Genomic DNA, 230,686 nt, shown 5'->3' on the forward strand with positions numbered 1-230,686 from the left:
CGGTTAAAAGGTATATCGGCATTGTGAACGGCGAAGTCATTATGGGCGCTAATGTAGTGAGGGACTTTATGGCCTCCATTACCGATTTTGTTGGTGGGCGCTCGGGAGCCTACGAGAACAAACTGCAGGAAGCAAGGGATGTAGCGTTTGCCGAGATGAAAGACAAGGCTGAGCGAATGGGGGCCAACGCTATCGTAGCGGTGGACATCGACTATGAGGTCATTCGTGAGGGAATGCTGATGGTGGCCGTCAGCGGTACAGCTGTGGTGGTATAACCTGTACAGTGACGAACGACGCCAATCAGCCAGTTATCGGCTTATGGCAGTTTGATGAAGCCACGACCAGTCAGAGCGATTACGGTCTGACTGGCGCTGTTTTCTCCATCAACCATTGGCATGAAACCGACCCGTCCATTTCCATCTGAGTAAATCTCCATTTTCAACCGCCTGTGCGGATTTAGTTTTTCGGCTGTGCCTCAAACCACTTCAGGAAAGCATCAGCAATCACCGCTCCTGCTTGGCCATTCGGATGCGGATCATCGGAAGAGCTCATATACTTCGGCTCGATCCGATGTTCCTCCGGAGCAGGGCAGGACAGAATATCTGCGATATCGAACACGGCGTCCACGCCTTCCGGAGGGCGGGTGCGAATCGCTTCGTTGACGGTACGCCATAGCGCTTCCCTGTCTCCCATAAAATTGAACGGGGGTACTGTAAAGAGAATGATTCGAGCTTTTGTTCCATCTCCCCTCTGTTTCAAACGCTTTACAATCGCTGATAAATCATCCAGCAGTTCCCGGGAGCTTCTCGCTCCGATATCGATATCGTTTACCCCAAGCGCTATAACAACAATATCTCCTTCGGCTGCCTTCGCTAGCCACGGACCGTCTGCCGAGGCATCATATGCCCTTGCCCAGCCGGAACCGATATTCCATACGCTGTAGTCCTGCCCGAGGCCATCCGCAATGCGGGACACCCAGTACTGGTAGCCGTCTTTCGCGGTTCTTACGCCTTGTGTAATAGAGTCCCCTAGGAAGATCATCCGCTGCTTGACCGATCTGGCATACCCGGCAAATGCAGGCATGACCAAGCGGCTCGCTGCCGGGACGAACGCTGCTCCAAACTCGTCATCCGCCTTATTCCCTTCAGCTTCATAAGCCGTTACAAGCAGCCCCTCCGTATTGTATGGCACCGTTTTACCTGATGAAAGCGTCGTTATCGTCCACGTGAACGCCAAATCATGTCCCTTGGGCAGTTCGATCTGCAACGGATCGCTCCAAAACGTCTCGCCGGGAGCTACCGTTTTACCCGGATTCCCGTCAAACATAACCTGCACGCTTGTCCCAGGCACAACCTGCCCATCCCGACCGATGCCGCCATCGGCAGCATAAGCCGCTTCAATCCGCCACGCTCCCCCTGGCATACTCCCTTTGGCCACCGAGCCCACATCCCACGTGGAATCTACCGAGTTGCTGTGCCAGAATCTCAGCTCAAGCTGCCCGGACTCTCTCGGTTTGATATAGGTACGATAGGTGCGCGTCATTACATTGTCTTGCTCCATAATATAATTGGTTGCCGTTGATACGACCGATAAAGATGCGTATGTTCCTCTCACAATATCTCACCTTCATTTTTATGATGGTATGTATTTGCCGGAATCATCTTGGCGTCTTTCTTTCCCGCTGTGTTCCTGCGTTGCCTGTTCTCCTCCATTGACTTGATCATCATAAACACCAGCTGAGTTATCTGGCCTAATGCTCATTGTAGTTCAATCCGGCGGTGTTGTGTTTATTTTTTACGCATGATGATGAAAACCGCTTGAACCATTGGAAACCGAAAAAAAAAGACCGCCGCAGCGATCTCTTCTTTAACACTTGCATCGGTTAGTCTAAACGACTACGCCCTTTTTAAGGATAACATTGGCATACAGCGCTTGTTCGCCCGTCGACACGATGGCATACGCATTCTTGGCGCGTTCATAGAACGAGAAACGCTCCATCTCGTCGAAATCAACGGGAACGGCGTGAAACTGCTGCACGATCTTGCGATAATCCTCCCAGATCGGCGTTTCCACGGTATCTCCGGGGGTGACGGCCATCAGCGCTACCGGGGATTCGACGTACGTATCCAGCGGAAATAACGGCAATATGGCGTTTAATAACGCAGGGATTCCGTGTCCGTCTGCCCGGACCAACCGCCGGGCGTGACTGGCTGCAGGGAAATTGGCGTCGCCGAGAACGATTTCATCCGCGTGCCCCATCTCCATAAGTATTTTCAGCAGCTCAGGCGAGAGCAAATGAGATATGCCTTTTAGCATGGAACGACATCCTTCTTTATCAGATTTTGAAGCAAGTTGAGAATCTTAACAGGGAGCTGTCAGTCCCTGAACGCTCTCATGATCACGGCTGTCCCTGCTGCTGTCCGATCAAGGACTTGTAACGCAGGAACGCCGCCTCCCAATCCTCACTGGATTCGGGTTCATACCAGGCCAGCGGAAAAGACCGCTTCACGAGCTCGACTCCCTCTTCCCTGCTGCGCAGCGTGCCATTGGCCACAAATTGAACCAGCATGTTCCCGATGGCGCTGGCTTCGACCGGACCGGCCCACACCGTACGGCCCATGGCATTCGCCGTATATCGGCATAACAGCTCGTTTTGAATGCCGCCGCCAACCATATGAAGCCCATCGTACGCTTGCCCTGTCAGGACTTCCATCCGTTCAAGCACTTCCCGGTATCTTAGGGCCAGGCTTTGCAGTATGCACTGGACATACTCACCGGCGCTTTGCGGAACGGGCTGCCCGGTCTCCAGGCAATAATCCCGAATTTCAGCCGTCATATCGGCCGGATTCATGAAGCGCAGATCATCGGGATGGATGAGGCTGCGGAAAGGCTCCGCGTCCTCCGCGAGCTCAACCAGCTCTGCATAAGAATACTTCAGTCCCTCATTTTCCCACTGCCGCTTGCACTCCTGAAGAATCCAGAGGCCCATGATATTCTTCAGCAATTGAAAGGATTGATAAGCCCCACCCTCATTGGAGAAGTCTTCTTCCAGCACGTCCGGGTGAACGAGCGGGTCCGGCAGCTCGGTTCCGAGAAGCGACCAGGTCCCGCATACGAGATAAGCAAACCTGGCGGCGTTCGCCGGAACGGCCACCACGGCGGATTCCGTATCGTGCGACGCCACGGCAATCGCTTCGATCGCCGGAACGCCAAGCTCTTGCGCCACGGCATCCTGCAACCTGCCAATCACGCTTCCCGGCTGTACGGGTTCAAGGAACAAGGACGAGGGAAGTCCCAGCTCATCCATTAACCGTTCATTCCACTTGCCTTCCGTAACATGATACAGCTGGGTCGTGGTTGCCATGGTGAACTCGCATGCTTGAACCCCTGTAAGAAAATAATTCAGAAGATCCGGCGTGAGCAGGAACTTGTCCGCGATATCCAGCATCGGCGACTTCGCCTTAAGCATCGCATTCAATTGGAAGATGGTGTTGAACGGCATGAATTGCAGGCCGCTTTCTTGAAACAGCCGCTCTCTGCCAACCTGCTTGCAGGTTTCCTCCACCATGCCTTCCGTCCGGAGGTCCCGATAATGATAAGGCACTCCGATGAGCTCCCCGTTTCGGTCAATCAGTCCATAATCGACGCCCCACGAATCGATGCCATAGCTGACCGGGCGATAACCGTCCTGAAACGCTTTACGGATGCCATGCTTGACCTCCTGGAGCAGCATCGGGAAGTTCCAGTGCAGATGATCTCCCATCTGAACAGGGGTATTGGCAAAACGATGAATCTCCGTAATCTTCAGTATACCGGGGGAGTCATGATCAGAAGCGGTGATTTCGCCCAGCAGCGCCCGGCCGCTGCTGGCCCCCAAGTCAAACGCAAGCACCGCAGATGAATTGCTCATACGCCGCATCCTTTCTCACCTTAAGTACGATACCGATTCAAATTTCAACGACCCGAGATCCGAGCCTTAACTCGACATTTATTTCATCTTCTGCAGAAGCTGGATTCGATAATCCTCGCTCTCCAGTGCAGCAATATCGTCTACTTCCTGATCCGTCAGCGGCACCGGCGTGCCGGCCGCCTTGGCGCTCAGATAAATTTTGGCGCTCTCTTCAACCACTTGGGTCCGGTAATACGCTTCGCGCAGATTCCGGCCGGTTGTGACCAGTCCATGATTACCCAGCAGTATGGAGCTGGCCGTGGTCACTTTCTCCGCGACGGCATCTGCCAACAAATCCGTCGTTGGTATGATGTACGGGATATAAGCCGTACGGCCAACCAATGCCGCTTGATCGGGGAACATCACCGGCAGCTCCTGTTCCACCAGCGTAAAGGCAATGCAATGGGACGGATGCGTATGCACCATGGCCCCGATGTCAGGGTTGCTGCGGTATCCGTACAGGTGCATCAGCACTTCGGAGGAAGGCCGCAGACCCATATCGGTAATATCACCCGTCGGGATATCCACTTCGATCCATTGCTCCGGCTCGATTTCCTCCAGCGCGAAGCCGCTCGGGGACAAATACATTTTGTCCCCTGCCCTGGCGCTGATGTTCCCTCCAGGCCCTACAACGAGTCCGCTGTCGACGATTTTTTTGGCATATTTGCAGAGCTCGTTTCTCGTTTCTACATTCAGCATGATTCGCTCTCCTCTCGAATGACCTTATTTATATAGAGGACCGAAGTTCTGGCAAGCGCGGAAATCGGCGCTTTCCGGATCGGACGTTCCAAACATGCCCCAGGCACGCGGACGGAACACCTCATTAGCGGGCACATTATGCATGTTGACCGGAATTCGCAGCACCGAAGCCAGGGTGATAAGATCTGCTCCGATATGTCCGTAACTGATCACGCCGTGATTGGCGCCCCACTGGTTCATGACCTCATAAACGCTGGAGAAGGCTCCCTCTCCCGTGAGGTTCGGTACGAACCAAGTCGTTGGCCATGTCGGGTCTGTACGCTTATCGAGCGTATCGTGCACCTCCGACGGCAGATCCACGGAATAGCCTTCGGCGATTTGCAGGACGGGACCCAGTCCTTTCACCAGGTTAAGGCGGAACATCGTCATCGGCATGCCGCCGCGCGTCAGGTAGTCGGTCGAGTAGCCGCCGCCCCGGAAATACTCCAGGTTAGCCGGTCTCCACTGCGTGGCCTTGAGCGTGCGGTCAACCTCTTCATCCGTAATATCCCAGAACGGCTTCATTGCCGGTTTGCCGTCAAGCTCCTGCTCGCCCGTTCCGTCCAGTGCAGCCGAACCGGAATTGATCAAATGCAGGATGCCGTTCTCCGCCTTGCCTTCAAGCTTATAGCCGGTAACCCGTTCTACCGAAGCCGGACTCCAGTACGTCCGCACATCCGCGAAAATCTGTGCCGTATTGGTTAACAGGTATCCGAACAGCATGCCGACTCCGTTCAGGCTGTCATTCTCCGTTGCCACGATATAGGGCGAACGTCTGCCGTTCCAATCGAAGGAGGAATTGAGGATGGTCTCCAGAAAGTCTCCGTTCGGGGAGTGATCCGTCCATTGGCGCTGCCCCTGGAAGCCGGAAGCGATCGCGCTGTGGCCTTGGGCTTCCTCTTCGAAACCAAGCTCCTTCAATCGCGGATTGCCGATCATCAAATCACGGGTGATCAGCGTCATTTTGACGACGGTTTCCCATTCGAGGTCCTTGCGCTCCCGGCTGTTCTGCAGATGATCCGGATTGTTATCCGGTCCTTCCGCACAGTTCTCCTTCACCCAAGCAAGCGCCTTCTCATACTCTTCAGGATCATAGATTCCTTCTTCCAAACGGCGCGTAAACTCGCTCATATCCACATATTCGTTCCGCATGCCCAGATATTCCTGGAAGAAGCTGTCGTCCACGATCGAGCCGGCGATGCCCATCGACACGGAGCCCATGGACAAGTACGATTGTCCGCGCATATAGGCCGCAGCCAGCCCGCTCCGCGCAAAGCGCAGGAGTTTCTCTTGAACGTCATCCGGAATGCGGGTATCCCCTTCATCCTGAACGTCTTCGCCATAGATGCCGAATGCGGGAAGTCCCTTCTGCGCATGGGCCGACAAGACGGCTGCCAAATACACCGCGCCCGGACGCCCTGTTCCGTTGAAGCCCCATACCGCCTTCGGACGCGAAGGATCCGCATCCATCGTTTCCGTTCCGTAACACCAGCAAGGCGTAACGGTTATCGTCAGGCCGACCTCGGCATTTTTGAACTTCTTGGCCGCTGCGGTCGCTTCGGCAACGCCGCCGATGCAAGTATCCGCAATCACGCATTCAACCGGCTCGCCATTCGGATATTTAAGCTCTTTCGTCAGCATCTCGGCGACGGCCTTGGCTAGATTCATCGTCTGTTCCTCAAGGGATTCCCTTACCCCTCTCCGTCTGCCATCTATCGTAGGGCGAATGCCGATTTTCGGAAATCCGTCCCGCCATCTGTAATCGTTTTCAATTGTCATGTATGTCACGCCTCCCTATAAGGATTATGACATCATTGTAAGTTGATTCGGGCTCAAGGATAACCCACTATGTTGTTATATCGGTCCCCAATTTCAGCAAGACAGTGTACCTATGCGTAAGCGGGTTGCAAACGATTTCGGCATCGAGGAGCAATATGCATTATAATAGGAAAAGGATGCTGCTTTCAGGAGGGACGAGACCGTGCCAAAAATCGAAATCTCGCATAGTAAAAGCGATCACTTCCGCTTCATCAAAAATCCGCAGCTGCTCTTTGCCGGCCAGGTCGTGGACGAGGACTTCTTTTATGGCCCGCCCCAAATCCACGATTTCTGCGAGATCATCTATGTGGTTGAAGGTCGCGGAGAATTCACCATAGCAGGTAAAGTATATGAGCTTCACAAAGGCGATGTCGCCATCTATAACCCCGGCATTCCCCATGAGGAGAAATCCATCACGGACGGTCCTTTCAAGGTAATCTATTGCGGCGTGGATTCGCTTCACATTGAAGGGGTGCCTCAGGGGATGCTGCTGCCGGCCTATGTCGAGCCGGTCATATCCTGCGAGAAATACGCTTATAAAGTGGAGAGCTATCTTTCCGAGATCCTCCGCGAATGCGATTCGCAGGTACTGGGATATGAAACGCTGAGCACGAACCTGCTGATGTCATTGATTACCGTGATTTATCGCATCGTGGACGTTAAACACCAATTCCAATCCTTGAAGGGCAAGAATGAAATCGCGCTGCGGACCAAGCACTTTATCGACGCCAACTACACCCAGAGCATCAGCCTCAAGGACATTGCCGATACGATGTATGTCAGCCAGCATTATTTATCCCATCTGTTCAAAAAAGAAGTCGGCGATTCCCCCTTCAATTACTTGATATCCCGCCGGATTGAAGAGGCCAAGCGCCTGCTGGCGGATTCCGAAATGCCGGTGCATGAGGTTGCTTCCCAAGTCGGCTACGGCAACGACAAGTATTTCTCGATGTTATTCAAGAAAATTACCGGTCAAACGCCAAGCTCGTTCCGTGAACAGAGCAAAATGGCCGTGGAGTGAAGGAATTTTCGTTTGTTTTCCTTTCAATAAAGCAGGCAGCCGCAATGGTACGGCTGCCTGCTTTATATATATTACTGTCATATGTCCTTCTATATCGTCAAAAGTATGGAGCATGCTTGATTTTGACGGGGCCGACCGTTTCGATCCTGCTCTGGCATCCGAGACGGTACCCCTCTTCGATTTCTTCCGGATCCAGGCGCCGTTCTTCGGCCAGATTGGGTTCGGACAGATACTCGATTCCCTCCACCACCATGCAGCGGCAGCGCGCACATGTCCCTCTTTTGCAAAAAGAGTTCCAATCCACCTCATTCCGCTCGGCCAAGTCAAGCACCGTCATGCCCAGAACAGGGGCCACGCTGCGCTGAACCTCGCGGCCCGTAAGCTCGATGATCCGGTCCGGCACGGCTTCCATTCTCTCTTCCGCTGCCGGGAGCGACGTTTTTTCTCCGCTGTTCCCGCCCTTTTTGTTTTTCCAGAATTTAAACACGCCTTTATCCCCCTATGCATGTAATCATCAGGTTATGTATGAATTCCTTCAATTATTATACTGGAAAGTTTAAAAAATCAACATGCTTACTCTTATCGATTCTATGACATCATGCAATTGGAACTCTATGAAAATTTTGCTATACTAGCGTATGCTAGAGCAAATCCCATATTCTATGAGAATCATTCTATTATTTTATTGGGTTGGAGGGAAAACAATAGCATGCTGCATAAACCAATAGGAAAAACAGCCGTCGCTGCCGTTCTTGCCTTATCTCTGCTCGGAACCGCTCCCCATATCGGCCAGGTACAGGCTGCGCCTGCCATTTCGGTAAAGCTGGATGACGTTGCGCTTACATTCGATGCAGCTCCCAGGATAGACAAAGGGGTCACTTACGTGCCGTTCCGGACGGTCGGTGAAGCGCTGGGCATTCAAATCACGTGGAACAGCAAAACGCAAACGGTGAAGGCCATTGGCGAGGTGAAAGGTCAAACGACGGAAGTGCTGCTTCAAGTCGGAAGCACGAGCGCAACCGTCAACGGTAAAAAAGTGAAGCTGGCCGCTCCCCCTGTCCAGCGGGAAGGCCGCGTTCTGATTCCGCTCAGCTCGTTCAGCAGCCAATTCGGCGTCAATGTCGGCTGGAATCAGGCGACTCGCACGGTCTCCCTCGTGTCGCCTCAGCGCGAAATGCATCTAAGAGCCTTTTACGCTTTGCAATCTTTCCAAGAGCGGGATCTCGTAGCATCCATGAATTCAGTCGCCTTCGGCTGGAGCCGCATTGATCGGGAAGGTCAGTTTACGCTTCAAGGCGACGAGTATCGTCTGCCTGCGGCGGCCGGCGACGTGACTCCGCAATCGATTGTTGCGGATGCAGCGGATCAGGAGATTAAACCGTACCTTATGGTTTACGCTTTGGACGGAAACGGCGAATTAACCAAAGTCCTCAGCGACAGCAGCCTTCGCCAAAAGTCCATTGAGGGCATCACGACCGCGGTGGCGGATAACGGATTCGGCGGCGTGGTGCTTGATTTCGAAGGGCTCGGTTTTAAACTGGATGCCGCGAAGCAGCAGAAGCTGCTTAATGATTACGTCAAGCAATTGAAAGCGGCATTGCCGAGCGACATTGCTCTGTCCTTAGCCGTTCCGCCATTGAACAGCGCCTATAAAGGCTATGATTACAAGACGCTGGCCTCCCTTGCCGATGATCTCATCGTCATGGCGTATCAGTACAATCCGGTTGGCACCAAAGCCCAGGTTCCTGAACCCAACAGTCTGGTGGACCAAGCCATTCAGCAGGCACTTCAGGCAGGCGTTCCTAAGCAGAAGCTCCTGCTCGGCATCAGCTTAAGCAGCGAAACCGCCACATCCGTCGACGATAAGCTCGGCTTGGCCAAGCGCTATGATCTGAAAGGTGCCGCCTTCTGGCGTCTGGGCTTGTTCCGTTCCTATAATAATGGCATGGAAGCCGCCGTGAATGCCTCTGTCGTAAAAGAATAATCTAGTGAATCCTTTCGCAGAATCCCAAATTATAATCTTCTATAAAAAAGAAAGCCTGACAAGATCATCTCTTGTCAGGCTTTCCGGTTATGTATCGAACTCTAAACTGCTTATTCCAATTAGCTCGCGCTTCCTACCAGTTTAGCATAGTTCTCTTGACTCAATACACGGCGCGCCGTTACATAACGCGGTTCGTAATAGGAGTCGCTAAGCTTGCTGATTCTTACGCCCTTGCTGCTGGAAGCATGCGCAAATTGTCCATCTCCAATGTAAACGCCCGCATGGGAAATGCCGCTTCCGCTTGTATTGAAGAATACCAAATCTCCGACTCTCAGGTCCTCGCGATCCACATGAACCCCGGCTTTAGCCTGACTCTGGGATGTGCGCGGAAGATCCATGTCGAAATTTCTAAACATATACAGAATAAATCCGGAGCAATCAAATCCGCTTGTCGTTGTTCCGCCCCATTTATAAGGCGTTCCTACCAATTGCTTCACTTGATGCTGAAAATTCGGTTGTTGATCAGCATAAGCTGATACGGCACCTGAAGAAAAAATAATTGCAGACCCAAGCAATGTGATGACAAATTTCTTCAAAATATGTTCTCTCCTTCGATGCCTACGGAGTTAGCTAAGGGTTCGGTTGAAGGTTCCCTATACTCTCTATGGTACAAGAATAATTCACCCAAGACGGTTCCCCCGTTTTCACAAACGAAATTCGGCAAAATTCATTAACATTTTGTAACCTTCTCTTAATATAGTATACAAGCAAGGATGCTGTCAATAATATCCTAGAAATCTATCACTATATGTTAATCAATGTCGTATAGGCTGAAAATTTTCATGTTTTTTCATTATGCCATCTCGTATACTCATGACAATTATGTAACACTCCATCGAACCTCCGGCGACGTTTTGTTAACGGGCATGCAACTTTTTTGCAGTTCGGAACGTTTACATATTCAGACAAGAAATCAAAGAGGTGATCCTTCGCTTATGAGTCAAATCACGATGGCTGAAGCTTTAGCAGTCCGGGCAGCAATCAACCGTCTCATGAATCAATTGATGTCGGAACGCTTGAACAACAGCAGCACGATCATTGAAAAAGGGGAAACGGCGGAGTATCCTGCTCGCAGCGTGGATGCCATTACGGAAGAGATCGAAGCCGCCGCAGCGGATTACAGAAAGCTGGATCTGCTGATGGCAATCTCCAACACGACGCAGACCATTAGTTGGAACGGCTCCGACATGACCATCATGGAGGCGATCGAGCTCGCCAAACAAATGCGCAGCGATATCGGACAGCTTGCCCATCTCGGCTCCCGCAAGAAACTGGAGCGCCAGAGCGGACGGGGAAGCGGAGATGGCGCCGTAACGCTGTTTAACGTGGCCCTATACGATCCGGAAGCTTATCAGGCGCAGGCGCGCAAGAAGGAACGCGAAGTGACCAGGCTCTCCTCACTGATCGAGCATGCCAACCATACGAGCATGATTACGTTCGACGCATCAAAATACATGGAGTAGCGGAAGCCGCCGGCTCCAAGCCTGCAGGCCGCCTCGCGTGCGGGTTTGGAGCCGGCGGCTTCCGTCGGCGGGCGGGAAAGTGCGGGCAACCGCTTATTGTTTGTCGGATACAAACAAACCTAATAGGAAACCAAAAACTCGACTCCAGTGAAAACGGATGACGGCTTACGGTTTACGCCTATCACCTGTCACAAGTTACGGACTTCGCTTACGCAAATATGATCGCTCCGTTTCCCGCTCTCTTCATGAATAATCAGAAAGCCGCCCTTGAGGGCGGCTTTTGTTGCCTTTTCTTTACGAATGTATTATTGGAACAAGGCTGCGGCTCCCACCAGGCCAACATCGTCCCGCAGTCCCGCAGGAACGATCTCGTAGGTTCCTAAATAAGACGGCATAACCAGCTTATCCGTCATTTCCCGAAGCTGCGGGAAAAGGAGCTCGCCTGCCCTGCTCACACCCCCGCCAACCACGATGCGATCGGGGTTGAAGCTGTGAATGACGTTAACCAGTCCAAGCGCCATGTAATAAACGGCACGATCGATGACCTCCACTGCGACGGGGTCATGAAGACGTTTAGCCTCGAATACATGCCTGGCATTCACGCCTCCATCGGCTGCGGCCAGTTCAGAAATAACGCTGGTCTGGGTAAGCATCCGCTGGGATGCTGCCAGGCCGATGGCCGTTCCTGAAGCAAACACCTCCCAGCAGCCATGGCTGCCGCAATTGCACTGCGGACCGCTGGGATCAATGATATGATGCCCAAGCTCCCCTGCAAAGGAATTGCTGCCCAGAAACAGCTTGCCATCCAGCACGATGCCTGAACCGATGCCTGTGCTGAGCGTCACGTAAACCATGTTCGTCGACCCTCGGCCGGCACCTCTTACATATTCGCCCCATGCGGCTGCATTGGCATCATTCAGCACTTGTACTTCCGTATTCAGATCTCGTTCCATCCAGGCTTTGAGAGGGACGTTGGTCCATTCCGGCAAATTCGTGCCGTGAATGACAATGCCCTCCCGGCTGTTAACCGTTCCCGGCGAAGCCATGCCTACGCCTCGAAGCGGGTGGCCGCCCGACACGCTGCGAATCATGTTCGTAATTCTCGCGACCACTTCCTCGGCCGTACGCGCTCCGGCTGTCTCCATTTGCTCCCGGTTCAGCAGCTGTCCTTCGGAATCAAAGAGCGCTGCCGCGATCTTCGTACCCCCAAGGTCAACGCCAACCACAAATTCTTGCTGTTCATTCAATTCGGTTTGCAATTTTTGTTCACCTGTTTCCGATAGGTTTGCTACTTCTATTGATGTAAGCTGTCAGCCAATGATCGCAGCTCAACCGGATCAATGGGCTTCAGCCCTGATCGGCCATACCGGACAGCGGAGCCGAAATGAACCTCGCTCACGCCGGTCTGGTCGATGAAATCGCGTATGATTTCCCACTTCAGGCCGTTTCCGGCCAATATCTTAAGCCCGCTGCCTGCGGCTTGTTCCACAAGCTCGCGAATCCTCGGGATCGCTTGCGGTGCCGGCTGCGGTCCTCCCGACGTCAAGACGCGGGTGACGGCCGGATATTTCTGCAACGTACGCAGCCCTTCGAATTGATCTTCCAATTCATCAAAAGCCCGGTGGAATGTCACCTGCATATCGCCCGTCCATTCCAGCATTTGGGCCAAGGCGGCCTCGTCGATCTTTCCTTCCGGAGTCAGCATGCCAAGGACCACGCCAGCCGCACCCGCCTTGCGGATCGCCTTTACCTCCGCAACCATGGTTGCTATATCCAGCGCGTTATACACAAAGGATCTGCTATGGGGCCTTACCATCACATGGACCGGAATCCGAACGGCTTTCACGACCTCTTCCACGAGACCGATGCCCGGCGTGAGCCCGCCTTCGGTGATCGCCGTGATCAATTCCAGACGGTCCGCGCCATTCTTCTCGGCTGTGATGGCATCGTCCACGCATGTTGCGATAATTTCAAGCAGCATGTTCTTCACTCCTTACTGTCGTTGGTTCGCTTATGCAGGGCGATACTGCTTCTCCACATAGTCCGCCAGCAACCTGGCTCCATAGCCGGTAGCCCCTGCCGCGGAGTGAGGGAATTCCCGTTTATACTGGACCGTGCCTGCCATATCGATATGCACCCATTTCATGGTCTCCGCCACAAAATGACGGATGAACAACGCAGCCGTGATCGCGCCTGCCAAAGTCGACGTGCCGACATTCCTCAGGTCGGCATAATCGCTTCTGAGCTCGGATTCATACTCGTCCATCAGCGGCATGGGCCATAGGCGCTCTCCGTTGCGCTCCCCGATCTCGACCAAATCGGCCGTTATCTCCTGATCGCCCCAAATGCCGGCGATCTCCAAGCCTAATGCCGCACCGACATTGCCGGTAAGGGTGGCGATATCGATCACCTTATCAGCGTTAAGATGGGCTGCGTGCAGCAGCGCGTCCGCAATGATCAATCTTCCTTCCCCGTCCGTATTCGCTACCTGAACGCTCAGTCCGTTCGGATAGTGAACGACGGAAGAAGGAAGCATCGCATCCGGTCCCGATAAATTATCCGCTACGGCGATCAATGCCGTAACCCGTACCGGAGCCTTCCGCGACACCAGGATATCCATGGCGCCCACGACGGCGGCTGCGCCGCCCATATCCATGCGGGCATCGCTGATGTCTCGGCCGATCTTAACGTTCATCCCGCCCATATCAAAGGTAACGCCTTTGCCGATAAGCACGATATGAGGGCTTTCCTTCCCGGATTCCGCTCCGTTATAGGAAATCTCGATCATCGCAGGCTCGTATTTGCTGCCGGCACCCACGGCGATCAGTCCGTTCATCTGCCGGTCATGAAGCTCTTGTCCGCGGTATACGTGAAGGTCTACGGGCGCTTTTTTGAAACGATCCTCAACGACCGCAACAAACGCCTCCGGATTTAACGTCTCAGGTGATTCATTCACCAAGTCTCGGGTGAGCTGCGTTCCTTCGATCCGGATTTCCGCCGTCCGGATGATGGCTTCCATATCTTCACGGGAAAGCCCCTCCCAGTCCTCTTGTCGAAGATGAAGGGACAGGGCCTGCAGATTGGCCGTAACCCCGCGATGCTTATTGAATTGATATAATCCGTACAGCCAGCCTTCCAACCACGCCTGGAGCTCTTCCTCCGCCGTAATCCCTGATGCTGCCCCGACATTGCTAGCTGCCGGGCGGATCAGCACGGCGCTTGATTTATTCTCCTTGAGCAGCGCTCTCGCGGCCGAAGCGCCCGTTCTTCGCACCTGCTCCGAAGTCAGGTTCGAACGTTGCCCCATTCCGGCAACGAGATCGTCCGACTCGTGCTCGGAACGTCCATAGAACCAGGTCAGCGTCTGGCTTTGCTTCCGGGATTCCGTTACGCGGTAATGAGACTCCTCTCCCTCATAAACCGCATAAATCGAAGCATCTGCCAGCTGAACTTCATCGATGGTGATGTTCATATCGAGCCCTTACCTCCTTTTATGAGAAAAATGCCTGTTACGCCTTCTTCATGATTTCTTCGTCATATAAATGGCACGCCACCTGATGTCCCGGCTCAATCTCACGGTATACAGGCGTAATCTGTTTGCATACTTCCATGCAGGAAGGACAGCGGGTATGGAATCGGCAGCCTGTCGGCGGATTGACCGGGCTCGGCAGATCCCCCTTCAGAATGATCCGTTCCTTCTTCTGCTTCGGATCCGGAACCGGCACCGACGACAGCAGCGCTTGAGTGTAAGGATGAAGCGGGCGATCGTACAGCGTATCCTTATCGGCCGTCTCCACGAGCGCGCCCAGATACATAACGCCGATCCGGTCGCTGATATGCTCAACCACGCTGAGATCATGGGAGATGAACAGATAGGTCAGGCCGTATTCTTCCTGAAGATCCTGCAGCAGGTTCAATACCTGGGATTGAATGGATACGTCAAGTGCCGATACAGGCTCGTCGGCTACAATCAGATTGGGACGCACGGACAAGGCTCGGGCAATGCCGATGCGCTGGCGCTGACCGCCGCTGAACTCATGGGCGAAGCGTTCGGCATGGAAGCTGTTCAAACCGACCGTTTCCAACAGCTCGCAAGCCAGTTTATCGCGCTCTTTGGAACTCAGCTTGGTATGAATCAGCAAGGGCTCCGCTACGAGTTCTTTGACTTTCATCCTTGGATTAAGGGAAGCGTACGGATCCTGGAAGACCATCTGCATGTCTTTGCGCAGCGGACGCATCTGGTTCTCGTTGTATCCGCTAATGTCGGTTCCGTTAAAAATCACTTCGCCGCTATTCGGCGTCAGCAGTCGGGTCACCAGCCGGCCGGTCGTCGATTTGCCGCAGCCGCTCTCGCCAACCAGGCTGAAGGTCTCGCCCTTTTGGATTGCGAAGGAGATGCCATCCACGGCACGGAGCTGCTTGGACGTACCAAAGAACCCTTTTTTTACCGTGAATGATTTCTGCAAGTTTTTTACTTCTAATAAAGGTGTTTCTTTCATGCGGTTTCTCCTCCCTTCGAGTGACCTTCCTGTGTCAGCCAGCAGCGGCTTTTGCGATGTTCTTCATTTACAACGGGGAGAAGCTCCGGCTCCCGGGAGAGGCACTGCTCCATGACAAACGGACACCGCGGAGCAAATTTGCAGCCTTGCGGCATGTTCCTCAGATCCGGCACATTCCCCGGAATGGATTCCAAGCGGCGCACCTTTTGTCTAAGCTTGGGCACCGAATTAATGAGTCCTTTGGTGTAGGGATGCTGCGGGTTCTCAAACAATTCCTCGACCGTCGCCTCTTCGACGACTCGGCCAGCGTACATGACAACCACACGGTCACACATTTCAGCCACAACGCCGAGGTCATGGGTAATGAGCAGCATGCCCATCTCCTGTTCCGTCTTGAGTCGATTCATCAGATCCAGGATTTGAGCCTGAATCGTAACGTCCAGGGCGGTTGTCGGCTCGTCCGCGATCAGCAGCTTCGGATTGCACGACATGGCCATCGCAATCATGACCCGCTGGCGCATGCCGCCGGACAATTGGTGCGGATAGTCATCCACGACCTCGTCCGCCCGCGGAATGCCGACGAGTTTGAGCGAATCGATGGCATGCTGCCGCGCTTTCTTGCGGCCGTATCCCAAGTGCAGCATAATCGCTTCCTCCAGCTGCTTCCCGATCCGAAGGACGGGATTCAGCGACGTCATCGGCTCCTGGAAGATCATGGCCAGCTCGTTTCCGCGATAGCGGCGCATTTCTTTTTCCGACATTTGCACGAGATCCTTGCCCTCAAAGCTTACCGAGCCCCCGGATATTCGGCCGGGCGTGTCTTTAAGAAGCCTCATGATGGACAGGGAGGTCACGCTTTTGCCGCATCCGGATTCACCCACGAGCCCGAGCACTTCGCCTTTATTGATGTGAAAATCCACTCCTGCTACGGCAAGCACCGATGAGCCATCGCGTTTGAATTCGGTTTTGAGACCTTTAACTTCAAGCAATGTTTGCGTCACGATCTATCCCCCCTATTAGTTTTTCGTCTTCGGATCAAGGGCATCATTCAGTCCGTCACCGATCAGGTTGAATGCGAGCACGGTCAGGAATATGAGAAGCCCCGGGTAATACACGATATGGGGTGCAATACTCAAGTAATCCCGACCCATGCTGAGCATGGCGCCCCAGTCCGGTTCCGTCGGCTTGGCCCCCAGGCCGAGAAAGCTTAACGAGGAAGCCGCCAGAATGGCGCCGCCGATTCTCATCGATACGTTGACGATAATGCTGGGAACCGTCTCGGGGAAAATATGTTTCCAGATAATTCGGTTATGCTTGGCACCCATGGACCGTGCTGCCTCTACATACAAAGATTCCTTTGCGGAGAGCGTCACGCTTCGAATGATTCTGGCAAACGACGGGGTCCCGAAGACTGCCACCGCGATGACTACATTGGATAAGCCCGGCCCCAGTATCGCCACGATACCGATGGCCAGCAGCAGGTCAGGGAACGAGAACATGACGTCACTGCCCCGCATGATGAGGCGATCCAGCCACCCGCCATAGTACCCGCTGATCAATCCGAGAATCGTACCCAGCACGGCGGATATAAATACGGCGCTTAAGCTGACCGACATGGTCAACCGCGTACCGTCGATCAAGCGGCTGAGAATGTCGCGGCCGTATTCGTCCGTGCCTGCCCAATGGGCAGCAGACGGGCCTTGCATCATCGCATCATAATTCGGCTCATTGGGAGGATACGGAACGATATGCGGACCGATCACCGCCAGCACAAGTAGTAACAAAATAAATCCGCTTGATATAACGGCAAGCTTTTGTTTCAAGAATTTAGACGTAAACGCTTTGAATTTGCCAGTTGCCTGACTCTTCGCAAGCATATCCTCCGGTGCGGAGGAATGGACCGTCACTGTTGAATTGTCGCTCATGAGCTCCCCCTCCTATTTCGATGCATACCGGATTTTTGGATTCAGTACACCGTACAATAAATCGACAATCAGGTTAATCAGGATAAATTCGGCTGCGAACAGCAATAGCAGCGCTTGAATCACGGTGTAATCCCGGAACGCGATGGAATCGACCAAGAGACGCCCCATGCCGGGAATACTGAATACCGTCTCGACCATAACCGAGCCGCCCAGCAAAAATCCGAACTGAAGGCCCGCTACGGTCACGACCTGGATCAGGGAGTTGCGCAGCGCATGCCTGCCGACAACGACGAATTCCCGCAAGCCCTTCGCGCGTCCGGTCCGGACATAATCCTCGCGCATCGTTTCGAGCATCGAAGTACGGGAGTATCTTGCCAGCATGGACATAATCCCCGCTCCCAGCGTAAAGGAAGGCAAAATATAGGATTGCCAGCTGTCGACGCCCCCTGTAGGGAACCAGCCCAGCTCAACGGAGAAAATTTGAATCAGTACAAGACCAAGCCAGAAACCTGGCAGGGAAATACCCGATATAGCCGTCAGCATCCCAATATAGTCCGGCCATTTGCCGCGATTGACTGCTGATATGATACCAATGATCAGACCAATGACCAGTGCCCAGCCAAGGCTGGTAAAGGTCAGGACAATCGTCGGGAAAAAGCGGCTTTCCAACATGTCCGTCACCGGCAAACCGGAAGTAACGGATACACCCAAGTCACCCTTCAACAGATCACTCATGTAGTTCACATACTGCTGCCATAGCGGCAAGTTTAAGCCTAGCTGCTCTCGAATCCCGTTGATCTCCTCAAGGGTGGCATCCTTACCTGCAACAAGCCGTGCCGGATCTCCAGGAATCAGGTGAATGAACATAAATACAAGGATGGATACAACGAACAACAGCGGGATTACACCCAGCAGCCTCTGAATTGCATATCTTCCCAAAGGATGTGCCTCCTTTCAACATGCCAGCTTTTAAAATACGATGGGCCGCTTCCTTATTGATTCAAGAGGCGGCCCACCACAAGGTATACGTTTAGCAAGCTCTTCGCTGCCTGATTATTTGACTTCTGCGTTGATCACGCTGATCGATCCGTCCGGAAGGGCCTTCACGCCTTCAAGGTAAGCACGTTTGCCCGTGATGACCTGATCGACTCCGAGGAATGCCCAAGGAGCGTCTTCCCAGATTTGTTTTTGGATGTTTGCATAGATTTCTTTGGCATCTTCAGCTTTGACGGATGCGTTAGCATCTTTGATCCATTGGTCAACGTTGTCGTTCTTGTAGTAAGCGGTGTTGGAACCCGCTGGCGGGAAGAACTCGCTGCTGAACAGACCTTTTGTCGCGCCGTCGGCATCGCCAGACGAAGGAGACCAGCTTACGTACCACATCTGAATTTTCGCGTTTTCCGGCGTAGCCGAGTTAATCTGATCGGACAGGGTTGCACCTTCCATCGACTTCGGTTCAGCTTTGATTCCGACGAGGGCAAGCTGCTGCTGAATAAACTGCATGCCTTTTACCGTTTCGGAATCATTCTCTCCCCAAATCTCAGCTTCGAATCCATCTGGATATCCTGCTTCAGCCAAAAGGGCTTTGGCTTTCTCCGGATCGTAATCATAACCCGATTGCTCGGAGTAGTGCTGGGTCATGGAGGACATGGAAGAAGTCAGCTTCGAACCCAGTCCGGATTTAACGACTTTAATGTAAGCATCTTTATCGATGGCATAGTTGATGGCTTGACGAACCTTCAGATCGTCGTAAGGCTTCTTCATCGTATTCAGCGTGATATAGCGCACGATCGTAGAATCAGTCTTATCGATGACGATATTGGAATCGCCTTCTACTTCGGACACTTGCTCTGTCGGCATAGGATAAATGAAGTCCGCTTCGCCCGTTTTCAGCATCGCGATCCGGGAACCGTTCTCCGGTACCGGTTTGAACGTAATGCTGTCCACCTTCGGAAGTCCTTCTTGCCAGTAATCTTCATTCTTCACAACGACAAGGCGGTCGCCTTGAATCCATTCCTTGAATTTGTAAGCCGCCGTACCTACTGGGTTCTTCGTGATGTCGGCGCTTTCCTTAAGAGCCTTCGGGCTGATCATCAGCGCCATGGCCGTCTTGTTCAAGAAAGCGTTATACGGCTGGCTAAGGGTGATGACAACGGTGTGTTCATCCGGAGTTTGAACATCGGCTACTGTTGAGAAGCTCTTGCGCATTCTGAGGTTGTTCTTTTCATCCATGATGCGATCCAAATTGGCTTTTACCGCTTCAGCATTGAAATCCGTTCCATCATGGAACTTGACGTTCTGGCGCAGATTGAATGTGTACGTCAGGCCGTCTTCGCTGATCTTGTAGTCTTCAGCCAGCACGGGAACGAGTTCCATTTTCTCGTTGAAGCCCATCAAACCTTCATACATCGTGCGAGCACCGGAAATGGAGTGCGTGTCTCCGGCATTGTGAGGGTCAAGCGTGATGAAGTTGGCGTTAATCGCAATGACAACATCTTTGTTATCTTTTGTCACCGGCTTGCTCTCGCCGCCGCCTTCACTTGCCCCTTCGCCGCTTCCGCTGTTTCCGCCGCAGCCTGCCGCAACAATCGTAAATGCGAGCAGCAGCATGAGCAGTGACCATGTTCTACCTTTGAATCTCATTGTTTTACTCCCCCTTTGATGTAGTGAATATCTATAGATTCACTCGCCGCTTCGGCATGTAACAGCCTGCCTGCCGCCTTGAGTTCCTCACCGTTTAAGCATTCCATTCGTACACAGCGCGCCGTTCACCGACAAGCGTGCCCCCATCGTTGAAAATGGCATTCGGAACCAGCTCATACAACCGGTCAATCGTAGACTGATCGCTGTAGCCGAGACGTTCCAGGATGGAAGCGATAATGCACGGCCATACTTGCTCGGAGCCGTCGGATACTTTAAGCGAGATCGCCAAGCGTTCTTTCCGAAGACCGATGCCGTACACGCCCTTCGCGCCGCCCTTGGCTGTCAGGTTGTGGTCCCTGAGCAGAGCTGAGCACACAAACTTGGTGTCTGCAATGATATCCGGATACTCATTCATCAGCTTCGCCATTCTGGCTGCAGCTTCTGCAGTCTCTGGATCCTCGATCAAATCCGGGCATGCCAGCTTAAGGAAGGAATACCCGATACGATCCAGGGGAAGTGCGAAGATGGGAAGTCCGCAGCCGTCAATGCCTTGCGGGATCGAGGAAACCGGAACCTCGGCAAAATAAGCGAGCGTCTCGAGGATTTCTTGCTGAACCGGATGCTCCGGTTTGTAATACGTGCTTTCGTCCCAGCCCATTTGCTTGCATAGAGCAATCAAGCCGCTGTGCTTGCCGGAGCAGTTATGGAAGATTCTGCGCTTCTCCTCATGATCGCGATGGCGCTGCGCCTTGGCATCCTCGTTCAATGGATAAGTTGCGCAGCAGTGAAGCGATTCTTCCCGAATGCCGGTTTTCTTCAGAATGGATTCCAATGCATCAATGTGGAACTTCTCACCCCGATGGGAGGCGGCAAACAAGGCCGTTTCTTCCCCCGTTAGTCCGTACACTTCGTCAATCCGGCGTTTCATTACCGGAATTGCCTGGAACGGCTTGGCCGCCGATCTCAGAAAGGTCATATGATGCGGATCGCCCGCTGCGTATACAACCTTTCCGTTCTCGTCTACGACGCTGATCGCGCCGTAGTGCACGTTCTCCAATACGTTCCCGCGATATTCCTCTACCAATGGCACAAATCCCATGTTCATGCTCCCCCGATCTCCAGATGAATTAATTCAATTGAAAGTAACGATCCTGTGCGACAAGCCCCGACCCGATGATGACCCCATGCTCGTGAAGCTCCGAGCGAACAATCGAAAAGGAATCTTGAAGCGGTTCCCAGATATACTGCGAGTAGCACAGATCCGTGATCTCTTCGTATACTTCGGGAAACTTGTCCAGAAACTCGCCGCTCAAAATGACGCTGTCCGGATTGTACATGCTGACGACGTTGTTGATCGTAATCGCCATATAGGCAAGGGCCCGATCGATCAAATAGCTTGCCCAGCGCGTTCCGGCCCGCCTCTCCGCGAACAGCTCCTCGATCGTGCGGACGGGTTTGATTTTGCTGGCTTCCGACAACAAGGACGGTATATTGATATACGTTTGGAGGCATCCGGCTTTCCCGCAGTCGCACATCATGCCTTCTGGGTCCACGGTCGTGTGACCGATTTCCCCGGCGCTGTTCGTCACCCCGCGGTATATCTCCCCCTCCAGAATGAGCGCCGATCCGACGCCATTACCGAAGCCCAGGAGCACCGTACGGTTGGAGCCGTAGGCCGAACCTTTGAGCTGCTCCGCCAACGCCTTCACCTTCAGCTCATTGTCCACGACAGCTTGAAGCCCGGTTAGTTCCTTGAGCCTCTCGGCGAGCCCCACATTCTTCCATCCCAGCTGTACCGAAAAATTGACGATGCCGGCGTCGACATCGATGATGCCCGGCAGTCCAACGCCAATGCCGACCACCCGTCTTCGGTCGATATCGCATTCGGCGATCAGCTCTTCAATGGTTTCCGCAATCCGGGTCACCGTGACATCTGCCGTTTCATCGGATGATCTTGAAAAGCTTCCGCTGCACAATACGTTACCCTGAACGTCAATGAATCCGATATTCGCTTGATGCCGATCCAGCTCGACGCCGATCGAGATGACCGCCGTATCCAGCAGCCTTATTAAGGAAGACTTTCTTCCGCGGCCGGCCGAGGCCTGCTCTTCCGTTTCGTGAACGTATCCTTCCTCCGTCAGCTCCGATACGATCCGGCTGACCGTTGTCGGACTCATGCCCGTCTGTTTGGCAATGACGGCTCTTGAAATCGGCTGTTCATTCTTGATGATTTGAAATACTGTGAGTCTGTTCTGCCGCTTCATAAAGTCTTGATCATGCTTTTTCATGAAGACATCCCCTATTTAATTTCACCAGTAGATTAATTAGATCAATTTTCCAAGTAAAAAGATCCGAAATCATCAAAAAACAGTGATTATTATCAGTTTTAATATTTTTATTCTCCAGTGATATTAATAATAAAACGTGTTTTGTAAAAGTGTCAATATATATGACACATTTAAATAAATATTTTTTTGATTCTGGAAATGTAAGCATTTCACTTTTTTACGAAAGAAATTCAATCTCCTGCATACATACAGATGACCGCTCATCACGCACAATATGACATGAACATGACGTAAAATCTCCTAAAATGTAGGTAACAACGTCGTTTCACCCCAATAATAAAGCCACCCGAGAAAAGAATGATTGGAACATTCTTCATCCCGAATGGCTATAAGTGGAGTACATCTATGATATTTTCGGTTTTGTCCCAGGTTGTTACTTGTTTCATCAGCCTAAAACGAATTAAACCACCCGAGAAATTAATTCGAGGGGGCCTCGAAATCCCGAATGGCTTATGTATAGAGAATACATATTTTGATCCAAAGCATGAGCGCTGCTAAAACCGCTCTATTTTTGACTAATTTATCTTAACCGCTTTGATTTGATACACATAACTTATAGATTTAAACGCTTGTAATCCTCAATCTTATAATCTTTTAAGTCATTTATCTTTAATCTTAATCTCTTGATTACTTAAATTTCTTATCTCTTATCTTTAGTCTTTTAATCTTTCCCCCCAGCGGAGGTTTGAGGATAGCCGATCCTTTGGGAGTCCGTTTCTACCTTGCCTATTTCCATTCTGGAAACGGACGGACAACAGAGCGGATAGACTCAAACCGGAGCGCTCGATAGACTCAAACCGGAGCGCCCGATAGACTCAAACCGGAGCGCCCGAGCGCCTTACTTGTTTTTGTAATATTCCACCGCTTTATCGAAATAATGCTTTTCGTCCTCAGGCAGGTCCTCAAAATAGTAAATGGCCGCGACCGGACACGCCGCTTCGCAGGCACCGCAGGAAATGCATATATCGGTGTCGATATAGAACTGGTCGTCCCCTTCTTCGATGCAATCCACCGGGCAAACGTCTACGCATTCTCCCGCCTTCTCTTCGATACAAGCTGAGCCAATAACATACATCCGTGATTCCACCTTCCCAAGTGTAATAAGAATCTTCTAAATTCTAACGCCGGGCTATCATTTCAAAAAGTCCATTACTCATTCATTTGCTCGGTTTCTATACTTTTTATACTAAAATATATCATAATTATGTGGTTAATCATGCCAGTTGTCAACAAACCGCGAGAGAATAGCCTTGAAAACGGCCATTCCGGTTGACTTATAGAAGGTAAAGACATAAGATGAGACATATTGCTTTTTAACCTTTTTTGTTGCAAAAGAAAGCATTCATCGAGAAACAAGGCGGTGATTATAGTGGATCAAGAAGTTGCATACAGCACCCGCGAGTATATCATGCAAATGTTGAAAATAAATGGTGAACTCAGCACGAAATCCATTACCGAGGCACTGGGCATTACGGGCATGGCCGTCCGTCGACATCTGGAGAGCTTGAAGAATGAAGGGTACATCACGTATCGAACCGTGAAGCAGCCGATGGGAAGACCCGTGTCCCTATACAGTCTTACTGAATCTGCAGAGGATTTTTTCCCTAAGAACTATCATTCGCTTGCCCTCGATCTGCTTAACGAGCTCCAGGACGAGGCCGGCGACGAAATGATATCTTTGCTGTTCGACAAGCGCAAAGACACGTTGCTGAACAAGTACACGCCGACGGTAAAAGCCGAGACTCTCGAAGATCGGGTCGCGGCCCTTGCCCAGATTCAGAACGACAACGGATATATGGTGGATTACCAAAAAGTCGCGGATGAAGAATACGTGCTTGAAGAACTGAACTGCCCGATCTCCCAGGTAGCCAACCGGTACCAGCATGCATGCCGCTGCGAGCTTGATCTGTTTCAGTCCTTGCTGGAAGCGGATGTGGAACGTACCGAATGTCTTGCCAAAGGCGATAAGAAATGCGTGTACCGGATCCGAAAGCAAGCCGAAGCCAAACAAACATAATATCTGTTATTGCCACTTCAGGCTCCTTCCATACGGGAAGGGGCCCTTTTTTTGTCAAAAGATAAGAAAGTATAAACTTCAGAGGCTTACCCACCTTATCTCGCAAGAAAAACTTCCGCTATATGCGGTCTGTCTTCTGAGAAAGTACGTCGATAGACGTGTTTCTTATAGCACTTGTCCTATCCTATTCTCTTGAATCACGAGACATGTATGTTTCTTGGAATTATTCCAGTACAAGCAGTCGATCATCCTGATCGGACGGCACGCCCCGGCCATCGGTATTGTTGGTAATGACATAGGTTTTGCCGTTATGGACCTTAACGTCTCTTAATCGGCCTTCGCCTTCCAGCACGGTCTCGAGCGCGGTTTTCTCCGGCTGGAACCGGTACAGCTTCTGTCCCCGAAGGGTCGCCACGTACAAGCGGTCCTGCTCGTCAAATGCGATGCCGGAAGGAGCTATTGCCGTTTCGCCGCTATGGTACAGCGGGAGTTCCATGCCTTCCAACGTATCATCGCCATAAATTTCGGGCCAGCCGTAGTTGCTGCCGGCCGTGATTTCATTAATCTCATCGTGACCGCCCGGCGTGCCGGAAGGCCCGTGCTCCGAGCTGTAGAAATTCCCTTCCGAATTCCATGCCAAGCCCTGCGAATTCCGATGCCCTAACGTATAGACGTAAGAACCTGCCGTCGGATTGTCCGCCGGGACTTTCCCGTCCAGCGTTAATCGCAATATTTTGCCTGCCAGGTTCTCCTGATTTTGCGCAAGCTCGCCCTCGCCCGAATCTCCCGTCGTAACATAGAGCATCTCATCGGGACCGATCGCGATTCTGCCGCCATTATGCACATTGGAGCCGGGAATGGACTCAAGGAAAACTTGGGACTCCGTCCATTGGTTTCCCTTCAACTCCAGCAGAACCAGCCGATTCAAGAGCGTTCCACCCTGATCATAGGTGTGATAGGCGAAGGCTTTTCCGGAATCCCGAAAATCAGGCGCTAACGCAAAGCCCAGAAATCCCCCTTCTCCTTGATGCGAAACCGGCTTCTCGGTATGTACCGATTGTCTGTTCAATGTGCCGTCCTTGATCTGAACGATATTCCCTTCCCGCTCGCTGATATAAATCGTCTCACCGTCAAAATCGATGGACCAAGGCGTTCTCAGCTGCTCCGCAAGCACCTGATAGGAAGAATCAGAAGCCGCCTCCCCCCGCTCCTCCTGCGCTCCTTCTTCAGCCGAAGGGGACGACTGGCTTGTACATGCAGCAAGAAACAGCAGCGCCGCTGTAAACATCATGCCGAACATCTTTTGTTTCAAATCCAGCACCTCCCGGGTTTATTCAGGGCTCCGGTGCATCATCTGGATGTCCTGCCCTATGCCCTGCAAAGAACTCATCACGATATCCTCATCGCTAAACGATTCGATCCGGCTGCCCGCAACATAACGGGTTTCGTGCCCTCGTCCGGTTATAATGATCCTGTCCTCGTCACCGGCCATTTCCACTGCGCGTTGAATCGCTTCTTTACGGTCTAAGACAACCTCCCAGTTCCCCGATTCGCGGGACGTTAAGCCGCCCAGCATCTCGGCCATGATCTGCTCCGGATCCTCCGAGAACGGATTGTCGGCCGTGAACAATACATAATCCGAATACGCGGCTGCAATATCGGCCATGATCGGCCGTTTCGAGCGGTCCCGCTCGCCCCGGCAGCCCATCACGCATATCATTTTGCCTGAAGTAATGGCCTTGGCGGATTGCAAGGTTGCCTTAAGACCGTCCGGATTATGCGCATAATCGACGACCACGCCAAAACGGCGTCCTGTTTGTATTTCTTGAAACCGGCCATGAACCCCTGCAAATTGCTCCAAACTTTCGCGGATTTCTTCCAGCGGTATCCCTTCCAGCAGACAGGTCGTCATGGCAGCCAGCGCGTTGTATATATTGTGTGCTCCATGAACCTTCAGATTAACGTCGCTGCTTCCCCAAGGCGTTTCTGCATGAAAGGCGCAGCCTTCCCTTTTGTGATGAATTTGCGTTGCCCTGACGTCCGCCTGATTCTGAATGCCATAGGTTATGATTTGTGCGGATGTCCGTTTTGCGTAATAAGAGGATGCGGCATCGTCTGCGTTCAAGACGGCCTTCTTCTGCATGTCATGGTTACTGTTACCCAGCTGGGCGAACAGCAGCTCCTTCGTATTGCGATAGCTCTCCATGGTCTGATGGAAGTCCAGATGATCATGCGATAAATTCGTGAAGACGACCGTCTGAAAATCGCATCCGCGCACCCTTCCCATATCCAATCCGTGCGAAGATACCTCCAGAACACCGTATTCACCCCCATGCGAGATGATCGTATGAAAATAACGCATGAGCTGGATCGTATCCGGCGTCGTATTCAGCGTTTTCTCCACATGATTTCCGATTTTCATATACAAGGTGCCGATGATCCCTGTTTTGCGGCGGGCGTCGTTAAGTATTTGATCTACCATATGAGTCGTCGTCGTTTTGCCGTTCGTCCCGGTAATTCCAATCAATTTCAATCGCCGCGTAGGGTCGCCAAAAAAAGCGTTTGCGAGAATCGGCAGAATTCTTCTTGTATCCGGCACCGTTATATGCGTAACGTTTCCTGGCAGTCCCGAAAGCTCCCGCTCGGCCACGATGGCAACAGCCCCATTCCGTATCGCCTGTTCGGCATAATCATGGCCGTCCACGTGAAATCCCGGCACGCATACGAACATGCCGCCCGGCCGGATTTCTCTTGAATCTGTTTCCAGGTTCGTGATATCCGCGGAAGTACGGCCCGTAATCTTTTTTAATATCAGCCGATCCGTCAGTGATTGTAGAATCATGTCTGGTACCTCATCTCGTGATGTAATCATATACCAAGGGTCAGGTGGCAGCGTGAAGTATAAGATGTAGAATTTACGACTATGTATCGTTTTAACCAGCATTTCTAATTAACCTAACCAAGCAAGGGCTTTCTGAAACTGAATTAGGGGATTATGTTCTGCTGCGGCCCGATTTCTTTGGAGGAGTTCACTTTATGCACTTACGCCATATCAGATCAAACAAAGTGGTGACTGGATTCGTTAACCATGTTACGCTTAAAGTAAGCGGTTGCAAGAAAATAAGCATTGAATGTATGCAGCCTGTTCTATAAAGAACGCGGACAAAGGATCCGAAAATCCATATCTGCCTGAAAGGGGAGCTTTCGATGGGACCGTTCACCGACGATTTGCTTCGCGATAAAGTCGTTTTGATTACGGGAGGCGCCACGGGCCTGGGGCGCGCCATGGGAGAGAGATTCGCGCTGCTGGGCGCCAAGCTCGCCATATGCGGACGCCGGGAAGAAGTGCTGCAGCAGACCGCTGAGGAATTAAAGCAGAAGGGCTGCGAGGTATGGTACAAAAGCTGCGATGTTCGCGACCCTGCGCAAATCTCGGCTCTTGTTGAAGCGGCAGAGCAGCATTACGGAGGCATTGATGTGCTTGTCAACAATGCGGCCGGGAACTTTATCAGCCCCACGGAGCGCCTTTCTCCTCGGGCTGTGGATGCCGTGCTCAACATCGTGCTGCATGGCACCTTCTATGCCACCCTGGAGGTCGGCAAACGCTGGATCGAACAAGGCAAAGGCGGAACGATGCTCAACATCGTCACCACATACGCTTCTACGGGCTCTGGCTACGTGGTCCCGTCCGCGGCTGCCAAAGCAGGCGTGCTTGCGCTGACGCGCTCCCTGGCCGTGGAATGGGCACCATACGGCATACGCCAGGTAGCCATCGCCCCGGGTCCGTTCCCAACCGAAGGCGCCTGGTCAAGATTATCCCCAACGCCGGAAATGGAACAGAAAATGATCGACCGCATCCCCCTCAAGCGCGTTGGGGATGCTGAGGAGCTGGCTAATCTCGCCGCCTATCTGATTTCCGATTATGCCGGCTATATTAATGGCGACGTGATCACCATCGACGGCGGCGAATGGCTGCAGGGGGCAGGACAGTTCAACGAGCTGGCCGAAGTGACCCATGAGCAGTGGGATCGGTTGGCCGAGCTGACGCGCAAAGGCAAATAGCATATACGCAAGAAAAGCAGCGTTCCATCTACTTTCACCGAAGACGGAAACAGAAGGCGGAATAGGTGTGAATCGAGTTTTCAGTTTCTCTGAAAACTTATTTATTTCTATAATCTAAATGAGCCCCAAGCCGGGAGCATCCAACGGACTGCTCCCGGCTCGGGGCTCATCTTGCGTTTAAGATTACATATTATGCTTCGTAGGAATCTACCAGCAAGGCATATACGATGCCGGGTCCGTGAACGCCAATCGTCAGATCGTTCTCGATATCGGCGGAACGGCTCGGACCCGATATGAAATGGATCCCTGCTGGCAGCTGCTCACGTCCGGCCTGATCGAACTGTACGAGAATCTCTCCTAATCGGGTAACCATTCTGTCGATTGGAATGATAGCCATCAGTACGGTCGGCAGCAGGCTGACCGAACGGCCCTTATGCGGGGCGGACTTCACCGTAATCGAACCGGTGTAGGCCGCAGCGTAATCGGCCATGACAACGCCGAAGTCGGCTCTGGCGGCGACAGCCCTCCAATCCGTGTCCGCCGCTTCGTTCCAGGAGAGAACCAGCGCATCCGGCAGACTCTCTTCCAGACACAGTCGATCCAGCGCGTCCTCCTGCTGACGAAGAATCGTAGCTGCGCTCATCTCCATCGCTTTATCCCTGATAAACCGGGTGACCTCTTCGCGATGGCTCAGTCTGACCACATGGCCTCCGGCTGCTTCAAAGTTCGCGGTAAACTGCGTAATTTTCTCCTCGAGCGGCCAATTAAATTCTTTCCAGAAATCCGGGGCACCGCGGAAAGGGTGCTCCGGAGCGGAGCGAATCCGATCTCTACCCAGCTTCGCGGCGATCCCATCCATGAACAGCTCCTGCTTCCTGCGGGATTGTTCTTCTAGACGATTCAACCAGCCGCGATCGGTTTCGTTAGTCATGGGCATTCTCCCCCTTCCCGGATTTCTGCTGCCGAAGCCGCTCGCTCAACCGATCGGCGATTACGGGATCCATGGTCCCCGAGGTTCTGCGAATATCCTGCTCCATTTCGGGCCATCGATCACGGAAGGAATGTTTGGGAAGGCTTGGGGTCACCCTGTACGAATTCCATCCCTTCAAAGGACCGATTCTCGTTCGGATCTCTCCGCCCCGCACCACCAGCTTCTGGCCCCATTTTCCGAGGGATACCACGCTGCGGTAACGCTTGGCATTACCCATGACCGCCGAGAAGCCTTTCATCCCCAACGCTTCCAGCTTATCGCCGCGTCCGGCTTCAATCTTCCGGCGGCGCAAGGATACCAGCATGTCATGCAGCGGGATCTTGACCGGGCATGCTTCATAACAGGCGCCGCACAGGCTGGATGCGTTTGCGATATCGTCCCATTCCGCGACGTTCTTGTTCAAGGCCGGCGTTAATACGGCACCGATTGGGCCGCTATACGTGCCTCCATAGGCGTGCCCGCCAATATGACGATATACCGGACAAGCATTCAGGCAGGCGCCACATCGTATGCAATTGAGCAGCTCCTGGAATTCCGGATCGCCGAGCTGGAGAGAGCGCCCGTTATCAATAATGATAATATGCATTTCGTCTGGTCCGTCGGCATCCAGCTCTCTCTTCGGCCCGCTGATGCCGGACATGTATACCGTCAGTTTCTGGCCGGTCGCGGACCGCGGCAGCAAGGTAGCCATCACCTCGAGGTCAGACCATGAGGGTATAATCCGCTCCATGCCCATTAGGGTGATCTGCGTCTTCGGCACGGTCGTCACCATCCGGGCATTGCCTTCATTCTCGAACAGGACCATAGAGCCCGTCTCGGCGATGGCAAAATTACAGCCCGTCATGCCAATGTCCGCTTCGAGAAATTTCTCTCGCAACTTCATGCGGACGAAACCCGCCATAATCGCCGTATCCGGCGGCAGCGCTTCTCCCGCCTCCGCGGACAGCAACTCTGCGATCTGATAACGGTTCTTGTGGATGGCGGGAATAATAATATGGGATGGCGTTTCATCCGCAAGCTGAATGATGTACTCGCCGAGATCCGTTTCCACGGCCTCTACCCCGATGGAATCCAGTGCCTTGTTCAGGTGCAGCTCCTCGGACACCATCGATTTCGATTTGACGACGGATTTGGCCGACTTATGCTCCGCTATCTGCAGGGAGATCGCAACCGCTTCTTCTGCCGTCTCCGCAAAATGGACATGCGCTCCGTTCGCCCTGGCTTGCTCGGCAAACTCATTCAAATAATAATCCAAATGCGCAATGGTATGGAGCCGGATTTGGCGCCCCCGTTCCCTCCACGCATCCCAGTTGCCATGCTCCTCCGACGCCAGCTTTTTGCCAAGCCGCAGCCGTTCTGTCGTAAACTTCACCGCGTTGCGCAGAAATTCATTGTTCAGAGCGTAACCTGCACGCTCCTTCACCGTCTGCGCTTTCGTCTCAGCTGTGCTCATGCACGCTCACCCCCTCGTACAAAAGCTCGGCCAAATGCTTGACCTGAACCTTCTCGCCCCGGTGACGCAGATTGCCGGCAATGTTCATGAGGCAGGCCATGTCAAGTCCCACCAGCACGGACGCCTCGGTTTCCAGCACATGATCGCTTTTCTCCGTTACCATCGCGCCCGAAATATCCGCCATTTTCACGGCAAACGTTCCCCCGAACCCGCAGCAATCCTCGGCAAACGGCAAGGGGACGAGCTCCAGCCCTTTGACGTGACTCAGCAGTTTCATCGGTTCGTCCTTCACCCCGAGCAGGCGGCTGCCGTGGCAGGAAGGATGATAGGTTACCTTGCGCGGATAGACGGCGCCAACATCGGTCACGCCCAGCACGTCGACGAGGAATTGCGTAAACTCATAGCATTTGGATTGAAGCGCTTTCGCTTTATCCAGGTAAACGGGATCGTCCTTGAACAAATCCGGATAATGATGAATCATATACGTGCAGGACCCCGAAGGGGACACCACAAAGTCGCTGTCGTCAAAAGCGTCCAAAATCGTCCTGGCGCTGATGCGCGCCTCTTCCCAATAACCGCTGTTGTAGGCAGGTTGGCCGCAGCAGGTCTGGATTTCCGGGAATTCCAGCTGCACGCCGTACCTTGCCAGCAGTCTTGCCATCGATTCAGCTACCCGCGGGAACAAGGCATCGCTGAGACAAGTGACAAACAATGAAATCTTCAACCTCTTCACCCCGCTAATCGTCAGGATAGGCCGATGAGTCGGCCTCTAGCAAGAACCCCCCGGAACGGGGGGATTCCATCTTGATATAATCCAGCAGCTTGCTCTATACGGATTCGATTCGAAGACCCAGCGCACGATAAGGCGCCGCTTCCTCTTCCGTCAATCTCCGGTCGGTGATGATCAGGTTCACTTCGGCGAGGTCGGCGACCTGCGCAAAAGCCTGCGTGCCGAATTTGCTGGCATCGGCAAGCAGAATGGTCTCATCCGTCATCCCGATCATTTTTTGCTTGATTCTCGCCTGCAGCTCATTGGATTCGCTCAAGCCCCGGTCCATGTGCACGCCCTTGCAGGAGAGGAAGGCTTTATCCACGTAGTAAGCTTCCAGCGAACGCTCCGCCAGCGGACCGACGAAGGACAAGGAACGATGAGCCAGGATCCCGCCCGTCGAGATGACCTGAACGCGCTCCTTGGTGCTCAGCTCAGCGGCCACCTTAATCGAATTCGTCAGCACGGTAATCGGAATGTCCGGTATGATCTTGGCCATGTACCACGCGGTTGAGCTTGCATCCAGCAGGATGCGGTCGTTCGGATGGATTCGCTTGACCGCTTCCTCCGCGATTCGCTGCTTCTCCAGCGCATGCATGATTTCCCGTTCAGCATACGGTATTTCCGGCTGAGACCGCTGAATTTCCGGTTGATCCTTCACGCTAACCGCTCCCCCGTGGGAACGGCGCAGGCGCCCTGCTTGCTCCAGCCTGTCAAGGTCGCGGCGAATCGTTTCCTCCGTTACGCCGCAGAGCTGACTCAGCTCGGAGACTCGAATGCTCCCTCTTTCGTTGACCAACTGTACTATTTTCTCATATCGTTCTGCAACCAGCATCATACCGCCCATCCTTACTGTTCGTATATTCTATCTCTTCCCGGTCCGCTGACCGAACACCCCGTAAGCTTCCTCCCATAAGGGGGCATCCTGCGGCTCGTAGGTCTTGACCGGGAAGGATTCCCTAATGACTGCGCGCGCTTCCCATATATCGGACAGCTCGCCCTGCGCAATGAACTGTACAGCCATATTGCCGATGGCGCTGCCTTCCGCAGGCCCCGCCCATACCGGCTTCCCAATGGCGTTCGCCGTCCACTGGCATAATGTTTCATTATGAATGCCACCGCCTACCATATGCAAGCCCTGAAATTTCCGTCCGGACAATTCCTCGGTCAACTCCAGCACATATCGGTATTGCATGGCCAAGCTTTCCATAATGCAGCGCACAAGCGCGCCCTCATTCTGCGGAACGCCCTGGTTCGTGCGGGCCGCATATTCCCTTACCCGTTTCGGCATGTCTCCCGCAGGGAGGAACATGGAATCGTCCGGATCGATGAAGCAAGCAAATGCCGGTGCCGCTTCCGCCATATGAACCAATTCGGGATACGAATACGACATCCCTTCCCGCCCCCAGGTCCGCTGACATTCCTGCAGGATCCACAGCCCCATGATGTTCTTGAGCAGCCGGTACGTGCCGTATGCGCCTCCTTCATTCGTGAAGTTCAGCTCACGGGCCCTTTCATGAATGACCGGCTGGTCGACCTCGGTCCCCATCAACGACCAGGTGCCGCAGCTCAAATAGGCGAACGACCGCTCCAATGCAGGAACCGCAACCACGGCGGAAGCCGTATCATGCTCTGCAACCGCATAAAGCGGGATGGATGGAAGCCCCAGTTCCTCGGTTACGGCAGGCCTTAACCCCCCGATATGGGTACCGGGTTGAACCACAGGATGAAATAACCCATGAGGGATCTTCATTGATTTCAATAGATGATCATCCCAGCTGGCCGAGTGCGGGTTATACAGCTGCGTCGTGGTCGCATTCGTGAATTCGTTCGCCATCTCGCCCGTCAAGAAGTAGCGCAGCAAATCGGGGATCATTAAGAATCGCTCAGCCTCTTGAAGCAGATAGGGTTTCTTCCGTTGGAGCGAAGCAAGCTGGTACATCGTATTGAACGAGAGAAATTGTATTCCCGTCCGATCAAAAATTTCTCCAGGCGTCAGCTCCCGGAAGACCTGTTCCATCACGCCATCCGTGTGCGTGTCCCGATAATGATACGGATTCATGAGCAGCTCCCCGCCCCGATCCAGGAGACCGAAATCCACCGCCCAGGTATCAATGCCGATGCTCGACGGCAAGCGATGTTTCCCCTTCAGCTTGAGCAAGCCCTGTTTCATCTCATGGTAGATCCGTAAGATATCCCATTGAAAGCGGTCGCCGATTCGAACGGGATCGTTCGGGAACCGATGAATTTCCTCCACGCCGATGGTGCGGCTGTTCAGCTGGCCCAGCATCGCCCTGCCGCTGCTTGCTCCCAAATCAAATGCAAGAACGCTCAACGCTCCCCAGCCTCCTTGTCAGATCATAATCAACGGTTCGGGCATGAACCCGATGACGATTCCATCTCTTCTCATGCTTGCGAACGCTTCAGCAATACGTCCTGTTCATACTGTTTCACTTCGGACAGCCACTCTTCTCTGACCGGCACTCCCAAACGTTCGCAATAGTAATCCCAGACCGCTCCGAACGGATAGGATTTAAACTCTTCGGTCAACGCCAGGCGGGTCGTGTAATCGCCTTCAAGTTCAGCCTGCTTCAGCCGATCGACCGGTTCAAGCTTGGCGCGCAGCAGCGCCTTGATCGTATTGCGGGTTCCGATAACCCACGCAGCGATGCGGTTAATGCTGGCATCGAAGAAATCCAGTCCGATATGGGTAACATCCAGCAGTTGATTGCGCACCAGCTCGCGTCCGATCTCGGTCAGCTCATCGTCCATGATGACGACATGGTCGCTGTCCCAGCGCATCGGCCGGCTGACGTGAAGGAGTAGTCCATCGGTGAAAAGGGCGAGCGACGACAGTTTGCCGGCAATGCTCTCGGTTGGGTGAAAATGACCCGCATCCAGGCAGATCAGCTTGTTGTTCCGAATGCCATACCCCATGTAGAACTCGTGCGAGCCCACAACGTAGGCTTCGGAGCCGAGCCCGAACAGCTTACTCTCGACGGCATCCAAATTCCATTCCGGATTGATATCCTCGGCAAAAATCTCATCCAGCGAATCCTTCAGCCGCTGTCTCGGTGCCATTCGGTCTACCGGCATATCCTTGTAACCGTCCGGAACCCAAATATTCGTCACGCAGGTCTGACCCAGCTGTTCACCGAAATAAGCTCCGATTCTTCGCGAAGTCTTGCAATGTTCAATCCAAAATTGACGAATCGCCGGGTCGGCATGACTCAGCGTAAACCCGTCCTTCGACTTGTCGTGGGAAAAGCAGGTGGGATTAAAATCGAGTCCGATCCCCAGCTCCTTGGCCCAATCCACCCAGGACTGGAAGTGCCTCGGCTCCAGCTGATCCAAATCAACGGACTCGTCGGTATCCGCATAAATCGCGTGGAGATTCACTTTGTGGGATCCGGGAATGAGCGACAACGCTTTTTCCAGGTCGGCCCTCAGCTGGTCCGGCGTTTCGGCTGCCCCGGGATATTCCCCGGTCACGGAGATGCCGCCGGACAGGTCCTGATCACGGAACAGGAATCCGCGAACATCATCTCCCTGCCAGCAATGGATGGAGATTTTGATGCGCTCAAGTTCCGTCAAGATTTGGTCCACATCGATGCCATGCTGCCCATAGAGCTGTTTAGCTTCCTCAAAGTTCCTTGCAACGTCCTGCCTCATCGCATATCCTCCCATATGAATGAGGACAGCCGGGTTGTATCAACCCAGCGCCCCATCTTAATAAGAATTCTTGATTCCTTGCGTTAGGTTGGTTACTCATTCTTTCGATTATCGAGTAAACGCTGCCGGTACTCCCCCGTCAATCGTCAGCATACAGCCGGTCGTCTTCGATGATTTGGACGAAGCAAAGTAAGCAATGCCTTCGGCAATGTCCTGCGGATAGATGTTCACGAGCAGTGTCGTGCGTTTCCGATAGTGCTCTTCCAGCTGATCCGGTTCGATCCCGTAGGCTGCAGCCCGCTCGTTTCTCCAGTTCGAGTTCCAGATCGCAGAGCCTTGCAATATCGCGTCAGGCAGGATCGTATTCACTCGGATGCCGTATTCCCCGCCCTCGGCAGCGATGCAGCGTGCCAAATGCGCCTCGAGCGCTTTGGCTGAGCTGTATGCGGTCACATTTTTTCCGGCATAAACGGAGTTCTTCGATCCGATAAACACCATGCTCCCGCCAATTCCCTGTACCTTCATCAAGGAGAAGGCTTCTCTGGCCACGAGGAAATAACCTGTGCCCAGCACGTTCATGTTCAGGTTCCATTCCTTTAGAGACGTCTCGTCAAACGGGCTGGACGTTGCAAGGCCCGCATTGTTCACGATAATATCGACACCGCCATAAGTTACGGAGGTTTCGCGATAGGCGCGCTGCACGGCCTCTTCGTCGGTTACGTCCATTTTAACAGCAAATGCCCGATTCTCCCCGTACTTTGCATTGATTTCCTCGGCAACCTGCTGCGCGCCTTCGAGATTTAGGTCCGCCAGCACGACATGGGCTCCTTCGGCTACCAGCCTGCGCGCCGCGGCACTGCCGATCCCCCCGGCTCCCCCGGTGATAAAAGCAATCTGCCGCGAAAACTCCGCTTCGGCCGGCGCAAGGCTCAATTTATACAGCTCGAGCGGCCAATACTCCACGTTGTAGGATTCGTTCTCGCTCAGGGATACGAAGTCGCCGAGCGCCGTTGCGCCGCGCATGACCGCGATTGCCCGATGATACAGGGCGCCGCTGACTTGCGACATCGCCCAGCTCTTGCCGGTGTTGATCATTCCGATTCCGGGAATCAGGATGACTCGCGGAGCCGCTTCGAACATGACGTCGCCTTCATGATGGTTGCGTTCAAAATAGGCTTGATACTGCGCTTTGTATGCCGCAATGCCTTCGATGAGCTTTGCTTTAAGGCCTTCGATATCTTCAGCGTTCGGCGTCCAATCGATGAAGAGGGGAACAACCTTGGTATGAACCAGGTGATCCGGACAAGCTGCGCCTACTTGGGACAGCTTCGGCGAATCGATGCCGCCGACGAAGTCCAGCACATCGTCTTGATCATCGAAGGACAGGATCATTTTCTTCGCGTCGCTGACGGCGCCGCGTACGGCAGGCATCACTTCCGCAGCGATGCTCCGGCGGATTTCCGCGGCCAGCGGGGCATGCTTACGGCCGCCGAACAGCTTGTCGTTGTTCACTCGGGCCTCAATGAAGGCTTCCGCTTCACTTATGATGCGAATCGTCTGTGCGTAACAAGCTTCCGAGGTGTCGCCCCAGGTTACAAGGCCGTGCTTCTCCATGAGCACAAGCTCGGCGTTCGGATTAGCCAGCACCCCTTCCGCGATCATCTTCGACAGCGTAAAGCCAGGGCGGACATAAGGAACCCACACGAATCGGTCGCCGAAAATTTCCCGGGCTAATTCTTTGCCGTTATGGGCGCAGCACAAGCTGATAATGGCATCCGGATGCGTATGGTCCACATGCCGAAACGGCAAGAACGCGTGCAGCAGCGTTTCAATAGAAGCGCGCGGGTGCTTCGCATCTACCATGCAATGTCCCAGATATGCCACCATCTCCTCATCCGACATCGAATCTCGTTCGAACAGCGGCCGGATATCCTCCATGCGCAAGCCTGTGAAATTGCCCGCTTTCATGGTGGCCAGATCGGATCCGCTGCCTTTTACGTACATCACCTCGACGTCGTTGCCGCGAAAATCCTGAATCGTTGTTTTACTGGATGTGTTGCCGCCGCCCCAGTTGCATACGCGCCGGTCGGCACCAATCAAATTCGAGCGATAGACAAGCTCATCCAAAGTATTTTGTGCCTGCTGTGCCTTTGATTGTTCCCATAAGCTCTGAACCATGAAGCTTCCCCTCCGATTGACCATATGAATTTGCTTTCATTTGTTTCCCATATTAACACGCCCGTTTATTTTTGAATAGCGTATTTTCAAAAATAAACGAAGATATTGTATTTGTTTGTTTGGTTTTCAATGCAACTCCCGTACAAACAAAAAACAGCTCTTGTCAGAGCTGCTTTACGAACCGAGCTGCTATATTTGATTTATGAATGGTCCGAGCCGGAGCCCGCGGCCGCCATTTGATCCGCTTTCGCAATTCCTTCCAACAATGCATCACGGAATGCAATTTCATCCTCGTTGACGTAACCCGTGAAAACGATTTCCGAGATGTCCTTATGGTTGAAAAAGATGTTGGAATCCGCGGTCAGATTTCCGTGAGGATAGAAGCAGGCAACGTAATCCCAACGCTTTAGCGTCTTGGAATCGTTCTGCATTCGGCCATAGATCATCAGCGTCTGGTCCCAATCCTTGAACTTGACGACAGATCCGATTGGCAGCAGCTTCTGCTCCGTTTGCTCATGCTGTTCCATGTTGATCAACCCTTCATTATTTTTTTACCGATCCAATAGACAATCGACACTACGAGTGGTACGCCAATAAGAAAGGATAGGCAGATGACGGCTTTTTCCGCTGCCGCGTAACTCGTGTCCAGCAGATTGGGAATCACCGTGCCCAGAACGCCGACAATAGCAATAATCACCATTATGTATTTGAACCGTTTTTGTCTGTCGCTCATCGGCTGTGAGCCCCCTTCTATTTTACCGTAATCGCTCCGCCGACTCCGACGAGGCTTGCTCCCGGTCCCAACGGGATGTGGAACTTCAATCCGCTCTTGCCCACCTCCGCGGATGCGCCGAGTACGCCCAGCGAAGCGGAACCTCCGATGTGCAGCTCTTTATCCGTCCAAGGAAGCGGAATATTCACGCCGCCCTCATATTTGTTTAATGTAGCCTCAGCTCCGACGCTAAGCGTACCGTCCTTGACCGCCGCCTCGACTTCGGCCTTCACCAGGCTAACCGATCCTTCGACATGATCATTCGCATAGCCTGCTTCAACAACAGCCCCGCTGGCATGCGCTCCTTCGGATAAGCTTGCTCCCGCGCTGCCTGTTATTGCTTTGGCATAAAGTCCATTCTCTTCGTGCTTGATTACGCTGCCTTCCACTTCTACTCCTTTGAGCGCTGCGTCCAGCGGGTTGCTTGAGGATTTAGCAGCTACGCCGGAAGTCTTGGATGCAGCGCCTGCCGCCGCAGCGATTCCCGCTCCGGTTGCCGCCCCGGCCATAATGCCCGCGCCTGCTACGGCTCCTCCAGCTGCAGCACCGTTCACCATTTCATCCGTGGAACGGAATTTGACGGATATTTGCTTCAGCTCGGCGGATATCGTTTGCAAGCAGTCCACAAACTTGAGCATCGTCGTCCTGGCCTGCTGATAATCCCCGTAAAACCGCTCGCGGGTCATCCCTTCCCACTGACCTTCCATTTCGTGAATGCTTTGCTGGAGCCGCTGCACCAAATCGCCGCTAAGTTGCCCTGATTGGGCAAATTGGGCGGATACCTGCTCCAGCTGCTCGGGTGTAACTAATATTCGATTGGACATAAATACGGACGCCCCTTCTGTCTCGCCGCCCTGCTTCTTCAGGCAGTCTACCAACAAATTTCAATTCCATAAACTATTAAACCGATCTACCAAGAAATAACCACATTTTTCAATTTTAGTAGGTATACAGGAAAGGAACAATCAAGCGAAGGATTCATTTTCATCAGGTCCCGATCTAGTAAAAAAGCACTGGCCTCCTCATTCCCCATGCGGATGAACAGCCATCTCATCCCCGGCTTAAGCCCAGCCATGAAATCATCCCGGGGTACGGTGCCCATTACATCCCCAGCCCGTTAAAGCAGCTCCCGTTCTCTTGTACATTAGAAACAATTCATCTTTCCGAAAGAGGGTATTCATTATGAACCAACTTGCACGTGAAGCGGCCAGCGGGGCATACCGGCTGTATAAACAGGAGACATGGCTCATGCTGACGGGTCTGCTCGGCTTTTTGCTGGCCGGAATTTGCGGGGTATGGGTGCTGCTCCATGGCGGACCTGTCTCACCGGACGGAGATGTCTCCAAAGCCTTTTCCTTCAACGCGGCCCTGGGAATATTCATCCTATCAACCGCAAGCATTCTACCGGTTTCCGGCATGCGGCCACGAAGCCAATCGATCTACCGCTGCTGTTACATCCCCCTAGTGTTGTTCTCCTACTTCGCCGAGACCGTACAACATTTCCGCGGCGTCGATCCGAGGTTCGTTCGGAACGGTTCATCCTTCGATCATGTCATCTCCACGATTTTTCCTGCCGTTGCGCTTCTGCTCATCGTGTTCTACCTGATCCTGGGGGCTCAATATTTCCGCAAGCGTGTAATAGAGGCCCATCCGGAGCTTGGTCTCGGCATCCGTTATGCCATGATCGCGGTGCTGGTATCTTTTGCGGCAGGCATCTGGATTTCCATCAACGCGGGTCGTTTCACCGGGATCGGCGGCAATATCATTTGGCTGCACGGACTCGGATTTCATGCACTGCAGGCCATTCCTTTGGTGGCCTGGCTGTCCATGAGAAAATCCGTCAATGCTGCCGTTAAACCGATCATCATCCATATCAGCGGTCTCGCCTATTTATTCGGACTGATCGCCATCGGATGGCAGACGCTTCTCGGTTACTCCGTGGCGGAATGGTCCTTGCTGCCGATTCTGGCGGGCAGCTGTTTTCTCGTTGCCTTTACCCCTGTGATATGGCTGATCAGTCAATCCGATGCATCCGCCGAACCTTTCAACCGTACCCGATCCACGCGAAATTTATAAAATGGACATAGAAAAAGAGACAGTATGGGGCACCTTCCCCAACTGTCTCAGCGAACACTGCTGGCCTTGATCCATATCCTGATGTGGGTTTAGATAAATAAAAACGGAATGAGGAACAACAAGGCAATGGCTTCCCAAGCAAGCACATTGCCTGCGAAACCGTAGCCTCCATATGGTCCAAAACCGCCGTAGCCGTACGGTCCAAATGCGGAGGTTTGTGCACCGCCTTTGGTCGACTTCGAAGATTTTCTGCCCTTTTTCCCTTTGGCGGACAATATATATGCGGATGGGTTCGCAAATTCGAGTTCAAGACCGCGATCATGTACACCGCGAATCGTCCCCACGACTTCCCTCCCATCATGCATGACAGCGCAAACGGTTTTGCCGACGTAACCTTTGCATCCTTCTGCCGAAATTGGTATTGGCTGCAATCCTTCTCCCCCTCCCAAGCGTTTGTGTATTATATTCCTTCTGGGGAGAAGGCGGCAGAGATAGAAGTCCATGCAACCAAAATTCCGCCATTAACCTTACTTAATCGCTAGCCTTGCGGTAAGCTCTAGCCATGATATCTTCGTCGATCGCGCCTTGAAACCGTTCCGATACGATGCCGCCAGGCGATATGACGTAGGTGGTCGGATAAGCCACCACCTCGTACCGCCCGGTGTTCTCACCATGCTGGTCGTACAGGACGGGAAAGGTGATGCCGTTCTTCTCAACAAAAGACTGTACCTCGCTCATGCTTTTTTCCAGATGGGTCATATTGACGGCCAGTATGATAACATCCTCATCCTGATGTTTCTCGTAAAAATCCTGCATATAAGGCATTTCGACCTTGCAAGGGGGACACCAGGAGGCCCAAAAATTAAGGAGAACGGTTTGCCCGCGATAATCGGACAGCTTGATCTCCCGGCCTTCTGAATCGGTCAGCGTGAAATCCGGCGCGCGAAGCCCAGGCTTCAAACCTTCCGCTGCGATTTCCTGGCTTCCCTCTTGATGCGGCGGTGCGGCTGCTTCCCGCTCGCTGGCCGTGTTCGAAGCGAAGTCATAAATGACCCACCCGAAGAGAGCTGCCATCACGACCAGGACCGCCCTGTTTTTTCCTAATCCCAGCGTAAGGAATTGCGGCAGCGGTGCCTGGAAGCGAAGCCAGCTGACCGTCAGCAAGACGCCGAACAGCAGAGCATAGAATAGAGAAAGCGTCACACTCGCACCATCCGCCCACAGCCACTGAAAGAGATACCCTGCCGTTCCGCTTGCAAAGGCCGATAACAGCGCCGATTTCAGCAGCAGGCCAGACTCCCCCCTCTTCCTGTTCCAGCGAAGTGCAGCGTAGACGGTAGCGAGAACAATCCCCAGCCATATGCCCCTGACTCCCCCCGTCATGTAGATCAACGAGGTCGGATGCTGGAGGGTGCGGATCGGATCGAACACCAGCATCCCGAACTTCCATGAGAGAAAACCTATGATGATGACGGATAAATAGGTGTCCAGGATCCATTCCCGCTGCGGCATCTGGCGCAAACGAATGCGAAGCGCGGCGAACCCGGCCGCGGCGCAGATCAGAAATATCACAATATCGGCTCGGATCATCAACGGACCTATCGGAATAATACTCAAATGCGAACCTCCTATAATGCGGCAAAATCAAAAATAGAGTTACCCGCCGGGGTATATCTCCATCATAGTGGATTCTCTCATTAATGTAAAACCAAGCGAAGACCTTCAGGAAGATGAGCGGATTTGGTCAAGGGAACTCCAAAGCAGTGCCAATTCGGCATTTCTTTTTCCCCCGATGACAATCTCTTTTTGCTTCAGCTCTTGAGCGCCCATATGTCTATAAAACTGCTCGGCTTTATTGCCTACCAGCACCCAAACCGACAACGAACGATATCCTCTCGTTTGCAGAAATTCCTTCAACCTGGCAAATAGCCGTTTTCCCCATCCCTGCCCTTGAATTTCTTCCAAGAGATAGATAGCGTAGAGTTCTCCTTCATGGGAGATCTTCTGCTCTCGCTCCGTCCCGTACGACATAAACCCGTAAACCTTGCCATGTTCGTCTGAAATAACCAGTAGCTGTTCGTCTTCGGGCATATTGGCAAGCTTCCTGCGCCAACCTTCTACGCGGTCCGCAACGGAAAGCTTTTGCAAAAAATCATTATCGACGATCCCCCTGTACGTCGTTTTCCAGCTGTTTACATGTACGCTAGCAATGCCTTCGGCATCTTGCTCGTTTGCAATTCGAATCTGCATGGTCTTCCACTTCCTCCTGTTCCTCTCTTGATCTCTTGGTATTCGCGGAGAGGCTCGAAGATCCTTTTTTTATCATTGATTGCTTCATCCCTGATGACGCTAAGCCCACAACTAGCATAAATAAAATGTATCGGATACCACATGGCGCTCGGATGCCCATGAAAGGAGGGCCTGTACATGAATAAAGCAATGATACGGCTTGAAGATATCGGCCCTGGCGGATGGTACGGGACGGAAGAACAACAAGCGAAGCTGCTTGTCATCGCAAGATTCCTGCACCAGCTGCATATCCCCTTTCATCTGGCCGTTATTCCCCGATACGTTGATCCGGCGCAACATACGGACCGTTCGATAGCCGACCTGCAGGATGAAGCTTCCCTTCGGTTTGTGCGGCTGCTCCGCACGATGGCAGCGCTCGGCGCCTCGCTTGGCATTCACGGCTATACGCATCAGTACGGGAGATCGGCAAGCGGCGACGGATTCGAATTTGCATATTCGGAATGCGCCGCCGATTGTCCGCCGGATGATCTCCCCGAGGCTGTGGCTTCGCTCCTGCAGCTGCAGCAATCCTATGCCTATCGGCGGGTTCAGCTGGGGCATCAAGCGTTCCAAACGGCGGGCTTTGCCGCGGCCTGGTTCGAGACGCCGCATTATGCCGCATCGCCGGTTCAGCGGCAGATCATCGAGATCTGCAACGGGGTCCTGTACGAATCTCCGCCGGACGAACCGAATGCGAAGACAGCCGTGCTCCGGCACAACCCGGACGATCCGTTGACGAACGGAACCATCTATGTACCCACGCCGCTTTATTATGTTTCAGGCCATAACATCGAAGCCGAAGTTGCTCGCATGGAACAGACTTTAAAGGATTTCACGGGTGAACGCGAACTGGCCTCGTTCTTTTACCACCCTTATCTTGAATTTCCTTATATCCGATTCCTTGATGACGGCACCGTGCATTATGACGAACACTCGCCGCTCAGAAGGATTCTTCGGTTCTTCGAGAGGGAGCGCAAATCGTTCGTATCCTTAACCTCCGTTCTCCCCTTTATACCGGATTTCAGGGAAACCCGGCTGTCGGACAGGTTGAGCATGAAGCGTCCCAAGTTTCTGCATGCCAAAAGAAACAAGCTCCCGAACCGATGGATCATTCGGGACGAGGCCAGCAACATTTGGTACGCTATGGATATTGGGATCCGGTCTCCCCTTAGAATCCATAATGGCATACATTCGATACGTCCGCTATTGGCCGACTGGCCGCCAACCCCTAGCGGCACCGCAATGACAGGCGATTTCGACGGCGACGGCTTCATCGACGCGGCAGTATGGCATGCAGAGCTTGGGATATGCCATGTTGCCTTGGGCGCCGGCAGCAGCCGTTTGGCACCTGACGGGATTTGGCTGTCCGAGCGCGGAGCCCTGAATTGGAAATCCTTAACGGGAGATTTTAACGGGGACGGCAGAGATGATTTATTTCTATGGGATGACGTCACCGGTAAAGCCGCCATCGCTTACAGTTCCGGGGGGAGCTTTTCTCCTCCCCTTATTCAGCATGAGGTTTCCTTACAGAGCAATGATATGATACCGTGCATCGGAGATGTAAATGGCGATGGCCTGGATGATCTGGTGGTGTGGAACTCCGCCTCCGGAGCATGTCAGGTCTGGCTAAGCAGCGGTACACGGCTTCGGATTGCCGGCGTTTGGTATTCCGCCGAGGATCCCTTGGGTTCGCCCCTGTCCGTGGTGTTAGGGGATGTCGATGGAGACGGGCTGGAAGATTTGGTTCTCGTTCAACCTGCTTCAGGGAAGTGGTTCATCCTGTACAGCTCGGGAACGGCCTTCGGGTGGCAGGAAGAATGTTTTGGACCATGGGCTGCCGGTGAACAGACGACGCCTTTCCTTGCTGATCTATCGGGCAACAGCCGCGTCAGTCTGCTGGCATGGTCACCGAATCGGCACGGCGGAACCCTGGACGCCGCCATCAATGCGAGGGACCGGACAATGGGATAAGGACATGTTATACTTCTATTCAAACCTATGCGGTGTGTTCCGTTAAGTTATTATTTCAATCCTTATTCCTATGTTTGGAGGAAAAAATCATGGCACCCCCCAATGCAGCCGGTTCATCGGCACCGTTCAAAATCGTGAAACCCAAGCTCCCCAAGCAGCTTGAGCCTGTGATCCTGTCCGACGCCGGTGTTGACGACGAATCCTCATTCGTTCAATCCGCTTGTCAGGACGAGACGCTTGTCTATGTTACGGCCAACAAGGTTCAGTTCGACCAAATGATCTTCGATAACGTGACGTTCCAGCACGTCACGCTCCATCATGCCGAACTGACGGACCTCGTGTTCAACCACTGCGACTTGTCCAATGTTGATCTCAGCGAGGCCATCATGTATCGGGTACAATTTAATCATTGCAAAATATTGGGGCTCGACCTGACGGCCGCCACCATCCGTAATGTCGTATTCGACCATTGTACGGGCGACTATGCCACGTTCCGGTTTGCCAACATGAAGCAGGTATCCTTCCAATCGACATCGCTCGTCAAATCGGATTTTTATCATTCCGAGTTAAGCAAGGTAGAGTTTATGGACTGCCAGATCGATCAATCGCAGTTCTCCGGCACGAAGCTTGCGGGAATCGATCTAAGCCGAACGGACTTCCACCATATCGGCGCGACGCTGGAAGATCTTCAAGGATGCATTATATCGCCGCATCAAGCCATTCCGCTAACGAAAATATTCGGTCTTGTCGTAAAAGAATAACCTCTTGTCGCTCCATTCCAGTACGGAATAGACAGGTTAGCCAGTGCAATATAGAGTTCCCGACACAGTGTAAAGCGGCTTACCCCGGGTCCAGTTGACCTTTGGGGTAAGCCGCTTTTAACATGTGACGCAATATTATTGATCCAGGGTGTACTTCGGCAAATCAAGCGGAAGCGGTGCCGGGATGTCGCAGGTGCTGGACATCTCATACCGTTTGCCGTCATCGGAAGCATCATGGAACCCCCACATGGCTTCAAGCACATGATAGGCAAGCTCGCCGCTCGCTCGATGAGCTCTTCCGCTCCGGATGGCGTAGGCCATATCCGCAGGGCCGATCCCCCTCGTATTCTCGTTATACCCCGGAAGCAGCGGTTCTTCCGTCCACTCGGTTTCACCGGTCAATCGGTATTTTACCGGCCCGCCGAAGGTGTTGGGATCCGGAACGAGAAGCGTACCCTTGGTGCCGTAAATCTCAATATTAGGAAGCGTGCTGCCTCCAAAAACATCGAAACTCGTAATCAGCGTGCCGATGGCTCCATTCTGAAAATCGATAAGTCCGGCTACATGCGTAGGAATGTCTACCTTAATCTTCTGCCCTTGCTTCTTCTCGCTGGTAATGGTCCGCTCCGCAAGCGCAGCGCCGGTCATTCCGCTAATACCGCGGATCGGTCCCAGCAATTGGACCAGTGCCGTCAGATAGTAAGGCCCCATGTCGAACATCGGACCGCCGCCGGCGGCATAATAAAATTCCGGATCCGGATGCCAATGCTCATGTCCGCGGCTCATCATGAATGCGGTAGCTGCGATCGGCTTGCCGATACGTCCATCCTCAATCAGCTTCAGGGCCGTTTGGATACCGGCTCCAAGGAATGTCTCGGGGGCGCATCCTACCAGCAGCCCTTTGGCTGCTGCCATGTCCAACACCGCTCTGCCCTCTTCCCGGGTTACGCCCAGCGGCTTCTCGACGTACACATGCTTGCCGGCTTCCAATGCATCCAGCATTATTTGCGCATGAAGGGCAGGAATCGTCAGATTAATGACCAGCTCAATTTCCGGGTCCGCGAGCAGCTCCTCGGTGGTATAAACATTCGGGATATTATATTTGGCGGCCTGTTCCTCGGCACGGGCTCGATCGATATCCGCACAGGCCGTCAGCTCGAGGATGTCGAACTTATGGCAGTTTTCCATATAAATGCCGCTGATTTTACCGCAGCCGATAATGCCTACCTTTACCTTCTTCATGATCCCAGTCTCCTTCTGCCTTTATTGGCTATCTCCCATGCCTGTGTAGCCCTGACCTTCGGTAAAGAAACTCATGTCCGAGCCGGCATACAATGACTTGCCCTCGGCGGCCCACAGCAGTCCTCTCCGCATCATTTCCTTCACCTGCGGCATGTCGACGATATCTGCATGATGACCTAGCGAATTGTAATACACCCGTCCGTATCCCCAGCGCTTCGTCCACGCCACCGGCATGTCAACCGCTTTGTTCAGCAGATGCGGTCCTGCCGCAACCGGAAAACGGGTGGTGGCCAGCACTTCGACGGCCGGATCCACATGCAGATAATACTGCTCGGATGCCACGGTGAAATCCTGCAGCCCTTCCACAAGCGGACTGGAGCTGGATTTGATCTCGACCCGGTACTCCACTCCGTCGTTTCCCGGATGCGCAACCCAGTTTCCTCCCGTCATGAACTGCCAGTCCACATTATTGCGAAAAGAATCGCACATCCCGCCATGGCAGCCGGCCAAGCCGGTTCCCTTCTGCACGGCAAGCGATACGTTCTCCACTTGCTGCTTCGATATTTCGCCCATCGTCCATACCGGCACGATCAGATCCAAAGCCTGCAGCTTCTCCGCATCGTTAAATGCATCCAGCGTGTCGGATACTTCCACTTCATAGTGCTCACCCCGAAGCAATTCCGCGAAAATGCCGGCAACCTGCTCCGGTTCGTGTCCGTCCCAGCCGCCCCATACGATTAAAGCCTTTTTCATGCGTAGCACTCCTTTTTTATGTGTCCGGCCAAGCCCTGGCCGAATGATTATGATTACATTTCAGACAGCTGCACCCAGCGTCGTTCTTCGATCGATTTATCCACGGCTTCCAGGACGGCTTGGCATTTTACGCCGTCCGCGAAATTAGGCACCGGCTGCCGTCCCTCCGAAATCGCGTTCGACAACTCAAGAAATTCATGCGTAAAGGTGTGTTCGAAGCCGATCGTATGCCCCGGCGGCCACCATGCTTCCATATAATCGTGTACGGGATCGGTAGCCAGTACCCGGCGGAAGCCCTGAACGTCCTCATCGTCGGTCGTGAAGTAAACCTCCAGTTCGTTCATCCGTTCAAAATCAAATTTCACGCTGCCCAAGCTGCCGTTGATCTCGAAGGAATTGGTGCTGCGATGTCCCGCGGCAAACCGCGTTGCCTCGAAGCTGCCCAGCGCCCCATTCTCGAAGCGTGTCATGAATAACGTAGCGTCGTCTACCGTAACTTGGCCCATGGGGCCGCCTTCGCTTCCTTTTGCGCTTAATCCTGTCATCTCGCTGGCAATGGGACGCTCCTTGATGAAGGTCTCGCTCATCCCGATTACTTCCTGCATATCCCCGACCAGATAATGCGCGAGGTCGATCAGGTGAGCGCCCAGATCCCCATGCGATCCGGAGCCGGCCACTTCCTTCTGCAACCGCCATACCAGCGGGAACTGCGGGTCCATGATCCAGTCCTGCAGAAACCAGGCACGAAAGTGATAGATCTGGCCCAATCTGCCGCTATCAATCAATTTCTTGGCCAGTCTTACGGCCGGAGAAAATCTGTAGTTAAACCCGACCATATGGGTGACTCCCGCATCTTCCGCCGCCCGCAGCATCTCTCTGGCGTCGGCCAAGGTCAGCGCGAGCGGCTTCTCGCAGAAAATATGCTTGCCGGCCTTCGCCGCGGCCAACGCAATTTCCTTATGGGCGTCGCTTGGAGCATTGATATCGACCAGATCGATATCCTCCCGATTCACGAGCTGCTTCCAATCGGTAACGCTTTCACGCCAGCCCAGCTGATCCGCCGCTTCTTGCACGGCCGACGCATTGCGGCCGCAGATTGCCACCATTTCAGGCTTCAGCGCCTTCGGAAAAAACATCGGAAGGCTTCGATATGCGTTGCTGTGGGCTTTGCCCATGAATTTATATCCGATCATGCCGACACGTAATTGTTTCATCTTTCATTCCTCCTTGAATAAGGGTTCATTGATTTTGATGAAGCGAAGATGCGCGGACCACCAGGCGAGTAGGCAGCTGCCGATGCAGCGCGGCGTTCGATCCGCTGCCGTCCGGCGAATCGGAGTCGTCCAGCAGGCGAAGCACATGCTCCGCGGCAAGATATCCCAGTTCATAGAAAGGAACTCTTACGCTGGTGAGCGGCGGGGTGCAGAGCTCTGCAGCCTCCGAGTCGTCATAACCGACAAAGGCAGGCATTCGATCCTCTGCAATACCTAACGCGCGCAGGCCCTGCTGTAATCCGATCGCCATGCGGTCATTGGCCGCAAACACCGCTTCGATCCGGTCCAGCTTCCCGGCGATTAGCTCGGCTGCGGCATAACCGCTCTTGCGGCTGAAGTTGCCCTCAAACAGCAAGGATTCATCCGGCTTGATTCCCGCTTCGTCCAGCGCCCGGGTGTACCCCTTCAGCCGGTCGCGACTGTTGGAATACTGGGGCGGGCCATTAAGAAAAGCAATTTGCCGGAATCCCTGCCCGATCAAGTGATGAACGGCTTGATAGCTGCCTTCCACATGATCGGCATCCATGACGTGAAACGCCTCGCCGTCAAAGTATTGATTAATAAGGCAGTAAGGGCGATCCGCTTCACTCAGCTGTTTGATGGCTGCGCGCTCGCCTTCATCGTCCCGGGCGCCGAGAATGATGCAGGCATCCACCTTCTGGGTACGAAACAGGTTCAAGTAATCCATCGAACCGCCGGGTTCACGGAACAGCATCAGCAGGTCATGCTTGCTCTCCAGCGCCTTACTGCCGATGCCGCTTAGGATCTCCGAAAAATAATAGGCGGAGAATATGCGAGCTTTCGGCAGGTAAGGCATAACGACGCCAAGATTACCGCTCCTGCGCCGCGCAAAACTGCGGGCTAGCGCGCTTGGGGTATATCCAAGCCGATCCGCCGCTTCCAGCACGCGCTGCTTGGTCTCCTCCTTGATCGGCCCGACACCATTCAGGACGCGGGATACCGTTGCTTCCGAAACGCCGGCAAGCTGTGCTACCTCTTTACGACTAGCGATAATCATCAAGCCTCCTGCAATTTATGTACGCGCGTACATTTTCTCATGGAGCATGGCTGTTGTCAACCGCTTTCCCATCCTTCATCCTATTCTTTTTGAAACCAACATATTGTTCTTGCACCGTCTTATCGGATGTGCAATAATCATCCCCATAGACTTATTAAACACGTTTAAAAAGAGTGAACGAGGTGATTCATACGCGCAAAGAAGCTTTGCCTACGCCGCAATCCATGAAATTCGCCGTCCGGCGCGCGCTCCGTTCGACGCTGCTGGAGCTGGGGAGCGGAACCAAAGCCGAGCTCAGCGAAAGACTCGGCATCAGCTTTCCGACTGTTAGCAAAGTTATGGGGCTCATGGTGCAGGAAGGTGAAGTCAACCTGCTCGGGCAGGATGAATCCAGCGGCGGCCGACGTGCGAACCGCTATGCTTTTAATCCGGATTATATGCTGGGTCTCGCCGTTTATTATGAGAAAGAGCAGAGCGTATACACTGTTTTTAATTGGAACGGCGACTTGCTCGAGCGGAAAGCTGAAGACGGCATCCTTCATCGTGGACCGGAAGCCTTGGCTTCCCAAATGGCAAACTGGACCCGCCGTTATCCAGAGATACGCTCCATCGCCGTTGGCATGCCTGCGGCGGTGCGGGACGGTCTTATTTTCCATGTGCCGTCGTATGGAACATTCCAGGATTACAACCTCCAATCTTACCTGGAGGATCTGTTCTCCATTCCTGTCATCGTAGAGAATGACATGAATACAGCCGTACTCGGTTACCACAATCTCAGCGGCTCGGAGGAGGCTTCCCTCGTATACGTGTACCTCGGTCACAACGGACCGGGGGCCGGACTGCTCATTAATGGAAACGTCGTTCGCGGCCGCTCGTTCTTCACGGGCGAGATCGGCTTCGTCCCGATGAGCGAGGGCAGCAATTTTCAAGACATATTGGAACGTAATCGTTCCGTGATGAGCAGTCTCATCGAGCCGGATCAGGAGCAAATCGATGCGTTAAGCCGGCTAAGTGCCGCCTTCACCGCGATTCTCAATCCCGATGCCATTCTGTGGTGCGAGCATAATCTCTCGCCCTCCGCCCTTGTCTCCATTAAAGAGCGTGCCTCCGCCTACGTGCCGAAGCGGCATCTTCCCGAAATGCTGCTTCGCGATTGGGAACACGACTATCTAGCTGGCTTGCAGCGGATCGCTCTGGATATGATGATATCCGATACAAGCGCAATGTAAAATTCAACAATGACGATTGGGGATTAACCGTGAATACTGACCTTCAACCAAAAACAAAACCTAAATTGAGCAAAGACTACACTCTGCATTTGGCAACGATCTTTCTAGGCTTTATCATATTCGGGATATCGGAGAATATTAAGGGGCCCGCCATTCCGCGGATCCAATTCGATTTTCGATTGGATGAAATGCAGATCGGCACCTTGCTCTCCCTGAACGCGCTCGGGTACCTGATCGCGTGCTCCTTCACCGCGCTGTTGACCCGGAAGATTGGAATCAAATGGGTCAGCATGGCTGCCTTCGGATCGATGGCCATCTCGGGCGTGTTGATCTTCCTGTCCCACAACTACCCTCTGTTTACCGCATCCTACTTCTTAATGTACATTGGGAACGGTATGCTGGAGATCGGCCTCGCGATATTGTCAGCCCGGATCTTTGTGCGCAATACGGGCACGATGATGAACCTGTCCCATTTCTTCTACGGTATCAGCTCAACGGTGGCCCCGATGATTGCATCCGGTCTCATGACCGTTACCGTGTTTAATTACACGCTGGATTGGCGGGGCATGTACCTGGCCATGCTGATGTTATCCATACTTCCCATGATCCCGACACTCATGAGTAAGTTTCCCGGGGACGATCTATCCGAAACGGAACGGACTCCGCTGAAGCTGCTGGTCAAAGATCCCGCGCTGTGGCTGGTCGTCATGATCCTATCCTTCGGCGTCGTATCGGAGATGGCGGTTGGCGGATGGCTCGTCAACTTTCTTGAAAAATCGTACAAATGGGAACCTGCAGCGGCAGCCGGCATGCTATCCGCGTTCTTCCTCTGCTTCTCGGCGGCACGCCTGCTGCTTGGCCCGATAACGGACCGGATCGGCTTCACGCTGTCCATCATCATTCTGTCCGGACTGACCGGAGTATGTACGTTTGTCGCGATTTTCGGCGGAGAATCCTACGCCTTCCTGTTTGCGGCGGCAGGCATCGGGATTGCCCCGATCTATCCGACGGTCATGGCTCTCATTGCCAAAAGATATCCGAATGAGAGCGACACCGCGATTACGTTCACCGTCACCATGATGGGGATCGGCAGCGTCATCGGCAATTACGCGATCGGCGCGATCACGAACGGATTCAAGCAAATGTACGGCAGCGGTACAGAGCTCGGCCTGCTGCGCGGGCTCCAGGCCGGTTATGGCTTCATTGGATTATGTGCCGTCCTATGTTCGCTATTCGGCATCGTCTTATACCGTTATTTAAAAGTCCGCAAGCAATTAATTTGATACTCGAATCAACATGAAAGGGAGCCCTCTCAGCTTACAAGAGGGCTCCCTTTTGTTTATCCATCGTCGGTCTGTTCCGGACGAATTAACCCAAGTCGGGTGTGTCGACAAGTTCAATGCTTGCCGTTTCGGTATGATGCAGCTCAAATACCAAGATTTCATTCCGTCCCTGCTTCAGCAGCGGTCCAGGCAGATACAGCGCTGCTTGCGGCCCTTGCTCCCAGTAGCGTCCCAGATTGAAGCCATTGACCCAGACGACCCCTTTTCCCCATCCGTCTAAGCGGATAAACGTATCGCCAATGTCATCCACCAAGAATTCGCCGCGATAGAAGGTAGGTCGGTCCTGCTGTTCAAAAGGTCCCTCCAGCGGTTGAAACGGTGCCGCATTCGGATGGTCAAGCGGTAAGGGATAGATGCTCCAGTCATACAGGAACTGGTTGTTCATTCGGACTCCCTCCGTGATTCCTTTATAATCCTTCAGCCTCGGGCCGTAATTGATGCGTCCCATATTCTCGACCACGATCTCCAGCTTGGCGCCGGCTGCCGGAACATCGATTGGCAGGGCTTTGGGATCCCAACGTTCCACCGTCCCTTGATACTTTCCGTCCAGGAATACCTGAGCCCGGTCATGCACCTCTTGCAGATGCAGGGACTCCCCTTGACGCGGCCCGGAAATATGCGTTGCGTATACCGTGAAGCCATAACTTTGGCCCAGCCGTTCCATCGGTACGGGTGCCGTGCGTTTCTGCTCCTCGGAAAGCGCAGGCAGATGCTCCAGCAGGTCGGCATAGTGCGTCATGCTTACCGAGCCATAGCTTATCTTCTTGACAGGCTGCGGAAGACATGGCAAATCGGAGAGATCTTTCCCCTGATGCTGCGCGATCGCGCTTCGAATGGCTTCGAACTTGGCCGTCACGTCCCCGCACTCCGAGAGAGGGGCATCATAATCGTAGCTGGTTAGCGTCGGTTCATACTTTTCGTGAAAATTCGCCCCGTTATAGAATCCGAAATTCGTTCCGCCATGAAACATATAGAAGTTCACGGATGCATTCAAGTCCAGCATTTCCTTGAACACGGCAGCAGCATCTTCCGCGTCCCGGGTATGGTGTGGCTTCAGCCAATGATCAAACCAACCGTTCCAGTATTCCATGCACATCAGAGGATCTTCCGGACGGTACTCCCGCAGTTTATCAAACGCCTCCTTCGTTCTTGATCCGAAATTGACCGTGGCAAGCACGCCGGGAACGGTTCCGCCCTGCAGCATTCCGTCCGTGGGGCCATCCGAAGTGAACAGCAGCACGTCCACGCCCCGCTTGATCAAGCCATCCTTCAAATACTCCAGATATGCCGTATCATTTCCGTAACTCCCGTACTCGTTCTCGATTTGCATCGCAATCACGGGACCACCCTTGGAGGTCAGTAACGGAACCAATCGCGGAATCAGCTCATCATAATATTGGTCGACCTTCTCCAGATAAACCGGGTCCATGCATCGAAGCTGAATATCCGGATCTTGCAGCAGCCAGGATGGAAGTCCTCCAAATTCCCATTCTGCGCAGATGTAAGGGCTCGGCCGAAGGATGACATGCAGCCCGAGATCGCCGGCGATACGGACGAACCTTTCCAGGTCGGCAATGCCATCAAACACAAAGTGTCCTTCCTTCGGTTCATGCAAATTCCACGGAATATAGGTTTCCACCGTGTTCAATCCGCAGCTTCTCAGCTTCATCAGCCGATCTTCCCAATATTCCGGAACCACCCGAAAATAATGGACGGCACCCGACAAAATCTGAATCGGTTCATCCCCCAGCACGAATTGTTGGTTAACCGCTTTCAATTGAGCTTTCATAGCTTGTTTCCTCCTAACACGTTTCATTTGCTTTCTATTGCCATCATCTATCAAAATCCCAAGCTGCTCAATCTCCAAATGGGGCATTCTTTATACCTTTTGTGCCGAATCATCGTTATGATACAATATAAGGCATCATTACCGGCGTTTTCGATGCCCAAAAGGAGCCAGCTGTCATGGATATCGCTTTTCGCTTTCCCAATATGATTCAAACGCTGCAGGTAACCGGATGCCATTTTGATTCCCAGCCGCCAGGCTGGAGCTATCCGAGGCATCACCATCACCTGTTCGAGCTGCTATACTGTCTGGAAGGCGAAGTCCTGCAGGAAATTCATCGGGATTCCATTCAGCTCCGCGAAGGGGAATGGCTTCTGATCAAATCCGGGGTGCCCCATCAAACCTCGAATGCATCCAACAAGCAGTATGGGTACTTCAATGTTCATTTCGATCTGGATGATGCAGAAATTCGAAGCTCATTATCCACTGCCCCTTACCGACATATTAGCCACCACGAAAGCGAGCGCAGCAAACTGGCTGCCTACGTTCAAGAGCTGGAAGGAATCGTCCGGCGCAGCCAGCCGGCAGCCCATTCGGTCCGTCCGGAGAACCAGCCGAGCGATTACAATCTTACTTTTGAGGACAGGCTTCTGCTCCAGTCCTACACCCTGCTCATCATCCATGATGTGCTCTCTCTCTTGAAGAGGCAGGATGCGCTGAAGCCGCCCCGCGCTTTATCTGCGGCAGCAGGCACCCCTAAACCGTCCTCCCTGCTTGCAGCGGATGCGGCTCATGCCATCGAAGCGAAGCTGTCGTCGGGATTGACCGAAGAGATATCGGTCATGGCTGTGTCCCAAGAGCTTAACTTAAGCCGAAGCCAATGCTCCAAGTTATTCCGCCAAGTGTACGGGATCTCGCCAAGACAATATATCAGCCGCCAGAAGCTCAGTCTGGCCAAAGAGCTGCTGGTCACGACCCATCTGCCGATGAACGCAATCGCCGACAAACTCGGTTTTCGCTCAGCCAGCCATTTTTCCAGGCAATTCCGCCGCTGGACCGGGCAGTCGCCGACCGAATACCGGCCCAGGCACTAAGCCATGAACAGCATTAAAGAACCTCCAATATCGAGTACCAGAACAATAGCCATCCCTTTGAGGATGGCTATTGTTCTGTATTGGCTGAACTTCATCTAATCATCTAGCATCATGATCGGATATTGTAAAATCCAAGTATTTTTAGTTAGTTACTTGACATTCAATAGTTAAATTGAGTATGATACAACCTATAGTTCTCAGCTATATTTAAGTTAGTTGATAACATTTTAAACCAAAAAGACAAGGAGTGGTCTATTTCATGGGTAGTTATTCTTCTGCAGGCACTTTCATTATTCGGGTGATTCTGGGGGTCATCTTTATGGCTCACGGTTTGGATAAATTCCAGAGCGGCATCGGGAATATCGAAGGATTCTTCGCAAGTCTGGGAATCCCTGCTTTTATGGCTACCGTTGTAGCCATTATCGAAATCGTGGGCGGAATTGCGCTGATTATCGGCTTGGGAACGAGAATCGCTTCTCTGGTTCTTGGGGTCGTGCTTGTCGTGGCGATTTTTCAGGCGAAGCTGGGCATGGGTTTCCTGGGTGGCTATGAACTGGATATCGCGCTGCTGGCCATGGCCCTACATCTTATTCTTAGCGGCAGCAGCCTGCTCTCGGTTGATTCGCTGTTCAGCAAGAAGAACAAAGCCTAACGCGGACAAGAGCATCCTCAAGGTTGTCGGAGCGTCGATCCCATGAAAAAGAGCTGTGCGCAGATCCATTTCGAAAGGAATGCGACTGGTACAGCTCTTTTCTAGTGATCTCATGACAAGATGCTGCCTCCCGCTTCCGCCGCTGAAGCCGGCTTCCGCTGCAGCCTCAGGATTGTGAACGACAGCCCTGCGGATATGGCAATACAGATTGCCCCTGCAATGTAAACCATGCGAATGCCGAGCGTATCCGCGATAAGACCAATAACGGCAATCGATACACTTGTTACCGTGGATAATAAGATATCCCGAGAAGCATATATTTTCGGCAGCATCTCCTGATCCACACTGGATTGGAGAGCGGTTTGCTGCGCCACATCCCTCAGCTGATAGGCCGGCCCCATCGCAATACATAGGATTAAAGCCACAACCGGGATACTGTTCAGGCCGTACCACAAAGTAAGCAGACTGAATACTGCGGAACCCGCAGCCATGCAGTGTATCAAATTTTTCTGGATGAAGGAAGACAGCAGCAGCATCAGCAAACCGCCAAGAATGGCGCCGACGTAATAACTGGCATTAATAAATCCCCACCAGGCCTCGCCTTGATGCAGCACTTCCTTTACGTATACCAGCGTGATCGCTCCCACCCAGATGGTTCCGGCTATCCCCTCAACCATATCCATGATCGTGACGATTCTTAGCGTAGGAATTCTCCACAGATAGAACCAGCCTTCACGGATTACTTCCCAGCTTGGTTTCCCTCGTCCGGCTGCAGCAGGAGCTTTCGACTGCATGGATCGAGCCGCAATCCAAAAACACAATACGGATAGCCAGATGAGCGTACAGCTCATGATTAATGTCGGCATATGTCCGTAGCGTATGACCAGAAACCCCGTAAACGTATATCCCGCAATCTGCAAGGATTGGCTGGTCACGGATAACGAGCTGTTGGCCTTTACCAACCGGTCAGGAGCAACCATTCTTGTTACCATGGATTGGATCAGCGGGTTCCCCCATCCTTCGGTAAACGCTATGAATAATATGAAGATACACAATATCGCGACCTGGGATGATATGTACGGGAACAAGACTACCAGCGTGGTCAACAGCAGGGCTTTCAGAACTTGAAGCCTCAACAGCAGCTTGGAGAAGCCGAATTTCTCCATGACGAGCGGAGCCGTAAAGCCGGCGGCAAACCGCGCCACTGCGTTAAACAGCGGGAACAACGCAGCAATAAAAGCCGAACCGGATTCCTGATACATAAAGGTAGTCAGCACCATGATATAGACAACGCCTGCCAGCGAAATGCTCGAGTGCGCGGTCCAGTAATATAAAAAGCCTCCTTCTTTCATGTCACACCCTATCCTAACGTGCCGATCTTTTTTTATTAGTCATAACATAGCTTATAAGTTTCTGTAAAGCTAATGAACCTTTCCCGTTCTAAAAAAGCCTGCTCCCATGATCCATCCATGAGAACAGGCCTTTGACTATGCGTTATTTTCTATGAAGCACTAACGGTGATCGACCAACGGTCTTGCCCCGGGCACGGGCAGCGCTTGTCTTTCAGCTTCGCGGCAATCTGTACGATGCATCCGCACAGCGTACACGTGGTGCCCCCTTGCAGTTTAGGGCATGAGAAGCACGCACGAAGACGGGCATCATATTCGTCATCCGGCACGCACCGGTCCGATGAGAACATCGGGGAGGACAGCACGCGCGTGATCTGCTCATCGCTGACCCGGTAATCGTCATGACAACCTTTACACCGATTATCCGCCATGACCTTCGTTTATTCCGCCGTGATCTCGAGAACGGTAACGGACATCGGTGCCAGCTTCGCACGCAATACGTCACCTTCCTGTTCAAATGCAGTGAATGCAGCCGGCTTGAGAACCTCCGGCGATTCAAAGGTATTATGAGCGTCCAGCGAATCGGCGGCAAGCTGCCGGCCTACGATTTGCTTCACCGCACCGCTTAATCCCCGAAGCTGGATCTTCACGTCGCTCTGCTCCGCGTGACTAACATTACACAGGCTTACATGGATTTTGCCGGCTTCATCCCTCGAGGCCGTCACGGATACTTGCGGGATCTTCTCGCCATTCATCTCATAATCGGCCCCGCTGTGATGGGTAGCCAAACGTTCGGCATCCTGATGCACTTTGTACATATCAAACACATGATAGGTCGGGGTAAGGATCATCTTTTCGCCTTCGGTCAAGATGACGGACTGCAGGACGTTGACGATCTGCGCGATGTTTGCCATCACCACCCGATCGTTATGCTCGTGGAAAATATTCAGCGTCAAACCCGCCACTAGGGCATCACGGATCGTATTCTGTTGGTACAGGAAGCCAGGGTTCGTGCCGGGCTCGACATCAAACCAGGTGCCCCACTCATCCACGATGAGACCGATGCGCTTATTAGGATCATACTGATCCATAATCGCCGAATGTCTCGTGATCAATTCATCCATATGGAGTGCTTTCTTCATGGTGGTGAACCATTCCTGTTCGCTGAATCCGGTGGCAGGTCCTTTGCCTGTCCAGAATTCGCCCGGAACCGTGTAATAATGAAGGCTTATGGCATCCATATACGGATGCGCTTCCCTCATGACGGTTTCCATCCAGCGGTAATCGTCCACATTCGGGCCGCAGGCAATTTTGTAGATCTTGTTCTCGCCATAGTTGCGGACGTAAGTCTGATAGCGTCTGTACAAGTCCGCATAATATTCCGGCCGCATATTGCCCCCGCAGCCCCAGTTCTCGTTCCCGACTCCAAAATATTTCACGTTCCACGGCTTCTCGCGGCCATTCTCCTGACGCCATGCGGCCATCGGCGACACGCCGTCAAATGTCATGTATTCAACCCATTCCGACATCTCCTGAACGGTACCGCTGCCGACATTGCCCGATATGTAGGGTTCGCAGCCCAAAAGCTCGCAGAGACGGAGGAATTCGTGCGTGCCGAAATGGTTGTTCTCCACAACGCCGCCACAGTGCGTATTGACCATCTGTTTCCGATTCTCCCGCGGCCCGACGCCATCTTTCCAATGGTATTCGTCGGCAAAGCAACCGCCCGGCCAGCGCAAAACAGGTATATTCAGCTGTCTCAACGCATCCAGCACGTCATTGCGGATCCCTTCCGTATTGGGTATCGGCGAATCCTCGCCCACCCAGATTCCTTCATAAATGCAGCGGCCCAGATGCTCGGAGAAATGTCCATAAATATTGCGATTGATTTTGCCTTTGGATACGTCCGAATGAATGGTAATAACCTGACTCATGACTTTTTCCGCTCCTCGCTATTATTTTATAGATATTTATATGAAACAGTTTATAAATCTTTAAAACAATGATATCGATCAATTCCGATTCCGTCAACCAATAATTTAAACGCTTTCACTCTATGGCCTTATTTTTTGCCAAAAAAAAGACCAGCCCACAGCCGATCTTTCGATCCAGCTTTGAGCCAGTCCTCTTTAACGCGCGGCCCGATTTAAAAACTCGCGGGTCCGCTCCATCTTCGGCTGGTTAAATATTTGATCCGGCGTCCCGGCTTCGACTACTTGTCCGTGATCCATGAAGATGATCCGGTCCGCCACTTCCTTGGCAAAACTCATCTCATGCGTCACGATCACCATTGTCATGTGCTCCTCGGCCAGCTGCTTGATGACGGCCAGCACCTCGCCGGTCAGCTCGGGATCCAGCGCCGATGTCGGTTCATCAAACAGCATGATGTCCGGATTCATCATGAGCGCCCGAGCAATGGCCACGCGCTGCTTCTGACCGCCCGACAAATTTCCGGGGTATACATCCGCTTTATCGGACAAACCGACCTTTTGCAAAAGTGCGGCGCCGTTCGTTCTTACTTCTTCTTTGCTTTGTTTCTTGACATGTTTGGGCGCGAGGCCCAGATTCTCCTGTACCGTCAGATGCGGAAACAGGTTGAAGTGCTGAAATACCATACCCATCCGGGACGTGATCGCTTTGATCTGCTGCGGACTGGAATATGCGCCGTCCTTCACCAAATACTGATCCTGCACCTTGATCGATCCGCCGTTGATTTCCTCCAGATGCACCAGGCTGCGGAGCATGGTGCTCTTTCCCGAGCCGGAAGGCCCGATGACGGCAATCACTTCATTCTTCTGAATCTCAAAGCTGACGTCCTTCAGCACGTTCAGCGAGCCGAAGGATTTTTTCATATGGGTTACTTCGATAATTGCCATTGCGCGACAGTCCTTCTATTCATATTTGAATCGGCGTTCCAGATATTTAAACAGCAGCGTTAACACAAGCGTCATCAGCAGGTATATCACGCCCGCAATAACAAACGGCATAATCGTGAAATCCCGATTGACCGCCGTATACGCGAAGTGCAGCAGCTCCGGTACCGCCACCGCATACAGCAGCGCCGTATCTTTTACCAGCGTAATGGATTCGTTGGATACCGCAGGCAGGGCTACGCGGAACATCTGGGGCAGAATTACTTTCGTGGTCGTCTGCCAGCGGTTCAAGCCCAGCACCTTAGACGCTTCATATTGCCCCTTGTCAATCGCCAAGAGTCCTCCGCGGAAGATTTCCGCAAAGTAAGCGGCATAGTTCAGCACGAATGCCAAGCATGCGGCTACAAAACGATCCAAAACGAGATATTCTCCGATCACCGGCAGCACCGGCAGCCCAAAGCAGAAGAACAGCAGCTGCAGCAGCAGCGGGGTACCTCGAAAAACATATATATAGGCATTGGCCAACCAAGCCAGCGGCTTGATTGCGCTTCGAACCATTAACGTGAACACAAACCCGAGCGGTATGGAGACCAGAATGGAAATCAAGAACAACAGGATCGTGGTCTGCGCGCCTTCCAGCATCGGTTTGCCGATTTGAACGATGTAATCCATACTCATATCTGCTTAACTCCTAATGGAAAAACTTCCGGAATGCTGAAGTTCTCCGATGATTTCATTGTACCGACCGATTGGAACAGAAAACCGGAGCCTTTGGTCAAAGTCCGGTTTCTTGGAATATCTATGGGGAGGTTGGATGACCAACCTCTTGGGAATGCCTACTTCAACACTTTGTCTTCCCCGAACCACTTCTCGGAAATCTTGGCGGCCGTGCCGTCGGCATTCATTTCGTCCAAGGCTTTCTGCAGGCTTTCCAGCAGTTCCTCATTGCCTTTCTTAACTCCGATCCCGTACTGCTCCGGTGCCAGGGACTCCTCCAAAATCTTGTACGTTCCCTCTTCCTTGGACATGTAGTATTTCATGACTACTTCGTCAATGATCACGGCGTCTACGCGTCCATTCTTCAAATCGCTCAATGCCAGCACGTTATCGGGAAATTCGGAAATGTTCTTCACTTGCTCGTGAATGGCATTGGCGCTAAGCGCGTCGGCTGCCGAGGATAGCGACTGCAATCCGACCTGTTTGCCGGCCAAATCGCCGATCGTTGCGATATCCGAATCGTTCAGCACCGCCACCACCTGACTGTTCTCCAGATAAGGCTTGGTGAACAGCACTTTCTCCTTGCGCTCATCGGTGATGGTATAACCGTTCCAGATCAAGTCAATGCGGCCGCTGCTAAGCTCGGATTCCTTCGCTTTCCAGTCAATTGGCTGGAACTTGACTTCCTTGCCCATTTTCTCGGCCGCTGCGCGGGCATAATCAATATCAAAGCCGACAATTTCATTGCTCTCGTCGCGGAATCCCATGGGCGCGAACTTGTCGTCAATTCCGACCACCAGCTCATTCCCCCCGCTTGCCGAGCTCGAACAGCCGACTACCGTTAATAAAAGCATGAAGCCTGCTAACACGGATGCTATCTTTTTCACCAGAAAATCCCCCTCGTAGACGTTAAGCGCAGTCATATTCTGGGATCTGCATCAATCCTCGTCCTATGCATAACTGCTTTTTCACTTTAATACGTTATCAAGACTCCATGATAGCATATTAGCAGAGAAGAGTCGATAGTTTCATAGAATGGCCACTTTTCACCATTCGCATGAAATTTATGTATTTTCATCCTATTTTAAGGTTATTTTAAGGATGAGTTCAGTTTAGCGGGAAAGAATGATGGACTGTAAGACCAACAACATGAAAGGCGGTAAACAACAATGACAACCCACATGAAGTCAGTGAAGCGGTTGGTGCTGCTCGCCATCGCTTTAGTCATGGGCCTCGCTTATCTTCCCGTCTCGGTTTCGGCGGAACCGATCGGACAGCAATCGGAATCACCGGCTGTTCCTTCGTCCAAGGACGAACGCGGGCAACATAAACCCGGCCATATGTTCAAGGCCATCTCCGAGTTTCTGAAGCTGGAGCCGCAAGTTCTCCGGGATAAACTCAAAACCTCGACCCTCGCGGAAATAGCCAAAGAGCAAGGCGTATCGCGGGATGCCATGAAAGCCAAGATCATGGAGCTGCTGAAGGAGAAAATCGCTTCGCATCCAAAGCAGCTGGGCAAATCCATCGATTACTCCGCAGCGGCGGATAAGCTGCTTGACGCCAAGGGCGGATGGCACAAGCAGCGGATGCATCAGCGGCACGGCCGGCTGATCTCGGATAGCGACGAGCTGGCCAAGCTGCTGAAGACAACGCCGGACCAACTCAAAGCATCGCTGCAATCCGGAAAATCGCTGGCCCAGATCGCGAAGGAGCAAGGCGTACCCGTCCAGTCCGTCATTGATCAGCAAGTCCAGGCACTCACAAAGCGCCTGGATCGGAAGCTGTCCGAGGGCAAGGTGACGAAGGAAGAATACGAAGAACGGAAATCCAAGATAGCCCCCTTCGTCAGCGACGTGGTCAACGGTAAAATCAAACCGATGAAACACCAGCACTACAGCAAAGATGCCGGTTAACGCTTGCCGTTAGGCTTACAAACAAACTTAAGAGCCGCCCCTCGGTAGGATTAACCGAAATGGAGCGGCTCTTCATCAGTTCGCTTCTCTATTTTCATGATAAATTAAGGCACATACTGTTGGATGATCTTCACGACGACGCCGTCTTCAACGGTGATATGAAACGGAAACCATTTCATATCCACGATATCATCCTTTTTGTAAATGTCCGCGAATTTGCTCAGGCTCACCGGCTGATTCCAGGAAATCTGGGCATCCTCATAGCGTCCGGTATGGTCGTACAGCTGGAGCAGCACTTCTGCATCGTCCGCTACCGGAAGTTCGATATGCTCTTCCGTATCGTTCACGATATAATAGCCGTCGGGGGCCTCGGTCATCTCAGGGTCCTGCTCCCGTTCGCGGAACACCTGATTCGCTTCCTCTCCCTCATACCACTCGATAGGATCTACTAGAAGAAAGACCTTGCCGTCTTTGATCTCCAGTCCGTTTATGTAGGCAGCTTCCTGATTCGAAGCTTTCGGAACCGGCTCATAATTGTTGCCTGAGGCTACACCGACGGTTGTCATCATGATCAGGACAAGCAGCATCATTGCTCCCAATTTCCAAGCCGACTTCTTCATCTTCTCATCGCTCCCTCTTCATACTTCTATTGAAAGATCAGATTTATACTACTTTCTGCCTCGGAATCCGACTCAACAAACATTAATGGTCATTAACCCAATTCTTGGGATTTGAAACAAGTTATGTACTTGTCGTTCCTATTTCTTTCCTTCATTATACGAATCGCCGCCGTAAAAAGGATGTCATTTCGATGTAAATTCATTACAATATTTCAATTTTCGAAAGCGCTTCATATCGATTGGAGCGGTCCTGCATGATGCAGAATGCGAGAAAACAGCAAAACAAAAACAAGCCCGCCCCGCTGATTCCTCAGTCGATGGTCAGGCTTGTTCCTATAACCAGCTATTATTGATTGAATGCTTCGGTCAGAACCGGAACGATCTGCGATTTACGGGAAACCACGCCTTTAAGAAGCGCCTTGTTCTCCGACAGAGATACATTGTACGCTCTCTCCACGGCTTTGGACTCTTTACCGAGCGCCAGCGCGATGGAATCGTTGTTCAGGATGTCCGTCACCACGAAGACAAACAAGTCCAGGTTTTTGTCCGTAATAATCGATTGAATCGCATCCTCGAGTTCTGCTTGGCGGGACAATACATCATTCGTATCCACCGCGTTGACCTGGGCGATTTCGACTTTGGCACCGCCCATTTGGAATTCCTTGGCATCGAGGGAGATCAATTGAGCGATGGTTTTGTCGCTCAGATCGGCACCTGCCTTGAGCATGTCCAAACCATAACTGTCGGCATCCACGCCGGCGATTTCAGCCAGCTCGCGAGCAGCAGCCACATCTTCGTCCGTGCAGGTTGGAGATTTGAACAAGAGGGAGTCCGAGATGATCGCCGACAGCATCAAGCCGGCAATTTCTTTGCGAACGGCTACGCCCTTCTCCTTATAAATCTTGTTCAGGATGGTAGCAGTGCAGCCGACAGGCTCCGCACGGTAGTACAGCGGATGGCTTGTCTCAAAATTAGCGATGCGGTGATGATCGATAACCTCGATTACGCGAACCTGATCAATGTCGCTGGCGCTTTGCTGACGCTCGTTATGGTCCACGAGAATAACGTCCTGCGCTTCGTTTGCAACCGTCTCAACGAGGCGAGGCGCCTCTACTTTGAAGAAATCGAGCGCGTACTGCGTTTCGCCGTTAACGTCGCCAAGACGCACGGGCTCGGCCGAAAGACCAAGCTGGTTCTTCAAGTCAGCATATGCAATAGCAGAGCAGATGGTGTCCGTATCCGGATTTTTGTGTCCAAAAATTAAAGTTTTAGCCATATTTAATGCCCCTCTCGCAACATGAATTTCATCGTTTATACCAATAAACAGATGATCACCTATCTGATTATAGCGTTAAATTCTACTTATTCCAATTCCTTTACAGAGATTATTTTCAGAGAGCGTTTATACCAATACAATCTCCGGTTCCGGAACGAACCCGAATTGGTTGTTGATCGACTCCGAAATCAGATTCATCAAGTACAGAATGTCCGTTGCCTTTGCATGCTTCTGGTTCAGAATCATGTTGCCGTGGTGCGGAGAAATGATGGCGCCTCCGTATTCGGTCCCCTTCATATTCAGCTGGTCCACGAGCGAGCCTACGGCTACCCCGTAATCGTAATTGTTCTTGAATACGGAACCGCAGGACGGATAGTCGAAATGACGCTTACTCGTCCGGTACTTGATGATGTCGAGCATCGACTGCGGCGTCTCGATTCCCCTTCCGGCCAAAGCATGGACCTCGCCCAGAAAGAACGAGAAAAAGGACGGCAGCGAGGACGGATGGCTGCCGCGGCTCTTCCACTCCGCGAGCAGCGCCGAAGTCGAATGGATCTGCTCCTCCGAGCTGACCGGTATGTTGAGATCGGCGCCTACGATGATCCATGGATGCTGCTGGAAGATGGATTGCTTGTATGCGAATAAACAGTCCCCCGCCGCAATGGACTGCACCTTCAGGCCCGGATCCATCGTATCGATATAATATACCGTATCCAGGATATCGCAGATTTGGCGCGCATTATATTTGGCGTTCATATAGATGCCGGCGCCTACGCAGCCCGGCAGCAAAAAAGTAAAGTCGAGCAAATCGGTTCCGCCCATTAACCCCATCAAGGAAAGCAGGGACATCGGCGTTCCGGATGAAACGTACCATTTGTCTCCCGAAACCTGCAGCTCCACCAGGTTTTTGAGCGAGATAAAGACCAGATCGTGTTTCGGTTCGTCCGGGAACAGGATGTTGGAGCCCATTCCGAAAATGTACCAAGGCAGCCCGCGTTTTTTGCAATCCTGCAGAAGATCCGCCAGGTCGGCTGCCGTTTCAGGCATGGCCAGATAATTGGCTGAGCCGCCGATCCCGTACGTCGAAAAGGCAGACAGCTCCACATTGCGCTTGCACAATCGGTCAATAGCAGATGTATGTAAAGTCATCGTAGACATGTCACTCCCTATTCTTCACATTAGGCACAACAACCCTTACTAAATGTGGGGATGTTACATCATTATGATGCAACTACTCGGATGGTGTCAATCTGGGGCGAAATCCTGGCCATATAGCAAAAAATCCCTGGATTACGGCTCGTAGACCGTAACCAGGGATTCGTTCATCATCAGATGATCCGTTACCAAGATTTATTCGAGGAAATCCTTGAGACGCTTGCTGCGGCTCGGATGACGCAATTTACGTAGCGCCTTCGCCTCGATCTGGCGGATGCGTTCGCGCGTTACGCCGAACACCTGCCCCACCTCTTCCAGCGTGCGGGTCCGTCCGTCCTCGAGTCCAAAACGAAGCCGAAGCACGTTCTCTTCACGCTCGGTAAGCGTATCGAGCACTTCCTCCAGCTGTTCCTTCAGCAGCTCGAAAGCCGCCGCATCTGCGGGTGCCAACGCATCCTGATCCTCGATGAAATCGCCCAGGTTGGAGTCGCTTTCCTCTCCGACAGGCGTTTCCAGGGACACGGGTTCCTGGGATACCTTCTGGATCTCGCGCACTTTCTCCGGTGAGATGTCCATCTCTTTGCCGATTTCTTCCGGCGTCGGTTCGCGGCCCAGCTCCTGAAGGAGCTGTCTGGAGACACGCACAAGTTTATTGATCGTTTCCACCATATGCACCGGAATCCGGATGGTTCTGGCCTGGTCGGCGATCGAGCGGGTAATCGCCTGACGAATCCACCAAGTGGCATAGGTGCTGAACTTAAAGCCCTTGGAGTAGTCGAATTTCTCCACCGCTTTGATCAAGCCCATGTTGCCTTCCTGGATCAGATCGAGGAACTGCATTCCCCGACCGGCATAGCGTCTTGCTATACTAACAACGAGACGAAGATTCGCTTCGGCCAAACGGCGTTTCGCTTCCTCATCTCCCTCCTCTATACGTTTGGACAGTTCCACTTCTTCATCGGCTGAGAGGAGGGGAACACGACCGATTTCTTTCAGGTACATGCGAACTGGATCGCTAATCTTGATGCCTGGCGGAAGCGAGAGATCGTCGTGAACCGAAAAATCCTCTGTTGGAGAATTAGCCGATTTCTCTGTATCCGTAACCTCGCGTTCCAATGCAAAATCCGCACTCTGACGGTTCTCCATTCTATGCCCCCCTGTTGACAATCCCATATTTTCATGCTAATCTAGCATTAGATCATTATGACATTAAACCAATAGTTATTTATCCTTCATTCTAGCATATTTTATAGACTATATCAACTTCTAATATATTCTAGTCCGTTGTACCCGATCTCAGATCTGAGATCGGGTTTTTATATATTCCTATTACATATGTTACGTTTACTTCATTTGATCTAGTACTGCTTTCGTATGCTGATTTAACGGCTTTATATCGGGAGCCTTCACGGGATCATCGCTTAGCTCATATTTGTGCTTTAGCTCAAGCGTCGCCCTTACACGGTCGTTCAGCATCTCCTCCGGGATCACGCCGCTCCGGACAGCCTTGGTCAATGCCTGGATGACGGCTTCCTCCAGCGCATATTCATGTCCGATCAGTACCATGTTGCTTCCTGCGACGACGGATTTCACGGAAGCCTCACCTACGTCCGTGCTGCCGGATATAGCACCCATTGTCATGTCGTCCGTAATGACAACTCCTTTAAATCCCATCTCTTCCCGTAACAAATCGTTGATCACGGGCTTTGAATACGAGGATGGCGTATCCGGATCGATGCTCTTCATGAGCAGATGCGCAACCATGACCACATCGGCCCCTTCATTAATCGCTTGTTGAAACGGAACCAGCTCCATTTCATGCAGACGCTTCAAGTCATGCTCCACCACGGGCAAACCGAGGTGGGAATCGACCGAAGTGTCGCCATGTCCTGGAAAATGCTTCACGACGGGAACGACTCCCTTCTCCTGTATCCCCTTCATGGAGGCAATTCCATGCTCGGTAACGGTCTCCGCCGTAGTGCCAAAGGATCGATCGCCGATGACCGGATTGTTCGGGTTGCTATGAATGTCCAGCACCGGGGCGAATACCATATTGAGCCCGAGTCCCGCAACCTTCTGCGCGATAAGGCCGCCAACGCGCTTCGTGAGCGCTAGATCCCCCTTGCTTCCGACTTTGCCGCTTGACGGCAGCTTTACATATTCCTCGGGAAAACGCGTAACCCGTCCGCCCTCCTCGTCTATACTCAGCCACAAGGGCACTGGATTGGCAGCATTGGCTTCCTTCAGATCATTGAGCAGCTTTACCGACTGCTCTACGCTCTCTATATTGTCATTGAAGAGGATAAACCCGCCAACATGGTGATCCTTCACCAATTTACGCGAAGTTTCATCGATGGCCGTTCCTTCGAGTCCGACCAGTACCAGCTGGCCGATCTTCTCCTCGACGGTCATGTCGTTCATAAGCTCAGCGATCTCATCTTCGGTTTCGTTCGGAGGCAGGCTGCCGTCCTCGCTTTCATTGTCGGTACTGCCTGACGGAGGCTCGGTTTCGTTGTCATTCTCTTGAGAAGGCGGGTTCTGGTCCTGTCCTACCTCCGATGGCGAAGTTCCTTGGCCATCATTGCCCGCATTCCCCGTCTCCGAACGGCCCTGGCAACCTGCCAGAACCAGCAGCAAGATGACAACCAGCATCGTTAAGCTCATCCATGGTGTCCTTCGCTTCAACATTGTCACCTTCCTTCATGTTCACACTACTGTATTCGCCCTCTGTCCCGCAGAGTCCTTCCATCATAACATGATTTCGTTAAGGGCCAAAACAATCCACAACGAAAGCCCCCCGTTGCAAAACAAGAAGAAAAGAGCCGCAGCGATGGCGGCCCTTCCTTCTCTATTTAAGCAATCCGAGCTGACGGGCTTGCTCCTCCGTCAATATAAACTGCTCCGTCTCCCACACTTCATCCTCTTCCGTTCTTCCGAACATCAGCATGATATCGTCCCATATATTCTTTTGCATCGCCTCGGCTTGCGTGATAATAACCTTCATGTCTGCCTCAATCCTTTCCTTGGGTTCATCCCTACTATTACATAATAAAACCACGGAGGGCAGAATAGAATCGATAAGCAAAGCAAAAGCCTGCAAATAGTATCTGCAGGCTGGGGCGGAAGTATAACTAAGAATAGGCAGGATGGTGTTTAATCCATGACATGGCAATGGTGCCTTCGCCTGCATGTATGCCTGCAACAGGGATAAAGGTCATGATTTCGGTCTTAAGCGACGGATGAGCTCCGCTGATTTCCTTCTGGATCTCCTCGGCCTCTTCCACGTTGTTCGCGTGCATGATGCACACCTTCTTAATTTTCTGTATGTCTGTTTTCATGATATCGATCATTTTCTGCTTGGCTTTCTTAAACGTCCGGATCTTCTCCTCCACAATGACTTTGCCTTCGTCAAAACGGAGCAGCAGATGTATGCGGAGCAAATTGCTCAGCAGCAGCTGCGTACCGGACACCCGGCCGCTGATATGAAGTCGATGCAGGCTTGCCGGTATGAGATAGAACGACATGTTGTGCACCATGGTCTGAATTTTATCCTTTATCACCTGTACGGTATCCCCCTGGCTGTGCCAGTGAATGCCGGACATAATCATTTCGCGCACCGGAAACGCTCCCGCTTGAGAGTCGATGCCAACCACGGGTACCTCGGCAATCTCGGCCGCCTGCAGGGAAGAATTCAAAGTTCCGCTGAGCTCCGAAGAACAGTGAATCGCAATAATATCGTCATACTTCACTTTCAGGGTTTCGTAAAGCTCAATGAATTCTCCGATGGGAGGCTGGGAACTGCTGACTTTCGGCTCGTCTTTCATCCGTTCATAAAAGGCTTCTGCCGATATGTCGATTCCTTCCCTGTAGGCCTCTTGGCCCAGAATCAACCTCAAAGGCACAATGTAAATATGATGCTTCTTGGCGAATTCAGGGTCGATAGTGCTCGTGCTGTCGGTTACCCATGCAATGGATCTCATGATCGTGTTCACGTCTCGCTTTCGTGTAGTAAGAAATAGGAATGGAAGCGATTTAAGCCGCTCATTTCATCATATCTTACCCTTGCGGCGCATTGCAAATGGAAGGGGGATGATTTCACGTCCTACGCCTGGGTTCGCCACACAAAAGCCTTATTTTCCGCCTACGTTATACCCTTTTTCCCCAAAAGGTTCCAGCCGTTCGATCCAATAGGCTTCCCGCTTGCTGACCGCACCCTTCAAATCGAAGAACGGATCTTCCTTCGGCTCAATCTTCTCCAGGATCTCAAAAACAAACGCATCCTCTCCAAACTCTTTCCAATCCTGCTGAAGCGGCTTGTTGTAGCTTGTCCCCATCTGCAGCTCGAAGCGCTTGCCGTTCATGGTTTTCAGATTGTTCGTTCCGGCGACGAATATTTTACCGTTCTTCGTGTTCCGAATTTGATACACGCCGGCTTCAATCTTGATCTCCTTGTACATCTGATTCAGTTCCTGTCTGCGATTCATGGCCTTAACGCCTCCTTCTTGCTTTCATCTATGTCGTTAGCCAGTACTGGCTTCCATCATCCTTGCGATCCAAAAAACCATATTCGATCAAATATCGGCGAATGGTCACATAATCGGGATTGTCTCTTCCGATCGTATCGTTGATTTCCTGCTCGGAATACAAGACATCGGGTTTAAAACGGGCGGCGATTTCGCGCAGCACGACGTACTTCTGCTTCTCTTTAAGCTTAAAAGTCTTCAACGGGCCATCGGTCCCCTCGGGGAACGCCTTGGCTAGGATCGATTGCCTCTCTTCTTCCGTAACATTGTAGCGTTCATCGATCATTTTGGCCTGCTTGGGGATCTCCACGAACGCCGGAGCATGGCTGTCCTTTTCCTTCAACAGCTCCATCAAGGTCAGCAGCACCTTGGACTGCCTCTCCTTCTCTTTCAAGGCAAACCGGTGATTGCGTATCGTCGACGCGCTGCCGATGCCGAGCTCCTGCTGGACCTCCTTGTCGTTCATGCCTTGATAGAAGAGCTGCAGCAGCCGGTTCTGATGCTCGGTCAGTCCGGTCAGCTTCTTATCGAGGCCGGACAGATACTGAAACACGGAGCCATGCTCCCGTCGGATATGAACGGTCATGTATCGTTCCGATTCGTACAGCACATCCTCATCCGGGTAGATGATCCCTTTCTCCAGCGTCTTGCCGCACAAGAGACATACCCAGACGGGGCCTTCGTCGATATAGCCTTGTTTAAGTTCATCTATGGAAGCATTCCAGAAGCGTTCATTTAGGTCCATCGCACACACCACTTCCCCCAAAGTTATTTACATAGACATTTTATATCTTTGTCTATAGCATGTCAATCAAGCCCCACGACGACATAATATTTCTTCCTCCCTCCCGTGGAACCTGCTAGAATAGAGGTTGCTGCTGTAAAATTTAGGGGGTATCATCATGGGATTCATACAACAGTCGGCAAAAGAAATGCGTTCTTGGCCGCGCAACATCAAGCTGTTTTTTCTAGCTAACGTGCTGTATCAGTTCGGTACCGGCATGTTCAGCGTGCTCTACAATTTGTACATACAAGGCCTGGGTTATAATGACTCCATGAATGGAACAGTGGTCAGTATTCAATCCCTCGCCACGGCATTGATGTTTATCCCGATCGGCTTGATCGGCGACCGCGGAAGCCGCAAGCGAATCCTGGTCCTTGGCGCGTTGTTAAGCGGCACCGGACTGATTGCGCGAGCTTTTCTGGCGAGTGAGTTCAGCTTGCTTGGTCTCGCGGTATACACCGGACTGTTCGCATCCTTTTTTCAGGTGCTGGCGATTCCGTTTCTGGCGGAAAATACGGCGAAATCGGCTCGTATGCGCATCTTTAGCATCCATGCCTCGCTTGTGCTTGCTTCTCAAGTGTTAGGCAGCATGGGAGGCGGCTTCCTGGCGGATGCCCTGCAGGCATTCGGCCTGAACAAGGTCGATAGCTTGAAAACGGCCCTGTTCATCGGCGGTCTGGCAACCTTTGCGGCATTTATCCCGCTCTTGTTCACGACCGACAAGAACGACGCGCATGCACGGCCTCTGGATGCACCCATCCCGGATCAACCCCTGCGCCCTGGAGGAGCGGTTACCGCCTCCGGGATCGGAGATTTCAAAGTCATCGGGCAGTTCGCGCTTGCCCAGCTGTTGATCGGCCTCGGGTCCGGACTGGTCGTTCCTTATTTGAATTTGTATTTTACCAACCGTTTCTCGGTATCGTTATCCGCGGTTGGGATTCTGATATCGCTCGGACAAGTCATGACGATTGTATCCATGCTGATCGGCCCTTCGCTGGTGAATCGGGTAGGAGCCGTCAAAGCCGTGGTTCTCTTTCAAGTCCTATCCTTGCCCTTCCTGTTGTTAACCGGCTTCACGAATGTCCTCCTCATCGCATCGGTCGGCTTCCTGTTCCGTCAAGCCTTGATGAATGCGGCCAATCCGATACAGTCGTCGATTCTGATTGACCGCGTACCGGATCACCGGAGAGGCATCGCCAATTCCGTCACGCAAACCGCCTTTATGCTCGGCTGGGCGACGATGGGGCCCGTACAGTCGAAATTGGTCACCACATACGGCAGCTACTGGGGATACGCAATCACCTTCTGCATTACCGGAACGCTGTACGTCATTTCCTCGTTCCTATATTACCGAATGTTCCGCGAACGCAAGGGCAGCGGTCTTTCCCCGGATGCTTCCGCTACTCTCTAGCCTCGACCCGCAGCGGTTTGACATGGGGCGGGACATCCCGTTCGCCTGCAGGAACGGTCCGGGCCTGAAAGCTTCCCTTATACCGGAAGACAGGCCCCAATATCGGGTTGACCACCTCAACGGATATTCGATATAACTGATATTCGTCATCATACCATTCGCATACATCGGCCGTTCCGGTGAGCCACCGGGGAAATCGAAACTGCAGCCGTCCTTCATAAAACCTCTGCTCCCCCGATCGAATGCGAATTCCGCCATGCTCCGCGGCAGCGATCCGAAGATCGACTGCCAAGTGCTGTTTGTTTCCCAAATAATCCACGACGCGGCTGCGCTGTGCGCTATAAATCATCGTGGCGTCAAATCGTCTTCGAATGCCAGGAAAATCAAAACTTCGGCACCACGTCACCGTTTCTCTTCCCCAGTCATCCCGATAAGCGTAGTTCTCAATCCGAAACGGGATCCCTTTCCCCCGGTTAGGAAACATGATATGCCGCATTGTACCTATATGCAGCGGCAGCGCTGCCCATCGAGCGTACCAGATTTCTTCCATGATGCCTTCGCCGATCGAAGCGACGTTATCCTTGCTGTCGAACCCGAACCGCTCCTGGATTTTAGGATGAAGCTTGTGAAACTGGCTTCCAAGCGCCTGCTCATAGATCGAGGTCATGTTCATTCACTCCTTTATCGGATGTATGCCCACGGACAGTTCTTTGTCTTCGAACCGGACGGTAAGCGCTTGGCAAGTCCGATGCGGACAGCGAAGCCATGAAGCAGAATCCAATCATCGATCCGCTAAGCGTTAACGGATTGAACGGGGCTTTCATTAATTCGGCATCCGTCATCCATGCTCCAAGCATCAAGATCGCAAGCAAGATCATGATCAGCCTGTACCACAACCGGTTCTTGTGAAAGAGCAATGTCAATAAACCGACGCCGATCTCGGTGATGCCGAGCAAGGTCAGCAGCATCCCTTCCCGACCGGCTGCCAAACCCGACTGCCTCAGCAGATCAAGCTCTCCCGCTTCCGGGAACAGAAGCTTCGGAACCAGTCCTTCATAGCACCATAGAACAACCAGCATAAACACGCTTAAAGCGTGGATGATTGCCTTTTGGATCGTGACCGTAGGCGGAATATCCTTCTCGGCCCATAATCGGAGCACATCGAAGCTCCAAGCCGTCGCTGCGCCGAATAAAGGCCGAAACAGCAGGCGGTCAAACCAGGCCCCCGGCATGCCGAACCGCGTCCTGTAATCGTATTGGGTCGAGAAACGGATGACGCCGTTGCCGCTGTCGGCGTATTTCCAATAGCCGCTCCCCTCCTTAACCAGGGAAATGCGCTGATCCGAGCCGAATCGCAGCACCGAGATCCGGTTCCCGGTCCTCGGGTGCACGGCCGTTTTCGTAGCGCCCGTTCCCGTAACTTCCAGTCCGAATCCGATGCGGGTTTTGTATAAAAACCGCTGGACGTCCGAATCAGCCTGCGGCAAATCATGAATCTCGGAAAAACGCAAATCCCATTGTTGATGCAGCTCGGGTCTCTGTGTCAATGACCACAATGTTTCCATATCCGTCTTGATGTCGAGTTCAACATAGATCGGATTTCTCTTCATGCGCACTCAGCTCCTAATGGATAACCCTTCTCGGTGACAGCCGGGCCCCTCTATTTACAAGCCATTTTACCGCTGAGGGGGATTCCCCGTTAGACCTCACTTTTATAGAACAAACGAAGAAGAGGTACTACGTTTCGTAGTACCTCTTCCATTTCTTCCATATGATCCGTCTTCCGTCCCGAAGCTAGTTGTCGTTCTCTCTCACGATCCCTTTTCGGCGGACCTTCTCCACGGCCTCCCTGCTGCTCCTCACCCCGAGCTTTTTCAGAATTTTATTGATCTGATTCTTGAGCGTGCTCTCGGTTTTGAACAGCTTCTTCTCCATTTGGGAATGGGTGAAACCCTCATCCAACAGATCAAACACTTCACGTTCCGCCGGCGTCAAGCTCCGCAGCTGTTCTTCGCGCTTGAGTCGGGCAAATTCCTTGAGCAACACCTCCATCGATCCCGGTTGATGTACGGCGCTTCGGATTGCGGCCGGCAATTCCTCGAAATTCGATTTCTCAATGTAATTGACGGCTCCGGCCGTATAGGATTGCATGATCACCAACTCGTCATCCAGCGAGGTCAGCATGATCACCTTGGCCTCGGGCTTTCGTTCATGGATTTCTGCAGCCGCGTAGATGCCGTCGAGTCGGCCCGCCGTCAGCTGAATATCCATAAGCACGATATCGAAGGACAGGACTTCCGCCATCGCAATCGCTTGTTCGGGGGACTCGGCCGCGCCGACCACGATCATATCCTCCTGCGCATTCAGAAAAACGGTCATTGATTTAATCCAATCCGGATCGTCCTCGACCAGAAAGACGTGTATTCGATTCAAGGCTCTTCCCTCCCGGATAAACGAATGATTTTGCTGCGGGGAAAATACAACGTGATCTCGGTACCGACCGATTCGCGGCTCTCCAATCCCACGGAGCCGCCGCTTTTCTTCATCACGTTGTACGCATAGGTAAGGCCAAGTCCGAAGTTTGACTTCCTGTGGCCCTTGGTGCTGTAGAACGGTTCAAACACAAGCGGCTGCTGCTCTTCCGGAATGCCCATGCCGTTATCCTTGACGGAAATCGCGGCTCCCTTGCGGTCGGCCGTTACCGTCAACGCGATCACTCCTCCGTCAGGCATCGCCTCGACGCTATTGCTTATGAGATTGCTGATCGCTTCCTTCAAATGGACGGCATCCGCAAGCAGCCAGGGACGCTGTGTGCACAGCACCTTTAACTCGATGCCATGGCTGCGCAGCCGTTCCTGTTCGCGAAGCTGCAGTTCAGCAAGCAGCTGATCCGCGCGGACAGGCTGTTCCACCAGCTTAAACGCCTTCATCTGCTGCTGCATGCGCCCTGTCATCGCTAACAAATGCTTGGAAGCGTTAGCGATGACATCAAGCTGCTCCAGGGCCGTTTCGTTATCCGGCGACAGCAGCCGCTTCACGTTATCGGTGCTCATGGCGATTTTCCCGACCTCGTTCTTGATGGTATGATTCAGCATCGTTGTACCCGAGCTGACCGCTTGCATCGTGCGATCCAGCGGATCGCGCTCGAATTTCAGGCGGACGCCCAGGACGCCGTACACAAAGGTGCAGATGACGGCAACGCCCATCGAATACAGAATAAACAGGGATACGTACCGGAATGAATCGTAACCGGGCCAGATGACATTCCCTACATTTATCAACAGCATCACACCGAGCAAGGTTGGCACCATAATCCAGGTGGTAATCCACATGCTTTTGCGTTTCTGCGGGTTCTTCTCAGAGGATAAGGCTCCAATGAGCAGAGCGCATGCAGCAACATAATACGGGCCGGTCCATACGAACAGCCATCCGTAATGAATCCGGTAATCTTTCGTAAGGAGCACCTGGACCAGCATCGCGAACACAGGCAGCAGCAGGCCTATTTTGAGATCACGTTTTCTCCTATGGTGCCGGGGCCTGCCGGTATACACCATGCAAAATATCAACACGCCGTAAGGTGTCAGGGTATGGTTGAGGAATTGAATCCACGGCCCGTAGGCGGTCGCAATAAAACCGGTAGGCGCTAGCCAGTCCGTCAACCCCCCGATCCCTGCACTCCACAGGAAAAAAGCCGCCCAGCGGTTCACCTCGCTTCGAGGCTGATTGAACAGCAGCACGGCCGCTGCAGTCCAAAGCGCGAACACATAATACATCAAGACGCATCGTTCCATTCTCTTCCCGAATATAGTTTCATCCTACCATAATTGCGCCATCAGGGGGACCTCCCTTCTTACCCATGCCGAGGAAATAAAGATCACTGATATATGACATTGTTTATTTCTTCAATACCTTCATTTTACATTGCGAAAACATTCAGTTTACATTCAGCCGCGCTTAAGAAAGATATCAGGAACGATTGATAGGATAGATCTCGTAAGCAAACAAGCACACGAAAGACAGAGAGAAACGAGGTGGAAACATGACAACCCCATTAAAATACCGGAACGAGCTGAAGTTCTTCGTGAATCTTCACCAATATCGGATCATCAGCCAACGATTGAAAAATCTGGTGACCTTCGATCAGCATGCCGGACCCGCCGGGGAATATCACATTCGAAGCTTGTACTTTGATGATATCAATAATAAAGCCCTATACGAGAAGCTGGCGGGCGTCCGGGATCGGGTGAAATACCGCATCCGTATTTATAACGTAGCCGACGACACGATCCATTTTGAGAAGAAAATCAAATTTCGGGATTACATCGCCAAGCTGAAGGAGCCGCTCACAAGGGAGATGACAGATCAGATCATGGCCGGACAATACGACTGTCTCTACCAGCCGGATAAGCCTTTGATGATGGAGCTGTACCACGAGATGAAGCATAAGCTGCTGCGGCCCAAGGTCATTGTCGATTATGTCCGCGAGCCTTACGTCTGCGCTAACGGAAATGTGCGGATTACGTTTGACAAGGAGCTGAGAACCGGCCTGCACTCCACGGAACTGTTCAATCGAAACCTGCTGCCGATCCGGGCGATCGATGAGAATCTGATCATACTCGAGGTCAAATACGACGAGTACATTCCGGATTACATCAAAATCGCGCTGCAGTTGGAAGGCCTCAACCGGCAATCGGCTTCCAAATATGTAATGTGCCGTAAATTTCTGAAATATAACACATGGGAGGATCAATAGTTCATGAACACCACATCGACTTCAAGCAATACGAACACCACCAATTTTTCGGATATCGTCAAAAAATCCGTCATGGAAAATTTCGTATCCGACATCAGCATCGCCAAAATTTTGATCACGCTCGCCGTTGCCTTTGTTATCGGGCTGTTTATTTATCTGCTCTATAAAAGGGTCTTCAGCGGCGTCCTGTATTCCAAGAGCTTTAACGTGTCGCTGATCGGGATGACGATGATCACGGCCGTTGTCATCATCGCCATCAATTCGAATCTCGTGCTCTCGCTCGGTATGGTCGGCGCGCTCTCCATCGTCCGTTTCCGTACGCCCATCAAGGACCCAACCGATCTGATCTTCCTGTTCTGGGCCGCGGTTGCCGGGATCGTAACCGGAGCCGGATTCTACACGCTGGCTGCCATCGGCTCCGTCGTTGTCGGTCTTATCCTGTTCTTCTTCATTAAGAAAGCGACGGTCGATACCCCTTACCTGCTGGTCGTCCATTGCGATAACGAGCAGGCCGAGCAAGCCGTTCAAGGACAAGTCGGTCAGGCTGTGAAGCGTTACAACCTGAAGCAAAAAACCGTGACGCCAGGCAGCATCGAGCTGACGCTGGAAGTACGGCTGCGCGATGCCGAAGGCCAATTCGTGAACAAGCTGTCCCAGCTGCAGGGCGTTCAACATGCGGTTCTGATCAGTTACAGCGGCGATTATGTATCCTAAGTCAGGCGGTGGTCAGAAATGATGAAGAGAAGAACGACAGTCCTGCTGTCCCTTGCGCTGGCCATAATCCTTCTGCTCACAGGCTGCCAAAGGACAACACAGGTTGCCGGGACGGCTGGAAGCTCTGAGAACGATGGCCTGCAGGAGCAAATCGATTCCGCGGTTTTTCCGAAGGACAAGGTCATTGACGTTAAAATCACGATCGACGAAGCGGATTTCCAGGATATGCTGGACAACGCCAGCGCTGAAGAATACAAAGAAGCGTCCGTCAATTACAACGGCATGCAATTTGATCATGTCGGCATTCGCACCAAAGGCAATTTAAGCCTGCGCAGCGTGGTCAATTCAGATTCCGACCGCTACAGCTTCAAGATTTCCTTTGACGAATATCTCAATCAAACCTTGAACGGGATCAGCAAAATCAATCTGAACAACAACTACAGCGACGCCTCGTATATGCGGGAATTCCTGACCTACGAGCTGGCGGAATCCGTCGGTCTGCCCACACCCGGCTTCTCTTACGTCAATGTATACGTTAACGATGAATTATGGGGGTTCTACCTCGCAATCGAACAGATTGGCGATTCTTATCTGCAGCGTCATTTCGATCATTCGTACGGCGCATTATACAAAGCACAGATGACAGGCACGGGCAGCGATCTGGCTTGGCTCGGCAGCGACCCCGATTCGTACACCGGGCTTGTCATGAAATCCAAGTCCTCCAATGACGATGTATTGATCGACATGCTCGACGAGCTGAACAACGGCACCGATTACGAGAAGGTGCTGGATGTCGATAACGTGCTCAAGTACGTTGCCTTGAACGTCGTTGCCTCCAATATGGACAGTTACTTGGGGATGAACAAACAGAACTACTACCTGTATGAGAACAACGGCATTTTCTCCGTCCTGCCCTGGGATTATAACATGGCGTTCGGAGGGTTTGGGGGCTCCGGCATCCTGATTGACGAGCCCACTCAGGGTGCTTTGGCGGAACGTCCCCTGATTGCCAAGCTGCTCGAGGTTGACGAATATAAGGAACGTTACCACGCCATCCTCTCGGAGATGCTGGAGGGATACATGCAGCAGGACCATTTCGAGGAACGCGTAGCGCAATTGCAGGAATTGATATCCGAGCACGTCAAGCAAGACCCCAGACCGTTCTACTCCTATGAGGAGTACGAGCAATCGCTCCCGACATTGACCTCATTCGCGGAAGAGTCCATGGATAATATCCAGCAGCAGCTGGATGGGACGATCCCTTCGTCCGGCGACGGAAGCGGCAGCGGCGGCGGGATGGGGCCTGGTGGCGGAGGAGGTATCAGGCCTGACGGCGCCGGCGTGCGACCTGGTGGTGACGGGATGGTACCTGGCGGCAATACGAATTCCAATGATGCCGCCCAGGAGAGCTCTACCGGCACCGGGACAAGCACGGCACCGGATGGAACAGCCGGCAGCGGGACTAACGGGACTGACGGGACTGGGATCGTTGTCCCTAACGACGCCCCGGGCGGAGGCATCTCTGGCGAAAACACGCCCGCCAACAACGACGGTGCCGCTTTTGCTCCTTCCAGCAACGCGGATATTACTTCCAGCGGCATTGGAGAAGGCTCTGGCGACGCTCCTGACGTGGATGAATCTGTCTCGTCGATTGTATCAGCGGTTGGACCAGGCACAAGCAGTTCCGACGAAAGAACAGCGATGGATGCTGCTTCTGCCGTTAATCCAACAAGTCATGCAGAGGAAAGTAACGCAGAGGAAAATTCTACAGATTCAACGCAAGCTCCGAACCAGCCCTCTACAGGCGGCAATCAACCGACCATGCCGCAAGCGCCGGCTCAGAATGGTCAAGGGCAGATGCCGGATTTCCCTCAAGGCCAGATGGGGAACGGGTTCGGCGGCGAGTTCGGCGGACAAATGCAGGGAGGACGCGGAATGGGCCGGCCTGGCGATTGGTCGAACGAAGCAGCCCAGGAGCAGGGCAGCACCCAGGAAGCCTTGTACGCAGGAGTTTCCCTCGTATTGCTGCTGCTCTCATGTCTTTTTGTGGCTCTATATAAACGAAAAAGATTGTAATCAGCAAGCAAGGGACAGTTCCGAAGGCATCGACCTTTGGAACTGTCCCTTTTATATACGCTAATCGTTTATTAGCCGATATCCGTTACATAATCATGCAATTATTAAGCGGTGATCCACGTTAAAATAACCGGTGCCGCGATGAGGAGCGCGCCGAGCGCTACGATGGTTCTCGTCGCATTTCCGGACAGTTTGCGCTGTGTCTCCGCCGAACGATAACAGCCGCTGAACTGCAGGCGATTGCGATAGAGGACCAGGAACCAACATACATTTCCCGCAAACAGAAACAGGAAATATAACCCTTCCCAAGGAATCCAGGACTTCAGGATCTGATGCTCTATGCTGCCCAGAACCGCTGTCACGACCATCAGAATGATCATCATTCGAATGATTTCCAGAATGGATGAGGCCAATTTGGTCATAAATGCTTCCTCCTTTCATTCATGCCGATACTGGATATTTTACCATTATACAGCAAATACAAGGACTCCGCATCCATTCCCGTAGAACGATCAGGAACGGGGAGCTCAATTGGAGTTGAGCTCAGCTTCTTGATCGTGAAACGATTGTTTTCTTACAAAGTATGAATCCAGCTTCCGACTGCCCCATAGGGACAGCAAGATAAAGGCTAGGACACCGAGCAATTTGAAGGGCTCCGCCATAAAATCCGAGAGATTAGCCCCGATGTATGAAACGCAAAACACCATAATGCCCTTGCCCAAGGTTACGGCCATGAGATAGGACATGACATTCATTCTCGCCAGTCCGGCGGCCACGTTGACAGCGACAAACGGCCCGACGGGAAGTATGCCCAGCAGAAAAACATAACTGAAGCCGTTGCGTTGAATCCAGCGCATGCCGCGCTGAACCTTCGGTTTTTTCGCCCAGCGTTCGATCAGGGGAGTACCGGATATTTTCCGCACGAGGAGAAACGTCGTCAAGCATCCCGCCACCATTCCGATCCAGGAGTAAAGAAATCCCGCCCACAGCCCGTACACCGCTGCATTAACGCCAACGATCACGATCGTGGGCATCGGAGGAATAAAGGATTTTAAGAAAGTCAGCAGTATGCCCGGCAGAGGGCCTAAGGCTCGAAACTGGTCAAGAAACCATTCCAGATTGCTCTGTGTAAAATAAGACATGATGTCCAAGTAGCCATTCAATGACTTCACCCATTTCCGCTAAGTATTGCTTGTCCTAACCGACTTGCAGCACCTGATTCAGCTGAGCCAGATGGTGATTATCGTGCCAGATGAAATCCCGCATAAATTGCGCCACTTCAAAGGGATGTCCGTCTCCGTCCGCGTACCGCTCCTCATACTTCGTTTCCGGCAACGCTTCAATGGTCCGAATCAGCTGTTCCCTTGCGGTTATCGTCCGGTCCACCAGCGCTTCCGTCGATAACGTTTTGGCATATTGCTTGGCCTCCTCATTGAAGGCGTCATAATCCAGATGCCGGACGGTCAATGCATCTCCCGTTGAGATTTTGGCGATAGCCTCATTAAAAAAATACTCATCCCATCGCATGATATGGCACACCACGTCGCGCACGGTCCATTTCCCATCCGCAATCGGGGAATTCCAATAGCCCTCTTCCAGGACACCGAACTCCTTCACCTTGCCGATCCATTCCGAATACTCGTTTAACAGCTGCTGTTTGTCATTCATATACATTCTCCTTGTCCATATATGATTTGATATAAGCGTCCAGTCGAGCCTCCGGCCAGCGATACATCTCCAGCAGCTCCTCATAAGGATCGCCCGGTAAATGCAGCAGCTTCGCAAAGGCAGGTTCCGTCTTATACCCCGCCTTCTTCAGCTCAATGATGGTTTCTCTTGCAGCTTCGCCGAGCCGCTTCAACAGCTTGTATTCCACTACCATATGGCGGTAACCGTTCTGCTTCACGGAAGGCACCGGCTGGGCAAAAATCTCGAATTCCCAGCCTTTGTACCGAAATCGCGCTACTGCTCGCTCTACGTTCCCCACACTTCGGAAAGAGTATGTGAAATCCGAAACAAGTCGGTCGTATGACGCTCTGAGTTCTCGCTCGAACCGGTCAAACTCCGTCACATGACATATGATATCGAGATCGCTTGAAGCGATGTCAATCCCTATAGGGATCGTGCCCACCAATATAGGACTGCAGGATTTCAAATGCTCCCACAGTTCCAGTTCATCTATGACCGAAGCTGCCTGCCTCTGCTTGGCCGTGCCTTCACGTAAATAGTCCAGGTTTAAAAAATCCGACTCTGCTTGCATCGCTTCCCACCTGCCCTATTCCGCTGAACTTTCAGGTTGACGCTCGGTCCAGGTCGTCCGGACATAGCCCAGCTTCATGCCGACGGCTTCCATGTCGCGATGGCTCTGGGATAAGAAGGCGCATTGACCGACAACCAGATTGCACCCCTCCCGCTTCGCGTCCCGTATTCTTCTGCGAAGCAGCTCCTGATGCAGCCCCCGTCGACGGTATTCCGGCAGCGTAGCGGCAAATGTAAGCGAAGCCGTGGAATGGTTCATATGCATGACACCGGCCGCAGCCGGCTGCTCATCCACATAAGCCATATAGAACCTCCAGCCCGGCCTTGCATGCAATACGCGATTGTTCAATGCTACGGATGGGATCCCTTGCACCGGCAGTCCTGTTCCCAGGCAATGAACTTTAGCATAATCTTCAAACTCGTCTTTGTCTATTCTTTTGATCACAATTCCGTGATCCGGCATCTCCACCAGTTCTTGCGGGTTCATATACATGGAATTATGAAAGGCGGATTGGAAGAATCCGCGATCGGCAAGCGCCGAGAGCAATGCCTGATTCACCATGGCGGGCACGATCTCGAACTGGAATTTGCGGTCCCGCGATTGATAGAAGTCGATGATCGCGTCCAGATCCTTCAGATTCTCCGAACGGAGTCCTTTGACCGTGTTAAAAGAAAGCCAAGGCATCGTTTTGCTGTACAAGCACAGCGCTTGGCCGAAACGAACCATCTCGATCCCTTCGGGATTTCCGGTCCGCCCTTCGATGGCTTGCATTCGATCATACATATACTCCGTTTCCGAACGCTGAATGCGATGGATTAGCTCCTCGGATGGAAGATGCGGCATGGTTACCTCCTATGCATTATGTATTCAATTTTAAAGATCCGTGATAAATAGAGCCCGAAGATCGTGTACGGATGCTTCGGGCTCTAGGCTTGCTGTGTATGGTTTATTTCGCGCTGCCCGGCAGATCGCAAGATCCGTCGGCACACATGCCGTCGTTGCTGTCGGACTCGTTCACCATGACCAGGGGATTCGCTTCACGATAGGCTTTGTCCAGTGCATCCGTGAAAACTTCCAGCGGTTGTGCGCCGGACACGGCATATTTGCCTCCGAGCACGAAGAACGGCACTCCCCGAATTCCAAGATTCGTCGCTGCGGCTTCATCTGCGCGTACCTCGGATTGGAAAGCATCGCTTTCAAGCACCGCCATAGCCTGCTCCCGCTCCAGTCCGACCTCCGCCGCCAGATCGGCGAGCAGGTTCTTATCTTCCAGATTCTCGGCATCCGTGAAATAGGCGCGGAACAGCCGCTCCGTCATGTCTTTCATTTTACCATGCTGCGCAGCAAAATGAACCAGTCGGTGAGCATCAAATGAATTGGCAGGGATCACGCGGTCCATGTGGTAGGTAAGTCCAACACTGGCCGCTTGTTGAGTCACGTTGGCATTAGCTGCCTTGGCCTGCTCTATGCTCATGCCGTATTTCGCCGCCAACAACTCGTCCATGGACACCCCGGGCTTATACGACGCATTCGGATCAAGCTCAAAGCTGCGATATACCACTTCAACCTGATCCTTATGAGGGAACTGCTCCAATGCCGATTCGAACCGGCGCTTTCCAATATAACAGAACGGACACATAAAATCCGACCAAATTTCAACTTTCATTTAATTCGCCTCCTAGCGAGCAGGAATACTAACTTACTAATTGTAACCCGCTTTCGCCCTGATATCAACACTACATATGAAAACGGCAATGCTGCACGGTAATCCATGATATGAGCACACGGTAAACAGCCTTCAGCGATGCTTCCTGCTATCTTGTATCCTGGCCTGAATCCAGTCCATCACAACCGCACAGCCAAGCTTCCCCTCCAGGGAGCCGTTCATCACCAAATCCGCATGCCAACGGGTAGGCTCGACATATTGATCATGCCTGTATCGCACAAGCTGCAAATATTCCTGTATCACGCTTTCCTCGCGATGACCCTTCTCGATGAACCGCCGGTTTCTGCGAAGCATTCTTTCATCCGCGGGACAGTCGACGAACAGCTTCAGATCCAGGGAGTTTCGAAGATCCTCGAATTGATACAAAAGAAACCCTTCAATGACGATGACATCATGGTCACCGCAACGGGCGGCTTGTTCTATCTCATCGGTCAGACGCTGGATGTTGACGGCGTCCGGATGGTTAAAATCCTCAAAGATTGTATTCGTAAAGGGCGCTTTAGACATAGGTTTGACGGACATATAATATTTGTCCATATGAAAGAGCGCCACCCGATACTCGACAAGCTTTTCCTTGAGTTGGAGGCTTAGCGTCGTTTTGCCGCTGCCCGTCCCCCCGCCTATCCCGATCCTTATAGCACGGCCATGATTCATGTTCTCGTTCTTCCTCCGCATTTGGTTCACTGTGTAGACTTCAGTCGTTTATATTGCATTACCAGATTGGCCAGGTTTTTTAAACCTATCCTTATCTGATGTCTATATTAAAAAACAGACAGCGTGCCGCCGCCTGTCATTTGTACTTTTTCCAATCCATTTCGCTGTGTTCCAGCAGATATTCAAAATCGTTATCGCGACGCTTCTGTTCCGCCTTGCGTGCAGCTTCCCGTTCCTGCCGCTCCTTCTCCAGCCGCTCGGCTTCAGAGGCCTTTAAGGACTCGGTTGTCGCCTTCAGCTTTGCCAAAACTTGAGGGTCCAGCATATCTTTTAGCGTTGCGGGTTTATCGGCAGTTTCCGTCCGCGGCGCCGGGGACGTTCGTTTCTTTTTTGCCATAAATACTCACCTCGATTTCAATCCATTATACCATCTTAAATGTCGTCTGACATCCGTATCTATTGAAGAGGATTTACAAAAAAGGAGAGCCTCTCGGCTCTCCTTCTCGTTATGTATACTTACTTAAGGGCGATCGATGGGACTTGAACCCACGAATGCCGGAGCCACAATCCGGTGCGTTAACCCCTTCGCCACGACCGCCATGACAATGGACATATCATCATGCCCGAGATCATAATATATCAGATATTCAGCCGTTTGGCAAATTGTAATTTCTTACATCGTCCCTTGATTTCAACGACGAGTAAATACTATACTTACTTGAACTCCGTCGTCTGACCAAGAGTCCACATACGCTACAACATGATGATTCAGCATAGGGGGTAAGACATTCATGATCTATCATATCGATTACGTCTCAGAGGGATTGCATGTGAAAGGATATCTGGGTCTGCCGCCGCTATTGTCCCTTAATCGCAGCCAGGAGATGTCCGAAACGGTCGACGCCATACCCGGCGTTACGGTAACCGGCACGCTTGCATGCTCCTTGTATAAGGACCCTGTTCCGGAAGGAGCCTCCGGGTCGATCGAACCGAAGCTGCCGCTGGTCCTGTATTGCCGCGGAGGCATAGGCCGGATCGGCGCGGTCAGGTTGAAATGGGTCGAAGAATTCGCGGCGCAAGGCTATGCCGTGTTTGCTCCGGCCTATCGCGGAAACGAAGGCAGCGAGGGCAGGGATGAGTTTGGGGGCGCCGATACGATGGATGTGATCACCGCCTTGGAATGGTTATCCCGCATTCCATGGATAGACAACAGCCGCATGCATCTGCTGGGCTTCTCCCGCGGGGCGATCAATGCTGCCGTGGCAGCCGCCCGGTCATCTCATGTATCCAAAATGATTCTATGGAGCGGCGTCTCCGACCTGGCGCAGACCTACGAGGAACGGATCGATCTGCGCAGAATGATGAAACGCGTCATTGGCGGTACGCCGACCAAGTTTCCGGAACGATACCTTCTTCGGTCCCCGATTCACTATGCGGATCGAATCCGATGTCCGGTCCTGATTGTGCATGGTACGCGGGACGAGCAGGTCCTGGTTGAACACAGCTTCCGGATGCTGGACAAGCTTCAAGAACTGGGACACCAGCCAGAAGCCCACCTGTACGAAGGGCTGGGACATCATTTCCCGCCGCTGCAGCATGCCGCGGCGATCAACCGGATGTTCGACTGGTTGAAGCGAAGTTAAGGCGTAATTAATCTAAAGCTCATGAGGATCGGTATCTACACTCCTATTCCAGCCTAGCAGCCGTATCGATCCAGTATTTGCAATTCCCGTCCGCAATGGAACTGAGTTCCCCATGGTTCCATTCTATGATGCGACGGGAAGCCAGATTGGTTTCATCGCAGGTTAGAAGGACCCGGCTTATGTTCTTCTCACAGGCTTTCTTAACGAGCCCCGCCAGCATCTGTTTGCCATATCCTTTCCCCCACTCCGACGGCCTGATGACATACCCGATATGCCCCCCTGACTCCAACAGCTTCTCATTCAAGCGGTGTCTGAGCTTGCCGTAACCTACAGGCTTGCCGGTATGATACAGCCAATAAATCGTCTTGGGAACATACTCATCCGGCAGATTGATGCTTCGTGCCATTTCGTAATTGCGACGGACCTTGGAGGAGAATTCCTCCATGCTGCTGCTATTTAAGCCGTTAACAAAGCCGTTCTCGCCGGAGCCAATCTCCTGGACCATAAACAGCAGACTCTCATCCTCCTTCTCCAGCAGCTCCCTTAATGCTGACGTCAAGTCTATCCCTCCACTTGAAAAATCGAATCTACAATGACAGGCAGCTGATCCCGCAAAGATACCGCGCCGAATACGGATCTGGCATGGATCCCTTGATCCCCGAACACCTCAAGCATCAAGTCCGAGAATCCATTCAACACCATATGATGCTCTTCGTAATCGGTTGTTGCATTAATGAAGCCCTGAACCTTAACCACCCGCTTCACTTTATCAAGCGATCCAAGGCCTTCCCTCAATACGGACAAGACTTCGATTCCGGTCAGCCGAGCATATTCGTATCCCTGCTCCGTTGTGTAATGCTCGCCCAATTTGCCCCTTGGCTGCCCGGATGGACCCTTGCCGGAAACATACATCAACCCGTTCACGATGACGTAGTTGGCATACTTGGCTGCCGGCGATCCGGCTTTTGGCAAGCTGATGCCCAGCTGCTGTATACGTTCCTCCGCACAAACGTTCATTTGATCACTCCTAAAGGAAAATCATTCAAATTAAATTTCAATAATTGTATCACGGAATAACCGTTTTACAAGCAAAAAAAGACCAACCCCATTCATCGGGATTGGTCTTGGATGTAACACTGTCTGCTCTTAGATCCGGAACGAATACGAAGCGTAACGCTCCGCATTGTCAATCGCCTGCCACACGTCCGTCGTTTCTGCTCCCGGATACCAATAGGCATACCCGGCAATTCGGTATTTGGCGGCCATGAGATGTTTCCATGACAGGGAGCGGGAATCCTCGGTCCATATGCGATGCTGGATGCCTCTGCTGCTATAAGCTGCTTCATATTGCGCCACGCTGGCATTCCAAGTTAAGGAAGCCTGGGTCAGACGGATGCGATGTCCCTGTTCAATCAAACTGATATCCGACGAGGACACCGATGAAGCAATCTGCCAATCCCTCGTATAGAGCGGATACGCAATGATGCTCTTCTTAGCCGGCACTTGGGTCAGCAGCTTGCTCAACGCGGATTCGCTCCATGGCAGCGAGGATACGGAGCCCGCTTTCGGCGAACCGCCCCAGTGCTGGTCATAACTCATGAGCACCATATAGTCCACTAGACTGCCAAGCGCCGCATAATCGAAGGCAGCCGTCCAATCCGTATTCAGATCAGGTGATACATCAATGGATAACTTGGCTCCAAGCCGTTTCATTTCCATGGATAACTGCGTGATGAAGGCCGTCAGATTCTGCCTGTCCTCAGGCATGACGTTCTCAAAATCGATATTGATCCCATCCAATCGGTAGCGGGATACGCTCGCAGCCATGCTGTCTACGACAGACTTCCGGGACTGCGGACTGCTTAGAACCTGGTGGGTTCCTTCCGAATTCGCGCGGTTGCCCACCATAGCCCACACCTGCCGGCCATTGTTATGTGCCCAATTCAGCAGCTCGATGTCGGTGCTGTCCGACAGCTTCCCGTTAGACTCCATGTAATACCACCGCGGCACCAGCACATTCAACCCGGCCCGTTTGGCATAGGAGATATATTGCTTGGTCGAGCCATTGTACAACCAGCCCATATGAATATTCGCAGCCGGCTGGCTGTCGATCATGGATTTCACGTTTCCCGATTGAAGGACCCTGTCCAGCAGCATTGCCGTTTCTTCCCGGGTGATCGGGTCCAGCGGTCTGAATTGGCCTTGGCTTCCTTGCAGCCAGCCTGTATTCGTCGCTTGGCCGACCGCACGCCAAGCCCATGCCGCGATCGATTCCGAATCCGTATAGTAGCCGGCTGTATATCCGTTATCGTATCCAATATCCTTCATGGCACGAATAACGATGACCGCAGCTTCCTGTCTCGTTATCGAAGCATTCGGAAAGAACTTGTAGCCGTTCCCCTCCACGATGGATAAATTAAGGCCTGCATGAACCCAGCCGTAGTACCAAGCTGAACGGGATACGTCCTGAAAGGCGGGCAGATCGTTCGGAACAGGCTCCATGTTCAGCATTCTGGCAACCATAGCGATAAATTCGGCCCGCGTAACCGGATTTCGCGGCAAAAAAGCTCCTGTGCCATCCCCGCTTACGATGCCTCGCTTGGCCAGACGGTAAATCGCGTCTTTTGCAAAGCTGGACGAAATATCGTGAAAAGCGGTCGGGCTAGGAGCTTGAGCTGCTGATGCCTGAAGGGGGCTTATAAACGCTGTAAATGACAAAAGGAAACAAAGTGACAGGATATATTTCTTCAAAGGGGCGCCTCGATTCTATCATCTGATATTCTCAGCATATCAGATGATGATAGAATCAGGCATTATGCATTTCTTGGGAATGTGGGCAACGGTCAAGGATTTAACAAGTCAAAACGACCGCGCCTATACCTTCGACTACAAGGGAATCCCGGCTCAATCCCTTCACATGCTCTTCTCCAAACAGAACCTTCCAATCGCCCAGCTCGGGTATCGTCAGGGAGGACGGTTTGCGTCCGGCATAATAGAGCACATAGATATGCTCTGCCGGGTCGCCGCCCGCATGATCGCGAAGCATGAAAGCAACGGCATGCTCCGGGCACGGCTCGAAATGAAGATGCTTGCGGATCGACGCGGCATCCCTCATTCTGAACGCCGGATGATTCCTGCGCAGCTGAACGAGCCGCTGGATGTACTTCACCCCGTCCTGGTGTTCCGATGCCATTCCCCAATCAAGCCGGTTCACCTCATCGCTGGCATTGTAGCTGTTCTCCACACCGTTCTTGGAGCGATAATACTCTTGGCCGGCGTGCAGGAAAGGAATACCTTGGCTGGTAAGAATCATGGCCGATGACAGCCGGTGCATATCGCGGCGAACGGCATCCGACTCCCCAACCGTAGACAGCATGATTTTATCCCAAAGGGTATGGTTATCGTGACACTCCACATAATTCACGCACTGATCCGGCTCGGAAGCAAACGCCTTGATATCTTGGGAATACGGAATGCCGCCCACGATGCCTTGCTTCACCTTGTTTTGATATCCGACGCCGCTGCTCACAAAGCCTTTATAATCAAAATGAAAGATATCCCCTTTAACTGCGTCACGGAAACCATCGTTAAAGTGCGCGATTCGCGGCATCAAGGCCGCTTGCTGCTGATTCGCCCGTTTCTTCTCGTCCAGCTCGGTATTCATGACCCAGCCTTCGCCGATCGTCATGATGGAAGGATCGATTTCGTCCAGGCGCGCACGGATTTCATTCATCGTCTGCACATCCAGCAATCCCATCAGGTCAAAGCGGAAACCGTCCACCCGATACTCCTTCACCCAATGCAGGACGGATTCCACAATGAACTTCCGCATCATCGGACGCTCGGATGCCGTGTCATTGCCGCACCCGGATCCGTTGGAGAATTTGCCGTCTTTTGTGTAGCGGAGATAATATCCCGGCACCAGCTTCGTAAAGTTGACCAAATACCCGTCATAAACGTGGTTATACACCACGTCCATGATGACTCGAAGGCCTTGATCATGGAAGGTCTGTATCAACTCCTTCAATTCACGGATCCGAACCTCCGGCACATACGGATCGGTAGCATACGAGCCTTCAGGAGCATTATAGTTCTTCGGGTCGTATCCCCAGTTGTACTGAGGCTCATGCAGCCTGGTCTCATCCACGCTTTCCGTGGCAAAATCATAAATCGGCAGCAGTTCCACATGCGTGGCCCCAAGCTCCACGATATGATCAAGTCCTGTACGAATCCCTCCCGGCCCCCGGGTACCCGTCTCCGTCAGACCTTTAAACTTGCCCTTAAACTCCACTCCGCTGTCCGGATGAATGGTGTAATCACGAACATGCAGTTCATAGATAACGGCATCCAGCGGGCTTTGGAACGGCGGTTTCTCGTCTGTCCAACGTTCGGGATCGGTCCGGGCCATATCCACGATGTAAGCCCGATCGCCATTGACGCCTACGGCTGCCGCGTAGGGATCGACTGCTTCATTCCATTGATCCCCGATTAGCACCTGGTAGGTGTAGAACATCCCATGAAGATTCTCTTCTATTTTCAGCAGCCAGGTTCCCTTCACGTCGCGCGTCATCGGGAAACGCCGGGCTTCTGACGTCTTCCAATCCGGGTACAGCAGCACGTAGGCCTCGGTGGCCGTGGGTGCCCACAGGCGAAACTTGGATTCTTGGGCTTGGTAGGTTAATCCCAAGTCGGTTCCGTCATAATAAAACAGCTTGTCAAATTCCTTATCAAAAACGGAGACGCCCCCGGTTACCGCGGGATCCCCGTAGTGAATAACAGCGTTGCTTTCTTTTTGTACCGACAAGATGTTCACTCCTCATTTAGGCTTCCGGTCAAGTTGCAGTCCTTCCACTTCTTCTTTCGTAATGGTGCGGTTTCCATAGCGGGCTTCCTCGTACAGCTCGATCAAGGACTGCGGAACGCGATCCTTCCGTCCGTCCCATTCCTTAAGATCGTTTTCGGTCTCCCGCGGTGTAAATGACGCTTTCCAATTATAGCCTTCCCTGATGCTTCGGGAAAGTATCAAACGATACATTTGTCGGATTTTCTCATTCAGATGTTCCGGACCTTCTCCTTCCCGATGCCTTCCGCCGATACGCACGCCGGACAACAGCCGTCGCAGCCGCTTGGATGCCGGGTCATGCTCTATATTCTCCACTTCGTCCTCATAGCCCAGCTGGGGCTGGACGTTCTGCCTGTTCATCATCCTATTCATCCACGCGGAGAATTTTCTGTAGAGGCTGGGCAGCACTTTACCAAACCGGAACAGAACGTATAGCATGCCGATCCCGATCACGGTGAACACGCCATAAATCAGCACTTGCTCCAGAACTTTCATCCACTGGCTGGGCGGCTTGGTTTCTTCATCGAGAAACGGCATCTCGGGAGGAGGCTCCGACATGGAAGGCGGCTCCGGCGCTTGCTCTGCACCCGAGCTGAACCATCCGGAGATCCAGGCGGCGATCCCCCTCGCCATATCGGAGACCCACTGCTGCAGCTGCGGAAGAAAAGCGACCAGCGCAATAAGGATCAGCAAAACGAGGATAAACCAGCGATTGTAGCGCAGCACGCGCCGTTCCAGCACGGGCTGGTCATTGCCTGGCAGCGTTTCGTCCAGCACGTATTGCCGGTTGACGATCAGCAGGGTCAATCCTAACGCAGCCGCTCCCATCCAGGTCAGAGACGATATTCCGCCGCGGAAGGAGTCCATGAAACTGAGAAAAAAGCTGCTGACCCCGTACAGAATCAACCCAATAAGGAAGTATGTTCCCGGGAACATCAAATTCCAGTTCACCTGCTCCATTCGGCTTCCGCGAATACTGGCAATAAACAACAGCGGGATAACGTAAGCAAGGGCGATATCAACCCTTACAAAGGCAACGGATACAGCAACGGAAACCAGGCAAGCCCATACGAACGCTTTGAACTGACGATCCATGTTGAACCAATGTGCACCTGCGTAGCCCAGGACGTACCCGCCTAAAACCAGTGCAGGCCATATCCATCGATACGATTCAGGCAGCAGATAGAATGCCGGGATGAAGAGCACCGGGAAATACAATATACACTCCACTAATCCCTGCAAAAAAGCCCTTATAAATCCGGAGCCTCGGCTGGTCATGCGGACACCTCCTTCGCGGGAGAAGGCACGTCGCTGAGAAGGAATACCTGGATCGTGTGCCCGTTATCCCGGAATCGCTGAAACATCTCTTCCAGCCTGGGACTGACGTAAGTGCTCAGAATGAGGATATCTTTAGCTTCTTCATGTCGCGACAGCTCGTGGGCCAAATAATCATGAAAAGAAAGCCGGCGGGTCAGCTCCAGCCTGGCCAGCATTTCGAATATCAGCTCCTGCTGCATCATGCCGCCTGCGACCGGAACAAATGCTTCATCGCTTGAATCCTCGCCAAGGGTTCCATTGGTCCCCATCCCGATCTCCATGCCCTGTGACAATAAATGCGCCGTAATGCCGGCAGCCAGGCGGATGCCATATTCAATGGCCTCCGGACGCGTTGCCTTGCTCCACATCTGCTCATGATCTTCAATATTCAAATAGATGAAGAGCCGGCTGTCCGCGGTCGTATCCCGCCTGTGAACCTGCAGGGTTCCCGTCCGTGCAGTCGCTTTCCATTGGATATCCTTAAGCGGATCACCGTCCCGATATTCGCGAACGCCCGATATCAGGAACGGATCCTCCATGATCCATCTGCGGACCAGCATCTCCCCCATCCAGGTCTGAACCGGGAGCTCCATGTCCGACGCATCCATCGGCATCGGATACACGATAATTCCGCCGGACAGGGTCTTGCTCTGGACAACCGACTCCATGCCGACCAGATCCCCTGTCGTCATCGATACCGTTCCCAGCTTGTACAAACCTCTTCTTTTCGCGGTAATTCGATGTCTTCGAAGAATCTTGGTCCACGGCAGCAGACTGAAGAAGCTCTTATGGTTCTGATTGAATTGCCCCTCGCTGATGTCCAGGTTCAATTGGTTATCGAACGCCAGACCCGAGCGGAACTGGGATTCTACCCGAAGCCAGGGCACCGGCAGCGCTTTACGGTTCTCGATGATTTCGATCAATTCCACGGAATCTCCCTCATAGCAGGTCGATACCTTGAAGGAACGGCTGTAGTTCAGCTTTTGGAGTGCCGTCCGTTTGAAAATCTTGCCCTGCACGACTACAACTACAGCAGCGATCAACAATATCCAGTAGGCTCCCATCGCCATCGCCCCCTACGACGAGATGCCTTCTTCTGTCGGTACGGCAACCTGCTGCAGCAATCGTTGGATCACTTCTTCTGACGCAGTCGCGCCGCCGCGGTTGTGGAGCGTCCCCCGCAGCTTCAAGCGGTGCGCCCACGTCGGCACGGCGAGTTCCTTCACGTCATCAGGCGTAACGAACTCTCTCCCGTTCAGGACGGCCTGTACCTGCACCGCCTTCAATAATGCCTGGCAGCCCCTCGGGCTTACGCCGGAGGCGACGGCTTCATCCCGTCTCGAATGCTCGGAAAGCGCAACGATATAAGCCAACATCTCATCGCTGACATGTACTTTGCTGACGATATGCCTGGCTTGTACGATGCTGTCGGACGCTGCGATGGCCGTCAGGGATTCCAGCGGCTGTTCGTCTTTGAAGCGCTTCAAAATATTCACGCTTTCCTCCGAGGTAGGATACCCCATGTTCAGTTTGAATAAAAAGCGGTCCAGCTGTGCCTCCGGCAGCGGAAACGTTCCCTGCTGCTCCAGCGGGTTCTGCGTGGCGATGACCAGAAACGGTTCTTTCAGTTGATGGGTTACTCCGTCGATGCTGATCTGGCGCTCCTCCATGCACTCGAGCAGGCTGGACTGCGTACGAGGCGTCGCCCTGTTGATTTCATCAGCGAGCAGGATATTGGTGAACAGGGGACCGGGACGGAATTCAAACGTCGCGGATTGTTGATTATAGAAATAAATGCCGCTCAGATCGGACGGCAGCAAATCCGGCGTAAACTGCACTCGCTTAAACGTGCAATCAATCGACCTGGAGATGGATTTGGCCAACAGCGTCTTCCCGGTTCCCGGAACATCTTCCAGCAGTACATGACCCGATGTGACCATGGCAATAAACAATCTGTCGATCAGCTGCTCCTTGCCTACCATAACTTTGGAAACGTTTGCCCGAATGTCGTCGGCAAGACGGCGGACGCCATGATAATCTGTAATGATTGTAACCACCCCTTATGTAGTTTAACTTAACAACAAAGTTCGTCACGACATCCCATAATTCCTGTTATTCGGGACAAAATAAGACCGATTAGCCAAGTTTGGCCAAGCCTTCAATGACCAGGGCGCGCCTCTTCCAATAACGCCAAGAAGCCGTCCAAGGACGGCTCCCGGGAAATCACCCTCAGTAGGGGATACTCATGCCGTGTTGTATTAGCCGATAAAATGAAGCCCATTTTATTCTGACGGCCTGTTTTCCTCCGCGGAATCCGAGCCGCTTTCCGGAATCAACAGTTTAGCCAGCTCCGATTCCGCCTGCTCTCGGCTGTCGATCCGGATGTCGATATAATGCTTGACCTCAGGCGCCTTTGCATAATACGGTTCCAGAGAGGCAGCCCATTTCTTATAGTCCGGGTGCCCGCGGAAGCCGATCAGGTGATCCTTAATGCCGCTCCAGCGGACAAGGAATATATATTCATCCCGGTTCTCCACGCACTTGTGAAGTTCATGGCCTACATACCCCTTTTTGGATAACAATACGCCGGAAGCCTCCCGAAAGGCACTTTCGAATTCGCTTGCCAGCCCAGGTTTAATATAAAGAATGGCTGATTCCAGTATCATAACGTTCCCCCTCTTTCGACATCGATCCGATCAACGGTAAGGCAGCGCTTCAGACTTCGCAGCACCAGGCTATGAAAACAAGTAGGTGCAGTCAAGTATATGCTGGTATAATGAGAAGAATGAATATACGAATGAGGATGAGACTAACATGGCATTCGGCATCTCGAAGCAGGAATTACAGCAATGGAAACAGAAAGTCGCCAAAGGCGATATCGCGTTTTTAACCCATTATTGGTACGACAAGCGGTTTCCGGAGTTTCATACCGTAACCAAAGTAGGCTGCTCGGATATTCAGCGCCTGAAGGACTGGTGCATATCCAATGGATTAAATCCGCAGTATATCCATCACCGCCAGCCATACCCGCATTTTGACCTGATCGGTCCCAAGCAAACGGAATTGCTGCAAAAATATAAACTCGAAGATCATATCACGAGATTCGGTCTGTCATAACGTCTAGTCGCTCGACTTGAATTCAAGGTGACAGTCCGCTGATAGCACAGAAAACCCGCCTTGATCCACGGTATCGCTCCATACATTCCGTGCCCGATCAGGCGGGTTCTTTAGTCATCATGTCAAGGCCTGGACCATGCCAATATTCCAGCCTGGCTCATAACATTATGTTACGGCTTGGCTTGTCATCTTTTTCAGCGTTTTATGGATCCAGATCGCAGCCGTTGCGCCTTCCCCCATCGCCACGGTGGTTAATTCGGAATGGACGCCCAGGTCGCCTGCAGCCCACAGCAGTTCGACGTTCGTCATTTTGGATCGGGGATCGGTCTTCACATGCCGGTTGTGCTCCAGTTCCGCCCCCAACTGCTCGGCCAATTCGGAATAGATCATGTTCCCTCCAAAGGAAATGAAACCGCGCTCCGCGCGGATGATGCTGCCGTCTTCCAGCACGACCGCCGACAGGATGCCGCCTTCCTCCTGAATTTCGGTTACTCTTTTCTCTATATACGGAATCCCAAGATTCGCTAACTGCGTCATGTTCTCGGACGAAGCCGGCTGTCCCTCATGATTGACATAGATGATTTCCTTCGCCCGCTCGGATAACAAAATGGACATATTGGCACCGGGATCGCCCGATCCCAGCACAACGGTTTTTCGATCCTGAATTTCATACCCATCGCAATCGGGACATACAAAAACGGATGTGCCCAGCGTAGACATCAGGCCCGGCAGCTTGGGAAAGCGATCCATCAAGCCTGTTGCAAGCAGCATGCTTTTTGCCCTGTACCTGGTTCCGTCTTTACCGGTTAACACAAAACACTTCGCTTCATCCCGTTCGGCCTTCCGTATATCATCGGCTGCAAACGCAACGCCCACGGCCTCCGCCTGCTTCCGCCCTCGCTGTCTGAGCTCTTCACCGGACACCCCTTCCGGCCATCCTAGTATGTTGCGGTAGCTCTTGCAGATGGTGGAACGCCCCGTTCCCCGGTCGATGACCAGTACATCGTAGGCCGAATACCGTCCCAGTTGTATAGCTGCCTGCAGACCTGCAATTCCGCCGCCAACAATAATGCAATCTTTCACGTCTCTGTCCATCATGTAGGTTTATCCACTCATTTCTGTATCGAATTAAGAGCTAAAAACTCTTGTGATCAACGCATGCTTCCCGAATAGAGATACACCCTAATATTTAACCAATCCGATGCGATTTACTCCTGATCAATCAAATAACCCCCGGCACATCATGCCGAGGGCTATTCAATAAGGCCTTTACAGGAGAAACTGTCCTGCTAATGCGCCAATGATGACAACAAGCCACGGGGGACTCTTCCAGAACATCAGCATCCCGAACAGTCCCGCGCCGATCACAAATTCAAGCGGACCGTGGATGGAGGAAGTCCATATGGGATGGTACAAAGCGGCCAGCAGAATTCCGACCACAGCCGCGTTCATGCCTGTCAGCATGCCCTGCAGTTTCGGGTTTCTTCTGATACCGTTCCAGAATGGCATGGCTCCTACCATGAGCAGAAATCCGGGCAAAAAGATGGCAAGCGTGGCAACGATGCCTCCGGGTATTCCCTGAATCAGGACCCCAAGATAAGCGGCAAATGTAAACAACGGGCCAGGAACCGCTTGTGTCGCCCCGTAACCGGTTAGAAAATCCTCTTTAGACATCCATCCGTTCAGTACCGTCTCGCTTTCCAGCAGCGGAAGAACGACATGCCCTCCGCCGAATACAAGCGATCCGGCACGGTAGAAGCTGTCCACGATGGCTACCCATCCATTATCGGTTATCCCTTTAAGGAGCGGGAGACCTACTAACATAACGACAAACGCTCCCAGGCAAAAGAGTCCGGCTCTCCGTCCGATCGGCATTTTCATATCGGGTGTTGCCTCTTCGTTTGCTTGACGCTTGAACAGCCACAATCCCGATAGGCCAGCTAGAGCGATCACCGTCACTTGAGACACGGGACTCTGCCACAGCAGCACGACGGCCATGGCGATTAACGCTACAGCTGCCCGGACAGGGCCTGAGGCCAGCTTTCCTGCCATACCGAGCACCGCTTGCGCTACGATGGCTACCGCGACGATTTTAAGTCCCTGAATCCAGCCTGCCGAGCCGGGATCGAAGGTTTGCATCAGATAGGCAAAAATCATAAGCATGAGCACGGACGGCAGCGTGAAGCCGAGCCAGGCGACAAGTCCGCCCCAGAGTCCGGCTCTCATAACCCCAACGCCAATGCCTACCTGGCTGCTGGCAGGTCCGGGAAGGAACTGGGCCAAGGCCACCAGATCCGCGTAGCTTTTCTCATCCAGCCATTGTTTGCGCCGTACGTAGGTCTGGTGAAAGTATCCGAGATGGGCAATCGGCCCGCCAAATGAAGTAAGTCCCAGCTGCAGAGCAGTCCACCAGGTTTCGCCGAGCGCACGCCACCTTCCGGACGGTTGTCTGTTGCCAACTTGAGACTGTGTTTGCTCTTTATCTGTCTGTAGATTCAAGATACCATCGCTCCCCGTTTGCTTGGTGTAATGTGATAGAACTCTTAACCCGTTCAGTCTTAAGTATATAGATCATCTTTATCAAATTTCAGAGTATACCATATTCTCATGATCAATCTACCCATTTATGTAAACGCAATGTAAATTTTTCAGACTTGAATGCTTCGCGTGAATGTCCGCACATGCATTAAAAAAAGAGCGATCCAACTGGAGTATCTCCATGGATCGCTCTTCATATCGTTCTAATAGCATGATGCATCACCAGATGCTGACTTCTGCAGCTTTAAGCCTCCGTCTTCGTTTCGTCAGGAACGGACAGATAACCTGGCTTCGCTGCCCCAAAACCAAAGATGAACAACACCACGACAACGGCGGACAGCACCGTCAGAGGCACCTTCCACCCTCCCGTTGCGTCATGCAGGAACCCGATCAGCATCGGACCGACGGCAGCCAGCAAATAACCCAACGACTGGGCCATGCCCGATAACGCGGCGGCTTCGTGGGCCGTTTTGGTACGAAGGGTGAAGAACATCAGGGACAAACTGAAATTCGCCCCGCCCGAAATACCTACCAGCATCACCCATAGGAGATTCAATGAAGACATGCCGGATAACAAACCGGCATAACCGATCAGCATGGACAATGCAGAGATCGTTACCAGTACGCGCTGGTTCGGATTCCGGCCGGCCAGGACTGGAATGACGAAGGAAAACGGCAGGCTGACAAATTGGAGAATCGAGAGCATCCATCCTGCGGCGCCGTAATCCATGCCTTGGCTTCTCAGAATCTCGGGCAGCCAAGAGATGTTCACGTAGAACGTAAACGATTGAAGCCCCATAAATAAAGTAATATACCAAGCAAGCGGCGACTTCAGCACGCTCTGCTGCTTCGAAGCAGCCGAACTGACCTCAGCGGTTTTTCCGGAACTGCGGCGCTGGATCAGCCATACGATCATCGCCAATATGGACAAGGATCCCCAAATTAACAGGGAGCCCTGCCAACCAAGCCCGGCTTGGGTAGCCAGCGGAATGCTGACCCCCGATGCAATCGCGGCGAGCAGGTTCATCGAGGCGGAGTAGGTGCCTGTCATCAAACCGATATGGCGCGGGAAGTCCCGCTTGACCAGACTCGGGAGCAGCACGTTCCCGACGGCTATGGCCATACCTAGAAATGCGGTACCTATCAACAGCGTATAGGGAGACGATATCGAGCGTATGCCGATGCCGAAAGTCAGCACGACCATACTCAGCAGAAGGGTTGTCTCCAGTCCCCATTTTTTGGCCATGGCCGGCGCCATCGGCGACAGTAAAGCAAAGGCTAATAGCGGCAGCGTTGTCAGCATGCCTGCCAATGTGTTCGAAATTCCCGTATCCTCTCGAATGATTCCGATCAGCGGACCTACCGAAGTAATCGCCGCCCTGAGGTTAATGGCAATAAGGATGATGCCTGCAAAGATCAACCATGTGCGCCCTGTGGAATTGGTGTTTGGATCTATCGATGTTCTTGATGTCATGACATGGACTCCTTACTTTTCATGCGATATGTAAAAATAAACTTATCCGAGTTTATCACAAACCCGGACTTTAGGCCATAGCCCCGGGAGGTCAACATCCTGGCGGCAATGTCATGTAATAACGCATGGACGCACCGAAGAGCCCTACACAACCGGGCTCCAGGCATACACGGATAATTTTTGGACATCGCGAATCAATTCATTATACCGGTTCAGGATATCCTCGGTTGCAGCATGGCGGAACTGCTCAAAGATCCCCATGCACCGCAGCATCCCGTTATCGCTTTTGATTCTGATCGAATACTCGAGACTGTCCAGGATATAGGATAAACCGCGATCATACTGTTTGGCATTTAAATAGTATATCCCTAATTCGGCGAGAAGGCGGGTGTATTGATTTAATGTTACGTGTACATTAATGCTGCTGATTTGGTTTTTCTGCGGTTTGTAAATAAAATGCTGTTTAAAACGTTCAAGTATATAGTCTACACTGAACCGGTGTCGATTTGCTGCAAGTACAATATGACACAGTGCCACAAAGATTTCATCTTCTCTTGATTCGATGTATTTTACATAATCAGGAAAAATGCTAAAGTCACCAGCCAAGATGGAAAACAAGTAGCGGTTGGCTTCAGCCCATTCACTAAACTGCTTTATGACTCTACATTCATCTTCGGTAGGGTCTTTAATCCAATCAGGCTTTTCGTATAACCGTGTATAGGACAAAGCTTGTTCATAATCCCCACGTTCACCATAACTATTTTCTCGAGCTAAGTATGAATACAAGATATAAAAAACTAAAGGTTGATTACCTATATATTCATTGTATTGATTCTGATATCTAATCATGGCTTTTGATCCCATTCTTATAGCTAAATCGTCCACTTTATCCCATTGGCCTAATGAACCATTTACGTTAATTAATTCTACATATGCATCAAGTTGATACGCTTCTTCCAACCGTTCAATGTAAGGCTCAAATAGCACAACAGCCCGCCAGTTCGATTCTTGACTATCACTTAACCTTTGTAAAAAAAGACGGTAGTGACACAGGGCGAGCCTTTCAGAGTGTTGGAATTTTTCACTTTCGGCAACACATTCATATAAAACTGCCGCAGCTTTATAATTTTTTTCGTTATATAATAATTCCGCCAATTCAAATAACATCGGGGCGTAAGTGATGTTTTCCATTGCCATTCGGGCTGCTAATTGCATACAATCCAGTTTATCTAATTCTATACATCGTTGAAGAAAAGCTCCAAGTCGTCTCCAGTCAGGGGTTGTATGAAAGATACATTCGAATATATATCTTTCATAAAAATGACCTTCACTAAATCCTATACAGGCGGTGATAAGGTCCAGTTGATTCATTGACATTGGACGATTCCCATTAAGTATGCTGCTTAAAGATCCACTGTTAATACTAGATATCTTTGCAAACTGATTAATTGTCAAACCATGTTCTTGCAAATATCTAGCTATTTCTCCGCGAATCGTGGCTGTCGTCTCCAAGTAACAACACCCCCAGAAAAATCTATAAACTTAGCCTTTCCCTTTACACTTGAGGGCTCCAGGCATACACGGATAATTTTTGGACATCGCGAATCAGTTCATTATACCGTTTTAGTATATCCTCGGTTGCAGCATGGCGGAACTGCTCAAAGATCCCCATGCACCGCAGCATCCCTCTGTCACTATTGATTTTTATCGAGTACTCCATGCTGTCAACGATATAAACTAAACCACGATTAAACTTTTTGGAGTTCAAATAGTATATGCCTAGCTCGGTAAGGAGGCGAGCATGTTGATTCATCGTAACTTGCTCACTTACCTTGCCTAGTTGATTTCGTTGTGGTTTATATATTAGATACTCCCGAAACCGCTCTATAATATAATCGATGTTGATGCGATGTCGATTAGCTGCTACCACAATATTGCATAAGGCCGGAAAAATTTCATCAGTTCTAGATTCAACATAGTTTACATATTCAGAAAGAGCGTCAGAATGTCCAGACATTAACCTATATAGGTAACGATTCGCTCTCGCCCATTCTTTAAATTGTTTAATAATTATTATTTCCTGTTCTGAGGGCGTCTTTATCCAATCCGGGTTCTCATACAGGGACAGGTAACTTAATGCTTCTCCAAAGTTTCCAGATTCACGACAGACACTCGCCAGAATGAGAAATGAATAGAGTATGTAAAAAACTACAGGCTTTTCCTGCTCATCATTCATGATTGCAGTGTTAAAGTTATTCTTATATTGCAGTCTTGCTATTTGACCCATTTTTTTAGCTAGGACTTCCACAGTATCCCACCGTAGAAGTGAAATGTTCACATTAATAAGTTTTCTATATGCGTCTAATTGGTAATTTTCATCTAGCCTATTGATATATTGCTCAAATGATACTGCCAGTTTTAAGTTATCATCCACGTTATCACTTAACTCCACCATAAAGAGACGATAGTGACATAGTGCAAGCCTTTCTGAATGCTGGAATTTTTCACTTTCAGCCACACATTCATAAAGCAATGCAGCAGCTTTATACTTTTCTTCTTTAAAAAACACCTCTGCCATTTCGAAAAGCATTGGTACGTAATTGATGTTTTCCAACGTCATTCGTGCAGCTCTATGCAAACAATCCAATTTATCCAGTTCAGCACACCGTTCAAGAAAAGGCCCAAGCCTCCGCCAATCCGGAGTGGTACGAAAAATACTTTCTGTTATATAAAGTTCATAGAAGTGCCCCTCTTCAATCTCCATCCCTTTGGTAATCCGGTCTAACTGGTTCATAGACATGGGACGATTACCATTCAAGATATTACTAAGTGTTCCGCTGTTAATGCCGGATATCCTCGAAAATTGGTTAATCGTCATACGATGATTCTGCAAATACCTTACTATTTCTCCGCGAATCGTGGCTGTCGTCTCCAAGTAACAACACCCCCAGATGGAAAACCAAATATTAGTAATTAAATGCTAATATTTTATAACATTAGAATCAACCATTTTTATGATGTAAATTTGAAATAAATAGTTTAGATTCCTTCCTCACTTCAACTGTAAATGATCAAGACATAAATAAAAGATGACTTCAGAATATCCGAAGCCATCACTTTATGAGATCATCTTCTATAAAATTTATTAAGATAGCTAAAAGCAAGCATTAAAAACTTAAGTTGTTCCTATTCCATGATTACTTAAAGACTTCATCATTTCATTAGGGATATTACTTTCTGCATTTACAATTAAACTTGGAGTTGCAATCGTTAAAATAATGCTACAGAGGATAAATAGAGAAGCCAATCTTCTTTTCATTAATGTATTCACCTCGCTAATTGATTTTATCGCATTTTTTGTTCAATTTAGTGGAATACGACGAAACTTCGCAAATATTCACGAATTACGCCTTGTATAATTGTAATAGAATCTACCAGGCTTTCCAAGATAATTATGCTACATTATGATAACAAAAATCTAGACTGAAGATTAAGATAAGAGATTTTCTTAGTTAATACTTAAGGGCAAGACCTATTTTTTCTTCATTCAACTTCTGTACTTCACATACTAATTTTCTATATTTTTGTTGTAAGTCAATTGTAGAAAACTCTCGGAATTGTTCAAATAATGCCATACATCTTAACATTCCATTGTCATTGTTTATAGCTATTGATTGCTGTAAACTTTCTAAAATAAATTGTAACCCTTTTTCAAAGTGCTTTAAATTCAAATAATATATTCCCAATTCTGTTAACAACCTTGTATATCGATCAGCAGTAATTTGTTGAATAATTTCCCCTATATGATTCCGTTGCTCTTTGAATTCAATATATCCCTTAAATCTTTCTAAAATATGGTCAACTTGCAGTTGATATCTATTTGCAGCAATCATGATATTACAAATTGCAAGAAATATTTCGTCTTCCTTATCAGCAATGTAATTTACATATTCAGAAAGAGCTCCGTTATTTCCAGCCATTAGTTTATAAAGAAATCTGTTTGCTTCCGCCCACTCATTAAATTGATTAATAATACGACGCTCTTCTTCATTTGGCTGTTCTTTGAGCCATTCCGGTTCGGAGTACATTGAAACATATTCCAGTGCTAAATCAATTTCTCCACGTTCATAACAAACAGTGGCTTTTACTAAGTATGAATATAACATATAGAACACAACTGGTTTCTTCCCACTAACTTCTTGTCCAACCCTTCCTACTTCAAATTGATACTGAATTGAGGCAATTCTTCCCATCTTATGGGCTAACTCTTCAACTTTGCTCCACCTATTTAACGATACATTTAAGTTAATAAGCTCTTTTAGCGCATCCAATTGATAAACTTCATCTAATCGATCAATATAAGGTTCGAAGTATACTGCAGCCCGCGAATTCATTTCCTGATCATCCGTAAGCCCAAGCGTAAACAACCGATACTGACAAAGGGCCAGCCGCTCCGAATGCTGGAATCTTTCGCTCTCAGCCACACTCCTGTATAGCAGCACGGCCGCCTCATGCTTCCCCTCTTTGAAAAAAACCTCGGCTGTTTCAAAGAGCAGCGGGGAGTATGAAATATTATCCATCGTCATTCGGACAGCCTTGTCCAAACAGTCCAGCTTCCCCAGTTCCGCGCACCTGTGAAGAAACGGTCCCAGTCGACGCCAATCCGGCGTAGCATGAAAAATACATTCATCTATGTATAACTCGTAGAAATAACCCTCTTCCAGACCCATGCCTGACGTAATTCGGTCCAGTTGCTGCATGGAAATCGGGCGGTTCCCATTCAGAATATTGCTGAGTGTGCCGCTGTTGACCTCCGATATTTCAGCAAACCGATTAATCGTCATTTCGTTCTTATGTAGAAACTCTTCCATTTGTTCGCGAATCGTGGCTGTCATTTCCAAGCTAACACCACCCTCCAGGATCAGAACCCAAATATTAGTATATTTCTCTATACAGTAATCATATTAATTAATATTCCAGCGGTCAATACTTATTTACGTCATTTTTTTACATAAAATACCCAATAAGATTTAAAAATGCCAATTTCCTTGTAAATCTTATTCTATTTATATATCGTCAAATGAAATGACACGATGAGAAAAAGCGCTCCGAAATTTTCGGAAGCGCTTTTTTTTTGCTGAATCTATGAACATCTTATTAATCTTCTGATCAAAGATTCCTTGTCTTGAAGTAGAATTTCACCCTAGAACCAAACGATCATCGGACAGCTTATGGCCGCTAATCTGCTCAAATTCCCCAAGCAGCTGCTCCACGGTCAGGGATTTCTTGCGCTCTTCGTCCACATCCAGAATGATGCGCCCCTTATCCATCATAATGAGACGATTGCCAAGACGGATGGCTTGCTCCATGTTATGTGTAACCATGAGCGTGGTCAGCTTCATGTCGCGTACGATGTCATCGGTTATTCGGGTAATCAGCTCCGCACGAGCCGGATCGAGCGCTGCCGTATGTTCATCGAGCAGCAGGATTTGGGGCTGCGTGAAGGTTGCCATCAGCAAACTTAACGCTTGACGTTCCCCTCCCGACAGCATCCCTACTTTGGCTCGGAGCCGATCCTCGAGTCCAATGCCAAGCCGCTCTAAATGTTTGCGGAAGCCGGCCCGCTTGGATGCTGTAACGCCTATGCTGAGCCCGCGGGATTGGCCGCGACGATATGCCATCGCCAGATTCTCTTCAATGGTCATATGCGGCGCTGTGCCCGCCATCGGATCCTGAAATACCCGGCCGATCCAGCGGCTGCGACGGAATTCCGGCAGATGGCCGATCGAAGTGCCGTCAATGCGCACTTCACCCGCGTCCGGCTTCATTACCCCGGAAATGATATTCATCAGCGTGGATTTGCCCGCACCATTACTTCCGATAACCGTCACGAAATCCCCCGGCTTCAAGTGAAGGTTGACATCCATCAAAGCGATCTTCTCATCCACCGTCCCCGGGTTAAACAGCTTGGACACATGGTTCATTTCCAGCATCAGAGCGCACCTCCTTTGGTTTTCCCTTGCGTAGCTAACAGCTCGGTTGAGCGCCTCCGTGCCTGTGAACGCTGCTTCATCGCCCGATTGATGGTCGGAACCACGAGAGCGATAATGACGATGATCGCCGTGATCAATTTTAAATCCGAAGCTTCGAGCCATGGAATCTCATAAGCAGCAGCAACGACAATCCGATAGATAATCGAACCGCAGACGACAGCCAGCGTTGTCCGGAATACCGAGCCGGTTCCCAGAACAGCCTCACCAATGATAACGGACGCCAAGCCAATGACAATCATCCCGATGCCGGAGCTGATGTCGGCAAAACTGGACTGCTGGGCAACTACGGCCCCGGATAGGGCCACAAGCCCGTTCGAGATGCTGAGGCCCAGAATGGTTGTGGTGTCCGTATTCGCACCAAAGCTGCGGATCATCCGCTTGTTATCCCCTGTCGCACGCAGGGCAAGACCTAGATCCGTACGGAAGAATGCATCCAGCAGCAGCTTGCCGATGATCACAATCACTAACATAATATAGATCGGATCGATGGATCCGAAGATATTCGCTTCCTGGCTCAACGAAATATTAGGTTTGCCCATGATCCTCATATTGATTGAATACAGCGCAATCATCATAATAATGCCCGAGAGCAAACCGTTGATTTTACCCTTGGTGTGCAGCAGGCCTGTACAGATACCGGCTAACATACCTCCGGCAAATGCGGCCAGCGTGGCAAGCCATGGATTTACACCGTTGGTAATCAGAATCGCCGCAATCGCTGCGCCTGTCGTAAAACTTCCATCCACCGTCAGATCCGGAAAATCCAGAATCCGGAACGTAATATACACGCCAAGTGCCATCAGCGCATACAGCAGCCCCAATTCAATCGGACCATCCAGCCTCATCACGAAATCCAGCATGTCATGACCTCCTTAAGGATTAAGAAGTAAGGCGCGGGCTGTTATCTCCGCGCCTTACCGTTACTCGATGATGTTGTTGTCCGGGTCCTTGACTTCCTGTTTCATGGCGTCGGTCACTTCAATACCATAGTCAGCCGCAACCTTCGTGTTCAGGATCAGATCCAGCTTATCCGGCTTCGTAACTTCCATGTCCGCCGGATTCTTGCCGTTTTTCAGGATCTCTACGGCCATTTGTCCAACCTGATAGCCGTGGTCGTAGTACTTAAAGCCAACGGTTGCAAAAGCCCCCTTCTCCACCGTATCGCGGTCGCTGGAGAAGAACGGAATTTTATTCTTTTGTGCCGTTTGGATAATGGCATCCACGCCGCTTACAACAACGTTATCCAAGGTAATATAGTAAGCATCGACCTTGCCGACTAACGACTCTGCCGCCTGCTTCACTTCCGATGTATTTGTGACAGCTGCCTTCACCAGCTCAATGCCATGCTCGGCAAGTGCCTCCTCTGCCGTTTTAGCCATGACTACTGCATTGGCTTCCCCTTCATTAATGACCAGACCGATCTTCTTCACATTCGGGAAGTTGGTGCTGATGAAATCCATCAGCTGCTTCGCTGCTTCCGGGTTGGTATCCGATGCCCCGGTGATGTTGCCGCCCGGCTTCTGCAAATCGCTCACCAGCTTTGCGTCAACCGGATCAGTTACCGCTGCGAACAGCACCGGCTTCTCCTTCACGTTCTCAGCTACAGCCTGCGCCGACGGGGTTGCAATTGCGATCACCAGATCCGCTTTCGTATCCTTCAACTTCTGTCCGATCGAGAGGTTGTTCGCCGGGTCACCTTGTGCATTGTTGTAATCAATCTTCAGCGTTTTGTCATCCTCCGAGATTCCAGCGTCCTTCAATGCTGCCAGAATGCCTTCCCGCGTTGCATCCAAGGATGGATGCTCTACGATCTGCGAAATCGCGATGCTGTAGGATTTCTTCTCGGCATCTCCGCCGCTGCCCGTTTGAGTCGCTCCGCCGCCTTCCGGCTTGTCCCCGCAGCCTACTGCCGTAACCAGCAGTGCGGAGAGTGTAAGTGATAACCACATTTTTCTCTTCATCATGAATCCCCTCTCTTTTATTAACCGCTTCAATAATTTTCTACATAAAGCGACAACGCTTCCCCGCTTTCACAGACGAAAGCATTAAAGTCAAAAAATAAGTCGTTCCTATTGAACAACGGTCTATTATGAACATTTTATATGTACCCAATTGTATTCGTCAATCAAGATTTTCTAAGGGAGGATGCTTTCCATAAAGAACATCCCCGGATCTCATACGTCTCCGGGGATGCCAGTATAACGAAACCATATTTATATAGTAGAAAAAATCTTACAATAACCTCTACAGAATGGAACGGCCCTGCATGGTCGCAAGCCAAGCATCTGCCATAAGAGCATGCCCTGCAGGCGATGGATGCACGCCATCGGGCGCCCAATAACTCATCTCAATCTTGGAGCTGGCTGCAGCGAATATGCCGTCGAGCGGAACGTACAAGGTTTCAAATTCGCGCGACAATTCGCGAACGGCCTGAATTTTGGGATCCAGATCTTCTCGCCATTCCTTCTTCGCTTCCGTAACGGGCAGCAGGAAGGGCTCCATGAGAATGAAACTGGCGCCGGTCAACTCGCGGGTTTGGATTAGCAGCTCCCTGTAGCCTTCATAATAAGCTTCCACGGACGTGGTTTCGCCGCGATTAAACCTCCTGCCGGTTTCATTGATGCCGACCAGGATGGATACCCATGTCGGATCCAGATCGATGCAATCTTCCTCCCAGCGCCCCCGCAGATCGACGACCCGGTTGCCGCTGATTCCCCGGTTTACAAAACGCAGCCTTTTCAAAGGCAGCTCCATACCTAGCCGGGCAGCAGCCATCAGCGCGTATCCATGCCCTAAACTGTCCGACTCCTCGTAATTTCGCCCGCAATCGGTGATGCTGTCGCCCTGAAACAATACGAGTGCATTTTGCTCGATATGTACCATGCTGTTCAACGCCTCCAATAATGAAAGTGTTCACCTGCTCACCCCTTCATCATAACCGCTTTCAAGCATTCCTGAAACCCCTTAAATTCACATATCATGGCAAACTTTCTATACATTTAAGTTGACTATGTGGAATGAATTCACTACAATTCTATAGGTATACGTATGGCTGAATCTTAAAAAGAACAGGTGATTAAATCATGTCAGAGCAACAGAACTATCAGATCCTTCTCTATTATAAATTTGTTCAAATCCCGGACCCTGAAGCGTTCAAAGACGAGCATTTGCAATACTGCAAAGATCTCGGGCTCAAAGGACGCATCCTGGTTGCCTCCGAAGGCATCAATGGTACGGTATCCGGTACGGTTGAACAAACTGAGCAATATATGCAGGATATGCACGCCAATCCGCTATTTGCGGACATGGTGTTTAAGATTGACCCATCCGAAGGGCATGCCTTCAAAAAGATGTTTGTCCGTCACCGCGAAGAACTCGTTACGTTCCGTGTCGAGGATGAACTCGACCCTAACGTGGTCAGCGGAAAACGCCTATCGCCCCAGGAATTCTTTGAACACTTGCAGCGTGATGATGTCATCGTCATCGACGGACGGAATGATTATGAGTATGATATCGGTCATTTCCGCAATGCGATAAGACCAGAGGTGCAATCCTTCCGGGAGTTTCCGGAATGGATTCGCGAGAACCTGAGCGAGCACAAGGATAAAACCATCCTGACTTACTGCACAGGGGGCATCCGGTGCGAGAAACTGACCGGATTTATGCTCAAGGAAGGCTTCAAAGACGTTGCCCAGCTTGAGGGCGGCATTGTCACCTACGGGAAAGATCCTGAAGTACAGGGCCGTCTCTTCGATGGAAAATGTTATGTATTTGATGAGCGCATTTCCGTTCCGATCAATCAAACGGACGAGGATGTTATCGTGGGCAAATGCCACCATTGCGGAAAGCCCGAAGATCGGTATATCAACTGCGATAATGACGCCTGCCACCTGCAGCATGTGTGCTGCGAAGAGTGTGAGGAGCTTCATCATGGCTGCTGCTCCGCGGAGTGCGAAGAAATCGTTGCTGCAAGCCACAATGCTTCCTAATCCAATCAAGGCATGTATCAATAACCAAACGAAAGGGCAAGGCGCGAATCATTCGCGCCTTGCCCTTTTACTATACGTTCTCGTCTGCATTCAGACGTATTAAATATCGTGGAAAACAGCCAATTCAGCTTCGATAGCAGCTTTGATCTTCTCGACGCATTCTTCCGTCGTTGCCGCGAATACACGTTTACCATTCACCAGTGCATATGGCCGCAGCTTGCATAGACCGCAAAGATTCATGCAATCCGCCCGCAGGACAGCGATTTCGGGATACAATTCCTCAAGATGCTCAAGTTCCAAAGCACTCATCAAGTTGCTGTCGCATATTTCCACAACAACAATCCCCATCCCCATCTTTATCACCACTATTCATTTGACAATTCGTTCATTCATTATGAGGAAAACGCCCGGATTTGTCAAATCGATCGTAGGGTTTGATCAATGGATGAGGGATTCCGCACCATCGATATAAATTTCCGTACCGGTAATATGGGAAGCAACATCCGATGCCAGAAAGGCTACGAGCTGAGCAACCTGTGATGGCTGTCCCGGTCCGTCCGCCAAAGGCTGGTCTCCCTCAGGGTATTCAATCGGAATCGTCACCTCGTCCAGCTCCGGCTTCGCAATGGTGCTCTCATCAATATTCGTTGCAATCGCACCTGGGCAAATAGCGTTCACCCGGATTTTGTAACGGGCGAGCTCCAGCGCCGCCATCTTCATGAAGGCCACCTGTCCCGCCTTCGTGGTGCTGTATGCGGAGAAACCAAACCCGGTAAATACCCGGTTTCCGTTAATGGAGCTCGTAATGATGATGCTGCCGCCATGATCCTTTAAGTAAGGAATCGCGTATTTTACCGTAGCAAACGTTCCTCTCAAATTCGTGTTAATGGTAGCATCCCATTCATCCAGCTCCATGATCTCGATCGGAGCCTTGGTCCCATTAATACCGGCATTCGCAAATACGATATCAATCTTTCCCCACTGCTCGGCGGCTTGACTGAAGCAATCCTTCAGCGATTCCGCTTTGGAAATATCGCAGTTGCCCGTGAGCACTTCGCCCCCGCCATCTTCTATGGTCTTCTTCACTTTCTCTACGCGTTCACGATCGATGTCGATCAACAGGAGTTTAGCTCCTTGCTCTGCCATAAGAAGGGCTGCGGCCCGGCCGATTCCGGAACCAGCACCGGTAACGATGGCTACTTTACCATCCAAACGTTGATTTGTTGTCATTGCCACAACCTCCTCGTTTAAGTTTTCATGATTATAGATAACCCAACGAGTCCGTATCTGAATCTTGGCAATCCGAGCCTGCCGTGCAGCAAGCAGCAAGCAGCAAGCAAGCATATCCCAGCGGTAATGCCTAACCCGATGAAAAAAAAAAATCGTCCCCCGCCTCATGGTAACACCTTACCACACCAGCCGTAAGAACGATCTCTTTGCATTCATTTCCTATGAGAGGATCGGGGGGGGCTTCCAGGTCTATCTTTGGAATACCGCAGGTTTAACGCATACCGGCTTGGATTGCGAAACCGTATACCCGGTATAGTCAAGCTTCCCGTCTTCCGGATTCACGTTAAACAATACCAGGTTATTCCCGTCCCGATTGGCAACGATGAGGAATTTCCCCCCCGGCATGAGCGTAAAATGACGCGGATGGCGGCCCTCCGTCGAAATATATTGAACCGGACTTAAACGACCGGTATCTTCATGCACGTTAAATACTACAATGCTGTCGTGTCCGCGGTTCGATCCGTATACCGTTTTGCCATCCGGGGACACGGCGATTTCGGCACAATAGCTCTCCCCGTCAAAATCCGCAGGCAGTGTCGATACCGTTTCCAGCACCTCTAAACGTCCCGCTTCTTGATCGTATCGAAGCACCGTGACACTGGAATTCAGCTCGTTGATGACATAAGCATAGGCACCGCTGGGATGGAAAGCCAAATGACGGGGCCCTACGCCCGCGTCCAGCTGGGTTTCGCCGTGAAAGCTCAGCTCTTGCTTATTCTCATTTATCGTATATGCAAGAATCTTGTCCAATCCCAAGTCCTGTACGAACACATATTGACCATCCGGACTGTAAAATGCCGAGTGCGCTCTGGATTGCTGATCATCACGCACTGTCACGAGATCCGTATGTTTCTTCTCATCCAGCAGTTTGCCGGCTTGTCCATTCTCATCGATCGAATGAAGACCTACCAGGCCTCCATGATAACTCGAAACAATCAGATACTTGCTGGATTCATCACGCTGAATGTGGCAAGTGGAGCTGCTGACACTGCGGGTACGATTCAATTCGGTCAGTTTGCCGGCCTCCGGGTCAATTTCAAAGCTGATGACCTCGGCTGCTTTGCCGCCTTGATCTGCAATTTCGCCGATGGCATACAAACGTCCGTTATCCGGATCGACGTTCAAGAAAGTGGGATTCTTAATGCCGGATACTTCATCAAGCAGCTTCAGCTCGCCGCTGTCCTCGTTAAATTCATAAACACATACCCCGCTTTGATTATCTTCCGCATACGCACCTGTAAACAGCAGTGTGCGCTGTGATGGATTCGCCATAAAATCCGATCTCTCCTCTCGTATATCTATCATTTCATGTCCTATGTAGTGATGCTTTCAGTTACCATGTTAACTTCAACCCTGATGAAAATCAAATGACTTGCCGTTTGCAGCCTGTTTGTCTTTTGCCATACCGGGTATGTATGTATTACATTGACTGAAGGAGGTATTCCCATGAAACAACCGAACAGCGAAGAAGTACGCAATCATCAGGACACGGAGAACGACTCCCAGGAACAACGCGACAAGGTGAAGAAGCATCAGGATGTGGAGCCTCAGGCTGAGAATTGGAATCCCCGGGATCTTCCCGATCCAGACGATAAAAATCAATCTAAATCCTAATCGCGCAATAAGAAAGGCCGCATGGACACTGCCATGCGGCCTTCTTATATAGGTGAGTCTCTTTGGCTTGGATGATTATCCTTCCAGAAGCAGCGACTCCGGATCTTCGAGGAGCTCTTTCACGGTTACCAGGAAGCGAACCGCCTCGGAACCGTCAACGATCCGATGATCGTAAGACAATGCGATGTACATCATCGGACGATTTTCCATGCGTTCAGCATCAATCGCTACCGGGCGAAGCTGGATTTTGTGCATGCCGAGGATACCCACCTGAGGCGTATTCAGGATCGGCGTAGACAACAGCGAGCCGAAGACGCCGCCATTCGTAATCGTAAACGTACCGCCTTGCAGCTCAGACAAGGACAGCGCGTTATTGCGGGCTTTGGCAGCCAGATTGCCGATTTCCTTCTCAATCTCGGCAAAACCAAGACGATCGGCATCGCGAACGACCGGAACGACAAGCCCTTCTTTGGCGGATACCGCAATACCGATATCATAGAATTTCTTCACGACGATATCGTCGCCGTCAATCTCGGCGTTCAGATGCGGGAATCTCTTCAACGCACCCACAACCGCTTTGGTGAAGAAGGACATGAAACCGAGCCCTACGTCATGCTTCTCTTGGAATGCTTGCTTACGACGCTTGCGCACGTCCAGGATCGCGGTCATATCCACTTCATTGAAGGTCGTCAGCATGGCAGCCGTATGCTGCGCTTCGACCAAACGATTCGCAATCGTTTGACGACGGCGGGACATGCGGGTACGTTCAACCGGTTTGCCATACTCGGCAGCAGGTGCTTGTGCTGCCGGTGCAGGCGTTGAAGCTGCCGGCTTGCTAGGTGCCGCAGACGGCTTAGCTTCGTTATGATTCTTCACATCATCATGGTAAATCCGACCGATCGGGTCGCGGCCCTGTACCTGGTCCAGATCAATCCCGCGTTCACGAGCCAGTTTGCGTGCGGATGGCGATGCAGTCAGACCTGCTCCTTCCTCGTTCTGAGCCGGTACCGGAGCTTGCGGTTTCGGTGCTTCTGCGGCGGGTGCCGAAGCGGCTTCCGTTTGCACGGAGGCTGGAGCTTCAGCCGCCTTCGGCGCCGATGCACTTGGAACGCCTTCCTGCGGAGAAATTTGACCGATCACTTCGCCGATCGTTACGTTCTCCCCTTCTTGACGAAGGATTTTTTCCACAACGCCTTCAGACTCTGCGCTAATTTCAAGATTAACCTTATCCGTTTCTAACTCGAGCAGCACATCACCGATGTTGACGCTATCCCCTTCTTTTACGTGCCATTTGAATATCGTTCCTTCGGTGATGGATTCGCCCATAGCTGGTACAGTAATTTCGCTCACAGCCGCTACCTCCCCAATGAGATCTCTTGATTTATAGTTTTACGATTAAGGGCAAAAGAAATGATGGTCTGTTGCTCATAAGCATGAACATCCTGATATCCGCTAGCAGGGCTCGAACGCTCAGGACGTCCGCTGTAACGGACCTCTGTGCCTTTAGGTGCAATTTCACGAATTCTCGGCTCCATGAAGCTCCAGCCGCCCATGTTCTGAGGCTCTTCCTGAACCCACAGAATCTCTTTCAGGTTCGGATACTTCTGCATCACACGGGAAATTTCTTCTTTAGGGAAAGGATACAGCTGTTCCACACGAAGAATGTGGATCCAGGATTGGTCCTCACCCTTCTGCTTATCCAGCGCGTCTTCCAAGTCGATCGCGATTTTCCCCGAGCACAATACAAGGCGTTCCACCTTCTTAGGTGTTTGACCTAGACCCGGCTGTTCCATTACCTTCTGGAAACCGCCTTCGCTAAACGCGTTCACAGGCGACGCGACACGCGGGTTACGGATCAAGCTCTTCGGAGCCATAACCACCAGCGGCTTGGCATCGTCCGTGTTGGTTAGGGAAGCCTGTTTGCGCAGCAGGTGGAAATATTGGGCGGCCGAAGTCAGATTCGCAACCGTCCAGTTATCCTCGCCGCTCAGCTGGAGGAACCGTTCCAATCTGGCGCTGGAGTGCTCTGGACCGTTTCCTTCATAGCCGTGAGGAAGCAGCATCACCAAGCTGGACTTCTGTCTCCACTTCGAACGTCCGGCCGTAATGAACTGGTCGATGATCACCTGTGCACAGTTGACGAAATCGCCGTACTGCGCTTCCCAGATCACCAAAGTCTCGGGAGAGTACACATTGTAGCCATATTCAAATCCAACGACCGCAGCTTCGGTCAGCGGGCTGTTATGGATCGCGAACGATGCCTTGGCTTGCGGCAGCCGGTGCAGCGGGCAGAAGGTTTCTCCATTAACCGCATCGTGAAGCACCAGGTTTCGATGGGCAAACGTTGCACGTTCGGCATCCTGTCCCGTGATCCGGATCGGCTTGCCGTCAGCGAGAATCGTAGCGAAGGCCAGCGTTTCGGCATGACCCCAGTCCACCTTCTCGCCCTCGTCAAGCGAATTGCTGCGCCGCTCGAGGATGCGTTGAAGCTTTGGATATACCGTAAAGCCTTCAGGCCACTGCAGGAGCTCGCGGTTAATGCCGCGCAGCACCTCTGCAGATACATTCGTCGCGGCTTCCGTCTTGGATTTGCCGTCCGTAGGGTTCAGTCCGAGCAGAATCTGATCAACCGGATCCTTCGTCTTCACGTTCTCGTAAGAGTTCTTCAAGACCTCCACGACACCGTTCTTCAAACCGTCCACTTGTTCTTGGGTCAGAATGTTTCCATCCACCAGTTTCTTCATATAAATCGTGCTGACGGTTGGATGGTTCTTCACCTTCTGGTAGATCAGCGGCTGGGTCGTTTCCGGATCGTCCGTCTCGTTGTGGCCATATTTCCGGTAGCCGACAAGATCGATCAGAATGCTCTTCTTGAACTTGTTGCGGTAATCGCTGGCAAGACGGGCCACTGCGATACACGCTTCCGGATCATCCGCGTTCACGTGGATAATCGGAATCTCATAACCTTTTGCCAAATCGCTCGCATAATGGGTCGATCTGGAATCCTTGCCTTCCGTCGTGAATCCGATGCGGTTGTTCACGATGATGTGAATCGATCCGCCCGTACGGAACGCCGGCAATTTATTGAAGTTCAAGGTTTCCGGCACGATGCCTTCGCCAGGGAACGCGGAATCGCCATGAATCTGAATGCTCAGCGCTTTGTTCACATCCTGCTTCGGATAACCCGCTTCGCTGCGATCCTCCTGGGCGGCACGAGCAAAGCCCTCTACTACCGGATTGACGTATTCCAGGTGACTCGGGTTGTTCGCAAGCGTGATCCGAACCTGCCGGGCTTCATCCTTCTTCAGGTAACGGTCCGCGCCCAAATGGTACTTTACGTCGCCCGTCCAGCCGTAGTTGATGCCCATGGAGCCTTCGGACGGCACCAAATGTTTATTCGGAGAGTGCATGAACTCCGAGAAAATCTTGCCGTAATCCTTGCCCAGCACATGAGCCAGAACGTTCAAACGTCCGCGGTGCGCCATACCCACGAGAATGGAGTTGACATCCGCTTCGGCCATTTGGCGAACGATCTCGTCGAGCAGCGGCACGAGTGCCTCATTGCCCTCAACCGAGAAGCGCTTCGCGCCTACGAACGTGCGATGCAGGAATTCCTCGAACTGCTCGGCTTCGAGCAGCTTCTTCAACAATCCCCTGCGCTCTTCAACGCTCATGTCGGACAAGTAGCGGCCTGATTCGGCCTGCTGGTTGAGCCACTTGCGTTCTTCTTCATCGTGGACGTGGCTAAATTCATAGGCAATGGAGCCTGTATATAGTTGCAACAGCCGCTGGATTGCCTCTAAGCCGTTCTTGATATCGCCAGGAGCCTCCTCCCAGACGATCTCTGCAGGCAGGGCGGCCAAATCCGCTTGGCTGAGTTGGTAGCTTTCCGGTTGAAGCAGACGCGTGTCGGCTTCGTTTCCGATTCCAATCGGATCAATGTCTGCGGCCAGATGACCGTAGGTTCTAATGTTCCACACCAGTTTGCCGGCAGCTACCCCTTTTTTCATCAATTGCGGGTCGTAGCTTACACCTTGTCCCTGCGAATCCGCTTTCTTTTCATTGTTTTCCAAAGATGGAGGCGGTCCCCAGCTTGCGAACAGCTCGCGGTATCCTGGCTCCACAGATTGCGGGTCTTGCAAAAACTTCTCATACTGATCTTGAATGTACCCCAAGTTCGGACCGTGATATTTCTGCCATGGTCCCTCTGTCATTCTGTCAAGGGTCTTCATCGCTGACTCCCTCCGTCAGATTATTTTGATTGCTCAAGGACGGAATTTCTAATTTTACATTTTGCATACTACATTTTACATTAAATAAACGTTTTCTTACGATTACATTATAATACACTTGGCCTCAATACCGAAAATACCCTTTATATATAATAATGATCTCAGAAACAGATGAATTTGCGTCAATTTTTTGACGATTTGTCCGCTCGTTCACCAGTTCCCTGTATGGGGTTCCATTTAAACCCATTTATTCGGAAAAAATATCCTCTTCCAGCCAGTCCATCTGCCGCAGCGGCTCGGGGCCGGTGTTCATCCCCAGCAGTTGAAGAAGCTGTTTGGCGTTGTCGGAAGCATCGCCTCCCGAATTGTTGTTGAAGATAATCCAGCACTGCTTCGCTTTCTTTAGCAATTGCTCTATCCATCCTCTCAGCTGTTCCAATTCTTCCGGACTGTAACGGTACAAATACCGGACCTCTCGCCAGTTGGGCTGACCGCTGGAATGCCACCCATCGGCGTTTCGTCCGTGCATCCGGATCATCACGGCCTCCGTGCCCGATGTCTCAAGCACGACCGGCACCGATCCGATACCGGCTTGCGGCTCGTCGGCTATGCTGTGGATCCAGCCCTCGCTCCGCATAAATTCGAGGGTCTTCTCGCGAAACTCCGGCGCATACCAGCTCTGATGGCGAAACTCCAAGGCTACCGGAACGTCCTTCATCCATTCCCGCGTACGCTTCAGAGTGTCCACATGCTTGCGTTCGCAACCAAACCATGGCGGGTATTGGAAAAGCACGGTCCTTAATTTGTCCGCCGCTCGCAATTCTTCGACCGATGCAAGCAAATGATCGAACATCGCTTTTACGCTGGGATATCTGTCCTTGCCCTGTCCGCGGGCATGTCCTGTCATGCCCTGATAGGCCTTTACAATAAAACCGAAATGGTCCGGGACGGCTGCCGCCCATTTTGTCATTTGTTCCGGCGAGGGTATGGCATAGAACGAATTGTCCATCTCCACGATGGGAAAATGCCTGCTGTACATTTCCAGTTTATCTGAAGGCCTTGCCCCTTCGTCGTACAGCTTGTCATGATCCCCCCACCCGGACAAACCTACCTGAATCGCATCTTTTTGTTTATCTTCCTTTGACATAACAATCCTCACATCCACATGATTTACCATATCGGGGACTTCTATTAATTAACCTGATACGGGTGATTTCAAAAGCAGGCAGCCCCATACTGATTTTACCAATGCCTTGATTTCGTTCACTTCCGATCATAAAAAACATGATGGGCTTCCAGGTTACCGTTCAGGATCTCGATCCTTCCATGCGAATAACGGGGCTGCCGCCTTTTATCCGTAGCGGAACCGGGATTGAACAGCAGGACCCCCTGTACATCTTCTTTATAGGGAATATGGGAGTGGCCGAACAAGATGCAGTCCACCTCCGTATCTGCAAAAGCTTTTCTGGCTCGTGATGGCGTCGTTCCGCCTTGACCGTGTCCGTGCACAATCCCGATGCGCTTGCCTTCGATTTCAACCATTCTTTTATACCCAAAGCGTTCCACGATCCGCGCGTCATCCACATTCCCGGCCACGCCCTCCACGGGAGCATATTGACTTAACAGCTCGTAGAGCTCCCAATCGGACCAGTCTCCGGCATGAACAATAAGCTCCGATTGCCGTAAATCTTCAAGCAGCGGGTCTGGCAGTTCCTTCGCCTTTTTGGGCATATGGGTGTCTGACAATACCGTAATCCGATATGGGCGACTCATTGGGATGCACCTCTTCTTATGGTTATGTAATGCTGCAATACCAGCCATCTGACATTCATCTATATCCTACCAAATAAACGAAATCAAATAAAACCGCGCAGGGAGCTGCGCGGTTTTTCACGTCTTCTTTTAAGGCAGAAAAAAATTTCCAATCCAGTTTTAGTTTGTCCGCCTGCCGAATAGAATGTACGAGCAAGCAGGTACAAGCTGTGTTATCCATGTTCCAGACGAGAGGTGGAATTTGATGAGTATTCTAATTAGCTACATGATCCTTGGCCTTTCCCTATCGGCACCCGTTGGTCCGATTAATGCGGCGCAGCTTGATAAGGGAATCAAGAAAGGGTTCTGGCATGCTTGGCTGTTCGGCATTGGTGCGGTTCTTGCGGATATCCTGTATATGGTCCTCGTCTATCTCGGCGTGGTTCATTTTCTGAATACGCCGTTCATGCAGACATTCCTCTGGCTGTTCGGCGCTTTTGTCCTTATCTATTCCGGGCTGGAAAGCATCCTGAACGCCAATAAAGTGACGATCAGTCAAGAAAAAAGCGAAGATTCGTTATGGAAAAGCATGCTCTCCGGATTTCTCATGTCCGTCTCGAATCCGATGACGATTCTGTTCTGGCTCGGCATCTACGGCTCCATCCTGGTCAAAACCGCGGCGGACGAAGGGTCCGGGAACCTGTTTCTCTACAGCGTAGCCGTGATCGCCGGGGTCGTGATTTGGGATTTGTTCATGGCCGCGCTCGGCAGCGTATTCCGTCGATATTTAAACGAGCGGGCGCTTTCTCTCATTTCGGTGCTCTCCGGGATCTCGTTAATCGTGTTTGGCGTTTATTTCGGAATTCGAGCTCTGGCATTACTTTATCCGCTCGTATTCTAACGGGCCGGTTTGGGGCTAAGCTTGCGCTTTTCCCTCTCCATCGCGCGGCCCTGACCGGATTTCTTCCACACGGAGCGCATGCATAATACGACCAGTCCGATTAACAATATGAACCCGAGACTGATCCAGAGTCCCGGCCGACTCGTCGGGTGCAGGGCGGTTCCGCCGACGGCAGCCGCTATGAGTATCATACCGATGTATCTTTTGGCCTTGCCCCATCCCGTAAGCTCCATCAGCCGGCCGGCCGATATCAGGATAAAAAACCAGTTGTACAGCAGCATAAGTCCTGCCGCAGTTGTCAGATACTCGTAAATCTTGCCGGGCATGAGCAGAGACAGCACGATGGATACAATCAACCCGGCGGCGGTAAGGGAAAGGGAGAAGATGGGCGTATCGCGCTTGAACATTTTTCTGGAAAACAGCTTGGGCGCATCCTTATCCTCGGATAACGTGACCAGCATCGTGGTTACGGCATACAGCGAGGCAACCATCGTCGAGAATCCGGCAATGATTAAGACCGCATTGAATATATGGGGGATAAAAGGCAGCTGATACGAGCTAAGCGCCACAACGAAGGGGCTTTTCGTCGTGGAGAATCGATTCCAGGCTACCATCATCACGGCCATGCCAATAGACAGTACATATACGATAGCCAGCAGGAGAATCATCACCTTGCCCGATTTCGGGGCTTCCTTCGGATTCTTCAAGCGGACGGCCATCACTCCCATGACTTCAATTCCGCCGAAAGCATAAAACGCAAAGATCAAGGACGACCACACGCCTTTTCCGCCCGTCGGGAATAAGGCGTTCATGCTGCCCGGAACATGGGGTCTAGACCCGCCTTTCAACCATCCCATCCAAGCGGCGGCGGCAATGACAAGAAACATGACGATGGCAGCGACCTTAATAACAGCCAGCACATTCTCCAGACGGTCGAAGCCCTTGGTGCCGATCCATATGACAAAAAGCCCCAGTACGGCGTAACCTGATGCGAATATCCACATCGGAACGCCAGGAAACCAAAAGCGGGAGAATATCGCCAGCGCCGTCATCTGGCTCCCCATGATCAACACTTCGGAGCACCAGTACATCCACCCTGTTGAGAAGCCTGCCCACCGGCCGTAGGCTTTTTTGGCGTAGGTTCGGAACGAGCCTTTTTGCGGATCCTCCGCCGTCATTCGCGCCAGCACATCAAACACGAAGTAGGTGGCCGTCGCCGCCAATATAATAGAAAGAAGAAAAGCCGGTCCCCCAAGCCGGATACCCAGCGCGGATCCGAGAAAATACCCCGTGCCGATCGTGGATGCGACTCCCAGCAGCGATAGCTGCCACCACTTCAGATTCCCTTTTGCTTCCCCTGCCTCCGTTTTCACTCTTCTGTTCACGGTTATGTCCTCCGGATATTGTGATGTGTTCGATCAAAACTTTCCTTATTATGAAGGGATTCTCCGTGATTTATGTACCGTGCCCCCGAGCCTAAAAATGCCTTTTAAGTTCATGATGAACAAACGAGCAAGCGGTTCATGCAGCCCGAGGCTGGATGCTCTCGCATATTTTGGCTGTTCCCCGAGAAGTATAAACGGAAGAAAGCAGAATTGGGGGATCACACATGTCATTAGCTCGCGGTATTCCAACGAATCAGGCGTTTATGATTATGATGCTCACGGCAGGTTTGACCAATCATGTCATGATCATCCCTGTGCTTCTGGAGAAGTCCGGACGGGATGCTTGGATCACCATTCTCGTGTCAGCCGTGTTATTCATGCCCTGGGTTCTGCTTATTTATGGAATCATCAAAAAAGTCGGCTCCCGTTCGATCAAGCAAGCGTTGGACGAAAGCAGCGGCAGAGCGGCGCGCATGCTTGCGATGGGCATGTCAGGCTTGTATTTTTTTGCCTTCGCCTTCTATACCTTGAAGGAAGTCATCGATTGGACGAAATCGACCTACATGGTCCAAACCCCTGTCGTTGCCACCGCATTCGTGCTCATGATGCTATGCCTTATCAGCATTAACCACGGGATCAAAACCATCGGCGTTGCCGCCGGCATCTTGCTGCCTTGCGTCGTCTTGCTGGGCATATTCGTATCCGTGTCCAATCTGAAAGTGAAAAATTACAGTTACTTGCTGCCTGTCCTTGAGGACGGCTTCATGCCGGTTCTCAGCGGGGTTCCTATCATGCTCGGAGGGCTGTCCCAATTTATCCTGATCTTGTTTCTGCGGCCTCACCTGCAGAAAAAACCCGGTTTTCTTACGATCCTGCTCATCCATCTGGTTCTCATCTTCCTCACGTTTGGACCCACGATCGGCGGCATTGCCGAATTTGGTCCGGAAGAAATGAAGCTTCAGCGGTACCCCGCCTATGAGCAATGGCGTCTCGTGAAGCTGGGCAAATTCGTGGAACACGTCGATTTTTTATCCATCTTCCAGTGGCTTAGCGGAGCTTATATCTCCATTTCCATTTCGATTTTTTTGCTCTGCGAAACCCTTCTTCCCAAGTCCAGACAGAGCGTTGGCGTATTAGCCGCCACCACGCTGCTCATCATACTGTGCGCCTCGCCGATCAGCAATTTGAAAATGTATTATGCCATGGCCGACTATTTCTTGCCCGCGTCCGCCGTTTATATCACCATCCTAAGCCTCCTGTTATTCTTCCTGATCCGCAAACCGAATCAGCAGGAGCCGCAGGATGCCAGTTCCACGAAAGGAGAAACGCCGCAATGAACATGACCGAACAGCAATTGCGCGATCGTTATGCCGATTCCGATGACGTCTATATAACGTCCTACCCGGGAATGGAGGATGAGCCTTGGGCGATTATGGTTTACAGCCCGATGATGTGCGATTCGAAAGTGTTGTCCGAGGTCTTTTTGCCTGTCATCAGCAAGGAATGGAATACTTCCGTTTCGCAAAAGCATCCGTTTGACCCGACCAGCCTTGAATATTATCTTACGCTGGATGTCGCCGATGCCGATTTGGAGTCCGTCGATGACATTGTTTATTCCGGCTACGTTGCCTTGTATTTTCCCAAGGACGATAAGCTGTATTCGTACAGCGCCGGCAAAACCATCGGCCGAACGCCGGAAGAAAGCGCCACGGAAACCTCGGTCAAAGGACCTCGCGACGGGTTTGTCGAGGAATTGGATATCAATGTAGCACTTATCCGCAAAAGGCTGAAATCACCGGGACTTGTCTATTCCTCCTTTAAGCTTGGGGACAAAAGCAAAACCACCGTCGGCATCATGTATTTAAAGGACAAGGTCATACCGGAGACCGTCACGGCCATCGTGGACAAGTTAAACCATTACGCCGGGGATCCTCCCGTAGGGATCGGCGAGCTTGTGGAGCATCTGACTCCGTACAGGTTCAGCGTGCTTCCCATGTTTGACTACACGGGGCGGACGGACCTGGCATACGACTCTCTGACTCGCGGCCGTTTGGTCATTATTATGCAGGGAAGTCCCGTCCTATTGATCGCGCCTGCGAGCTTCATGCAGCTGCTGTTCGCTGCCGAAGACCCCCAAATGCCGTTTTATTTCGTGATGCCCTGGAGAATTCTGAGAATGTTCGGGTTCCTGATTTCCATTTTCCTTCCCGGTTTCTATATAACGCTATTAGCCTTTCACCAGGATCAAATCCCTTTTCCGCTGCTGGCAACGGTTGCGAATACCAGACTCGGCCTTCCGATCCCGACCGGGTTTGAGATGCTGATCATCCTGTTTCTCCTCACTCTGCTGCGGGAGGCAGGCATGCAGATGCCTTCTCCGATCGCGTCGACCATTACGGTGGTCTCCGGTATCATTATCGGCGACGCAGCTATTCGGGGCGGTTTTTTCTCGCCGACGATGACCGTCATCGGAGCCCTATCCTTTGTGGCGGGGTCTACCCACTCCAATCAGGATTTTGTTGTCAGTCAAACGATCTTGCGTTTCTTTGTCCTTACCCTGTCCTCGATGTTCGGGTTATTCGGTTTCTTCATATCGGTCTTCATGATCGTTCAATATGCAGCAAACCATAATCCGTTCGGGCAGCCGTACCTTGCCCCTTTCTCGCCCTTCTCCATATCTAAAATCCTGGGCAATCTCTTGCGATTTCCGGGGAAACGGAAAAAGGGCGGCGCGTTATGAAGCGGGTATGGATACTCGTATGCCTGACATCTCTGCTGCTCTCAGGCTGCTGGGACAACAATGAAGTCCAGGATATCAACTATATCACGGCTTTGGGCGTGGATTACAAGGACGAGAAATATATCATATATGTGCAGATGCTTGACTTTGCCACGATTGCCAAACAAGAATCCAACAAACAGACGGAGAAAGCGCCTATCTGGGTTGGCCGTGGAACCGGCACCACGTTGACTGAAGCCCTTGTTGATCTGTACACGTCGAGTCAGCAGCGGGTCTCCTGGGGTCATGTGACGGCTTTGGTGCTTACGGAAGCCGTGTTAAAACCTAAGCAGTTGTCTCAAGTGTTCGACCTGACCAACCGCTCGCAGGAAATCCGGTATACGAAATGGATATACGGGACCAAGGATAAGATGGAGGATCTCTTTACGGTGTCGCCGTTCTTTCAGCTCTCCCCCCTGCACTCGCTGCTTCATGAACCCAGGGAAAGCTATGTCCAATTCTCGTTTATACGTCCGATCCAATTCGTGAACTTTATTCGTCTCTATCGGGAAAAAGCTGCAACCGTTCTGCTTCCCTCCCTTCATATTTCGACGCAGAACTGGTCGGAAAATCTGAAGCAGCATCCGATATTGGAAGTGAACGGCGGATTTCTGATCAAGAACAAAGAATTGATGGGCTGGCTCCCACGATCCGATCTGCTGGGGACCCGCTGGTTAGCATCGAATAATACTCACGCTGCCGTCGTCGTTCAGGCGGACGGTGAAGCAATCGGGAGCATTCGGCTGGAGAAGCCCCAATCTACCATCGAAGTCATCCGGAAGCCAAACGATGCTTCGTATCGAATCAAGCTGAACGTCATTGGCACGGTACAGAATATTTACAAGCAGGTGGGGATTAAGGAAATGAAGCGATTAACGGAAGATACCCTGCGTAAGGAATTGCAGAACACCTTTCATAAAGCAGCATTGATCCACGCGGATCCTTATGAACTATGTCTCCAATTGTACCGAACAGACCCCAAGCTTTGGAAGAAATTAGTGGAACAGAAAAAGGAAATCTACGACGAAACGCCGCTTGAGCTTGATGTCAATGTCAACATCCGGTATTGGGGACAGCGCAAAAGCCTGAACCGATAATGAACATATGCAAAAAAAGAGAAACCCTGTGCTTGGAATAGCACAGGGTTTCTCTCGTTAGCAGCAGCTGCCGCCACATTTACATCATTTTTTTGATTTCGTCTTTAATGGATTCCGCCTGCGGTCCGAATACGACCTGAACCGCGCCATGACCCAGACGCATGACACCGGATGCGCCTAATTTTTTCAACTCCGAATCCTTAACGGCCTTCTCGTCTTTAACGACGAGGCGCAGACGCGTGATACAAGCATCGATGCTGGTAATATTATCCGCACCGCCGATGTTTTGCAAAACCTTGGCCGCTTTGGACTCATTGGATGCCGCGCCGGATGGAGCCGGGGCAGCTGTATCTCCATCGTCAGAAACCGTATCCATGTCGTCGTCTTCCTCGCGTCCAGGCGTTTTCAAGTTCAGCTTGACAATGAGGATTCTGAACAGCAGATAGTAAACGACTCCGAAAGCCAAGCCGACCGGCAGAAGCAGCCAAGCATTGGTAGACAGCTTCAGATTCACCAGGTAGTCGATCAGGCCCGCCGAGAACGAGAAGCCCAAATGCACATCCAGGACATACATGATCAATCCGGAAAGACCTGTCAAAATCGCATGGACTACATACAGTACCGGAGCAATGAACATGAACGCGAATTCAAGCGGTTCGGTGATCCCCGTCAGGAACGATGCCACTGCCGAACCGATAAAGATGGAGCCGACGAGCTTGCGTTTGGACGGCTTGGCGGTATGCATAAAGGCCAGCGCCGCAGCCGGCATCGCAAACATCATGATCGGGAAGAAACCGGACATGAACATGCCTGCCGTCGGGTCTCCCGCAAAGAAACGCCACAGGTCGCCGTGAACGACTTCGCCCGCGGCATTCGTGTAATCGCCGATCTGGAACCAGGCGATGGAGTTTAATACGTGATGCAGACCCAGAGGGATCAGCAAGCGGTTAGCCGTACCGAAAATGAACGAACCGATGCCTCCCAGACCGACAACCCAGTTGCCGAAGGCGGAAATGCCATCCTGGACCGGGCTCCAAATCATGCCGATCAGCACTGCCAGCACCATCGTGGAGGCCGCCGTGATGATCGGTACGAAGCGTTTACCCGCAAAGAAGCCCAACCAATCCGGCATCTTAATGTTGTGGAATTTATTATACAGGTAGGCGGACCATAGACCGACAAAGAAACCGCCAAGAACGCCCATATTCAGCTTTACGTCATCCGGTATAAACGGCATTTGCAGCGGCACTTGCGCCAGCACTCTTGTAAGCACCATGTACCCGATAAGAGCGGAGAGACCCGCAACGGCATCCCCGGCGAATCCGATCGCAACGCCGATCGCAAAAATAATCGGCAGATTATCCAGAATGGCAAGGGCGCCGGAAGTCATGAACGGAGTTACATATTGATTCAAAAAAGCTCCGAGAGCTCCCAATGGTATGTCTTTTTGATAGTCGATCAATCCAAGCCCCTGCAAGATACCTGCCGCAGGCAACGTGGCCACCGGCAGCATAAGGGACTTACCCAGCTTTTGCAATTTAGCCAGCATGTCAATCATCCTTTCAACTTCAATAATTTAGCTTTTGCTGAAACCGTTTACATAATGCGTCGATATAATAACCACTTCTTCCCATTCACTCCGGAACAGAAATACCTCAGAAAATCCTCCTCCTTGCGGGCTCTTGTATTCATCATTTTAAGGCGGCATGGATACCATCATCATTCGAAGTCAACAAAAAAAGCCAAGAAGAACGGCGACTATGCATTAAATAGTCCGTTTCTTCTTGGCTCATGCCCATGTTTATGGTAACACGCCTTAAACGTATTCATTTGATGTTGTTATCTTAATTCACGTCTTCCCGTTTTGTCAATAACCAATATTTATTTCCTTATCGAATGAATACTATTTCAATTCGATGGTCAAAACAGGATTTTGGCCGGACACGACGTCACCGGTCTGACCGTCCACCTTGGAAGCCACTTCATCCGCATTGGTTACGATAATCGGCGTAATCGTCGGATAACCGGCGGCCCGGATCGCAGCCATGTCGAATTCGATCAGCGTCTGACCCGACTTCACCTGGTCACCGGCTTGAACATGGCTTGTAAAGCCTTCACCCTTCAAACCGACCGTGTTAATCCCGATATGGAACAAATACTGCAGGCCGGTTGCGGGATCCTCGAGCATGACGGCATGCTTGGACTTGATGACATGCGCAACGGTCCCGTCAAACGGCGCGATTAATTTGCCCTCGGAAGGCTCGATGGCGATGCCTTGGCCCATGTGTCCGGCAGCAAAAGCCTCATCGGGCACTTGCGATAAAGGCAAGGCTTTACCCGACAATGGGGCTGTGAGTTGAATGACAGTAGCTGTTTTTTTCTTTTTCCAACGATCAAACATGTTAAGATTCCTCCCTGGGTTGATTCTTTTGCTGTAGTCGGCCAGTGAAGAGCCGGTATAAATGCATAGCCAGAAAGCAGACCTCCGCTTCGGGCACTTTCTTGCCGAGTTCTTTCTCCATCATGCCTGCTAGACGTGTTGCCAATCCGTATTCCTGCGTGAACTTGGAGCGGATCTGTTCCGCGAACGGATTATCGACATGGATTTCCTGATTCAGAATGCGGTCTACCGAGAACCTTAAATGCATGAGCAGACGAACATAATCCATGCTTCCCCGGTCAAAGGCGACCTGCCGCTCCTCTTCAATATACCTCACCAGGCTTCCCACCACGTTCGATGCCTTGACCAGATGGCCAACGGGCACATGACTGACGGCCGAATACACATGGTAGGTCAAGAAGCCAATCTCATCCTCGGGAACCTCTATATCGAAGGTCTTGCCGATCAATTCCGCTGCCTTGGCTGCGATATCATATTCTTTTGGGAAGCTGATCCGGGTTTCTTCAAGGAAAGGATTGATAATATCCATGCCTTTGCGGATTCTGTAGATCGTAAACTGGATATGGCTTGGAAGCGCCAGGTATACCTTATCATTCAATGTGCCCGGAAATTCCTGTCCGATGAGATTCAGTATCTGATCCGTAATCTCCATCACCTGCGGATCAAATTCTTCCAGCAGATGGTGAGCTTGGCTCCACTGCTCCCGATCCTCCAGCCTGAACAGCTTTTCAATCCGCTTATCGTCCGAAGCGATCGTACCGCCTATTTTCGCGCCGAAGCCAATGCCTTTGCCTAAGATGACATATTCCGATTCTTTTTTGCCGCCAGTAACCATCACGACATTGTTACCAATAACACGAACGACTGTAAACAACTCGATCCCGCTCATTAACTTCCCCCTTTCCTTTAAGTTTAAACAGTGTTCCGCCATAGGATTCATTTGCGGAGAAATACTCCCGCCCATGAACATTGAAAAAGCCAAGAAAAGACCCCCTTAAATAAAGGTGTCTCTTCTTGGCTCATGCCCTGCTTCAGGTAACACGCCGTTTTATGTTTCTGCTATGATTCCATCATAAAACAACCCGCTAGCATTCGTCAACTTACGACATGCCCTTGCAAGGAACAGCACATTAGCGCCGTCATATCCCGGACTTGACTTGATCGCTTATTACCCTATCCATTTCTGAAGGGTAAGGATGACCTCGCGGAGTTGGAGCGGCTTGTGAAGGTAGCCGTTCGCACCTTCTCCAATGAATTGATCCGAATCCCTCATCGCATTCGAGCTCATGACGATCAGTGGCAGATCGCTCCACTCCGGGTTCTCCCGTATCCGCTTCATCGTTTCGACGCCGTCCATTTCAGGCATGACCGTATCCAGCAATACCGCATCGATGGATGAATGTTTGCTTAACAGCTCCAAGCACTCGAAGCCGTTCTGGGCTGTGTGCACGGTCAACTGGAGTTTCTCCAGCGCATTGGTCAAAGCGTACACATTCCGTATATCATCATCGACGATCAATACGGTTTTGTTCTCCAACCGGCTAAGCTCCTCCTGTTCGTACTCTTCCATCCGGATATCGCTCAAGCTGTTGTCGCTTGCCGTGGCAGCCACTTCGGGCAGCATAAACAGGCTGTCGACTGCACCGCTCTCCGTGACGAGCGGCAAATATAATATAAAGGTGCTGCCGATTCCTACTTCGCTCTCCACGGTTATATACCCGCCAAGCAGTTTGGCTAAATGCAGCGATATGGATAAGCCGAGACCCGTGCCTCCGAATTTTCTGGCGGTGGTTTCTTCGCCTTGCTGGAATGCTTCGAAGATCGGCTGTAGATGCTCCGCCGCAATCCCGATGCCGGTATCCTCAACGGAAAAAGCAATGACGTCGCCGCTGATAATGAAATCCGAAGTGACAATCGAATTCATTTTCTTTACCTTCAGCTTCACGCTGCCGCTCTCCGTAAACTTAATCGCATTGGAGAGCAGGTTGCGCAGGATTTGATGAAGGCGCATCCCATCGCTGTACATCATGTCGGGCAGGTCATCCGCCATCTCGATATCAAATTCCAGATTTTTGGATTCCGCGCTTTTGGAGAAGTATCCTTCCATCAGCTCCGGCAGCTCCGTCAAGTTCACCAAGTCCATTTCGATCTGCATCTTACCTGCCTCGACCTTGGACAGATCCAGAATATCATTGATCAAATTCAACAATTCACTGCCTGAATTATGAATGACGGTAGCGTAATGCTGTTCTTCCTCCGTCAGATTCCCCTGCTTATTCTCCGCCAAAATCTGGGAGAGGATGAGCATGCTGTTCAGCGGCGTCCGCAGCTCATGGGACATATTGGCCAGGAACTGCGATTTATATTTAGAGCTCTTCTCCAGCTCCTTCGCGTATTTTTCCAATTCGCTGGCTGCGATTAAAGCCGCTTCCTTTTGGGCTCCCAACCGTTCATTCAGCAGATGCATTTCAACGGAGTGCGTTTGAAGCTCCTCGGTCTGCGCTTGCAGCTCTTCGGTCTGGCTCTGCAGTTCCTCGTTCAGCGTTTGTGATTCATGATACAGCTGTTGGATTTCCATTTTGCTTTGAATCGAATTCAAGGTCACTCCAAGCTGAAAATTCAACTGTTCGATCAGCTGAATCTCCAGCTCATCGAAGGGTTTGAACTTGGCCAATTCGATCACGCCGAGAACTTGTCCCTCGAACATCACGGGCGCCAGCAGCAGCGTCGAAGGCTCGGCATCGCCGAGTCCAGATTCGATTCGCACATAGTTGGGCGGTATATCGTCCAGTATGATCATGCGCTGCTCCAGCATGCACTGCCCCACCAAACCTTCGCCCGGCAGGAAGCGATCCCTGACCTTGTTCCAAGGCTCTCCGTCCGGGTCGGCAAAAGCAGCAGCCTTAACCAGTTCCGATCCTGACCGGGTAATAAACACCGCCCCGTACGGAAGCTTCATGATCAAAGCCAGCTTATGGATGAAAAATTGCACGGCCGTCTCCACGCGATCGGACGATTGAAGAATCGTCGACATGACCGAAACATGATCCTTGGCCCAGTTCTGCCTGCCAACCTGTGCGAGCAGTTCATTGGTTGTATCGGCCAACTGGCGGACCTCGTCATTGGAATGCACATGGATTCGCTGGGAGATATTTCCCCCGTTGACAATGTCGGAGATGACGTTGGTCACTTGGTTGATCGGCTTTACGATGCTTTTCGCAATGACCCATGCCGCACATATGGTGATCAGTGCAGCCCCGGCCCATAACAGATACATCGTGTACAATAAACGGGCATTGCTTTCCTTCATTTCTTCGATTCTGCTGGTGGTCAGTTCACGTTCCTTGCTTCGAAAGGAGAGGAACAGCTCATGAATGGAATTCATCGCTTGCTTTCCGGGATCGTTAATAAAGAAATGAAGGGCCTCTTCATCCTGTCCCAGCTGCATGAGTTGAACCGCAGGCTGTCCGGCGTTGGTAATCCACTCCTTGATATTCTCCTTAATATTTTCCAGATGATTGGCTTGCTCCGAGTTATCGCTCACAAGCTTGTACAGCTTGTTATAATTGATCTGCCAGGACGACAGCGCTTGGTTGAACGGCTCCAGGTAAGTTTCATCGCCCGTAATGACGTACCCTCTCTGGCCGGTTTCCATCTCCAGCATATTCTTCTCGATTTCATGCGTGAGATTATGTACTTCGATATCATGTTTCTCTATAAAATCCGCTTCATGCTGCAGGGAAGCGATACGGTCGGAGACAATCCAGAGAAAAGCTCCAAGACACATTAATATCAATAAATAGCCGATGACAATCTTGCTGCGGATGTTGAATTTCAGGTTGTTAGACATACGGCTAACCTCCCTTATTATCGATCAGTATAAGTCTGCTCATATTCTCATAGTAATTGTTATGAAAATGGTTTACAAGCAAAACCAGTTTTCATGACATTCAATGATTCTTTAGTCGTAGGCAGTCAGATTTATAAACGTTTGGGCATATATTGTTAGGGGACGTGCTTGTACACTTTTAATATATTCCAGCTAAAAAAAGGAGGACCGCTCATATGAGGAACGTCACAGCGTTTGCGGAGACACTGCGGTGACAAGGCATGTATATCATTCCAGGAAACAGGCTGAACGTACTGCCGGTCGAGGAGCAGCGAACGTGTCGTCCCTGGAGCTGCCCCTTCTGCAGGGCATGTTCATGTCGGAAATCCATCTCGGCCGCGGTGAGGGGCTTCCGCCTCACGGCCATCCGGATACCGATGAATTGTGTTACATCATTCAAGGAGACATCAGTTATTCCCTGGTGGATCCCGCAAGTCACCGGAATCTCGTGTTTCAAGCCGTACCCGGTCAGGTGGTACATGCCCCGATCGGTTGGTGTCACTGGATTACATCGCTATCCCCCGGGACAATCCTGCTCTTGATCTATCGAACCGGGCATCCGCACCAAATCGATTTTGCACCGTTATGGCCATATTCGCTTTACGAAGAACATGCCTATGAAGGTAACGACCCGAACAAGCAGCTTTACTCGAAGACACTCCTTACGCCCGTCCCGCTGCAAAACAGGATCGAGAGCGAGACTCCGGAGAAGCCCCTGCCGGGGCCGCCATGGCTCAAAACCGGGCACCTAAACAACAAAACCACACGCAGCCGGTGATCGGCCGCGTGTGGTTCTTGTTGCTGGGACACTTCTTATGTAATGATTTCGCTCGCATCGTATGGCATTAATCAATATAGAATCTTTGTTCTGGGCGAATCTGCTTCTTCAGAAGCCGCAAGTCGGCTTCCAGCTTCGCCACCGTCTCTTCGATCTCTTCGGGATTCAGTGCCGGACGCTCAGCTTCTGGCTTAACGCCAGCCCTCAGATCGCGAATGGTGATCTGCTGCTCCTGCCATTTATCCATCAGATCGGAGATGGTGGCATAGAACCGCTCATAATCTTGAATCACTTCGTCCAGAAAGGAATCCACTTCCTCCTGATCGTAACCCCTCAGTTTATTCGAAAAATTCTTTTCATGGATAGACAAAGCGTCCAGTTGAATGCCTAGCTGACGAAAAAGCTTTTTCTGTTTATCCAATCGGCGTTTCATGTGTTCATCCATAATGATTTACCTCCAAATATTGGTGCAGCCCTTCTTCCTAGCCTTCTCTCTATCATTGTTTATATCATATTAAGCACCGTGATTAAAACACTCCGGGGCTTTTTTGGAGAATGTTCCAAAAACGGCAGGCCGTCATTCCCATGCTTCATGTGATTGTTACCAATCCATTTCGGGTATTGAATTTACATAAGAAGTTTCTATTGTGCACATAACCCAGAAAGGAGCGACTATTCCTATGACCAGCATGACAAAACAACAATACAGTGAACTAAGACAACGGTTGCTCAGTGATAAAGAACGGTTGGAAAATCAATTGGAGTCCCGGGAAGACACCAACAAGGATCTTTCCCTGCGAGACTCCACGGGAGAGCTGAGCGCTGCCGACAACCATCCCGCTGACGTGGGCACCGAAGTTTTCGAACGCGGTCGGGATTTGGCCATTCAGGAGACGCTCGAGCGTGAATTGGAGCAGATTGATGCTGCCCTGCAGCGTATGGACCAAGGCGAATACGGAACCTGCGCCGAATGCGGACGGGAAATTCCGTATGAGCGGCTGGAAGCTTTGCCTTATACGGCCTATTGCCTCGAACATACTCCCCGAAAAGACATCAACGACAACCGTCCGGTTGAAGAGGATGTCATGACCCCGCCCCCATCAGGCGCCGGGGTCAACCGCCAAGCAGCCGACGGTAAATTTGATGACGCCGGCGCCTGGGATGCCGTGGAAGATTACGGAACCTCCACATCGCCCGGCATGTCCATTAAACCAGGACAAGACGATTATAAGAAGAATGTATGAATTGATTTGGCAAATTAGAAGGGAAAGCTGGTACCTTACGTTCGGGTACCAGCTTTTTTTGCGTAATCAAGATTCTTTATGGTTCCGAACATTGGAAGCAAAAAACTCGTATTCGTCAAATTCTTCCCCGCGCTTCTTTTTAAAAGGGGTCAGCATTTTATCCAGCTCAACAAATAACTCGCGCGCTTCATCTTCGCTCATATACAAGGTGGTATTGGTCAACATGGACGTCGCTTCGCCATCCTGGCTCATATTTTTAAAGAAACGGTCTCGATTCTGGTCGAACAGCTCGGATAATAATTTGTTCGTTTCGGATCGAATCAATTCCTTGATGACCGGCTCGTCGGAATCCGCCCCACGCTTGATCTTTACCGTACCGACAAAAGGCTCGTAATATTTAGCGATAATTCCGTTGATCTCTTTCGTCGATACGATCTTGACCAGGCCGATCCGCTCCAGCTTCTTCATATGATAATGAACCTTCGCAGGCACATCCCCGATCTTGTCCGCGACCTCCTTTACGGTTGCCGGACGATCCATCTTGTTTAATACATTCAAAATCTGGAGCCGATAGGGATCTGAATATATTTTGATCTCTTCCAGTGTAGTCAATTCCTTCGTTTCCACACCGTACACCTCAGCTTCACGTTAATTTTTCACCTTTTCATTATAGGCCGAGAATGTCGAAATTACAAAAACGGCGATGGGTTCAGATGGCACGGAAACTCTTCTTTCGAATCAGGAACAGCACGGGCACCAGCATGACGAATCCCATCAACGAGAAGAGCGCGGGAGGGGATTGATGCTCTGCCACAACTCCCGTTATCAGGCTTCCGACAGGAATTGCAGCCGTGCACAATACCGTCATCAGGGCGCCAATTCTGCCCAGCATATGCCGCGGCGTTACTTCCATCAGATACGTCGAGATCGGGGCATTCAGCATGGAGACGGCAAAACCGGCAACGAACATGCAGACCGCCGCGGACTCCACGCGCCACGCCGGGAGATGTCCTGGAATCCCTAATGCAAAATATCCGATCCCGAGCATGATCGATCCTGACATGATCAAGGTGCTCTTTTTGAAACTTTTGCCGTAGCGACCAATCCATAGCCCGCTGCAAATCATACCGATCAGAAGCGCCGTTCCCATTACGCTCAGACCTCCCGCTCCGGCACCCAATGTCTCCTTGACGTAGACCGGCTGCAGCACGTTCAACGGTGCCAAGCAGAAATTATTGATCATCGCCAGAACCGTCGTGATGAGAAGCAGCGAATGCTGCTTCACAAACAGAAGCGCCTCTTTGATGTCGCCGAGCACCGTTCTGTTCTTCTCAGGCACCGGTCCAGGGAATTCGGACTTGTCTTCGGCCTGTTCGGCCGCTTCCGGATTCGGCATGAATGCAATAATAACCGCGGCAATTAGAAACGTCACGGCATCGATCAGGATCGTTCCCGAGATTCCGATCAAGGCGATCAGGGCTCCGGCAATGGACAGACCGATTAATTCAGCGCTGCGGCTAACGGATGTGGAGAAAGAATTGCCCGCGAGCAGCTGTTCCTTGGGGAGCAGCCGGGGAACGATGGAGGTTTCGGCGGGTCTGGAGAAACATTCGAGCGTTGAATTCAGGAACGTGAAGACAAACAGATGCCAGACTTGAAGAGAACCGATCGCATACAGAAAGGCCGTCAGAGACACCACGATGCCGCGGCTGAGGTAGGTTAAGGCGAGGACTCTTTTCTTAGGCCAGCGGTCTACAAAGGTTCCCGTAAACAAACTGAAAAGCAATCCCGGCAGAAAGTTAAAAGCGAACAAGGTCCCCATTAACAGCTCTGAGCCTGTGAGCATATAAACCATCCAGCTGTAAGCGATGGAGTCCAAGGAATCCCCTAATCGGGTAATGGCTTGAGCAGATAAATAAATCAGGTACGGGCGGATTTTCAACAGTTGGCCAAAGCCTTGTTTTTCCAAAACGGCGGCATTTTGCATGTTTCTTTCTCCTCTTCGTTATGAAATGGTTTCATTAAACTTTTTTGTTCGTTAAAATTATAATTACGTTAAATATTTTTTATCGTTAAGTTTATTTTAATGATTTTGAAGAGGAATGCAATAGGCAAAAAAAATAAATCGCCTTGTTGGCGATTTAAGGTCTAGCGTTATTATTTGATAGCGCAGCTTTATTTAATTTCCACCCGCGATGAAGATCTCGCAGCTTGAATGCATGCTTCGATGGCTCTGATATTGCTGATGGCATCTTCCGGACCGTATGGCAATGGCGCGCCATCCATCACGGCAGCAGCCATGGCGTCCGCTTGCAGGGCAAAATGGTTGTAAATCCCCACTTTCTCCTCGCGGGTTCCCTTGGCCGTATGAACGAATATCTGGGCCATATCCTCCATTCTCTCCCAGCCGAAGGCGGAGGGCAGCTCGATCCTGCCGTCGGTTCCCGCAATCTCTAACGAGCATCTGGAGTAGGTCCACATGCCGCAGTCAAATGTCAGGCCCAGTCCATTGTCAAATTCCATCATGCCATGGACCATCATGTCCACACCGTCATGCTCCTCGGAGAAAAAAGCGTGGGCCGTCACGGCTTTAGGCTCCTGTCCGTATATCATTCTCGCCGCCGAGATGGGATAACATCCCACGTCGTAGATCGAACCTCCGCCCATGTCCTTGCTGTAGCGGACATTGCTTTTATCCTCCGCATTGTTGAAGGTGAACGACCCGTGTATTCCGCGAAGCTGGCCGATTTCGCCGCTTTCGATGATTTCGCGGACGCGCGCGTGCTTCGGATGGTAGCGGTACATGAAGGCTTCGGCGAACAGCACGTTGCGTGCTTTGGCCGCCTCTGCCATCTCACGGACATCCGTTTCCGTCAGGGCCGCCGGTTTCTCGCACAGGATATGCTTTCCGGCCTCAGCGGCTTTGATGGTCCAAGGTTTATGCAGGTGATTCGGCAACGGAATATACACCGCATCAATGTCGGGATCCGCCAGAAGCTCATCGTAAGAACCATAGTATGTTTTAATATGGTATCGTTCCGCGAGCTCCCTGGCTTTATCGGCATTGCGGCTTGCGATTGCCCCAACCTCACAGCGTTCCGATTTCAATATGCCGGGTATCATTGAATTTCTTGCAATTCGAGCGGTACTCATAATCCCAAAGCGCAGTTTCTTGCTCACGAGGTCATTCCTCCTTTGGCTGCATTCCGGATCGATTTTTAATAATTGTCGTTTACGGCTTTATGAAGGATCCCCAAGCATCGATCCAAATCGGTCTTAACCTGTTTTTTATAGAGTTTGGCCTTCTCGGCACCTTCGTCAGTAAAATGATAAAGTACGATTTCCTGGAAATCGACCCGCGGATCGTTTCCTTTCAACTGTTTGGTACGGTATAGAACACCCTCCTGCACCAATTCATGCAGCGCACGATAGATTTCGCTTTGCGGCGGCGAATATCCATGGCTCTTGAATTCCTGCCGAAGTTCTTCGAGCATCTGATATCCATATCCGCGCTGCTGCTCCACCATGGTAATAAGATATACCTTGATAAAAGCGCGCTGCGCGATCATAAATGCCATTCGGACGCCTCCTCCTTCACGAGCTACTTGTCCCATAATATACCTTATTATAACCCACAGTTTCCCAGTTTGCACAATAGGAAGCATCCTTCTCTTTTTAAACCAAGAAGGCGTGGATTGAAACGTTGGCAGGTGATGGTCGCATGGGAATGAGGCAGGGAGCGCATGTTTTTACTATTGTGAATTTTTCATATGTTGCAATTGTATAATGTTTAGTTTTTCAACTGTTGTTGGTTCGGTCGTTTGGTTCGTTTGGGTCTTAGGAACGATGGCGCGAGCCCACGAAAAAGCCCACCCTAAAGGGTGGGCTTCATTTTATTTTCACATGCCGGTGGTTGTCCCGGCGGATGGATGCGATTTGCCGTATGGCCGAATAGAGCGAGGGTTCCGTGCACCCGCGATGCCGACGAGCCATTTTCCGAACGGCAGCTTTGCAAGCAGGCGCGTTGCGGCGTACGCTATCGCCACGCTGATGATCCATGAAGAAAGGATCCTCACCAGAGATGGCATGCCGATCAGCAGATACTCATCGACTGCATAGCTTATCCGGAGCGTTAATAAATGCATCAGGTAAGCTCCGTACGAATAGACTCCAATGGAGGTCAGGAGCGCATTCGTCCGCGCTCCGGCATGCCGGGTAATCCAGCCGGCCGTATCGTACATGACCATGATGGAGCTAATCAGGAAAAGCGCCATCATCGGCCGCAGCAGCGACAAGGAATAGAACGTGATCGCTCCATCCTCCGCTGAACGGATTTCATTCACGGCCTGCATGAGCATCCAGCCGAACGTAAATGCAAAGACCAGCCATATGGCCGGCCGGGCCTTCCTGAGCCATTTTATCCAAGTGGCATGATATAACCCGGCTGCTGCCCCAAGCGCAAAATAGAAGAAATAATAAAGTGCATTCCGATCGGCATAGGTTGTGAACAGCTCGCTCCACACCGGTATGCTCAAACTTCCCATCCAATGTCCGATATCGTTGATAACTCCCGTTAAGCCCACGTACAGCAGCCCGGAAAGAACCAGTATCGTAAGCTGCGTCCGTATGCCGCATCGTTCCTTGATTCCCAGTATGGCGGATCTGAAGAGTGGATACAGCAAATAAAATTGGAACAGCATAATAATATACCAAAAATGCGAGCTGGCTTTTCCGGTTAACCATACTTCCCCAAGATATTTCCAGTCCCCGATCAATGCGGGATTAAACTTATGATTGATTAATAACGTGATCAGGGTCCATACCGCAAAAGGAACATAAATGTCGCCGAATCGTCTCTTGATGAACCTGCCGTAATGTAAACGGCCTTTATCATTATAAAACAGCACCATGCCGGTAATAAAAATAAAGACGGGCACAGCGAATTTCGTCGCCATCAGGAGGAAGCCCATCATCAAGCCATCGTTTGCCGTCATCCCCGGCGCTACCGAATAATGCGCGATGGAGTGCTGCAAAACCACAGCCAGGAAGGCCATTCCTCGGAGGCGCTCGATTTCCGGAATTCTTTGTTTGGACATACTGCTCCCCCTTCATGCTGGCTTCGTATAATCAACCTCATTGTAAGGGACTTCTCCCTTGACGGGCTAATCCAATTATTTACTGGGCATGACGGCTGGCTCCATACCTAGCATTCATCCGTATGATTATGTATATATTGAAAACTTCTATCGGCGTGCGTTCACGGAAGACTTACCGCGGGTAGCGACCTCATGGCTAAACGAATATCTCCAGGGCACAAATGAGGAAGTGTTGCTTTCTGACCACAAAAAAAACCGGTTCCGAATCGGAACCGGTTCACGCGCCTTTACAGCAGCGTAGTTCCTCGAGGCGGCAATGTGTCGACCCGGTCTGGATCAACCGCACCGTATCGTCCCTCGTTTCTGTAATCGTAATCGCGGAAAATATCGTAAATGCCGGTATTCTCTTGATCGGCATCAACCAGGACGAGAATCCGTCCCTGCTCGACATAGGACTCATATTCCTTCGCCTCATCTTCCGGGATGCCAAGGCCGATAAAACCTCCGACCAACCCGCCGGCTCCCGCACCGACTGCTGCGCCTGTAAGCGTCGCTGCTATCGGTCCGGCCGCAAGAATCGGGCCGATGCCGGGAATGGCGAGGGCTCCCAGTCCAGCCAGCAATCCTGCCGTGCCTCCAAGTATGCCGCCTGTTGCTGCACCCGCAGCTACTCCTTCGGGAGCCATCGTTCCCGTCTGCTCGGCTATCATGTCCGCCTCGCGTTTATCCTTCGCTATAATGGAAATGGCATCGTTCGGAATTCCGTGCCGCTGCAGCTGCTCTATAGCTTGAGCGGCCTCCTGTTCCGAACGAAATACCCCAACAACTTTCTTCTCCATGATAAACCCTCCTCATCGGTGGTCGTTCATATTTAACATTACCCGACGGGAGGGGAAATTAAACGTGGCGCTGCCTTGTTATGCCTTGGGTCTGGTCCGATTTGTTGCGATCGCCTCCAGCGGATCATCAGGCCAATAATGCTTAGGATATCTGCCCTTAAGATCCTTTTTCACCTCGTAATACCCGTTTGCCCAAAAGCTCGACAGATCGGAGGTAACCTGGACCGGTCTCTGCGCAGGCGACAACAAATGTAAGGTCAGCGCAACGCGCCCGCCGGCAATTCGCGGCGTGTCCCGCATCCCGAACATCTCCTGCAGACGAACGGCCAGAAACGGCTGTTCAGGATTGCTGTAGTTGATCGGGATCTGCGATCCGCTCGCCACCTTGATATGCGTCGGCGCTTCTTTCTGAAGCTGCTGCTTCTGCTCCCAGCTGAGCATATGCTCCAATAGCGTTCCGGGTGCCAGTCGCCTGATATCATTGCGATTCCGCAGCCCGTCCAAATAAGGAAGCAGCCACGCTTCCGCGCGATCCAGCAATCCTTCGTCCGATACATCCGGCCAATCCCCTTCGGCTTCGTGCCGGAACATAAAGGCCATCCGTTCTCTCAGCTGCACGGCCGCCTTGCTCCACTGAAATAAGCCAAGGCCCTCCTGCCTGATCCCTTGCAGCAAGGCGCGCGCTATTTCCTCCCCTGTCGGATTGGGATAGGCTTGTTCCTTGACAACGATGGCTCCCAGCATCAGCTTCTGCCTGGCCCTGATGCTGCCGGAAGCTGTATCCCATGCGACTTCTTTCTGCTGTTCCATCTCGTCAAGGTAATACTGCTCAAGCCAGGCTTCATCCATTTCGGAAGCCAGCTGGATATTCCCGTCTGCACCTTGATCATCTACGGCTGCGGCCACAATGTACCGGGCACGGCTCATAGGCTGAACCGCAGCCAGCTTCACGCCCCTGCCGCTGCGCATGAGAAACCCGCTGCTTCCCCTGTTCTTCGCGATCCGATCCGGATAGGCAAACGACAGCAGCAGGCCGCAGAGATTCAAGTCACCGTCAGCTGCATATTCGATATTCAGCTGGGCATGGAGCTTCCGAATCTCTTGTTTCATCCGCTGCAGCACGGCTTCGTTCGCCGTGTCCTGCTGGGCGGATCGCTGTCCATGCTGTTCAAACAAGAGAAGCCGTTCCACGCGCGAACGCAAATCCTGGTCCCGAAGCGCTTCGCTTCGGCTCAGTATATCGCGCTCCTGAAGCAGAACGGCGATTCGGATGGCTAGCGGGGCCTCGCCGATTTCCTGTGCCTTCAGCAGCATGTGAGCCAGCCTCGGATGAACTCCCAGCAGCGCCATCTCACGGCCGTGCCGGGTGATGCTGCCCGCATCATCCAGAGCCGATAGCTGCTTCAATAACGCTTGACCTTGCGTATAGGCCAGCCGAGGCGGCGCGTCAAGCCAAGCGAGCTGCTCCGGATCACGCGCACCCCATACGGCCAATTCCAAGGCCAGCGGCGCAAGATCGGATTCGCGGATCGCCGGAATGGTACTCTCCGGCAGATGGCGGTGCTCTTCCTCACTCCACAAGCGATAACACACGCCGGCCGAGACGCGGCCTGCCCTGCCCCTTCTCTGATCGGCGGACGCTCTGGACAGCCGCCTCGTGATCAATTGCGGCAGTCCCGTTCTCGGGGAGAATACCTCTGTTCGCATATAACCGCAGTCCACGACGGTTTTGATCCCTTGAATGGTAATGCTGCTCTCCGCGATGCTTGTGGACAGAACAATTTTACGCCTTCCGTTCACATCGCGTTTTATGGCTTCATCCTGCTTCTCCGCTGAAAGCGCGCTGTATAATTCACGAACGACGACTTCTGCGCTTAAGCCCGATCTTAATAATTCATTCGCGGTCCGCCTGATTTCACGAGCACCTGGCAAAAATACGAGTATGTCGCCTTCCTGTTCGGAGAGCGCGCGCGTTATGGCGTTAGCCGCACCTTTATGTATCTCATCCAGTGGGAACGAGCGCAGATAGCGAGTCGTTACCGGAAAAGCACGCCCTTCGCTGACGATGACCGGTGCGTCTCCAAGAAGCTTTGCAACCGGCTCCGCCTCAAGGGTAGCGGACATGACCAGCAGCCTTAAATCCTCCCGCAGCACCGCTTGGGATTCCATCGCAAAAGCCAGTCCGGCATCGGCCTGCAAATTCCGCTCATGAAATTCGTCGAATATAATCATGCCGATGCCGGTCAATTCCGGATCATCCTGCAGCATCCGCGTCAAAATGCCTTCCGTGACGACCTCGATCCGAGTGTCTCGTCCGATCTTGCTGTCCATCCGGACCCGGTACCCGATCGTTTCTCCTATCGCTTCTCCCAATGAGGACGCCATATATCCAGCCGCTGAGCGGGCCGCGATCCTTCTGGGCTCCAGCATGATGATCCGTTTGCCGGCAAGCCAAGGTTCATTCAGAAAAGCAAGCGGCACTTGCGTCGTCTTCCCTGCACCCGGTTCGGCGATCAACACGGCATGAGTTCCTGTTGATAAAGCCTTTTTCAATTGCGGTAATACTCGGTGAATCGGTAGTTCAGTCATGGATATCTCTCCGTCATCCTATCGAATATCAATATAATCCCTTAATTATATTAAACAGCCGATTTACGTCAAGTAGGCCATTGGCTGGCGAGAATCGATGCATATGCGCTACAATATGAATATCATTCCCATGGAAACATCAAGATTCAATTAGTCGGAAGGTGAAATGTATGGAGCAGCAAGCCACATTTCGCGGCCGCTTTGCCCCTACGCCATCAGGTAAGATGCATATCGGCAATGCCTTGACCGCTTTGCTTGGATGGCTGCAAATGAGGAGTATGAACGGTCAATATATACTCCGAATCGAAGATATCGATGTGCAGCGTTCCCGCCAAGAGCTCGCAGACGAGATCATGAGAGATCTGGAATGGCTCGGATTGGATTGGGATGAAGGCCCCGGCGTTGGCGGAGCCTGCGGGCCGTATCATCAGGCTGCTCGCCACGCGTTGTACGAACGGGAAATCGCCAAATTGAAGGAATCCAGTATGTTGTACCCCTGCTATTGCAGCCGGGCGGATATAACGGCAGCAGCCAGCGCACCGCATGGCATTGCATCGGAGGGATTTCGCTATCCGGGAACCTGCCGAGAGCTGACCCGGGAGGAAGCTGCCCTGAAAGAGCTTCATAAGAAACCTTCGCTGCGCATGAAGGTGCCGCACAGAATCGTTTCCTTTGTTGACGGCATTGCCGGAATGCAGCGCTACCGGCTATCCGACGGCGGAGATTTTGTCGTGAGGAGAGCCGACGATATCATTTCGTATCAGCTCGCGGTGGTGGTGGATGACGCGCTAATGGGCATAACCCATGTGCTCCGTGGAGCTGATCTTCTGGACTCCACCCCTCGTCAGCTGCTATTGTATGAAGCGCTGTCCTATCAGCCGCCGCAGTTTGCGCACACACCGCTGATGGTGGATGCGGAGGGCAAACGGCTGGCCAAGAGAACCCGCGGGCTCAGCCTCTCCTTTCTGCGCGGCCAGGGCATCGGGCCGGAACGCTTAACTGGCTGGCTGGCATGGACAGCCGGGCTCCTGGACCACCCGGAAGCAGTAACTCCTGCGGAATTGATCCCTGTTTTTGATTTATCGAAAGTTTCTTCATACCCCATAAAAATTACGGATCCTGTCAAAAACCGGCTGTTCGAGCTTTAACTTTAGCGAAAAACAATCAGCGCCAGCCCTTTCATTCTCGAGGCGAGAAGAAAGACTGGCGCTGTTATGTTATTCCTTACCGGTCAATCGTTCCCTGACCTTGGACTCATACTGCGTAAACGCGCTGTTACCGCTTAGCCCCCGCTGTTCCAGCAGCAACTGCAGCCTAAGATGCTTTTCGTTCAGCTTGCGTTTGAGCTGCTCCTGCTCGCCCTCGTTTCGGGTAGCGCCGAGCAAATCATAGAGCTGGACGCATTCCTTCCGAAGCGTGACTTCTTCAGGAACGTAACCCGCGTTTTTCATGATGCGGTAGGACATCCTCAAATCTTCCGGGATGTGCGAAAGATCGTCGATCGGGAGTTTTTTGCCGGCAAGAGGCAGGTTATCGAATTCTCCGTTGCGGATCGCTTCCTCGATCTTCTGCTCAGCCAATCTGGAAAAGATGCTCATGTAAGTCCAGTCTCCTCCTGTTCCTTCGTCCTCTCATCATAAATCAGCTCGCGGGATATTCCAAGTTCTAAATGTAGGGGATCACACGCAGGTACATCCGATCCCTTACAACATTTCGACATTACAACAGCGATTCCGCTCCATCTATGAAGATCTGCGCCCCTGTAATATGCCTCGACTGGTCGGAAGCGAGAAACGCCACCAGATCGGCGACCTCTTCCGGCGTCCCCGGTCCGTCTGCCAGCGGCTGACTTCCTTCCGGATATTCAACCGGTATCACGATTTCCTCCAAATCCCCTTGCTTCTTCGTGCTTTGGTCGATGTTGGTGGATATCGCGCCGGGACAAATCACATTGACTCTGATCTTGAATTGAGCCAGCTCCAGCGCAGCCATCTTCGCAAAAGCGACCTGTCCCGCTTTGGTAGTGCTGTAAGCGCTCATGCCAAAGTTGGAGAAGGTTCGAGTGCCATTGACGGAGCTCGTTATGATGATGCTGCCCTGTCCCCTCTTCTTGAGATGGGGAATTGCATATTTGACCGTCAGAAACGTCCCGTTCAAATTTACGTTCAGCGTCTTGGACCATTCCTCCAGCTTCATTTCATCGATCGGCGTCATGACGCCGTTGATCCCTGCATTGGCAAATACAATATCGACGCCGCCAAATATCTCCACCGTTTCAAGGACTGCCTTTTCCACCCGGTCGGGATCTGTTGTATCCACGTCGAATGCTCTGGCCGCCCCTTCGCGGATGGAGTTGATCTCCGATTCCGCTTGATGGGTCCGGTCATCCAACAGATCGAATAAGGCCACATTCGCGCCTTCCTTTGCCAGCTGAATGGCAGCCGCCTTCCCGATGCCCGATCCGGCACCGGTAATGATCGCCGTTCTCCCATGAAAACGTCCGTGTCCTTCATTCATGTCCAACACGCTCCTTTTGTCGTTATCCGTTATGCGTTCATCTGTCACAAGATTACCCAAAAGGAGTTGTTTTATAATCATGATTTCTAATTTTTTGCAAGATCCGGTTGGACTTACACGTCCGTTCGCGAAAAGATATAGGCTGAGAGCTGATATGAAGCGAAAACCACCAGGCAGGATATGCCGAGTCCATACCATAGATAATCCGTTTGCAGGCCATCCGACCACAGCGTGTTGATAGCCATCGTAATCGCGAACAACACCGCTACCAGCACCAGCTTCAGCGTTTGTCCGCCCTTGGGTCCCAGCCAATAATAGAGAGGATAGTACACGGCTATAAACAGGATCAAGGAAATGCCGGACACAATATTTTGATAAAGAACAGCGCCTTCTCCATCCCCGCCTAACCAGATATAAGCGATTTGGACCAGGAAACCCGCCAATAACCCGATCAACATAAACAAGAGGGAAGAGACATACTTGCTCAACACAATCTCCCGGCGCGGTATCGGCAAGCTCATGGAATATTTATGGAAAGGGTGCAAATCGGTATTCGATATGACGATGATCATCATCCCGGCCACCATATAACCTAGGATGCCGACGGCATTGCCAAACGAAAACAACGCCAGCCAGATCGCAAAGAGCCAAGCATATTTACGGATGACCATCCAATCCTTATGAATGAGGGGAACGATATGACTCATGAACAGCGTCTCCTTTCGAAGTGTAATACATAATATCCTCCAGGGCAGGCCGCTCGTATAACACGCTGTCTCCGAACAGCTTGTGCGCGGATTCCCGGTTTGCCGAGAGAGCCTCGAACCCGTACGGCGTTTCCTTGAGGCCGGTAAACTGCTTGCGGACATCCGCGTCCAGCAGGTCGCTGCTGCCTTTGACAATGACATATTTGTCGATAATTTCATCCTTTCCGTTACTGAAAACGATGCGTCCCCGATGAATAAAGGTGATGTAATCCGCGATTCGATCCAGATCATCCGTATTATGCGTCGAGAATAGGATCGTCCGGGTCTCATCCTGTATAAAATCGCTCAGCAATTGCAGCAGCTCTCTGCGAAATAGCGGGTCAAGACCCGCTGTCGGCTCATCCAAAATCAATATTCGCGGATCATGGGCCATGGCCATCGCAATGGAAAACTTCATTTTCATGCCTTTCGAGCAATCCTTTAGTTTCTTTCTGCCGGGAAGCTCGAACATCCGCATGAGCTGATCCATTCTGGTGCTGTTCCAGCGTTTATAAAAAGGGGACGTCATCCGGATAATTTGATTCAGCGTTAAATACTCATAAAAAATATTCTCGTCCGAAACAAAACCGATCTCTTCCTTATAACTTGCATCGTCCGAGCGAAGCCGCCGGCCATTCACGACGATCTGGCCTGAATCCGGGACAATCATCCCCATGATGGAGCGGATAAGCGTGCTCTTGCCGGCTCCGTTGGGGCCGATCAATCCGGTAATGTATCCCTTAGGGATAAGAAGGGAAATGTCGTTCAGCGCAAACGTTGGATATTTCTTGCTCAGATGGTTGATTTGCATTGCAGGTTGATCCTGATCCTGTATTCCGTCTACATGCTTCATTCGGATTCCTCCTTGTTTATTGTATGGATCATCTCGATCAATTCCTCGGCCTCTATAGGAATGCTTCGGCATTCCTCGAGAATGTCCCTGATTTTATCCTCGATCAGGCGCAGGCGCTGCTCCCGAATCATATCCTGATTGCCTCCCGATACGAAGGAGCCTCTGCCTACCATCGACTCGATCAAGCCCACGGCTTCCAGCTCGCTGTATGCCCTCTTCGTCGTAATAACGCTGATTCCCAAGTCCTTGGCTAGCTGCCGGATGGAAGGAAGCGGTTCGCCCGGCTTCATCTCTCCGCGCATGATGCTCTGCCGGATCTGTCTTTCAATTTGCAAGTAAATCGGCTCGCCGCTGGAATGGGATAGAATAATCTGAATCATCGCAATAATTTTTCACCGCCTTTTTAGTGCCTGATATTAGGATTTTGTATGTTGATGATGTGTATATAAAGTATTCATTGTATATATACAATATACACATTTAATAATGCCTCGTCAATTCCGTTTATCTTCGAATCCAAATAAAAAAAGCCGGACCTCATGGGTCCGGCTCGCGAGATAATCGGTCATTTCTGTATTACCATACGATCTCCAGAAAGGAAGCATCATCTTCCAGGCCGCCTGTATGGCGGGCATTCATTAATACTTGCACTTGCTCATCGGGAATCGGCTCCTTCATCGGGTCCAGATCCGTAAGCCCGTCGCTGTATAATTGAAGGCGATAACTGGTCTCGGGTTCCAGCTTGCACGTAAACACGTGAGGACTGCCTCCGATCGGTCCGGTGCGGGAAGACCAGCGTTCGGCCGTTCGGAAGCGGTCTCCGAATATCGAACTAATCTCGTCCTGCTGACGCCATAATCGTACCCTGGAGTCTCCCTGCCAGGCAAGCCACAGCCTGCCTTTTCGACGAAAACCCGATGACCGCTCGATGCGTCCGCATATGTACATGGCTTCGCTTCCCTTGCGCTGCTTCTCCTCCAGCACTTCACGCAGCAGCTTGGGGGTTTCGGAGCTCAGCGAATGCGTCCGAATTTCCCGATCTGCTTCAAGCGTTAGTTCCTTCAGCTTGCGCTCCAGCGATGAGGACGTGGGCTCTTCAACCGTATCCAGCCAGTTCATCAAGCCCTGACCGAGCAGGCGCGAAGCCACATCGCCTCGGTAACTCAAGCCGACGCCGTCACACAATACAAAATGGCAGACCTCTTCATCCATTTTCAATGCAATGAAATCCTGGCCCGTCTCGGAGAGCAAGACGGATTCTGCCGCTCTGCCATACGCATAGCGACATGTGAACAAATCCCTAATCTTCGTAAGCGGCTCTTCCCCGGTCTGCTTGCTTTCGTAATAAAACGACGCTGCTTGAGCCTTCCGCTTGCGAATCCCCAACGTTTCCATGCTTCTAGCGTATGATCGCTTCATGCTGTGACCTCTTACCTTACCGGCGTGGCGGCTGACATCTGGAACCCGATGGACACCAGCTCGGAGCATGTGCCCGGAAGCATCATCAAGGCCCCCGGACTCAGCTGATAATCCGCCTCAACCAGCATTTCTCGATAGCTTTCGGGAAGAACGGAAGACATCATCTTGAGTTTGCGCGCATGTTCATCCTCAAGCTGCGTATCAGCCAATATCCCCTTCCAGCGGCGTGGTTCGGAGATCGGCTGGTTCATCAGATGGTCGGAGATGAAAATATTCTCCACCAGTACGTTTCCGTCCGGAACGCTCATATTCATGATACGGCGGGCAATCGGTTCCGGGTCCTCTCCCGTGGCCACGCCATCCGTCATATGGCATACGAGCGGCGCAGGGCAATCCTGCATGTTGGGAATCTCCGATTGCAGAATTTTCTCGGCCTGAAGAAACGCTTTGGCCGAATCGGAGAAACGCTTCGGCGTCAAATCCGGAAGCGAGCCGATCGCCGCAATTTCGTCAATGCCCTTGATCCCGTTTAACAAATCATATACGTCGTCGCTGTATGCAAGGATGGCGATCCGGTACCTCGGCGTCAGCCGGTTCCCCTTGGTGGAACGAAACACCATTTGCCGAATGGCTAAGGATAATGCTTCGTAAACAACATCAATCCTTCTTCGATCCTCCATCAGCATATTCATGGACGCGCTGATATCAATCAGATATATAATGAGCGCTGGCGTGCGCTGCGATGCTTGAATGGTATAGTTCATCGTGAATAACATTCACCCCTGCAATTTGTCATGTTTACTTCTTTACAGTTTAGGTATCCAGTGGCTGTCGTCACTGATGAATTGCTGCAGATTGTTAAGGCGGCTGCTCATTTTGCCAACCGTTTTGTAATAGGATTTGTCCTTGTTATATAGCGCTATGAATTCACGGGCGGCATTCTTCGCGCGGTCCTTGTTGCCGGCCACCTGCGCATTATACGCCTTGTTATACAAGGCAACTAGTTCGACAACGTTTTGGGACCGCTGCTTCTGAAGCTGGGCGGCTTGCGCTTGCTGAGCGGCCCGCGCTCGAGCCTGTCGTTCCGCCTCCGCCTTGGCCGCTGCCTCTTCCTGAGCCTGCCTTTTCTTCTTCTCTTCCAGCTGGGCTAAATACGCCTCGTATTTTGCCTGATTATCATATTTCTCCTGCAGCGCCTGCTTTTTCTTTTTCTCCTCAAGCGATGCCAGATAAGCTTCATACTTCGCCTGCTTCTCATACTTTGCCTGAAGCTCGGATTTCTCCTGCTCCTTGCGCGCCAACTCGGCTTCCTCGGCCTTCTTCGCCTCTTCCGCCTTCAGGCGTTCCTCTTCGGCTTTTTTGGCCTCCGCTTCCTTCTTTGCAGCCTCCTCCTGCTGCTTCCGCGCTTCTTCCTCCTGCTTGCGCGCAGCCTTTTCTTTCTCCTGGGCCTGCTGCTCCGCTAAACGCTGGGCATCCATCTGGCGGCTCTCGGCCTTCTCAGCCAATATCTGATTCACCGTAATCGCGGAGCCCGCTAAGATCACGATGGCCGCAGCGGTAGAAAGCATGAATTTGCGGGATGACAACAAAGCTTTAATGCCTTTGTTGGATGATTCTTCAGCGGGACGCAGTTGTTCCTCCAGCCCCTGTATGGCGGCCGCAAGCTCCACTTCAAGCGGACTGTCCTTCTTTACGAAGTGATACGCCGAACGGAATATCTCCAATGCTCCGGAAAGATTGCCTGCCTTTTCCAAATCGCGCGCCTGATGAAACAAGCGTCCTACTACATTGTCGTTAACCTCTCGCGTGCCCGGCTCGATTCCAAGCGATGCCATGATGTCAGCAGGCACCTCCCGGGAACATTCAGATCCGGATTCATCCGAATCGTCCTCCTGGGCAGCCGCAGCGGCAGTGGCGGCGGCTGCCGGAGCTTCTTCCACCACTTCTTCCTCACTTACCGAGGATAAAGCGATGAGCCACTCGCCAAAGGTAGGGCAGCTGCTCAAATCCTGACTGTCCCAAGCTCTGCCGAACAGATCCGAGATCCGAGTGCCCCAACGCTGACCCAGCGATTTTTTAAGCAAAAAATAACGTTCGCACGGGGTCTGCATTTCATGCTGATCAAAATAGCTTTCGCCCCATGCCCGATTCACGATAGCCGGATCGCTCCACCCCAGCATCTCGGCAATGATGACGGCCCCTGCAAAACGATCGGCATACGCACTCCATAAACCGCTGTGCACCGTTCGATGCGCCGCATATCCCGGCGAGCCGGCGAGCAAAACGTCGGGACGGTCCATTTTTGGACTGTACATCTGCTCCACATCGACAAGCTCCACGGCGGCAGCGCCTTCCGGCAGCTTCACTTCCGAAAAAAACGGAAGCATGACATTGGGCGCAGACAGATCGCAATGCGCCAATCCACGCTGCTCCATGCTTGAGCCGATGGCTGCCAAAGCCTTGGCCAGCATCAGGCTTTCGGAACGTCCCAGATTACGCTGATCGCTTATAACGTCAAACCAAGTACATCCATGAATCCATGGCATGATGACCGCGTAGAGCAAATCCGGATATTCCGCTATCAAATCTCCGTTTCTTTCGGGAGTGAGCACCTCTCGACTGCTTACCTGCAAACCCGGTATCTCGCGATAATTCCCCATATGCTCGGATTGATAAACCATAGCCGGAATTCTGAACTTAGGAAAAAACACTTTAAGTGCTTTGGCTTCATGCAGCTCCCCATTCACGGGGATCAGCTGGTAGACGATCCCTTGCCTCCCAGCCTGGGCATAAGCTACGCCAGGTGCCGCCGGATGCTGTCCTACCGTATAAGCCGTTCCATTAACAACGATCCCATCGCCCGGGTTTGGCTGAAATGTCATGAACTTCACCCTCTCTTAACTCCATTACCTTGCTATATAACTCTATTAACCGATTGAACCGCGATTGATTCACGATTAACTACATTCTAAATATCCAAAATTGCAAGAAAACCGGGTTGCCTACCACCCGGTTTATTTTGCCTATTAAACTATTATAATGCATCAGAAAGCAAAAGTCTCCGAATGATATTAACGGGATTCGTCAGCCATACGGAATTTCTGAGCGATCGCCTTCAGCTCATTGCTGATGCTGTCAAGCGTTTGTACGAAGGAGTTCATCAAGCGGCTTGCTTCCTGGAATTCCTGGAAGAAGCGCTGCTTCGTCATACCATCCCATTGACCTTCCATTCCGTTGATCGATTGCGTCAGGCTGTTAACGATTTGCTGACTTTGATCACCGCTCTGTTTAAATTGGTTCGCTACTTGCTCCACTTGTTCTGGCGTAATTAAAATACGTCCTGCCATTTATGTAACCTCCTTGAAATTCGTTTTCTGGTGACACTTGACATCTTAGCCCAGAAGACTCGGTTTATCAAAATGTCCTCAGACCTAATTTCGAGTTACCCTATACGTCCCAATTTGAAACATTTTCCATCCCGAATTTCCCAAATGGAATAGGGATTTAGTTGGCAATCCCAAACGAAGACGGATCGGTAAAGGTCCAGCTCTGCCCGGCTAATGCGGCCTGTTTAGCCGCTCCCCCGTTGTCTCCGCTGGTCATGCCCACGGCTGCGGCTGCCGAACTCGGGTTCGATATAACCGTGCCGGAGTTACCATATTCCGGAAGTATGGACGAGCGCCCATCCATCCCGGAAGCGGCGAACAGAGCCGTCGGTGATACGGTGCTTACGATAGCATGCTCCAAAATCGTATGGTATTGATGATCCGTTTCTTGAAATTGATCGGCTTTGCTTTGAAGATGCTTGCCCAGCTGAGCAAGAAGAGCTCCCAGATGCTCTCCAAGACTCCGGGCAGACTGCCATTCATCAATAACCGCCGCTTTGAGAGACGTCTCCCAAACAAGGGATTCCATGGCTTGGTTGAGCGTTCTCGTTATCGCTAAATATTCATCGCCACTATGCTGCAGCTGACGGCTTAACGTCCGGAGAGACTCCGGCTCGACAGAAATACGCATTGGTCCTCACCTTTCATACAGGCTCTGTTACTGTTTCAGCCACATGAGTAACATATGACGAAACTGCTCTTTGGTCGCTGGCGCTGCGGTTAGCCAGTCCTGGTCTCCCTCCAGGCTCATACGCAGCAGCCAATTCATGGACTCGTTCACTATAAATGCTGCATTTTGACTTTCCCAGCTGATTCCGTTCCAAATCGACAGCTGGAGTTCCCCCGAAGATACCTTGTTCTTCATGCATTTCGCCAAAGCGATTGAACCTTCCGCATCGTCCGTCAATCTGGCCAAACGATCGCCGATATCGTCGCAATTATGCTCGGTAACCGAGGTATAGATATCGCCGAATTCCTTCCGGCTAAGCAACAGTGCCGGAATATCTCCCCAGTTTTGGTCGCTGAGGGCCAGATCCTGCACCAGTTGATCGCAGGTTTGTTCGATGGTACCGAGTTCGCTAAGCATGTAACACCGGTGGTCTTCATCGCTTCTGCATACTTGTATTACCCGTTCGTCAGTAACATGCAAATATCCTTCAAACGCCGAATCCTGATTTTCATATTTCAACCAGCACGCACGTTCCGCAAGACCGGCAATAGCCACTCGTGAGAAGACTTCGGGTGGAATCGACAATTCCCCGCCTTCCTCTTGAATCAAATATTGCTTGCTTAGGAGCGATTGTTTGGTTTTCTCCCACTCAACCGCGATTTCTTCCGTTAAATATCCTACAAAAGGATCTTCAACACCAAGTAATCGGTCCGATCCGATAATTCCAGCCAAGAAGAAAAATTCCTTGTCATTCAGCGTGATCGTTTCTTGTTTGGAAGCATGAATTGTCAACATTATGAGCCACCTCCCCTCAAACTACAACATGCCATCGGTCGCGAATTTCTGTGACCCATCTTTGGGCGTTCCATTCCTCATCGAACGGAACTGCGCCTTTTATTCTGGAAAATTTACGTTTTACGTAGTACCCTTGTCCCGGCGGAAGTATTTTTAGTCCTCCAGGACTATTAGAAGATTCGGAAAAAGGAATCCGGAAGAACGATAAATCGTTGGAATCCAAGGTCCCGAATAAAAATCCGTTTTGAGCAGCTTTGATATCGGTAAACCAGTCGACGCCATACGTCGGGAAATCCGCCGGCACGCCGGCAATGACGACATGAACCCTGCGGTCCCTTCCCTGTCTGACGATGGCCGACAGCTGGTCCTTCAAGGTGAAATCCGAAAGCTGCTTGCTGAGAACGTCGGCGTCATCGATCATAAGCAGGATGGCCGGGTCCTCGCTCTCCTTCGACCGGTTCTGAACCCGCTCATAAAGGCTCGTAATGAGCGGCCCCAGATCCTCCTCATTCTCCGCGTGGCCGCGGACATGCGGGAGATGGTTCATCCGGCTCAGGCCGCTGCTTCCATAGCGCGTATCCACCGTATAGATCTCCAGCTCATCCGGAGAAGTATGATATGCGAGCGATAGCATCCAGCTAAGAAGGAATGACGTCTTACCGCCTTCCATCGGACTGGCCACGATAAAATGCGGCCCATCCTCCAGATTGATCGCAAAAGGAGTCAAATCATCCGTAGCCACCCCGACGGGCACCTGATACTTCACCGTTGCGGCCGCTTCATAAGGCTTTTGCACCTTAAGCAGCTGATGGAGCGGAATCTTGTCCGGCAGCGATTCGATCCGCGGGGCTTCCTCGCCATGCCATGATTCATGGTGTACCCGAATCCTGTCGCGAAGGGCTGCCGAACGGTCCCCCTCCTCCTGGCCGGAAGCCGGAAGTGCCGTCTGGAATTCAAGCGGAGGCACCTGGCCTTTGACCAGCCCTCTTCCTGGCGGAAGCTGGCTTGGGGCTCTTGTCGGACGACCCACCGCGTAATAATAGTCGGCCGGATCGGCAAGCTCGTACGATACCGCTTGCGAGATATTGCTCCGCACCTTCTCGAACATATCCGAAATCCGGTTCGCCGTGATGATAAACGTGATGCCCAGACTGCCGCCTTCCCGCAGCAGGTATTCCAGCATATCATTCTCGTCCGGATAGGAATTCCTAAAGTTCAGATAACCGTCGATAACCACGACCAGCTGCGGAACCGTCTCCGTGCTGCCACGGCGGTAGGATGCAACGGTCTTCACGCCGGCCTCGGCGATCATGTCTTTGCGTACTGCGGCCGTTTTCGCAAGAAAACGGAACAGGCGCTTGATCCGGTCATCTTCCTCTGCCGTCATGACTCCCCCGACATGCGGCAGTCCTGCAAAGTCCCGCATCATTCGGCCCATATCCACGATATATCCATGCCAAAAGTCCGGGGTATATCGACTTGCCAACGACATGAGCATCGTTTGAATAAAGGTCGTCTTTCCGAGTCCTGGCATCCCGTATACGGCCCAGTGGCCTTGCTCCAGATTGAGCACCAGCGGCTTCTGGCATTGGTTTGGCAAATCGTCAACCATTCCGACATAGGACACGAGTGCCGAATCGCCGAACGCAGCAAGCTGTTCAATGCCGGATTGTACTGTCTCCAAATCCAGGCTCTCCGGAAGCGGCGGAAGCCAAGGCCCCTGCAGCCGTTCGATCCCTTGCGCTTCGGCCACTTCCGCTACATGGTCAATAAACACCTGCAGCTGTTTGGGCACTTCCAGATGCGCTCCCAGGGATGGAGTCGACGCAAGCAGCGGTTCCGTCTTCCCGTTGATCCGGACCTCTCGGATCGAGACGGCGCCTGGCGTATCCTTCTCTTCAACGTAAGGAGCGCCGCTCCAAGCAAACTGCATTTCTTCAAACACTTCATCGCTGCCCACCTGGAAGTAGCCTCGTCCGGGCTTGTTGATCCAGGCTGCATTCGGAATCTTCAGCATGTCGCGGCTGTCGCCCTCGCTTTGTACCCGAAGACAGATGCGGAAGCGAGAATTACTCCAAATTTTATCGTCCACGACGCCGGCCGGCTTCTGCGTTGCCAAGATCAGATGGACACCCAGCGTTCGCCCGATTGCGGCGATGCTGATCAGTTCATCCATAAATTCAGGCTGGTCTTTCTTCAGCTGTGCAAATTCATCAATGATAATGACGAGATGCGGGAGCGGCTCGCCATGGCGATTGCGCAGCAGCTTGTAATACTCGTCAATGTGCTGCAGGTTTCCCGCATCGTTCAATATTTTCTGGCGGCGGACCAACTCGGCTTTGAGCGACACCTTCGCCCGCTCGATCAGATTGTTGTCCAAATTCGTTATGGTGCCCACGACGTGCGGAAGGTTCACAAACGTATTGGACATGCCGCCGCCCTTATAGTCGATTAGCATGAATGCCAGATCATGAGGGTGAAACTCCGATGCCAGGGAAGCAACGATGGATTGGATAACCTCGCTTTTCCCGGAACCGGTCGTTCCCGCGATCAGGCCATGCGGTCCATGACCTTGACGCTCTATTTTATCATGAAGATTCAAATTAATCTTCTTTCCGCCCGCTCGCACACCCATGGGAACGGGCAATGAATCCGGATATCGGTTCTGCTGCCAGCGTTTGTATACATCCAAATCGTCGATTTTCTGAATATCCATCATCTCGAATAGTGCCAAAACGCTAGGAATATCGGATGCAGAAGACCGCTTCAGCCGAATCGGCGCCATATACCGGGCCAATGCTTCGATCTGTTCCCTGCTGATGTGATGGGATTGGAAGGATTGCTTGGAAACGGTGCCGTCCGGTTTCTTGATCGTGTACGCCGCCTGCTCCCGATCGACTTCGACGATAAGCTGGCAGTGCATCGGCAAGCTTTCTTTCCGGTCGGATAGAATGATGGTGACGGCGTCAGCCGCATCGGCATCTTCCATCAACAGAGGCAGCAGAGGTTCTTCCTCAATCAATTGGGCTGCGGATAGGATCACAACGTAAGCCGGCGTCTCAATCGATTTTTTTCCATGTTCGGTGCGATTGTTTTTACGCCGGTATAAATGGGTAAATATTTCATCAGCAAGCTGATGCGCATTGCTCCGTCGATCTGCAAGATAGCGGCTGGAACGGTCATCATCCCAGGTATGGGGCAGCCAGCGCAGCCACTGCCATTCGCTTGCTTCCCTCTCCTCGTAGAAGGCGGCGATTTTCACTTCGTCAGGCGAGTGCCTGACGGCGGTTTGGGCCATCATGACGCGAAGCATGTTTAATACGCGTTCTCTTCCGCCGACGATCCCGATGACCTTGGATTCGAATAACGGCAGTGCAATCGAGGCATCGTCGACCGTCTGGAACTCGGATGACAGCAATTCGGCCGCTTCGATTAACGGGTCCTTATCATACCCGTCCGCACGGGGAGGCTTCACGTTAATGTGAAACGGAACTTCCCCCTTGCCCACGCAAATCTCCAGAAAATCCTTATCTTCCGGGGAACGTTCCCATAAACTGCTGCTCCGGTTCTTCACAACGTTGTAACAGACGTCCGGATCCCCATGGATGTCAAACAGAATATGGACTTGATCTTCCTGCCGCTCCTTCAGTTCTTCCCGATGCATATCAAGCTGAGCCCGGTACTTCTGATTGCGTTCGGCCAGGTTCTTCTGATAGGTCTTCTTGTTGCTTAAATACATGAAGAACGGCAGCGTGTAGGATGTCAGCATCATAAAGATGGAAATCATCTGAAACATCATGAAATTTGAATTCCCCATCTTACCGCTCACGTTCATATAGACATAGAAACCGATCGTCACCGCCGTCATAATAATCGGAATGATGATGGCAATCATGGAAAACGACGGCTTGCTTGGCTCGGACGGGGGTCTCAGAATTTCCAAGTCTTCATTCGGTAAAGCCGGTCTAATGCGCGGCGAACGTTGGTACAACACGTTCATATGTCACTTCCTCCTAATCCAAAGCATCTGAAATGTACAATTATGTATTTGGCTGTTTCAGTTAAAACCAATGGGTTACTTACCCATTTTCAACTCTCTTGAAACAACGATCTTCTGCCATAGACAGGAGCTTCATCGGTGGTTGTAGAGAATGCGCGCTGCAACCGAACGTAGGAGCCTTCCCTCAATCCCGCTTCAACCAGGTTAGAGTGGCCGCCTACCGTAAACCACAAGCCTTCCGGGAATTTCGCTTCTAATATATATTGAATCCCTTCACTCGAGGGTTCGCGAAAAAGACGTAATCCCAGCAGCTCGTTCAACCGTTCAATGGAGCATTCATCGGGTACGTCGATATCAAACCAATCATCTTCGTTTCGACCGCTGATCACGGTGAGTATCATCTGGTCAACCTGCCTTCCTCAAAATGGTAATCCTATGTTTATTCCATATTGAAAGCCCAATCACCTATTTCAATAGTTGCAAAAAATAGTTACATTATTGTAACTATATCATTCCAGGGTCTGTTCTGTCAATTTGTGTCATATTTCCTATTTCCTATTTTCGATGCGGATTTGTTGGTTCCGAGGAACTATTTGTGTATTCATTATAGGGGAAATCCGGGTTTTTCGACGGTAAAATCCCGTCGTTCACAAAAATGTCACGCTCATAAAAATGATGCTGATTAATTCTATGAATTTAAGGTTATTTTAAGATTGGCAATTTATAATGCAAATATCATGAAAAAACTTTCGTGAGGTGATTGATATGAAAACACTGATCATGTTCCAAAACAAGCCGGTTCCCGTTTATTTTACTACGGATAGCAAGCAGCCGGTTCAAAAGGTATTGAAACTGCTAACCAGCGCGCTTGACCATAAAATCCAAACCGGCAAAAAGGCGCTGCAAAAATGCCTCAACTCCCTCATCAGCATTGAAATCGAGGGATCCGAGGCAATTCTACACAGCAAAAGCGAAAACGACTCTCTTGCGCTATCTCTCTTTTAATAAAAGAGGGGTAGCCCTTTTTTTGTTTGTCTCCATTATAACCCGTAATAACGATCCTCTGCTATCTGCGCCCGCTGAATTCGGATCTGGAACAATTTAACGAGATTTCTCCGCGTTGTGATCTCCTGGCAATTACTCAGCTTTTTTAATATAAACCGATCGATGGACATACTGTTCATCCCTCCATTCTTGTCTTGGAAAAACGACCCTATGTTCTGATAACTTCTATTAACCGTGCCTTTTCAAGATTAAACGAGACTTCCGCCCTTATACAAAGCTTCTCACGGTTCGACGTTTTTTGATGCTAACCCATTTTATGATCAGTACCTTGCATTATTCAGTACTAAGTGATATCTTATTGTAGATCACTACTGAATATTAATTACTACCTCGTGATAACAGCATGAACATGAACTTACGAAAGGAGGTATCGCCGTATGAATGTCAGTATTCAATTCAAAAAAGGCGTTCTTGAACTCTGCGTGCTTGTGCTGATCCATCGCAAGGACCAATATGGCTACGAGCTGGCTCAAGCCGTCTCCCGGCATATCGAGGTAGCCGAAGGCGCCCTGTACCCTCTCCTTCGCAGGCTTGTTAATGAAGGCTACTGCACCACCTACCTCCAGGAATCGAGCGAGGGACCCCCCCGTAAATATTATAAGCTGACGGACAGCGGAGTGATTTATATGCGATCTATGGTGAAGGAATGGCAAGCATTTGTAAGCAACGTGACCAATTTGATAGAGGAAGGGAATTTGTATGACTAAAAAACAGTTTATTTCGATTTTGGAATCTCGCCTTGCCGCGCTTCCTCCGGGGGAACGCCGGGAATTCATTCAGGATGTAGAGTCCCATTTTGTCATCGGCATGCAGAATGGGCGTTCCGAAGAGGAGATTGCCCGGGAGTTGGGAGACCCTTTTGAGATGGCGAAGGAAGCTTTAGGCGACCGGTACGTGGATATGGAAATGCCTGCTCCCTCGGCGGTCAGAAGACCGTTTGCCATAGGCAAATATGCGGTGGGAACCGGTTTGTTCTTCTGTGCATTAGTGACCGTCCCGTTCCTTGCGGCATTATGGTCCGGTGGCGTCGCCATCGCTCTGGGAGCCCTGGCAACCTTGCTGAGCCCGGTGCTCGTTCTGCTCGATTACATCCTGAATGGAACGTTTTATCCGGCTAAATTATTCTTATCGATCTCCTTGATCGGAATCGGCATCTTCCTCGGATATGCCACACGCTCGGCCATGGTTGGATTGTTATCGTTAACCTTGAGGTACTCCAGATGGAATACACGTTTGTTGAAGGGTCGTGACGCACAGTGAACAGAAAATGGTTGTTCAGCTTAGCAATCGCACTTATATTGGTAGGAATCATCGGCATGGCTGCGAACAAGTTTAAATTCGGGGAAGAACTGGTCAGCTACCAGAACCGATGGGATCTGCAGGATGCCGTGAATTTGAAGAAATTAACAATCACCAGCAATATGAATGTCAGTTTCGCTTTTGAGGACAGCGGCGATGATAACGGGTATATCGCTTTTGACGGCAAATTAAAGCCGGAGCATGTCGATATCCTTGAAGCTTTTAAGCCTGCAGGTCAAGAAATCGATTTGGATCTGACTACGGCTGATTCGTTTCAGTTTATGAGCGTGGACTTTCATTCGCCGAAAGGGAAAATAACCATTGTCCTTCCTTCAAGCACGAAACTCGAGGAGCTCGATTTATCAACGTTATCCGATAACATCCAGGTAAGCGGAGCTTCGTCCAAGTCGATTGCCATTTCCGTAAAGTCAGGCAATATCAATATGAACGGAATCGTAGCTGACCAGTTGAACGTAGAGAACATTTCGGGCAGTATTCGCGGCTCCGACATTCAGGCCTCCGCTCAACTCGTCAATCATTCAGGAGACGTCGAATTGAAAGATATGGAAGGCCCCGTGGACATCGAGGTCACTTCCGGCAATGTAAACGTAGGATTGCTCGGCGTTTCGTCGGTGAATATCCTGTGCAGATCAGGCAACGTGAAAGTGCAGCCTGACCCTTCATTCCGCGGTTTCTATGACCTTAAGTCGCTCACCGGATCGATATCGGCGCCGGAGTCATTGAAGGAAACAACCGATACCATCCAAGTGGAAACCTACTCCGGTAATATCGATATCATACACTGAGGCATTATTGACAAACGATAGAAATGAAATATACTATAATTTATAAAGTAAACTATACAACAAGGAGAGTCTTCATACATGTCGAATGTACTATTCATCAAAGCTAACAACAGAGCGATCGAGCAATCGGTCAGCGTAAAAATGTACCATGAGTTTCTGGAATCCTTCAAAGCAAGCCATCCGGAAGATCAAATCACGGAGCTTGATCTGTTCGCAGAGAATCTTCCATATTACGACGGAACAGCCATCAGCGGTATGTTCAAAGCTGCCAAGGGTTTGGAAGCTACTCCTGAAGAGCAAGCGGCTGCTGCCAATGTCAGCAAATATCTTGACCAATTCCTTGCCGCAGACAAAATCGTGCTGGCTTTCCCATTGTGGAACATGACCGTCCCTGCCGTTCTTCATACCTATATCGATTACCTGAACCAAGCAGGCAAAACGTTTAAATATACACCGCAAGGCGTGGTAGGTCTCGTGACCGGCAAAAAAGTCGTCATCCTGAATGCACGCGGCGGCAACTATTCCGAAGGTCCTATGGCTGCAGCAGAGATGGCTGTCAACTTCGTTATGGGCAATCTTCGTCAATGGGGCGTGCAGGATATCGAAACCCTCATCATCGAAGGTCACAACCAGTTCCCTGACGAAGCGGAAATGATCGTTCGGAACGGTCTTGAGCTTGTTAAAAAGGCCGCTGCCGGATTTTAATTGAACTTATACGTATTCATTCATATAGCACTTCGCAAAAGCTGCCTTCACTGACCCAATCAGTGAAGGCAGCTTTTTTGCTTTCGTTTAGAGCGCATCCCACTGCGTCCATTCCTCGGGCGGGTTAAGAATATAGATTTCCTGATCCCGGCTCATAAATCGATGATTGATAAATTCTCGCCGAATCGTCGCATAATCCTCGTGAAAGCGCTTGATAAACGCATTGATGTCCTTTTCCGGATATTCCCTCCCCGCCTCCAACTGCTCCACCAAAAATTCCATGATGACAAGCTTCTTTTTATACTGTGCCGGGATGGACCGCAAGGATCCGTCCTTAGCAATAAAACTGCGAAGAACGGATGCTTTGTAGGCTTCTCGGGCAGTCTGTTCCATGCTGGACTCCTCCTTTTCGACAAACAATTTAACGAATTTCTAATTTAATGTTTATCTAATTAGATATTAATTAAATTACAATTGTTTGTCAATCTCTTTCTGCATCAGACCCGCTCGGACGGGAGTGCGATCGCCTGCATTCTGGATTTATCGCGATAATTGCTGTAGGATTATAATGCTGATAGATAGCGTAAGGTTAATACATAAGGAGGTTCATCATGCTCGACGTCTTAATTATCGGCGCAGGCCCATGCGGTCTAGCAGCTGCCATTGAGTGCGGCCGCCAGGGCCTCAGCTGCGAGATCATTGATAAACACAACGTAGTCCATTCCATTTATCTCTATCCGACCCATATGCAGTTTTTCAGCACGGCTGAAATGCTTGAAATCGGAGAAGTTCCGTTCGCCATATCGAATGACAAACCGTACCGGCACGAGGCGCTGGCCTATTATCGCCGGGTCGCCAAACATTTTAACCTGAATATTTCCCCATACGAAGAAGCCCTCACCATTGCCAAGCAGCCTGACGGCGGCTTTCAAGTAAAGACGCGGCGACGCGGCGGTGAAGAGGCCCTTCGACAAGCCAAACACGTAGTCATTGCTACGGGTTATTTTGATCATCCGAATTATATTGGCATTCCTGGTGAAGACTTGGAGAAAGTAACCCATTATTTCCGGGAAGCCCATCCTTATGCCGGCATGAAAACGGCGATCATCGGCGGCAGCAATTCCGCGGTGGATGCGGCCATGGAGCTAATCCGTGTCGGTGCCGAGGTTACGATGGTCTATCGGGGCGAGGAAGTCTCGCAGAACATCAAACCTTGGGTTCGGCCCCTGTTCGACAGCATGGTTCAAAAAGGGCATATCCAGCTTCATCTGAACTCACGCGTCGTTCAAATCGCGGAGTCCTCCATTACGGTGCTTTCGAATCAGGGACAGGAATCGATCATCGAAAACGACTTTGTATTGGCATTGACCGGGTTCCGTCCTGATCGCAAACTGCTCGCCTCTTCCGGCGTTCAGCTCGACGAAGATATGGAGAAACCTCTCTATAATCCGGATACGATGGAGACCAATGTTCCGGGACTGTACGTCGCCGGCGTAATTGCGTCCGGCCGCAATGCCAATGAGGTGTTCATTGAAACCGGCAGGCTGCACGGCCGATTGATCGCGGAGCATCTGGGCACAAAGGTGTAACCAACGTCTTCCAAAGCGTACATTCCGGGAAGACAACCCGCGTGCAATTGATGTTTATTGCGATATCAGAAAGGCTTGCTCACCGGTAATTCATACTTTCTGATATCTAAATCATAAGGAGTGATCTCCATTGGACGTAACCTCGCTCATTCTGCTGGCTATGGCGGGCCTGGGCATTATCAGCAGCAATTCCGCCGTGACCATAGCCATGCTGGCATTGCTGCTCATCCGCGTCACCGGCTTCCAGCAAGCCTTCCCATGGCTTGAGAAATACGGGCTGACCCTCGGCATCATAATTCTCACCATCGGCGTGATGTCTCCGCTGGCGAGCGGCAAAATGAGTCTCCAAACGATCGGCGAATCCTTCCTGAATTGGAAGTCGCTTCTGGCCATCGCCGTCGGCATGCTTGTCGCATATCTGGGCGGACGCGGAGCCACGCTGATGGGCAGCAACCCTACGGTAGTCGCCGGTCTGCTCGTCGGCACCGTACTCGGGGTGGCCCTGTTCCGCGGCGTGCCCGTCGGCCCGCTTATTGCCGCCGGCCTGCTGTCCTTACTTATCGGCAAATCGTGAAGTCTCACGGAACAACTGTTATTTATATAGGTAAATAGGATAAAGGCCAAAAACCTCCCTGCCGGTTTCATGAACCTTAAGGGAGGTTTATTTGTTCTATATTTAAGTGCCATGCCGGACGGGCCGTTACCATATATAGTCTATTTTATGGTATGATAGCTATCGTATTTTAACGGCTTTTCCCGTAATCCCCTAAGAATTAGGATGTATCAGGAGGTATCACAATTGTCTTCAACGAATACCGAATCGGCCGCTGCCCCGTTAAAGCAGCTTCCCATGCTGCTCTTCAGGCAGCTGAGGCCGAAGCAATGGACCAAAAATTTGTTAATATTTGCAGCCCCCCTCTTCTCGTTTGAAACGGTAAATCCGGGGTCGCTTGTTGAAACCCTGATCGGTTTCTTCCCGCTGTCCTTCGTTTCGGGCTGCGTCTACATTGTGAACGATTATGCCGATCGCGAAGCGGATCGCAACCATCCGGTGAAGAAATACCGGCCCATGGCCTCGGGAGCACTCCCGCCTAAGCTGGCTGTCGTGTTCGGCATACTGCTGCTGATCGCTTCGCTGGCCGTCTCTTATCTGCTCAATCCGCTGTTTACCGCATTATTGCTGCTCTATTTTGCCATGAACGTAGCTTATTCCTTCCGGCTGAAACATGTTGTCATCATCGACATCATGATTATCGCGGCCGGGTTTGTGCTGCGCGCGATCGCAGGCGGGCTCGTCATTCACGTCCCGTTCACGCCCTGGTTCCTTTTATGTACCATGCTGCTATCGCTCTTCCTGGCGATCGGCAAGAGACGGCATGAGCTTCATCTGCTGCAGCATGACAAGGGCTCTCACCGCAAGGTGCTTGATCAATACTCGTTTGATCTGCTCGACCAGATGAGCAGCATCGTCACAACGGCAACCATCATCAGTTATTCGCTCTTTACCTTTACGTCCGGCAGGACCGTTCATCTTATGTGGACCATTCCGCTCGTCATCTACGGGATGTTTCGGTATCTTTATCTGATTCATATCGAGAAAAAGGGCGGAGCCCCGGACCGGGTGCTCCTGGAGGACTCGCACATCCTGGTCACCGTGATCCTCTATGTCATCAGCGTTATCGGAATATTGATCTATTTTGAGTAATTAAAAAAACGGCAATTGAGGGAAATTATATGAATCAGAAACTCGCTATTTTTGACATCGACAAAACGGTCATCCATACGGACTCCATGTTTCGATTTTTGAAGTACGGCATACGAAAACACCCGGCCACGACACCGGTCATCCTGAAAGTCGTGCTGCATTCCGTGCTCTACAAGCTCCGTCTCCTGGAAGCCGAAAAGGCAAAAAGCGCTTATTTTCATGCAATGCGCCATATGGATGACGCCGACCTGAAGCATTTTTACGAAACGGAATTGAAGCCTGCCATCTTCCCGGATGCGCTGAAGGAAATGCAGCTAAAAAAAAGCGAGGGCTATCATGTCCTGCTCGTAACCGCGTCCCCCGACGCTTACATGAGATATTTTGCGGAGCTGCCCTGCGTCGACGCGGTCATTGCCACGAAATTATCCGTTCGGGATGGGCGTTTCACGTCGATGATTGAAGGAAACAACTGCAAGGGGGAGGAGAAAGTGAACCGGATTCAGCAATACTTAAGCGAGCAGCGGCTGGCCATTGATTACGACTCTTCCTGCGCGTACTCCGATTCCTTATCCGACCTGCCGATGTTTCGGCTTGTTAAGCACAAATATTTGATCAATCAAAAGTCCGCCCATGGATGCGAGGGATTAACATGGAACAAGTAAAAGCGCAGAGTGCCCCGCGCCACCTAGGCAAGCTGTTTATGGTCTTATCGGCTTTTTTGACGGCGACCGGCCAGCTGTTCTGGAAATGGGGACACGCCCATTTGGTGTATATGGGAATCGGTTTTGTGTGTTACGGCCTGGGAGCCATCCTCATGATCAAATCGTTTTCCCTGGAGAAGCTGTCCGTTGCTTATCCCCTGATGTGCATCAGCTATATCGTGGCTTTGTTTTACGGGGATTTCTTTCTGGATGAGCCGTTAACCTTGAAAAAGCTGGCCGCCGTGGCCCTGCTTGGAATCGGGGTGACATTAACCTCCTATGAAAAGTGACGTGCCGCTGTACTTGCTTCTGCTCCTAATGACCTTGCTGGGCTCGCTGGGCAGCGTATTCTTCAAAGGATATACCGCGGGTAAACGAATCAAGCTGCTGCTGATCGGTTTTCTTAGCTACGGTTTGGGAGCCTTGTTAAACATTTACCTGCTGGGGAAACTTCCGTATACGCTGGTGATGCCGGCCAATGCCCTTACGTTCCTGTGGGCGCTGCTGTTTGCCAAACTGGTGTTCAAGGAAACCATCGGCATTCGAAAAATCGCCGGCGTTGCCTTTATCATATCCGGATTGCTGCTGCTGATCTGGTAAACGAATGCCGCTAGGCCGAACCTCAATACATATCACGGATAGATTGGTGGAAAGAAAAACATGACTTTTTTCAGTTATTTATTTGGAAATAGAAAAGATAATTTCACGGCGGTCGGGCTAAGCGTCTGCCTTGCCTTATGGTATGTATTCATGAACCTTCCCTTCGTGACATACATCAAGGATCACGCAGCCGAATTGATGCCTCACAGCCCCTTCTACGGTGCGCCCTTTACGCTGAATCTATTTAACTTCGACCCTTCGATGGAATATGGACCGGAAAATATTTCGATCATCCATCCGTTCATTAATTTCCTGACGAGTCCGCTAACAACGATGATCGGGAGCTCCAACCTCCCTTATCTTCTGATTCAATCCGTCTTGAACGCCTTTAGTGCAGCTTTGGTTTATTACATCGTTCGGCGAAGCGGAGCCGGCTGGCTGCTGTCCTTCGTAACGGCGGCTTTCTTCGGTATCAGCTCATATTCGCTGTTCACGGCATTCATTCCGGATTCATACGCGTATGCCCAATTCATGATCATTTTGTCGGCCGCTTATTTGCACTACAGCCGGTTGGAGGACCGGTATGCCGTCATGCCGAATGCCTCCCTGGCCCTGATTAATTTCGGGATCACGTCCACGAATGTGGCAACGTTCGCTGGAGCGCTGCTGATCAGCCTGTTCGATCGGCGCCGAATGGATACGTTCAAAAGGTTTATCATCATTATGCTGATTTTTCTGGGAATGGTGGTGATCGTCACCCTGCTTCAGCACTTGCTGTTCTCCGGTAAGTCATGGATCGCGAACGTGTTTTCAAGCGTGCAGAATGGTGCGCTCAGCTATGTTTCGCCCTTTTCATGGGAGCATCATTCCCGGGTCTTCTACATGCTGTTTGTAAGCCCGATCCTGTCGCCTGAGCTTGCCATGATCGATCCGGGAATCGCGGCGTTCGTGACAGATCTGGCCAAACCGTATCCGATCCATGTCCATATCGTCGGGATCGGGGTACTGCTCCTAGCCGTTCTGTCCTTTATCAGGGGCATCCGTTCCCGGGATACCTGGGCATTTTCCATCTATATTCTGTTCGCCATTCTGCTGCACATCATCGTGGGGTTCGGTTTGGCCACATATGCTTACGATCTCTACCTCTACGCAGGACATTATCTGTTTGCGCTGTTCGTGCTTGCTGCGCTGTTCATTGCCAAGACGAAGAGCCTCCGGCTTCAACAAGTCCTCACCGGCATCATGGCGCTGTTCCTGCTCATCACGCTCGTCAACAATATCGTGCTGCACGGTCAGTCGCTGGACTATATTCAGACGACCTATGACACGGTGTTCAAACATATCGAGAAATAAGACTGTAAAAAAATCAAAAGACCCGTCCCCTGAAGCATGGCCGAATACCATGCCTAAGAAGGACGGGTCTTTCGTCTAATTAAGTCTCCAAATGCTGCACGTTGTACAGTCTGGCATAGCTTCCATCCAGAGTCATCAGCTCGCCGTGCGTGCCCTGCTCCGTAATTCTTCCATTCTCCAGCACAACGATTTGATCGGCGTGCGTTATGGTCGAAAGGCGATGGGCGACGATCAATGTGGTGCGGTTGCTCGATAGGGATTGCAGAGCCTGCTGGATCAGATGCTCGGACTCCAAATCCAGCGCCGAAGTCGCCTCATCCAGCACCAGAATGTCCGGATCCTTGAGAAAGACGCGGGCGATCGCCAGTCTTTGCTTCTGACCTCCCGACAGCTTGACGCCGCGTTCGCCCACTTCCGTGTCATAGCCTTGCGACAGCTGGGTGATGAAGTCATGGGCATTGGCGGCTTGGGCAGCGGCGACGATCGCGGCTTCATCCGCCTCCGGATTGCCGAACAGAATATTTTCTCGGACGGTGCCGCTAAACAGGAAGTTGTCCTGCAGGACCATGCCCACCGAACCGCGCAGGCTGTCCAGCGTCAAATCCCTGACATCGTGGCCGTTAATCTTCACCGCGCCCTGCTGCACATCGTAGAATCTCGGAATCAGTCCGATCAGGGACGATTTGCCGCCGCCGCTCATGCCGACGAACGCAATCGTCTGTCCCTGCCGAATGGTCAGGTTAATATCTTGAAGCACCCATCCCGCAGCGTCATTGTATTTGAAGGAGACACGGTCGAATTCGATCTGTCCCGCGGTCTTAAGCGTTTTGGCATTCGGACGGTCCACGATGTCATACGGCTCGTCCATTAGCTCCTTGACCCGCTCCAGCGACGCTGAGGCCTGCGTCAACACCGTTGAAGAGTTAATCAGGCGGCGAAGGGGCGCATACAATCTGTCGAGATAACCGAAGAAGGCAACAAACGTACCTAATGTCAGATCTCCCTGGATCACCCGGTAGCCCCCGTAACCGATAACCAGAATAGGCGCAATATCGGTCAGCGTGTTAATCACCGAGAAAGTCAGCGCATTCCAGCGCGTCTGGGCCATCGCTTTATTCAGGAAATTTCCGTTGATGCCTTCGAATTTCTTCTGATCATAACGCTCCAGGGTAAAGCTTCGGATGACCGAGATCCCTTGAATCCGCTCATGCAGGTATGCCTGAATGCCCGCGAGAGCCTGCGACCGGTCTTTGGTCAAGCGCTTAAGCCGTTTATAGAGTAAGTTCACCGCTAGTCCGTAGAGAGGCAGAATCGAGATGGCAACCAGCGTCAAAACGGGGTTCATGAAGAGCATGACCACTAATACGAACAGCAATGTGAACATATCCAGCCAGATGTTCATCATGCCGACTTCCACCAGGTTTTTCGATTGCTCCACATCATTGATAAAACGCGATATCGCCTCGCCGACCTTGGTATTCTGGTAGTAACGGAGGGACAACCGCTGCAGATGCGCATACAGCCGGTTACGCATATCAAACAAAATACGGCTCGTAATGAACTGCGCAAAATACTGACGCAGGTATTCCACCGGACCGCGAACGATGACAAACAGCACCAGCGTCCCCCCGAGAATCCACATCAGATCCTGGATTTTCTGCTCGATGCTCATCTGCTGATTGATCAGCAGATCATCCACGACATATTTCATGATCATGGGCAGCAATAACGGGATCGCGAATTTGATCATGCCGATGATGAGAGTGAGAATGATCCACTTCATATACGGCTTAACGAACGGATAATAGATTTTCCATGACTTCAAAGGTGAATCACAGCCCCTTTCTTCAGGTTATAGAATGCACAATGTTTTCTGCGAAGGTGAACCCCTTCGATAATCGCAAGAAAAACACCCTTCTAAACGCTGTCTGCCTTCTGTAAAGGTACATCGATGGAGGTTTTTCTCAAGGGACATCCATCTTGTGACAGACGAAGAGCAGTTGACATTTGAGAGCTTCAATGCTTTATTAGTTCTAAACTCATGAAATGTATCATGTCTGCAGGAGGATTTAGTCATGACCAGAATTTTCGTGACGGAGGCGGTCATGCTGGCCATTTACGGTCAGCTGTTAGTACCACCCAAACCCGTCGAATACATCATTCCATACACCACGATTTTGGAATTATATGAGCTTCATACCACGGAGGAACATCTCATGAATAGCAGTGCTGATGACCAGCACGTCAAGATAAAGATCGGCGAATTGATTTCATATTTCGAAGAGCCGCTGAACAAAAAGAAAATCGAGCGGGCCCTCCAGGTTCCCTGGTCCAAAAGCCCGACCATTCCCGTTAGCGAAACCACTCGGGTCTCGGTCATGAACACCATGGACACCGCACCGTACGGAGAGTCCTTCGATCCCATTGAGACCGAGCTGCTGCTGGCTTCCCAAAAAGCGGAGGCTCCCATATTGACGGATCAATACGAGTTGATTCAGCGCATCGTTGAAAGCGCTCTTCCCGTGCAGGTCTATGATATCGACGATTTTGACTTTGCGCTGGAGGTCCCGTTATCCGGGCAGCCGTAAGGCTCCTGTGTACATGCATACACAAGGCAAAAGGAGTCCCTTCCCCGGTTTGAATGGGGCAGGGACTCCTCATGTTGACCGAAAAAAATTCCCCGTGCGGGGAATTTAAAGCATGCACATCTGCCTCCACGAACGAGCCTCAGCTCTTCTTTTTTATCTTATCGAGCAAGCGGATCGTGATCGCATCCATAGCGGGCAATGCCTGGAAATCAAAATATTTAAGAGATACTTCCGTATTCGGGGACAAATGAATGGCGCTGTGCAGACCGGTTGCCGCGTAAACGCCGATTACATAATATACCTCATCTCCACCAAGCTGCTTCTTCATATACTCCGGACCTGATACAAGGTCCAAGAGTCGCATATCGTCCGCGGTCAGGCCGCTCTCTTCCCACAGCTCTCTGGAGGCTGTGTCTTCAAGAGCTTCGCCGGGCTTCAGGTTTCCGATCGGGAGTCCCCACTCGTCCCTGTTCTGACGTTTCAGGAGAAGTATCTCTCCGTTATCGTTCAGCACAAGCACCGCCGCTTTCACACGGACCACCGAACGTTTGCCGATATACTGGCGAATATCACGGTGATATACGCTCATCTTGGGAACCTCCTTTCCCTAGATGGCGCTGCAGTCTCTCATCAGGTTAATTTACTGCGCCCTCTTCTTCATAAATATACGAAATGTCATCCAAGGATTCCTCATATTTCACGCGTAGCGTATACCCTTTCAAATACCACAGATCCTGCTCTTCCATATAGAAAGTTACCTCTTCCGAACGCTCCGTCAGTCCTGCTTCCCTTGGCTCTTCTACCGAAATACCGAGCGAAAAGCCGGGATGGAGCCCGCCGCCTGAGCTATAGCGTGGAAAGAAGCGAACGAACGTGCCGGCTTGAAGGTCGAGCTCCTTCTTGTACCAACGTGCTGCCTGATCGCTGACTTGAATTTGCATGTGTCGTGCACCCTCCTTAGACGTTATTTTATGTTGATCCCTATCTTTTTGGCAGACCGGAGATCATAGGGACGGTATCCATATTTAGCTGCAATATTATCATAACGCATACGCACGTTAGGATACAAATCATTTTGATAATTAAATAGTGACATAAGGTTCCTGCCTTCCTTCACTATAAGAATGACTCGCGGGGATCCGAAAAAATAAGTTTGACACATTCCAGTTCATGGTGATAAAATTCAGTCCATACGAGATCGATTTGAATAAAATGTAAAATGACGAAGAAAGGGTGAGTGACATGCTGAAATTGTTTGCGATGGATAAAGATCATCTGGATCATCATTCCCTACAATTCAATATGGATCGACTCCCCGCTGGTGCTGACTCATCATCATCAAGCCTCGTTCGTTCGTTGTCGGAATGAATTAGAACGAAGCTGCTGACCTTTGCGCGGAAGTCATGATCACCGTGCGTATGATAAGTTCAAAATTAATGAAGCATATCGTCCGTCGTCGGATGATGTGCTTTTTTTGGTTTTTGCGGATGATATGATGCCAGAACGATACGAAAGGAAGGGATAATGTGTTTGCCGTACTTAAAAATTTAGGCTGGTTTTTCAAGCGTGAGAAAAAACGTTATTTGATCGGCCTGGCGCTGCTCATCTTTTGCGGATTGGTTGAGCTTCTGCCGCCGCTCCTGCTCGGAAACGCCATTGACGATATCGTCAGCAGTTCCATAACCTGGGCGTCCCTCGTCCAATACCTGCTCATGATTCTCGGCATCGTTGCTGTCGTATATTGTGCCACGTACATATGGATGCACCGTTTATTCGGAGGCGCAAACCTCGTGGAACGCCTGCTCCGTACCCGGTACATGAACCATTTGCTGCGGATGCTTCCTCCGTTTTTCGAGCGCAACCGTACCGGGGACCTGATGGCCAAGGCGACGAATGATCTTCGCTCCGTGGCTGCAACCGCCGGCTTCGGCATGCTCGTCATGACGGACTCCACCATCTACTTGATCGTCGTCCTGTTCGCCATGGGTTTCATCGTCAGCTGGAAGCTGACGCTGGCGGCGATTCTGCCGATGCCGATCATTGCCATCGGCATGGTGATCTACGGAAGAGCCATTCATAAGCGCTACACGCTGGCTCAAGATGCCTTTGGAGACATGAACGACCAGGTGCTGGAGTCCGTAGCCGGCGTGCGCGTCATCCGCGCTTATGTGCAGGAACGCGCCGATCAACAGCGCTTCCAGGATATTACGGATGACGTATATCGCAAAAATCTGGCGGTTGCCAAAGTGGATGCCTTATTCGAGCCGACCATCAATTTTTCCATCGGTCTCAGCTACGTCATCGGTTTGGCCTACGGGGTGTACCTCGTGTTCCAAAATCAAATCACGCTCGGAGATCTCGTATCGTTCAATATGTACCTCGGGATGATGATTTGGCCGATGTTTGCTATCGGGGAATTGATCAATATCATGCAGCGGGGTAACGCCTCGCTGGATCGGGTCAACGAAACCTTGAAGACGCCGCCGGATGTTGCCGACGTCGCGGACCCCGTAGACGTGAAGGTTCCGGACACGATTCAATTTAAGGATGTCACCTTCCGTTACCCGACCTCGACGATCGAAAATTTGCAAAATATCAGCTTTACGCTGCAAAAAGGGCAGACGCTAGGCGTTGTAGGACGCACGGGCAGCGGCAAATCGACGCTGCTGAAGCAGCTTCTGCATGAGTATCCGACCGGAACCGGGGATATCCTCATATCCGGCGTGCCGATGGAGAGGCTCGCGACCGATCAGCTCCACAGCTGGATCGGGTATGTGCCGCAGGAGCAGATCCTGTTCTCCAAGACGGTGCGCCAGAACATCCAATTCGGCAAGAAGGATGCCAGCGACGAATTGATCATGGAGGCGATTACGACCGCTGCGTTTGACCGCGATCTGGTCACCCTGTCCGATGGTCTTGATACCGTTGTCGGCGAAAAAGGCGTGGCGCTGTCCGGCGGGCAAAAACAGCGGGTATCCCTGGCCCGGGCTTTCATCGGCGATCCTGAAATCCTGATTCTGGACGATTCCTTGTCCGCGGTGGATGCGCGCACGGAAGCCAGGATCATCGATAATATCCGGAGCAAGCGTGCCGGTAAAACGACCCTGATCTCCACGCATCGCCTCTCGGCGGTCCAGCATGCCGATCTGATCGTCGTGCTGGAGGACGGCCGAATCACGGAGCAGGGAACCCATGATGAACTGCTGGAACTCGGCGGCTGGTACCGCGAGCAATTCGAACGCCAGCAGGTGGAAAACAATCTGACCTCGGAGGAGGTGTCTTAATTGACTCCAAGCGATACAACCATCTCGAATGAATCCGGAATTGCCAAACGGCTCTTCCGCTATGCCTTAACGGCTAAGGGCACCTTCATCACCGCCCTGATTCTGCTGGCCATCGGCGTTGCCGCGGAGCTGGCAGGGCCCTTCATCGCGAAAACGATGATCGACGAGCATATCCTGGGCATCGAGCGTCCCTATTATGAGACGACGCAGGCTCAGGGTGCCGCATCCTATAACGGAACTTATTATAAACGCGAGGATCGCTTTCAGGAAGGCGAGACGCGAGGCCGGGAAGTGCGCCTCGTTCAGGCAGGCCGCAGCTTCTATTTCATTGATGAGCCGGTAACCCGAACCGAGGGAAACCGTTCCTTCCAGGATGGCGTATTGACGATTTCCTACGCCTCGGAAGAGCTGCAATACCCGGCCGTCAAATTAACCAAGGAACAGCTGTTTGAATTTTACAAGCCCGAGCTGCCCAGCATTTATAAACTCGTCGGCCTGTTCCTGAGCTGTCTTCTGATCTCCATGATAACGGTATTCGGCAGAACGTACTGGCTCCAATCGGCAGCCAATCGGGTCATCCAGAAGCTGCGTACCGATGTATATGCCCATATACAGCGCTTGCCCGTCAACTTCTTCGATAATCTGCCGGCTGGCAAAGTCGTATCCCGGGTAACCAATGACACCGAAGCGGTAAAGGACCTGTTCGTTGCGGTATTATCCAACTTCAGCTCCGGCGCCGTCTATATCACGGGTGTTTATGTCGCCCTGTTCCTTCTGGACGTCAGACTCGGCTTGATCAGTTTGTTTGTCATCCCGATGCTGATTGTATGGACCATCCTGTACCGTAAATTCGCAACCAAATACAATACGGTCATCCGCTCCCGTCTGAGCGAGATTAACGCCATTATCAATGAATCCATTCAGGGTATGGCCATCATCCGTGTATTCCGCCGCCAAAAAGCGACCCAGGACGAGTTCGAGGCGCTAAACGCGGATTACATGGCCCATCAGAACAAAATGCTGAATCTGAACTCCTTCACCACGCACAACCTGGTCAATGTGCTGCGTAACGTTTCCTTTGTGGTCGTGCTCTGGTATTTCGGTTCGGCATCGCTGAACGGTGCCGGGATCGTTTCGATCGGCGTGTTGTACGCCTTCGTCGATCTGCTCGGCCGCATGTTCCAGCCGATTACCGGCATGGTCAACCAGCTGGCCGCGCTCGATACCTCCATCGTCTCCGCCAAGCGGGTATTCGAGCTGATGGATGAAACGGGCGAAAAAGTAACGGACGGCTCCATGCCGCGATATTTGGGGAATGTGGAGTTTCAGGACGTATCGTTCGCTTACAAGAAGGACTACGTGCTGAAGAACATTTCGTTTGAAGCGAAGCAAGGACAGACGGTTGCGCTTGTCGGGCATACGGGCTCGGGCAAAAGCTCCATCATCAATCTGCTGTTCCGTTTCTACGACCCGCAAAAAGGCACCATCACGATTGACGGCCAGCCTGTCACCGATATTCCGAAGCAGTGGCTCCGCAAGCATATGGGAATCGTGCTGCAGGATCCGTACCTGTTCACCGGCACCATTGCATCCAATGTCAGCCTGGGCGATCCGGACATTACCCGGGAACAGGTAGAGCAGGCCCTTCGCGACGTAGGTGCCGATCGGCTCCTGGCCCATCTGCCGCAAGGCTTTGATGAGCCGGTGCTGGAGAAAGGCAGCACGCTTTCCGCCGGTCAGCGCCAGTTGATCTCGTTTGCCCGTGCTTTGGCGTTCAACCCGGCCATACTGATCCTTGATGAGGCCACCGCTAACATCGATACCGAGACGGAAGCCTTGATTCAAGACGCGCTGGAGGTTCTGAAGCGCGGACGTACAACGTTTATCATCGCTCACCGCTTATCCACGATCCGCAGCGCCGATCAGATTCTGGTCCTTCACCGCGGAGAAATCGTGGAGCAGGGTTCCCATGACGAATTGATGGCCTTGGGCGGAAGGTACTTTAAAATGTACCAGCTCCAGCAAGGAAGCTCGCCTTCGGTTCCGGAGAATAAGGAAACGGTGCTGGCCGCTTCCAACAGCAACTTGGCCGGAGGGCATTTATAGATCAAGTTAGGCAAAGCTAACGCAGTCATATGAAGACAGACCGAGGTTAATCGTAGTTTTTCTTGCGATATCCGGAAGTTCCAAGCTTCGAAGTTTATACTTTCCGACACTATAAAAAGGCTGTCCCCTGTCGAATGTAACATTCGCTTGGGGACAGCCTTCTTTTTTACATCGTATTCTGGCGGCACATGACAAGAATTACTTTGCCGAATCAAGAGTACCGGCTGCTTTGACCGTGATTTTGGTGTATTTTGACGGCACGAGCACGTCATCGGACGATTTTGAGATGACCTGCGGGTACATTTTGTCCGGATCGGGTTGCACCACCTTGAAGTAGATTACGGCTTCGGTGTCGCTAACATAGTCGACCGAAGTAATTTTAATGCCATACCCCGGATTCGGCAGATCTTCCTTGGTTACCGTGACTTTGTTCTGCGATTCGTCCACCTTGACAACGCTTGTGCTTACATCCGGTTCAGATTGCGCCGGCTCTTCGGGTGTCATGTTCTTCTGATGCTCCTCAATGAAGCGAATGGAATTGTATACGAGCTCTGCGGCTTCGATTCGCGATAAACTCTTCGTTGGATGGAACTTGTCGTTCGCGTCCAGCTTCGCGATTTTGGTTAACAGCAGGAATTGCACGGCCCCCCGGCTCTCCTCTTTCATCAGATCCTCGTCGGCCACATGCAAATACATCATGATCACGGGATAATTCCCGGTCTTCTGAATCGCTTCCGAGAGCAAGGTCGCGAACCCTTCGCGCGTGATCGGCTCATTCCATTTCATGTCCGCGGATACCGACAATCCGTTCTGAGCCGCAATGTTCACGGCTTCGGCAAACCAAGCATCCTTCGGAACACTGTCGAACGAGCGGCCCGTAAAGTTCGGCTGCACCTCCAGGCCGGCCGCATTCACGATCATCTGCACCGCCTGAGCGGTCGTTATCGTCTTGGACGGAGCGAATTTGTCGGCGCTGATGCCCTGGATAATCCCTTTCGATTGCAGTTCCTTCACCATTTGCAACGGCTTCTCCTCTTGTATATCCGTAAAAGCAGAGGCGGCGCCGGCACCGAGCAATGACGAAGTGACAAGCATAGCGGTTAATAATTTAGTTGTTTTTTTCATAGTTACACCTCCTATTATTCCTGACGCAGAGGTGCTGGAATATGTTTCATCTGAAGCGCATTTTCTTCTACACGCTTTTTTCGCTATCCAGGCCCAGCTTTATATACATCTCGCGGGAGTAACCTTGAAGCTTCTGCTCCAGCGCTTGGGCTTGGTCCTTAAATGCCGTCAGCTCCCGAATCATTCGGGAACGGCCGGCCGGGCTAAACGTCTCATGGATCCGTTCTTTGAAATAATCATGAACGATATAGTTTCGCTGCTTCCATACTTCTTTTAATTGAAGCGTCTCTTCCTCGGAGAACGGAAAGTAATGCTGGATCTCATGGACCAGCTGGCCCAGGGAGCTGCTTAGTTTCCGCTGATATAATTGGGTGAAATCTTCCTCTGAAGGCACATTCCCTTGAGAAAGCTTGATCAGCATCAACAAATTCGCGAGCTGCTGCTCAAGGGCCTGTGAATAATACACCGCTAATCCGAAATAGGCAAACAGCTCTTTGGAGTGGTCACTGTCCAGCAGTCGAGTTTGTTTCATGGTATCCTCCTCTAGTATTGGCTGTCTTTACCGTTTCTATTTGTGTATATTCCTATGGTAAAGGAAGACTCCTCCTACTTCAACCTACTTTTCGGATCATGGACGCTGCATCCTTGCGGGAAGCCGTCCATAAATAAACAGCCAGTAATATAAATCCGTAGATGAAGGAATAGGCGATCGTCAGGAGTTTGACGGCCGGTGACCGCTCGTCGGCATGCATGAACAGGTCCATCATGACGGAGACAGGCGGCAGCAAGTAAGGGATGATTCCCCAATAAGCATGATCGAACTGGACAATGGATTGACCGGCCAAGGAAACAATGATCACGATGAATAGTAACCCTGCCGCTCTTCCCTGGTTCTCCATGAAGCCGAACTGAAAGAAAACCGACAGCGAAATGCCCAGCAAGGACATTGCGACATGTCCCGCATAACCAAGTGCAAACTCGGAGAATGTAATCGGCTTATCAAACATCCCGAACATGACAGGATAAAGGACAGCGAATGCACTGAATAGGATGGACAGAAGACTTACCGTGATATATTGGGCGGCATAAAACCGTAGGGCCTTGCCGCTATGAACAATCAGGAGCATCGTTTGACGCCCTTGATCGTGATTGTGGAAATTCAACCCCAGCCAAGCTGAGCCGACAAACAGAAAGGCTGCCGTCACGGCATAACTGTCCATGATCGGGTTAGGCCGGTAGGAGTAGAGGAACACCACCGAGATCAGCATGAATGCGATCGGAGCGAAGTATCGATAAGATCTTGTGTAACTGGCAAGCAAGTAACGAATCAGGGATCCCATCATGCTCCCTCCCCCTCCATAGGCTGGCCCGAACCCGGGCGCTCGGGCTCTTTCATCTCCCCGTGCCAAGGCTCAAGCCGTATCAGCGAACCGCCAGACTGCAAAATTTCCAGCAGCATGTCGTCCGTTGCCTGCCGCGTAACCATCATCGATGCCGGGTTGCCTCTGGATATCCAATAGAGAAACCCGGGGCGGCGTTCAAGCTCCAGCATGTTGTCTGGCGAAACGTGCGTGAATTCCAGCTTCATCCGCTCTAAATGCGGACTCCTTTCAAGCAATCCGTCCCGCTCGATCCGCCCCTGCCGCAGCCGCGTCTCCCGGTCAGCCAGCGATGCAATAAGCAGCGGCTCGTGAACGGACATCACGATAGCCGTTCCTTGTCTTTTGATCTCGGTCAGAAGGCCGATCATCTCCATCTGGGAGGACTCGTCCAATCCCGAAAGCGGCTCATCCAGAAGCAGCAGATCGGGCTGGCTAAGCAAGGCCTGCATGATATTGACCTTTTGCAGCATCCCCTTGGAGCATAGCGTCATCTTCATGTCCTGCAATTGAAACACATTCATCATGGCATCGATCCGCTTCGCGGCTTCTTGTTTGTCCATGCCTTGAATGCCGGCCATATGGCGCAAATATTCGGAAGGACGAAACCGCAGCGCAGGAAAACGTTCCGGTACATAGCCGACGCGCAGCGATGTCCCATATTCGATCCTGGACCCTTCAGACGGGTTAGCAAGCCCCGCTATCACATGCAGCATGGTGCTCTTGCCTGCGCCATTGCTTCCCGTTATCGCAACGCACTCAGCGCGGGAGATGCTCCAGGTGATGTTATGCAGGACGGCATACTTGCCGAAACGCTTATGTATTCCGTTCAATTCCAGCAGCTCCTGCAAACACTTCAACTCCTGTTCACGTATTCTGGTGTTTGTATTTCGTTCAGGTATTTTTCGAACACGATCGTGCCGGCGCCTATGACGCCCGCATACTCTCCCAACTCGGATGGCTGAAGCACGATTTTATCGTGAAAGCTGGACAAGCTTCTGTTATATGATGTTTCTCTTACATATGTGAAGTAATCCGGGTACCGGTTCGCAAGGACTCCACCGATGATCATCGTTTCCGGGGTTAGCAGGTTAATGACATTAGCCAGGGATATACCGACATAACGAGCCGATTCGTTCAGCATATTGGCAGCCAATGGATCTCCGTCCAGACCGGCCGTGATCACATCGGTGATGTCCAATCCGTGATCATTGCCATCAAACGAGGATTGAAGAGAACTGACAGCTCCGCGCCGCAGCTCTTCTCCGACCCTGCGGACGATGGCCATACCGGATGCGATCGCTTCCAGGCAGCCGGTATTGCCGCAATTGCAGCGCGGACCGTCAATATCGATCGTGCAGTGCCCGATCTCACCGGCTCCATAAGGGTAACCCTGATATATTTTCTGGTTGAAGATCAATCCGCTTCCGATCCCAATATCCGCATCCACGTATACCAAATGGTTGAAATGCCTGCCGTTTCCATACCATAACTCACCGAGTGCCATCACGTTAGCGTCCTTCTCGATTTGCGTCGGAAGCTCCGTATTCTCCTCGATCAGTCCCTTTAATCGTACCTGATGCAGTCCGGGAAGGTTCGGCGGAGACAGAATCTTGCCTTGGACCGGATCAAGCGGTCCCGGTGCTCCCACCCCTATACCGATGATTTGGGACTTCAGGCCCGACTCGTCCAATACGTCTTGGATCGTGGAGATTATGACATTCACCACGCTGCCGCGATTGGCGTTATTTTCAAAGGAGGAACGTTTCTCCATCATCGCTTTCCCCTGCAAATTAATGACAGCCGCTCTTACGGAGGAGGCGCTGATATGAACGCCAACCGTGTAAATATCACCGGGATTCAAGGAGATGAGTTTGGGCTTCCTACCCCGGCTGGACTCGTCGTAAAACCCGGCTTCAGCAATCAATCGATCCTTCATCAGCTCATCCACCAAATTGTTCACGGCGGTAAACGTCAAATTCATCTTGGCCGCGATTTCCGCTTTCGTTAAACTGCCGTAGTCGCGGAGCAGCGCGATAATGCCGATACGATTCAGGTTTTTGACATGCCGATTGTTCTTGCCAACGGAACTGTTCATCTTACAACCTCATTCTTTTTACCCATATTGTTCTTCCCTCTCACACATCTATCATAGGGGAAAATTCGGAGTTAGTAAAATCCATTACTCGAACCGCAAATGAAAAGCCTGACCTCCTAATCGGAAATCAGGCCTAATTATATCACGCATTAGAAACTTGTTAGATTAACCGTGGCTCAGCATTTCGCGGCATGCCTCGGCACATTTCCGGCATGCTTCCGCACATTGTTTGCAATGCTCATGATCATGCTTCTCGCACTCTTCCGCGCAAGCCAGGCATGCCTTGATGCACAGCTCGCAAATCTCCTTAACGTAAGGGCTTTTGCGGGACATGGCTTGAGCCGCAAACGCGCAAATATCCGCACACTCTCTATCGAGTGTAATACAATCGCGAAGCATGGCCAGCTCGTATTCTTTCAGGCAGGATACATAGCATACATTGCAAGCGTTCATACATTGGAGACATGCTTCGATGCATTCTTTATATTTGAGTTCATTTAACATTGGATAGATCCTCCTTGTAGTTATTACGCTATGCCTTTGTATTAAACGTTCGACTGCCCTCTGAATCAAACCCGGCCAGAAAGTCCCAAGGTACAATTGCCCAGAATGGTCAGGCAAAAAATGGTTGACTCATGCCCGGCTTGTCTTCCCCTCCAGCTGTTCAAGCTGCTCCCTTAGCAGCGATTTCTGAAAATGCTCCCCGATAAACACCACCACATCCGGCACTTGGCCCTGGGGCGTTATTTTCATGAAATCGGATTCGCGAAACGCGTACTGGAACAAAAAACGGCTGTTCGTATCGCTGAAAGTGAGAATGCCCTTCGCCCGGTATACATCCCTTGGCAGCCCGGCTATCAATCGTTCGAACTCCACGCTGTTTACCGGATGGCTGAAGTAGTATGTGTACGACATGACATGATCATGGGAGCCATGTTCATGTGTATGGTCGTGGTTGTGGTCATGCTTATGGCTGTTGGCTTGCTCGTTCTTGTCTGTGTGCTCATGGGCATCCCCGGCCTCGCGATGATGTACAATCGAATGCTCGTTCCGTTCCCCGGGATCGCTCTGCAGCAAATCTTCAACATTCAAGTCGCAGCGCACCGAAGGAACAATCGGGGCATGCGGATTCCACCGCTTCACCAGCTCTCGAATCGTCTCTCTGTCCCGGTCCTCGACCAGGTCCATTTTATTAAGGACAAGCGCGGAGGCTGCGCGAATCTGCTCCTGCATCAACCGGTAGGTCTTTCCCTTCTGCTCTATGTTCAAATGCAGCAGATGCGCGGCATCCACGACGGTGATCAGTTTTTTCACGTCAATTCTCATATATAATGAAGCTTCCGCGGTTGCGTCCAGAATCTCCATCGGATTGGCGATCCCCGTCGCTTCGATAACGATGACATCCGGCCGCTCCCGCTGGATCAGCATCGCGATTTCGGATGATAAATCGGAACGAATGGTGCAACAGATGCAGCCGCTCAGCATCTCTGCCGTCGGCACCGCTTCATCGGCTGCCAGCCCTTCAATATTAACCTCGCCGATCTCGTTCATGACAATGGCCGGCCGCAATCCCTGCTGCTTGAAAGAGGCAATGAGGCGGCTAAGCAATGTCGTTTTTCCACTGCCGAGAAAACCTGATAAAATATAAATGGGTGTTACGTGCTCCACGTTCCATACTCCTTTGCGCACATTGTTTATTATGCTAGCGAGTGTACTACATTTCATCCGTCTACCGCAAGCGTCCCGCCATTAACTGAACAGGAGTTGTCATAACGCATGAATTCGACGCAAGAACATAAACAGCAATCCCCCGCTTCCGTGAACTGTATGGTGATTACGGTTTCGGACACGCGGACGAAGGACACGGACAAGAGCGGCAAACTGATGATCGGCTTGCTTGAAGAAGCCGGACATGCCGTCGTGGCATACAGCATTGTTCCAGACGACTACGAAACGATCCGTGAAACGATTTATTCCGCGGTCAGCGCTCCGGAGATCGATATCGTGTTATTAACCGGCGGAACAGGCATCTCGAGCCGGGATACCACCTATGAAGCGGTCTCTTCGCTGCTGGATAAAGAACTCCCGGGATTCGGAGAGATCTTCCGCTTCCTTAGCTTCACCGAAGATATCGGGTCTGCGGCTATATTAAGCCGCGCGATCGGCGGCACGATAAGCCACACGGCCGTCTTCTCGATGCCGGGTTCCAGCGGCGCCGTAAAACTTGCGATGAACCGTATCCTCCTGCCTGAGCTGCGGCACGTCAAATATGAGCTGGATAAACACCGATCATAACCAACTCACGCCTGGCACCATGCAAAAGGCCGGATGCATATGGGCATCCGGCCTTAGCTGTATCCTAACTGCTGGCGCGTCGTTGATGTTTGGCGAGCAGGGAGGGCGCTATTTTTTTGACCTGATCATAATAGTTATCCGTTTTGTCGCCCGTCGACGTATATACGATGGACGTTTCCTTGTCACTTATGATCAGATTATGCCCGCCGGCCGCATTGGCATCCCCTTCCGTTACGCCATAGATTTCCTTGAGCCCTTTTTCCCTGGCCGCTTGATCCTGATAGACATACACGGTAATAAACTGGCTTGCATCATAATTGATCCGGTATTGATACGTGATATTGCCGACGTTGTCCTCTACATAGGTTTCGTTGGTCAACGGCATATTGGCCTGGTTGAACGAGGCTTGGAGATCCTCAAGGAATTTTCCGTTCATGCCCCGGCCTGATATCCGGGCCTCCCTGGAGCCTTCCTCGTAAGCCCTCATGTTATATAGGCGCATCTCGTCCTTGGCCACCTGCTTGGAACAACCGACCGATATGGCAAGAATGGAACAAAGCAATAAAGCGGTGACGATTCTGCGATAATTCATGTTCACTCACCCTTCCTTAGGTGTCAGAGGTTGCCTTCCCTTAGATTGCCTGAGGATGAGGAACATTATGCGTATGCGAAATCAGGGTAATATTACAAAGCGATGACGCCTCTTCCAACCGCCCCGCCTTTAAGAATGGTGTTCAGCACTACAGGCAGATCGGTTAGTCCGTATTCGGTAATTCCTTCTTGAAGCACGGATGCCGGCTTCCATTCATCGGCCAGCTTCGACCATACTGATCGGCGGTAGGCCATTGGGCAGTACACCGAGTCGATGCCCAGGAGATTGATTCCCCTCAGTATGAACGGAAACACCGTCGTTTCAAACGCACCGCCGCCCGTCATGCCGGAAACGGCGACGCTTCCGCCGTATTGCACGCTTTTCAGGATGGCGCCCAAGTGATTACCACCGACGGGATCTACCACGGCTGCCCATCGCTCGGCAGAGATGGCCCCCTTGGAGGCTGCCGCAGCTTCTTCCCTGGAGATCACTTCATGGGCTCCCAGCTGTAAAAGCCAGTTCCTCTGACTGGATTTTCCTGTGGATGCCGTCACGTGATAGCCTAACTGGCTTAGGATGGACACTGCGAAGCTGCCTACTCCCCCCGTTGCTCCCGTAACTAGGACGGAACCCTGTTCCTGCCGCAGTCCATTCCGTATCAAGGCTTCTATCGATAATGCAGCCGTAAAACCTGCGGTACCGATGGCCATCGCATCACGCGGTGACAAGCCCTGCGGCAGCGGGACAAGCCATTCTCCCTTAACCCTCGCATATTGGCTGAACCCGCCTTCATGAGATACCCCTAATTCATAACCGGTACAAAGAACGGCATCGCCCTCCTTGTAATCCGCATGAGCGGAATGCACGACCGTCCCTGCCAGGTCAATGCCCGGAATGAACGGATACCGGCGGACAATTTTCCCTTCCGGTATGCTGGCCAGCCCGTCTTTATAGTTAACCCCGCTGTATAACACCCGCACGATAACGTCGCCTTCGGGCAGCCGATCCAAACTCATGTTCTCCACGCTGCCGCGAACCCCTTGCTCATCTCGACGAAGCACATAGGCTTGAAATTCGGTTTCGTTGTCCACACATATCACTCCTTGGGTTAGTTTAGGTGCTGTAAAGCAATCTGGATTGGCACCATGTGTCGAAGCTTTATACATGCTCTCGGAATATGGCGACTTATGCGCTTTCCCGAGAAATGATCCAGTATCGTCTTTTATAATCAGAATTGTGTTATTATGGAAAAAAGAATACTTTTATAAAAAAATTATCAGCTGGAGTTGAAATCCACGTTATGACTCATTTTGATTATGGATCTAGACGTAGATCCTTCCGCTTCTCATTCTGGCTCACTCTGGTGACACTATTTCTGTTACCGGTCGTCCATAAACCGATCAACCAGATTTTTGGATTCCTTGGTATACATACACAATCAGGGGGCATTGCCGGCTCGTTTCTCGTTTTCTTTCTAAGCTTGGGTCTCGTTCTAACGCTGTTTAGACTCGTCTTCTGGGTTTTCCCTTTAATTACCTGGCCTGGTCTCAAAGTGTACGCACTAATCGGCCTCCTCTTCATATTAATGACAGGGATCTACGAATACACAAGCACACACCGCTCGATCGAAGCGGCGGTATTCGAGGAGAAACATGCTTTTTTTGAAGCACCTTACAGCATTAATCATGCTGAAATCATACAATCCGAATTAACCTCTGAGAAGGCTTATTCTTTCGTGGTGACATCTAGAGCGGGACTACAATTATCCGTCTATACCAAAGGATGGTTCGGATGGAAGATGTCCGCCGTATCTATATTATACCCTTCTCCCAAGAATCCCTCTTCTCCGTCCGTATTCTCGGAGACAAGCATGGATTCATCACTCGTCTTTGGCCTGTATAGAAGCACAGAGCCCATTCGGATACATGTAAATGGTCAGCCGGCACATACCATACCCTACCAACAACTGAGGCCGGATGTCAGTGAAGATTTGTACATATGGTATTACGAACGCCAGCCCGACATGCTAGAGAACAAGGACAAGGTTCATCTCACCGCGCGTGACGTCAACGGAAGCATAGTGGATCGACTTGACCTATAGGCCAAGTACCAAAAGACGCTCCCTTCTCCTGCCAAGCGGCAAGATTGGGGAAGCGTCTTTTTCATTGGTGTATTTTATATTCTAATCTTCATGCTGTTCCATGAACTCGGCCATCATCCGCTGTTTCACTTCCCAGACCTCTTCGCTCAGGTTCACGCGGTATATCTCCGGATTCAGCTTACGCAAATACTCGGGCCAGAACTGTCCCAGCTGTGCGTCATGATAGCTGCGGATTTCCTCCAGCTCCGGCAGTACATACACCAATTCGCCATTCTGGAATATCGGTTCCAGCATGGACACCGCTTCAAAGTTCTTCACGTTTTTGCGCATGTAAGGATGCAGCGGATTAAATAGCTTCAGCTTGCCGCTTTCTGGCGGCATTTCCTCTTCCGGGAAGCAGATGTAATCGGCGATCGCTTTGCCGCTGCCCTTGGATATGATGCGGTACACGTCCTTTTTGCCGGGGGTGGACACTTTTTCAGGGTTGCCCGAGATTTTGATGGTCGGTACCATTTTCCCGTCAACCTCCCGCTCCACCAGCTTATAAACGCCTCCGAGCGCAGGCTGGTCGGCCGCCGTGATCAGCTGGGTACCGACGCCCCAAGTATCCACTTTAGCCCCCTGTGCCTTGAGATCCAGAATCGTTCCTTCATCCAGATCGTTGGAAGCCACGATGCCGACGTAATGAAGACCGGCCTCATCCAGCATCTTCCTTGCCTGAATCGACAGGTAAGCCAAATCCCCGCTGTCCAGACGAATGGCATTCATCCGCTTTCCTTGGGCCTCCAGCTTCTTCGCTGTCGCGATGGCATGGGGAATCCCGCTCTTTAACGTATCGAAGGTATCCACCAGCAGCGTCACTTGATCCGGCATGACCTCGGCAAAAATATCAAATGCCTCCTGCTCGCTCCGGAAGGTCTGCACCCAGGAATGCGCATGCGTGCCTTTGGTCGGAATGCCGAATTTCTCGCCGGCCAGCATATTCGAGGTAGCATGGAAGCCGGCCAGATACGCTGCACGGGCTCCCCACACGGCCGCATCCGCTTCCTGCGCGCGTCTTGTGCCAAACTCCAGCAAGGTATCGCCGCCGGCCACCTGACGGATGCGGGAGGCCTTGGTCGCGATCAAGGTCTGAAAATTCATGAAGTTCAGGAGCGCGGTTTCGACCAGCTGCGTCTCGAAAATGGTGCCTTCCACCCGAATGAGCGGTTCGTTCGGGAATACCAGCGCCCCCTCCTTCATGGAATGAATATTCCCTTGAAACCGGAAGCGGCGAAGCTCCTCCAGAAATTCAGGCTTATACTTCTCTTCCTGTTTGGCCAGATACGCGATATCCTCATCCGAGAAACGCAAGGACTCGATATAATGCACGATCCTTTCCAGTCCGGCAAAAACGGCGTACCCGTTACCGAACGGCAGCTTGCGGAAATATCCCTCAAACACCGCACGCGTACGATGAGAGCCGTTAATCCAATGCGCATACATCATGTTGATCTGGTATTTGTCCGTATGTAGTGCTAATCCTGCTGTCAGCATCACGATCATCCTCCAGTATGACCCGGTTCATCCATGCTTCCGGGTAGTTCGAGCTGTCTATCGATTAAGAAATTCTTCGCTTCGCACAACGGCTGCCCCGAGACTGCCCTGAAAGTGGCTTAACGCCCACTTATGCCCCTCCGGATTGAAGCTGGCAATGCCATCTTCATACACCGTTATTGTGTACCCGTAATTATACGCATCCACGGCAGTATGCAGCACGCAGATGTCGGTGCATACCCCGACAAGATCGACTTCGGTAATCCCGCGTTCCCGCAGCTTCTGGTTCAGATCCGTACCGCAGAATGCGCTGTATCTTGTTTTATCCATCCAATAGATCGTATCCTTGCGATCCTCATAGACCTGTTGTAACTCGCCGTATAATTCCCGCCCCCGGGTTCCCCGGATGTTATGCGGAGGAAACAGCTTGGTTTCGGGGTGAAAAGCGTCGTCCTGCTCATGCAGGTCCACGGCCATGACGACAAAATCCCCGCGATCGCTGTATAATCGGGTCAACTCTGCAATGGTCTTCTGAATGTCGATGGCGGGTTTCCCTACCGGCAGGTTACCATCCACGAAATCATTCGTGAAATCTATCACGATTAAGGCTTTCATCTGACACACTCCTCTACGATATGATTAATGTGATCGATAAAATAACAGCGGTTGAATCATCGACCTGCTACGTATAAATCGATAGCAGCGGCGCATGATCCGTAAATCGGTACAATTGGGCCGGACGTTGGGAATATTGGTTGGAGCTTAGCGGCTTGCCGTTCTCATCCCGCGCTTCTTCCAGTATCCCCTGTCTGCTGCGGGTCGATGTGATTTTACGGATAAAGTTGGGTTCGTTGAACTCGGGCACAACCGTCTGGATGACCTGGTATAACTCGCTCAGCGTAAAATGCTCCGGCAAAAACTGCCTGGCAATCGTCGTTTGCAGCATTTGCAGCTGAATCTTGCGGTAAGCATCCATAATAATATCCCTGTGGTCAAAAGCAAGCTCCAGCTCCTCCAAAGCTTCCGCGACCGTAAACAGGCCAACCTCTTCCGCGTCATCGGCAGCCTGGCGGTGCTCCAGCATCCACTCCTCTACGAGCGCATAGAAGGCATGGCTGATAATCCAGCCTCTTGGATCACGTCCCGGCGCGCTATACACGCCCAAGTACTCCAAGTGTCCGCCGTCCACCCCGGTCTCTTCCTTCAGCTCCCGTTTGGCGGCATCGTAAATCGACTCGCTTTCACGGCAAAAACCGCCGGGAAGCGCCCACATGCCGGCACAAGGCCATGACCTGCGCCGGATCAGCATCACCTTAAGCTCCCGAATGGGCAGTGTCTTGGTAAAGGTCTTCCGTTCCCGCTTCGTCAAGGTAAACATCACGATATCGGCGGGCACACCGTCCGGTGTTCTGTATTTCTTGGCACTGCTCTTTGGCGCCTGTTCGCGATCCGTCATTTCCATCACCATAACTATTAATTTGATAATTTCATTATGACATATTTAAAAATGATGTCAAGGATTTCCTAGCCCAATCTCTATATAAGTTTACTATGCCCTATCCATCCTCATTCTGTGCATGTTAACAAGAACAGAAAAGGTGCGGAACCATTCCGCACCTCGTTTCCTCTATCCGCAGCTGCTTGGCGGCGTATCTTTGCCTGTTTCCACGTTCACTTTTTCCGAAACGGTATCGTGAATCACGGACACGACCAGCTGAAGGAGATAATTAATGTCGCTCTGACTTTGCTGGAACTCCATCACGAGCGGAATGCTGTCGATCTCCTCCTGCAGCTCTTCGATCTCGCGTTCGATTTTTGCTACCATGTCCTTGTTCTGGAACGTTTCAAAAGCTACGATTTCTTTTTGCTTTTTCTTAATGGTTTTGATCAGGTTTTGGACCCGTTCGTGATTCTGGATCTTCTCTTCCGCTTGCTTAAACATCTGAACTTCTTCGCTTGTGGATATTAAATTCGCCAGCTCGCCGGCTTTCGCCAGAATATCGTCGCGTATAATCAATTCACGCGTATTGTAAGTGGACATACCGTAGGTGTTGGTACGAACATGATCATGTGCCAAGGTTCATCGCTCCAATTCTTCATCATCTATATGGGTATATGCAGGCATGGATCCATTGCGGTAACGGTCTATGCTGCATTGGCATGCTTCTTGCCCCTCCATTATACCGCATCTGAGGCAGGAATCGCGTCCGGGATCATATCCCCTTTGATATACCAGGTCTTCGTATCCGTGATCCGTACATTCACGAAGCTGCCTACGAGTTCCGTTGAGCCTTCAAAATGCACCAGCTTGTTCGTGCGCGTGCGTCCGGACAGCATGGAATCATTGTTCTTGCTGACTCCTTCTACCAGGACCTCCACCGTAGATCCAAGCAGCCTGTCGTTGCTCTTGCGGCTGTATTCATTAATGGCGGCGTTCAAGCGCTGCAGACGCTCGCTCTTAACCTCCATCGGCACGTTATCCTCCATCACCGCTGCCGGCGTTCCTTCGCGCGGAGAATAAATAAAGGTATACGCAGAGTCATAACCTACTTCCCGTACCAGGGACAGCGTCTCCTCAAACTGCTCATCGGTTTCGCCGGGGAAACCGACAATGATGTCGGTGGTGAACGCTACATTGGGAATCGCCTTCTTAATCTTATGGGCCAGTTCCAAATACGTCTCGCGGGTATATTTCCGGCTCATTTTCTTGAGCACTTGCGAGCTTCCCGACTGCACCGGCAGATGAATATGCTCCACCAGGTTGCCGCCCTTCGCCAGCACCTCGATCAGATGATCGTCGAAGTCCCTTGGATGGGATGTCGTGAAGCGAACGCGCGGGATATCGATTTTGTGAATATCATCCATCAGATCGCCGAAGCGATACTGGATATCTTCAAAATCTTTGCCGTACGCATTCACGTTTTGACCGAGCAGCGTAATTTCCTTATACCCTTGACGGGCCAATTCGCGAACCTCGGCAATGACGTCCTCCGGACGCCGGCTGCGTTCCTTGCCGCGGGTGTAAGGGACGATGCAGTATGTACAGAATTTATCACAGCCGTACATAATGTTGACCCAGCCGCGGAGACCTTCCCTTTTCTTCGGAAGATTCTCGACAATGTCGCCTTCCTTGGACCACACTTCAACCACCATTTCCTTGCTGAAGAGCGCTTCCTGAATCAAGTGAGGCAGACGATGTACGTTATGCGTGCCGAAGATCAGATCCACGAAGCCGTGCTTTTGGAGAATTCGATTCACGACCGATTCTTCCTGCGACATGCAGCCGCAAACCCCAAGCAGCATATCCGGCTTTTCCGTCTTCAGATGCTTCAGGTGGCCGAGTTCGCCAAACACCTTGTCCTCCGCATTCTCACGAATGGCACATGTGTTGAGCAAAATGATGTCCGCCTGCTTGCGATCCTCGGTTGCCCGGTAGCCCATCTGCTCCAGCAATCCCTTAATCGTCTCGGAATCATGCTCATTCATCTGGCATCCGTACGTATACACGATGTAATGCTTGCCAGCCCCGATGCTTCGGAACTCCTCAGGCAGCTCGGTATCGTACAGGACTTCGACACTCTGTTTGCCGCGTTGTTTTTCCTGTCTATGATTAGGCTCCGAAAGAATGTTGATTTCCCGGCCGTTGATGCGAATTCTCTTCCCGTGTTCGTCTTCCGAGAGAACTTTGGCTCCTGAAAAATCAAAATACTTGGAGTAGTCCTTACTTTCTTTGGACATGCTAGGTCACTCCTTAGATCCGCAAAATCTCTGGTTTACATGACAATATTGCTTAATAGGCACTGTTTTAAATTATATCATGATCTTTATGCCTAAGCTACCACCCTGGTGCTATTAGAGCGTTCCTTGGCCGTTGATTTCTTCTCCGCATGTTCGGCAGCACGCCGCCCGTAAACTTGGAATTTCCAAAAAAGAGCCTGGCATCGATGAATCGATCCAGGCTCTTCTTGACTGCGAACTTGTAAAAGCTGCGCATGCGTGACACATACAGTATGTTCTTATGGCTTTCTAAAGCCGCGGATTAATCAATAATTTCAGCAGTGTCTCCGGTTTTGGCGCCGGCTGCGTTGGCCTCATCGGTGTCGATGTGCATGTCGAGCGCAAAATTGTCGGATACGCGGGCAATGACGTTCTCCAGCACGAGGCCGCGTTCGCCGCCTAGGCGCACTTTGAGCAGGTCCTTGTCCTTGATGCCCCACTGCTCCGCATCGGATGTATGGAAGTGAATATGACGAGCGGCCACGATGACGCCTTCGTCCACCGTTACTTCACCTGCCGGGCCTTTAATCGTGATTCCCGGGGTTCCGGCAATGTTTCCGGATTCGCGCACGGGTGCTTTCACGCCGATGGCAAAGGAATCCGTACGGGAAATTTCCAGTTGGGTTGCAGGACGCGCAGGTCCCAAAATTCTTACTTTATCGAATTGTCCCTTCGTTCCAATGACCGCTACCGTTTCGTTGGCCGCGAATTGTCCTGGCTGGGACAAAGGTTTGAACTCTGTAAGTTGATATCCAGGGCCGAACAATGCCTCAATATGCTCTTGGGTTAAATGAATATGGCGGGCGGATACACCCACGGGTACAGTTTTACTCATCTGTCTCACTCCTTGTTTTTCTCTATATGCTGTACATGCCATCACCTATTATACTCTCTATTACCCAAAAATAAAAAGGCAACCCGCGTGTTTCAGGCCGCCTTCTTTGGTTTCTTGCGCGATCTGCAACAGGATTGTCATAGTTACCCTCGAATCCAGGATGTTATGCGTCATGTTCATATTCTTGAACCGGCGATGCAGGCAAATGCTGTTCAAGAAAACGCAGCGGATTATCCGACATCCAGCCCTTGACCGTCGATTCGGGATAAAACTTGAGCAGCAGCTCCTGAAAATCCGGATACCGGCCTGGATGCTCCAGCCCTTCGATCCACTGATCGATTCCGTCGAAATCCGACCCGAACATGATGTGCTTCTCTCCGCCCAGCTCACAAATCTTCTCGATGTGCGGCAGGACGTCCTCCGGCGTCACGCGCTGGACACCGCTGCGGATAAACCAGGGCACAAACGTGATGCCGATCATGCCGTTTAACGCTATCAGTGCCCGTATCTGTTCATCGCTCAAATTCCGGGGATGCGGGCAAATGGAGTAGGCATTGGAATGCGAAGCAATGACGGGCCGCTGAGTCAGCTCCGCCAGTTCCCAGAAACCGGCCTGGGACAGATGGGACACATCCAGAATGATGCCTGTTCTATGACATTGCTCGATCAGCTGACGTCCCCGTTCCGTAAACCCGCCGTTTCGCTGCTCCAGCACGCCATCCGCTGCCCAGTTGGCATAATTCCAGGTAACTCCCATCAATCGTACGCCCATATCAAATAAAAGCTGAACGTAATACAGATTGCCCTCCAGCCCGTCAACGCCTTCCAGCGACAGGACGCCGTACCGCTCCGTTTTGCGTTGTCCCATCTCCCGGACTTGTTCCCGCCAGAGCAGGGGCTTCAGATGACCCGCGTTCACGATGCGGCTTCGGAATACATCCAATTGGGCCAGCACGCGCTCAAAGGAGGGCCTCCCGAATTTCTCCGACAAGAACACAGCGAATACCTGAAGCGCCAGATCCCCGCGCTCCAAACGCTGCATCGTTACATCCAAATGCGGGCCGTCCACAAAAGAGGCTTTGGGATCTTCCCACATTTTGCTCAAAACATCGCAGTGAAAATCAACCGTCCGCATCGTGCCGCTCATCCCCCTTCTGACCTGTCACAGCAAAAAGCCTGTTTACGCTAAGCAGAGTAAACAGGCTCATCCTCAACATTCGAAATTTATCTAGGTTCCACGATCAATTTAATTGCCGTCCGGTCTTCGCCATCAATCACAATATCCGTAAAAGCAGGGATGCATATCAAATCCACCCCGCTCGGTGCTACAAATCCCCGGGCAATCGCTACCGCTTTAATGGCCTGGTTCAGTGCTCCCGCCCCAATCGCTTGCAGTTCCGCTCCGCCCCGCTCCCGAAGAACTCCAGCGAGCGCCCCTGCAACCGAATTAGGATTGGATTTTGCTGAAACTTTTAATACTTCCATGGTAAGTACCTCCCCTGGGAATGTTGAGTGATGGTTTGCTTCCGCTTACTAGATGTTATTCGTGAGAGGAGAAAAAATTCCTGCTTTTTACCATCCGTACCTAATTTAATTAAACGGATTTTGACGTTTTTAATCCATCCGCCATTCATCTTCGTACATGCGGATTTTTTGGATCTTCCGGGCTTTTCCCATCTCCTCATCCATGTCCACGCATACGGCGTGGAACTGCCATTTGCCTTCGTCGACCTGGAAACGGGCAGGAAGCTGGGTCTTGAATTTATACATGACCGCATCGCGCTGCATGCCGAGGATGCCTTCCTTGGAGCCCACCATGCCGGTATCCGTAATGTATGCCGTTCCTCCCGGGAGTATGGTATCGTCATTGCTCTGCACGTGGGTGTGCGTGCCGACCACCATCGAGGCACGGCCTTCCAGATGCCATCCCATGGCAATTTTCTCCGAGGTCGCTTCAGCATGAAAATCCACAAGGATGCATTTGTGCTTCTGGCGCAGTGTATCCACGATGTCATCGGCGGCCCGGAACGGGCAATCGATGGCTGGCAGGAATGTCCGTCCCTGCAGATTCACGATCGCCAGCTGTTTGCCGTTCGCTTTAATGACGGTGTATCCGCGGCCGGGCGTGCCGGGCGGAAAGTTCGCCGGGCGAACCATGCGGGGTTCGTCGTCGATAAATTCAAATATATCCTTGTTATCCCACGTGTGGTTTCCCAAGGTGATGCCATGAATGCCCCAATTGAAAAATTCATTGGCGATGGCCGAGGTGATGCCGCGTCCTGAAGCCGCGTTCTCCCCATTGGCAATAATGATGTGCGGATTATATTTGGACTTCAGCTCCGGAAGGGAAGCTTTCAGCGCCTTGCGTCCTGTGCTGCCGACAATGTCTCCGATGAATAATACTTTGATGTCAATCACTCCTTCAGGGGAGCCTGTCCTGTCCTGACTTGATCCCAGGCAGGTCGGTTCCCGATTCATGGATAGTCCGATATGTATTTTCGGATATCTTAAAGATAAAAAGTGGCCGGAATGCGGCCACTTTTTAAGGTCCAAACTCTATTTCGCGTAATCGACCGCACGGGTTTCCCGGATAACGGTGACTTTAATATGACCCGGATAATCCAGTTCATTTTCAATCGTTTTGGTAATGTCGCGTGCCAAGCGGAATGCTTCGGCATCGTCGATTTTTTCCGGCTGTACCATGACGCGAACTTCACGTCCTGCTTGAATGGCGTAGGATTTCTCAACGCCTTCAAAGGATTCGGAAATTTCCTCGAGCTTCTCAAGACGACGGATGTACGTCTCAAGCGTCTCTCTGCGTGCCCCCGGTCTGGCAGCGGACAATGCGTCGGCTGCGCCCACCAGCATGGCGATAACCGAAGTTGCTTCGCAATCACCGTGATGGGAGGCAATGCTGTTGATAACCACCGGATGTTCCTTATACTTCTTCGCCAGCTCCACGCCGATTTCAACGTGCGATCCTTCCACTTCATGATCCAGCGCTTTACCGATGTCATGCAACAGTCCTGCCCGTTTCGCAAGCACGATGTCTTCGCCCAGTTCGCCGGCCATCAGGCCAGTCAAATAGGCCACTTCCATGGAGTGTTTCAACACATTTTGTCCATAGCTCGTACGGAATTTCAGTCGACCCAAAATTTTGATCAAATCCGGATGCAAACCGTGTACGCCAACCTCGAAAGTGGCTTGTTCCCCATACTCGCGAATGCGTTCGTCCACTTCCTTGCGGGATTTCTCCACCATTTCTTCGATACGAGCCGGATGAATCCGTCCGTCCGCCACGAGCTTTTCCAAAGCCGTACGGGCAATTTCACGGCGAATCGGATCAAATCCGGACAGAATGACAGCTTCCGGAGTATCATCGATAATAAGGTCAATCCCTGTAAGGGTCTCAAGCGCACGAATGTTTCGGCCTTCACGTCCGATAATCCGGCCTTTCATTTCTTCGTTCGGCAAGGTGACAACAGAAACCGTGGTCTCAGCTACGTGATCAGCCGCACAGCGTTGAATAGCCAGCGTGATGATCTCGCGAGATTTCTTATCTGCTTCTTCCTTCGCCTGCTGCTCGATTTCTTTGATCATCTGAGCGGTTTCATGACGAACTTCTTGCTCGACATTGCTGAGAATGATGCTGCGGGCATCCTCCATCGTCAGGTTGGAGATGCGCTCCAGTTCTGTCGTTTGCTTCTTGTAAATTGCATCGATTTGCTGCTGGGTTTCCTCTATTCGTTTCTCTTTGTTCGCCACTTGTTCTTCTTTACGTTCCAAAGATTCTATTTTTTTATCCAGCGACTCTTCCTTTTGCAACAATCTGCGCTCCTGCCGTTGAATTTCATTCCGGCGCTCGCGAGTGTCTTTTTCAGCTTCGGCTCTGATTTTATGAACTTCGTCTTTAGCTTCGAGAACCGTTTCTTTCTTCAATGCTTCTGCTTCCTTCTTCGCACTTTCGACGATCTGCAAAGCGGCATGCTCGGCACTGGAAATTTTAGCTTCTGCAAGGGATTTGCGAATAAAATAACCGAACCCAAAGAATATAGCGGCTACAGCGAGAACGATTATGATCCAGATCCAAGTTTCCATCTGTTCACCTCCTCGTTGTTTCCTCCAAGGCATTCCTTGGGAAAATGTGCAATTGTCAGGTTACTCATTCATACATAAAATTTTCCGGCAGTGGAAGCTGCCGTCCATACTGCGCACGCCATAATGATCGTACGCAAATCCCGCCTTAGCCAGCGGAATACATTTCACTATGAATTGGCGATTTAAGAATCTTTCACAAAGTAGTCACTTTTTTGGAAGGAAAAAGGATTCTAATTTATGATAAAAAGATTCATATTTATTTTAGTATTTATAAAAAGATATTGTCAAGGGAAAGCAATGGGTAAACGTCAGTTTCATCCAGTGAAACCATTTCTTTTAGCGAAAAAATGCACACCTGCTTGTGCTTTATTCAAAATCATACGGCTCTTCGTCCCATTCGCCTTTCTCCTGCTCCTCTTCGATCAGAATTTTGAGTGCCTGGCGCACAGGCTCTCCCCCAAACCCCCTACGCATTAAATATGCTCCGGTTTTACGTTTGCGATCCAGCAGCTCCCCCTGGGTTTGCTGCCATTTTTTTCGTCCCACGGCCAGGCAGCTCTCCAACTCCGATTCTGCGCTGATCTCGCCCAAAGCCTCCGAAATCAGCTCGGTGCCGATTCCCTTCTGCCTCAGCTCCTGCTTAACCCACAGCCGTCCCTTCTTATGGCTGGTCATGCGCTGCTCTGCCCACATCTTAGCGTACAGCGCGTCATCCACCAGCTTGTCCTTCTCGAGGCGTTCCAGCGTCGTCTCCACGCTGCTGGGCTCGAACCCCTTTTGCTGCAAACGCTGCGTGATCTCTTGCGTCGTCCTTGGTTTCCGCGCCAAATGATTCAGCGCTTCCACGTAAGCCCGCTGCCGCTCATCTGCCACGACAATCTCCTGCAGCTCTTCCTTGCGAAAAACATTTCCCTTTAACATGCGATATTTAAGCATCACGTCTTCATGAACGGTCATAAGGTACGGACCGAACGCGATTTGATACCGGTGTTTGGGCTTTTTCAGCATTTCGACAGAGGTTATGACCAGATCCTCGTCTTCCGGAAAATGTCCAATTCCCGAGGAATCCGCCTGTCCCGACATTTCTTTATTCTCTATATCCATACGACGCTCCCTTCACGGCTGCACGCTTCTCGACACATCGTCAAGACCAATGATTCGGCAGAAATAAATGCAAAGAAGACCGTCTGGCGTTACCCACACCGGACGGTCCCCAACACTGTCATCGTTAACCAGCGATTTATTACTCTACCTTAAACAACTCTTGCTCTTCCAATTCCTCTTGTTCCTTCTCCTTATCGGAAGCCTCAGGAACAACGGTCGTCAGGTTACTCGCTTCACGGATCTTGTTCTCGATCACGCTGGCGATCTCCGGATTCTCCTTCAAGAACTGCTTCGCATTCTCGCGGCCTTGACCAAGACGGTCACCGGCATAAGAATACCATGCTCCGCTCTTATCCACGATATCCAGTTCCGTACCGATATCGATCAGGCTTCCCTCTCTAGAGATGCCTTCGCCGTACATAATATCAAGCTCGGCCTGTTTGAAAGGTGGAGCTACCTTGTTCTTAACAACCTTAATCCGTGTGCGGTTACCCACCACATCGTTGCCCATTTTGATGCTCTCAATTCGACGCACGTCCAAACGAACCGTGGAATAGAACTTCAGAGCACGTCCGCCTGGGGTTGTTTCAGGGTTACCGAACATAACGCCAACCTTCTCGCGAAGCTGGTTGATAAAGATGGCAATCGTTTTCGACTTATTGATGGCACCCGACAATTTACGAAGAGCCTGGGACATCAGACGGGCTTGCAGACCCACGTGGGAATCACCCATGTCGCCTTCGATCTCGGCTTTCGGTACAAGCGCGGCAACCGAGTCAATAACGATGACATCGACGGCGCCGCTCCGTACCAGAGCTTCTGCAATTTCCAGCGCTTGCTCGCCCGTATCCGGTTGGGAGAGCAGCAATTCATCAATGTTAACGCCCAATTTGTTTGCATAGGATGGATCCAGAGCATGCTCGGCATCAATAAATGCAGCTTGTCCGCCAGCCTTCTGAACCTCTGCGATAGCATGCAGGGCTACTGTTGTTTTACCGGAGGATTCCGGTCCGTACACTTCAATAATCCGGCCTCTAGGCAAGCCGCCGGTTCCTAAAGCTATATCCAATGCCAACGATCCGCTTGGCACAATCTCTACCTGCATATGGGTGGATTCACCCAGTTTCATGATGGAACCTTTTCCGAACTGTTTCTCTATCTGGCGAAGCGCCATTTCCAGCGCAGCACGACGATCTGACAATTGTTCCACAACCCTTCACTGTTGATAGTCTTATCATACCTTGTTTTGACACGTTTGCCAAGCTTTTTTTCGAACATACATTCGTTTTTTTTATTCAGCTCCCCTTCCCGTTCATGCTCCGAACCCTATGTATAAAGAACAAGAACCGTGGCAACATCAATCGATATGCCACGGTTCTTCCGTATTTCCCATTATACTTGGAACGGTTCCTGAATTCAAGAACAGCTATTTAGCAAGGTGTAAATTTTTTACTTTTCCAAATGCTCGGTCGCCTTTGGCCACGAAGCCTAAGCCTGCTCAGAGGCTACGAGACGCTGCCAAAGCCGGTATAGCAGCGCCTTGGTTGCGCGGAGCCGGATCGTTTCGCGGTTGCCTTGGAGGTTCAGCTCATGCACTTCCGTTTCTTTGCCCCTTTGGGACAATCCGATGTAGACCAGCCCTATAGGCTTGCGTTCCGCGTAACCCGGACCTGCCACGCCTGTCACCGACAAACCGAAGTCGCTGTCGGTTACCATCCGGACATGATCCGCAAGCGCTTCTGCAACCTCCGCACTGACGGCCCCCGGCGCATCGTCCCCCTCCAGCAGCGCATGCGGGATATGCACAAGCTTCTCCTTGATCTGGTTGGTGTAACAGATGATCCCCCCAAGAAACATCGATGCGCTTCCGGGAATGGAGGTCAGGGTCTCCGCTACAAGTCCTCCCGTGCAGCTCTCCGCCGCGCTCAGGGTCCAGCTTCGATCTGCCATCATGTCCACGATGACCTTTTCGATGGGCACATCCTCGTTGGCATACATAAATTCAGGCCCTCTCTCCTGGATCCTGGCTTCGAGTTCATTCAGCCGGACCATCGCCTCAGACTCGCTGGAGGCCTTCGTGGAGATGCGGACGGTGACCTCCCCATCCTTGGCATACAAAGCAATCGTCGGATCGGTCTGGGCCGTAATCAGGTCCTCCAGGCGCTGATCCAGCGCGGACTCCCCGATGCCCGCGAATTTGAGCATCTTCGAATAGATGGGAAGCTCATCCGTGAGCACATGCTGCAGAAGCCAAGGCTTGGCCTCCTGCTCAAACATCGGCATCAATTCTTTGGGCGGCCCCGGCAAAACGATATAATGAGTGCCTTCATAGGATACCGCGTTCCCGACGGCCAGGCCTGTCTCGTTCGGAAGCGGGGTGCCTCCCTCGATGGCGAGAGCCTGGCGCCGATTGTTCTCGGTCATGACGGATCCCCGCTCATGAAAGAAGCGTTCAATCCGGTCCATGGCCATCCGGTCGATATGCAAGGAACGATTTAGAAAGGAAGCCAGCGCATCCTTCGTCAGATCGTCCTGCGTGGGACCGAGACCGCCGGACAGGAGTACAATATCGGCTCTGCTGCTAGACAGTCGCAAGGCCTCCTTGAGCCTCTCCAGGTTGTCCCCGACAACGGTTTGATAGTACACGTCGATCCCCATTGAAGCAAGCTGTCTGGACAAATACTGTGCGTTGGTATTCACGATCTGTCCGAGGAGAAGTTCTGTTCCAACTGCAATGATTTCTGCTTTCATGATTCATCGATCCTCCCGTATCTTCTATCTCTTCGTTAGTAGCTGCCTTCGTTATTCCTTACCCGGCGGAAGAAAAAAGCAATAGGATGGCTCCTATTGCCGTTATGCCCCGGTACCTTTGAGAAGGTGCCTGTTCTGGACAAAATATTCGATTCCCGAATAGATCGTAATCAGCGCGGCAGCCCAGATCGCAATGACATCAAACGGAATCCCCAAAAATACAAACGGGAAATTGTTGATCAGAAGCGCGACAATCGCCACGATCTGAATCACCGTCTTGATTTTTCCGGATTGACCTGCTGCGACTACCGAACCTTCCAGAAGCGCAATTTGTCTCAAGCCAGTCACCGCAAATTCCCTGCTGATGATGACAACAGCAATCCAGGATTCGCATTTTCCCATCTCTACAAGCGATATGAGTATGGCCGCAACCAGCAGTTTGTCCGCCAGCGGATCCAGAAGTTTACCCAGATTCGTCACCATATTGTTTTTCCGGGCCAGATACCCGTCAATGCCGTCCGTGCTTGCAGCAAGTATGAATATCAGTGCCGCAATCAATTGGTTATAGGGCAGGACAAAATCATTCCACACAATGGGATCCGGATAAAAATCAAAATCCACCAGCAGGAAAATCATCATGACAGGGATCAAGCAAATGCGGGCCAACGTGATACGATTGGGTAAATTCATGGGGCAACCTCCCTTGCAACGGGTTGTCTTGTTAACTCGGCAGACCCTGCAGCGGTTATCCTTCTGCATGTCATCAGGGTCGCTCTTCCCAAGAGCCTAAAGGGTTTGAAGCGTGCATCGCTGTCTGTCATTTTCATCCCCCAGTAATCTATGTATACGTTAATCCTTATATATCGTTTTTTAGTATAATATTTCCGTTGACGCCCTGTCAAAAGAAACAAACCAGCCGAGCCCACCCCTTATTGCTTGGAGGGAGAGGAGCGTTTATTTAAAATTGGTGAATTGCAGATCCAAGGAAAGGTCCGCTTTGCGAAGCAGCTGCATGATCTGCTGAAGATCATCCTTGCTTTTTCCGGTTACCCGAATCTGGTCGCCTTGAATCTGGCTCTTGACCTTCAGCTTGGAATCACGGATCAAAATATTGATCTTTTTGGAATTCTCCTGGTCGATTCCCTGCTTCAAGGTCAGACGCTGACGGACGGTACCCATGGAAGCCGGCTCGATCTTGCCGTACTCCACATTTTTAAGCGACAAGCCCCGCTTCACCATCTTGGTCTGCAAAATATCGATAACGGCGTTGAGTTTGTACTCGTCATCGGAGGCAATGACCAGCGCGTCCTTGTCCAGCTTCAAGCTGCTCTTGCTGCCCTTGAAGTCAAAACGGTTTTCGATCTCGCGCTCCGCTTGATTAACCGCATTGGTAAGTTCCTGCATATCCATTTTGGATACGATATCAAATGAGCTTTCTGAAGCCATGGTGAATCCTTCCTTTCATTTGGCGATAATGCTTCTATTATAGGTAAAACCGAGAGACAAGTCTAATCCTGTAAGGAATCCGCGATGGATCAGGAACGAAAAAGACTCCGCTTATCGCCAACATCATCCGGCGAAAACGAAGCCCGCTCCCTCAACTGCTAGCTTTCTCATCATGCACCGGACGGCGGAACATACTCAGTATGCCGAGTAAAATATGTGCCAGCCCAAAGCCTAATATGCCATACCCCCAGCTGCTCGGAATCAAATAATAGCCCAAGAGGCTGACGATAACGCCTAATCCGAATACAATCCAATTGACCGTCACAGAGCATCACCTCTTTCGGGAAGTGAAATAACAGCATGCAGCTGCATGCTGTTATGATGACCTGGAGGACAGGCAATTATTCGAAGTCGGTGGTATCCGATGTATCCCCGGTACCCGCGTTATCCATGGTGCTTGCGGAACCATCGGCCGGCTCCAGCACGATGCGCGACGTGGACTTGCCATCCGTTACGGGCTGGCCGCCAACCGTAATGGTCGTTGCAGCGGAATTCCCCGATTTCACGAAGAGTCCCTGGCTGTCCATGTCAAAGCTCAGCGAAGCACCGTTCTCGAGCATTTGGAAAGCCAGCTTCTCCCCGGAAGTATTGTTGCCGCGGTATACCTCGACCCAGCTCTTGCCTTCGCTCGTGGCCACAATCTCAACCTTCACGGACGAGCCCGATACCTTAAATACGGTGTTCTTGCCTTCCGTCCGGTCCTGCGTCACCGTAGCCGTTCCAGGCGTTGAATCACCCGGTTCATCGATGTCCGTTCCGTCTGTGCCTTCTGTTCCGTCTGGGGTGTCAGTTCCTTCTCCGTCCGTGCCTTCGTTAACCGTGCCGTCCGGAACATTGTCGCCGCCCTGCGCTCCGTCGCCTGGCGTCCCGGAATCCGTGTTATCCGGAGTTTGCGGGTTCTGCGCCTGATCGGTCTGCGTCTGATCATTGTTGCTGACCGGCGGTTCGTCCTTAGGCTCATTCGAATTGATGGCCACCAAATATATGACAACAACGATCAGGATCGGGAACGTCCACATCAGCAGCGTAGGCAGCCATTTCATGTTCCGTTCGGCTGTCGGTCTGCTGGCGCGCTTTTGAATAACCGGCTCCATGGTCGCTTCCGGTTCGGATTTAGGCACATCCTGTTTGTGCCCTTCAAGCAGTTCGTCCGGGTCGATCCCCACCGCTTCCGCATAGGTTTTGATGAATGCCCGCACGTAAAAACTGCCGGGAAGTACTTTGTAATCCCCTGCCTCGATGGCTTCCAAGTATCGCTTGCGTATTTTAGTCATTTCCTGCACATCATCAAGGCTCATCCCTTTTTGCAGACGCGCCTCCCTTAATTGCTGTCCCAGTTCGGACATGCCATCACCTCCTACTTTAGAATTTCGTGGTCAAAGTCAAACAAAAATATTACAAATCGTCACTATAAGAGCCCGTGAACGTATCATAAACGATTTCCTCTTCCGGATTGTTTCGCAATTCGATGATAATGTCGAAATCATCGTAGGAATATTCGGATTCGCGAACAAAGATATCGGGATGCTCGATCACCTTCGTGCTCTCCATTCCCATGATATCCTGCAGGAGCTGATAGTGGCGTTCATTGGATCGGATCGTGCTCACAATGCCGTCAATGATAAAAATGTTGTTCGTATTCATCTCGTCCTCGGAGAGTTGACTGCGAATGGTTTGACGGAGCAGCGTAGAGGAAACGAAGGTCCAGCGCTTCATCGCGCAGACGCTGCCGGCGATAATGGACTCGGTTTTGCCCACGCGTGGCATCCCGCGGAGGCCGATGACCTGATTACCTTCCCTTTTGAACAATTCACCCAAAAAATCAACAAGTAAACCGAGCTCATCACGCGTAAAACGAAACGTTTTACGATCATCCGAGTCCCGGTCGATATATCGTCCATGACGGACAGCCAGAATATCCACCAGTTTCGGGGGCCTCAAGGCTGATACCGTAATATTTTTCATTTTGTTTAACATTTTACCCATCAGAACAATTTTTTCTTCGTCATCCGTCTCGAGCAGCATTCCGCGGGTTTGGCCTTCCACGCCGTTAATGGTCAGTATGTTCACTTCGAGCATGCCCAGCACGGATGCAATGTCACCGAGCAAACCGGGCCGGTTCTTATGTATCTTATATTCCATGTACCATTGATTCGATTCCACAAAGACACCTCTTTGCACTTCTTTTCCATCAATATTCGACAAATTCCAGCGAAAATTGCACGCAAAAACAGGTCAAATGAAAAATGGGTCACGTTAATGATATATAAAATAAAAATGAAAGGCAAGTATTAACGGTGACATGAAAATTACATTCTTTTTTCTTGACAAAAAGCCCCCATTGTCGGGGGGCTTTTTGTTAATGGATTATGCGTTGTTCTTGGCCAATTTCACCATCAGACGCGCGATAACGTGGCGTTCTTCCTCGTTACCTACATCCCACAATTCTTTCAGTGCCCGGTTGGATGAGTTTTGCGGATCAACCTTCTCATCGAGGAAATCACCGATCTCATAAGCCAGCTGGGAAATGGTGTCTTCACTCATGCCCGCTTTCTCGGCTTGAACGACGCGCTCGCCCAGGAATTTCTTCCAGGAATCAAAGTTTTTGATTACGGATGACATGAATTAAATCCTCCTTTTGCGTGGTGGCAATTCAGATTTAAAGTAACAATAGTAATATGTCCCCGTAACCAATACCTTATGAGTGGTGAATTGCACCACGAACGAGATCTAGGTCACCCATCCTCCGTTCGGGCTGATCACTTGCCCGGTAATGTAGCCCGACTCGGGCAGCGCCAAAAAATACACCAGCGACGAAATCTCATCCGGCTGCGCCAATCGGCCGACCGGAATTTCATCCTCCAGCATGCGAATTTCATCCGACTCCAGATGCCCCAGCATGGACGTATCGACCGCACCGGGCGCCACGGCGTTCACCGTTACGCCTGACGGGGCAAGCTCCTTCGCGAGGGCCTTCGTAAAGGCATTAACGCCGCCTTTGCTTGTCGAATACAATACCTCGCAGGAGGCTCCGGATAACCCCCAGATCGAGGATACATTGATGATTCTGCCAAAGCGCTGGGAAACCATGCGCCCCATAAAAGCCTGGGAACACAGAAACATCCCGCGCAGGTTAATGGACATCAAAGTATCCCACTGCTCTTCCGTCACGTCGGACAAAAGCCCGTAATGGGACACGCCCGCGTTGTTAACCAGAATATCCGGCTCCATACCATGACTCTGCAGTTTCTCTTTCATCCGTAATATCTGCTCTTTGTCGCGCAGGTCGGCGGATACGGTTAATACCTTGGCTCCATAAGCCATGCAGCGGCGGGCTACTTCGTTGGCCGCTTCGTGCGAATTCATGTAGTGGATGACCACATTCATGCGGACCGAGGCAAAGCGTTCGGCGACAGCCGCCCCTATGCCTCTGCTCGCACCCGTAATCAATACCGTCATTTCCCCGATCGGCTTCAATTCTCTTCCCATGCCTTGCTTCATTACGGACTCACGACGATCGATAAAGCCAGCTGGTTCCAATCGACATGCTCCTGCAGGCGGCGGTTGACATCCTCCAGGGTGATGGATTCATAAACCGGCAAAACGTTGAAGAAATCGGCGCCGCGGAACTGATAGCGAGTAAATTCATGGGCAATGTTTTCCGGGGAATTGAGCATACGCAAGTATCCGCCCATTTTCTTCTTGCGGGCCCGTTCAAAGTCCGAGGCTTGGAATCCGGATGCCTTTAGCTTATCCACCTCGGTACGGATGCGCTCCAGCAGTTGATCCGGATCCTTCGTGTCCCCGCCAACCGCGGAGAACGCATACTGGGGCGAGCTGTTATATTCATGACCGAAGCTGTCGGAGATCAAATCCTCATCGTACAGCTTCTGATACAACTCCGTACTGGAGCCAAACAGGAGATCCATCATCAGCTTGGTCGTCAGGTCGCGGCGCAGCTGCTCATCGGCCGATAAACCCACCTGCTTCTCCTTGAAGCCGAACAGGCATTTCGGCAGCGATACGGCCAAGCGGCTCTCCCTCCGCTTCTCTTCGACCCCCTGCGGTTCCGGATCGAATAAACGCTCAATGGAGCCTTGTTTGTCGTACGATTTTCGGGCTTGGTGCGATCGGATCAGGTTCATCGTTTCCTCGGGATCGACGCCGCCCACCACGAACAGCAGCATGTTGCTCGGGTGATAGAACGCATTGTAGCACGTATACAGATCTTCTTTCGTAATCGTCCCGATGGATTCCACCGTGCCGGCGATGTCGATATGCACCGGATGCACCTTATACATCGCTTCGATCAGTCCGAAGTACACGCGCCAATCCGGGTTGTCCTGATACATGTTGATTTCCTGGCCGATGATCCCTTTTTCCTTCTCCACGTTCTGGTCGGTAAAATAAGGATTCTGCACGAAATCGATCAGCGTCTCCAAATTTTCATGAATGTTCTCCGTGGCCGAGAAGAGGTACACGGTCTGATCAAAACTGGTAAAGGCGTTCGCAGAGGCGCCATTGGAAGCAAACTTGGCAAAAATGTCGCCTTCCGGCTCCTCAAACATTTTGTGCTCGAGAAAATGCGCAATTCCGTCCGGAACCCGGGTCTCGGACTCGCCTTGGACCTTGAAATGGTTATCGACCGAACCGTACTTGGTTGCGAAGGTCGCATAGGTTTTCTGGAAGCCGGGTTTAGGCAGCACATACACGTGCAAACCGTTATCCATCACTTCGTAATACAGCGTTTCCTGCAGGTTGTCATAATGAATGCTCTCCACCGGCTATTCCTCCTTTTGACCTTTCAGGAAATAGATCGTATCCAGGGAAAATGCCGAAGCCGCCTGCTTCACATCGTCCACTGCAATGCCCTCGACCTGCTTCAGCAGCTCATCCGGCGTACGTTCCCGTCCCGACAGCGTGCGGTTAAAATCATACGCAATCATCTCGAAGGCCGAATCCTGCATTTCTTTGATCACGTTGCGGATCATGGCTTTCGTCTGGGTCATTTCGATGTCCGAGATGGCACCCTTGGCCATGTCATCGAGCTGTTGGCGAATGATGTCGACCGCCTTCTCGAAATTTTGAACCTCGATCCCGGACTGGATGGTAGCAATCCCTTTATGACCGTCATATCGGGAGGAAGCGTAATACGCCAGGCTTTCCTTCTCCCTCACGTTAACAAACAGCTTCGAATGCGGATACCCTCCCAAAATCCCGTTATACAGGAGCGCAGCGGCATATTCATCATCTCCGTACGTAATCGTGCTTCGAAGGCCCATGTTGAGTTTGCCTTGATTGATGTCCAGCTTCTCCACGACCGTCTGCGTCTCGTTAGCGGCCCTCCGCGTGATAGAAGGAACATAATCCCTGCTTTCCGTCCGATTCAGTTTAAAATGCTCCTCGACGAGCGTCTTCACCTCATCCAGACTCGTATCGCCAACCACGTACAAATCCAAAACGGACTCTTGGAGCCATTTCTGATAAGATTCATACAAGCCCTCCGGCGTGATGCCGTCAAGGTCCTTCCGCTCTCCGAGCGGATGCAATCGGTACGGCTCGTTCTTGCACATAACCTCAATGCAGCGCTCGGCGGCATAACGGATCTTATCGTTTACGATAGACTCCAGCTTCTTGCGGACCGTGTCGCGCTCGGTCTGCACGTAAGATTTGCGGAATGCGCCATTCTCCAGCACAGGCTGGGTGAATGCCTCGCCCAGAAAAGCAAATGAGGAGCGGAGCAGGCTCTCAGGGCTCTTAACAAAAGAGTCATTGATCGTGTCCATGCGGAAGTGCACGATCTGATAATCGCCGCGCTTATACACGTCAAAGCCAAACCCGGCGCCGTACAGCTGCTCCAGCTGCTCGCGGAATGCTCTGGTTTCCGGGTAAGAAACCGTCCCTCTGCGCAGTACAAAAGGCGTAAGCGCGGTCGAGGTTACGGTTTCCTCCGCTAACGGGCTTCCGGCGTAAAGCGATATCGCAAATGTCTTGAATCGGTTTGTCGGCAACACGTGAATCCGTATCCCTCCGGCAGTACCGTGTTCAAATTCCGTTTTCGTCAAGGTCCATATCCCCTTACATCATGGATTGTCGTTGCCATAATTTACTTCATAGATAACTTACATTCTAACCCATCGCAAAGTGAAGAAGCAACCGAAGACAGGCCCCGGTTGCCGTTGGTTGAGCTACATACAGAAGATATGTTGACCGATGGTTTTGACTTGAGGACGCGTCCAAATCCATGGCGAGGTGGCTGTTTTCGGATTGAAGTAGTACAAGCATCCTCCTGTAGGATCCCAGCCGTTCAGCGCCTGCTCCACCGCTTTTCGAGCCTGGGCGTTCGGCTCCAGCCATATTTGGCCGTCAGCGACCGCGGTAAATGCTCTCGGCTCGAATATAACCCCATGCGGCGTGTTCGGGAAGCTTGGCGATTTCACCCGGTTGAGAATAACGGCCGCTACGGCGACCTGTCCTTCAAACGGCTCTCCGCGCGCTTCGCCGTAAACGGCATTCGCCATGATTCTCAAATCATTGTCGGACAGGCCCATAGTATTCGATGAGGCTAAGTTGTTATTTCCTTGATTAGTACCGCCGCCGTTTCCGCCAGCACCGGCCGCTGCACCTCCGCCTTCATGAAGCTTCGGAGCGGTCGGACGGAAATCCTTGGTGGCGTTATACAGTTTCAGTTTGACCTTCGGCCCCACGATGCCGTCCACCTTCATGCCGAACTCGGATTGGAACCACTTGACGGCGCCTTGGGTCTTGGAACCGAACACGCTGTCGATTTTGCCGTGATAAAAGCCTAGGTGCTTCAGTCGCCCTTGCAGCTCATACACGTCTTCGCCGGTGGAACCGAATTTGATGGTCTGCTGGCTAAAGGTCGGCAAAGCTTCCTGTAGAATCGAACTGTGATCCGCTTTCAGCCTTCCCTGGGCGAAGACGACGGCAGATAACAGTATCGCAATGCTGATCAGAATCCAGATTCTTGAGTTTTTCATGCTGCGCTCTACCTTTCTCTTGTGGTTTAACAAGCCTCGCTACCGTTATTATGACAAGCCTGCCAATATCCTATGCACCTATTCCCTGAGGACTGCATGAGCGCAGAAGTTCCTATAAGCGCAAAGAGAGCTGCTCCTATGAGGGAACAGCTCCTTAAATGTTCTGTATCAGTTGCAGCGTTCAAACACGCTTTCATCCGTCGCTTCTGCCTAGCTCTACGCACGCCATGACCAACGCTCCGACGCCATGAAGGTCATTTTCGCATTGCTGCCTTTCCACATAATGCTTGTAATCGCCTACCCCCGTGCCGATGCAGATGTGGGGCATGACCAAATGTCCCTTGTCATTGCGATATACGCATTGGACCAGGCCTTGATATCCCTGTCTCGCATACGTCATAAAAGAAGGATCCAGATAACCCAGACGGACTCCTTTTGCCAAGGTATAGGTGAAAAGACTGGAGCAGGAGGTTTCGAGCCAATTGTCCTCCCGCCCCCCTTTGTCCACAACCTGATGCCACAGACCGGTAGCCGGATCCTGATAACGCACCAGCGCTTCGCTTAATTCGCGTAGCGCGGCAGCCAGCTCTTCCCTCGCCGAATGATGCTCAGGCAGTAAATCGAGGAACTCGACAAGCGACAGCGCATACCAGCCTATGGCGCGTCCCCAAAATTCCGGAGACTGCCCGCTGACCGGATCCGCCCAGGGCATCGTTCGGCTCTCGTCCCAAGCATGATAATACAAACCGGTAGCCTCATCCTTGGTATGGGAGCGCATCAGCTTCTCCTGGAACAATACCTCGTCAAATAAATGCGGCTCGTTATACTGCCTCGCATAGTTCATCGTAAATACGCCGCCCATATACAGTCCGTCCAGCCACATCTGGTATGGATACCGGTCCTTATGCCAATAGCCGCCTTCGGTGGTCCGGTTCAGCGTTGACAGCAAGCGGAGCAGTTTATCTGCTGCGGCCCTGTAGCGGTATTCGGGAAACACAGCATCCAATTCCATCAGGAGCAGGCCCGCTTGAACGGAATCCAGCTCCCCCCGCTCCAGCAGCAGGTTGCCGTTAGCGTCCACCAGATGATCAACATAGCCTTTGATATAATTCAAAAACTTGGCGTCCCCGTTAAATTTCCACAATTGAGACAACCCAACCAAAAATACGCCCTGATGGTAATGCCACCTGCCTGCAGGCGGAAGCTGCTCGGGCGAATACGTTTCCATGATCGATTGGCACGCCATGGCGGCGAGTTCTATTGGTGACAAAGCGGACTGTGCCTGCTGCTGTACGGGATTGGACATACGTGCTCCTCCTCTTTCTAATCAATTACTAAAAAGCGATTGAATTTATAGAATAACGCCATCCTTGAAAATGGATATTTCCCGGAAGCCGTTCCGTTCATTTTGCGTCTTCTCAACGCCTGAGGCCAAATGAACGATGACCTCCAAGAGTTCCGCATGAAGCTCATCCATGCTTTTGCCCTCCAGCAGAGCTCCCGCATTATAATCGATCCAATGCTTTTTACGTTTGGCCAGCTCGGAATTGGTCGCGATTTTGACGGTTGGTACAGGCCCCCCAAACGGCGTCCCCCTTCCGGTCGTGAACAGCACGAGGTGGGCGCCGGCTGCAGCGAGTGCCGTAACCGATACGAGGTCATTGCCCGGCCCCTCGATCAGGTTCAGTCCCGGCTTCGAAGTTCTTACGCCGTAACGGAGCACATCGGATACGGTTGCAGTCCCCCCTTTTTGGGTGCATCCCAGCGATTTCTCCTCTAAGGTCGTGATGCCGCCGTCTTTATTCCCGGGAGACGGATTTTCATAGATTTCCTGTCCATGCGAGACGAAATATTGTTTAAAGTTGTTGATGAGCAAGGTGATATCCTGGAACACCTGCTCGTCGGCAGCCCGATCCATCAGGATCGTTTCGGCTCCGAACATCTCCGGCACCTCCGTTAGAAGAGCGGTGCCTCCATAGGCGGTAATCGTATCCGCGATGCGGCCCGCCAGCGGATTGGCCGTAATGCCCGAGAGGCCGTCCGACCCGCCGCATTTCAGCCCGATCTTCAGTTTGGAGAGAGGAACCTCCGTTCTTTTGAATGTCTCCGCATATTCCACGAGCTCGGATATAAGGGACAACCCTTCCTCCAATTCGTCCTCCATGTCCTGGGCACGCATATATTTGATCCTATTCCCGTCCTGCTCCCCGATCATGGCCTGCATTTGATCGATCTGATTGTTCTCGCAGCCGAGCCCGATAATGAGCACGCCTGCGGCATTGCCATGCCGAGCCAGGGAGGATAATAGGCGCTGGGTATGGCTCAGATCATCTCCGAGCTGCGAGCAGCCGTAAGGATGCGGAAAATGATAAATCCCATCAATCCCTCTCCCTTGAAACTGCTGACCTGCCATTCGTGCCAGCAGCTCGCAGGTTTTATTAATGCAGCCGACGGTGTTGATGATCCAGATTTCGTTGCGGATTCCAACCTCGCCGTTCGGTCTGACATATCCTTGGAACGTTGACGAGCCGTGGCTGGCAGCTGAAGGCTCAAGCCCTTGATTCGCGTTTGGCTTATACTGATACTCCACTTCACCGGAGAGACCTGTTTTCAAATTGTGGGTATGAATCCAGGTCCCCGGCAAAATGGCTTCCTTCGCCAGACCGATCGAATAACCGAATTTGAAAACATGGCTACCCGCCTCAATCCACCGCAGAGCCACCTTATGACCCTTCGGGACGTCCTCCGTTAATTCGATGGCATGCTCCTTCCCGTTCAAGATCCCGATGGCATGTTCTCCTGCCGACAAAGGACGAAGCGCAATGCCGACATCATCCTTGCTGTGAAGTATGACGATGTCACTCATGTGTTGTTCAGCTCCATTTCTTCGATATAACTGCTAACCGTTTCATGAAGAGCGGGAATTCGGTTCAGATCCTCGCCCCATATCCTCTGGTTACCAAGAATGGAGGCCACAAGCTGACGTATAGTCCACTCCCCGCCGTCTACCTTTTGCCAAGCTTGCTGCAGTGTCATCAGGTTATCCGGATCATCTCTTAACGGCAGCCGTTCACCATCAAGTCGCGTGCCGTACCATTGCCCCTCTTTTGTGCCGATATGATACAGACGGATCAAGGAAGCCAATCCAATAGTAATGGTGCTTGGCAGCTCATTATGCATTCTGATATATTCCTTTAAGCTCGGCAGAACCCGAACCCTAAATTTGGACATGCTGTTCATGGCGATGTCCTGCAGCCTGTGCCGAATGAAGGGGTTGCCGAACCGCTCCCACACGGTTGCGGCATATGCTGCAACCTCTTCCGGCGGGAGGGGCACCCCCGGGACGATCTCCTCGAGCATCGCGTTTCGGATGCGGTCACCCCATTCAGGACTTTCCGTCATCTCCTTCACTTCGTTCAAGCCATGGAGCAGGCCTATCGAAGCCATAAGGGTATGCGTTCCATTCAAGATCCTTACTTTTCTAACCTGATACGGAGTCAGATCGAATACCCAGCTTACCTGAAGGCCCGCCGACCGTAGAGGCAGTCTGGACTCCAGTGACGGATCGCCCTCAATCGCCCAGAAATAATAGGGCTCGGCCGTGTTGAGCAATCGATCCTGATGACCCCATTTGTTAAAATAACGCTCCGCTTCTTCCGGATAACCGGTTACGATCCGGTCTACAAGCGAGTTCAGGAACAGATTATGCTCCGCCACCCAGCTCTGAAAGGCGGGCGAAAGCCCCCAATCCTGGGCATGCCGCAAAACAATGGATCGCAAGATATCCCCGTTTCGTTCCAGAAGCTCGCAGGGCAATATCATCAAGCCCCTGTCCGGAGAGCCCTCATAATGCTTATAACGCCGATACAGCAGCATGGTCAGCTTGCCGGGATACGACAACACCGGTTCGTCCGGATTCCATTCACTGCGCTGATAATCGAGGCCCGCCTCGGTGGTATTGGAAACGATGATATCCAGGGAATCCAACTCGGCGATCCTTAAGAAGTTCTCCCATTCCGCATAGGGATCCACGATCTTCGAGAACACCGGAATCCACTGCTCCTCCTCAACTTTTCGTCCATCCTGCAGACCTCGGGTCAGCAGGCCGTATATCCCTTCCTGTTCCCGCAGCTGCTCCAGCTTGGGCCTTCCGCCGGGTCTTGGCTGACTGACCGCGACGCTCCCTTGAAACAGCCCCTGCCGGTTGCATTCATAGATCATCCAATCGAAAAAGCCCCTGAGAAAATTACCTTCGCCGATTTGCAGCACCTTCACGGGGAAGTTCAACATCTCCGAGTCCTGGCATATATCCTGCTGCTGGAGAAACTCCCGTCCGACCAACTTCAACGATCCGCTTCGGTCCGTGCTCGTACCCATGGTTTATCTCCCTTCCGTTTGGCCAAACCGGAAATAACGCTCGGCGTTGTTGTAACAGATATCTTCCACGATGCCTCCGAGCCACGGAAGATCATCCGGCGCTTCGCCCCGCGTAACCCACTCGCCGAGAAGATTGCAAAGAATACGGCGGAAATACTCATGCCGGGTGAAAGACAAAAAACTTCTGGAATCGGTCAGCATCCCGACGAATCGGCTCAACAGGCCCATATTGCCGAGTTTGCTCATCTGCTCGACCATGCCGTCTTTGGTGTCGTTGAACCACCACGCCGAGCCGAACTGGATTTTGCCCGGAATGCCGTCTCCTTGAAAACTCCCGATCAGTGCTGCAAGGATATCGTTATCGCTGGGGTTGAGCGAATAGAGTATCGTTCTCGGAAGCGCCGACTCTTGATCGAGCCGATCCATCAGCTTAACGAGCGGTACGGCGATCGGACTATCGTGAATCGAATCATAACCGGTATCCGGACCCAATCGTCGGAACATCCTTGTGTTGTTGTTGCGTTGGGCATTGATATGGAACTGCATGACCCAGCCGAGCCTGGCGTAGACACGGCCGAGATGAAGCAGCGTACGCGTCTTGAACTGTTCCTCTTCTTCCCGGGAAACCCTCTCCCCTTGAAGCGCTTTCAAGAAAATGTCGCCCGCCTGCGCCTCGCTGACCTCTCGATAAGGCACGTAATCCAGCGCATGATCGGATACCCTGCCGCCAACCGAATGGAAAAATTCCGCCCGCTGCTCCAGCGCTGCCAGAAATGCCGGATAATCCGCTATCTCGATCCGGCTTCGCTCGGCGAGCAACTTCACCCAAGGAACGAACGTCTCCCGGTTGATCTCCAGCCCCTTGTCCGGACGGAACGACGGGAGCATCTGAAATCCGGCATCGCCTTCCTCTGCCAGCTTGATATGATATTCCAGGCTATCCGCCGGGTCATCCGTCGTACACACGACCTTCACGTTGCTTGACGTAATCAACCCCCTGGTCGTGAAATCATGTTCCTGTAGACGCTTGTTTGCCGCCTCCCAAATTCGCGGAGCAGTCTTTTCCTGAATGATATCCGATATGCCGAACAGCCTTTGCAGCTCCAAATGCGACCAATGGAATAAGGGGTTGCCAATCGTCATCGGCACGGTGCGGGTCCAAGCCAAGAAGCGGTCATAATCGTTCACGCCCGGCCCTCCCGTGATGTAGGCCTCTTCCACGCCTGCAGCACGCATCGCCCGCCATTTATAGTGGTCACCGTTGATCCAGGCTTCCGTTAAGTTCTCGAACCGGTGATTGTCAACGATCATTTGCGGACTCAAATGACAGTGGTAGTCGATGATTGGCATGGCTTTAGCATAATCGTGGTATAAGATGCGAGCAGTCTCGTTATGAAGCAAAAAATGTTCATCCATAAAAGGTCTCATGATTTCACCGTCCGTTTCTGTAGATTATCTACTATGTTACGGCATCATCAGTTGGATTTCTTCACGTTTATTGCGAATATAGAGGATTATTCAACATATCTTGCTTTGTTTTGCAAGAAGAAGTTGATACAATATAGCTGTATATATTGAAAAAGCTCCAAGATGTTATGATCTGAACGAAGCGGGGGCGATTGTCATATCCAGCGAAACCCATACCGTATCCTACGGAGAAGAAGAAGGCGAATTTTACTATCATCGCATTCACCGCACAAAGCCCTTTGAACGGAATAACCATTATCACGGAACTTACGAAATCTACTATTTGGTTTCGGGAGAACGCCATTATTTTATCAAAGAGAAGCTGTACTCCATACGGGCGGGGGACCTGATTCTCATCAATAAATTCGATGTCCATAAAACCTCGGGCCATGGAGACCCGGAGCATGAGCGTATCGTCATTAATTTCAGCGATTCCTTTCTCGGCAAAGGCCATCCCTTGCTGGCATCGGGATTGCTCGGCATGTTTAACCAGGATCGGCCGCTGCTGCGTTTAACCGTGCCGGAGCAGGCCATCATCATGCAAATTCTGAATAAAATGGCCGATGAGATCCGGGAACGCTCCGCTTCGTATGAGCATATGCTGCAGGTGCTGCTTACGGAGTTATTAATCAAAACCTATCGATTAACCCATTCCGCCTCGCTGCCTGCCAACGTCTCCATGAATCCGCTCCATCAGAAAATCACGGACGTGGTGAAGTTTATTCACGTCCACTACGCAGACAAAATCACGCTGCAGGGATTATCCGAAACCTTCTACATCAGTCCGTTCTACCTGTCCCGGATCTTCAAAGAAATTACGGGCTTTACGATCATTAACTACCTCAACCTCACCCGGATTCGCGAGGCGCAGCGCCTTCTGACGGATACGGATCTAAAAATCGTGGACATCGCCGAATCGATCGGCTTCGAAAGCCTCACCCATTTTGACCGGACCTTCAAAAAAATCGTGAACATGACGGCAAGCCAATATCGCAAAATCAACAGCGTCCCCTGAACATGCAAAAAAGGAAGCGAGCCACCAGGAGTCCAGGTTTGTTCGCTTCCTTTTTTAGTTGGTGATCATACAATGAGTCGCTTAGCTGATTCGATTCTGCTGCTGCTGATATTGCTCGATGGACATCAGCACTTCCCGCGGCTTGCTGCCCTCATAAGGACCGATCACTCCGCGCGCTTCCATGGAATCGATGAGGCGGGCGGCACGGGTGTACCCTACACGCATTCTCCGCTGCAGCAGCGATACGGATGCCTGCTTAGCTTCCAATACGATGGTCACCGCCTGTTCATACAACTCATCCAATTCTTCTTCGTCCGCGCCTGCAGATTCCTCTATTTCAGGCACCAACGACTCGTCATACTCCGCTTGTCCTTGATCCCGGACGAAATCCACGATGTTCTCGACCTCATGATCACTCATAAAGGCTCCCTGAACGCGGATTGGCTTGGAGGAGCCCATCGGCATAAACAGCATGTCCCCGCGGCCAAGCAGCTTCTCGGCGCCCGCCATATCCAGAATGGTTCGGGAATCGACCTGCGAAGACACGCCAAAGGCAATACGCGACGGGATGTTCGCTTTAATGACCCCGGTGATAACGTCGACCGACGGACGCTGCGTCGCGATAATCAGATGGATTCCGGCTGCACGCGCCATCTGGGCCAATCGAGTAATCGCATCCTCCACGTCGTTGGCCGCAACCATCATCAAATCGGCCAACTCGTCCACGATGACAACGATATACGGCAATACCGCAGGCAGATTATCCTTCATCAGATTGTTGTAGCCCTCAATATTCCGCGTTCCCGACTTGGAGAACAGCTCATACCGCTTCTCCATCTCCACGACGATTTTCTTAAGCGCTAAGGAGGCCCGCTTCGGGTCGGTTACCACCGGCGCCATCAAATGCGGAATCCCGTTATAGACATTGAGTTCGACCATCTTCGGATCGACCATCAGGAACTTAACCTCATCCGGCTTCGCTTTATACAGGATGCTGGTAATAATGCCGTTGATGCATACGGATTTACCGGAACCCGTGGCGCCTGCAACTAGGAGATGGGGCATCCGTGCCAAATTACCGACAATCGTCTGGCCCGAAATATCGCGGCCGAACGCGATCGACAGCTTCGATTCCGCGTCCTGGAACGTCGGCGTTTCCATAACCTCACGCATGGTGACGAGCGAAACTTCATTGTTCGGCACTTCGATCCCGATGGCGGACTTGCCTGGAATCGGCGCCTCCATCCGAATATCCTTGGCCGCAAGCGCGAGTGCGATATCATCGGTCAGATTCACGATCCGGCTGACCTTGACGCCGATGTCCGGCTGAATTTCATAGCGGGTTACCGACGGACCCCGGACAACCTCCAGAACCTTGGCCCGAACGCCAAAGCTTTCCAGCGTGGCCTCCAGCTTTCGCGCTGTCTGCATGTAATCGTTCTGGTCTCCGCCTTTGCCGCCGTTGTTCGGTTTGGACAGCAGCCGGAACGGAGGCAGCTTGTACGGCTTGGGCGGCGGAGCCGGAGGCGCTGCCGCTGCCGATCCTTCTTGCCCACCAGTATCCGCCATAACAGCTGAATTGGTCTCGCCGTTCAGCGTCTCCGGGTCAACCATGGCATCCGAACTTGATGCCGCGTTCCCCGAAGGGTCCTCATGTGCCGGAGGCATCACCGCTTCGTGATCGTCTTGATCGTCATCCAATCGTCCTTCTTGCTTCACCTGCTCGAAGAAATCGCGAATAATCGGCGAAGAAGGCACAGGATCCGGTGCAGAAAATGCAGCATCCGTCCCCTCTTCCGTTTGATCCGCTCGGCTGAACAGGACGACCTCGCCCTCATCATGCTCACCATGTCCGTTGCCAACCGTAAATACCGGAGCCGACTCATCCATAACATCCTCTGCCTCTTCTGCGGCTTCGTTCCGCTTGTTGCCCTTGGAACCAAACAGTTGGAAGAATTGCGGCGCTTTACGCTTCGGCAGCCGCATGCCTTCCATATCGTCGAGGTCATCGTCTTCATCCAGATCCTCCGGCAGCTGTATGCGTTGCTCCTTGGCGCTTGCCTTCGCCGCCGCCTTTGATTTCGTCTGCTGGCTGTTCATTTTCTTTTGGATTCGTTCCCCGGCTTTCACAACCCTGACGCGGAACATCCGCATTAAATCGACATAGGACAGATTCGTAATCAGCATGAAGCTGATAAACAGCTTGACAATCACAATCAACTTTGCCCCGATGCTGCCGAACAGCATCAACAAGAGGGCAAACTGCAAGGCTCCAACATAACCCCCGCTGATATCCCGGCCCATGACGGGATGACGTCCGTCATCCGCCCCGGCATGAAGGAGCTCGCCCTGCAAATCACTATGTATCTGGCTCATCGCACTCGATGCATTCAATTGTCCGATCGGAGCCAATTTGGACTCCAGACCCGCAATACTGCTCATTAAGGTGAGCGATAATACCAGGAGAAGGACACCGGTACGCCTGCTGTTCCACCGTTTGGGCCATTTTCGGTGAATCATCACCATTAACCCGTAATAAATGCCGATTAGGGGGATGATAAAATAATACTTACCCAGCAGATATCCCGACATCTTGGACAGGGAACGCCCCACCGGTGCTTCTCCGGATAACGCGATGACCGAGAGTGTCATCAATACAATTCCATAAATTTCATATTTCAATACGGCTGCAAAGGCTGCCTTCTTCTTTCTTTTCCGCTTTGCCAAATGTGTCACCCCCGAATCCATATTATAGCATAATATTCGGTGGCGTACCTATGTTCTGTTTTCAGCCTTTAGCCTCATTTTCGACGGTCGGAATATAGCGAATCATGGTCCCTGGCGCGTAGCGCGGGTTCAAGTAATCATGAAGCCCGCAATCCAATAAACGAACGATTTTCGCCTGTTCTTCCGTTACAGGCTTCACTTCCATCAAAATGCCATCGACTCGAACTTCCCTGGACATGACCTCCTGCTCCACTTGAAGCAGCCCGGTCGTCGGATCCAAGGGCATGACGCTGTACCAAGTCATTGCGTAATCCCCCCGGGCTGAATCGTTTTACGCTCGGCGATCATGCTGTTCAGTCGGCTTAATGCCTGTCCGATTCCACCCACTTCGTTCATTAAGCCATACTTTACGGCGTCTGCACCCGAAACTGCAGTACCGATATCCCTGTTCAATTCGCCGGTCTTGAACATCAGATCCTTGAACTGTTCCTCCGTGATCCCCGAGTGGCTCGTCACAAAGCGCACGACGCGTTCCTGCATTTTCTCCATGTATTCGAAGGTTTGCGGCACGCCAATGACTAACCCGCTCATGCGAATCGGGTGAATCGTCATCGTTGCGCTCTCTGCGATAATCGAATGGTCTGCGGCAACAGCGATAGGCACGCCGATGCTATGACCCCCTCCTATGACAACCGTTACCGTCGGTTTGCTGAGCGATGCAATCATTTCGGCAATGGCAAGCCCTGCTTCCACATCGCCGCCAACGGTATTCAAAATGATCAAGAGTCCCTCGATTCGCGGATTTTGCTCGGCTGCCACTAGCTGTGGAATCATATGCTCGTATTTGGTCGTTTTATTTTGCGGCGGCAGCACGAGATGACCCTCGATTTGCCCAATAATCGTCATGCAAAAGACGTTGGATTCTCCGCCGGTCGGAAGCCCCGTCTGTCCCAGCTGCTGAATGGTTTCCGTCACGGCCGCTTTCTTGCCTTCCTCGGTCGGAACGACCGGAGGCGCCTCCGTCTCGCCGGTCCACCCCGCTTTTCTGTTTCCCGTCATCCGTTGATCGTTGTCCATCGCGCATCCCTGCCTTTTATTCTTAATGTCTAGCTGCTGCAACAAACACATAGCTAACCCTTAGTATGGCAAATGACGCGGCTTTTTTATGCTTGTGCAGAACATTCGGCATTAGGCCTTGCTCATAACAAACAAAAAACTCCTGCCGAACCAATCGGGAGAAGTTTCAATGATTTCCATATAAATAGCCCCTTTTTCGCGGAAACCGTCCAATTATTACCTGCGAAAAAGGGGCGACTGTGTGCCTGATTTATTGTATTGTCTCGTATCAGACTTCCATGATGATCGGCAAGATCATCGGTCTGCGACGTGTTTGTTCATACAAGAAGCGTCCCAAAGCGTCTTTCACGCTGGTCTTCAGTGACGCCCATTCATTCACGTTTTCGCTCATCAGCTTCTGAAGCGTGCTGGAAACGATACGGTTGGCTTCATCCAGAAGCCCTTCGGATTCTCGTACGTATACGAATCCACGGGAAATAATATCGGGACCGGAAACGATGGAGCCGTTTTGTTTGCTCAACGTAACGACAACGACCAGAATTCCGTCCTGGGACAGAAGCTTGCGGTCGCGCAGTACGATGTTCCCTACGTCCCCGACGCCAAGTCCGTCAATCAGCACATTGCCGGCGGTCACTTTGCCGGCTTTGCGGGCCGAGCCGCCTTGAATCTCCACAATTTCTCCGATATCGGTAATAAAGATGTTGTCCGGATCCACGCCAACGGATTCCGCAAGCAGGGCATGACGGCGCTGCATCCGGTACTCGCCATGGACAGGGATGAAAAATTGCGGTTTCATCAGATTCAGCATCAGCTTAAGCTCTTCCTGGCTGCCGTGACCCGACACGTGGACGCCCGAATTGGATCCGCTGTAAATGACGTCTGCTCCAAGACGGAACAACTCATCGATCGTACGACCCACGTACTTCTCATTTCCTGGTACTGGAGTCGCGGCGATGATGACCGTATCTCCCGGCAGAATGTCCACCTTGCGGTGAGTGGAACGTGCCATGCGCGTGAGCGCTGACATCGGTTCTCCCTGACTGCCCGTACACAATACGACAACGCGGTCCGCTGCCATTTTATTTACCTCTTCGGGTTCGATCAGCATGCCGTCCGGAATGTGCAGGTATCCAAGCTCTGCGGCAATGGATACAACGTTAACCATGCTTCTCCCGATTACCGTGATTTTGCGTCCGGTGGACTCGGCTGCGTTGACAACCTGTTGTATGCGGTGCACGTTCGATGCAAACGTTGCAACTACAACCCGCTGCTCGGCTTTGCGGAAGATGTCTTCCAGCACGATGCCTACGTTTTTCTCGGAAGGCGTAAAGCCGGGGCGCTCTGCGTTTGTACTGTCCGACAGAAGTGCCAATACTCCCTTGCTTCCGATCTCAGCCATACGCTGCAGATCCGCATACTGGTCATTGACCGGAGTATGGTCAAATTTAAAGTCCCCCGTGTGCACCACATTGCCTTCCGGCGTTTCGATACAGATCCCCACGGAATCCGGAATGCTGTGATTGGTTTTGAAGAAGGTCGCTTTCAATGTGTTTCCGAGTTGAACTTCCGAATCCGCATGGATCAGAATCCGTTTCGTCTCACCAAGCAAATTCGCTTCTCTGAGCTTGTTTTCCACCAATCCGAGCGTCAATTTCGTTCCGTATACAGGAACGTTCAAGTGTTTCAATACGTAAGGGAGGCCGCCGATATGGTCCTCGTGACCGTGAGTCAGCAAAATCCCTCTCACTTTGTCGCGATTTTCCGTTAAATAGCTAATATCAGGAATAACAATATCAATCCCAAGCATATCTTCTTCTGGGAACTTCAATCCCGCATCCACGACAACGATGTCGCCTGCATACTGGATGACATACATGTTCTTCCCGATTTCACCGACGCCGCCCAAGGCAAAAATCGATAGTTTATCGCTGCTTATTTTCTTAGACAAATGTATCTAACCCTCCTATAGTTTTGGACGTCGTACCATTGTTATATTAAATTTCAAAAAAATACCGCACCCAGTCACTTGAATTCATTATACATGATGAAAAAGTGAAAACACAAGTCAGCCACCTTCGTGAGCCATAGGATGCCCAGAATCAAAAGGGTTTAAAACGAAGAAAGCCACCGCCTTCGATGAAGGCAGTGGCCCTGAAAATAGCTAAGCGGCAGCTTACAAGGAAGACAGCATATTACGGATAAAAGCAGCCTCGTTCTCGCTTGGAGCAACGAGCGGCAGGCGAACCCCGCCGACTTGATAGCCGCGTTCGTTCAAAGCGAATTTTACCGCCGCAGGATTCGGAAGCGGGTCAGGACATTCAAAGAGGCCTTTGAACAGCGGGAATAAGGATTGATGAAGCTTGGCAGCTTCCTTCACGTTCCCCTCCACGTAGGCTTCGATCATGTCCTTCATGCGGGCACCTGCAATATGGCTGGCCACGCTTACGATTCCATAAGCACCCACCGACAATGCAGGCAATGCCGCGGAATCGTCGCCGGAATATACAATGAATCCTTCGGGAGCACCTGCGGCAATGCCGGTAACCTGGTCAATCGAAGCGCATTCCTTGGTCGCAACGATGTTCGGAATTTGTGCCAGCCTTAACGTGGTGGACGTGCTTAGGCTGATGCCCGTTCTTCCAGGCACATTATACAGCATGACGGGCAAGGAGGTTGCCTCGGCAATCGCCTTAAAATGCTGGTAGAGTCCTTCCTGGTTCGGCTTGTTGTAGTAGGGTGCAACAAGCAAAATGCCGTCGACGCCGCAGCTTTCGGCTTTTTTCGTCAATTCTGCGGAATGTGACGTATTGTTGCTGCCGGTGCCCGCGATGATCTTGCTCCGTCCGCCCGCCTGTTTCACAGCGAACTTAAACAATTCAAGCTTTTCGTCTTCGCTAAGCGTTGGCGATTCGCCGGTCGTTCCAGCAATGACCAGGGAATCCGACTTCTGTTCCACAATCAGGTGCTCAATCAATCTCGCAGTCTCGTCCCAATTGATCTGGCCGTTCTGATCAAAAGGGGTTACCATAGCCGTAATCAGTCTTCCGAAATCCACAATGATTCCTCCTTAAAGCATTCCCGCGCGGGAATGCTTCCTTCGTAAGTAATCTTATCTATATTATTTCCTATCAAACGCTTTAAGGGAATATCCGTCTTTAGTAACTTTATCGGTGAAGCTCAAATTTATGATGAAGTGCGCGCAGCGCTTGAGCCATATCCTCTTTTTTAACCAGTACCCATATCGTCGTATTCGAATCCGCGGATTGCAGAATCGGAATGTCGTGCTCGCTCAAGGATTCCACGATTTTGGCCATGATGCCCGGAACGCCGTTGATGCCGCCGCCAATGACGGACACTTTGGCACAGCCGGATAAGCTTTTCGGTTTAAGGTCCAGGCTCTGTAGCACTTCGATCGCCTTCTCCGAATCGCTGTCAAACACCGTATAAAGCACTCCGGTAGGGGTAACATTAATAAAGTCCACGCTGATGGAATGCTCGGCCATCGATTTAAATACCTTCAGTTGAAGACCTTCCGTGCGATCGCATTCCACCGAGATTTGCGTTATGTTGCTTACATAGGCAACTCCCGTCACAAAGCGGTCCACGATTCCGGATTGAATATCTCTGAAGCCTTCAGGCTGGGTTACCAGCGTGCCCTCATTATCCGAGAAGGTCGACCGCACTCTGACCGGAATTTGGGATTGCATGGCAATCTCAACCGCTCTAGGATGAATGACCTTTGCCCCTTGATGAGCCATGTTGCAAATCTCCGTGTAACTTACGTAACTAAGCGGCTTCGCATCCTCGACGATGCGGGGATCCGCCGTTAGAATGCCGTTGACATCCGTGTAGATATCTACCATTTCAGCGCGAAGCGCGGCACCGAGCGCTGTAGCCGAAGTATCGCTTCCGCCTCTGCCCAGCGTGGTAAAGTCGCCGGAATCGGTCTGCCCCTGGAAGCCGGTTACGATGACAACCTGATGACTCTCCAACTCTTTCAAAACCCGTTCAGGTTTTACGTCCTTGATACGTGCATTTCCGAAGTGATCGTCTGTGAGAAATCCGGCTTGTGCACCCGTCAGCACCGTTGCGGTTATGCCCTCATGCTGAAGGAGACTGCACAGCGTTGAAGCCGAGATAATTTCACCGCAGCAGAGCAGCAGATCCCGTTCTCTGTCTGGAAGCGCGTTTCCGTTATGCCCGATCCAGTCCAGGAGCGTGTCTGTCGCATAAGGCTCCCCTCTGCGTCCCATAGCCGATACGACCACGACCAATTGGTAGTGATTGGCCAGTTCACGCTGGATGTGCCCAATAACATGGGTTCTTGCTTGCGGTGTAGACAATGAGGTGCCGCCGAATTTTTGAACTAAGATGCGCATAAAATATTCCTCCGTTTATATATGCCCAGGAGACGTAAATTGCGGGCCGACCGACTGAAACGGCCGGCTATTAAGCCTGGCCGTTCCGTTGTTGATGATGATTTCTGCGATTTGCACAGCATTTCCATGCTGCACCCTTCAGAAGAGATCTAGCGATGAACTCCAGATCATAGTCCTTCTTGAATTCAACGTACATGGATTTCGAATGCCCGTTAACGACCGGGATGCGTACACTAGCAGCCGTCACTTCAATGGATTCGTCGCCCATCATTTTTTTGGTCTCGCGGACCATCTTCATTTCTTCCAGGGTATAACCGTTCTCTGTAATTTTATCGAGAATATTCAACGATCATCGGCTGGAGCTGTTTCCCTTCCAATGCCGCATAACAAGCTTCCGGAATCAGATTCATTTTGGCGACAAGCGAGTTCGGTTTCTGCTGCGGATTATCCTGTCCGTAAGGGACGAAATATATGTTTTTGGTAACCAGCAGCTTCGCGATATTGGCCGCATTCAGCCCAAGGCCGTCATTCGTTGAGATCGCCAGCACCAGCGGTCTGCAATTTCTCATCTGCGCCTTGGCTGCCATTAAGACAGGACTGTCAGTCATCGCATTGGCCAGCTTGCTGGTCGTGTTTCCCGTGCAAGGGGCGATAACCAGGACGTCAAGCAGCTTGGATGGGCCCAGCGGTTCCGCCTCCACAATTGTAGAAATAATATCATTCCCGGTTATATCTTTCAACTGTTTCTGCCAATTTTCCGATGTGCCGAATCGGGTATCGGTCGTCATGATGGTGCTCGATACAATCGGCACCACATTCGCTCCCCCGTCTTTGAATCGCTGGATCTGCGGCATCACTTCTTCGAGTGTGCAGTGCGATCCTGTCAGGGCATAACCCACTGTAATTTCATTCCAATTCATTTACGCATCCCCCCGAATCTTGATTTCTTCAGAAATCAGCTCCACCAGCGTGTTGGCCATGATGATGCCGGCTGTTTTTGGAGCCACGATTCCGGGTAGTCCGGGTGCGAGCATGGCTTTGATACCCCGTTTCTCGGCATAGCGAAAATCGCATCCGCCGGGTGCGGAGGCAAGGTCAATAATGACAGCCTCCCGAGGCATTTTCGAGATGATTTGTGCTGTGACTATCATAGTTGGAATCGTGTTAAAAAGCAAGTCAATATCCGACACATAAGAACCCAGATCCCTTACCAGGAAGGGCTTCCAGCCCATTTCCTCAGCTCTTGCGTAGTGCTCCGATTTACGTACCCCCATCCGAATTTTGGCACCCAGTCCCTGCAGGCTGCGAGCCATTGTAAATCCGGTCCGTCCCATGCCGAGCACCATGCTTGTAGATCCGTGGATCGTAAAATCCGTGTTTTGGATCGCCATCATGAGTGCGCCTTCGGCGGTCGGAATGGAATTATAAATAGCCACATCGTCCCTCTCCAATATCTCTACCAGCTTGATCTTATATTTGTCACATAGCGAGCGCAAATAGGGTTTCGCCATGCCTGTATAGATCACTCCATGTCCGGGCATCGCCGCGATATGTTCTTCCTGCAGTCGCAGCGGCCCTTCCGAGAATAGCGCGCTGACACGTCCCTCATCATCACATCCCACTACAGGCAGGATCAGAGCATCGGCGTCCGATAACAGCTCTGGCGTAAGCGGCTCGCGAGTCACTCCCTGAAAAGAATCCTGCAGTTTCTCAAACCCGGCGATCATGACGGAGGCATCCATCTCAGCGCATTTGCGAATCACTTCAATTTGCCTTGCGTCTCCTCCAACAAAGACGGTTCGGACTCCAGTCAGCATGGAAGGCCTCGCTCCTTTCTTCAAACCAACGTATAAAGCATCTTATGCTGCCGCCTATGGGGAGGTGAGCGCATTTCCCTTAAACTACCGCCTTAACGCAGTAAATAACGTTAGGAGAGATAAGTCCGGCTCCATGTCCATCCTGCTTCAAGACCAACGAAAAAAAACACCGCTCCGTTTCAACCGGAGCGGTGTTCATGCTGATATCATGATCCTGATGATACCCTTAAGCTTCCATGGTATGGTTTATTTGCCGGTATGACCGAATCCGCCCGCCCCGCGTACCGTATCGGACAGTTCGTCAACTTCCGTAAATTCTACGGCAGGCACGGATTTGAACACCATTTGGGCAATCCGCTCATTACGCTCAATCGCAAAAGGCTCCTGTCCCAAATTGACAAGCAGCACCTTGACTTCCCCGCGATAATCGGCGTCAATCGTACCCGGAGCATTCAGGCAAGTAATGCCATGTTTATAGGCAAGACCACTGCGCGGACGGATTTGCGCCTCAAGCTCGGCCGGCATGGCAATCGCAAAACCGGTCGGGATTAATTTGCGTTCACCCGGGTTTAGCACCACCGGCTCTTGAACGGCAGCGTGCAGGTCGAAACCCGCGGCCAGCTCGGACATTTTCACCGGAAGTTTCACATCTTCATTTCCTGGCAATCTATTGATTTGAACGTAGTGCAACAAATTCATTCCTCCTAAGTACATTCAGTGCTTTATCTGAAGTTCCTACCATCGCTAGTGCATATGGAGTCCCAAACATACGGTCAAGAACCGCATTGACATCCTTCATGTCGACCTGTTCGATCCGTTTAATGATCTCGTCCAGACTGAAATGGCGGCCCAGCATCAATTCGTTCTTGCCCAAGCGATTCATGCGGCTGCTCGTGCTCTCCAGACTTAGGATGAGACTGCCCTTCAATTGTTCCTTTCCTTTGCGCAGCTCTTCCTCCGTCATCCCGTTCTGTGCCAAATCATGAAGCATTTCCGTGGTCAGCTGAAGCACTTCTTTTGTCTGTTTGGGCGCTGTGCCTGCATAGATGGTAAACATGCCGTTATCCGCGTGGGAACTGTGGTATGAATATACCGAGTACGCCAGCCCGCGCTTCTCCCGAATTTCCTGAAACAAGCGTGAGCTCATGCCGCCGCCAATAGCGTTATTCAGCAGAACCATCGCATACTGAAGCTCGTCGCCGATCGAGCAGCCGGGAAACGACATGCAGATATGATTCTGCTCCGTTTTCTTCTTGCGGAACTGCACGCCGTCCAAAAAGGCCGGTACCGCCAGCGGCTCCGACGTTCCATGGTTGGCAAAGCCGCCAAAATGGCGCTCCAATAACGCAATCACTTCATCATTGATGTTGCCGGCGAGGGCAATCACCGTGTTCTCAATGGTATAGTGCCGGTCCATGTAGGATCTCAGCGCTTGCGAATCCATCGACTCCAGCCGCTCCTTCGTGCCGAGAATCGGATAAGCAAGCGGGTGGTCACCGTACACCGACAACGACATCAGATCATGAACCAGATCATCCGGCGTATCTTCATACATCGCAATCTCTTCAAGAATGACATTCTTCTCCTTGGCTAACTCGCCCGCATCCAGCTTCGAATTGAAGAACATGTCGGACAGCACGTCAACGGCAATCGGAAAATGCTCATCCAGCACCTTGGCATAATAACACGTATACTCCTTGGACGTAAAAGCGTTGACGTTTCCGCCGATGGCATCAAATTCTTCAGCAATGGCACGGGCGTCAAAGCGCTCCGTCCCTTTGAACATCATATGCTCTATAAAATGCGTAATCCCGTTGATGTCTTCCGATTCATTGCGGGATCCGGTTTTCACCCAAATGCCGAATGAGACCGAACGACTTGTCGGGATTTGCTCCATAACCACTCTCAGGCCGTTAGACAATTGTATTTTTTTCACGAATAGGCCCCCCTAACTGTTCCATCAAAGGCTCACTTCGGCTGACAATCAGCCTCATGCCATCCATTCATTCTATCAAACTTTACCATGCGGCTCAACTTCCCTTTGGCATGATTCGCTCCGGTGAAAGCGTCTGGCTGACGGTCCCGATCTCCAGTCCCTTGGCCCGTATTCCGTCAATCATTCCTTTTAATGCTTGGGAAGAGGAGTCCGTTGGATGCATCAATATCAAAAATCCCGGCTCCACCTTCGACGTAATTTTCTGAACGACGGCATCCGGCGCCGGATGCTTCCAGTCGACCGTGTCAAGCGTCCACAGCACCGTCTTCAATCCTCTTGCATGCGCGATGGATACGGTCTGCTGATTGAAATCGCCGGAAGGCGGTGCAAACCACTTATTTACTACCCCCAGGCTTTCTTTAAGCAGATCCTGCGTCTTTGCGATTTCCATCTCCGCCCGTTCCCTGCTGAGACGGCTCATGTTCGGATGCGTAAAGGCATGATTCTCCACCTCATGGCCTCGTTTCACGATCTCGGCGGCCAGCTCCGGGTTTTTCTTCAGCCAGCTGCCATCCAGGAAGAACGTAGTTTTCACCTTCTCCGCATCGAGCGTATTCAGCATCGGCACCAGAAATTCATTCCCCCACGCCACGTTAATCATCATCGATACCATCGGCTTGTTGGGGTTCCCTCGATAGATCGGTTGTTCCCCCAGATCATCGAGCGTGACTTTAGCCGGTATCTGCCGGTAAACGTAGGGAATGGCATCGCCGGCTTTACGTTTCTTCGACGATGCTGCTTGATATGTAGCTTCGATATCGACTTCGAGTCCATTGTATCCGGGAATCGCTTTCCACACCGAGTCCACCCTGGCATCCACCGGCTCGATACGCGATTTAGCCGCAGCGGCTTCAATTTGACCCAATAAATCCAGATCCACTGCCGTCTCTGAACCACTGACGAGATGCGCCTCCGGTTTGTTCTCCAGCCCCGATACGTATTTCCAAGCCCCGCTGAACACAGCAACAGCCGACACCATTGCGGCACCGGTCAGCAGCACGGCCATCTTTTTTCCATTCATGGGCATATCCATCCTCCCTAGAGAAGCTTTGTCCCATTTTATGTGCGATCTGACGGAAATATGTACCGAAACATAAGGCCTTAAGCCGTGTAAGCCTGACCCGATGCTTATTCCGAAGCAAAGAACATAGGGAGTCCGGCGTCTGATGAGCAAAAAAGAGCCAGAATGATAGGTTCTGCCTCTTTTCCTTCTATCGATATGCGGTTAAACCTGCAAGCGCGAATTAAGATCCGCTCTTGCTGGCTTCGGTTGTCAACACGGCTTTGCGAGACAGGTTAATCCGTCCCTGCTGGTCGATTTCGGTAACCTTCACGGTAATGACGTCACCGATTGCAACCACGTCCTCTACCTTCGCTACGCGCTCAGTCGAGAGTTGGGAGATATGCACAAGCCCGTCTTTGTTAGGCAGGATTTCAACAAATGCACCGAATTTCTCAATCCGTTTTACAGTACCTGTATAGATTTCGCCAACAGCCACCTCACGCACGATGCCTTCGATAATCGAAAGAGCCTTCTTGTTCATCTCATCGTTGGACGATGCGATGAATACGCGGCCGTCTTGTTCGATATCGATCTTCACGCCGGTCTCTTCGATGATTTTGTTGATGATTTTGCCGCCGGCCCCGATAACATCGCGGATTTTATCCGGGTTGATCTGCATCGTAATGATCTTAGGTGCATATTGGGACAGCGTTTCTCTTGGCTTTTGAATGGCTTCCGCCATTTTTCCAAGGATGTGCATGCGTCCTTCTTTTGCCTGCTGCAGCGCTTCCTGCAAAATCGCGCGGTCGATGCCGTCGATCTTGATATCCATCTGAATGGCGGTAACCCCGTCAGGCGTACCTGCCACTTTGAAGTCCATGTCGCCGAGATGGTCTTCCATCCCTTGAATGTCCGTCAAGATGGAAACGTGGTCTCCGTCTTTAATCAAGCCCATCGCCACGCCGGCTACAGGCGCTTTGATCGGCACCCCTGCGTCCATCATGGCAAGCGTGCTTGCGCAAATGCTCGCTTGGGATGTCGAACCGTTCGATTCAATCACCTCGGACACGAGGCGAATCGTGTACGGGAAATCCACTTCATTCGGAATGACCTTCGACAATGCACGTTCACCCAGTGCACCGTGACCGATTTCACGACGGCCCGGAGCGCGAAGCGGACGCGCTTCCCCAACGCTGAACGGCGGGAAGTTATAATGGTGCATGAAGCGCTTGGTCTCTTCCAGATCGATTCCATCGAGAATTTGTACATCGCCTAGAGCACCTAGTGTACATACGCTAAGAGCCTGGGTTTGTCCACGCGTAAACAGACCGGAGCCATGCGTTCTAGGCAGCAGGCTGGTATCGCAATCGATAGGACGGATCTCGGACAGACCGCGGCCGTCCGGACGAACTTTATCGTGCGTGATCAAACGGCGAACTTCTTCTTTCACGATATCGTGAAGGACCTCTTTAACATCCTTCAACAACTCGGGTGTCTCGAGGTATTTCTCTTCGAACACGGTGTACGCTTCGTCGTTGATAGCGTCAATCGCATCTTGGCGAGCGTGTTTCTCCTCAATGCGAACGGCTTCAACAAGACGGGCTTCCGCAAATTCGCGCACTTCGCGATTCACGGTTTCATTGACCGCATGAAGCTTAACCGCCATTTTCTCTTTGCCGCAAGCTGCCACCAGCTCTTCGATCTTGGCTACGATTTTCTTGATTTCCTCATGCCCGAACATGATCGCTTCCAGCATGACTTCCTCAGGAACTTCGTTCGCTTCGGCCTCGACCATCATGATCGCATCTTTGGTGCCGGCGACGACCAGATAAATATCGCTTGCTTCCTGCTCCGCAATGTTCGGGTTCACGACAAAGTTGCCGTCAACGCGACCCACCGCGACGCCGCCGATCGGACCGTTAAAAGGCACGTCCGAGATGCTCAAGGCAGCGGAGGTACCGATCATGGCCGCGATTTCCGGCTCGCAATCCTGATCAACGCTCATCACCAAATTCAGAACTTGAACGTCATTCCGGAATCCTTCCGGAAACAGCGGACGAATCGGACGGTCTGTCAGACGGCTGGCAAGAATCGCCTTCTCGCTTGGTCTGCCTTCGCGTTTGATGAATCCACCCGGAATTTTACCGACTGCGTACAAGCGCTCCTCATAGTTGACCGTCAATGGAAAGAAATCCAGATCCTTCGGTTCACTGGAAGCCGTCACCGTACACAGGACTGCCGTTTCGCCGTAACGAACCATAACAGCCGCATTAGCCTGCTTCGCAAGGCGCCCTGTTTCGAACACCAGGGGTCTTCCGCCAAGCTGCATTTCAACACGTGTTTCCATGTAATCCCTCCTCATGGGGATAAATTTTTTTGAAATCCTAATCATCAGCATGTTTTTGCCAAACGCTGTCCACATTTCCTAACCAGAGTCATCGAAGCGGTCGAATATCACGAACCTATGTACAGGAACAACCCGAACCGTATAGAAAACATTCTCCGTATAGATTGCCCCGGTTATTCCATGAAGTGAAAATTAGCGAACAGACCACGCCTACCATCTATCAAGAATCTATATTAAGATAACCCCACAAAGTGGAGTTTAGGCTATGAAGCGTACGCAGTACTTTGTGGGGAAGCTTTCGTAACGGTAAATTGTACAATACTTAGAAAAGAGCCCGGCTGTGCCGCTGTCGTTCCAAGAAGGACAGTGGACAACCAGGCTGTTTTCGGCACATCTTATGGATGATTAGCGACGCAATCCAAGCTTCTCGATCAAAGCACTGTAACGTTTAACATCCTTGTTTTTCAAGTATGCAAGCAACTTACGGCGTTGGCCGACCATTTTCAACAATCCGCGACGGGAATGATGATCCTTCTTGTGCGTACGCAAGTGGTCAGTCAAGTTCGTAATGTTTTCCGTTAGGATAGCGATTTGCACCTCTGGGGATCCTGTATCGGACTCATGAGTTTTGTGCTCGTCAATCAGTTGTTGTTTACGTTCTTGAGTCAATGCCATCCTGTTCACCTCCCTCATTATAATCGCCGTTGGCCCAGGTACCGACGGTGAGATCGAACATCCAAGCCAAGGTTAGAATTGCCCGATCCTCGGGCAACCTCTAAGAGTATAGCATACTTTACCTGAAAAAGAAAATCCGTTTGCGAACAATTTGTCCCAAAACGTTTTATTCGCTGACATTCAATATTTTGCGGGCCTCGACGGCATCCCGCTGAATCCATTCCACAAGCTCCTGAACCGATTCGAATTTATGCTCCTTGCGGATATATTGAACGATATCCACCGTCATGATCTGGTCGTACAGATCCCCTTCGAAATCAAACAGATGGACCTCGAAGATCGGTTCAGTAATCCCTTCGTGGAACGTCGGCTTCACGCCGACGTTCATGACGCCCGGTATCCAGTCGCAATGCTTATCCGTGCGGGCACGGACGGCATAGACGCCCAATGCAGGCGCCACGAATGGATCCGTCAACTCCAGGTTCGCGGTAGGGAAACCGATCTTTCTTCCCCGCTTCTCCCCGTGAACGACCGTACCCCGGATGTGGTAATTCCGTCCGAGCCAGCGGTTTGCGTCCGACAGCTGTCCAGTTTTCAAGGCAATCCGTATGGATGAACTTCCTACCTTCTCGCCGTCGACCAGGAATGGCGGTACCGTAACGACCGACATTTTGCCTTCCCCGAGTTCCTGAAGTTTAACTGCGTCTCCTGCGCCTTTATGGCCGAACCGGAAATCAAATCCGACTACCGCCGTTTGAAGATTCAAGGGAAAGAGCATTTCTTCAACAAACGCTTCCGGACTTACTTGGGAAAATTCTTTATTGAACTCGACGACGTACAGAATATCGATGCCCATCTGCTCAAGCAGCTGCTGCTTGTCAGGCTGGGGAGTCAGATAACCTTCGTAGCTCCCCTTACCGATCACGTCCTTCGGATGCGGATAGAAGGTAATGAGCGCGGCCGGCACTCCATTCTCCCGAGCAATGCTGACAGCGGTCGAAAGCACGCTGGCGTGTCCCAGGTGAAGACCGTCGAACTGGCCGATTGCCGCTACCTTGGGCTCGGCAGCTTCTCGTACGATGTCGGAAGATACAGGATAAGATAATGAAACAATCCTCATGATTTCTCACCTCCACTCACTAAATCCAGTCATGCTTAGGAAAATACTTTCACGGGAACGATAGCGCCCGTCTCTTCCTGACGCTTATAGATGCCCAGAAAGTTTTCCTTTATATCGTACAAACGGATAGGCTCCGAATGGTCGACGGCCGGTTCTACCGCCCTGGAGGACAAGCGTTGCCCCTTCAGCGCGGCCTCCGCCTTCTCTTCGGAAACCGTATGCTTTGCTAGATGATGAATCGCTTGATCCACCGGAATAAGCCGGGTTTGCAGCGTTTCATCCTTCATGAACTGCTCAATTTGCTCTAGGGTCAAGCACTGCGCCTCGGTGATTCCCGCCGATATCGTACGTACCAGCTTAACCATGACGGACGGCAGGCCGAGCTTCCTCCCGATATCCACACAAAGCGTGCGGATGTATGTACCTTTGGAGCACAGTACACGGAAAGAAATTTCCGTATACTCCCCTTCCGCATCAAAGTCCGTCATCTCGATTTCATGAATCGTTACGGTACGGCTTTTGCGCTCCACCGTCTTGCCTTCTCTGGCAAGCTCGTACAATCGTTTGCCGTTGATTTTGACGGCGGAATACATAGGAGGAACCTGAGAGATCTGGCCTGTAAAAGATTGCAGCGCTTCAAGCGCCTCGTCTCTGGTCACGCGGACTTCATCCGCAGTCTCCACCACATTCCCGGTAATATCCTCGGTATCGGTCGAGTATCCAAGGCGGAGGACCGCATGATACTCTTTAGGCAGCTCCTGCAGATATTCGACGACCCGCGTAGCTC

At 51.6% G+C, this 230,686-nt stretch carries 218 protein-coding genes, 1 tRNA gene, 2 pseudogenes and 1 riboswitch (2 of these 222 running past the window's edge); of the genes and pseudogenes, 47 read left to right on the forward strand and 174 right to left on the reverse strand.

The features are described from left to right. Both RB297_RS08115 and RB297_RS08120 read left to right on the forward strand, forming a co-directional pair. Positions 1 to 275 carry the 3' portion of a YbjQ family protein gene (locus RB297_RS08115; protein WP_053492862.1) on the forward strand. The gene continues 37 nt to the left of window position 1, outside the view, so only the last 275 of its 312 coding nucleotides appear in the window; the start codon falls outside the window, past its left edge; it ends in the stop codon at positions 273 to 275. 8 nt (positions 276 to 283) lie between these two features. Beyond that, entirely contained in the window at positions 284 to 424 is a 141-nt protein-coding gene (locus tag RB297_RS08120) for a hypothetical protein (RefSeq protein WP_375120220.1), read from the forward strand. Between the two features lie 32 nt (positions 425 to 456). Here RB297_RS08120 and RB297_RS08125 read toward each other — a convergent pair whose 3' ends face one another. The 5 genes from RB297_RS08125 to RB297_RS08145 form a co-directional block, all read right to left on the reverse strand. Then, entirely contained in the window at positions 457 to 1,614 is a 1,158-nt protein-coding gene (locus tag RB297_RS08125) for an SGNH/GDSL hydrolase family protein (RefSeq protein WP_375120221.1), read from the reverse strand. A gap of 273 nt (positions 1,615 to 1,887) precedes the next feature. Then, on the reverse strand, positions 1,888 to 2,316 hold the full coding sequence (gene fucU / locus RB297_RS08130; RefSeq protein WP_096774351.1) for an L-fucose mutarotase: 429 nt from the start codon (positions 2,314 to 2,316) through the stop codon (positions 1,888 to 1,890). Positions 2,317 to 2,398: 82 nt separating this feature from the next. Beyond that, the gene (locus RB297_RS08135; RefSeq protein ID WP_375120222.1) at positions 2,399 to 3,910 is read right to left on the reverse strand and encodes a rhamnulokinase; all 1,512 of its coding nucleotides are present in this window, start codon (positions 3,908 to 3,910) and stop codon (positions 2,399 to 2,401) included. A gap of 78 nt (positions 3,911 to 3,988) precedes the next feature. Beyond that, positions 3,989 to 4,648, reverse strand: coding sequence for a class II aldolase/adducin family protein (locus RB297_RS08140; RefSeq protein WP_036661352.1), 660 nt, complete (start codon positions 4,646 to 4,648; stop codon positions 3,989 to 3,991). Positions 4,649 to 4,672: 24 nt separating this feature from the next. Further along, positions 4,673 to 6,466, reverse strand: coding sequence for an L-fucose isomerase (locus tag RB297_RS08145; protein WP_375120223.1), 1,794 nt, complete (start codon positions 6,464 to 6,466; stop codon positions 4,673 to 4,675). Positions 6,467 to 6,668: 202 nt separating this feature from the next. On the opposite strand from RB297_RS08145, the gene RB297_RS08150 reads away from it, so the two are divergent. Next, positions 6,669 to 7,526: an AraC family transcriptional regulator gene (locus tag RB297_RS08150; protein ID WP_096774353.1), complete on the forward strand. Its 858-nt coding sequence runs from the start codon at positions 6,669 to 6,671 to the stop codon at positions 7,524 to 7,526. Between the two features lie 97 nt (positions 7,527 to 7,623). Here the strand turns inward: RB297_RS08150 and RB297_RS08155 are convergent, their stop codons facing one another. After that, positions 7,624 to 8,013, reverse strand: a complete 390-nt coding sequence (locus tag RB297_RS08155; protein ID WP_375120224.1) for a 2Fe-2S iron-sulfur cluster-binding protein — start codon at positions 8,011 to 8,013, stop codon at positions 7,624 to 7,626. Positions 8,014 to 8,235: 222 nt separating this feature from the next. On the opposite strand from RB297_RS08155, the gene RB297_RS08160 reads away from it, so the two are divergent. Continuing rightward, the gene (locus tag RB297_RS08160; RefSeq protein WP_375120225.1) at positions 8,236 to 9,510 is read left to right on the forward strand and encodes a stalk domain-containing protein; all 1,275 of its coding nucleotides are present in this window, start codon (positions 8,236 to 8,238) and stop codon (positions 9,508 to 9,510) included. A 119-nt stretch (positions 9,511 to 9,629) separates the two neighbouring features. On the opposite strand, the gene RB297_RS08165 is transcribed toward RB297_RS08160, so the two are convergent. Continuing rightward, positions 9,630 to 10,106 (reverse strand): C40 family peptidase, encoded by a 477-nt coding sequence (locus RB297_RS08165; RefSeq protein WP_015736121.1) that lies wholly within the window; start codon positions 10,104 to 10,106, stop codon positions 9,630 to 9,632. A 3-nt stretch (positions 10,107 to 10,109) separates the two neighbouring features. Beyond that, positions 10,110 to 10,243, reverse strand: a riboswitch (cyclic di-AMP (ydaO/yuaA leader). A 262-nt stretch (positions 10,244 to 10,505) separates the two neighbouring features. Here RB297_RS08165 and RB297_RS08170 point away from each other — a divergent pair. Further along, the gene (locus RB297_RS08170) at positions 10,506 to 11,033 is read left to right on the forward strand and encodes a hypothetical protein (RefSeq protein ID WP_015736122.1); all 528 of its coding nucleotides are present in this window, start codon (positions 10,506 to 10,508) and stop codon (positions 11,031 to 11,033) included. 305 nt (positions 11,034 to 11,338) lie between these two features. Here RB297_RS08170 and RB297_RS08175 read toward each other — a convergent pair whose 3' ends face one another. The 11 genes from RB297_RS08175 to RB297_RS08225 form a co-directional block, all read right to left on the reverse strand. Beyond that, positions 11,339 to 12,292, reverse strand: a complete 954-nt coding sequence (locus RB297_RS08175; protein WP_096774356.1) for an ROK family protein — start codon at positions 12,290 to 12,292, stop codon at positions 11,339 to 11,341. A 35-nt stretch (positions 12,293 to 12,327) separates the two neighbouring features. After that, positions 12,328 to 13,014, reverse strand: a complete 687-nt coding sequence (locus tag RB297_RS08180; RefSeq protein WP_096774357.1) for a copper homeostasis protein CutC — start codon at positions 13,012 to 13,014, stop codon at positions 12,328 to 12,330. Between the two features lie 30 nt (positions 13,015 to 13,044). Further along, positions 13,045 to 14,505, reverse strand: a complete 1,461-nt coding sequence (locus tag RB297_RS08185; RefSeq protein ID WP_192571388.1) for a leucyl aminopeptidase family protein — start codon at positions 14,503 to 14,505, stop codon at positions 13,045 to 13,047. Positions 14,506 to 14,542: 37 nt separating this feature from the next. Beyond that, complete coding sequence (locus RB297_RS08190; RefSeq protein WP_096774359.1) at positions 14,543 to 15,532, reverse strand: ABC transporter ATP-binding protein; 990 nt, start codon at positions 15,530 to 15,532, stop codon at positions 14,543 to 14,545. Continuing rightward, positions 15,529 to 16,533, reverse strand: a complete 1,005-nt coding sequence (locus tag RB297_RS08195) for an ABC transporter ATP-binding protein (RefSeq protein ID WP_015736127.1) — start codon at positions 16,531 to 16,533, stop codon at positions 15,529 to 15,531. Before RB297_RS08195 ends, RB297_RS08190 begins: the two co-directional genes overlap by 4 nt. 15 nt (positions 16,534 to 16,548) lie before the next feature. Further along, positions 16,549 to 17,457, reverse strand: a complete 909-nt coding sequence (locus RB297_RS08200; protein WP_009592082.1) for an ABC transporter permease — start codon at positions 17,455 to 17,457, stop codon at positions 16,549 to 16,551. 12 nt (positions 17,458 to 17,469) lie between these two features. Next, complete coding sequence (locus RB297_RS08205; protein ID WP_009592113.1) at positions 17,470 to 18,396, reverse strand: ABC transporter permease subunit; 927 nt, start codon at positions 18,394 to 18,396, stop codon at positions 17,470 to 17,472. 114 nt (positions 18,397 to 18,510) lie between these two features. Then, positions 18,511 to 20,100: a glutathione ABC transporter substrate-binding protein gene (locus tag RB297_RS08210; RefSeq protein WP_096774360.1), complete on the reverse strand. Its 1,590-nt coding sequence runs from the start codon at positions 20,098 to 20,100 to the stop codon at positions 18,511 to 18,513. 94 nt (positions 20,101 to 20,194) lie between these two features. Further along, entirely contained in the window at positions 20,195 to 21,199 is a 1,005-nt protein-coding gene (locus RB297_RS08215) for an asparaginase (RefSeq protein ID WP_096774602.1), read from the reverse strand. A 28-nt stretch (positions 21,200 to 21,227) separates the two neighbouring features. Further along, the gene (locus RB297_RS08220; protein ID WP_096774361.1) at positions 21,228 to 22,388 is read right to left on the reverse strand and encodes an ROK family transcriptional regulator; all 1,161 of its coding nucleotides are present in this window, start codon (positions 22,386 to 22,388) and stop codon (positions 21,228 to 21,230) included. A gap of 898 nt (positions 22,389 to 23,286) precedes the next feature. Beyond that, the gene (locus RB297_RS08225; protein ID WP_009592106.1) at positions 23,287 to 23,523 is read right to left on the reverse strand and encodes a ferredoxin family protein; all 237 of its coding nucleotides are present in this window, start codon (positions 23,521 to 23,523) and stop codon (positions 23,287 to 23,289) included. A gap of 294 nt (positions 23,524 to 23,817) precedes the next feature. Here RB297_RS08225 and RB297_RS08230 point away from each other — a divergent pair, with 294 nt between their 5' ends. Further along, positions 23,818 to 24,465, forward strand: coding sequence for a helix-turn-helix transcriptional regulator (locus tag RB297_RS08230; RefSeq protein WP_096774362.1), 648 nt, complete (start codon positions 23,818 to 23,820; stop codon positions 24,463 to 24,465). Positions 24,466 to 24,688: 223 nt separating this feature from the next. On the opposite strand, the gene RB297_RS08235 is transcribed toward RB297_RS08230, so the two are convergent. Both RB297_RS08235 and RB297_RS08240 read right to left on the reverse strand, forming a co-directional pair. Beyond that, positions 24,689 to 25,777, reverse strand: coding sequence for a PQQ-dependent sugar dehydrogenase (locus RB297_RS08235; protein ID WP_375120226.1), 1,089 nt, complete (start codon positions 25,775 to 25,777; stop codon positions 24,689 to 24,691). A gap of 18 nt (positions 25,778 to 25,795) precedes the next feature. After that, positions 25,796 to 27,307 (reverse strand): UDP-N-acetylmuramoyl-L-alanyl-D-glutamate--2,6-diaminopimelate ligase, encoded by a 1,512-nt coding sequence (locus RB297_RS08240; RefSeq protein ID WP_375120227.1) that lies wholly within the window; start codon positions 27,305 to 27,307, stop codon positions 25,796 to 25,798. A gap of 365 nt (positions 27,308 to 27,672) precedes the next feature. Between RB297_RS08240 and RB297_RS08245 the strand changes: the two genes are divergently transcribed. Continuing rightward, positions 27,673 to 28,527, forward strand: a complete 855-nt coding sequence (locus RB297_RS08245) for an SDR family oxidoreductase (RefSeq protein ID WP_375120228.1) — start codon at positions 27,673 to 27,675, stop codon at positions 28,525 to 28,527. 190 nt (positions 28,528 to 28,717) lie between these two features. Here RB297_RS08245 and RB297_RS08250 read toward each other — a convergent pair whose 3' ends face one another. The 10 genes from RB297_RS08250 to RB297_RS08295 all read right to left on the reverse strand — a co-directional run bounded on the left by RB297_RS08250 (position 28,718) and on the right by RB297_RS08295 (position 39,186). Further along, a complete protein-coding gene (locus RB297_RS08250) occupies positions 28,718 to 29,458 on the reverse strand; it encodes a LutC/YkgG family protein (protein ID WP_375120229.1) in 741 nt (246 codons plus the stop codon). Beyond that, positions 29,451 to 30,971 carry a LutB/LldF family L-lactate oxidation iron-sulfur protein gene (locus tag RB297_RS08255; protein WP_375120230.1) on the reverse strand — a complete coding sequence of 507 codons (1,521 nt, stop codon included), beginning with the start codon at positions 30,969 to 30,971 and terminating at the stop codon, positions 29,451 to 29,453. The genes RB297_RS08250 and RB297_RS08255 overlap by 8 nt, the downstream gene beginning before the upstream one ends. Further along, a complete protein-coding gene (locus tag RB297_RS08260; RefSeq protein WP_096774365.1) occupies positions 30,958 to 31,695 on the reverse strand; it encodes a (Fe-S)-binding protein in 738 nt (245 codons plus the stop codon). Before RB297_RS08260 ends, RB297_RS08255 begins: the two co-directional genes overlap by 14 nt. 103 nt (positions 31,696 to 31,798) lie before the next feature. Further along, the gene (locus RB297_RS08265; RefSeq protein WP_096774604.1) at positions 31,799 to 32,575 is read right to left on the reverse strand and encodes a DeoR/GlpR family DNA-binding transcription regulator; all 777 of its coding nucleotides are present in this window, start codon (positions 32,573 to 32,575) and stop codon (positions 31,799 to 31,801) included. 30 nt (positions 32,576 to 32,605) lie between these two features. Beyond that, positions 32,606 to 34,075, reverse strand: coding sequence for a rhamnulokinase (locus RB297_RS08270; protein WP_213579112.1), 1,470 nt, complete (start codon positions 34,073 to 34,075; stop codon positions 32,606 to 32,608). A gap of 71 nt (positions 34,076 to 34,146) precedes the next feature. Then, complete coding sequence (gene rhaA, locus RB297_RS08275; RefSeq protein WP_375120231.1) at positions 34,147 to 35,412, reverse strand: L-rhamnose isomerase; 1,266 nt, start codon at positions 35,410 to 35,412, stop codon at positions 34,147 to 34,149. A 108-nt stretch (positions 35,413 to 35,520) separates the two neighbouring features. Then, positions 35,521 to 37,590, reverse strand: coding sequence for a bifunctional rhamnulose-1-phosphate aldolase/short-chain dehydrogenase (locus tag RB297_RS08280; protein ID WP_015736144.1), 2,070 nt, complete (start codon positions 37,588 to 37,590; stop codon positions 35,521 to 35,523). Between the two features lie 200 nt (positions 37,591 to 37,790). After that, positions 37,791 to 38,117 (reverse strand): DUF4176 domain-containing protein, encoded by a 327-nt coding sequence (locus RB297_RS08285; protein WP_192571381.1) that lies wholly within the window; start codon positions 38,115 to 38,117, stop codon positions 37,791 to 37,793. A 5-nt stretch (positions 38,118 to 38,122) separates the two neighbouring features. Further along, complete coding sequence (locus RB297_RS08290; protein ID WP_009593141.1) at positions 38,123 to 38,323, reverse strand: hypothetical protein; 201 nt, start codon at positions 38,321 to 38,323, stop codon at positions 38,123 to 38,125. 17 nt (positions 38,324 to 38,340) lie between these two features. Then, positions 38,341 to 39,186, reverse strand: a complete 846-nt coding sequence (locus RB297_RS08295; RefSeq protein ID WP_375120232.1) for a WXG100 family type VII secretion target — start codon at positions 39,184 to 39,186, stop codon at positions 38,341 to 38,343. A 358-nt stretch (positions 39,187 to 39,544) separates the two neighbouring features. Between RB297_RS08295 and RB297_RS08300 the strand changes: the two genes are divergently transcribed. Then, on the forward strand, positions 39,545 to 40,438 hold the full coding sequence (locus tag RB297_RS08300) for a hypothetical protein (protein ID WP_096774371.1): 894 nt from the start codon (positions 39,545 to 39,547) through the stop codon (positions 40,436 to 40,438). A gap of 89 nt (positions 40,439 to 40,527) precedes the next feature. Here RB297_RS08300 and RB297_RS08305 read toward each other — a convergent pair whose 3' ends face one another. The 3 genes from RB297_RS08305 to RB297_RS08315 form a co-directional block, all read right to left on the reverse strand. Further along, positions 40,528 to 40,869: a hypothetical protein gene (locus RB297_RS08305; protein WP_009593131.1), complete on the reverse strand. Its 342-nt coding sequence runs from the start codon at positions 40,867 to 40,869 to the stop codon at positions 40,528 to 40,530. 100 nt (positions 40,870 to 40,969) lie between these two features. Beyond that, positions 40,970 to 42,055, reverse strand: a complete 1,086-nt coding sequence (locus tag RB297_RS08310) for a redoxin domain-containing protein (RefSeq protein ID WP_375120233.1) — start codon at positions 42,053 to 42,055, stop codon at positions 40,970 to 40,972. Between the two features lie 105 nt (positions 42,056 to 42,160). Continuing rightward, positions 42,161 to 42,688 carry a GNAT family N-acetyltransferase gene (locus RB297_RS08315; RefSeq protein ID WP_375120234.1) on the reverse strand — a complete coding sequence of 176 codons (528 nt, stop codon included), beginning with the start codon at positions 42,686 to 42,688 and terminating at the stop codon, positions 42,161 to 42,163. A 177-nt stretch (positions 42,689 to 42,865) separates the two neighbouring features. Between RB297_RS08315 and RB297_RS08320 the strand changes: the two genes are divergently transcribed. Together RB297_RS08320 and RB297_RS08325 are read left to right on the forward strand one after the other, a co-directional pair. Further along, positions 42,866 to 44,698: a DUF2334 domain-containing protein gene (locus RB297_RS08320; protein WP_375120235.1), complete on the forward strand. Its 1,833-nt coding sequence runs from the start codon at positions 42,866 to 42,868 to the stop codon at positions 44,696 to 44,698. An 89-nt stretch (positions 44,699 to 44,787) separates the two neighbouring features. After that, the gene (locus tag RB297_RS08325) at positions 44,788 to 45,459 is read left to right on the forward strand and encodes a pentapeptide repeat-containing protein (protein ID WP_375120236.1); all 672 of its coding nucleotides are present in this window, start codon (positions 44,788 to 44,790) and stop codon (positions 45,457 to 45,459) included. 135 nt (positions 45,460 to 45,594) lie between these two features. Here the strand turns inward: RB297_RS08325 and RB297_RS08330 are convergent, their stop codons facing one another. Genes RB297_RS08330 through RB297_RS08345 form a run of 4 tightly spaced genes read right to left on the reverse strand, consistent with a single transcriptional unit; the run spans position 45,595 to position 49,746 of the window. After that, positions 45,595 to 46,701 carry a Gfo/Idh/MocA family protein gene (locus RB297_RS08330; RefSeq protein ID WP_015736153.1) on the reverse strand — a complete coding sequence of 369 codons (1,107 nt, stop codon included), beginning with the start codon at positions 46,699 to 46,701 and terminating at the stop codon, positions 45,595 to 45,597. Between the two features lie 21 nt (positions 46,702 to 46,722). Next, on the reverse strand, positions 46,723 to 47,454 hold the full coding sequence (locus RB297_RS08335) for a ThuA domain-containing protein (protein WP_375120237.1): 732 nt from the start codon (positions 47,452 to 47,454) through the stop codon (positions 46,723 to 46,725). A gap of 53 nt (positions 47,455 to 47,507) precedes the next feature. Next, positions 47,508 to 48,668 carry a Gfo/Idh/MocA family protein gene (locus tag RB297_RS08340; RefSeq protein WP_192571374.1) on the reverse strand — a complete coding sequence of 387 codons (1,161 nt, stop codon included), beginning with the start codon at positions 48,666 to 48,668 and terminating at the stop codon, positions 47,508 to 47,510. Between the two features lie 25 nt (positions 48,669 to 48,693). Then, the gene (locus RB297_RS08345; protein ID WP_192571373.1) at positions 48,694 to 49,746 is read right to left on the reverse strand and encodes a LacI family DNA-binding transcriptional regulator; all 1,053 of its coding nucleotides are present in this window, start codon (positions 49,744 to 49,746) and stop codon (positions 48,694 to 48,696) included. Positions 49,747 to 49,928: 182 nt separating this feature from the next. Here RB297_RS08345 and RB297_RS08350 point away from each other — a divergent pair, with 182 nt between their 5' ends. Together RB297_RS08350 and RB297_RS08355 are read left to right on the forward strand one after the other, a co-directional pair. Next, positions 49,929 to 50,975, forward strand: coding sequence for an ROK family transcriptional regulator (locus tag RB297_RS08350; protein ID WP_375120238.1), 1,047 nt, complete (start codon positions 49,929 to 49,931; stop codon positions 50,973 to 50,975). A gap of 29 nt (positions 50,976 to 51,004) precedes the next feature. Then, entirely contained in the window at positions 51,005 to 52,258 is a 1,254-nt protein-coding gene (locus RB297_RS08355) for an MFS transporter (RefSeq protein ID WP_375120239.1), read from the forward strand. A gap of 85 nt (positions 52,259 to 52,343) precedes the next feature. On the opposite strand, the gene RB297_RS08360 is transcribed toward RB297_RS08355, so the two are convergent. Next, positions 52,344 to 54,107: a glycoside hydrolase family 35 protein gene (locus tag RB297_RS08360; RefSeq protein ID WP_375120240.1), complete on the reverse strand. Its 1,764-nt coding sequence runs from the start codon at positions 54,105 to 54,107 to the stop codon at positions 52,344 to 52,346. Between the two features lie 176 nt (positions 54,108 to 54,283). Here RB297_RS08360 and RB297_RS08365 point away from each other — a divergent pair, with 176 nt between their 5' ends. After that, a complete protein-coding gene (locus tag RB297_RS08365) occupies positions 54,284 to 55,198 on the forward strand; it encodes an AraC family transcriptional regulator (protein WP_375120241.1) in 915 nt (304 codons plus the stop codon). Between the two features lie 259 nt (positions 55,199 to 55,457). Then, positions 55,458 to 55,850: a DoxX family protein gene (locus RB297_RS08370; protein WP_096774383.1), complete on the forward strand. Its 393-nt coding sequence runs from the start codon at positions 55,458 to 55,460 to the stop codon at positions 55,848 to 55,850. 110 nt (positions 55,851 to 55,960) lie between these two features. Here the strand turns inward: RB297_RS08370 and RB297_RS08375 are convergent, their stop codons facing one another. From RB297_RS08375 to RB297_RS08400, 6 genes are all read right to left on the reverse strand, one after another. Then, positions 55,961 to 57,202, reverse strand: a complete 1,242-nt coding sequence (locus tag RB297_RS08375) for an MFS transporter (protein ID WP_375120242.1) — start codon at positions 57,200 to 57,202, stop codon at positions 55,961 to 55,963. A 149-nt stretch (positions 57,203 to 57,351) separates the two neighbouring features. After that, entirely contained in the window at positions 57,352 to 57,630 is a 279-nt protein-coding gene (locus tag RB297_RS08380; protein ID WP_096774385.1) for a hypothetical protein, read from the reverse strand. A 9-nt stretch (positions 57,631 to 57,639) separates the two neighbouring features. Next, on the reverse strand, positions 57,640 to 59,133 hold the full coding sequence (locus tag RB297_RS08385; RefSeq protein ID WP_375120243.1) for an alpha-N-arabinofuranosidase: 1,494 nt from the start codon (positions 59,131 to 59,133) through the stop codon (positions 57,640 to 57,642). A 195-nt stretch (positions 59,134 to 59,328) separates the two neighbouring features. Continuing rightward, a complete protein-coding gene (locus tag RB297_RS08390; protein WP_375120244.1) occupies positions 59,329 to 60,075 on the reverse strand; it encodes an amino acid ABC transporter ATP-binding protein in 747 nt (248 codons plus the stop codon). A 15-nt stretch (positions 60,076 to 60,090) separates the two neighbouring features. Next, positions 60,091 to 60,750 (reverse strand): amino acid ABC transporter permease, encoded by a 660-nt coding sequence (locus RB297_RS08395; protein WP_096774388.1) that lies wholly within the window; start codon positions 60,748 to 60,750, stop codon positions 60,091 to 60,093. 158 nt (positions 60,751 to 60,908) lie between these two features. After that, positions 60,909 to 61,676 carry an amino acid ABC transporter substrate-binding protein gene (locus RB297_RS08400; RefSeq protein WP_192571368.1) on the reverse strand — a complete coding sequence of 256 codons (768 nt, stop codon included), beginning with the start codon at positions 61,674 to 61,676 and terminating at the stop codon, positions 60,909 to 60,911. Between the two features lie 282 nt (positions 61,677 to 61,958). Between RB297_RS08400 and RB297_RS08405 the strand changes: the two genes are divergently transcribed. Next, complete coding sequence (locus tag RB297_RS08405) at positions 61,959 to 62,702, forward strand: hypothetical protein (RefSeq protein WP_096774390.1); 744 nt, start codon at positions 61,959 to 61,961, stop codon at positions 62,700 to 62,702. 104 nt (positions 62,703 to 62,806) lie between these two features. Here RB297_RS08405 and RB297_RS08410 read toward each other — a convergent pair whose 3' ends face one another. From RB297_RS08410 to RB297_RS08450, 9 genes and pseudogenes are all read right to left on the reverse strand, one after another. Then, entirely contained in the window at positions 62,807 to 63,322 is a 516-nt protein-coding gene (locus RB297_RS08410; RefSeq protein WP_096774391.1) for a hypothetical protein, read from the reverse strand. A gap of 346 nt (positions 63,323 to 63,668) precedes the next feature. Beyond that, positions 63,669 to 64,598: a manganese-dependent inorganic pyrophosphatase gene (locus RB297_RS08415; protein ID WP_009593146.1), complete on the reverse strand. Its 930-nt coding sequence runs from the start codon at positions 64,596 to 64,598 to the stop codon at positions 63,669 to 63,671. Positions 64,599 to 64,724: 126 nt separating this feature from the next. Then, positions 64,725 to 65,747, reverse strand: coding sequence for a UDP-N-acetylmuramate dehydrogenase (locus RB297_RS08420; RefSeq protein ID WP_096774392.1), 1,023 nt, complete (start codon positions 65,745 to 65,747; stop codon positions 64,725 to 64,727). Positions 65,748 to 65,948: 201 nt separating this feature from the next. Then, a pseudogene (gene rpoD / locus RB297_RS08425) lies at positions 65,949 to 66,893 on the reverse strand (RNA polymerase sigma factor RpoD); the annotation flags it as partial. Positions 66,894 to 67,097: 204 nt separating this feature from the next. Then, positions 67,098 to 68,441: a beta-N-acetylhexosaminidase gene (gene nagZ, locus RB297_RS08430; RefSeq protein WP_375120245.1), complete on the reverse strand. Its 1,344-nt coding sequence runs from the start codon at positions 68,439 to 68,441 to the stop codon at positions 67,098 to 67,100. A gap of 160 nt (positions 68,442 to 68,601) precedes the next feature. Further along, a complete protein-coding gene (locus RB297_RS08435) occupies positions 68,602 to 68,757 on the reverse strand; it encodes a hypothetical protein (RefSeq protein WP_176502421.1) in 156 nt (51 codons plus the stop codon). 127 nt (positions 68,758 to 68,884) lie between these two features. Then, the gene (locus RB297_RS08440; protein ID WP_036661431.1) at positions 68,885 to 69,733 is read right to left on the reverse strand and encodes a DegV family protein; all 849 of its coding nucleotides are present in this window, start codon (positions 69,731 to 69,733) and stop codon (positions 68,885 to 68,887) included. A gap of 150 nt (positions 69,734 to 69,883) precedes the next feature. Further along, the gene (locus RB297_RS08445) at positions 69,884 to 70,237 is read right to left on the reverse strand and encodes a GIY-YIG nuclease family protein (RefSeq protein WP_096774395.1); all 354 of its coding nucleotides are present in this window, start codon (positions 70,235 to 70,237) and stop codon (positions 69,884 to 69,886) included. A gap of 28 nt (positions 70,238 to 70,265) precedes the next feature. Beyond that, a complete protein-coding gene (locus RB297_RS08450; protein ID WP_096774396.1) occupies positions 70,266 to 71,021 on the reverse strand; it encodes a DUF2087 domain-containing protein in 756 nt (251 codons plus the stop codon). Between the two features lie 157 nt (positions 71,022 to 71,178). Here RB297_RS08450 and RB297_RS08455 point away from each other — a divergent pair, with 157 nt between their 5' ends. Beyond that, positions 71,179 to 72,471 carry an MFS transporter gene (locus RB297_RS08455; RefSeq protein ID WP_192571364.1) on the forward strand — a complete coding sequence of 431 codons (1,293 nt, stop codon included), beginning with the start codon at positions 71,179 to 71,181 and terminating at the stop codon, positions 72,469 to 72,471. Here RB297_RS08455 and RB297_RS08460 read toward each other — a convergent pair. The 4 genes from RB297_RS08460 to RB297_RS08475 all read right to left on the reverse strand — a co-directional run bounded on the left by RB297_RS08460 (position 72,461) and on the right by RB297_RS08475 (position 76,244). Continuing rightward, positions 72,461 to 73,138: a DUF4166 domain-containing protein gene (locus RB297_RS08460; RefSeq protein WP_096774398.1), complete on the reverse strand. Its 678-nt coding sequence runs from the start codon at positions 73,136 to 73,138 to the stop codon at positions 72,461 to 72,463. The two genes, RB297_RS08455 and RB297_RS08460, sit on opposite strands and share 11 nt — an antisense overlap. Next, the gene (locus RB297_RS08465) at positions 73,122 to 74,081 is read right to left on the reverse strand and encodes a DoxX-like family protein (RefSeq protein WP_375120246.1); all 960 of its coding nucleotides are present in this window, start codon (positions 74,079 to 74,081) and stop codon (positions 73,122 to 73,124) included. Before RB297_RS08465 ends, RB297_RS08460 begins: the two co-directional genes overlap by 17 nt. A 184-nt stretch (positions 74,082 to 74,265) precedes the next feature. Next, complete coding sequence (locus RB297_RS08470) at positions 74,266 to 74,904, reverse strand: response regulator transcription factor (RefSeq protein ID WP_096774400.1); 639 nt, start codon at positions 74,902 to 74,904, stop codon at positions 74,266 to 74,268. Next, on the reverse strand, positions 74,901 to 76,244 hold the full coding sequence (locus RB297_RS08475) for a sensor histidine kinase (RefSeq protein ID WP_375120247.1): 1,344 nt from the start codon (positions 76,242 to 76,244) through the stop codon (positions 74,901 to 74,903). Before RB297_RS08475 ends, RB297_RS08470 begins: the two co-directional genes overlap by 4 nt. A 266-nt stretch (positions 76,245 to 76,510) precedes the next feature. Here RB297_RS08475 and RB297_RS08480 point away from each other — a divergent pair, with 266 nt between their 5' ends. The 3 genes from RB297_RS08480 to RB297_RS08490 are packed head-to-tail and all read left to right on the forward strand — an operon-like array spanning position 76,511 to position 80,014. After that, on the forward strand, positions 76,511 to 77,224 hold the full coding sequence (locus tag RB297_RS08480; RefSeq protein WP_375120248.1) for a polyphosphate polymerase domain-containing protein: 714 nt from the start codon (positions 76,511 to 76,513) through the stop codon (positions 77,222 to 77,224). A 3-nt stretch (positions 77,225 to 77,227) separates the two neighbouring features. Beyond that, a complete protein-coding gene (locus tag RB297_RS08485) occupies positions 77,228 to 77,938 on the forward strand; it encodes a DUF4956 domain-containing protein (protein WP_015736180.1) in 711 nt (236 codons plus the stop codon). Between the two features lie 18 nt (positions 77,939 to 77,956). Continuing rightward, complete coding sequence (locus RB297_RS08490) at positions 77,957 to 80,014, forward strand: CotH kinase family protein (RefSeq protein WP_375120249.1); 2,058 nt, start codon at positions 77,957 to 77,959, stop codon at positions 80,012 to 80,014. Between the two features lie 104 nt (positions 80,015 to 80,118). Here the strand turns inward: RB297_RS08490 and RB297_RS08495 are convergent, their stop codons facing one another. From RB297_RS08495 to RB297_RS08535, 9 genes are all read right to left on the reverse strand, one after another. Further along, positions 80,119 to 80,436: a hypothetical protein gene (locus tag RB297_RS08495; protein WP_375120250.1), complete on the reverse strand. Its 318-nt coding sequence runs from the start codon at positions 80,434 to 80,436 to the stop codon at positions 80,119 to 80,121. A 105-nt stretch (positions 80,437 to 80,541) separates the two neighbouring features. Continuing rightward, positions 80,542 to 81,186, reverse strand: coding sequence for a TVP38/TMEM64 family protein (locus tag RB297_RS08500; protein WP_015736183.1), 645 nt, complete (start codon positions 81,184 to 81,186; stop codon positions 80,542 to 80,544). 25 nt (positions 81,187 to 81,211) lie between these two features. Continuing rightward, positions 81,212 to 81,682 carry a DinB family protein gene (locus tag RB297_RS08505; protein ID WP_096774405.1) on the reverse strand — a complete coding sequence of 157 codons (471 nt, stop codon included), beginning with the start codon at positions 81,680 to 81,682 and terminating at the stop codon, positions 81,212 to 81,214. Beyond that, entirely contained in the window at positions 81,675 to 82,274 is a 600-nt protein-coding gene (locus RB297_RS08510) for a DUF4269 domain-containing protein (protein ID WP_375120251.1), read from the reverse strand. Before RB297_RS08510 ends, RB297_RS08505 begins: the two co-directional genes overlap by 8 nt. A gap of 15 nt (positions 82,275 to 82,289) precedes the next feature. Then, a complete protein-coding gene (locus RB297_RS08515) occupies positions 82,290 to 83,117 on the reverse strand; it encodes a GNAT family N-acetyltransferase (RefSeq protein ID WP_192571356.1) in 828 nt (275 codons plus the stop codon). A gap of 103 nt (positions 83,118 to 83,220) precedes the next feature. Next, on the reverse strand, positions 83,221 to 83,940 hold the full coding sequence (locus tag RB297_RS08520) for a DsbA family oxidoreductase (protein WP_277746328.1): 720 nt from the start codon (positions 83,938 to 83,940) through the stop codon (positions 83,221 to 83,223). A 132-nt stretch (positions 83,941 to 84,072) separates the two neighbouring features. Then, on the reverse strand, positions 84,073 to 84,654 hold the full coding sequence (locus RB297_RS08525) for an AAA family ATPase (protein WP_375120252.1): 582 nt from the start codon (positions 84,652 to 84,654) through the stop codon (positions 84,073 to 84,075). A 136-nt stretch (positions 84,655 to 84,790) separates the two neighbouring features. Then, entirely contained in the window at positions 84,791 to 85,051 is a 261-nt protein-coding gene (locus RB297_RS08530) for a YqkE family protein (protein WP_015736189.1), read from the reverse strand. A 128-nt stretch (positions 85,052 to 85,179) separates the two neighbouring features. Beyond that, positions 85,180 to 85,252: transfer RNA gene (locus RB297_RS08535), tRNA-His, on the reverse strand. A gap of 193 nt (positions 85,253 to 85,445) precedes the next feature. Here RB297_RS08535 and RB297_RS08540 point away from each other — a divergent pair. After that, positions 85,446 to 86,297 (forward strand): alpha/beta hydrolase family protein, encoded by an 852-nt coding sequence (locus RB297_RS08540; protein WP_277746329.1) that lies wholly within the window; start codon positions 85,446 to 85,448, stop codon positions 86,295 to 86,297. A 43-nt stretch (positions 86,298 to 86,340) separates the two neighbouring features. Here RB297_RS08540 and RB297_RS08545 read toward each other — a convergent pair whose 3' ends face one another. From RB297_RS08545 to RB297_RS08580, 8 genes are all read right to left on the reverse strand, one after another. Next, on the reverse strand, positions 86,341 to 86,856 hold the full coding sequence (locus RB297_RS08545; RefSeq protein WP_375120253.1) for a GNAT family N-acetyltransferase: 516 nt from the start codon (positions 86,854 to 86,856) through the stop codon (positions 86,341 to 86,343). Between the two features lie 2 nt (positions 86,857 to 86,858). Then, positions 86,859 to 87,314, reverse strand: a complete 456-nt coding sequence (locus tag RB297_RS08550; RefSeq protein ID WP_375120254.1) for a RidA family protein — start codon at positions 87,312 to 87,314, stop codon at positions 86,859 to 86,861. 129 nt (positions 87,315 to 87,443) lie between these two features. Beyond that, positions 87,444 to 89,048 carry an S-layer homology domain-containing protein gene (locus RB297_RS08555; RefSeq protein WP_375120255.1) on the reverse strand — a complete coding sequence of 535 codons (1,605 nt, stop codon included), beginning with the start codon at positions 89,046 to 89,048 and terminating at the stop codon, positions 87,444 to 87,446. Positions 89,049 to 89,148: 100 nt separating this feature from the next. Next, positions 89,149 to 91,101 carry a type I pullulanase gene (pulA, locus tag RB297_RS08560; protein ID WP_375120256.1) on the reverse strand — a complete coding sequence of 651 codons (1,953 nt, stop codon included), beginning with the start codon at positions 91,099 to 91,101 and terminating at the stop codon, positions 89,149 to 89,151. Positions 91,102 to 91,113: 12 nt separating this feature from the next. After that, complete coding sequence (locus tag RB297_RS08565) at positions 91,114 to 92,418, reverse strand: DUF4129 domain-containing protein (RefSeq protein ID WP_375120257.1); 1,305 nt, start codon at positions 92,416 to 92,418, stop codon at positions 91,114 to 91,116. Next, a complete protein-coding gene (locus RB297_RS08570) occupies positions 92,415 to 93,521 on the reverse strand; it encodes a DUF58 domain-containing protein (RefSeq protein ID WP_096774417.1) in 1,107 nt (368 codons plus the stop codon). Before RB297_RS08570 ends, RB297_RS08565 begins: the two co-directional genes overlap by 4 nt. 12 nt (positions 93,522 to 93,533) lie before the next feature. Next, entirely contained in the window at positions 93,534 to 94,514 is a 981-nt protein-coding gene (locus tag RB297_RS08575) for an AAA family ATPase (RefSeq protein WP_213579137.1), read from the reverse strand. A 225-nt stretch (positions 94,515 to 94,739) separates the two neighbouring features. Continuing rightward, a complete protein-coding gene (locus tag RB297_RS08580) occupies positions 94,740 to 95,123 on the reverse strand; it encodes an antibiotic biosynthesis monooxygenase family protein (protein WP_375120258.1) in 384 nt (127 codons plus the stop codon). 148 nt (positions 95,124 to 95,271) lie between these two features. Here RB297_RS08580 and RB297_RS08585 point away from each other — a divergent pair, with 148 nt between their 5' ends. Then, positions 95,272 to 95,574, forward strand: coding sequence for a hypothetical protein (locus RB297_RS08585; RefSeq protein WP_096774419.1), 303 nt, complete (start codon positions 95,272 to 95,274; stop codon positions 95,572 to 95,574). 165 nt (positions 95,575 to 95,739) lie between these two features. On the opposite strand, the gene RB297_RS08590 is transcribed toward RB297_RS08585, so the two are convergent. The 11 genes from RB297_RS08590 to RB297_RS08640 form a co-directional block, all read right to left on the reverse strand. Continuing rightward, positions 95,740 to 96,672: an NAD(P)/FAD-dependent oxidoreductase gene (locus tag RB297_RS08590; RefSeq protein WP_192571346.1), complete on the reverse strand. Its 933-nt coding sequence runs from the start codon at positions 96,670 to 96,672 to the stop codon at positions 95,740 to 95,742. A 171-nt stretch (positions 96,673 to 96,843) separates the two neighbouring features. Continuing rightward, positions 96,844 to 98,073 (reverse strand): chromate transporter, encoded by a 1,230-nt coding sequence (locus RB297_RS08595; protein WP_375120259.1) that lies wholly within the window; start codon positions 98,071 to 98,073, stop codon positions 96,844 to 96,846. A 283-nt stretch (positions 98,074 to 98,356) separates the two neighbouring features. After that, positions 98,357 to 99,586: a CynX/NimT family MFS transporter gene (locus tag RB297_RS08600; protein WP_096774422.1), complete on the reverse strand. Its 1,230-nt coding sequence runs from the start codon at positions 99,584 to 99,586 to the stop codon at positions 98,357 to 98,359. A gap of 144 nt (positions 99,587 to 99,730) precedes the next feature. Next, positions 99,731 to 101,098, reverse strand: coding sequence for a transcriptional regulator (locus RB297_RS08605; RefSeq protein ID WP_375120260.1), 1,368 nt, complete (start codon positions 101,096 to 101,098; stop codon positions 99,731 to 99,733). A gap of 43 nt (positions 101,099 to 101,141) precedes the next feature. Then, on the reverse strand, positions 101,142 to 102,521 hold the full coding sequence (locus tag RB297_RS08610; RefSeq protein ID WP_375120261.1) for a helix-turn-helix domain-containing protein: 1,380 nt from the start codon (positions 102,519 to 102,521) through the stop codon (positions 101,142 to 101,144). 240 nt (positions 102,522 to 102,761) lie between these two features. Further along, positions 102,762 to 102,905 (reverse strand): hypothetical protein, encoded by a 144-nt coding sequence (locus tag RB297_RS08615; RefSeq protein ID WP_375120262.1) that lies wholly within the window; start codon positions 102,903 to 102,905, stop codon positions 102,762 to 102,764. Positions 102,906 to 103,098: 193 nt separating this feature from the next. Next, complete coding sequence (locus tag RB297_RS08620) at positions 103,099 to 104,487, reverse strand: transcriptional regulator (RefSeq protein ID WP_375120263.1); 1,389 nt, start codon at positions 104,485 to 104,487, stop codon at positions 103,099 to 103,101. Between the two features lie 297 nt (positions 104,488 to 104,784). Further along, complete coding sequence (locus tag RB297_RS08625; protein WP_009590664.1) at positions 104,785 to 105,579, reverse strand: ABC transporter ATP-binding protein; 795 nt, start codon at positions 105,577 to 105,579, stop codon at positions 104,785 to 104,787. Beyond that, the gene (locus RB297_RS08630) at positions 105,579 to 106,499 is read right to left on the reverse strand and encodes an ABC transporter permease (protein ID WP_096774428.1); all 921 of its coding nucleotides are present in this window, start codon (positions 106,497 to 106,499) and stop codon (positions 105,579 to 105,581) included. The genes RB297_RS08625 and RB297_RS08630 overlap by 1 nt, the downstream gene beginning before the upstream one ends. Before the next feature lie 60 nt (positions 106,500 to 106,559). Continuing rightward, positions 106,560 to 107,600 carry an ABC transporter substrate-binding protein gene (locus tag RB297_RS08635; RefSeq protein ID WP_375120585.1) on the reverse strand — a complete coding sequence of 347 codons (1,041 nt, stop codon included), beginning with the start codon at positions 107,598 to 107,600 and terminating at the stop codon, positions 106,560 to 106,562. A 283-nt stretch (positions 107,601 to 107,883) separates the two neighbouring features. Next, positions 107,884 to 108,522: an SGNH/GDSL hydrolase family protein gene (locus tag RB297_RS08640; protein WP_096774429.1), complete on the reverse strand. Its 639-nt coding sequence runs from the start codon at positions 108,520 to 108,522 to the stop codon at positions 107,884 to 107,886. A 200-nt stretch (positions 108,523 to 108,722) separates the two neighbouring features. Between RB297_RS08640 and trhO the strand changes: the two genes are divergently transcribed. After that, a complete protein-coding gene (gene trhO / locus RB297_RS08645) occupies positions 108,723 to 109,628 on the forward strand; it encodes an oxygen-dependent tRNA uridine(34) hydroxylase TrhO (RefSeq protein WP_009590706.1) in 906 nt (301 codons plus the stop codon). Between the two features lie 99 nt (positions 109,629 to 109,727). Here trhO and RB297_RS08650 read toward each other — a convergent pair whose 3' ends face one another. The 3 genes from RB297_RS08650 to RB297_RS08660 form a co-directional block, all read right to left on the reverse strand. Then, positions 109,728 to 109,976, reverse strand: coding sequence for a YuzB family protein (locus RB297_RS08650; protein ID WP_015736210.1), 249 nt, complete (start codon positions 109,974 to 109,976; stop codon positions 109,728 to 109,730). Positions 109,977 to 110,066: 90 nt separating this feature from the next. After that, a complete protein-coding gene (locus tag RB297_RS08655; RefSeq protein ID WP_375120264.1) occupies positions 110,067 to 110,858 on the reverse strand; it encodes an SDR family oxidoreductase in 792 nt (263 codons plus the stop codon). A gap of 249 nt (positions 110,859 to 111,107) precedes the next feature. Further along, entirely contained in the window at positions 111,108 to 112,190 is a 1,083-nt protein-coding gene (locus RB297_RS08660) for a lactonase family protein (protein ID WP_375120265.1), read from the reverse strand. A gap of 174 nt (positions 112,191 to 112,364) precedes the next feature. On the opposite strand from RB297_RS08660, the gene RB297_RS08665 reads away from it, so the two are divergent. Further along, on the forward strand, positions 112,365 to 112,532 hold the full coding sequence (locus tag RB297_RS08665) for a hypothetical protein (protein ID WP_176502423.1): 168 nt from the start codon (positions 112,365 to 112,367) through the stop codon (positions 112,530 to 112,532). A gap of 75 nt (positions 112,533 to 112,607) precedes the next feature. Here RB297_RS08665 and odhB read toward each other — a convergent pair whose 3' ends face one another. From odhB to RB297_RS08685, 4 genes are all read right to left on the reverse strand, one after another. Continuing rightward, positions 112,608 to 113,882 (reverse strand): 2-oxoglutarate dehydrogenase complex dihydrolipoyllysine-residue succinyltransferase, encoded by a 1,275-nt coding sequence (odhB, locus tag RB297_RS08670; RefSeq protein ID WP_096774432.1) that lies wholly within the window; start codon positions 113,880 to 113,882, stop codon positions 112,608 to 112,610. A gap of 5 nt (positions 113,883 to 113,887) precedes the next feature. Next, the gene (locus RB297_RS08675; protein ID WP_096774433.1) at positions 113,888 to 116,764 is read right to left on the reverse strand and encodes a 2-oxoglutarate dehydrogenase E1 component; all 2,877 of its coding nucleotides are present in this window, start codon (positions 116,762 to 116,764) and stop codon (positions 113,888 to 113,890) included. A 247-nt stretch (positions 116,765 to 117,011) separates the two neighbouring features. Further along, the gene (locus RB297_RS08680; protein ID WP_375120266.1) at positions 117,012 to 117,911 is read right to left on the reverse strand and encodes a DUF72 domain-containing protein; all 900 of its coding nucleotides are present in this window, start codon (positions 117,909 to 117,911) and stop codon (positions 117,012 to 117,014) included. A gap of 116 nt (positions 117,912 to 118,027) precedes the next feature. Beyond that, on the reverse strand, positions 118,028 to 118,537 hold the full coding sequence (locus tag RB297_RS08685; protein ID WP_375120267.1) for a metallophosphoesterase family protein: 510 nt from the start codon (positions 118,535 to 118,537) through the stop codon (positions 118,028 to 118,030). 244 nt (positions 118,538 to 118,781) lie between these two features. Here RB297_RS08685 and RB297_RS08690 point away from each other — a divergent pair, with 244 nt between their 5' ends. After that, a complete protein-coding gene (locus RB297_RS08690) occupies positions 118,782 to 119,417 on the forward strand; it encodes a LysE family transporter (RefSeq protein ID WP_096774435.1) in 636 nt (211 codons plus the stop codon). Here RB297_RS08690 and RB297_RS08695 read toward each other — a convergent pair. Beyond that, positions 119,414 to 120,802, reverse strand: a complete 1,389-nt coding sequence (locus tag RB297_RS08695; RefSeq protein WP_375120268.1) for an amino acid permease — start codon at positions 120,800 to 120,802, stop codon at positions 119,414 to 119,416. The two genes, RB297_RS08690 and RB297_RS08695, sit on opposite strands and share 4 nt — an antisense overlap. 224 nt (positions 120,803 to 121,026) lie before the next feature. Here RB297_RS08695 and RB297_RS08700 point away from each other — a divergent pair, with 224 nt between their 5' ends. The 3 genes from RB297_RS08700 to RB297_RS08710 are packed head-to-tail and all read left to right on the forward strand — an operon-like array spanning position 121,027 to position 124,678. Further along, positions 121,027 to 122,139 (forward strand): GerAB/ArcD/ProY family transporter, encoded by a 1,113-nt coding sequence (locus RB297_RS08700; protein ID WP_096774437.1) that lies wholly within the window; start codon positions 121,027 to 121,029, stop codon positions 122,137 to 122,139. Next, positions 122,136 to 123,542, forward strand: a complete 1,407-nt coding sequence (locus RB297_RS08705; protein ID WP_332293813.1) for a spore germination protein — start codon at positions 122,136 to 122,138, stop codon at positions 123,540 to 123,542. The genes RB297_RS08700 and RB297_RS08705 overlap by 4 nt, the downstream gene beginning before the upstream one ends. Continuing rightward, positions 123,539 to 124,678 carry a Ger(x)C family spore germination protein gene (locus tag RB297_RS08710; RefSeq protein ID WP_332293812.1) on the forward strand — a complete coding sequence of 380 codons (1,140 nt, stop codon included), beginning with the start codon at positions 123,539 to 123,541 and terminating at the stop codon, positions 124,676 to 124,678. The genes RB297_RS08705 and RB297_RS08710 overlap by 4 nt, the downstream gene beginning before the upstream one ends. A 79-nt stretch (positions 124,679 to 124,757) precedes the next feature. Here the strand turns inward: RB297_RS08710 and nagE are convergent, their stop codons facing one another. The 4 genes from nagE to RB297_RS08730 form a co-directional block, all read right to left on the reverse strand. Then, positions 124,758 to 126,227, reverse strand: coding sequence for an N-acetylglucosamine-specific PTS transporter subunit IIBC (nagE, locus tag RB297_RS08715; RefSeq protein ID WP_096774440.1), 1,470 nt, complete (start codon positions 126,225 to 126,227; stop codon positions 124,758 to 124,760). Between the two features lie 354 nt (positions 126,228 to 126,581). Beyond that, entirely contained in the window at positions 126,582 to 127,079 is a 498-nt protein-coding gene (locus RB297_RS08720) for a PTS sugar transporter subunit IIA (RefSeq protein ID WP_096774441.1), read from the reverse strand. A gap of 1 nt (position 127,080) precedes the next feature. Next, positions 127,081 to 127,968, reverse strand: coding sequence for a transcription antiterminator (locus tag RB297_RS08725; RefSeq protein WP_332293810.1), 888 nt, complete (start codon positions 127,966 to 127,968; stop codon positions 127,081 to 127,083). Between the two features lie 279 nt (positions 127,969 to 128,247). Then, positions 128,248 to 130,929 (reverse strand): CHASE3 domain-containing protein, encoded by a 2,682-nt coding sequence (locus tag RB297_RS08730; RefSeq protein ID WP_375120269.1) that lies wholly within the window; start codon positions 130,927 to 130,929, stop codon positions 128,248 to 128,250. A 250-nt stretch (positions 130,930 to 131,179) separates the two neighbouring features. On the opposite strand from RB297_RS08730, the gene RB297_RS08735 reads away from it, so the two are divergent. After that, a complete protein-coding gene (locus RB297_RS08735) occupies positions 131,180 to 131,746 on the forward strand; it encodes a cupin domain-containing protein (protein WP_375120270.1) in 567 nt (188 codons plus the stop codon). 67 nt (positions 131,747 to 131,813) lie between these two features. Here the strand turns inward: RB297_RS08735 and RB297_RS08740 are convergent, their stop codons facing one another. Then, positions 131,814 to 132,191, reverse strand: coding sequence for a DivIVA domain-containing protein (locus RB297_RS08740; RefSeq protein ID WP_009590687.1), 378 nt, complete (start codon positions 132,189 to 132,191; stop codon positions 131,814 to 131,816). 235 nt (positions 132,192 to 132,426) lie between these two features. Here RB297_RS08740 and RB297_RS08745 point away from each other — a divergent pair, with 235 nt between their 5' ends. Beyond that, complete coding sequence (locus RB297_RS08745) at positions 132,427 to 132,990, forward strand: TraR/DksA C4-type zinc finger protein (RefSeq protein ID WP_015736229.1); 564 nt, start codon at positions 132,427 to 132,429, stop codon at positions 132,988 to 132,990. 66 nt (positions 132,991 to 133,056) lie between these two features. On the opposite strand, the gene RB297_RS08750 is transcribed toward RB297_RS08745, so the two are convergent. The 7 genes from RB297_RS08750 to hrpB all read right to left on the reverse strand — a co-directional run bounded on the left by RB297_RS08750 (position 133,057) and on the right by hrpB (position 141,514). Beyond that, a complete protein-coding gene (locus RB297_RS08750) occupies positions 133,057 to 133,617 on the reverse strand; it encodes a helix-turn-helix domain-containing protein (protein ID WP_375120271.1) in 561 nt (186 codons plus the stop codon). A gap of 82 nt (positions 133,618 to 133,699) precedes the next feature. Continuing rightward, positions 133,700 to 134,977 (reverse strand): MFS transporter, encoded by a 1,278-nt coding sequence (locus RB297_RS08755; protein ID WP_332293807.1) that lies wholly within the window; start codon positions 134,975 to 134,977, stop codon positions 133,700 to 133,702. A gap of 188 nt (positions 134,978 to 135,165) precedes the next feature. Next, on the reverse strand, positions 135,166 to 136,170 hold the full coding sequence (locus RB297_RS08760; RefSeq protein WP_375120272.1) for a Gfo/Idh/MocA family protein: 1,005 nt from the start codon (positions 136,168 to 136,170) through the stop codon (positions 135,166 to 135,168). 38 nt (positions 136,171 to 136,208) lie between these two features. Continuing rightward, entirely contained in the window at positions 136,209 to 136,568 is a 360-nt protein-coding gene (locus RB297_RS08765; RefSeq protein WP_009590710.1) for a replication termination protein, read from the reverse strand. Between the two features lie 321 nt (positions 136,569 to 136,889). Further along, complete coding sequence (locus RB297_RS08770; RefSeq protein ID WP_277746352.1) at positions 136,890 to 138,086, reverse strand: acyltransferase; 1,197 nt, start codon at positions 138,084 to 138,086, stop codon at positions 136,890 to 136,892. 287 nt (positions 138,087 to 138,373) lie between these two features. Beyond that, positions 138,374 to 138,925 carry a general stress protein gene (locus RB297_RS08775; protein ID WP_096774448.1) on the reverse strand — a complete coding sequence of 184 codons (552 nt, stop codon included), beginning with the start codon at positions 138,923 to 138,925 and terminating at the stop codon, positions 138,374 to 138,376. A gap of 78 nt (positions 138,926 to 139,003) precedes the next feature. Beyond that, on the reverse strand, positions 139,004 to 141,514 hold the full coding sequence (gene hrpB, locus RB297_RS08780; protein ID WP_375120273.1) for an ATP-dependent helicase HrpB: 2,511 nt from the start codon (positions 141,512 to 141,514) through the stop codon (positions 139,004 to 139,006). Between the two features lie 170 nt (positions 141,515 to 141,684). Here hrpB and gluQRS point away from each other — a divergent pair, with 170 nt between their 5' ends. Beyond that, positions 141,685 to 142,662, forward strand: coding sequence for a tRNA glutamyl-Q(34) synthetase GluQRS (gluQRS, locus tag RB297_RS08785; RefSeq protein WP_375120274.1), 978 nt, complete (start codon positions 141,685 to 141,687; stop codon positions 142,660 to 142,662). Positions 142,663 to 142,731: 69 nt separating this feature from the next. Here the strand turns inward: gluQRS and RB297_RS08790 are convergent, their stop codons facing one another. The 13 genes from RB297_RS08790 to RB297_RS08850 all read right to left on the reverse strand — a co-directional run bounded on the left by RB297_RS08790 (position 142,732) and on the right by RB297_RS08850 (position 156,301). Further along, on the reverse strand, positions 142,732 to 143,112 hold the full coding sequence (locus RB297_RS08790; RefSeq protein WP_009590658.1) for a DnaJ family domain-containing protein: 381 nt from the start codon (positions 143,110 to 143,112) through the stop codon (positions 142,732 to 142,734). A gap of 121 nt (positions 143,113 to 143,233) precedes the next feature. Further along, positions 143,234 to 144,031, reverse strand: a complete 798-nt coding sequence (locus RB297_RS08795) for an SDR family oxidoreductase (RefSeq protein ID WP_213579157.1) — start codon at positions 144,029 to 144,031, stop codon at positions 143,234 to 143,236. A gap of 113 nt (positions 144,032 to 144,144) precedes the next feature. Next, positions 144,145 to 144,738, reverse strand: a complete 594-nt coding sequence (locus RB297_RS08800; RefSeq protein WP_192571322.1) for an ABC-2 transporter permease — start codon at positions 144,736 to 144,738, stop codon at positions 144,145 to 144,147. Further along, positions 144,710 to 145,630, reverse strand: a complete 921-nt coding sequence (locus RB297_RS08805) for an ABC transporter ATP-binding protein (RefSeq protein ID WP_375120275.1) — start codon at positions 145,628 to 145,630, stop codon at positions 144,710 to 144,712. Before RB297_RS08805 ends, RB297_RS08800 begins: the two co-directional genes overlap by 29 nt. Continuing rightward, positions 145,627 to 146,010, reverse strand: a complete 384-nt coding sequence (locus RB297_RS08810; protein WP_009590704.1) for a GntR family transcriptional regulator — start codon at positions 146,008 to 146,010, stop codon at positions 145,627 to 145,629. The genes RB297_RS08805 and RB297_RS08810 overlap by 4 nt, the downstream gene beginning before the upstream one ends. Positions 146,011 to 146,206: 196 nt before the next feature. Beyond that, positions 146,207 to 147,049, reverse strand: coding sequence for a hypothetical protein (locus RB297_RS08815; protein ID WP_375120276.1), 843 nt, complete (start codon positions 147,047 to 147,049; stop codon positions 146,207 to 146,209). Between the two features lie 11 nt (positions 147,050 to 147,060). After that, complete coding sequence (locus tag RB297_RS08820; RefSeq protein WP_036661656.1) at positions 147,061 to 147,813, reverse strand: vWA domain-containing protein; 753 nt, start codon at positions 147,811 to 147,813, stop codon at positions 147,061 to 147,063. A gap of 42 nt (positions 147,814 to 147,855) precedes the next feature. Further along, complete coding sequence (locus tag RB297_RS08825) at positions 147,856 to 149,931, reverse strand: protein kinase family protein (RefSeq protein ID WP_375120277.1); 2,076 nt, start codon at positions 149,929 to 149,931, stop codon at positions 147,856 to 147,858. A 189-nt stretch (positions 149,932 to 150,120) separates the two neighbouring features. Further along, the gene (locus tag RB297_RS08830; RefSeq protein ID WP_006211202.1) at positions 150,121 to 150,396 is read right to left on the reverse strand and encodes a WXG100 family type VII secretion target; all 276 of its coding nucleotides are present in this window, start codon (positions 150,394 to 150,396) and stop codon (positions 150,121 to 150,123) included. A 157-nt stretch (positions 150,397 to 150,553) separates the two neighbouring features. Further along, positions 150,554 to 151,066: a WXG100 family type VII secretion target gene (locus tag RB297_RS08835; protein ID WP_015736242.1), complete on the reverse strand. Its 513-nt coding sequence runs from the start codon at positions 151,064 to 151,066 to the stop codon at positions 150,554 to 150,556. A 27-nt stretch (positions 151,067 to 151,093) separates the two neighbouring features. Continuing rightward, positions 151,094 to 151,900: a hypothetical protein gene (locus tag RB297_RS08840; protein ID WP_375120278.1), complete on the reverse strand. Its 807-nt coding sequence runs from the start codon at positions 151,898 to 151,900 to the stop codon at positions 151,094 to 151,096. 16 nt (positions 151,901 to 151,916) lie between these two features. Continuing rightward, positions 151,917 to 155,900, reverse strand: coding sequence for a type VII secretion protein EssC (gene essC, locus RB297_RS08845; RefSeq protein WP_375120279.1), 3,984 nt, complete (start codon positions 155,898 to 155,900; stop codon positions 151,917 to 151,919). A gap of 89 nt (positions 155,901 to 155,989) precedes the next feature. After that, positions 155,990 to 156,301, reverse strand: a complete 312-nt coding sequence (locus RB297_RS08850) for a hypothetical protein (protein WP_009590697.1) — start codon at positions 156,299 to 156,301, stop codon at positions 155,990 to 155,992. 364 nt (positions 156,302 to 156,665) lie between these two features. Here RB297_RS08850 and RB297_RS08855 point away from each other — a divergent pair, with 364 nt between their 5' ends. From RB297_RS08855 to RB297_RS08875, 5 genes are all read left to right on the forward strand, one after another. Then, entirely contained in the window at positions 156,666 to 156,905 is a 240-nt protein-coding gene (locus RB297_RS08855; RefSeq protein ID WP_006211206.1) for a hypothetical protein, read from the forward strand. A 437-nt stretch (positions 156,906 to 157,342) separates the two neighbouring features. Further along, entirely contained in the window at positions 157,343 to 157,672 is a 330-nt protein-coding gene (locus RB297_RS08860) for a PadR family transcriptional regulator (RefSeq protein WP_009590638.1), read from the forward strand. Beyond that, positions 157,665 to 158,225 (forward strand): DUF1700 domain-containing protein, encoded by a 561-nt coding sequence (locus RB297_RS08865; RefSeq protein WP_096774456.1) that lies wholly within the window; start codon positions 157,665 to 157,667, stop codon positions 158,223 to 158,225. Before RB297_RS08860 ends, RB297_RS08865 begins: the two co-directional genes overlap by 8 nt. Beyond that, positions 158,222 to 159,070 (forward strand): DUF4097 family beta strand repeat-containing protein, encoded by an 849-nt coding sequence (locus RB297_RS08870; protein ID WP_375120280.1) that lies wholly within the window; start codon positions 158,222 to 158,224, stop codon positions 159,068 to 159,070. The genes RB297_RS08865 and RB297_RS08870 overlap by 4 nt, the downstream gene beginning before the upstream one ends. A gap of 78 nt (positions 159,071 to 159,148) precedes the next feature. Beyond that, positions 159,149 to 159,775: an FMN-dependent NADH-azoreductase gene (locus RB297_RS08875; protein ID WP_375120281.1), complete on the forward strand. Its 627-nt coding sequence runs from the start codon at positions 159,149 to 159,151 to the stop codon at positions 159,773 to 159,775. An 87-nt stretch (positions 159,776 to 159,862) separates the two neighbouring features. Here RB297_RS08875 and RB297_RS08880 read toward each other — a convergent pair whose 3' ends face one another. Beyond that, positions 159,863 to 160,168, reverse strand: a complete 306-nt coding sequence (locus RB297_RS08880) for a DUF2087 domain-containing protein (protein ID WP_375120282.1) — start codon at positions 160,166 to 160,168, stop codon at positions 159,863 to 159,865. Between the two features lie 218 nt (positions 160,169 to 160,386). Between RB297_RS08880 and RB297_RS08885 the strand changes: the two genes are divergently transcribed. The 7 genes from RB297_RS08885 to RB297_RS08915 all read left to right on the forward strand — a co-directional run bounded on the left by RB297_RS08885 (position 160,387) and on the right by RB297_RS08915 (position 165,723). Further along, positions 160,387 to 161,364: a YpdA family putative bacillithiol disulfide reductase gene (locus RB297_RS08885; RefSeq protein WP_096774459.1), complete on the forward strand. Its 978-nt coding sequence runs from the start codon at positions 160,387 to 160,389 to the stop codon at positions 161,362 to 161,364. A gap of 130 nt (positions 161,365 to 161,494) precedes the next feature. Beyond that, entirely contained in the window at positions 161,495 to 161,938 is a 444-nt protein-coding gene (locus tag RB297_RS08890) for a DUF441 domain-containing protein (RefSeq protein WP_015736251.1), read from the forward strand. A 225-nt stretch (positions 161,939 to 162,163) separates the two neighbouring features. Beyond that, complete coding sequence (locus tag RB297_RS08895) at positions 162,164 to 163,069, forward strand: decaprenyl-phosphate phosphoribosyltransferase (protein WP_375120283.1); 906 nt, start codon at positions 162,164 to 162,166, stop codon at positions 163,067 to 163,069. 29 nt (positions 163,070 to 163,098) lie between these two features. Beyond that, a complete protein-coding gene (locus RB297_RS08900; protein WP_375120284.1) occupies positions 163,099 to 163,731 on the forward strand; it encodes an HAD family hydrolase in 633 nt (210 codons plus the stop codon). After that, positions 163,719 to 164,060, forward strand: coding sequence for an EamA family transporter (locus RB297_RS08905; RefSeq protein WP_375120285.1), 342 nt, complete (start codon positions 163,719 to 163,721; stop codon positions 164,058 to 164,060). Before RB297_RS08900 ends, RB297_RS08905 begins: the two co-directional genes overlap by 13 nt. Beyond that, the gene (locus RB297_RS08910; RefSeq protein ID WP_096774462.1) at positions 164,050 to 164,370 is read left to right on the forward strand and encodes an EamA family transporter; all 321 of its coding nucleotides are present in this window, start codon (positions 164,050 to 164,052) and stop codon (positions 164,368 to 164,370) included. The genes RB297_RS08905 and RB297_RS08910 overlap by 11 nt, the downstream gene beginning before the upstream one ends. Before the next feature lie 60 nt (positions 164,371 to 164,430). Then, positions 164,431 to 165,723, forward strand: coding sequence for a DUF6080 domain-containing protein (locus tag RB297_RS08915; RefSeq protein ID WP_375120286.1), 1,293 nt, complete (start codon positions 164,431 to 164,433; stop codon positions 165,721 to 165,723). Positions 165,724 to 165,802: 79 nt separating this feature from the next. Here the strand turns inward: RB297_RS08915 and RB297_RS08920 are convergent, their stop codons facing one another. Continuing rightward, complete coding sequence (locus tag RB297_RS08920) at positions 165,803 to 167,548, reverse strand: ABC transporter ATP-binding protein (RefSeq protein ID WP_096774464.1); 1,746 nt, start codon at positions 167,546 to 167,548, stop codon at positions 165,803 to 165,805. Positions 167,549 to 167,798: 250 nt separating this feature from the next. Here RB297_RS08920 and RB297_RS08925 point away from each other — a divergent pair, with 250 nt between their 5' ends. Next, the gene (locus RB297_RS08925; protein ID WP_009590651.1) at positions 167,799 to 168,311 is read left to right on the forward strand and encodes a hypothetical protein; all 513 of its coding nucleotides are present in this window, start codon (positions 167,799 to 167,801) and stop codon (positions 168,309 to 168,311) included. A 139-nt stretch (positions 168,312 to 168,450) separates the two neighbouring features. Here the strand turns inward: RB297_RS08925 and RB297_RS08930 are convergent, their stop codons facing one another. After that, positions 168,451 to 168,900 (reverse strand): NUDIX domain-containing protein, encoded by a 450-nt coding sequence (locus RB297_RS08930; protein WP_009590665.1) that lies wholly within the window; start codon positions 168,898 to 168,900, stop codon positions 168,451 to 168,453. A 46-nt stretch (positions 168,901 to 168,946) separates the two neighbouring features. Then, positions 168,947 to 169,252, reverse strand: coding sequence for a HesB/YadR/YfhF family protein (locus RB297_RS08935; RefSeq protein WP_009590696.1), 306 nt, complete (start codon positions 169,250 to 169,252; stop codon positions 168,947 to 168,949). A gap of 585 nt (positions 169,253 to 169,837) precedes the next feature. Between RB297_RS08935 and RB297_RS08940 the strand changes: the two genes are divergently transcribed. Together RB297_RS08940 and RB297_RS08945 are read left to right on the forward strand one after the other, a co-directional pair. Then, positions 169,838 to 171,595, forward strand: a complete 1,758-nt coding sequence (locus tag RB297_RS08940) for an ABC transporter ATP-binding protein (RefSeq protein WP_036661603.1) — start codon at positions 169,838 to 169,840, stop codon at positions 171,593 to 171,595. Then, complete coding sequence (locus RB297_RS08945) at positions 171,596 to 173,701, forward strand: ABC transporter ATP-binding protein (protein WP_375120287.1); 2,106 nt, start codon at positions 171,596 to 171,598, stop codon at positions 173,699 to 173,701. It abuts the gene before it with no gap. Between the two features lie 198 nt (positions 173,702 to 173,899). On the opposite strand, the gene RB297_RS08950 is transcribed toward RB297_RS08945, so the two are convergent. The 7 genes from RB297_RS08950 to RB297_RS08980 all read right to left on the reverse strand — a co-directional run bounded on the left by RB297_RS08950 (position 173,900) and on the right by RB297_RS08980 (position 179,971). Then, entirely contained in the window at positions 173,900 to 174,826 is a 927-nt protein-coding gene (locus RB297_RS08950; RefSeq protein WP_192571309.1) for an S-layer homology domain-containing protein, read from the reverse strand. 67 nt (positions 174,827 to 174,893) lie between these two features. After that, a complete protein-coding gene (locus tag RB297_RS08955) occupies positions 174,894 to 175,358 on the reverse strand; it encodes a hypothetical protein (RefSeq protein WP_015736261.1) in 465 nt (154 codons plus the stop codon). A 79-nt stretch (positions 175,359 to 175,437) separates the two neighbouring features. Beyond that, positions 175,438 to 176,169, reverse strand: coding sequence for a hypothetical protein (locus tag RB297_RS08960; protein WP_213579168.1), 732 nt, complete (start codon positions 176,167 to 176,169; stop codon positions 175,438 to 175,440). Then, positions 176,166 to 177,056, reverse strand: a complete 891-nt coding sequence (locus tag RB297_RS08965; protein WP_375120288.1) for an ATP-binding cassette domain-containing protein — start codon at positions 177,054 to 177,056, stop codon at positions 176,166 to 176,168. The genes RB297_RS08960 and RB297_RS08965 overlap by 4 nt, the downstream gene beginning before the upstream one ends. Before the next feature lie 5 nt (positions 177,057 to 177,061). After that, a complete protein-coding gene (locus tag RB297_RS08970) occupies positions 177,062 to 178,303 on the reverse strand; it encodes an ROK family protein (protein ID WP_192571306.1) in 1,242 nt (413 codons plus the stop codon). A gap of 165 nt (positions 178,304 to 178,468) precedes the next feature. Continuing rightward, positions 178,469 to 178,807 carry a four-helix bundle copper-binding protein gene (locus tag RB297_RS08975; protein WP_375120289.1) on the reverse strand — a complete coding sequence of 113 codons (339 nt, stop codon included), beginning with the start codon at positions 178,805 to 178,807 and terminating at the stop codon, positions 178,469 to 178,471. A 129-nt stretch (positions 178,808 to 178,936) separates the two neighbouring features. Beyond that, positions 178,937 to 179,971 (reverse strand): CobW family GTP-binding protein, encoded by a 1,035-nt coding sequence (locus tag RB297_RS08980; RefSeq protein ID WP_375120290.1) that lies wholly within the window; start codon positions 179,969 to 179,971, stop codon positions 178,937 to 178,939. A gap of 108 nt (positions 179,972 to 180,079) precedes the next feature. Here RB297_RS08980 and RB297_RS08985 point away from each other — a divergent pair, with 108 nt between their 5' ends. Beyond that, positions 180,080 to 180,598, forward strand: coding sequence for a MogA/MoaB family molybdenum cofactor biosynthesis protein (locus RB297_RS08985; RefSeq protein WP_096774471.1), 519 nt, complete (start codon positions 180,080 to 180,082; stop codon positions 180,596 to 180,598). 64 nt (positions 180,599 to 180,662) lie between these two features. Here the strand turns inward: RB297_RS08985 and RB297_RS08990 are convergent, their stop codons facing one another. The 29 genes from RB297_RS08990 to uxaC form a co-directional block, all read right to left on the reverse strand. Beyond that, positions 180,663 to 181,190, reverse strand: a complete 528-nt coding sequence (locus RB297_RS08990) for a hypothetical protein (RefSeq protein ID WP_096774472.1) — start codon at positions 181,188 to 181,190, stop codon at positions 180,663 to 180,665. A 92-nt stretch (positions 181,191 to 181,282) separates the two neighbouring features. Then, positions 181,283 to 182,281, reverse strand: a complete 999-nt coding sequence (locus RB297_RS08995) for an NADPH:quinone oxidoreductase family protein (protein ID WP_375120291.1) — start codon at positions 182,279 to 182,281, stop codon at positions 181,283 to 181,285. Positions 182,282 to 183,372: 1,091 nt separating this feature from the next. After that, a complete protein-coding gene (locus RB297_RS09000; protein ID WP_192572602.1) occupies positions 183,373 to 184,827 on the reverse strand; it encodes a nicotinate phosphoribosyltransferase in 1,455 nt (484 codons plus the stop codon). 57 nt (positions 184,828 to 184,884) lie between these two features. Continuing rightward, on the reverse strand, positions 184,885 to 185,442 hold the full coding sequence (locus tag RB297_RS09005) for a cysteine hydrolase family protein (protein ID WP_375120293.1): 558 nt from the start codon (positions 185,440 to 185,442) through the stop codon (positions 184,885 to 184,887). 67 nt (positions 185,443 to 185,509) lie between these two features. Then, complete coding sequence (locus RB297_RS09010) at positions 185,510 to 186,295, reverse strand: NUDIX hydrolase (RefSeq protein WP_015736272.1); 786 nt, start codon at positions 186,293 to 186,295, stop codon at positions 185,510 to 185,512. 159 nt (positions 186,296 to 186,454) lie between these two features. After that, the gene (locus tag RB297_RS09015; RefSeq protein WP_015736273.1) at positions 186,455 to 186,904 is read right to left on the reverse strand and encodes a YlbF/YmcA family competence regulator; all 450 of its coding nucleotides are present in this window, start codon (positions 186,902 to 186,904) and stop codon (positions 186,455 to 186,457) included. A 101-nt stretch (positions 186,905 to 187,005) separates the two neighbouring features. Then, complete coding sequence (miaB, locus tag RB297_RS09020) at positions 187,006 to 188,565, reverse strand: tRNA (N6-isopentenyl adenosine(37)-C2)-methylthiotransferase MiaB (protein ID WP_015736274.1); 1,560 nt, start codon at positions 188,563 to 188,565, stop codon at positions 187,006 to 187,008. Positions 188,566 to 188,866: 301 nt separating this feature from the next. After that, positions 188,867 to 189,439, reverse strand: coding sequence for a phosphate propanoyltransferase (gene pduL, locus RB297_RS09025; RefSeq protein ID WP_096774477.1), 573 nt, complete (start codon positions 189,437 to 189,439; stop codon positions 188,867 to 188,869). A 163-nt stretch (positions 189,440 to 189,602) separates the two neighbouring features. Then, the gene (locus tag RB297_RS09030) at positions 189,603 to 190,574 is read right to left on the reverse strand and encodes a dipeptidase (RefSeq protein WP_375120295.1); all 972 of its coding nucleotides are present in this window, start codon (positions 190,572 to 190,574) and stop codon (positions 189,603 to 189,605) included. Positions 190,575 to 190,663: 89 nt separating this feature from the next. After that, on the reverse strand, positions 190,664 to 190,924 hold the full coding sequence (locus RB297_RS09035) for a stage V sporulation protein S (protein WP_006211249.1): 261 nt from the start codon (positions 190,922 to 190,924) through the stop codon (positions 190,664 to 190,666). 129 nt (positions 190,925 to 191,053) lie between these two features. After that, positions 191,054 to 191,848, reverse strand: a complete 795-nt coding sequence (locus tag RB297_RS09040; RefSeq protein WP_375120586.1) for a TIGR00282 family metallophosphoesterase — start codon at positions 191,846 to 191,848, stop codon at positions 191,054 to 191,056. A gap of 147 nt (positions 191,849 to 191,995) precedes the next feature. Then, positions 191,996 to 193,537, reverse strand: a complete 1,542-nt coding sequence (gene rny / locus RB297_RS09045; RefSeq protein ID WP_009589303.1) for a ribonuclease Y — start codon at positions 193,535 to 193,537, stop codon at positions 191,996 to 191,998. A gap of 366 nt (positions 193,538 to 193,903) precedes the next feature. Further along, a complete protein-coding gene (locus RB297_RS09050) occupies positions 193,904 to 194,641 on the reverse strand; it encodes a regulatory protein RecX (protein ID WP_036659265.1) in 738 nt (245 codons plus the stop codon). Positions 194,642 to 194,780: 139 nt separating this feature from the next. After that, positions 194,781 to 195,842, reverse strand: a complete 1,062-nt coding sequence (gene recA / locus RB297_RS09055; RefSeq protein ID WP_277746374.1) for a recombinase RecA — start codon at positions 195,840 to 195,842, stop codon at positions 194,781 to 194,783. Between the two features lie 287 nt (positions 195,843 to 196,129). Next, positions 196,130 to 197,392: a competence/damage-inducible protein A gene (locus RB297_RS09060; protein ID WP_015736280.1), complete on the reverse strand. Its 1,263-nt coding sequence runs from the start codon at positions 197,390 to 197,392 to the stop codon at positions 196,130 to 196,132. Positions 197,393 to 197,494: 102 nt separating this feature from the next. After that, a complete protein-coding gene (gene pgsA, locus RB297_RS09065; protein ID WP_009589313.1) occupies positions 197,495 to 198,082 on the reverse strand; it encodes a CDP-diacylglycerol--glycerol-3-phosphate 3-phosphatidyltransferase in 588 nt (195 codons plus the stop codon). A gap of 264 nt (positions 198,083 to 198,346) precedes the next feature. Then, entirely contained in the window at positions 198,347 to 198,838 is a 492-nt protein-coding gene (locus tag RB297_RS09070) for a YajQ family cyclic di-GMP-binding protein (protein WP_009589306.1), read from the reverse strand. Between the two features lie 151 nt (positions 198,839 to 198,989). Beyond that, a complete protein-coding gene (locus tag RB297_RS09075) occupies positions 198,990 to 199,163 on the reverse strand; it encodes a hypothetical protein (RefSeq protein WP_277746376.1) in 174 nt (57 codons plus the stop codon). 76 nt (positions 199,164 to 199,239) lie between these two features. Next, the gene (locus RB297_RS09080; protein WP_375120296.1) at positions 199,240 to 200,244 is read right to left on the reverse strand and encodes a RodZ domain-containing protein; all 1,005 of its coding nucleotides are present in this window, start codon (positions 200,242 to 200,244) and stop codon (positions 199,240 to 199,242) included. A gap of 49 nt (positions 200,245 to 200,293) precedes the next feature. Continuing rightward, a complete protein-coding gene (locus RB297_RS09085; protein ID WP_009589314.1) occupies positions 200,294 to 201,061 on the reverse strand; it encodes a DUF3388 domain-containing protein in 768 nt (255 codons plus the stop codon). Between the two features lie 204 nt (positions 201,062 to 201,265). Then, entirely contained in the window at positions 201,266 to 201,520 is a 255-nt protein-coding gene (locus RB297_RS09090; RefSeq protein ID WP_009589302.1) for a DUF3243 domain-containing protein, read from the reverse strand. A 108-nt stretch (positions 201,521 to 201,628) separates the two neighbouring features. Continuing rightward, positions 201,629 to 202,399: an elongation factor P 5-aminopentanone reductase gene (gene ymfI, locus RB297_RS09095; RefSeq protein ID WP_036659259.1), complete on the reverse strand. Its 771-nt coding sequence runs from the start codon at positions 202,397 to 202,399 to the stop codon at positions 201,629 to 201,631. After that, the gene (yfmH, locus tag RB297_RS09100) at positions 202,399 to 203,679 is read right to left on the reverse strand and encodes an EF-P 5-aminopentanol modification-associated protein YfmH (RefSeq protein WP_375120297.1); all 1,281 of its coding nucleotides are present in this window, start codon (positions 203,677 to 203,679) and stop codon (positions 202,399 to 202,401) included. Before yfmH ends, ymfI begins: the two co-directional genes overlap by 1 nt. A 3-nt stretch (positions 203,680 to 203,682) precedes the next feature. After that, a complete protein-coding gene (yfmF, locus tag RB297_RS09105) occupies positions 203,683 to 204,963 on the reverse strand; it encodes an EF-P 5-aminopentanol modification-associated protein YfmF (protein WP_096774486.1) in 1,281 nt (426 codons plus the stop codon). Positions 204,964 to 205,086: 123 nt separating this feature from the next. After that, positions 205,087 to 205,899 carry a spore cortex-lytic enzyme gene (gene sleB / locus RB297_RS09110; RefSeq protein ID WP_096774487.1) on the reverse strand — a complete coding sequence of 271 codons (813 nt, stop codon included), beginning with the start codon at positions 205,897 to 205,899 and terminating at the stop codon, positions 205,087 to 205,089. Between the two features lie 193 nt (positions 205,900 to 206,092). Further along, positions 206,093 to 207,205, reverse strand: coding sequence for a glycoside hydrolase family 88/105 protein (locus RB297_RS09115; protein WP_375120298.1), 1,113 nt, complete (start codon positions 207,203 to 207,205; stop codon positions 206,093 to 206,095). A gap of 45 nt (positions 207,206 to 207,250) precedes the next feature. Next, positions 207,251 to 208,765, reverse strand: coding sequence for a UxaA family hydrolase (locus RB297_RS09120; RefSeq protein WP_375120299.1), 1,515 nt, complete (start codon positions 208,763 to 208,765; stop codon positions 207,251 to 207,253). Continuing rightward, the gene (locus RB297_RS09125) at positions 208,762 to 210,276 is read right to left on the reverse strand and encodes a tagaturonate reductase (protein WP_375120300.1); all 1,515 of its coding nucleotides are present in this window, start codon (positions 210,274 to 210,276) and stop codon (positions 208,762 to 208,764) included. The genes RB297_RS09120 and RB297_RS09125 overlap by 4 nt, the downstream gene beginning before the upstream one ends. Before the next feature lie 3 nt (positions 210,277 to 210,279). Beyond that, the gene (gene uxaC, locus RB297_RS09130) at positions 210,280 to 211,704 is read right to left on the reverse strand and encodes a glucuronate isomerase (RefSeq protein ID WP_375120301.1); all 1,425 of its coding nucleotides are present in this window, start codon (positions 211,702 to 211,704) and stop codon (positions 210,280 to 210,282) included. 190 nt (positions 211,705 to 211,894) lie between these two features. Here uxaC and RB297_RS09135 point away from each other — a divergent pair, with 190 nt between their 5' ends. Then, positions 211,895 to 212,758 carry a helix-turn-helix transcriptional regulator gene (locus RB297_RS09135; RefSeq protein ID WP_375120587.1) on the forward strand — a complete coding sequence of 288 codons (864 nt, stop codon included), beginning with the start codon at positions 211,895 to 211,897 and terminating at the stop codon, positions 212,756 to 212,758. Positions 212,759 to 212,839: 81 nt separating this feature from the next. Here the strand turns inward: RB297_RS09135 and RB297_RS09140 are convergent, their stop codons facing one another. The 16 genes and pseudogenes from RB297_RS09140 to truB form a co-directional block, all read right to left on the reverse strand. After that, entirely contained in the window at positions 212,840 to 215,506 is a 2,667-nt protein-coding gene (locus RB297_RS09140) for an FtsK/SpoIIIE family DNA translocase (RefSeq protein WP_375120302.1), read from the reverse strand. 40 nt (positions 215,507 to 215,546) lie between these two features. Next, positions 215,547 to 215,789 carry a YlzJ-like family protein gene (locus RB297_RS09145; RefSeq protein ID WP_009594714.1) on the reverse strand — a complete coding sequence of 81 codons (243 nt, stop codon included), beginning with the start codon at positions 215,787 to 215,789 and terminating at the stop codon, positions 215,547 to 215,549. Next, positions 215,786 to 216,562 (reverse strand): ClpP family protease, encoded by a 777-nt coding sequence (locus RB297_RS09150; RefSeq protein ID WP_090908232.1) that lies wholly within the window; start codon positions 216,560 to 216,562, stop codon positions 215,786 to 215,788. The genes RB297_RS09145 and RB297_RS09150 overlap by 4 nt, the downstream gene beginning before the upstream one ends. Positions 216,563 to 216,830: 268 nt before the next feature. Then, entirely contained in the window at positions 216,831 to 218,510 is a 1,680-nt protein-coding gene (locus RB297_RS09155; RefSeq protein ID WP_009594732.1) for a ribonuclease J, read from the reverse strand. A 225-nt stretch (positions 218,511 to 218,735) separates the two neighbouring features. Further along, positions 218,736 to 219,617: a 4-hydroxy-tetrahydrodipicolinate synthase gene (gene dapA, locus RB297_RS09160; RefSeq protein ID WP_096774494.1), complete on the reverse strand. Its 882-nt coding sequence runs from the start codon at positions 219,615 to 219,617 to the stop codon at positions 218,736 to 218,738. A 109-nt stretch (positions 219,618 to 219,726) separates the two neighbouring features. Beyond that, a complete protein-coding gene (dapG, locus tag RB297_RS09165) occupies positions 219,727 to 220,941 on the reverse strand; it encodes an aspartate kinase (RefSeq protein ID WP_015736294.1) in 1,215 nt (404 codons plus the stop codon). A gap of 130 nt (positions 220,942 to 221,071) precedes the next feature. Next, positions 221,072 to 221,278 (reverse strand): annotated as a pseudogene (locus RB297_RS09170) (Asd/ArgC dimerization domain-containing protein); the annotation flags it as partial. Continuing rightward, on the reverse strand, positions 221,271 to 221,861 hold the full coding sequence (locus RB297_RS09175; protein ID WP_375120303.1) for a dipicolinate synthase subunit B: 591 nt from the start codon (positions 221,859 to 221,861) through the stop codon (positions 221,271 to 221,273). The gene RB297_RS09175 and the pseudogene RB297_RS09170, both read right to left, overlap by 8 nt. Next, complete coding sequence (gene dpsA, locus RB297_RS09180; protein ID WP_015736295.1) at positions 221,862 to 222,758, reverse strand: dipicolinate synthase subunit DpsA; 897 nt, start codon at positions 222,756 to 222,758, stop codon at positions 221,862 to 221,864. 246 nt (positions 222,759 to 223,004) lie between these two features. Beyond that, positions 223,005 to 223,451, reverse strand: coding sequence for a dUTP diphosphatase (dut, locus tag RB297_RS09185; RefSeq protein WP_015736296.1), 447 nt, complete (start codon positions 223,449 to 223,451; stop codon positions 223,005 to 223,007). Next, the gene (locus tag RB297_RS09190; protein ID WP_009594719.1) at positions 223,426 to 224,694 is read right to left on the reverse strand and encodes a M16 family metallopeptidase; all 1,269 of its coding nucleotides are present in this window, start codon (positions 224,692 to 224,694) and stop codon (positions 223,426 to 223,428) included. The genes dut and RB297_RS09190 overlap by 26 nt, the downstream gene beginning before the upstream one ends. A gap of 94 nt (positions 224,695 to 224,788) precedes the next feature. After that, on the reverse strand, positions 224,789 to 225,781 hold the full coding sequence (locus RB297_RS09195) for a polysaccharide deacetylase family protein (RefSeq protein WP_015736298.1): 993 nt from the start codon (positions 225,779 to 225,781) through the stop codon (positions 224,789 to 224,791). 217 nt (positions 225,782 to 225,998) lie between these two features. After that, positions 225,999 to 228,104 carry a polyribonucleotide nucleotidyltransferase gene (gene pnp / locus RB297_RS09200; protein WP_192571289.1) on the reverse strand — a complete coding sequence of 702 codons (2,106 nt, stop codon included), beginning with the start codon at positions 228,102 to 228,104 and terminating at the stop codon, positions 225,999 to 226,001. A 405-nt stretch (positions 228,105 to 228,509) separates the two neighbouring features. Then, complete coding sequence (gene rpsO, locus RB297_RS09205; protein WP_006211281.1) at positions 228,510 to 228,779, reverse strand: 30S ribosomal protein S15; 270 nt, start codon at positions 228,777 to 228,779, stop codon at positions 228,510 to 228,512. A 166-nt stretch (positions 228,780 to 228,945) separates the two neighbouring features. Then, complete coding sequence (locus tag RB297_RS09210) at positions 228,946 to 229,899, reverse strand: bifunctional riboflavin kinase/FAD synthetase (protein ID WP_213579184.1); 954 nt, start codon at positions 229,897 to 229,899, stop codon at positions 228,946 to 228,948. Between the two features lie 35 nt (positions 229,900 to 229,934). Then, positions 229,935 to 230,686, reverse strand: partial view of a tRNA pseudouridine(55) synthase TruB gene (gene truB / locus RB297_RS09215; protein WP_375120304.1) — the 3' portion only. 160 nt of this gene lie beyond the right edge of the window; the window shows 752 of its 912 coding nt (coding positions 161-912); its start codon lies beyond the right edge, outside the window; it ends in the stop codon at positions 229,935 to 229,937.

It is taken from the genome of Paenibacillus sp. CR_12 (assembly GCF_041953985.1).
Lineage (GTDB): Bacteria > Bacillota > Bacilli > Paenibacillales > Paenibacillaceae > Paenibacillus_AQ > Paenibacillus_AQ lautus_A.

Bases quoted from the DNA above. Each gene is read 5' to 3' on its own strand.
- fucU (WP_096774351.1), bottom strand. From the start codon at position 2,316: ATGCTAAAAGGCATATCTCATTTGCTCTCGCCTGAGCTGCTGAAAATA.
- RB297_RS08135 (WP_375120222.1), bottom strand. From the start codon at position 3,910: ATGAGCAATTCATCTGCGGTGCTTGCGTTTGACTTGGGGGCCAGCAGC.
- RB297_RS08140 (WP_036661352.1), bottom strand. From the start codon at position 4,648: ATGCTGAATGTAGAAACGAGAAACGAGCTCTGCAAATATGCCAAAAAA.
- RB297_RS08145 (WP_375120223.1), bottom strand. From the start codon at position 6,466: ATGACAATTGAAAACGATTACAGATGGCGGGACGGATTTCCGAAAATC.
- RB297_RS08160 (WP_375120225.1), top strand. From the start codon at position 8,236: ATGCTGCATAAACCAATAGGAAAAACAGCCGTCGCTGCCGTTCTTGCC.
- RB297_RS08170 (WP_015736122.1), top strand. From the start codon at position 10,506: ATGAGTCAAATCACGATGGCTGAAGCTTTAGCAGTCCGGGCAGCAATC.
- RB297_RS08180 (WP_096774357.1), bottom strand. From the start codon at position 13,014: ATGCTGCTTGAAATTATCGCAACATGCGTGGACGATGCCATCACAGCC.
- RB297_RS08185 (WP_192571388.1), bottom strand. From the start codon at position 14,505: ATGAACATCACCATCGATGAAGTTCAGCTGGCAGATGCTTCGATTTAT.
- RB297_RS08190 (WP_096774359.1), bottom strand. From the start codon at position 15,532: ATGAAAGAAACACCTTTATTAGAAGTAAAAAACTTGCAGAAATCATTC.
- RB297_RS08200 (WP_009592082.1), bottom strand. From the start codon at position 17,457: ATGAGCGACAATTCAACAGTGACGGTCCATTCCTCCGCACCGGAGGAT.
- RB297_RS08210 (WP_096774360.1), bottom strand. From the start codon at position 20,100: ATGAGATTCAAAGGTAGAACATGGTCACTGCTCATGCTGCTGCTCGCA.
- RB297_RS08215 (WP_096774602.1), bottom strand. From the start codon at position 21,199: ATGGGATTTGTGCCATTGGTAGAGGAATATCGCGGGAACGTATTGGAG.
- RB297_RS08220 (WP_096774361.1), bottom strand. From the start codon at position 22,388: ATGAAAAAGCATGATCAAGACTTTATGAAGCGGCAGAACAGACTCACA.
- RB297_RS08225 (WP_009592106.1), bottom strand. From the start codon at position 23,523: ATGTATGTTATTGGCTCAGCTTGTATCGAAGAGAAGGCGGGAGAATGC.
- RB297_RS08240 (WP_375120227.1), bottom strand. From the start codon at position 27,307: ATGATTCTACAATCACTGACGGATCGGCTGATATTAAAAAAGATTACG.
- RB297_RS08245 (WP_375120228.1), top strand. From the start codon at position 27,673: ATGGGACCGTTCACCGACGATTTGCTTCGCGATAAAGTCGTTTTGATT.
- RB297_RS08250 (WP_375120229.1), bottom strand. From the start codon at position 29,458: ATGACTAACGAAACCGATCGCGGCTGGTTGAATCGTCTAGAAGAACAA.
- RB297_RS08255 (WP_375120230.1), bottom strand. From the start codon at position 30,971: ATGAGCACAGCTGAGACGAAAGCGCAGACGGTGAAGGAGCGTGCAGGT.
- RB297_RS08265 (WP_096774604.1), bottom strand. From the start codon at position 32,575: ATGCTGGTTGCAGAACGATATGAGAAAATAGTACAGTTGGTCAACGAA.
- rhaA (WP_375120231.1), bottom strand. From the start codon at position 35,412: ATGAGGCAGGACGTTGCAAGGAACTTTGAGGAAGCTAAACAGCTCTAT.
- RB297_RS08280 (WP_015736144.1), bottom strand. From the start codon at position 37,590: ATGGTTCAGAGCTTATGGGAACAATCAAAGGCACAGCAGGCACAAAAT.
- RB297_RS08285 (WP_192571381.1), bottom strand. From the start codon at position 38,117: ATGGAACAGCATGAGCAAACGGAGCAGAAGCTGCTGCCAATCGGATCT.
- RB297_RS08290 (WP_009593141.1), bottom strand. From the start codon at position 38,323: ATGAGCGACAGACAAAAACGGTTCAAATACATAATGGTGATTATTGCT.
- RB297_RS08295 (WP_375120232.1), bottom strand. From the start codon at position 39,186: ATGTCCAATCGAATATTAGTTACACCCGAGCAGCTGGAGCAGGTATCC.
- RB297_RS08300 (WP_096774371.1), top strand. From the start codon at position 39,545: ATGAACCAACTTGCACGTGAAGCGGCCAGCGGGGCATACCGGCTGTAT.
- RB297_RS08315 (WP_375120234.1), bottom strand. From the start codon at position 42,688: ATGCAGATTCGAATTGCAAACGAGCAAGATGCCGAAGGCATTGCTAGC.
- RB297_RS08320 (WP_375120235.1), top strand. From the start codon at position 42,866: ATGAATAAAGCAATGATACGGCTTGAAGATATCGGCCCTGGCGGATGG.
- RB297_RS08325 (WP_375120236.1), top strand. From the start codon at position 44,788: ATGGCACCCCCCAATGCAGCCGGTTCATCGGCACCGTTCAAAATCGTG.
- RB297_RS08330 (WP_015736153.1), bottom strand. From the start codon at position 46,701: ATGAAGAAGGTAAAGGTAGGCATTATCGGCTGCGGTAAAATCAGCGGC.
- RB297_RS08335 (WP_375120237.1), bottom strand. From the start codon at position 47,454: ATGAAAAAGGCTTTAATCGTATGGGGCGGCTGGGACGGACACGAACCG.
- RB297_RS08340 (WP_192571374.1), bottom strand. From the start codon at position 48,668: ATGAAACAATTACGTGTCGGCATGATCGGATATAAATTCATGGGCAAA.
- RB297_RS08345 (WP_192571373.1), bottom strand. From the start codon at position 49,746: ATGATTATCGCTAGTCGTAAAGAGGTAGCACAGCTTGCCGGCGTTTCG.
- RB297_RS08360 (WP_375120240.1), bottom strand. From the start codon at position 54,107: ATGAAAGCTCAATTGAAAGCGGTTAACCAACAATTCGTGCTGGGGGAT.
- RB297_RS08365 (WP_375120241.1), top strand. From the start codon at position 54,284: ATGGATATCGCTTTTCGCTTTCCCAATATGATTCAAACGCTGCAGGTA.
- RB297_RS08370 (WP_096774383.1), top strand. From the start codon at position 55,458: ATGGGTAGTTATTCTTCTGCAGGCACTTTCATTATTCGGGTGATTCTG.
- RB297_RS08375 (WP_375120242.1), bottom strand. From the start codon at position 57,202: ATGAAAGAAGGAGGCTTTTTATATTACTGGACCGCGCACTCGAGCATT.
- RB297_RS08380 (WP_096774385.1), bottom strand. From the start codon at position 57,630: ATGGCGGATAATCGGTGTAAAGGTTGTCATGACGATTACCGGGTCAGC.
- RB297_RS08385 (WP_375120243.1), bottom strand. From the start codon at position 59,133: ATGAGTCAGGTTATTACCATTCATTCGGACGTATCCAAAGGCAAAATC.
- RB297_RS08390 (WP_375120244.1), bottom strand. From the start codon at position 60,075: ATGGCAATTATCGAAGTAACCCATATGAAAAAATCCTTCGGCTCGCTG.
- RB297_RS08395 (WP_096774388.1), bottom strand. From the start codon at position 60,750: ATGAGTATGGATTACATCGTTCAAATCGGCAAACCGATGCTGGAAGGC.
- RB297_RS08405 (WP_096774390.1), top strand. From the start codon at position 61,959: ATGACAACCCACATGAAGTCAGTGAAGCGGTTGGTGCTGCTCGCCATC.
- RB297_RS08410 (WP_096774391.1), bottom strand. From the start codon at position 63,322: ATGAAGAAGTCGGCTTGGAAATTGGGAGCAATGATGCTGCTTGTCCTG.
- RB297_RS08415 (WP_009593146.1), bottom strand. From the start codon at position 64,598: ATGGCTAAAACTTTAATTTTTGGACACAAAAATCCGGATACGGACACC.
- RB297_RS08420 (WP_096774392.1), bottom strand. From the start codon at position 65,747: ATGACTTTACATACATCTGCTATTGACCGATTGTGCAAGCGCAATGTG.
- nagZ (WP_375120245.1), bottom strand. From the start codon at position 68,441: ATGTTGAAGCGAAGGACACCATGGATGAGCTTAACGATGCTGGTTGTC.
- RB297_RS08435 (WP_176502421.1), bottom strand. From the start codon at position 68,757: ATGAAGGTTATTATCACGCAAGCCGAGGCGATGCAAAAGAATATATGG.
- RB297_RS08440 (WP_036661431.1), bottom strand. From the start codon at position 69,733: ATGAGATCCATTGCATGGGTAACCGACAGCACGAGCACTATCGACCCT.
- RB297_RS08445 (WP_096774395.1), bottom strand. From the start codon at position 70,237: ATGAATCGCAGACAGGAACTGAATCAGATGTACAAGGAGATCAAGATT.
- RB297_RS08450 (WP_096774396.1), bottom strand. From the start codon at position 71,021: ATGGACCTAAATGAACGCTTCTGGAATGCTTCCATAGATGAACTTAAA.
- RB297_RS08455 (WP_192571364.1), top strand. From the start codon at position 71,179: ATGGGATTCATACAACAGTCGGCAAAAGAAATGCGTTCTTGGCCGCGC.
- RB297_RS08460 (WP_096774398.1), bottom strand. From the start codon at position 73,138: ATGACCTCGATCTATGAGCAGGCGCTTGGAAGCCAGTTTCACAAGCTT.
- RB297_RS08465 (WP_375120246.1), bottom strand. From the start codon at position 74,081: ATGAAGAGAAATCCGATCTATGTTGAACTCGACATCAAGACGGATATG.
- RB297_RS08475 (WP_375120247.1), bottom strand. From the start codon at position 76,244: ATGTATTATGTGTTCGCGCTTTGGACTGCAGCGGCCGTGCTGCTGTTC.
- RB297_RS08480 (WP_375120248.1), top strand. From the start codon at position 76,511: ATGACAACCCCATTAAAATACCGGAACGAGCTGAAGTTCTTCGTGAAT.
- RB297_RS08485 (WP_015736180.1), top strand. From the start codon at position 77,228: ATGAACACCACATCGACTTCAAGCAATACGAACACCACCAATTTTTCG.
- RB297_RS08490 (WP_375120249.1), top strand. From the start codon at position 77,957: ATGATGAAGAGAAGAACGACAGTCCTGCTGTCCCTTGCGCTGGCCATA.
- RB297_RS08495 (WP_375120250.1), bottom strand. From the start codon at position 80,436: ATGACCAAATTGGCCTCATCCATTCTGGAAATCATTCGAATGATGATC.
- RB297_RS08505 (WP_096774405.1), bottom strand. From the start codon at position 81,682: ATGAATGACAAACAGCAGCTGTTAAACGAGTATTCGGAATGGATCGGC.
- RB297_RS08510 (WP_375120251.1), bottom strand. From the start codon at position 82,274: ATGCAAGCAGAGTCGGATTTTTTAAACCTGGACTATTTACGTGAAGGC.
- RB297_RS08515 (WP_192571356.1), bottom strand. From the start codon at position 83,117: ATGCCGCATCTTCCATCCGAGGAGCTAATCCATCGCATTCAGCGTTCG.
- RB297_RS08520 (WP_277746328.1), bottom strand. From the start codon at position 83,940: ATGAAAGTTGAAATTTGGTCGGATTTTATGTGTCCGTTCTGTTATATT.
- RB297_RS08525 (WP_375120252.1), bottom strand. From the start codon at position 84,654: ATGAATCATGGCCGTGCTATAAGGATCGGGATAGGCGGGGGGACGGGC.
- RB297_RS08530 (WP_015736189.1), bottom strand. From the start codon at position 85,051: ATGGCAAAAAAGAAACGAACGTCCCCGGCGCCGCGGACGGAAACTGCC.
- RB297_RS08540 (WP_277746329.1), top strand. From the start codon at position 85,446: ATGATCTATCATATCGATTACGTCTCAGAGGGATTGCATGTGAAAGGA.
- RB297_RS08550 (WP_375120254.1), bottom strand. From the start codon at position 87,314: ATGAACGTTTGTGCGGAGGAACGTATACAGCAGCTGGGCATCAGCTTG.
- RB297_RS08565 (WP_375120257.1), bottom strand. From the start codon at position 92,418: ATGACCAGCCGAGGCTCCGGATTTATAAGGGCTTTTTTGCAGGGATTA.
- RB297_RS08570 (WP_096774417.1), bottom strand. From the start codon at position 93,521: ATGGGAGCCTACTGGATATTGTTGATCGCTGCTGTAGTTGTAGTCGTG.
- RB297_RS08580 (WP_375120258.1), bottom strand. From the start codon at position 95,123: ATGATACTGGAATCAGCCATTCTTTATATTAAACCTGGGCTGGCAAGC.
- RB297_RS08585 (WP_096774419.1), top strand. From the start codon at position 95,272: ATGGCATTCGGCATCTCGAAGCAGGAATTACAGCAATGGAAACAGAAA.
- RB297_RS08590 (WP_192571346.1), bottom strand. From the start codon at position 96,672: ATGATGGACAGAGACGTGAAAGATTGCATTATTGTTGGCGGCGGAATT.
- RB297_RS08600 (WP_096774422.1), bottom strand. From the start codon at position 99,586: ATGACATCAAGAACATCGATAGATCCAAACACCAATTCCACAGGGCGC.
- RB297_RS08615 (WP_375120262.1), bottom strand. From the start codon at position 102,905: ATGAAAAGAAGATTGGCTTCTCTATTTATCCTCTGTAGCATTATTTTA.
- RB297_RS08625 (WP_009590664.1), bottom strand. From the start codon at position 105,579: ATGCTGGAAATGAACCATGTGTCCAAGCTGTTTAACCCGGGGACGGTG.
- RB297_RS08630 (WP_096774428.1), bottom strand. From the start codon at position 106,499: ATGCTGGATTTCGTGATGAGGCTGGATGGTCCGATTGAATTGGGGCTG.
- RB297_RS08635 (WP_375120585.1), bottom strand. From the start codon at position 107,600: ATGAAGAGAAAAATGTGGTTATCACTTACACTCTCCGCACTGCTGGTT.
- RB297_RS08640 (WP_096774429.1), bottom strand. From the start codon at position 108,522: ATGGTACATATCGAGCAAAATGCACTCGTATTGTTTCAGGGCGACAGC.
- trhO (WP_009590706.1), top strand. From the start codon at position 108,723: ATGTCAGAGCAACAGAACTATCAGATCCTTCTCTATTATAAATTTGTT.
- RB297_RS08650 (WP_015736210.1), bottom strand. From the start codon at position 109,976: ATGGGGATTGTTGTTGTGGAAATATGCGACAGCAACTTGATGAGTGCT.
- RB297_RS08655 (WP_375120264.1), bottom strand. From the start codon at position 110,858: ATGACAACAAATCAACGTTTGGATGGTAAAGTAGCCATCGTTACCGGT.
- RB297_RS08660 (WP_375120265.1), bottom strand. From the start codon at position 112,190: ATGGCGAATCCATCACAGCGCACACTGCTGTTTACAGGTGCGTATGCG.
- RB297_RS08665 (WP_176502423.1), top strand. From the start codon at position 112,365: ATGAAACAACCGAACAGCGAAGAAGTACGCAATCATCAGGACACGGAG.
- RB297_RS08675 (WP_096774433.1), bottom strand. From the start codon at position 116,764: ATGAAGACCCTTGACAGAATGACAGAGGGACCATGGCAGAAATATCAC.
- RB297_RS08680 (WP_375120266.1), bottom strand. From the start codon at position 117,911: ATGTCAAAGGAAGATAAACAAAAAGATGCGATTCAGGTAGGTTTGTCC.
- RB297_RS08685 (WP_375120267.1), bottom strand. From the start codon at position 118,537: ATGAGTCGCCCATATCGGATTACGGTATTGTCAGACACCCATATGCCC.
- RB297_RS08690 (WP_096774435.1), top strand. From the start codon at position 118,782: ATGAGTATTCTAATTAGCTACATGATCCTTGGCCTTTCCCTATCGGCA.
- RB297_RS08700 (WP_096774437.1), top strand. From the start codon at position 121,027: ATGTCATTAGCTCGCGGTATTCCAACGAATCAGGCGTTTATGATTATG.
- RB297_RS08705 (WP_332293813.1), top strand. From the start codon at position 122,136: ATGAACATGACCGAACAGCAATTGCGCGATCGTTATGCCGATTCCGAT.
- RB297_RS08710 (WP_332293812.1), top strand. From the start codon at position 123,539: ATGAAGCGGGTATGGATACTCGTATGCCTGACATCTCTGCTGCTCTCA.
- nagE (WP_096774440.1), bottom strand. From the start codon at position 126,227: ATGCTGGCTAAATTGCAAAAGCTGGGTAAGTCCCTTATGCTGCCGGTG.
- RB297_RS08720 (WP_096774441.1), bottom strand. From the start codon at position 127,079: ATGTTTGATCGTTGGAAAAAGAAAAAAACAGCTACTGTCATTCAACTC.
- RB297_RS08725 (WP_332293810.1), bottom strand. From the start codon at position 127,968: ATGAGCGGGATCGAGTTGTTTACAGTCGTTCGTGTTATTGGTAACAAT.
- RB297_RS08730 (WP_375120269.1), bottom strand. From the start codon at position 130,929: ATGTCTAACAACCTGAAATTCAACATCCGCAGCAAGATTGTCATCGGC.
- RB297_RS08740 (WP_009590687.1), bottom strand. From the start codon at position 132,191: ATGGATGAACACATGAAACGCCGATTGGATAAACAGAAAAAGCTTTTT.
- RB297_RS08745 (WP_015736229.1), top strand. From the start codon at position 132,427: ATGACCAGCATGACAAAACAACAATACAGTGAACTAAGACAACGGTTG.
- RB297_RS08755 (WP_332293807.1), bottom strand. From the start codon at position 134,977: ATGCAAAATGCCGCCGTTTTGGAAAAACAAGGCTTTGGCCAACTGTTG.
- RB297_RS08765 (WP_009590710.1), bottom strand. From the start codon at position 136,568: ATGGCATTTATGATCGCGCAGCGCGCTTTTATCAAGGTATATCTTATT.
- RB297_RS08770 (WP_277746352.1), bottom strand. From the start codon at position 138,086: ATGTCCAAACAAAGAATTCCGGAAATCGAGCGCCTCCGAGGAATGGCC.
- RB297_RS08775 (WP_096774448.1), bottom strand. From the start codon at position 138,925: ATGGAGAAGAAAGTTGTTGGGGTATTTCGTTCGGAACAGGAGGCCGCT.
- hrpB (WP_375120273.1), bottom strand. From the start codon at position 141,514: ATGACTGAACTACCGATTCACCGAGTATTACCGCAATTGAAAAAGGCT.
- gluQRS (WP_375120274.1), top strand. From the start codon at position 141,685: ATGGAGCAGCAAGCCACATTTCGCGGCCGCTTTGCCCCTACGCCATCA.
- RB297_RS08790 (WP_009590658.1), bottom strand. From the start codon at position 143,112: ATGAGCATCTTTTCCAGATTGGCTGAGCAGAAGATCGAGGAAGCGATC.
- RB297_RS08795 (WP_213579157.1), bottom strand. From the start codon at position 144,031: ATGAATGAAGGACACGGACGTTTTCATGGGAGAACGGCGATCATTACC.
- RB297_RS08800 (WP_192571322.1), bottom strand. From the start codon at position 144,738: ATGAGTCATATCGTTCCCCTCATTCATAAGGATTGGATGGTCATCCGT.
- RB297_RS08805 (WP_375120275.1), bottom strand. From the start codon at position 145,630: ATGAAGCATGTAGACGGAATACAGGATCAGGATCAACCTGCAATGCAA.
- RB297_RS08810 (WP_009590704.1), bottom strand. From the start codon at position 146,010: ATGATTCAGATTATTCTATCCCATTCCAGCGGCGAGCCGATTTACTTG.
- RB297_RS08815 (WP_375120276.1), bottom strand. From the start codon at position 147,049: ATGAAGCGATCATACGCTAGAAGCATGGAAACGTTGGGGATTCGCAAG.
- RB297_RS08820 (WP_036661656.1), bottom strand. From the start codon at position 147,813: ATGAACTATACCATTCAAGCATCGCAGCGCACGCCAGCGCTCATTATA.
- RB297_RS08825 (WP_375120277.1), bottom strand. From the start codon at position 149,931: ATGACATTTCAGCCAAACCCGGGCGATGGGATCGTTGTTAATGGAACG.
- RB297_RS08830 (WP_006211202.1), bottom strand. From the start codon at position 150,396: ATGGCAGGACGTATTTTAATTACGCCAGAACAAGTGGAGCAAGTAGCG.
- RB297_RS08835 (WP_015736242.1), bottom strand. From the start codon at position 151,066: ATGCGTATTTCTGTCGAGCCGGAGTCTCTCCGGACGTTAAGCCGTCAG.
- RB297_RS08840 (WP_375120278.1), bottom strand. From the start codon at position 151,900: ATGTTGACAATTCATGCTTCCAAACAAGAAACGATCACGCTGAATGAC.
- essC (WP_375120279.1), bottom strand. From the start codon at position 155,900: ATGAACGTGTTGTACCAACGTTCGCCGCGCATTAGACCGGCTTTACCG.
- RB297_RS08850 (WP_009590697.1), bottom strand. From the start codon at position 156,301: ATGATACTCACCGTGATCAGCGGTCGAAACGAAGATGATTGGTTTGAT.
- RB297_RS08855 (WP_006211206.1), top strand. From the start codon at position 156,666: ATGAAAACACTGATCATGTTCCAAAACAAGCCGGTTCCCGTTTATTTT.
- RB297_RS08860 (WP_009590638.1), top strand. From the start codon at position 157,343: ATGAATGTCAGTATTCAATTCAAAAAAGGCGTTCTTGAACTCTGCGTG.
- RB297_RS08865 (WP_096774456.1), top strand. From the start codon at position 157,665: ATGACTAAAAAACAGTTTATTTCGATTTTGGAATCTCGCCTTGCCGCG.
- RB297_RS08875 (WP_375120281.1), top strand. From the start codon at position 159,149: ATGTCGAATGTACTATTCATCAAAGCTAACAACAGAGCGATCGAGCAA.
- RB297_RS08880 (WP_375120282.1), bottom strand. From the start codon at position 160,168: ATGGAACAGACTGCCCGAGAAGCCTACAAAGCATCCGTTCTTCGCAGT.
- RB297_RS08885 (WP_096774459.1), top strand. From the start codon at position 160,387: ATGCTCGACGTCTTAATTATCGGCGCAGGCCCATGCGGTCTAGCAGCT.
- RB297_RS08900 (WP_375120284.1), top strand. From the start codon at position 163,099: ATGAATCAGAAACTCGCTATTTTTGACATCGACAAAACGGTCATCCAT.
- RB297_RS08905 (WP_375120285.1), top strand. From the start codon at position 163,719: ATGGAACAAGTAAAAGCGCAGAGTGCCCCGCGCCACCTAGGCAAGCTG.
- RB297_RS08910 (WP_096774462.1), top strand. From the start codon at position 164,050: ATGAAAAGTGACGTGCCGCTGTACTTGCTTCTGCTCCTAATGACCTTG.
- RB297_RS08915 (WP_375120286.1), top strand. From the start codon at position 164,431: ATGACTTTTTTCAGTTATTTATTTGGAAATAGAAAAGATAATTTCACG.
- RB297_RS08925 (WP_009590651.1), top strand. From the start codon at position 167,799: ATGACCAGAATTTTCGTGACGGAGGCGGTCATGCTGGCCATTTACGGT.
- RB297_RS08930 (WP_009590665.1), bottom strand. From the start codon at position 168,900: ATGAGCGTATATCACCGTGATATTCGCCAGTATATCGGCAAACGTTCG.
- RB297_RS08935 (WP_009590696.1), bottom strand. From the start codon at position 169,252: ATGCAAATTCAAGTCAGCGATCAGGCAGCACGTTGGTACAAGAAGGAG.
- RB297_RS08950 (WP_192571309.1), bottom strand. From the start codon at position 174,826: ATGAAAAAAACAACTAAATTATTAACCGCTATGCTTGTCACTTCGTCA.
- RB297_RS08955 (WP_015736261.1), bottom strand. From the start codon at position 175,358: ATGAAACAAACTCGACTGCTGGACAGTGACCACTCCAAAGAGCTGTTT.
- RB297_RS08960 (WP_213579168.1), bottom strand. From the start codon at position 176,169: ATGATGGGATCCCTGATTCGTTACTTGCTTGCCAGTTACACAAGATCT.
- RB297_RS08970 (WP_192571306.1), bottom strand. From the start codon at position 178,303: ATGAACAGTTCCGTTGGCAAGAACAATCGGCATGTCAAAAACCTGAAT.
- RB297_RS08975 (WP_375120289.1), bottom strand. From the start codon at position 178,807: ATGTTAAATGAACTCAAATATAAAGAATGCATCGAAGCATGTCTCCAA.
- RB297_RS08985 (WP_096774471.1), top strand. From the start codon at position 180,080: ATGAATTCGACGCAAGAACATAAACAGCAATCCCCCGCTTCCGTGAAC.
- RB297_RS08990 (WP_096774472.1), bottom strand. From the start codon at position 181,190: ATGAATTATCGCAGAATCGTCACCGCTTTATTGCTTTGTTCCATTCTT.
- RB297_RS09000 (WP_192572602.1), bottom strand. From the start codon at position 184,827: ATGCTGACAGCAGGATTAGCACTACATACGGACAAATACCAGATCAAC.
- RB297_RS09005 (WP_375120293.1), bottom strand. From the start codon at position 185,442: ATGAAAGCCTTAATCGTGATAGATTTCACGAATGATTTCGTGGATGGT.
- RB297_RS09010 (WP_015736272.1), bottom strand. From the start codon at position 186,295: ATGGTGATGGAAATGACGGATCGCGAACAGGCGCCAAAGAGCAGTGCC.
- miaB (WP_015736274.1), bottom strand. From the start codon at position 188,565: ATGTCCAAAGAAAGTAAGGACTACTCCAAGTATTTTGATTTTTCAGGA.
- pduL (WP_096774477.1), bottom strand. From the start codon at position 189,439: ATGAGTAAAACTGTACCCGTGGGTGTATCCGCCCGCCATATTCATTTA.
- RB297_RS09030 (WP_375120295.1), bottom strand. From the start codon at position 190,574: ATGCGGACGGTTGATTTTCACTGCGATGTTTTGAGCAAAATGTGGGAA.
- RB297_RS09035 (WP_006211249.1), bottom strand. From the start codon at position 190,924: ATGGAAGTATTAAAAGTTTCAGCAAAATCCAATCCTAATTCGGTTGCA.
- rny (WP_009589303.1), bottom strand. From the start codon at position 193,537: ATGGAAACTTGGATCTGGATCATAATCGTTCTCGCTGTAGCCGCTATA.
- RB297_RS09050 (WP_036659265.1), bottom strand. From the start codon at position 194,641: ATGGATATAGAGAATAAAGAAATGTCGGGACAGGCGGATTCCTCGGGA.
- RB297_RS09060 (WP_015736280.1), bottom strand. From the start codon at position 197,392: ATGAAAGCAGAAATCATTGCAGTTGGAACAGAACTTCTCCTCGGACAG.
- pgsA (WP_009589313.1), bottom strand. From the start codon at position 198,082: ATGAATTTACCCAATCGTATCACGTTGGCCCGCATTTGCTTGATCCCT.
- RB297_RS09070 (WP_009589306.1), bottom strand. From the start codon at position 198,838: ATGGCTTCAGAAAGCTCATTTGATATCGTATCCAAAATGGATATGCAG.
- RB297_RS09080 (WP_375120296.1), bottom strand. From the start codon at position 200,244: ATGTCCGAACTGGGACAGCAATTAAGGGAGGCGCGTCTGCAAAAAGGG.
- RB297_RS09090 (WP_009589302.1), bottom strand. From the start codon at position 201,520: ATGTCATCCGTAATCAAAAACTTTGATTCCTGGAAGAAATTCCTGGGC.
- ymfI (WP_036659259.1), bottom strand. From the start codon at position 202,399: ATGAAGCAAGGCATGGGAAGAGAATTGAAGCCGATCGGGGAAATGACG.
- sleB (WP_096774487.1), bottom strand. From the start codon at position 205,899: ATGAAAAACTCAAGAATCTGGATTCTGATCAGCATTGCGATACTGTTA.
- RB297_RS09115 (WP_375120298.1), bottom strand. From the start codon at position 207,205: ATGTCCAATCCCGTACAGCAGCAGGCACAGTCCGCTTTGTCACCAATA.
- RB297_RS09120 (WP_375120299.1), bottom strand. From the start codon at position 208,765: ATGAGTGACATCGTCATACTTCACAGCAAGGATGATGTCGGCATTGCG.
- RB297_RS09125 (WP_375120300.1), bottom strand. From the start codon at position 210,276: ATGGGTACGAGCACGGACCGAAGCGGATCGTTGAAGTTGGTCGGACGG.
- uxaC (WP_375120301.1), bottom strand. From the start codon at position 211,704: ATGAGACCTTTTATGGATGAACATTTTTTGCTTCATAACGAGACTGCT.
- RB297_RS09140 (WP_375120302.1), bottom strand. From the start codon at position 215,506: ATGGATTCGGGGGTGACACATTTGGCAAAGCGGAAAAGAAAGAAGAAG.
- RB297_RS09145 (WP_009594714.1), bottom strand. From the start codon at position 215,789: ATGACTTGGTACAGCGTCATGCCCTTGGATCCGACGACCGGGCTGCTT.
- RB297_RS09150 (WP_090908232.1), bottom strand. From the start codon at position 216,562: ATGGACAACGATCAACGGATGACGGGAAACAGAAAAGCGGGGTGGACC.
- dapG (WP_015736294.1), bottom strand. From the start codon at position 220,941: ATGCGCATCTTAGTTCAAAAATTCGGCGGCACCTCATTGTCTACACCG.
- RB297_RS09175 (WP_375120303.1), bottom strand. From the start codon at position 221,861: ATGAATTGGAATGAAATTACAGTGGGTTATGCCCTGACAGGATCGCAC.
- dpsA (WP_015736295.1), bottom strand. From the start codon at position 222,758: ATGCTGACTGGAGTCCGAACCGTCTTTGTTGGAGGAGACGCAAGGCAA.
- RB297_RS09195 (WP_015736298.1), bottom strand. From the start codon at position 225,781: ATGCCCATGAATGGAAAAAAGATGGCCGTGCTGCTGACCGGTGCCGCA.
- pnp (WP_192571289.1), bottom strand. From the start codon at position 228,104: ATGGAAACACGTGTTGAAATGCAGCTTGGCGGAAGACCCCTGGTGTTC.
- rpsO (WP_006211281.1), bottom strand. From the start codon at position 228,779: ATGGCATTGACTCAAGAACGTAAACAACAACTGATTGACGAGCACAAA.
- RB297_RS09210 (WP_213579184.1), bottom strand. From the start codon at position 229,899: ATGAGGATTGTTTCATTATCTTATCCTGTATCTTCCGACATCGTACGA.